The sequence below is a fragment of the Stenotrophomonas sp. TD3 genome, assembly GCF_001939825.1.
Taxonomy (GTDB): domain Bacteria; phylum Pseudomonadota; class Gammaproteobacteria; order Xanthomonadales; family Xanthomonadaceae; genus Stenotrophomonas.
Window position 1 is genome coordinate 2,960,110 of sequence record NZ_MOYM01000001.1, and the last position, 220,910, is coordinate 3,181,019.

Consider the following 220,910-nt stretch of genomic DNA (forward strand, 5'->3'; position numbering starts at 1 on the left):
GGGTTCTGACCAGCAACGGTATCGAATGAAAACGCCCGGCTCAGGCCGGGCGTTTTCGTTCATGGGATCGGATCCCTTTGCAGCGCAAAGGGCTCTGACCCCACCGGTCATTGCGTCGCGTCGGCCTCGGCCTTGCGCTCACGCGCGGCAGCATCATCGACGGTTCTCTGTACGTCCTTGGCGCGGTCCAGCGGTTCGTTGATCGCACGCGACATCGCTCGTGGCACCGGTGGCTTCTCCGGGTTCGGCGTGGGCGGCCGCTGGCAGGCCGCCAGCAGCAGGCTGGCCAGCAGCGACGTGGACAGGATCAGGATGCGCATGGCGGCTCTCCGCGGTGGGCGTATGGGCAAGTGTCGCATCCCCGGCCGAGCGCCGCCGTGAGCGCGTATCCTTGCGGCATCGAAATGCAGTGGGCGCGGCCCCGGAGGACACATGACCCAGCAACGGTGGCGCCTGGACGGCCAGACGGCCCTGATCACCGGCGCCAGCGCCGGCATCGGCCTGGCCATCGCGCATGAACTGGCGGGGCTCGGCGCCGACCTGATGATCGTCGGCCGCGATATCGACATGCTGGAGACCGCGCGCGACGAACTGCTGGATGTGTATCCGCAGCACCAGGTGCACGCGCTGGCCGCCGACGTCTCCGATGATGAGGACCGCCGCCAGATCCTGGACTGGGTGGAAGACCACAGCGATGGCCTGCACATCCTGGTCAACAATGCCGGAGGCAACGTCACCAAGGCAGCCACGGAGTATTCCGAGGACGAGTGGCGCAAGATCTTCGAGACCAACCTGTTCTCGGCCTTCGAGCTGTCGCGCTACGCGCATCCGCTGCTGGCCCGGCACGCGTCGTCGTCGATCGTCAATGTCGGCAGCGTGTCCGGGCTGACCCACGTGCGCAGCGGCGTGGTCTACGGCATGACCAAGGCGGCGATGCACCAGATGACCCGCAACCTGGCCGTCGAGTGGGCCGAGGATGGCATCCGGGTCAACGCGGTGGCGCCCTGGTACATCCGCACGCGCCGCACGTCCGGTCCATTGTCGGACCCGGACTACTACGAGGAAGTGATCAACCGCACGCCGATGCGCCGCATCGGCGAGCCGGAGGAAGTGGCCGCGGCCGTGGGCTTCCTGTGCCTGCCGGCGGCCAGCTATGTCACTGGCGAATGCATCGCAGTGGATGGCGGTTTCCTGCGTTACGGCTTCTGATCATGCGGTGGTAGTGCCGGCCGCTGGCCGGCAACCACAGGATCTTCAGATGATTGCAGTTGCCGGCCAGCGGCCGGCACTACCGGTGGGTGTCACCCCGGTACCGGGCAGTTGCTGGCCTCCAGCACGCCCTGCAGCCGTTCGCGTTCCCCACGGGCGTTGTCGCGGTTTTCCGGCGAGGCGAACCGTTCACGGCCGCGCGCGTCGCGGAAGCGTTGCTGCCAGCTGCTGCAGCGCTGCGCCTCCGGCAGTTCCTCGCAGCGGTCGCGCACCACTTCGCAGCCGGCGGCGTTGACCGGGGTGGCGCCGCCCAGACCCTGCACGGTCATCAGTTCGCAGCGGCCGGGAGCAGCTTCGTATTCGTGCAGATAGCCCCCGCCCTGGCTGTCGGTGCACTGGAAGATCGGTGGCAGCGGCGGTTTCGGCGGCGCATTGCTGTCCGGCGCCGCATCGGCCTGGCGTGGCAACGATGCACTGTCGAGTATCAGATCGCCGCCTTCGCGTTCGACCATGCCGGCTTCCATGATCGTGCGTCCTTCGCCCGGGCGGCGGGGGCTGGGCGTCGAAGCGGGCGGTGTACTCGCGGTCGCCGGTTCGGGCGGCGGCGGCGCAGGTGCTGCTGTGGCCGGCGCAGGTGGCGCGCTGGCGGCCGCCGGAATCCGCACCACCTGCTGCTTGCTGCCGGCAGGGCAGGGCGTACGTTGCAGGGTGGGCACATCGCTGCTGCTGGAAGTACAGCGGTAGATCACCCCGTCGTCGGCCAATGCATTGCCGGCGAACAGGCCCAGGGCCAGCCAGATCGGATTCTTCATGCGCACAGCGTACATGCCACGGCAGGTGCTGCGCTCAGCGTTCGCAGTCCCGCGACAGGCGTGCGTCGATGCCACGCTGTTCGTTGCTGATGGCAGTGCGCTCGCTCTGCAGCGCACTGTTGTAGCGGCGGTCCAGTTCCCAGCGGCGGTCGCGCAGGCGCGCGCAGACTTCCTGCGGCGGCAGCGCATGGCAGCTGTCGCGGACCAGCACGCTGCCGGCCGGAACCTGCACACCGACACCCACCGCGGGCGGCCGGTAGCCGGCTCCTTCACCGATGGGGGTGCCGACCGGCGTGCCGAAGGCCGGGCGTGGGCCGGGATGGACCGGGCCGTGGTGTCCGTGCGGGAGCCAGACGCTGGTCCACAACGGTACCCAGCGCGGATTGCCCTCGTTGTTGTCGCTGGTGTAGCGACGACCGTCGTCGCTCACGCACTCGTACAATGGCTGCGGCGGCTGGATGTAGACGTGGCGGATCTCGCGATCACGCATCACTGGCGCCTCATCCGGCGGCGCCGGTGTCGCGTCGCTGCGCACCACCCGTGGTGCCGGGTCGCGCGGGCGCTGCAGGTCACGCACTTCCTGCCGGCCGCTGCTGCAGGGCTTGTCCTGCAGGGCCACGGCGCCGTTGCTGGCGACACAGCGGTACACGCGCACGTCCTCGGCGGCCGGTGCGGTCCATGGCAGCAGCAGGCACAGGCCCAGGGCGGTGCGCAGCAGGTTCATGGCGGCAGGGTGCGCGATTGTCCGCGGCAGTGCAATCGTCGGTTCAGGAGCGCAGCACGTTGCCGCTGAGCGCGTCGCGGATCGGGGTTGGCTGGGCCAGGCCGCCGGTTTCGCCATCGAGGATGCCATCGAGCAGGCGCAGCAGGCGCGGGTCGAGCTCGGCACGGCTGCGTGCCGGTGGTTCACCGGCCAGGTTGGCGCTGGTGGAGACCAGGGGGCCACCCCAGGCGCGGCAAAGTGCGGCGACCAGCGGGTGGGCGCTGATGCGCACGGCGATGCCGCTGTGCTCGCCGGTGACCCAGGGCTGGGCGCGCGAACCGGCCGGCAGGATCCAGGTGTTGGCACCCGGCCAGCTGGCCAGCACCGCGCGCTGGCGAGCATCGGGCAACGCCTGCAGGCGCACCCAGCCCTCCAGCTGCGACAGTTCGGCGGCGACCAGGATCATGCCCTTCTCGATCGGCCGCTGCTTCAGCCGCAGCACCATGTGCACCGCCGCCTCATGCGAGGGATCGCAGCCCAGGCCCCAGACTGCTTCGGTCGGATAGGCGATCACGCCGCCGGCGCGGAGCGTGGCGACAGCAGAGTCCAGGGTGAGTTCTTTCATGGCGGCGACCGGCCCGACGTGGGCCTTCATTATCCCCCTGCCGCGTGCAGAAGGGGTGGTGGGTGCGGATGGTAGGTGCGGACCGTTGGTCCGCACACCTTGACCCTCATCCACGCATGGCGTGGATCTACTTTTTGGCAGCGGCCTTCTTCGCCGGGGCCTTCTTCGCGGCCGCCTTCTTTACTGCTTTCTTGGCCGGGGCCTTCTTGGCAGGCGCCTTCTTTGCGGCGGCCTTCTTCGGCGCGGCTTCCTTCTTCACCGCAGCCTTCTTGGCCGGTGCCTTCTTCGCAGCGGCCTTCTTGGCGCCGAAGCCCTTGCGCACCGGCTTGCCGGTTTCTTCCATCAGCTGCTGCACTTCGGCCAGGGTCAGCGATGCCGGCTCGCGATCCTTGGGGATCTTGCCGTTCATCCTGCCGTCGCTGATGTACGGGCCGAAGCGGCCGTTCAGCACCTGGATGTCGCTGCCCTCGAACTCCTTGATGATCCGGTTGCGCGCGATCTCTTCCTTCTCTTCGATCAGGAACACGGCGCGGGCCAGGTCGATGGTGTACGGGTCGTCTTCCTTCTTCAGCGAGGCATAGGTGCTGCCGCGCTTGGCGAACGGGCCGAAGCGGCCGATGCCGACGCTGACCGGCTCGCCGTTGTCCTCGCCCAGCGCGCGTGGCATCAGGAACAGTTCCAGCGCGTCTTCCAGCGAGATGGTGTGCATCGACTGGCCGGGGCGCAGCGAGGCGAACTTCGGCTTCTCCTCGGCGTCCTCGGCGGTGCTGCCGATGGCGGCGTAAGGCCCGAAGCGGCCCAGCCGCACGCTGACCGGCTTGCCGGTCTTCGGGTCGGTGCCGAGCTCGCGCGCGCCACTGGCCTCGGCACGGTCAACCGATTCCTTCTTGTCTTCCACCAGCTCCTTGAACGGCTCCCAGAAGCGGGCCATCAGCGGGATCCACTCTTCCTCGCCACGCGAGACGGCGTCGAGCTCGTCTTCGAGCTTGGCGGTGAAGTCGTAGTCCACGTACCGGGTGAAGTGGCTGGACAGGAACTTGGACACCGCGCGGCCGACGTCGGACGGGCGGAAGCTGCGGCCTTCCATTTCCACGTACTTGCGGAACAGCAGGGTCTGGATGATCGAGGCGTAGGTCGAGGGACGGCCGATGCCGTACTCTTCCAGCGCCTTCACCAGCGCCGCTTCGGTGTAGCGCGGCGGCGGCTGGGTGAAATGCTGCTCGGCCTGGATGCGTTCCAGCGGCACGCGGTCGCCAGGCTTCATCGCCGGCAGCTTGCGGCCTTCGTCTTCGTCTTCGGCGCTCTTGTTGTCCTTGCCTTCCTCGTACACGGCGAGGAAGCCGGGCACCACCACGGTGGTGCCGCTGGCACGGAACACGTGCTCGCTGCCAGCCGACAGGTCGACGCTGACCGTGTTGAGCGTGGCCGGAATCATCTGGCAGGCGACTGCGCGCTTCCAGATCAGTTCGTACAGGCGGCGCTCGTCGTCGGTCAGGAAGCGCGCCACCTGGGCCGGGGTGCGCAGGGCCGAGGTCGGGCGCACCGCTTCGTGCGCTTCCTGGGCGTTCTTCGACTTGGTCTGGTAGGTGTTCGGCTGGTCCGGCAGCGAGGCGATGCCGTAATCACGGGCGATCACGTCGCGGATTTCGGCCAGCGCGTCCTGCGACAGGTTCACCGAGTCGGTACGCATGTACGAGATCAGGCCGACAGTGCCTTCGTCACCGATCGCCACGCCTTCATACAGCTTCTGCGCCACCTGCATGGTCTTGCGGGTGGTGAAGCCGAGCTTGCGCGAGGCTTCCTGCTGCAGGGTGGAGGTGGTGAACGGCGGCGCCGGGCGGCGCTTGCGCTCCTTGCTGGCCACGTCGGTGACATGCAGCGAGCCCTGCGCGGCCTGCTGGATGCGCAGGCGGGCGGCTTCGGCGGTGTCGCCGTCGGTGATGGTGAACTGTTCGAACTTCTGCCCGTCCAGCTTGATCAGCTTGGCGTTGAAGTGCTGCGACGGGTGTGCGCACTCGGCGGCGATCGACCAGTACTCGCGGGCGATGAAGGCTTCGATCTCTTCCTCGCGCTCGACGATCATGCGCAGCGCCGGGCTCTGCACGCGGCCGGCGGACAGGCCGCGCTGGACCTTGCGCCACAGCACCGGCGACAGGTTGAAGCCGACCAGGTAGTCCAGCGCGCGTCGCGCCTGCTGGGCATCGACCAGGTCGCTGGCGATCGCGCGCGGCTGGCTGATCGCTTCCTTGATGGCGCGCGGGGTGATCTCGGTGAACACCACGCGCTGCATCGGCTTGTCCTTGACCAGCCCGCGTTCCTTCAGGATCTCGGCGATATGCCAGCTGATCGCTTCACCCTCGCGATCCGGGTCGGTCGCCAGCAGGATGTCGTCGGCGCCCTTGGCGGCCTTGGCGATCGCGTCGACATGCTTTTCGTTCTTGTCGATCACGTCGTAGTGCATGGCGAACCCGTTGTCCGGGTCGACCGCGCCTTCCTTCGGAATCAGGTCACGCACATGCCCATACGAGGCCAGGACGGTGTAGTCCTTGCCGAGGTATTTGTTGATCGTCTTGGCCTTGGCCGGCGATTCGACGATGAGCAGGTGCTTGGGCATGGCAGCAGTGTCTGTGGGGCGAGCCGCAGGGGAGGGGCCGCTAGGGTGGAGCAAACGGCCGCATTAGTGAAGCGGCCACGGACAAATCAATACGCTGAACGCCCGGTAGTGTGCCGGGCGTTCAGGTTTCACCTTATTAGAGGAATCACGCCCGGCCAGCCCCTGTCAAGCAGCCAGACGTGAGGATGGCCGTTCATGAGGCCATCTTGGCGATGAAGCCGACCGCGGCCACCAGCAGCACCAGGCCCGCCAGCGACAGCAGGCCGGTCAGCACCAGGATCACGATGGTGACCGTGCCCAGCTCATGGCGCTGCAGGTGCGGCTGGTCGGTGTAGGCCCAGCGGTCGACCACCAGGGTGTCGCAGATCATGTCGTGCAGGCCCTGCTTGCGCTCGGTGAAGGCGGCCATCAGGAAGCCGATGCCGAGGGTGAAGCTGCTCAGCAGCATGGCCCAGTAGCGACCGAAGGCGCGGCCCTTGGTCAGGCGGTCACCGTTGCTGCGCACGACCTTGATGCCGACCGCCATCTTGCCCAGCGTGGCGCCACCCTGCGAGGAATGGAACCAGGTGTAGTAGGCAACGCCGATGGCCATGTTGATCAGCGCGCTGGCCACCTGCGCGACGATTTCGATGGAAGTCTCGCCACTGCCCACCGCGCCCATGCTGGCGCCAAGCACCACGCCGATGATGGCGCCGATGATGCCGCCCGGAATGGCCAGCACGAAGTAGTCGATCATGTACGCCGCTACGCGCTTCCAGAAGCCGGCATAGATCACCTCGCCGCCGACCACCGGCTGCGGACCGCCGACACCGGCAGCGGCCGGCGCGCTGTAGGGCGAGCTGCTGAGCGCACCCGTGCCAGGCAGTGGTGCAGTGCCGTTGTCGATGGCGGCGTAGTCGTTGCGCAGGTCGAAGCCGCCACTGGCGGTGGCCGTGCTGGCGTCAGCCAGCGTCTGCAGGCCGAGCTCATCGACCACCTGGCGCAGTGCAGCCCACTGGGCCATGCCGTCGCGCCAGACCAGGGTGTCCAGGTTCAGTTCGCCGCGCTGGAAGCGCTGGCGGATCTCCTGGACCGACAGCGGGCCCTGGCGTTGCTGTCCTTCGGCGTAGTACCACTCAGTCATTGCATGTTCCCTGTTGGATCGTCCTTGGAGGTGCTGCCGTGCGCGTGGCTCAGCCGCGGCACGACGGCGGCAGGTACTTGTCGTCGCTTTCACCGCTGCATTCCCAGCGGCCGCTGTCGCGATCATATTCCAGCCACAGCAGGTCGCCGTCGAGGCTCTTGCCGGGCACGGCCAGCGTTGCTTCGATGCCACAGTGGCCGTTGTTGAAGCGGCCGATGTTCACCGCCGACAGGCCAGCCTGGGTGAAGTCACCCGGGGCCGGGAAACCGGCATCGTTGGCACCGGGGCAGCGGCCTTCGTCGTCGGCGAAGTGCTGCACCTGCTGTTTCAGCGGCTGCAGGGCATTGACCGCGGTGGCGACCTTGGCACGCACGGTGTAGTCGTTATAGGCGGGCAGGGCGATCGCCGCGAGGATGGCCATGATCGGCACCAGCACCAGCAGCAGGCCGCCGCCGATGATCGCGGTCAGGGCGCAACCGGAGAGCTTCTTTTTCGGCGGCGGCAGCACCCCGGCCGGGGTCTGCGTGGCATAGGGCGTGGACGGTGGCAGCACCGGTGGCTGCGGCGGAGGCGGCGCCACCGGTTCCGGTTCGGGTTCCGGCTCGGGTTCCACGGCCGGCGCAGCGACGTCCAGCGCCGGCACGATCAGGCCCAGCTCGTCGACGACGCTGCGCAACGGCTGCCATTGCGGCAGGCCGTCGCGCCAGACCAGGGTGTCCAGGGAGATCTGGTTGTTGCGGAACAACTCGACCAACTGTTCCGCCGGCAGCGGGCCTTGCTGCCGGTTGCCTTCTGCATGGAACCACTCGCTCACGGGGACGCTCCTGAATGCGCTATGCCCCCAAGTGTACGGTCAGTGCAGGGGTTCTGGCTCGTCCATGAACATCTGCGTCTCCATCCAGGCATAGGCCGCTTCGGAGCCGGGTTGGTTGAACAGCACCATCAGCACGACCCACTTCAGGTCGTCCAGGTCCAGTTCGTCCTGGTCCAGGGCCATCGCCCGGTCCAGCACCAGCTCGCGCTGGTCGGCGTCGAGGATGCCGTGCTGTTCCAGGTACAGCAGGAAGCCGCGGCATTCCACGTCCAGTTTGTCCAGCTCGGGGCCATGGTAGATGCGCACGGGGCCATCGACCCGCGCCTGGGCCACGCTCGGCCGCTGCGCGGCCAGGGCATCGAGCCAGTCGAACGCCTTGTTGATCTCGGTGGGGCTGAAACCGGCCTGGATCAGGCCGTTCTGGAGCGAATCGCGGTCACGGATCAGGTCCGCATCTTCGCTGAAATAGTGTTCAAACAGGTACAGCAGTACATCCAGGATGCTCTCTTTCATTGCCCCTCGGCCTGCGTCGCGCGACGCTGTGGAGGTGAAGAAACTAGGGAGTTCGACAGTAGCGGCCGTGTACGCACACCACGATTCCCGCCAGTTCCATGGCCAGCAGCATGGAGGACACCTGTGACGCCGTCAATCCACAGCGCGTGATCAGTGAATCCATACCGCTTGGGTTGTGGTCCAGGGCCCGCCACAAGCACTGGTAGTCAGGGTCGTCGGCCCAGCGCGCCGGCAGGAGCGCCGGCGGTGCCTGTTCAGTGGGGGTGGCCAACCGCGATTGCAAGCCCGGCAGCTGCTGGCGAAGGGCGGGAGCGAGCAGTTCCAGGACCTCCTCGGGGCGCTCGACCAGCGCCGCGCCTTCACGGATCAGGCGGTGGCAGCCGGCCGCACGCGGGTTGAGCACCGACCCGGGCAGGGCACAGACCTCGCGGCCGGCCTCGGCGGCCAGGCGCGCGGTGATCAGCGCGCCCGAGCGCTGGGCGGCCTCGACCACCACCGTGGCCAGCGCCAGCCCGGCCACCAGCCGGTTGCGCGCGGGGAAGTGGCCGGGGCGGGCAGCCGTGCCCGGCAGGTACTCGCTGAGCACCACGCCTTCGGCGGCGATCCGCGCCTGCAGCCGGGCGTGGCTGTCCGGATAGGCCCGGTCAGGGCCGGTGCCGATCACCGCCACGGTGCAGCCGCCGGCCTCCAGCGTGGCCTGGTGTGCGGCCGCATCGATGCCTGCGGCCAGGCCACTGGTCACCGCCAGGCCCGCCTCGACGAAGCAGCCGGCAAAACGTGCGGCCAGTGCGCGCCCGCTCGGGGTGGGTGAGCGGCTGCCGACCAGCGCCACCGAGGGGCGCCAGGCCAGGCTCGGGTCGCCGGCCACGAACAGGGCCAGCGGCGGATTGGGTACCTCCAGCAGTGATGGCGGAAAGGCCGGATCGGTGCAGGGCAGCAGGTGATGGTTGTCCTGTTCCAGCCAGCGCCGGGCGGCTGTCCAGGCCCGGGTCTCGGGGCGTTCCAGGGCGGCGCACTGCTCCGGCGTGCAACCGTGCGCGCGCCAGGTCGCAGTGCCTTGCGCGATGGCGGCTTCCGCACCCCCCGCGGCCTGCAGCAGGGCCCGTCGGGGCGCCAGTGCGCCTCCCGCCATCAGCAGGCGCAGCAGCGCCTCATATGCATGCGTGGTCATCCCCCACTATCGGCCGCACGCAACAAAGGCGCCCTAGGGCGCCTTCGCGTGTGGCTGTCAGGTTTTGCCGGAGGGGCCTGCCGGCCCGCGGCCGGCACTCCCTGCGGTGGCCGGGGCAGCCCCCGGCAACCATTACTTCGCGTCCGGGTGCAGCGCGTTGTAGCCCACCCGCACCGGCTTCACGCCCTGCATCACCAGCGCGTAGCTGACGTTGTCGAAGGTGCGGAACACCATCGCATGCGCGGCGTATTCGTCCGGCAGCGAGACCCGGCCCGCGCCGGTGCTGAGCGAGTCATCCATGCGCGAGGACGTCGGGTACTTCATGCGGTGCGCCACATGGCGGCCCGGGCGCCACAGCGAGAACACGGTGCCGTTGTCCACGCCCTGGGCACGGCCGGCCGAGATCGCGATCACGTCGCGCGGGCTGCCGGCGGTGAACATGTCGGTGACCGCCAGCACGCGCACGTCCACGCCCTCGACACCCGCGGCGGGCACGTGGGGCACGAACTGCAGGTCGTACGGCCTGGCTTCGACCGGCACCAGGCGGTCGCCGGCGCGCACTTCGCGGCCGCCGACGTTCTTGTCCAGCACCAGCGTGGAGGCCTCGACCTTGCCGCCGGCGATCTGGGTGATCGTGCCGGTGGCGACCTGGGCCAGCTCGTAGCCGAGCACGCCACGGCGGGCGTTGGGCGCGTTGTAGGCCTTCCACAGGTTGCCGCTGCCCGGAGTGACATCGCCATTGGCGGTCAGGTCCTCGGTCGGCTTGGGCTGGGCGTAACGCACGGTCGGGCGTACCACGGCCCAGCGCTGGCCCACCTGGGCATCAGCCAGGCGCACGTAGACGGTGTCGCCGCCGGACACGCGCAGGCGGCTGTCCTCCAGGCCGACCACGTAGGGCAGCTGCTTGACGCTGTCGACAACGCTCAGCTGCTTCAGGAACGGCTCGACCTGGGCCAGCGGAATGGCGTCGATCGGGGCCTCCTGGCGCGGACCGGCCTGGGACACGGTCACCCGGTCCAGGTAGGCCAGGCTCAGCACGTCACCTGGATAGATCAGGTGCGGGTTGGCGATCTGCGGATTGGCTTGCCAGATCTCCGGCCACAGCCAAGGCTTCTGCAGGAAACGTGCGGCGATATCCCACAACGTATCCCCTTTTCGGACCACATAGGTGTCCGGGTGCCCGCCATTCACTTCCACGGCGGTAGCATAGGCAGCCACGGTCAGCATCGCCGCGGCGACGACCGTACGAAAACGAAGCAACATAGGTGTGAAGCCCTGATTCCCCAACAGGTCCGCGCACTATAGTCCAGAAACCGGGGCGCAAGGCAAGCGTTGGAGCTAGAATCTGCGACGTATGCCGGCGTGCCGGCCCCCTATCCGGAAACAGCCATGGCCCTTCTCCCCATTCTCGAGTTCCCCGATCCGCGCCTGCGTACCAAGGCTGCGTTGATCGAAGCCGCCGAAGTCACCACGCCGGCCTTCCAGGAACTGATCGACAACATGTTCCTGACCATGTACGACGCCCCGGGCATCGGCCTGGCCGCCACCCAGGTGGACGTGCACAAGCGCTTCATGGTCATCGATGTCAGCGAAGAGAAGAATGAACCGCATGTGTTCATCAACCCGGAAATCGTCGCCAAGGACGGGGGCCGGGTGTACCAGGAGGGCTGCCTGTCGGTCCCGGGCATCTTCGCCGACGTGACCCGCGCCGACACCATCACCGTGAAGTACCTGGACCGCAACGGCCAGGAGCAGCAGCTGGAGGCCGGCGAAGTGCTGGCCACCTGCATCCAGCACGAGATGGACCACCTGGATGGCAAGCTGTTCATCGACTATCTGTCGCCGCTGAAGCGCGAGATGGTCCGCAAGAAGCTGGCCAAGCAGCGCAAGCACGTGGCGTGATCGCCAATCCGGGCCGCCCTTCGGGTGGCCCGTGCCTGCGCGACGCGCGCGGGCTGTACGGCGCCGGCCGACGGCGCCGTTTTCTTTCCTGCACGAATCCATCCTGCAAGTGGGGTAGCCATGAGGATTGTCTTTGCCGGTACGCCGGAATTCGCGGTGTCGTCGCTGCGCGCTGCGGCGCGCCACCACGAGGTCGTGGCCGTCTATACCCAGCCTGATCGCCCGGCCGGCCGCGGCCGTGGCCTGGCGCCGTCGCCGGTCAAGCTGGAGGCCGTGGCCCGTGGCATTCCGGTCTACCAGCCCGAATCGCTGAAGGATGAGGCTGCCCAGCAGCAGCTGCGCGACCTGCAGCCGGACCTGATGGTGGTGGTCGCCTACGGCCTGATCCTGCCCAAGGCGGTACTGGCGATCCCGACCCACGGCTGCTGGAACGTGCATGCCTCGCTGCTGCCGCGCTGGCGCGGTGCCGCGCCGATCCAGCGCGCGATCCAGGCCGGTGACGCAAAGACCGGCGTGTGCCTGATGCAGATGGAAGCCGGCCTGGATACCGGCCCGGTGCTGCTGCACCAGGAGCTGCCGATCGCGGCCACCGATACCGGCGGCCAGCTGCATGACAAGCTGGCCGAACTGGGTGCACAGGTGCTGTCCGACGGCCTGGGCCTGCTGCGTGCCGGCATCAAGCCGATCGCGCGGCCGCAGCCCGAGCAGGGCGTGACCTACGCGCACAAGCTGGACAAGGCCGAAGCCCGCCTGGACTGGGCGCAGGACGCCGATGCACTGGCGCGCACCGTGCGTGCCTTCAATCCGTGGCCGATCGCCGAGGCCACGCTGGCCGGCGAGCGCGTGCGCATCCACGGCGCGGTCGCCCTTGACCTGGCCCATGGCCAGGCGCCGGGGACGGTGCTGGCGGCCAGCCGCGATGGCATCGACATCGCCTGCGGCCAGGGCGCGCTGCGCCTGCGTACGCTGCAGCGCGAAGGCGGCAAGGCGATCACCGCCGCCGACTACCTCAATGCCCGCCGCGACCTGCACGTGGGGGCATAAGCGGTGTCGAAGCAGAATGATTTCTCCGTCGCCAAGGCGGCGCCGGGCGCGGCCACCCGCATGCTGGCCGCACGCGTGCTGGCGCAGGTGTTCACCCGGGGCCGCTCGCTGAAGGCGGAACTGGCCTGGGCGCTGCCCAAGCTGGCCGACAGCCGCGATCGTGCGCTGCTGGAAGCGCTGTGCTTTGCAGTCCTGCGCCGCCGCAGTACCTATGACGCGGCCTTGCAGTCGTGGATGCAGAAGCCGCTGTCGGCACGCGACGCCGACCTGCGCACCCTGTTGATGGTGGGCTTCGCCCAGCTGGACGTGCTGGAACTGCCGGCGCATGCGGCGCTGTCGGCCACGGTCGACGCCGCCCGCGCGCTGGGCCGTGAGCGCCAGGCCGGCCTGGTCAACGCGATCCTGCGCCGCGCGCAGCGTGAGGGGTTCCCGGAACAGCCGGCGCGCGATGCCTTCCCGGAGTGGCTGGCCGATGCCGTCGAGCGCGACTGGCCGGCCCAGGCCGAGGCGATCTTCGCCGCCAGCCTGCAGCCGGCGCCGTTGTGGCTGCGGGCCAACCGCCAACAGGGCGGCCGTGACAAGGCGCTGGCCACGCTGGCTGAGGCCGGCATTGCCGCCGAAGCCAGCCCGCTCAGCGCCGACGCGCTGCGCCTGGCGGCGCCCATCGCGGTGAACCAGCTGCCGGGGTTCGCCGACGGTGCGCTGTCGGTGCAGGACCTGTCGGCGCAAAGTGCGGCGGACGCGCTGGCCCCGGCGTCCGGCGCTCGCGTGCTGGACGCCTGCGCGGCACCGGGTGGCAAGTCGGCGCACCTGCTGGAACGTGACCCGAGCCTGCGCCTGCTGGCGCTGGATATCGATGCGCGCCGCCTGGCGCGTGCCCGCGATACCTACACCCGCACCGGTGTGGGTGACGGCGCGCAGACCCGGGTGGCCGATGCCAGCGACCCCGGCGCCTGGTGGGATGGCACCCCGTTCGATGCCATCCTGCTGGATGCCCCGTGCTCGGCCACCGGCGTGATCCGCCGCCAGCCGGACGTGATGTTCCATCGCCGCGCCGAGGATATCGATGCGCTGGTCGGCGTGCAGGCCCGCCTGCTGGAGGCCTGCTGGTCGATGCTGCGCCCGGGCGGCGTGCTGTTGTACGCCACCTGTTCGATCCTGCGCGCCGAGAACGTCGATCAGGTGCGGGCCTTCCTGAAGTGGCATCCGGATGCGGTGGCACAGCCTCTGGATGACACATTCGGCCTGGACTGCGAGGGGATCGCGCGCCAGCGACTGCCGGGTGACAGCGATGCTGACGGTTTCTTTTACGCGCGTCTGCTAAAAACAGCCTGACCCCCGCTGACGTTCCGAGTCCCATGCTGAAATCCCGCGCGTCGCGCGAGACGTGGTTGTTCGTGGTGATGGCCCTGCTGGTGCTGGGGGCCGGGCTGGGCCTCCGTGATCCGTGGCCGTCGGACGAACCGCGCTTCGCGCTGGTGGCCAAGCAGATGTTCGACAGCGGCCACTGGCTGTTCCCGCACCGCGGGACCGAGCTGTACTCGGACAAGCCGCCGATGCTGATGTGGTGGCAGGCCACGCTGTACAGCCTGATCGGGCAGTGGCGCGTGGCCTTCCTGCTGCCGTCGCTGCTGGCGGCACTGGGCACGCTGTGGTGCGTGGTCGACCTGGGCCGGCGCCTGTGGACGCGGCGGGTGGGGCTGTATGCCGGCTGGGCGCTGCTGTTCGCGCTGCAGTTCACCTTCCAGGCGAAGAAGGCGCAGATCGATCCGCTGCTGCTGCTGTTCATCACCCTGGCCAACTACGGCCTGCTGCGCCACCTGCTGCTGGGGCCTGCCTGGCGCTGGTGGTGGCTGGGCTGGTTCTTCGCCGGCATCGGCGTGATCACCAAGGGCGTGGGCATGCTGGCGCTGCTGATGATCGTGCCCGCGGCAATCGCCGCGGCGCTGCAGTGGCCGCGGGTGGGCCTGCACGCGCGCGACGCGCGCTTCTGGCTGGCGCCGCTGGCCTTCCTGCTGGCGGTGTCGTTGTGGCTGGCGCCGATGCTGCTGGCCGGCTTTGCCACCGGCTCGGACGAGTACCGCGCCTACATGGACGACATCCTGTTCCAGCAGACGGCGCGGCGCTACACCCATTCCTGGGACCACCACCAGCCCGCCTGGTACTTCCTGGCGACGATGCCGCTGATGTGGATCCCGGCGTTCCTGGCCCTGCCCTGGGCGATTCCAGCCTGGCGCCGCCGGCTGCAACGCCGCGACCCGCGCTATCTGCTGCCGCTGGCCTGGTGGCTGATGGTGGTGCTGTTCTTCTCGATTCCCGCTGGCAAGCGCGACGTCTACATCCTGCCGGCGCTGCCGATGTTCTGCCTGGTGCTGGCACCGCTGTTGCCGGGGTTGCTGAAGCGGCGCGATGTGCAGGCCGTGGTGGGGCTGTTCACCGGCCTGCTGTCACTGGGCCTGGCAGTGGCTGGCGCGATGGCGGTGCTGGGCGACCCGGCCTTCGAGCTGCGCCTGACCCACAGCCGCGGGCTCGCCCCCGGGGCCGTCGACGCGCTGGCGTGGACGATCCTGGCGATGGGCCTGTGGGGCGGATTGAGCCTGCTGGCCTGCGGCCGTCGCCGGCAGCTTGCGCTGGTGTCGACCCTGGCGATGGTCTGGGTGCTGTACAGCCTGGTCGGCTACCCGCTGCTGAACGATTCCAGTTCCGCCCGTGGCCTGATGCGCACGGTCGGTACCCGTCTGGGCCCCGATGCCGAGCTGGGGCTGGTGGCCTGGAAGGAGCAGCATCTGCTGCTGGCCGACCGTCCCGCGGCGACCTTCGGTTTCGAGACGGACTGGGACGAGCAGCTGGTGGCGGCCACGCGCTGGCAGCGGCTGGCGCCCGGACGTCGTTGGCTGCTGGTCCACGAGTACGCGATGCTGTCGTGCGTCGACCGCAACCGCTCTGAACTGGCCGGCGTGGCCAACCGGCGGCGCTGGTGGCTGGTGCCGGCGGCGGCGGTGACGGTGCCCTGCGTGGTCACTGCCGAGGAGCGGGAACGTGAACGGCGTTTGCAGGAACATGACTAGCCAGCACGATTTCCGCTTGTCCAGTCTGCCCAAGCGCGCCCAAAGGCAGTAAAACAGCAGGCTGGGACGGCCCCCGTTGGCCCGTCCCGTTCTTCCAGCAGATTGCAGCGATACTTCCCGACGTGCCAGCTTCACCGGACAACCTGAACCCCATGGCCGGCGACCCGCTGGGCGTTCCCGTCGGTGGGCGCCACGGGGTCGCGCATGCGCTGGCCCAGCTGGGCCTGTTCTGCCTGCCGGCACTGGTGCTGACCGTGCCGATCAACCTGTTGCCGTACGGTCTCCTGCTGCTGCTCAGCACCCTGCTGGCGCCGGAGCTGCTGTGGCGCGCGCGCGGCATGGCCGGCCAGCCGGTGAAAGTGCTGGCCTGGCTGATGCTGGCGGTGCTGGCGCTCGGCGTATTGTCGGTGGTGCTGTTCGAACAGGGCCTGCGTGACGTCGACAACCGTTCGCGGTTCGTGGTGATCCCATGGATCGCGCTGTGGGTCTGCGCGCTGCGTCCCAACCTGCGGTGGCTCTGGTACGGGTCTTTGGCCGGCCTGCTCGCCACCTTTGCGATGTCGCTGTGGCAGGTGCTGGGCGGCGCCCCGCGCGCGGAGCTGTTCACCAACGCGATCGTGCTGGCCGACATCGTGATGGTGTTGATGGTCCTGCTGGTGTTCTGTCGCCCATCGCGGCGCTGGTCGCTGGTGATCCTGGGCATGGCCGCCGGCTGCGGCACCATCGTGCTGACCGGCAGCCGCGGTGTGTTCGCCGCCTTGCTGGCGCTGCTGGTGGTGCTGGCGCTGAGCCTGCGCTGGCGCACCGGTGCGGCGCGCCTGTCGGTGCTGGCCGGCATGCTGGCGATTGGTGCGACGCTGCTGCTGTCGGTACCGGAGCTGCGCCACCAGGTCCGCCTGAGCGAGCTGCACAGCGACGTGCAGCGGATGGAGCTGGGCGACAGTGATTCTTCCGCCGGTGCCCGCGTCGAACGCCTGCAGGTGGCCTGGCAGACCTTCCTCGATCATCCGCTGGTGGGTGTTGGCATCGGTCATTTCGACAGTGCGATGCAGCGCGTGCCGGTCTGCCGGGAGAACCCGGAAGAATTGCGCTGCCACCTGGGGCATGCGCACAACGACGTGGCCGAATGGGCGGCGACCCAGGGCGTACCGGGCCTGCTGCTGTTGCTGGCGGTTTATGGCATCCCGCTGTGGTTGTTCGTGCGCCTGCATCGCCGCAGTGGACGGGCGACCTTCCGGGGGCCGGCCGCAGCCGGCGTCATGCTGGTGATCACCTACGCGCTGTGCGGGCTGACCCAGTCGATGTTCGCGCACCAGATGACGGCCAGTTTCTACGTGACCCTGGTCGGCCTGCTGACCGGCCTGTCGATCGTCGAAGGCGCGCGCCACCGGGCGATCACCGGGTCGTGATGCCGCGTCGCGCCGGGCAGGGCCCGGCGATCAGGGGTTCGGCGGGTCGGCCACGGCCTGGCCGTTGCCCAGCATCCACAGCATGATGGTCTTCTGGCGCACGTAGTTGGCGCGCACATAGGCGTAGACCAGGCCGTGCCAGCCGTCGCGGAAGCCGCCACGGAACACGAAGCCGCGCCAGAACCGCCAGGCCGGGGCCAGCACCAGCTTGCCCAGCGTGGCCCGCTTGCCGCGTGCGAACTCGTGCTCGGCCATCATCCGCGCGTACTTCTCGGTCTTGGCCAGCTGATGCTGCAGGGAGCGGTAGGGATAGTGGACCAGGTCGCCGCGCAGGGTGCCGACACTGCCGTCGACGCTGGCCGCCTCGTGGATCTCGCGCTTGCCGCGCCAGCCACCGCGGCGGCGGTCGAACAGGCGCATCACCCGGTCCGGGTAGGCGTTGCCATGGCGCAGGAACTTGCCGAAGTACTCCGACAGGCGCGCGAAGCGATAGCCGGCATGGCCGGCGAAGCCACCGTCGCGGGCGTGTTCGATGGCCGCGCGCAGTTCCGGGCTGATCCGCTCATCGGCGTCCAGGCACAGCACCCAGTCGTGGCGGGCCTGCTCGACGCAGTAGGCCTTCTGGCTGCGGAAACCATCGAACGCGCGCTGCAGCACGCGGGCGCCTGCGGCCTCGGCGATGGCCACGGTGGCATCGGTGGAGTACGAGTCCACGACGATGATCTCGTCGCAGAAGGCCAGCGATGCCAGGCAGTCGCCGATGCGGCCGGCCTCGTTGAACGCGATAATGCAGGCCGAGATGCGAGGCCGTTCGATGGGAGCGGTCGTGGAGGACATGATGGCCGGGTACCTGTTGTTTGCGACGGAGCGCTATGCGCTGCCTATTCTCGCCCCGTTGGTGCAGGCCTTGCACGCCTCCGGGCAGGAGGTGGCGGCCTGGTTCGAGGACGGCGCGGCCGGCAGCAGCCTGCCGGGCGTGCCCAACATCGGCCTGAAACAGGCCCTGGCGATGCGGCCGCGTGCCGTGTTCAGCGCCGCCAACTGGGTGCCGACCTTCCTGTCCGGCGCCAAGGTGCAGCTGTTCCATGGCTTCAACGTGGAGAAGCGGGACAGTGCGCGCGGCCACTTCCGGGTGCGCGGCATGTTCGACCTGTACTGCACGCAGGGGCCGGCCACCACCGGGCCGTTCCGTGAGATCGCCGCCCTGCAGGGCCACTTCGCGGTGGCCGAGACCGGCTGGCCGAAGCTGGACCCGTTGTTCCGCGACGACGGTGGCGAGAGCGCCGCGTTGCGCGCAGCGGCGGGCGGGCGTCCGGTGATCCTGTTCGGTTCGACCTTCACCGAGCGCCTGAGTGCAGCGCCACACCTGCATGCGCAGATCGCCGCCGACATCGCCGAGGGCAACCGCTACTGGCTGCTGACCCTGCACCCGAAGTGCCCACCGGAACTGTTCGAGCGCTACCGCGCGCTGGCCGGTGCCAATGCCCGCTTCATCGAGCCGGAGCAGGTGATGGCCGCGCAACGCGCCGCCGATGTGCTGGTGTCGGACACTTCGTCGATCGTTTCGGAGTTCATCGTCCAGCACAAACCGGTGGTGACCTTCCGCAACCGCGTGCCCAAGCCGCACATGATCGACTTCGACGATCCGGCGCAGCTGCCGGCGATGCTGCAGCGTGCGATGCATCCGGACGCTGCGCTGCAGGCGGAGATCGTGCGCTACGCCGACGCCATCCATCCATACCGCGATGGCCTGTCCAGCGAGCGGGTGATCGCGGCCACCGAGGATTTCCTGTCCGGTGAAATGGGTGTGTTGCGGCGCAAGCCATTCGGCAGCTGGGTGCGCGACATGCAGATCCGCAAGGACTTGGGGTACTGGGGCCCGTCGCAGCGCTGATCGGGTTGATGTGGATCCACGCCATGCGTGGATGCACGGCCCCGCTCGCGGTAGTGCCGGCCGCTGGCCGGCAACCTCGGGAATGTCTGCGGCTGCCGGCCAGCGGCCGGCACTACCTGTATTGCTTACCAGCGCAGCTTGCGCCGTGCCAGCGCCGCCGCCAGCTGCTCCATCACGTGTTGCGCCTGCGCCCGCGGCAGGTAGTGCAGGGTCAACGCCACATCACCGTGTGCACCCGCGGTATCCAGCTGCAGGCTGCTGGTGCCGAGCAGCTTGTCCAGCGGTGAACGCTGCAGGCGCAGGCCCTGCACCTTGTCCAGTTCGGCCCAGCGCCACCATCGCTTCCACCAGCCGCCGCGCACGGCCACGTAGTGGTCATCCAGGTACCAGCCCATGCGCGCCATCTGCCGATGTGCCACCAGCAGCGCCACCGGCAGCCAGGCCAGCACGACCAGCCCCCATGATCCCCAGCGCCAGTACGCGGCTGCTGCCAGCAACGGCACCAGCACCAGCGCGCCCAGGCACAGCCGCCACCAGCCACGCTGCGGAATGGACTGCCATCGCGCCGGCGGCCACTGCAGTTGTGGCAGCAGGTGCTGCACCAGCTGCGTGCAGCGCTCCTGGGTTGCCAGCGGCGCCAGCTCGCGCAGGGCGCGGTCCTCGTCGCGCGAAGGGCCGCCGGCAGCGCTGTCGATCCGCAGCTGGCGCAGGCCGAACCAGCGATGCAGGGTGCTTTCGCGCAACGTCCAGGCCTGGATGCGGCGACGCGCGACACTACTGCGGGTGCGGCTGAGCAGGCCGGCCGACACGGTCAGGCGGCGATCCTGCTCGCTGAGGGTGAAGCCGTGATAGCGCAGCAGGGTCAGCACCACCGACAGCGCTCGCAGCGCCAGCCAGCCCAGCAGCAGTGCGGCAGCCAGCAGCAGGAAGGCGCCGGCCACGCCGGGATGCAGGTGGCTGGCATAGCCGAAGGCTTCCTGGCCGCCACGCTGGATGGCAGCGTCCATCACCGGCCGCGGCACGGTCTGGAACAGCACACCGAAGGCGGCGATCGCCAGTGCCCAACCGCGGTTGGAGAGCAGGCCCATGCGCACCACGTCCCAGCTCGACAGGCGCAGCAGCACCTGTTCGGCGTCGGCCCCGGTGAGCGAGGGGGCGGCGACAACGTCAGCGGCCTGCGGTGCCTGCCCACGCTGGCGCACCAGTCGTTCCAGCGCCAGCGCCTGGTCCAGCTTCAGCACGCGCATCTCCGCTTCCGGGCGCACGCCGCCGGCCGATTCCAGGCGTAGTTCGGCCACGCCGAACAGACGGTGCAGCGGGTTCTGCCGCACTTCCACGTTGTGGATGCGGGCGAACGGGATCTCGCGGCGGTTGCGCGCCAGCAGCCCGCTGCGCACGGTGATCGCATCGCTGCCGATGCGGTAGCGGTAGCTGAGGTACTGCAGCACCGAGACCAGCACCAGCGCGGCAATCGCAGACAGCGGAATCAGCTGCGCCCACATCGGGTCGCGGTCGCCGCGCTGGCCGAACACCAGCAGCGCGACCAGCGGCAGGAAGTAGTGGCGCAGCTGCATCAGCAGCACGAACAGCCACGACCACGGGTGCAGGCGATGGTCCTCGCCACCGGCAGGCAGCGATGCGGGCAGGGGCGGCGGCAGGCTCACAGGGCGTCGGCGTCCTGGTCGAGCTGATGGGACAGGGTGTCACGCAGGCGCTCGGCGTCGGCCTCGTCCAGGCCGCTCACGGTCACTGCGCTCATGCGGGTCCCGGCGGTGTGCACGATCAGTGTGGCCAGGCCGGCACGGCGTTCCAGCGGGCCGCGACGCAGGTCCAGGTGCTGCACGCGCGAAATGGGGATGCGCGTTTCCAGCTGCCACATCAGGTCGCGGCGCAGGCCCAGGCCCTGGGCGTCCAGCCGCCAGCGGGTACGGGTCAAGCGCCGGCGGCCGAGCCAAGCGCCGAAGACGATGCCGATCAGCAGCCCAAGGGCGGCCGTCCACAGGCCGCCGGGCAGATCGAAGAACCACGCGGCCGCGGCCAACGGCAGGCCCGGCACGAACAGGCCGCCGAAGGCGCCTTCCAGTGCAGCGAGGCGGGCAGCGCGTTGCGGCAGCGACTGCCAGGCATCGGTGGGCGGGGAGGGCAGGGGGACGTCGGTCACGCGGGCTCCGTCAGGCGGCAGGGCGGGCGATGGCGGCCGAGACCGCACCGCGCAGACGGTAGCAGGTCGGCTGCGTTACTGGGCAGCCTGGATCAGCGCATCCACATCCAGCATGTGGCCTGCGCGATCAGCCTTGGTGCGCAGGTAATGCTCGTTCTCGGCGGTGATCTCGCCGGTGACCGGAATGCAGTCCAGCACCTCGATGCCAGCATTGCGCAGGCGCTGCGCCTTGGTCGGGTTGTTGCTGAGCAGGGCGACGCGCGAAATGCCCAGGCCATGCAGCATCGCCACCGCGCTGCCGTAGCGGCGCTCGTCGGCACCGAAGCCCAGCTGTGCATCGGCATCGATGGTGTCCAGACCGTCGTGCTGGTAGCCGTAGGCGCGCATCTTGGCGGCGATGCCGGTGCCGCGGCCTTCCTGGTCCAGGTACAGCAGCACACCGCCGCCCAATTCCTTCAGTTTGCGCAGGCCGCGCCGCAGCTGGTCGCCGCAGTCGCACTTGAGTGAGCCGAACAGGTCGCCGGTCAGGCACGAGGAGTGCACGCGCACAGGCACCACCGCCGACAGGTCCGGTTCGCCGACGATGATCGCGACCTGGTCGCGCTGGGCCACGCCGCCGCGGAACACCGCGAAGGTGGTCATGCCGACGTCGCGCAGCGGCACCGGCGAGCGCGCCACCAGTTCGTAGTCGTGGGCGGCGTGGGCCGCGCCCTCGGCCAGATCGCAAAGCGCCACTTCAGCAGCGCCATTGAAGGTGCTGTCATCTGCATCCAGGCGCACGGCCACCATTGCCGGCAGCAGCAGGCCCAGGCGGGCCAGCTCCACCGCGCCGGCATCGAAGGCATCTCCGGCCGTCCAGCCGTCCGGCATCGGGCCGGGCTCGCGCAGGTAGCCCAGCGAGGGCAGGGCATCGAAGGCAACGCCGGCCAGCGGCAGGCGCGCGCCTTCCGGGGCCTCCACGCCGAGCACGCGGGCGCGGGTGGCGGTCAGGAACAGGTAGTGGCGTCCGCGCGCGGCAGCGGCGAAGGCAGCGAAGCTGCTGGCGGTGGCACTGTCCAGGGCGATCACCGCCAGGCGCTGGCCCTGGCCATCGTGGAGCAGCACCGGGCGGCCGGCACGCAGTTCGGCCACCGCGCGTTCGCAGCGGATCGCGGCGGGATCGCCGAACAGGGAAGAGGCAGCAGGCATGGCAGGACCGGGGGAGGCGGACATCGCAGTCTCTATGGGGGCGCCGGCGTCGTATTCAACGTGGTGCGGCCGCCGGTCGCAGGTGACCGGACAGCCGTCAGTGCGGATGCTCTTCGGTCGCGTACGGGTCTTCCTCGCCGCTGCCCGGTGGCCGCAGCGTATAGCGCTTGTAGGTCCACTGGTACTGCGTCGGGTCGCGGCGGGCGATGCGCTCGATGCCAGCATTGAGCGCGGTGGCCGCCACCTGCGGGTCCGGATCAGCAACAGCCGGGTCGGTCGGCTCGATGTGCAGGGCGAACTCCATGTCGGGCCCGATGCGCTCGCACCAGCCATACAGCACGGTGGCGCCGGTGCGCTCGGCCAGCCGGTTGACCAGGGTCATGGTCAGCGCCTGCACGCCGAAGAACGGCACGAACACGCCATCGCCGGCCTTGGGCTGCTGGTCGGGCAGGATGCCGGTGGCGCCGCCATCCTTGAGCACCTTGAACAGTTGGCGCACGGCCGGGCCCTCGGCGCGCACCTGCTGCACGTTCTGGCCGCCGCGCACCAGCTGCAGGAAGGCGTCGCTGGCCTCGTCTTCCGGCGGCTTGTAGACGATGGCGATCTGCCCGCGCGAGGCCAGCCACTGGTTCAGCAGCTCCCAGTTGCCGAAGTGCGGCGCGGCCACGATCACGCCCTTGCCGCTGGCCAGGGCCGCGTCGTACAGGGCTTCGCCGTGGCGCTGCTTCAGGTGCAGGCGCAGGTTGTCGGCCGGCCTCTGGCTCCACAGGCGCAGGGTCTCGATGGCCTGCAGCGCGGTGGAGCGCAGCAGTTCGCGGTGCAGGCGGTCGCGCGCCGGACCGTCCAGTTCCGGGTAGGCCAGTTCCAGATTGCGCCGGGTGACGCGGCTCTCGCGGGCATTGAGACGGACCCACGTCCACGCCAGGGCGTGCGCGAATCCCCGCAGCAGCGGCCAGGGCAGGCGGGCGAACAGGGTGGTGGCGCGGTAGACCAGCCGGGCTTTTCGTTGCGGATTCATCGGCGCCAGTTTAGCCAAGGGCGCTGCTATCGTGGCCGGCCCCGTTCATTGGAAGCCCACGATGCTCGTCCTGATCCAGCGTGTCAGCCAGGCCGCCGTCCATGTCGATGATGAAGCGGTGGGCCAGATCGGCCCCGGCCTGCTGGCCCTGGTCGGCATGGAACCGGGCGATACCGAGGCCCAGCTGCAGCGGATGGCCGAGCGCCTGCTGGGCTACCGGGTGTTCGCCGACGAGGCCGGGAAGATGAACCGGTCGCTGCGCGACACCGGCGGCGGCCTGCTGCTGGTCAGCCAGTTCACCCTGGCGGCCGATACCCGTTCGGGCATGCGGCCCAGCTTCACCAGCGCCGCGCCGCCGGACGAGGCTGAACGCGGGTTCAATCGATTTGTCGACATCTGCCGTGAAAATCACGCACCAGGGGTGGAAACGGGCCGGTTTGGTGCCCATATGGTCGTCAGCCTGGTCAATGACGGTCCCGTGACCTTCCTTCTCAGGCCCTGAGCCTGCGGGACCACCGCCCGGCAGGCAGGGCCCCGGGCTGGTATAATGCTACGTTCCCTATTTCTCCCTAGCCGGTGGCGCGAGCACTACATGGCCAACGAACGTCCTGCCCAATCCGAAATCAAGCAACTGATCAGCAAGGGCCTGGAACAGGGCTACCTGACCTACGCCGAAGTCAATGACCATCTGCCGGACGACATGGTCGACCCGGAACAGATCGAAGACATCATCGGCATGATCAACGGCATGGGCATCGATGTCCATGAAGTTGCGCCGGATGTGGAAACCCTGCTTCTCAACGACGGCAACACCGGTAACCGCGAAGTCGATGACACCGCGGCCGAAGAAGCCGCCGCCGCGCTGAGCGCGCTCGACACCGAAGGTGGCCGTACCACCGACCCGGTGCGCATGTACATGCGCGAAATGGGCACCGTCGAGCTGCTGACCCGCGAAGGCGAAATCGCCATCGCCAAGCGCATCGAGGAAGGCCTTTCGCAGGTCCAGGCCGCCCTCGGCCAGTTCCCGGTTTCGGTCGAGTCGCTGCTGACCGATTACGAAGCCCACAAGGAAGGCAAGAAGCGCCTGGCCGAAGTGATCGTCGGCTTCAACGACCTGGCCGACGAAGTGCCTGCGCCGGCCGCTGCCGCGTCCGATGACAGTGACGATGCCGACGCCGAAGGCGACGAGGACGAGGACGATGATGTCGAGGGTGGCGAGGAAGAAGCCGCACCGACCGGTCCGGATCCGGAGGAAGTCGCTGCGCGCATGCAGGCGCTGAGCGATGCCTTCAATGCCTTCAAGAAGGCGGCGACCAAGGGCGACAAGAAGAACCTGCCGCGCCTGCGCGAAGAGATGTCGGCGGTGTTCGTCACCCTGAAGCTGCCGCTGCCGCTGACCGACGTGCTGACCAAGCAGCTGCGCGACACCATGGCGTCGATCAAGGCCCATGAGCGCCGCGTGCTGAACCTGGCGACCGTTACCGCCCGCATGCCGCGCAAGGACTTCATCCGCTCCTGGGAAGGCAACCAGACCAACCTGGAGTGGGTGGAAGACGCACTGAAGCGCAAGCAGAAGTGGTCTTCGGCCCTGCGCGAAGTGAAGGACCAGATCATCGCCGAACAGCAGGCGACGATCGACATCGAGAAGCTGACCCAGCTGGACCTGGAAGAGCTGAAGGAAATCAGCCGTGCCATGGCCTACGGTGAAGCCAAGGCGCGCAAGGCCAAGAAGGAAATGGTCGAGGCCAACCTGCGCCTGGTGATCTCGATCGCCAAGAAGTACACCAACCGTGGCCTGCAGTTCCTCGACCTGATCCAGGAAGGCAACATCGGCCTGATGAAGGCCGTGGACAAGTTCGAGTACCGCCGCGGTTACAAGTTCTCGACCTATGCCACCTGGTGGATCCGCCAGGCGATCACCCGCTCGATTGCCGACCAGGCACGCACCATCCGTATTCCGGTGCACATGATCGAGACGATCAACAAGTTGAACCGCATTTCCCGCCAGATGCTCCAGCAGTACGGCCGCGAGGCTACGCCGGAGGAGCTGGCCAAGGAAATGGACATGCCGGAAGACAAGATCCGCAAGGTGATGAAGATCGCCAAGGAGCCGATCTCGATGGAAACCCCGATCGGCGACGACGAGGATTCCCATCTGGGCGACTTCATCGAGGACACCAACGTGGAGTCCCCGATCGAGAACACCACCAACATCAATCTGTCTGAAACCGTGCGCGACGTGCTGGCTGGCCTCACCCCGAGGGAAGCCAAGGTGCTGCGCATGCGCTTCGGCATCGACATGAACACCGACCACACGCTGGAAGAGGTCGGCAAGCAGTTCGACGTGACCCGCGAGCGCATCCGCCAGATCGAAGCGAAGGCCCTGCGCAAGCTGCGTCACCCGAGCCGCTCGGAGCAGCTGCGCAGCTTCCTGGATATCGATTGATTTCCAGCGGCTGTTGAAGCGTTGAGAGAAACCCCGCCTGGTGCGGGGTTTTTCTTTGGTGGGCAACGGGACATGCCCGACGGGTCTTGCCGATGTCGCATCTGCCGTTTGAATTCTTCCTGCGACGGTCGCACGCTGACCGCGCAGATGCTCAACACATCCCGTAGGCGGGCCGGTCATCACCGGCGCCGATGCAAGCGCGCGGCAGGTCTCGTGCAACTCGCATGGCCTGCTGCACTGATTCGTCATGCATCTGGAGTCACGCCATGAATGATGTGGAGCACGATGTTCCCGAACCCGTGCAAACCGATTTCCCGCCACTGCTGGACTGGGATGAGGTGATGCGGGATGAGTGCGAGGATCGGTTGGGGTTTGCACGCCGTACGACGTATGCGCTGCTGACGCTGTCTGAGGCCGGATTGCTTGCCGGCTTCAGTGGCGACAACCAACAGGGACTGGAGGAGATCAGAAGGATGGTCGCGTTGTTCCAGGCATACCTGAGGCGGCAGGTATGGCTCGCGGAAGCAGCGGAGCGGCGGTTGGGGCGTATTCGGAGGCGCTTGCCGCCGCCGGGTAGCCGATCGAGCGCGGCCTCCACTACACTGTGACGCTGCGCCGGGCCTATAGCTCAACGGTTAGAGCAGGGGACTCATAATCCCTTGGTTTCAGGTTCGAATCCTGATGGGCCCACCATCGAATCAGGCACTTAGAATCATCCGCAGTGCCTTCGTCGTCAAGCCAGTACCGCACGGTGACCGCTCGGTGACCGTTTACGCTCCGCTGCTGTCGCAGTTGGCCGCCGGTTGCCCCACATCCTCGGGCGTCCACTGCGGTGCGCTCCTGCGTGCCCGGATCCAACGCTGGATGTCGCTCTGGTACCAGCGAGTTCCGCCGCCGACCTTGTGCCTGGGCGGGAAAGTGCCCTTCTCCATCTCGCGGTAGATATAGCTCTTCTTCATCCCGGTCTGGGCTTCGACCTGCTCGAGCTTCAGCAGGACTTCGGGCATGTTCTCAGCTGCGCCCATCTCGGGCCTCCGTTACTTCAGTGGTGGGCGCCAACAGCAGCGCGGTGTGCGAATCTGACCGTGCCGTGGTCACAAGGTTTGCGATCTGTGTCAGGTCCATTGTGGGGTCATCGAAAAGGGCGAGGCCGATCTGGGCAGTAAGCCGCTGGGTCGCTGTCGCCGCCAGTGGCGCCGGCGTGTCGATGGTGGCGAGGGCGTATGCGCGCCAGGCGTCGCACGCGGCCTGCAGCTGCGGCTCGCCGGCAAACGTGAAGGTCAATGCGCGGCCGCCGCCGCTGGCGGGGTGCGTGCTGGTCAGGGCGGTTTCGAGCGCTGCCGCAACCGCTATGGCTGCGCGCTGCTGGTGGATCAGTTGTGACCGCTCGCCCGCGGCGGCCTTGATGTGCTCAACGGTCAATGTGATTTCTCCTTCGTATGCTCATCGATTGATTTACGCAGCTGCGCAATTCGGAAACCCCATTCGTCCCTTTCCCGCTTGCCTTCACGCTTCAACGCTCGCTCCAGTCGGTCGAGCAGCGGGAGAACCCAGGAGGGATTGAACGGCTGGGGTTTCAGCGCGATAGGCGCCGGCGGCTTGGGCGGGTTGCAGTACGGATCGGCCCAATCGAAAGGGTCGTTACAAACGGTGCAGTGCGTTCGGTCCGCCGACCAGATGTGATCACGATCCTCCCCAGCCCTGCGGAGCTCGTGGAGCAAAGGCTGGGTGTAGAGCGCCCGCACTCGTTCGCCAGATGCAAGGGCCCGGTACCACTGTTTTTCATCGATCTGATACCAGAACGATCCGCCCCACTGCTCGAGCCTGACGGCCCGCTGCTGGCCAAACAGACACATCAGCGTGGTGGCCCATCGATTCACCTGATCGGCCGGCACTGCATGACCGGCGCGGCCTGCGGCTCGCATCTCGCGCACGGCGTCACTCGCAGTCGGCGGCGGTGCTGTGGTCAAGGTCGAAGCATCGCCGCTCATGCTCCGCCCTCGAGCAGCATCTTGGGATCGATGTTCCACCCGGCCTCGCGAGCTGCACGCAGGCGCAGCTCGTTGGCGTCGAACTCGTCCAGCTGCAGCGTTGTGATCGCGCCCTCAACCTGATGCGGCTGCAGGGGACGGGAAGTTCGGCCAAACGCGCGCCAAACACTGAATACCTGACAGCCCCAGGCAGGCGCAAGGCATGCCAGCTGCTTGCCGTGCTCCCGGCAGTGGCGGCGGATCATGTCGCGCGCTGTTACGTGCGCGGGCGCCGGGCCGCGAAGAGCAGCGCGGATTGATGCGGCGTTGCCTCCTGGGCTCATGCGACGTCTCCAAACGAAAGGCCAGGCTGTGCGACCCGGATTCGTGCCTCGGCGATTGCGGCGTATTCGGGGTTCAACTCGCACCCAACCCACTGCCGACCCAGGCGCTCGGCGACCACTGCGGTTGTGCCGGCCCCCATAAAGGGGTCCAGCACCAGGCCGCCGGCAGGCGCGCCTGCCAGGATGCACGGCTCGATCAGCTGTTCGGGATAGGTCGCGAAGTGGGCATCGCGGAACGGGCGGGTGGCCACTGTCCAGACGCTGCGCTTGTTGCGCGCCCCATCCCGGCCCGCCGCATCCAGGCCATCCTGCGTGCTGCCGCAGGCAGCGTGCCTGGGTGGAACTGCTGCCCGGCTGCGGCGCTTCTGCGGCTTCTGGCCAGGCACTTCGTAGTCTGACCGGTCCCAGCGATTCCGGGCGGCCATAGGGTCATGGGCTGCCTGCTCGCGAATGGCGCCGGCGTCGAAGTAGTAGCGCGGCGACTTGCTCAGCAAGAACAGGTACTCATGCCCCTTAGTGCAGCGGTCGGTGACGGATTCGGGCATCGGGTTGGGCTTCGACCAGATCACGTCCTGACGAAGGAACCAGCCGTCCGCCTGCAGGGCGAAAGCGACGCGCCAGGGGATGCCCATCAGATCCTTGTGCTTGAGCCCTGCCGGGATCTGCGATGACCGGCGCGCGTGTGCCTGCCGGACCGAGACGTGAGGCGATAGGCCCCCCTGCAGTCCCGTGGCGCCAACGCTGCCGTTCGGCTTGCTGGCATAGCTGTCGCCCAGGTTGAGCCAGAGCGTGCCGTCATCGCGCAAGAGGCGGTGAACCTCGCGGAACACAGCGACCATGTGGCCTACAAAGGCTTCCGGGGTGGGCTCAAGGCCCAGCGCGCAACGCATGGGCGCAACCGTCACCTTTGCGCCCAGGATTGAGTAGGAAACGGCGTCCCAGGCGTTTGCCGGCATGCCGTAGTCGCGCAGCCCATAGTAGGGCGGACTCGTGACGCAGGTTTGCACAGAGCCGGCGGCCATGCCGCGCATCACTTCCAGGCAGTCTCCGACGTGGATCATGCGGCAGCCCTCATCGCCTGGATGACTTCACAGGCCTTCGGCGGGCACACCGCGTTGCCCATCATCTGCATGCCGTCCTTCTTGTTCGTCGGCAGCAGGTAGTGCTTCGGGAAGCCCATGGCGATCTTGGATTCCTCGACCGACACCATGCGCATGCGGTCGCCGTCGATGATGCTCCAGCGGTCGCGGGTGGTGATCGTGCCGATAGGGCGGTCCAGCGATCGGCCAGTCAGCCCGGAGCCGGTGCCGAAGTAGGGCGCCACGAAGCGATCGCCGAACGCCGCCCGGCCTGCGCGCACCCTGGCGATCGTTGCCGCGGCGCGGCCAGGGCGCTCAACGGGTGTCCAGGTGCCGGCGTTGAAGTCGATGAAGCTGCTCGCGGGAACGTGCGGCATCTTCGGCAGCGTCAGCTCCAGCGGATGCTTGCTCTTGGTGAGCACGATGAAAATGCGCACGCGGTGCTGCGGGACGCCGAAGTCGGCGGCATCCAACAGGTGCGGGCTGACTGCGTAGCCCAGCGCAGTGACCGCGGCGCACCAAGCCGGGAACAGCTTCCACTTCAGGAAGGCCGGAACGTTCTCGACCAGGGCGGCCTCGGGCGCCTTGCATTCCAGCGCTGACACAACGGCCCAGGCGGTCGAGCGCGTGGCGTCATGGTGCGGGCGTTCCTTGCCGCGGGCCGGTGTGTGGCCCTGGCAGGCCGGCGAAGCCAGCAGCAGATCGAAGTCGGGGAGCTGCGTCCAGTCGGCCTGATGCAGATCCTGGCAAACGTGCTGGGCGCGCGGATGGTTTGCCGCGTGCGTCTCGACGGCTGCAGGCCAATGGTTCGCGGCCCACACCACTTCGCAGCCAGCCTGCTCGGCGCCCTCAGTAAACCCGCCGCCGCCGGCGAACAGATCGATAGCCTTCATGGGGTGCCTCCCTTCGCGTGATTCATGACTTTCTGCGCCTCGGCCATGTCGCCGCGCGCCAGCGCCTGCAGGGCCAAGCCCCGTGCTTCCCAGGTGCGCACGGTTGCCGGCCGAGCCTCGGATAGATCCACGCCGGACATGCTGGCCAGCTGACAGCCGACCTCGCGGTGGTCGATTGCCTCAGCCATGAGCGCACCTCCGCCAGCACCAGCGCAGCCCATTGCGCGCGGCGCGGCATGCGCGGCTGATCGCCCACAGGGTGGTGATGCCGGCCAGGAACCCGGCCAGGGCGAACACGTGGACCATTGCAGCGGTGAGCAGCTGGTCAGCCATTGGTCGGCTCCTTCTGCTGGAAGTGGTGCACGACGATGACCGCGCCGGGCAGGCCGCTTTTGCCTCGCCATATGCGATCAGGCAGATAGGGCCTCCGCTATTGCCGCGTGCGCGGGTGCCGTCTGGCCGGTGGAAATGAGGGCGGTTTGCCAGCATCAGCACGGCACTGGCGCGGCGCCACACGTAGCGCTGGAACATAGCTGTCTCGGTTCGAGCGAAGGCCAGAGCGATGCCGTTGCCGTGATCGGCCATGTGCGCCAGCCACGCCTCGGTGTGACGGCCGAAGGGAGGGTTGCACCACACACGGCCATGCCACTCTGCAGACAGTCCGTCCTCTGGCAGCTCGATGTGCCGGGCAGCGGTCGGCCAGGGGCGCGGCGACGGAGCCGCGCACGGGTCAAGGTCGAACGCGCCAAGCGCAGCGATGATCTCTGGAGGGGTCAGCCACGTGTGAGCGGCTGCCTCCGGTCGTGCGGCATAGGGATGCGCACGGCTCATTTGCCCACCGCCTGGCTGTCGGCCTTCCGGATCGCGTCCAACTCGGCTCCGGCGGTTTCGGCCCAATCGGGGCCGTGAGCGAGGTAGTGATTCAGCATGAACCGGATCACCGCCGCCTGTTCTTCCTCCGCCTTGCGCGGAATCGCGTCACCGCGCATGCGCAGGACTTTGGCCCACGGACTGCACCAGAAGTTGGGGCGCCCGAGAATGTCGCGCACTTCCGGCGCGTCAGGGATCGACGCAGGTGCCAGGTCCACGGCCTGCGCGGGATGCTGGTAGTGAATCGGATTGGGCACATCCGGGCGAGCGTTCATCATCAGTTTCCAGCACTGAGCGGCACCTTGCGTCTCGATATACTGCTGCCCGTGCGCGTCTGGTGGTTCAACCCAGCTACCCGCTCTCAGCATCGCCTCAGTAGGCTCCACCGGCACCAGCACGTAGCCCTCGGGCGGCGTGAGGGCGGCAGGGTCCAGCACCGTCAGAGACCACACGCGCTCAACATTCAGCAGACCAGCGCGGGACGGGTGCGGGTCGTGGACCATCTTGCCGTCCCGCATTACCACGAAATGTCCGCACCCACGTTCTGAGGGGCCGTCAGCCAGATACAGACCAGCCGGGTAGTGGCTTGGGGAGTGCATTGAGAGTGCGAAACCGCGCGAACGCACGAACGCTTCTAGTGCCTCCCAGTACTCGCTTCCGGCGAGGCCCTGCATGCTGGGCACTTCATCCAGCCGCATACCGAACAGGGATGCCAGTGCCGCTTCGGTGCAATTCCCAGTGCAGACTTCCGGCGCCTGATTGGGGTCATAGAACTTGGTCTGGGTGACCCAGCGATCCCCCTGACCACCCGGGGAGGGCTGGGCAGAGAGGGCGGATTGGATGGCGCGTACAGCTTGGCCGCAGGTAACCCCGATCTCGTCGTCGCCCACGTTGGTGAAAACGTGCTTTTCGTAACCATACATCTGCGCCGCAAGCAGCTCCCGCGCCCGCTTCTCGATAGTCGGCCCATCCCCCAGCCTCACCCTCGCACCGGGCTGCACGTCCGCCAGGGTCTTGTTGTCGGTGGTCATGCCTCGATCCTCTTGAAAGTGACTACCCAGACCCACGGGTTGTCTTTCCAATTACCGCCGGTGCTATCCCATAGGGAGGCGAAGCAACCGACCGCTGAATTGCTGTAGTGGGTGCCAAACTCGATGTCGAAGCCGTTTGCTTCGTCCTGCTGCACACCCTCGGCCAAGCAGTCCGCCTCACTGATCTGCTGCAGGCGCTCCAGGCGCACTTCGGTGATTTCCAGCACCAACCGGCAGGCCCGACGTGGCATGTGGATGCTTGGGATCCATGGGGAGCGGTCCATGCCTTCCACATGAGCAATCTCGATCCCGTCGGCTCGGTAGTGGTATCGCTCCGGGTCAGTCCATTGGTTCCGCACTTCATCCCAGGCGTTGGTCCATGTCTCCCGAACCCATAGACGGTCACCGGGCCGCCCGAAGGGGCATGCGCGCTCGATCACGTGCTGCGGTTCGCTCTCCAGCACCAGCGCGCCGGGGGCGTAGACGTTGCCCAGGTCCGGGTGCTTCACCGCCTTCGCCACGCGCCGGGTCTGCGTCTTGTGGCCAGCCAAGATGGCGCGCACCATGGCGCCATTCATCAGAATCGGACGCTCAGACATGCCCTACACCCGCGTGGTTTCCGGATGGCACCTGGACATCGACTCGCAGCACATCACTGACGAGGGCCCGATTCCGTTCTGGCGCGCTGAGGTCGAGGTGTGGCGTGAAGGCGACGATGCGCCTGCGTTCCGCGACCACACGCTCGCGCACCACGACAGTCAGGACGAGGCCGAGCGCATTGCCGAGGGCATGGGCGCTGACTACGCGCGTGCGCACCCGCTGGACCTGGACTGACAGATCAGCCACAGCTGGCCTCCTTCGCGTTGATCAGCACGACCTGCCGGACGGCGTTGTCGCTCAGGTGCCGCGCGCTGTCCGCAATGTCCTTGAACACCTCCCGCAGGTGGTGTTGGGCACTGATGGGGAGGGTCGTCAGCACGGGGCCATTCCGGCGCCGTGCCTCGGCCTGGCACTGGCTCAGCAGGTCGGCCAGTACCGGATTGCACGCCGCGCGCTCTTCACCGTTCAGGGCCGCATCCAGCTGCCGCAGCTGGTAGTTGTGGGCGTCCTGCTCAAGCGAGAGCATCGCGTCCTGGCTGACCAGTGGCGCTGCAGCAGCGAGGCCGGCGCGGATGGCGTCGGCGTAGCCCTTCTGGCTGCCATGTGCGGCATAGGCAGCGCGGAATGCTTCGACCGCGCTGTCGGGAATGGGGTGGGGCGTGGGTGAGGCGCTGGGCTGAGGCTGTTTCATCGGGAGATCTCAGGCTGTGGTGGCGGCCGGCTTCTCGGCCATTGCTGCCAAACGCTCGAGGCGCACGGCTTCGGCGATGTAGTGGTCGTGTCGGTCCTGTCGGACCTTCGCGGAGAAGAACGGATCGGCCAGGGCGTTCTCGGCCGCAACGCGGTTGGCCTTGGCCAGGCGGGCTGGGTCGTGGTCGAAGATGTCGAGCTGGTTGCGGAGGTCCATGGATGCTGCCGGCGAAGCGTCAGCGGAGTTGTGTGCGTGGCCAGAGAGCCGGCATCTGCCGTTGCCACGCCGCGTAGCCCACCCGGATGCCCTTCTTGAGCGAGCGCTGCAGGATCTGGCCAAACTGGACGCGGAGCGAGAACCAGCGGCACGGGTGGGTAGCAACTGCCGCCGCGTACCTCTGCAGCCTCTCTTCGGGCGTCGGTGTGGCCGTGCTGACGATCACCGCGTCTAGGCCGCCGCCGATTGGATGCAGGCCGTCCATCAGCGCACCAACCTGTGCAGGTTCGGCGCGACGCGCTGTCGCTGTTCTTCCGCCTCGCGCTGACGCTGTGCGCTCGCCTGGTGCGTGCAATACACGCGGTAGGGATGTCGGCGGGGGCGCTTCGCGCGCTCCAAGGCCGCGCGCTGGTCCGGCGTGAGTTCCGGTGCGGGGAGCTTGATGGCCGGAGCTCTCATGCCGCACCACACTTGGAGACCGTGTAGCCGCGTCCGCGAGTGGCGAGGATTCTGTAACCGTGCGCTGCGATCTTGCCGCGCAGGCGGCAGATCGCCACCTCGATGGTGTTCGACTTCCGCCCGGAGGCACCGTAGATCTGCTGCTCGATCTGCAAGCGACTGATCGGTGCATCGCCTGCGGCCAAGATCAGCTCCAGGACTTTCGCCTCAGTAGGGCTGAGCGGCAGGCGCTGGCTGCCGATCATTGCCGCGCGCGGCTCGATCTGGATGCCGGTGATCACGGTGCCACCTCGACAAATGCCAGGCCGCTCATCACGCACTGCGCCCGGGCCAGCACGGGGGAGGTGCTCGGCTCTTTGCCGTCTGCAGTCGACAGGGGGACAACCGCATTGGCCCGGACGCATCCCTCGATGGACACCTGGTAGGAGCCGGACTGCACTGCGTCAACGGCATCTAGGGCCAGCTGCCAGCGCGCAGACTGGAAATCGTTGCTCAGGGCCGTGGCGACACCGGCGGCGCAGTCCGGGACGCGCTGCGCCTCGCTGAAGGCATTGAGGGTCGTGTGGGCGATGGTGGCGCGCAGGCCCCAATCGTTGGCCGTGGCCAGTTCGTACACCGCCAGTGCAGCGCAGATGCGGGGGCTGGTGATCACCAGGTCGCGCGGGGTGTCGGTGGCGCGCTCGTTGGCGGGTGCGTCCGAGGGAGCAGCCCAGCCAACCAGGGCCAGGAGGACAAAACAGGCGATCACGGCGAGCCCGATGCGGGCCGTTCGCTTGGTGCTTTTGGTCAGGGGCATGAACTCTCTCCGTTGCCCGAGAAGTCGGGCACGGAGAGAGTGTTACCTACAGGTATCCTTTACGTCAATACCTTTAGGTAACGTTTTGGTGGATCAATCAGCGAGTTCGACTTCGGTCTGATAGGAAGCCAGGGCCTGGCGGTACTCCTGGACTGCGGGGGAGCGCTCAACTTCTCGCGAGGTCACGCCACGCACGAGGAAAGTGCTGTACGGATCCCAAGTTGAGTACACCCGTTTGGCAGCCTCCCTTAGCTCGTTGGAACCATTTGTCGCGGGGATGGCCTTAAGCGAGGAAAGCAGGTTCCCTCGCGCCTCAGTCAAACAATCAACGATCTTTTGCCGGTCTGCATCTAGGGATCGACCGCTGTACTGCTTCGCGAATGCAAGATCGCTTGACGCAAGCTCACAGTAGAAGCTTGCCCTGCGTGCAGCCTGAAAGAACGCATCGTCCTTTAGAGGCTTGGCTTGCACGACCGGGGCAATGGCTAGCATGGCGATGAGGGAGATTGGCAGCTTCATTTTGGTGTTTCCTTGTCAATCATGTACGCAGATGGTGCCGCCAAGTGGCAGCTAGAAGCGTCGGAAGCCTGCATGTACAAGCGCCTTTCCACGGATGTTCAGGTCGTCCACATCGCAACGCCATTCTTTAAATTCAGGATTGGCGCTTACGACGTACATGCCGTCCACACGCTTCTGAAGCATCTTGATTTGGGTCTCCCCGTTGTAGCTGATCAAGTAGTAGTCGTCGCCATCGAAGTAGTCACAGGCGGTGTCTATCCACACAATGTCGCCGTCTTCGATCTTGGGCCGCATCGACGGCCCTCGTCCTGTGATGATCTGGATCCGACCTGCCCGGGGCAGAAAGCCTAGCTTCCGGCGCACTTCCCACTCAGCGACTTCCATGACCCGCATGACTTCTGGATAGTCCTGGTTGACCACCCCAATACCCATGCCTGCTGCTCCCTCCAAAAGCTGGAAGCGAACGTATCCCGGAGGCGTCTCAGACACTGAGAAGATTGGAGGAGAGGCGTTCTGATCGAAGTAGTCGGGGTAGGCGAGGGTCAATTCGGCCCACACATCCTCTCCGATGCGCTTTCCGCCAGCCTTCCCCGGCTCGTAAAGCATCCGCGACACATAGCTCGCGTCCTTGCCGACCTTCGCGGAGATCTGGGCTATTCCGCCTCTTCCCAGGGCATCTACCAGCCTTTTCAGCGCCGTTCGGCGCGCTTCGTACTTGTCCATGCCGCTATTCCAAGGGTTGATTACCTGCAAGTAAATTCCCTGCGGGTATTGCATCGATGCTTACCCGGAGGTATTGTTTTGGTATGGACACACTTCGCACCTACCTCGGCACCTTGGCGCCAGACGATCAGGCGGCTTTTGCTGTCCGGGCTGGAACGACGATTGGCTATCTGCGAAAGGCCCTGAGCAAACGGACGCGGTTCGACGGAGCGCTGGCTCGGCGGCTGGACGAGCAGAGCGGGGGACAAGTCTCCCGAAGCGAGCTGCGGCCCGACATTTTCGATCCGCCTGGAGCTGCCATCGTCGACCCAGACGCCGGCCGCATCGTGCCAGTGGAGGGGGCCTGAATGAAGATCCCCGATCGGCTCAATCCGAGGTTGTGGCTAAGGAACTGGCTGCTGAAGCCGGGCCTCTCGACTCGGATCAACACCACCGCCCAGGGCGAACCCAGGGCGGTGGAGTACGGGCGCGGAATCACGCCGTTGAACCTGACAGAGGTTCGATCAATCAGGTTCAGTGCCGAGGAACGCCTCCAGCACCCTGTTGGCGTAGCTGTTTCGCGGCTTCCAGCAGCGCGTTCGCAATTGTCTCCGCCTGCTGGGCTGACAGCATCGACGCAATCTGAACCGGAGGCGCCGTCCTCACCCGAACCTGGCTGATCACCAGCGTGACCACGTTGTGTTCCCTGTCGATTGCGGCTTCGAACCCATCCAGTGGGAAAAACATAGGTTCCTTCTGTTCCATGTCGCCTCCTTGCGGGCTGTGTTGGTAGCACATCCAGCCTATCGCAAGGAGGGCGGCTCCAAGCCTTTGAAATCCGGTCGTCCTGTCCATGTCGACCACTTTGCATCGCCTCCCGAGGTGCGTAAATGAAGCCAGATCCTCAGTACCACGAACCCCGCTCAGCGGTGGTGTTCCGACACACGACGGATGCCATCCGCAACAGCGCGCACACAGACTCCAGCCTGGCCCAGGCGATTGCCGAGCAGTACATGGCGGACGTAGCCCCGGGCGAGCGCATCCTGCAGTTCCATGTAGGCATCGACGCCGACAGTGCCGAGAAGGCGCTGAAGGCCAACGGCCAGATCATCGCCCGCATCCGCAATGGCACCGTCAAGATGCCGGTGGACCTGGAAGAGTCGTGGGTCCGCGCGCTGCCGCCGCAGTGGCGCGATGCCTGCTCCCGCGAGCTGGCTCGGCGCTACGGCTTCCTTGGTGCCCGTATCCCAATGATGGAGCCGCACGCCGGCGTCTTGGCCGTTGCCCGCCTTTCGGTCGAGTTTGGTCACACGCTCGAGGCGCTCACCAATATCCTGGCCGACGGCCGCATCTGCCCGAAGGACATTCCCGAACTGCGCAGGGCGCTGGACGAGATTGGGCAGTTGGAGGCGGAGCTGATCACCGCCAAGCGATACGTCACCGGACACCTGCACGAGCTGGCCCCGCGCGCTGTCGCAGGGAGCGCCGCATGAGCGCGTCAGCGATGGTTAGCTGGGCCATTACGGTGGTCGGCGAGTTCGAGGGAGCCGGCCGCCGAATCCCGGATGCGGTGGTGCCGCTGCTGCCGATGGTCGAGGTGGTGCTGTGGGCGAAGGAGCAGCCCTGGCCGCTACGCATGGAAGACCTGCAGCAGCGCTTCAACCTCTCACGCGCAACCGCCTACCGCTGGTATGGCGCACTGCTGGACTTGCACGACCCCGCCGCCGCTCGGCGCCGCCTGCCGGCGGCCACAGTGATGCGTGGATCAATGTTCCGCGCGCTGCAAGATGCTGCGCGGCAGGCTGATGCCCCTGGTGGTGCTGTATGAGCCCCATCGCGAGCCTCGGGACTGTTTGCGGTCCCCAGCGTGCCACAGGCTTCACCGAGACACCTCCTCGCGTGCGTGATCATCGCCGCAAGGCGGCGCTCGATGGCCAGTGCCAGACGAAAATCATCATGGATTTCGTGCTCTGGGCGAGCACCTGCTGCCCGTTCTTTCCCACCGTGCTGCAGGTGCAGGAGCGCTTCAACGTCAGCCGCGCCACGGCATTCCGGTGGCGCCGCACGTTGGCAGATTCCCTGTGCCTGGCCGAGATGCCACGCAACCCTTGCCCAGGCCATCAACCTGAGCCGGTGCCTATGGCGCCGCTGCTGCGCGGTGCGGGGGGCAGGGCGTGATCTACTTCGAGATGTACCCGGGCGACTACCTGAAGGACACCACTCGGCTGGGCCTGACGGACCACGGCGTCTACTTCAAGCTGATGCTGGCCTACTACTCGGAAGAGCAGGCCCTGCCGGAAAGCCTGGCGGAGCTGTACGTCATCGCCGGTGCCATCACTGCAAGCGACAAGGCTGCGGTCAAGAAGGTCGCTGAGCGCTACTTTCCCGTGGCCGAAGATGGCTTGCGGCACAGCAAGCGCTGCGATGAACAGATCTCCAAGGCCCAAGGCCGCATCGCAGAGGGCCAAGGTCGCCGTGATGCGCGAAAGAGCAACGAAACCGAGCGGCAGGCGCGGACCCGCGCACGCAGGACGATGCTGTTCGAAGAGCTGCGAGCCGTGGGCGTGGTGCCGGAAGGCCTGATAACGATGGCTGAGCTTAAGGCCCTACATGTCACGCATGTCACACACAACGAAAGCGTGACAAATGCCGCCATGTCACGCGTGACAGACCGTGACATGTCACGCCAGTCACACGTGAAAGTGGGTGTGAAAACAGGTGTGAACACGGGTAACCAGACCCCAGACCCCAAATCTATTACTCCAGATACATCACTGCACACTCAAGGATCTCTAGGGGGTGTGACTGATGCGGGGCGTGCGTGCCTGCTGATGCGGCAGGCGGGGTGCCATTCGACCAACCCTAGCCACCCTGAGCTGCTGGCGGCCCTGGAAGAGGGCGTGACGCCGGAGGCGCTGGGGCACACGGCCGCCGAAGGGCTGGCGCGCTCGCCTCCAGTTTCAAATCCGTTCTCTTGGGCGATCAAGACCGCCCGCAACCGCCACGCGGCCGGCGCAACGCCAGCAAATCCCGACACCACCGGAGGCCCCAATGCAAACCCTCAATTCGGTTCTGCCGAACACGTCGCCGAGCAGCGGCGACTCCACGAACAGCGCGCGGCAGCTGGCGGCTTTGGCGGATCAGGCGGCGACGTCATCGAAGGCGAATTCCAATGCGTCCAGCACTGACCCGGACCAGCGCGCGGTGAGCGCCCTGTGGACCGTGTGGGAGCGCATGGCCGGCATGTTCCCAGGCAAGTGGGTGCGGGAGAACGGCGCAGCGCCGGTGAACAACGCTGGCAGCCTGACCACCGCCGGTGAACTGTGGTTCCAGGTGATGTCCGGAATCACCCCGCGGCAGGTGGCTGAGGGGTTGGCCAACTGTCTGCGCAGCGCGCTGCAGTGGCCGCCGAACCCCGGCCAGTTCCGTGCCATGTGCCTAGGCGTGCCGGCGCTGGCGGAGGTCGACGGTCAGATGCGGCCGGGGCAGGCCCACAGCGGGTTCACCGTGCTGGTTCGGTCGAAGCTGGACCTGCACGCCTACCGCACTGCCGAGAGCGGAGCGCTGCAGCAGCGCATGCTGGCCAACGCCTACGAGCGGGCAGTGAAGCACGTCATGGACGGCGGAGCCGTACCTGCACCGGCGGCAGCGCTGCCTGCTCCCAAGCACGAGCCGCAGGTGGTCCGCGATCGCGATGCCGCACGTAGCGCTATGGCCATGGCCGCTGCAGAGCTGGGCTTCGGAGGCGCGCATGGAGCCGGCTGACATCCGCATCTACCAGCGGCACCTGATGCTGTTCTGCCTCGGGATCCACGGTGACAGCACCGCAGCTGAAGCGCTGGAGCTGATGGGGAACGCTGCACTGGAGGTGGGGGCACCACGCGAGGCCATGCTGCTGACCACGGCCGCCGCCGCCGGCCTGCTGCGCGAACTGGACCGCGATGGCTTGGTACGCCGCTGCGAGAACCGCGACAGCGCCCGCCACGGTCGGCCGGAAGCCACCTGGGCGGTCACCGACGCCGGCCGGGTGGACTGCATGCCGCTCCCGCCCTCGGGGCAGCAGCAGCTGGCCATGCCGCAGCTGGCACCGGCACCGACCCACTGCACCCGTGGCGGTCTGTCGATGGAGCAGCTGATGGGCCTCCTCAACGTGGAGTTCGACTGCATGCTCGAACAGATGGACCGGGAGCACCAAGCCGCGCAACAGCGCGCCCGGCACGAGTTCGATGCATTCCGGCAGCGCGCGATGCGCGTTTGGGGCGCTGCGGAGGCATCCACCTGATGCCGCCGAAGAAGACATCCAGCCGCTCGCTGCGCTACGCCACCACGCAGGACATGCCGGAGGGCATGCGTCGCCTGGTGCAGTCAAGTACGGCCGCCGCCGCACTGGCGCCGACCGCACCGCGCGCGTATCGGCCGCCGACGGCGAGCCAGTCTGCCGGAAGCGGCAACGCCGCCGGCAAGGTCGCGCGTGGCCGGCCCCGCCATGTGCCCGGGGAGATGAACAAGACCGAGGAGGCCTACGCCGCGCACCTGGCGCTGCAGCTGGCCGCCGGCGAGATCGCGTGGTTCCGGTTCGAGTCCGTGAAGCTGAAGTTGGCCGAGAAGACCCACCTCACCATCGACTTCTTCGTGATGACGGCCGCCGGCGACCTTGAGGCCCACGAGGTGAAGGGCTTCTGGGAAGAAGACGCCCGCGTGAAGGTGAAGGTGGCCGCCGAGATGTACCCGTTTCGATTCCTGGCAGTCCAGCGCGCCCCTGGCGGCGGCTGGAAAACGGAGGTGTTCTCTTGAACGCAATGATGATTGGCGGGGTCACTGTGCGCCGCGACGACGTGGGCAGGTTCTGCCTGAACGACCTGCACCAGGCATCCGGTGGTGCGAAGCGCCACCAGCCCAGCGACTGGCAGCGCCTGAAGCAGACCGAGGAACTGGTGGCCGAGCTCGTCAACTCCGGTGATTCCCGGATTTACCCGGTGCACTCGGTGGCCGGGCGCTACGGCGGCAGCTACGTGGTGCGCGAGCTGGTCTATGCCTATGCCATGTGGATCAGCCCCAGCTTCAGCCTGCAGGTGATCCGCGCCTATGACGCGCTCACGGCCGGGGCGGCGGCGCCTGACCCGATGCAGGCGCTGACCGATCCGGCGACGCTGCGCGCGCTGCTGCTGTCTTACAGCGAGAAGGCCGAGATCCTTGAGGCGCGCGTGCAGTACCAGGAGCCGCAGGTCCGCGCGCTGCTGCGGCTGAGCCAGGCTGACGGTGCCTTCAACATCAGCACCGCCGCCAAGATGCTGCAGGTCCAGCCGCGCCAGCTGTTCGCCTGGCTGTCCGAGCACGGCTGGATCTACCGCCGAGCGGGCAGTAAGAACTGGCTGGCGTACCAGAACCGCCTGCAGCAGGGCGTGCTGACGCACAAGGCCAGTGTTCAGCGGCGGGAAGGTGAGCCGGACCGCGTGCACGAGCAGGTGCTGGTGACAGCGAAGGGTCTATCGCGGCTGGCCGAGAGCATCGACCGGGACCAGATGACCTGGGCGCAGGCAGATTCGGCAACCGCACTACAGCTGGCTCCGGAGGTGGTGTGATGGGAAATGCACTGGTAAATGAGGCGCGCTGGCTGGCAGAAGAGGCGCATGCCACCCAAACCGATAAGGCTGGTCGGCCATACATCGAGCACGTGGCTCGGGTGGCAGCAGCGGTTGCCGGCGATGACGCCGCCGAAATGGTGGCATGGCTCCATGACGTACTGGAGGATCAGCCGGCCTTCGCTTCCAACGTCATGCTGTTCCCGCAGGACGTGGTGGAGGCTGTGTTCGATCTGACACGCGGCGTGAACAAGAGCGAGGCGTTCTACTACTGGAACATTCGACACAACCCGTTGTCGCTCAAGGTGAAGCTGGCAGATATCGCCGACAACAGCGACGAGTCGCGATTGGCTCTGTTGGACCCGGAGACAGCGGGCCGCCTGCGGTCGAAGTATGCCAAGGCGCGCGCTGCATTGGGGGTGAAGTGATGGACGCCATCGAGAAGCGGGCGCGGGAGCTGCTGGCCACGGCGTATGAGGCGGATGGCATGGGTGGCCGAGCAGGGGTGATCCGGAATCCGAATCAGTACATGGAGAAGCCGGACAGGCGTGCTTTGGGCTGCATCATCGCCGCCCTCACGCCGCCCGAGGAACCAGACCAGGCGCTGCTGGTGAGCATGGCGATGCTCGTCTACCACGGGTTCGGTCTGCTGTCGCCAGAACAGAAGCAGTCCCAACTGAGGGAAATGCGCAAGCTGTGGAGCGAAGTCATGGGCCGAGGCTACTACTCGCCCGACAACCGTGAGCGCTACGTCGCCATGCTCGCCGCTCGGCCGGAGGTGCCGTGATGGGCGGTTCGATCATCATGCAGCGGGAGGTGGCACCGGTGAAGCCGGGTACCGCCATGGAAGAGCAGCTGCAGCTGAAGGGTATTGGTCGGCTGCTGGCGGGCTTCGGGTATCGCTACGGCTCTGAGGTGCAGCTGCACCAGGCTCTGTCGACCGTCCTTGACCAGGCCGGCCATGCCCACGTTCGCGAGTACCGGCTCGATGCCAGCAACCGCGCAGACTTCTGGCTCGACGGCCTGGTGATCGAGGTGAAGGTAGCGGGCTCGCTCGCCGACGCCCTGCGGCAGGTTGGGCGCTACATCAGCCTGCCGCAGGTGCGCGGTGTGCTGCTCGCCACTACCGAGCGCTGGGGTGAACGCCCGCTCGTGGCCCGGCCGGCCTGGCAGGGGAAACCCTTCAACATCATTCGCCTGAAGAGGCAGGCACTGTAATGCAGACGACCTATGGAACCCTTCTGTACAGCGCCGCCGGCAGTACCTGGCGGGTGATCTGCGAGCCGCAGGTCCGCGCGCGCATGAAGCGCGTATTTCCCCGGGTGCGCCAGCACGCCGCAGAGCACATCGATCTGTCTGCCACGCCAGAGAACAGCCGGGAGCTGCAGTGGTTCACACAGCGCTATCCGCTGGCGATGGACGCCGACACGCAGCGCGCGCTGCAGCAGCTGGCGGACGAGCACGTGGACATGGAGCGCAGCCTGGGCGAATTGCTGGCCGGTCGCGTTGAGATTCCAGAGTTCACCTTGGCCAAGCCGCCGCGGGAGTACCAGCGGGTGGCGGGGGCGCAGCTGTCCATCCGCGGCGGGCTGCTGCTGGCCGACGATCTTGGCCTCGGCAAGACGGTCACCGGCATCTGCCCGATGGCCGCGCCGGGAAACCTGCCGGCCGTGGTGGTGTACCCTGCGGCGCTGCCGAACCACTGGCCGGAGAAGCTGGCCGAATTTGCACCGCAGCTGCGCGTGCACCACATCAGGAAGAGCGCGCCGTACCCGCTCGTGCGCCAGCCGAAGCAGAGGATCAAGGACCTGTGGGACACGCTGCCGGACGTGATCTTGGTCAGCTACCACAAGCTCCGGGGCTGGGCCGAGACGCTGGGGGAGATCGCGCAGTACGTGGTGTTCGAGGAATGCCAGCAGCTGCGTAGCCCGGACAGCAGCATCCACAGCGCCTGCCGGCACCTGGCCGGCCGGGCGCGGCTACGAATGGGCCTAACCGCCACCCCGATCTACAACTACGGCTGCGAGTTCTTTCATGTGGTCGACCCGCTGCTGCCGGGCTGCCTGGGCACCTATGACGAGTTCCTCCGGGAATGGTGCATCTCCGCACCCGGGGAGAAGGCCAAGCTGCAGGACGCCGAGCAGTTCGGCCAGTACCTGCGGCGGCAGGGGATCATGCTGCGCCGTACCCGCAAGGAAGTAGGGCGCGAGCTGCCGGCGCTGTCGAAGATCCCGCACGAGGTGGAATCCGACGCCAAGGCGCTCGACGCCATCACCGGCGACGCCGCAGCGCTGGCGCGGATCATCCTGCGGGCCAACGAGCAGTACCGCGGCGAGAAGATGCAGGCCGCCGGCGAGTTCGATCGGCTGCTGCGGCAGGCGACCGGCGTGGCCAAGGCCCCGTACGTGGCCGAGTTCGTCAGGCTGCTGCTGGAGAGCGGCCAGAAGGTTCTGCTGTTCGGCTGGCACCGTGAGGTCTACAGCATCTGGCAGGAGAAGCTGGCTGCGTACAACCCGGTCATGTACACCGGCAGCGAGTCGCCGAACCAGAAGCAGGCGGCGAAGGAGGCATTCATCTCCGGGGACAGCCAGGTGATGCTGATCAGCCTGCGCTCTGGTGCTGGCATCGACGGGCTGCAGCACGTGTGCAGCACCGTGGTGTTCGGCGAGCTGGATTGGTCGCCCGGCGTCCACGAGCAGTGCATCGGCCGTGTGCACCGTGACGGCCAGACTGAGCCGGTAATGGCGTACTTCCTGCTGTCCGACAGCGGCAGCGAACTGTGGGGTCCGACGCCGGCTCAGTCCCGCTACGAAGGCCGAAAGGACTTGGGCAACACCCAGAGCGGAGATGGATTTCGATTCCGCGGGCGCGGTGCAATTCAGCTGACCGGGCGTCACAACTATCAACGGTACAGCCAGGCCATCTACGGGGATGACAGGGCTGTCCGTAATCCGGATCTACTGGCCAGCTTGCCAGACGCGGCACTGGCAGCAGGCTATTTCTGGCACCGGGACGACCTCAACTCCGTCGCCGACCGGGATGACATCCTGGCAGTGAGTCGCGCGGTGAATCTCGGCAACCCGGACAGTAAGGCATTGCCGAATGGTCTAGAGGACCGAAAGGCAAAGCTGAAACTGGCCAAGTCGTTGTACGCGAAGTTGGTGTCCCGATGACCGAGCCTGTGAGCACCTTCAAGACCGTCGTTGCCACGTTCACCGCCGCAGTAGTGGCTCCGGCAACCGCCGATGCACTGCGGCAGGCTGAGCGGGTGATCCTCGGAGTGCCGCAATCCGTGCTGCTGGTTGCAATGGCGGGAGCGCTGATCGGTGTCCTGCTGCTGCCGGAGAAGGACGCGGAGCGGGTGGCCGCTGACGCCAGCCGCCGGCGCAGTCACCGGCTCCTGCAGACGGCCGCGCGCTGGGCCGCCCTGGCCGTTGCGGTCGTGGCCTACGCGATCGTGGCCGCATGGGTCATCGCCGTTGCCGCGTCCATCTGGCCGGCGCTGGCGGGTGCGCCGCAGCTGCCGCTGGCCGGCCTGTCCGGCGTCCTGATCCGCCGGCTGCTGCCGGGTTACGTGCGCATGGTGGAGCGAGCCACCGGCGCCATCGGAGGCGACAAGCCATGAGCGTACTGATTCGTTTCTTTCGCGCGCTGTGGGCGGTGATCGTAGGCGCCGCTGCCGACGCGCTGCAGTGGCTGAGCAAGCCCGGCAGCAAGATCAAGCTGGTGTGCGCGGTCCTGGCCTTCGGCTGCATGGTGTCCGGGCTTACTGCCTGGGAGAAGGAACAGAAGATCCGCGACCTGAGCGCCCAGGTGATCAAGGTACGTGCCGACTGGCAGGCCGATGCCGCCCGCCTGCAGGCCGACGTGGACAGCCGCGATCAGCGCCTGGCCGAGGTCGCCGCCGCGCTGAGGGCGGAAGCCGAGAAGCTGCAAGCCCTCCGGGACGAGAGCGCTGAGGCACTGCGGGCCTTGGCGGGAAAGGTCGAGGCTTCCGAGAAGGAGGCTTCCACCTGGCGCGGTCGCTATGAGCAACGGCCCGACACCTGCAAGGCAGCACTGGAGCTGCTCGATTCCGCCTGCCCGGCACTGAAGGGGTACTGACATGCGTGTCCTCGTGGTTACTACCGCTGCGCTGCTGGCAGCATGCCAAGCCGCACCGACCAAGCAGAACCCGCCACCGGCAGCCGTCATAACGGTCCCGGTGGCCACCTACGTGCCGATCGACGCCCAGCTGCGCAAGCGCTGCAAGTGGGTGAAGGAGGCGGCGCCGTCTGCCGTGTTCGAGGTGAGCAACGGCCGGAAGCGTTGCCTGCTGCAGTACGAGGCGCAGTTCGACACGATCGACCAAGTGCAAGGCAAGCCTGTGCCGGATGCCGGGAGTTGACCAAAGCGCGGCCCGGGCATCAAGAGTTCGTGAAACATGCCGTGGAACCGGAGATTGGCCCTTCACAAGCCTGTCTATTAGCTGTGGATAACTCGCCGGGGCCCCTGAGTTATCCACAGTCCACCGGGGGAAATTCGGACCCCGGTCAAAGACAGTTTTTCGGCCTCTATGGTGCTCCACCACAGGGCACGGTTTTGGCGGGTTTTCCCGGGAGAAACCCAATTTTCATAGCTGAATAGGTTGCGCATCGGGTAGCACATGGCCGACATCCACGAATTCACCAAGGGCTGGTCCGTGGCCAGGCTGGCGGATGAGTTCGGAATGGACCGCCGAACGGCCAGCAAGCGGCTGAAGGAGGCCGGCGTCCCGCCGCTGACCAAGCGCGCTGGGCACGACGTCTATCGTCTGGCCGATGCAGCACCGGCGCTGGTGAATCCGGGTGCCGCGGCGTTCGGCGTGGAGGGCGTGGTCGATCCACGCGACCTGCCGCCGATGGAGCGCCGCGCCTACTACCAGTCCGAGAACGAGCGCCTGAAGGTCGAGTCGACCATCGGGCAGCTGGTGCCGGCCGCAGAGGTCGAGGCCGACTACGCCGAGCTGGTGAAGAAGGTCGTGCAGTTCTTCGACACGCTGCCTGACGTGCTCGAGCGCAAGGCCGGGCTCACGCCGGAGCAGGTGGTCAAGGTGCAGGACGAGTGCGATCGCGTCCGGCAATCCATGTACGAGGGCATCACCGATGACGACGTACGCGACAGCGCGTAGCGTGCGCCAAGGCGTTGCCGAGATGATCCGGCCGCCGCGCCGCATCAGGGTGAGCGAGGGAGCGCGCGTGCTGCAGGTGGCCAATGCCGCCGGCGCCGCCGGATCTTGGGATCCGGACACGACGCCCTACATGGTCGAGCCGCTGGACACGACCGGTAGCCGCCACTACGAGGCGGTGGTGTTCGTAGGGCCGGCGCGGTCTGGCAAGACCATCTCGCTGATCGATGCGCGCTTGGCCTACCTGATCACCTGCAACCCGGCCGACGCCATGGTTGTGCAGATGTCCAAGGATGCGGCCGAGGACTACAGCAAGACCCGTATCGCCCGCAGCATCGCCGCCAGCCCGGAGCTGCGCTCCAGGCTGAGCCCGCGTGCTCACGACGACAACATCCTGCTGAAGTTCTTCCGGTCGGGAATGTCGTTGCGCATGGGCTGGCCGTCGGTGTCGGTGCTGTCGGGCAAGGACATCCACGACGTCCTGATGACGGACGTGGACAACTACACCGGCGACCTAACGATCGACGAGTGCTTCGGCCTTGGCCTGAAGCGCACGCAGACCTACATGTCCGCCGGCATGGTGGTGGCCGAATCGAGCCCGGCAACCGACTACGCCGACGGTGCGTGGAAGCCTCTGCACCCACACCAAGGCCCGCCGGCGGCCGGCATCGCGGCGCTGTACGCGCGCGGCGACCGCCGACGCTGGTACTGGCCATGCCCGGAATGCGGCGAGCGGTTTCAGGCAGCGCCAGGCTATGACGGCTTCGCGTTACCGCCGATGGAGGAACTGCTCGAACGGGTCGTGCTGGACGACGTGCAGAAGATGGCGCGGCACTACTCGCTGCTGCACTGTCCGCACTGCGGTGTGGGCCTGCAGCACCGGTGGAAGGACGGGATGAACCGCAGCGGCGTGTGGGCTGCGGAGGGCCAGGTCGTACACGCCGACGGAACGGTCACCGGTGAAAGGCCGGAAGCGCGCATCGCCAGCTACTGGCTGGGTGGTGTTGCAGCCGCCTACCAGTCCTGGGAATCGCTGATCGAGCGCTACTTCCAGGCGCTGCGGACGTTCGCCACCACCGGTGAAGAGCGGCCGCTGAAGACCACGCACAACGTCGACGGCGCGATCAACTACGTGCCGATGGCAGCGCGCTCTGCTAGTGATCCGAACGAGATGCAGGAGCGGGCCGAGGTCTGGCCTGCGGGTGCTGTGCCGGCGGGCGTGCGTTTCCTGCTCGGTGAGGTCGACGTCCAGGCCAACCGGTTCGTCGTGCTGGTGCTGGGCTTTGGCATCGGAGAATCCGGGCAACTGGAGCGCTGGGTGGTCGATTCCTTCACCCTGCGCACCTCCAAGCGGGAGGACGGTTCGGGCGGCTTCCTGCCACTGGACCCGCCGAAGTATCTGGAAGACTGGGAACGCCTGGTCGAGAAGGTCATCTGCCGGCGCTACCCGCTGGACGATGCCACCGGCCGCAGCATGCCGGTGCATGCGGTGGGTATCGACTGGGGCGGCAAGTCGGGCACCTCGGTGCGCGCGCTGGAGTTCTGGCGTTCGCTCAAGGCCCGGAAGCTGCACGCCAGGGTCAGGCTGATCAAGGGCGACGCGCGCCGCGAGGGTGGGCTGTTCCGGGAGACCTTCCCGGACAGCAGCAAGCGCCGGGACCGCAAATCAGGGTCGAAGGGCGATGTGCCACAGCTGCTGCTCAACGTGGACCGACTGAAGGACACGGTGGACGCCAACATCAAGCGGGCCGAGCCCGGGCCTGGCTACTACCACTTTCCCGACTGGCTGCCCGAGGCGTTCTACGCGGAGCTGACGGCCGAATCGAGGACGGCACGAGGCTGGGAAAACTTGGCCAAGCGCCGCAACGAAGCCTTCGACCTGTGCGGCTATGCCGAAGGCATGGCGCTGTGGCTGAAGGTTCCGGCCATCAACTGGACCACGCCGCCGGCATGGGCCGCGCCGTGGGACGACAACCCAGACGTGAGGGCAGACGACATCGCGCCGGCGCCAATGCCGCGTGCGCGCACCCGCCGCGTCATCCGAAGCAAGTACCTGGGACGCTGAAATGGCATTCACCAAGAATCAAGTCGAGCAACTGGAGGCCGCGATTGCGGCCGGCGTGCTGAGCGTCCGATATGCCGACCGCACTGTGACCTACCAGAGCATGGCGGAGATGCGCCGCCTTCTCAAGCAGATGCGTGAGGAGCTGGGTCAAGCGGCAGGTGCAACGCGGCGGCGCCGCATCGTGCGCCTCTACCAGTCGGGGACCGGCAATGTCTGATACCTCTGAAAGCAGCTACCGCGCCGCCGGCAACGGCCGCCGGCTTCGCACCTTCCGGCCGACTTCGCTCGGCCCCAATGCCGCGTTGACTGGCCTTCCCACGCTGCTGGCCCGGGCACGGCATCTGGCACGTAATGACCCGTGGATGGTCAGCGCGCTCAACAAGAGCGTGTCCAATGGCATCGCCACCGGCATCCAGGCGAAGCCGGTCTGGGGAACGGACGACCACAAGAGGAAGGTCACCAAACTGTGGACCCGCTGGGCCAAGTACGCCGATGCGGATGGCGTGCTCGGCTGGGAGGGTCTGCAGGCACTGTCCTGGCGCGAGTGGAACGAGGCCGGCGAGGTATTCGCCAGGCTCCGGTACCGGCGGCCGGAGGACGGCCTGCCGGTGCCGCTGCAGGTGCAGCTGATCGAATCTGAGCAATGCCCGCAGCACTACAACGGCGTGGCCAGCAACGGAAACGTGATCCGGCAGGGCATCGAGGTCGACAGGATCGGCCGGCGAGTCGCGTACTGGATGTACCGGGAGCACCCCGGTGACATCCAGCTCACCGTCAACGGCAACGAGCTGGTGCGCGTACCGGCGGAGCAGGTGTTGCACCTGTTTCGACCGAACCGTGCAGGTGCAATGCGCGGTGTTCCGCGGTCAGCCCCGGCCCTGCTGCGCATGTTCAACCTGGACCGCCTCGATGATGCGGTGCTGGAACGGCAGGCCCTGGCCAACCTGTTCGCAGGTTTCATCACCACCGATGCCAACGCGGATGGCGAGGAGGGCGATGCCATTGGCGACCTGATCACTGGTGAGGATGATGACGGGACGGCTACCGGTGGGCTCGAGCCCGGCACGCTGCAGGAGTTGCCACCAGGTCGGAAAGTCGCGTTCGCCAACCCGCCGAGTGCAGGTTCGGACTATGCCGAGTTCCTGCGCGGGCACCTGCTGGCGATCTGTGCCAGCCAGGACGTGCCCTACGAGGTGCTCACTGGTGACCTGCGCAACGTCTCGGACCGCGCGCTGCGCCTGATCCTCAACGAATTCCGCCGTGTTATCGAGCAGGATCAGTGGCTCTACATGATCCCCATGTTCTGCCAGAAGGTGCGCGATGCGTTCATTGATCAGGCAGTGCTGGCCGGCCTGCTGAAGGTGCCTAGATATGCGTCCCTTCGCGACGACGTGACGGAAACCTTGTGGGTGCCCGAGGGCTGGCCGTGGAGCCACCCGGTGCAGGACGTGACGTCCGAACTCAAGGCCGTGCGGGCGGGCTTCAAATCACGCAGCAAGGTGGTGCTGGGCGCTGGCGAGGATCCCGAACAGGTCGACGCCGAGCAGGCACTGGACAACGAACGCGCAGACGCGGCCGGGCTTTGCTACGACAGCGACCCGAGGCGTACGAACGCCTCCGGTGCCCGGCAGGACGACGAACCCGGCGCCCCTGGCGCCAACAACGATGAAGGGAATGACGATGACGAGTAAGCCTGGCCTCTTGGCCCGTATGCTGGGTCGCGGCAGCCGTGCGCCTGTGGTGGCCTCGCTCGCTGCCGCTGTCCTCAATCAGCCGCTGCTGGTGCAGCCGACCATCGGCGAGGCACTGGTGGGCGGCTATCTGGAGGGGAAGGTCACCAGCGACGACAGCGTGCTGAAGGCCGACCGCTTCGAAGTATCCGGCGCCGACGGGCAGTCGGTGGGCGTCGCCCAGAAACTGATCGGTGTGATCAACCTGTCCGGCGCAATGGTCAACCGGCCGATGCCCGGCGCCAGCGGCCCAGGTCCGGTGAGCTATGCCGCGGTGCGCGACTTCTTTGATGAGCTGCTCAACGATGATGCGGTGACCTCCATCATCCTGCGGCTGGACACGCCCGGCGGCATGGCGTCTGGCTGCTTCGACCTGGTCGACCACATCTTCGAGGCGCGCGGCCGGAAGCCGGTGTATGCGCTGGTTGATGACCATGCGTACTCCGCCGGCTTCGCCCTCGCTTCTGCCTGCGACGAGATCTGGATCAGCCGCACCGGTGGTGTCGGGTCGGTGGGCGTGGTCCGCTTCCACCATGACTGGAGCGGCAACAACTCACAGATCGGCCTGAAGGTCACCCCGCTTTTCGCCGGTGCCCGCAAGGTCGACTTCAACCCCAACTTCCCGCTCAGCGAAGAGGCGCATGCCGAGGCAATGGCGGATCTGGAGGACATGCGCACGATGTTCGTCGACACCGTGGCGCGCAACCTCGGCATGGATGCTGAGGCCGTTCGAGCTACCGAGGCGGCTTGCTACCGCGGCCAAGCCGCAGTTGCGGTTGGGTTTGCTACCCGGATCGGCACCTGGCACGACCTGATCGCGCACCTCGGCGCAGCCGAATCGGCACCGCCACCCGCGCCGGGCAACCCTGACCCGGACGACGAGCCGGAGGCAGTGGTACCGCCACCGGTGCCCGAGGCCGCACCCGCACCGCCTGCAGCAGTCGTGGAGAACCCGGCAGCTGCGTTGGCAGCTGCGATCGCATCCAGCGAGCTGCCGCCGGCGCTCGCGGTGGCCGTGCTGCGGCGCCCGCTGCAGGAGGGTGAACCGGCTGCCAGCGCCATCGAGTACGCGACCGCAGTGCAGGACGCCTGTGCAGCGGCGCTGCGTGGCGATGACACCCTCGCAGCCAGCTTCATCGAGAAGAACACCGACCTCGACACGGTGCGTGCACAGCTGCTGTCGATGAAGGCGGAGGAAGGCCGCAGTACCCAGGTCGTCACCGCACACCCGGCTTCCATGGCCGACCAACGCGCCGCCGACAACAAGGCGAAGCTGAATCCCAACCACATCTACAAGCAACGAGGTAACTGACGATGGAAATCTCCCTGGCCGGCACCCGTACCGGCGAATTCCTGCTGTCCGAAGCGGGCGGCGAGCGCAGCCGTGAACTGATCCGTCTGCCGGCCGGACAGGGCATGCTGTCCGCCGGCACCCTGCTCAAGGCAGATAACACCGTCGCTGCCAACGGCACCGACGCGGTGAAGGTGCTGTACGGCCCGATCGACACCGGCAATGATTCCGCGGCGCTGGCCGTCAAGGGCGCGGCGATCGCGCGCGACGCTGAGGTATTCGGCGAAAAGCTGGTGTGGGCCAGCGGCGTCACCGCTGACCAGAAGCTGCTGGCCGCGCTGAGCCTGGCTGAGTCGGGCATCATCACCCGCTGGACGCAGCCGCCGATCGCATCGAACGCGGCCGATCACCTGGTGTTTGTCTCCACCCCGCTGACCGGCACCGCCGGTGAGGCGCTGGGCCCGATCGTGGCGCATGTCAAGGACGTGTTCGGCGCCCTGGTCACCGGCAGCACCGTCAGCGCCACCCTGGCCAAGGCCACCGGCACCGGCACTCTGGCTGGTGGCGGCGCGAAGGCAGCCGTGGGTGGTGTTATCACCTGGGATGCCGCGACGCTGAGCACCGCCGGCGACTACACCCTCAAGGTGACCGCAACCGACTTGGGTGAAGCCACCACCGGGACCATCACCATTTCCGCTGCTGCCGGCGGCTGACCGCCTAGCAGCGCCCCTTTCACCCGTTGACCCTTGGCCCCGCTTCGGCGGGGCCTTTTCGTATCCCCTATCGAGAGAATAATCACCATGGATCTGCAGACCCTCCTGGCGCTGGGCGTGCTGAGCTTCGATGCCCTGAACGCCTACATCAACAACCTGCCGCGCATTTCCACCCGCCTCGCCGATATGCGCCTGTTCCAGGAACAGGGCCTGGTTGGCACCACCATCGTCAAGGTGGGCATCAACGGCACCAAGCTGGTGCTGGTCCCCAACGTGCCGCGTGGTGCGCCCGGTCAGCCCAAGGGCCTGGAGCGTGGCAAGGTGAAGCTGCTGGAAACCACCCACCTGCCGCAGAATTCGACGGTCATGGCCGACCAGCTGCTGGGTGTCTATGACCCGGCCGACCCGGAAGGCAACAACGTTGCCGCCGTGGTCAACGCGCTGCAGGTGGTGCACAAGCGCGACCTGGACTTCACCATCGAATACCACCGCATGGGCGCGCTGCAGGGCAAACTGCTCGATGCCGACGGCTCGGTGATCATCGACTTCTACGAAGAATTCGGTGTCGACCAGTCCGTCATCGGCATGGAGCTGAACAAGGACGCTACCAAGGTCCGCGCCAAGTGCATGGCCATCAAGCGCGCGATCGAGGAAAAGCTTGGCGGCATCCCGTACACCGGCATCCACGTGTTCTGCAGCGCCGGCTTCTTCGACGCCCTGACCGACCATCCGGAAGTGCAGAAGGCCTACGAGCGCTGGCAGGATGGTGCCGCGCTGCGCGATGACGTCCGCAAGGGCTTCGTGTTTGGCGATATCACCTTCGAAGAGCTGCAGGGCAACACCGGCGGCGATCTGGCTCTGGCCGACGGCGAAGCCATCGCATTCCCGCTGGGCGTGCCGGACATGTTCCTGACCCGTTTCGCGCCGGCGGACTACCTGGAAACGGTGCGCGGCATCGGCCTGCCGTACTACACCAAGACCGCCCCGATGCGCATGAACAAGGGCATCCAGCTGGAAAGCCAGTCCAACCCGCTGAACATCAACACCCGACCGGATGCAGTGATCCGCCTGAAGGCCGGCGCGAAGTAAGCCAGTAGGGCCTGGCCCGCTTCGGCGGGCCGGGCAGGAGGTTGTATGGCCCAGATCAGGATCGGGGTCGACCCCGACAACGCGCTCGGGCGTCAGCTGAGCGACCTGGAGAAGTCGCAGCTGCCCTACGCAGCCTCACAGGCGGCAAACAAAGTTGCCTACGAGATCCGGGAGCGGTGGAAGGTGCAGGCGGGGCGGGTGTTCGATCGCCCGACCCCGTTGACCACCAATGCGGCGCTCTATCGCAAGGCCACAAAGGACAAGCCGTACGCCGAGATCTACATCAGGGACGAGGCCTTCAAGGGCACGCCGCCGGCGAAGTATCTGCTGACGGAGGTCGAGGGTGGCCAGCGTAGGCGCAAGGGTTTCGAACGGTTGCTGCAGGGAAGGGGATTGCTGTCACCGAGCCAGTTCGCGGTGATGGGCCGTGGCGTCCGGCCAAACCAGTACGGCAACGTGCCCGCCGGCCAGGTCACCAAGATCCTGTCGCAGCTGGGTGCCCAGCGGGACAAGCACCAGAACCAGACCGAGACGAGCGCCAAACGGCGCAGGACGCGCGCGCCCACCGGTGGCGAGTACTTCGTGATCATCAAGCGTCGTGGTCGCCTCCGGCCTGGCGTCTACGAGCGGATCAGCACTGGCTGGGGTTCGGCCGTGCGCTCGATCTTCATCTTCACTAACACCGCCGCCTACCAACAGCGCTACGACATTTTCGGCATGGCCGAAGACACGTGGAAGCGGCTGATGCCGTTCTACCTGAAGCGCGAGTTGGACAAGGCGATGGAAACAGCGAGGCCATTGCCTTGAATCAGAAGGAATTCATGCAGCGTTTCGACGCCCTGGCGTTCAAGGCGTTTGGAGCCGCAGGCGTTGCCGATGCCGCTCATTTCATCGCCGACGATGGAACGGAGACGCCTTGCACCGTGCTGCTGGACGAAAGCGTGCAGCAGTTCGGCGAAGTCGACGCCGGCCCGGTACCGGTCACGTTCGATCGCATCACCTTGCAACTGAGCGAGGTCACGCCCCGCAAAGGCGCTGTGGTCCGTATCGACGGCAGCGGTCGAAGGTTGAAGCTGGTGCAGCCGCTCCGTGCTGACGCTTCCACTGCACAGTGGGAGGTGGCCAATGCCTAGCCCCCGCCGGCAACTGCTGGAAGCAATGGGCGTCACCCTGCAGCAGATCAGCAAGGCGAACGGCTACCTCACCGACGCTGGCACTGGCTGGACGCTGGAGCCAACGCCCGGTGACCTGGACACGACAGCTGTACTCACTGCTGTCATCGAGAAGCAGCAGCGGGCGTCGGACCCGGCGAAGGTCAGTACGCACCGGCTGACGACTGTCAGCGTGATCGCCCGAGTGCCGTCGCAGATCGAGAACTACCAAGCCGGCCTCGATGACCTGGTCAGTGACGTCGAGGCCGCGCTGGAGAGCCGGGAGACGGCCCGCAACTACCCCGTGGGCGTCCAGGTGCCGGTCTATGTCGGCATGGAGCCCCTGATGCCGGAGAAAGCTGGCGCGGGCTGGGTGGGAGTCCTGATCACCTACCAGACCAACATCCCGAAGAAATAACCCGCCGCTCAGCGGCATCCCAACTGGAGAGCCATCATGGCCGAAGATTACAGCTACCTGGGCAGCGGCATCGTCCTCATCCGCGAGTGGAATAGCGGCCTGCCGTTCGAGGAAGTCGGAAACGTGTCCGCATTCGCGGTCGCGCCGCAGTCGACCGCGGTCGAGCTGGCCGACTATCAGAACCCGGGCGGTGGCGTCGCCAACAGCGTGGACCGCGTCACCGGCTACAACCTGAGCTACACGTTCCACGACTTCAACGCAGCCAACTTCGCACGCGTGACGCGTGGCAAGTCGACTGATGTGGCAGCGGCCACCGTGACCGATGAGGTGGCCACTGCCGTGGTTGGCGCGTATGTGCCGCTGTCGCGCATTGCCAGTGAAATCACCGATGTGAAGCCCTCGACCGGGTCCACGGCCTACCAGGCCGGGAAGGACTACCGGCTCGAGCGCGGAATGCTCTTCATCCCCGCGGGCTCGACCATCCCGGCACCGGTGGCAGGTGCGCCCAACGTCAAGGTGACCTTCAAGCATGCCGCGTTGGGGCAGGTCGAGGCGGCCATCACCAGCCAGAAGTACTACGAGATGCAGTTCATTGGCGCCAATGAGGCGCGCGGCGGCAAGATGGTGCGCTTGGTGTGCCACAAGGTCACCGGCGGCGTCATCGAGAGCATGGGCCTGATCGGTACCGAGTTTGGCTCGGGCAGTGTGCCGGGCAAGCTGGTGAAGGACGTGGCCAAGGCGACGGGCCCTGACAAGTCGGCCTACTTCTACTGGCAGCAGGAGAAATGACTGTGCGGGACATGGATGCCATCACGCCGCCCACTCGCTCGGTTCCCTTTCGCGGGGAGGTGCTGGTCGTGGGGCCATTGCGGCTCGAGCAGCTGGGGCCGTTCATTGCAGCTTGTCGCTCGACGATCGGGCGCATCGCCATGATCGCCGGCCTGCCCGACGGCTCCGCGGCGGTTGACGTCGGAGCCTTGGTGCTGGACCTGCTCGAACAGGACTGCACCGAGATTGCCGCGGCTCTGGCCGTGGCAGTCGACCGCGATCCGAAGTGGGTTGCGGGAGGCAACCTGGACGAGGTGGCTCAGCTTCTCGAGGCGGTGGCGGGCCTCAATCGTGATTTTTTTGCCCTACGGCTGAGGCGAATGGTGGTGGCGATCAGGGAAGCGGTCAGCCTCCCGCCACAGCCGACCTTGTCCAGTTCCTGATCGCGCGCGGACACGGCCGGCGCGAAGTGCTCAGCTACACCCTGGCGCAGTTGCGGGCTTTCACCGCGGCTGCCGCTAGGGATGATCGGCTGCGGATGGCCGACTTCGCGCTTGCCATGCGTGTTGCCTTCGGTGCAGATGCCGCCGGCTGGCAGAAGTACCAGACCTTGATGACGGGCGCTGGTCCCGTCCATCCCACCAAGGAGTCCCCTACTCATGGCTGAGCCATCTGCCAATCTTCGCGTTCGTATCAGTGCTGACCTCGATGACATTCGGCAAGGCCTGGGTGTACTCACCAGGCAGCTGCGTGAGATTCGCGGCGAGGCCGCGCGGCCTTTGCCGACCAAGAACCCTATCTCTGACCTCGGAATCTCTGCAGGGCAGACGGCGCAGGCCATGCGCCAGCTGCCCGCTCAGTTCACCGACATCTTCACCAGCTTGCAGGGCGGCATGCCGTTCTTCACCGTGCTGGTGCAGCAGGGTGGACAGATCAAGGACAGCTTCGGTGGCGTGGAGCCGGCATTGAAGGGAGTCTCGTCGGCGCTGCTGGGGATGGTGAATCCGTACACCGTGGCCGCGGCGGCTGTCGGTGTCCTGGTCTATGCTTGGTATGACGCTGAGAAGCAGCAGGAGGCCTATACCAAGGCGCTGGTCCTGTCTCGAAATGAGGCGGCGGCCACTACCCTCACGCTCGTGACGCTGGCGCAGAACACGAGCGATGCATTGCAGGTGACGGCAGGCGTTGGTGAGGAGGCTGCGGTAGCCATCGGCGCCAATGGAAAGATCGCTGCAGAGAACATGCAGGCGGTAGCAAATGCCGCTGTCGCGATGAAGGAGATTACCGGACAATCCATCGAGGAAACGGTTGCCCTCTACGCCAAACTGGCAGAGGACCCAGTCAAGTACGCGGCCGAGTTGAACGAGAAAATCGACTTTATGACCGTGGCGCTCTATGAGCAAGTGAAGGCCTTACAAGAGCAGGGTCGAAATCAGGACGCGGCAACGGTCATTACGCGGGCCTCAGCAGGTGAAACGGAGATGGCGCTCGCACGGGTTAGGGCAAGCCAGAACCCAGTGATTCAGGGATGGAAAGCCATCTGGAGTGAAGCGACGAAAGCATGGGGGGCCATGCAGGCGAGTACCGGTGCTGGCCCACAGGCGATGCAAATGCAGCAGCTGTTGCTGGCAAACCAGCGAGACGTTGCGACGATGAACAAGGGTGTCGCGGATGGCATGAGTGCCGCATGGGTGTATGAGTACCAGCAGCGCATCGAGACCCGCGCCAAGCAGATCAAAGAAATTGCAGCGGACCTTTCGAAGGAGCGAAAGGACGCCGAGTTGAAGGCCGCACAGGCAGCGTCTCTGGACTTCGTCGCCGAGATGGACGGCATCATCGATAAGCAGGAATCCAAGATCAGTAAGAAGCGTGCTGAGATTGGTCGGATCAATGGCGAAGCTGAGATTGCTCGGAAAAAGGCCGAGGCGGCTGGCCTTACGACCGAAGTCGAGAAGATTGAAGAGCGCCGTGCAGCCGCGGTCGAAGCGATCGAGAAGAAGTACAAGGAGAAGACCAAAGCCAGCACTGGGTCTGCTGCCCGAGGCGCAGGCCTCCAAGGCTACAAGGACGACCTGGTGCAGGAACAGGCGACCATATCGGCGAGTACCCAGACCCTGCGCGCGGAGTATGCAGCCCGTCAGATCACGGCTGAGGCCTACTACAGCCGCATGAAGGAACTGACGCAGGCCAGCACGGACGCGAATGCGCGATCGCTGCAGGCACAGATCGACTTCCTTCAGCGGCAGAACGTCGCGGGCAAGGAAGGAATCACGGTCAAGCGCCAGTTGGGCGAATTGGAGGCGCGGCTGGCCAAGGTGCGCACCGACGGGGCCGCGAAGCTGCAGGTGCTGGCGACCGAGGAAGAGCGCGCCGTCAAGACCCGCAGGAACGCGATCGCCGCGTACTCGGACGCGCTGGAGGCCAGCAACGACGCCTTGCGGCGTCACCTGGAGACGCGAGTTGCCCAGGTTGGCATGGGTGATCGTGAGTTCGAGATCCAGCAGCGCATCAACGATGCCTACGACGACCAGGCGGAGAAGCTGCGCCAACTGACGCTGCAGCGCAATGCCGACCAGATCGACGATTCGACCTTCGAGGAAGAGAAGGCAATCCTGTTGGCCAAGACGCTGGACCGAGTGCAGGCCGTGCGCGATGGCTATCGGGAGCTGCAGCAGGCCGAGGGCAATTGGCTGTTGGGAGCAGCGAGTGCCTGGGAAAACTATAAGCAGCAGGCCGGCAACGCGGCGCAGCAGATGGGGGGGCTGGTTTCCAACGTGTTCGGCGGCCTCGAGGACGTCTGGGTGAAGTTCACCGAGACCGGCAAGCTCAGCTTCTCCGATATGACCCGCTCAATCTTGGCAGACCTGGCCCGGATCGCATTTCGGCAAGCGGCAATAGGCATCGCTAACAGCTTTGGCGGAGGCAGTGGATACACCGGCACCCTGGGCTCTCTTTTCTCCGGCTCGTGGGGTTTCTCCGCCGGGGGCTATACCGGCGACGGTGGAAAGTACGAGCCCGCCGGTGTTGTGCACAAGGGCGAGGTGGTTTGGTCGCAGACGGACATTGCCCGGGCTGGTGGCTTGGGCGTTGTCGAGGCTATGCGTCGCGGCCTTCGTGGCTATGTAGACGGCGGAATTGTCGGTCCTGGATCGCCGGCTCGTGCACTTGCCGGCGGGCCGTCAGTCAGCATCGACAGCACGATCAACGTGCAGAACGGCGGCGATGGGGCCGGCGATGGCGCTGCCAGCCGTAGCTCAGAGAGCGCAATCCAGCGGAGCTTCAACGCAATGGCGGGCCAGTGGGCTATCCAGCAAATGAAGCCCAATGGCGTTCTGTGGGCATTGAAGAACGGCAGGTAGCCACGGTTTGACGCGGATACAGAAAGGGCTCGCTGCTTGCGAGCCCTTCCGTGGTCACATCGCGTCGAGTACTCGATCGATCGCCAGGCGCTCGACCTCGGCGAATGTCAGGCCGGCCGGGTTAGGGTGCTCGAACGAAATGCCGATGGTGCCAGAGACACCCAGAGTGCCGGGCAGGCCATCGCGAAACACAACGCGCAGCACAGCGCCCACAGATTGACCGTCTTCGCCGACAGACTCTTGGGCGGAGAACGACTCAAGTTTCAGTTTCATTTCAGACCGCTCGCTCAGCAACCGGAGGAAGCCCGATGGTAGCAAAGCGGCTGCTAGATGCGTTGTGCGGTCGTCGCCTACATTTCAAGGGTCATCGACTATGACCGAAACATTCGGTTGGCTGGTCTACAGCCAAGAGCCGCAGGTGGAATACGCCTACGCGGAGAAAACCGCGCGCTTCGGCGACGGCTATGAGCAGGTTGCCCCTGACGGGATCAACAGCGAGCGGCAGACCTGGACCATCGAGCTGTGGGGCCATTTGCAAGCGGATGACATGGCCGGAGTTCGAGCATTCCTGCGCCTGCGCAAGACCAGGGGCGAGAGCTTCTTCTGGACGCCGCCCAACGAGCCCATGGCTCAGTTCCGCTGCACAAAGCTATCTGCAACTGACGAGCGCGAAGGATACATCCGCATCAGTTGCACCTTCGAACAGACGTTCCAGCCGTAAGGAGAGCCCATGTCCAGGAAAGTAATCGATATCGCCACCGACAACGGCACCTGGCGCGGTGATCTCGCTCCAGTAGCCTTTACGAAGTGCAATGACAATTTCGCTGAGGTCTATCAGAACGCGGCCAATGCGCAGAGTTCAGCGGATACGGCCAAGTCGACCGCCGACTCAGCTGCCGCCACCGCAGCGACGAAGGTTAGCAAGGGGGCGAACGGCACCTGGCCTGACGCGATTCCTACCGCTTCGGCATTGTGGGGGTATCCGGCTCGTATCCAGAGGTGGAACAGCAATACCCAAGATCGTCCAGTTCCCTTTGGCTTGGCGATCTGCTGGTCAACACTCGGCCACTTCAACAAGGTCAACGACAACTGGATCAGCCAGATGGGGTTTGGTACTGACGGCGAGGTGTATTACACGCAGTCGGTCAACGGCAACCAGTTCATGGCGTGGAGGAAAATCTGGAGTACCGGAAACACCACGGTCGACGCCAACAACTTCATCAAGCGAGCCTGACGATGGTCACCACTTGCGCTGCAGCATTCAACATTCAGCCGGACGGCGGGATCGTCCTCGATGGCGACCACGCGCCCGGGACCAGCATAGGTTGCTCGTTTGAAGATCTGGGAATCGCTTGCACTCGGGTCGGAACCGGCCTGTACCTGGTGACAGGGCCAGGAATCCAACCGGCAGCCGGATGGCGGGCGAGCGTATACCGTGACGAGAACGACGAGCAGACCATTCGTCTGGCGATCCAGCAGGAGGCTGATGCGGTGCTCTACTCATGCACCGATCCGGCAACCGGAGCGCCCAAGGACATCGTCTATCTATTGACCGTCCGCGTGAACGTCACGCTCTCCGACGACGGGCTGGAGGGTGAACCGGCATGATCACCGCCGATGCCCAACAGCTCGAGCCGGGTGGCCGCGTCACTGTCTACGAGTTGGACGCCAGCAGCTTCGGCGCGGATCAGCTGTTCTTCCACGCGCACCTGCAGTCGGGGGTGATCTGGTGGCAGGGCCAGGAGTACGGCGCCTGGCCGATTGAGGCCACAGGCTTCGAGCGCACCAGCGACCAGCCGCCGAACCCGCGGCTGAAGGTCGGCAACCTGGACGGCCGGATCGCGGCCATGTGCATGCTCTACGGCGACATGGTCGGGGCCAAGGTGATCCGCCGGCAGACGCTGGTGAAGTATCTGGATGCAAAGAATTTCCCTGGGGAGAACCGGGTGCGCTGGAGCAACAACCCGGGTGGCGTGAATGGTGGTGCGCGCTGGAACTATGAGGGCAATGGCGTCGGCACCAACCTGCCGCCCGAAGTGGTTGAGGGGGTGACCTTTTACCCGGTGCGTTACGCGAGCAATGGCATCAGCTGGCATCGTGTTACCACTTCTTCTGGTGTCACTGCCTTTGCTGCTGGTGACACCTTGATCGTTACCTCATACCTGAAATTCGGAAGCTCCGGCAGAGCGCGGATCGGAATCAACCACAACACCGCCGCAGGCACGACCTACTCGATTCTCGCGGGTACAGCCACCACCAGGTTCACGGTCAACACTTCCACCGCCGGGCCTACCACGCTGCTGGAACAAACCGACGTGGGCGGCGGCGTGCTGAAGCTGGTGTTCAAGGTGGTGCTGAATGCCGCGAGTAGCAGCACCACGTCCAGCATAGGCCCGGACACGAACACAGTTGGCGGGAACGTTGTCGCCTACGGAACGCAGATCGAATTGGCCGACACACCGCAGGGCTTCTTCATCCCGACCGGAGCACAGCCAGTGGTGGGCGGATTCAACCCCACCGCCGACCCTAACGAGCACTTCCTGGACGAGATCTGGTTCATCGAGCGCAAGGTCTCCGAAACGAAGGAGGTGGTCGAGTTCGAGCTGACCACGGCGATAGACCTCAACGGCGAGCAGCTGCCGGGGAGGCAGGTCATCGCGGGCGTGTGCGGCTGGTTGATCCGAGGCGGTTACCGCGGCCCATTCTGTGGCTACACCGGGCCGGCCGTGGCCGACGCCAACGACGTGCCGACCACCGACCCGTCGCGCGACCAGTGCGGGGGCAGGGTGAGGAGCTGCAAGCTGCGCTTCGGCGCCGACAAGCCTCTGCCCTATGGCGGGTTCCCGGCCGCTGGACTGCTGCGCACCTGATCCACGCCACCATCGAGTAACCACCCAGCCCGCCTTGTGCGGGCTTTTTCATGGGCGAGACCATGCAACAGAGCACCCTGCAGGCCATCCAGGCGCACGCCGTGGCCGAATACCCGCGCGAGTGCTGTGGCCTGATCGTGGCCGGCCGCGATGGGGAGACCTACATTCCCTGCCGCAACGTGGCCACCACGCCCAGCGAGCACTTCCGCCTGCCCGCCGAGGACTATGCCGATGCGGAAGACCAGGGCCAGGTGCTGGCCGTCGTGCACAGCCACCCCAACGCCCCGGCGACGGCATCGGATGCCGACCGGGTGATGTGCGAGGCCAGCGGCCTGCCGTGGCACATCGTGAGCGTGGGGCAGTGCACCGGTTCCGATCCGGAATGCGGTGACTTCCAGACCATCGAGCCGTGCGGCTACGAGGCGCCGCTGGTTGGCCGCCAGTTCGCCCACGGGGTGCTGGATTGCTACAGCCTGGTGCGCGACTTCTACGCCCGTGAGTTGGGCATCGAGCTCAGCCAGTACGAGCGCGAGGACGACTGGTGGGAGAAGGGCCAGGACCTCTACAGCCTGGATCGCCTGCGCGCGGAAGGCTTCGAGCCGATCGATGGCGAGCCACAGCGCGGCGACATGGTGCTGATGCAGATCCGCGCGCCGGTGCCGAACCACGCCGGTGTCTACCTGGGCGATGGCCAGATGCTGCACCACATGCACGGCCGCCTATCCGAAAAGGTGGTCTACGGCGGCATGTGGTCCGAACGAACCCGCCACATCGTCCGTCACCGTGAGGCCCGCCATGACTGAGCGCATGCGCACCATCCGCTTGTACGGCGTCCTGGGCGCTCGCTTCGGGCGCAAGTTCCGCCTGGCCGTCAGCAACCCGGCCGAGGCCGTGCGCGCGCTGTGTGTGCTGCTGCCGGGCTTCCAGCAGTACCTCATGGGCGCCAAGGCCAAGGGAATGGAGTTCGCCGTGTTTGTCGGGCGCCAGAACCTGTCCAAGGAGCAGCTGCACGATCCGCCTGGCACTGACGACATCCGGATCGCCCCGGTGCTGAAGGGAGCCAAGCGCGCTGGTGCGCTACAGACCATCGTCGGTGCGGTGCTGATCGTTGTGGGGGCGATCCTCTATTACACCCCTGTGGGCGTTCCCCTCATCAAGCTGGGTGTGGCCATGGCCGCCGGCGGCATCGTGCAGATGCTCTCTCCACAACCTACTGGGCTTGGCGCGAAGGACAGCCCCGAGAACACCCCGAGTTACAGCATGAATGGCGCCGTCAACACGCAGGCCCAGGGTAATCCCGTGCCTGTCGCCTACGGTGGCCACGACACCAAAGGAATGTTCGTGGGCTCGGCGGTTATCAGCGGCGCCATCTACGCAGAGGATCAGCAGTGAACGTAGCCATCAAGTATCAGCCGACGCAGCTGGCGCGCGCCTGCTCGCCGCTGGTCATTGCCGGCGCCGGTGGCAAGGGCAGCGGCAATGCTCGAACGCCCGTCGAGACCCCCGACAGCCTGCACTCGATCTCTTGCGCGAAGATCCTGGACCTGATCAGTGAGGGCGAGATCCGTGGCCTGGTCGCTGGTAACCAGTCCGTCTACCTCAACCAGGTGCCAATCCAGAACAGCGGCGGCACCCTGAACTTCGCTGGCGTGCGCGTGGAGACGCGCGCGGGCACGCAGGACCAGGAGTACATCGCCGGGTTCCCTTCGGTCGAGAACGAGGTCACGGTCGGCGTCGAGCTGCGCAGCAATGCCCCTGTGGTTCGCACGATCTCTGGTGCGGATCTGTCGGCAGCGCGCATTCGCTTCGGTTTGCCGGCGTTGCAGCGGCTGAACACGGAAAACGGCGACACCGAAGGCTATGCCATCGAGTATGCGATCGATCTGTCGGTGAACGGTGGTGCCTTCAGCACCGTGCTGACCAATGCTTTTCGGGGCAAGACGACCAGCGAGTACCAGCGGAGCCATCGCATCGATCTTCCGGCCGGTACGCAGTGGCAGGTGCGCATCCGCCGCCTGACTCCGAACGCGAACAGCTCCACCATCGCCGACACGGTGAACATCCTATCGTTGACCGAGATCATCGACGCCAAGTTGCGGTATCCAAACTGCGGGCTGGCTGCGGTGCAGGTCGACGCCAGCGCCTTCCAGAACGTCCCGTCGCGCGCCTACCAGATCTGGGGGCGCATCATCCGGGTGCCGAGCAACTACGATCCACGCACGCGGGCTTACAGCGGCATTTGGGACGGAACCTTCAAGTCGGCATGGACCAACAACCCGGCCTGGGTATTCTTCGACATTGTCACCAACGACCGGTTCGGCCTGGGTAATCGCCTGCCGCTGGATTGGGTGAACAAGTGGCGACTGTATGAGATCGCGCAGTACTGCGATCAGCTGGTCAGCGATGGCATGGGCGGGATGGAGCCGCGCTTCACTTGCAGCTTGTACCTGCAGACCCGGGCCGACGCCTACAAGGTGCTGCAGGACATGGCCAGCATGTTCCGTGGCATCAGCTTCTATGCCGCCGGGCAGGTCATGGCATCGGCGGACATGCCGAAGGACCCGGTCTACACCTACAGCCAGGCCAATGTGGTCGAGGGGCGCTTCAGCTACGAGGGTAGCGGCCGGAAAGCCCGTCACACCGTGGCTCTGGTGTCTTGGACCGACCCGGACGACTTCGGTCGGCAGAAAGTCGAGCCGGTGCAGCTGCGCGAAGGCATCGCCCGCTATGGCGTGAACCAGATCGAGGTCACGGCGCTGGGCTGCCATTCGAAGTCGCAGGCGCAGCGGGTGGGCAACCACATCCTCTACAGCGAGAACCTGGAGACGGAGACGGTCACCTTCGCCGTGGGCCTGGACGCGTTGAACTGCATGCCCGGTGACGTGATCCAGGTGGCCGATGCCAACCGCGCTGGGCGCCGGAACTCCGGACGCATCAGCGCGGCAACGGCCAACAGCCTAACGCTGGACGTGGTGCCACCGACAATGGCTGTGGGTGACCGCCTGCGGGCGACCCTGCCGAGCGGCAAGACCGAGGCGCGGACCATCAACGGGGTCAACCCGGCCACGCGTGTGGTGACCGTCTCGGCGCCTTGGAGCGCGGTGCCGGTGGCACAGTCGATCTGGGCTACCGAGTCGACCGACCTGGTGCTGCAGCAATTCCGGGTACTGGGCATCGCCGAGGAGGAGGGGCTCACCTACCGCATCACAGCGCTGCAGCATCGCCCGGACAAGTTCGCTGCGATCGATGACGGCACCCGCCTGGAGCCGCCGCCGATCAGCGTTATTCCACCCAGCGTGCAGCCTCCGCCGACCAATGTGCGCATGTCGTCCCATGTGGTGATCGACCAGGGCATTGCGACGCCGGTGCTGACCATCGAGTGGGACGCTGCCGACAAGGCGATTGCCTACGACGTGGAGTGGCGCCGGGACGACCTGAACTGGGTGCGCGCGGGCAGGGTAGGGACCACCAGCTGCGAGGTGCGGGGTATCTATGCCGGCCAGTATCTGGCCAGGGTGCGGGCGGTGAATGCGCTCAACGCGGTCTCGCAGCCGACGCTGAGCATGCTGACCGACATCAAGGGCAAGACGGAGCCGCCGCCGGCGCTGACCTCGCTGACCGCCACCCCGGTGGTGTTCGGTATCCAGCTGGCGTGGGGTTTCCCGCCCGGGGCCACCGACACCGAGCGAACCGAGATCTGGCGCAGCACCGGGCCGGACCGTGCCAGCGCCACGAAGTTCGCGGACTTTGCGTACCCGCAGAACCGCTATCAGCTTGATGGGCTGTCCGCCGGCGCCAAGTTCTACTTCTGGGGCAGGCTGGTGGACAAGAGTGGCAACATCGGGCCGTGGTATCCGGCCGGTGCGGGTGTCATGGGGCAGGCCAGCACCGACCTGAGCGAGTACGAAGAGTACTTCCGCGGCAAGATCGTGGAGAGTTCGCTGGGCCAAGACTTGCTGGCGAAGATCGAAAGCACCAGTGGGTTGGTGCCATTGATCTGGACCGAAGGGGCCACCTACGAGCCCAAGCAGACCGTGGTCTACAACGGTCGGATCTGGATGTGGAATGGTCCGGGAAACGGGAACGAGCGGCCGCCGGGCACGAAGTGGACCAACGTGGGCGATGCAATTGCAGAGTCCGGTGCGCTGGTTGGGCGCATGAACCAGGTCGAGATGGATATCAGCGAGCTGGACGGTAAGGTCACGGCGCAAGGTCAGAAGATCGACGGCATCTTCGCTCAGGTCGAAGTGCAGGGCGCAGGTGATGGTGACTGGGGCGCCGGTGATACGACCTCCTATGCGGGGTCGTGGAGCATCCAGGCTGTTTCCGCGTCGGCAGACTACGCGGCCGCCAAGCGGACCGACACCGTCGAGGCCCGCGTGGACGATACGCAGGCGATGGTGCAGGAAACCTCCCAGGCGCTGGTCGATCTGGACGGCAAGATCAGCGTCTCGTACAGCCTGAAGATGCAGATCGCAGCCAACGGGCAGTACTACGCCGCCGGCATGGGTATCGGCATCGAGAATCAGCCCGATGGCAGCTACCAGAGCCAGATCCTGTTCCAGGCCGACCGCTTGGCGCTAATCAACCTGGTGAACGGCCAGGTGACCACGCCCTTCGTAATTCAGGGCGGCCAGACCTTCATCAGCCAGGCGCTGATTGGTACGGCGTGGATCACAAGCGCGCATATCGCCGATGCGGCCATCACCAACGCGAAGATCAGCGGCACCATCCAGTCCGACGACTATTCGCCTGGACAGACTGGCTGGCGGATCAACAAGGCCGCTGGAGGCGGATTCGAGTTCAACGGCAGTGTTGCTGGCGGGTATCGGCTGAACATCACCAACCAGGGCATCTATATCCGATATCCGAACGGCAATCTCGCCGTGGAGCTTGGAGTGCTGCAGTAATGGTCGACATAGGGCTGCGCGTGCGGAGCGAGAGCGGGTATGTGGAAACCACGGTCACCACACGCCTTACCAAGATCATCGGGTCGTACACGTTCCCGCTCTACAACCCGGTCAACTCCAACAATAAATGGGTGGCTCCGCCCGAAGCGAATGGAGGGCTCGTCGTCAATGACTTTTCTGGTGGCGAGCCCTTCTACTACTTCACCTGCGAGAACCAGCGATCGGTGTACGGCATGTTGGTTCCATCGGTGACCATCTCGGGGAACAGCATTACCTGGAGCTGGGATCCTGACGTGGTGAACTACCACGTCAGGATGGAAATGTTCCCGAGTAAGCCCACAACGGAAACCGTTGGCGGCATCACCCTTCACTATGGGATCTACAGCTGATGGCCGTTGGATTACGCGTGCGCAACCAAGGGACCGGGCAAATCCAGATCGGTGCTGGCTATCGAAACCTACAGTTGGCTAAGTCGGGAACCCTCAATACGGGTTCCTTTCAGGGCAGCTCAACCGGGGGTTCACCACCGTTTGCATCTTCGTCCAACTATGGGCTTCTAGAGAGAACAGCCGGAACAACGAAACTTCATGTGGTCAGGTACATCAACGATAGTGTCGCGTTCATCACTGGGTTCTCTATTGTCCAGTCGGGTATTACTAGTTACGTGTTTGCAGCGAACAATGCTCCGAACAAGACATTGGAGTACTACACGTTCGACGCCACCGAGCGCGCTGCTTCCGGACCGGTTGGGCTGCGCCTGCGCGGAGAGGATGGATCAGTTTTCTACGACTCGAGGCGGAAGGGATTGCGCGTGCTGCAGGTTGTGCCGCTCCCACCGCCGCCGGTGAATACCCCGGTCGTTGAGGTCGGCCAGTTTTTCCCGGGCACGAAGATCGGCATCGCTATCCCATCTCCTAGGTTCTACTACTCATCGGTATCCCAAGACCGGTGTACCGCCTACGCCGACGCTTTCCACATGACCAGCGACAATAGAATCTTCATGTCGAAGCATGAGACGTTCTCGCAGACCCTGATCACCAACACCTTCCCGGTGGGCAGCGTGACGATGGGGCCGCAGAACGCCACGATCTTCATCGTGGACCTGACCGAGGTCCCGCTGGGCTTCGGCTGAGGGTGGCCCTCACGCCGCCGCAACGCGCGCTGCGGCCAGATGGCACCCATGTGCTACTCCGCCCAGATCACCGCTGCATACCAGAAGCTGGTCCGCATGACCGGTGCCACTCTGTCGCTGCAGGAGTTCGCCGCCCTCTACGCCCACGACCCGGGCAAGAAGCGGCCCAAGACCCCGAAGGCGATGGACGACGCCTTCCGGGCCGGGGCGAGCCCGGCGGAGCTGGCGGTGTGGGCCGAGGTGGAGCAGTGGAATCGGGCCGAGACCGCGGTACTGGAGCAGGAGCTCTTCGCCAACCGCAAGCGCCTGGCCGATGCCGAGCGCGCGCTGCAGGTGAAGGAGACGAAGAAGGCCCGTGAGGACGTACGGATAGCAGGCAACAAGATCGATCGGGCCCTGGCCAAGCTGGCAGACCTGAAGCGCACCGAGTCGAAGGACCGAGATAGCCGCATCTTCCCCGGCGTGTATGCCCCGGTGATCGTCTCCGAGGGCGGCAAGCTGGTCATCAAGCCCATGCGCTACCAGTGCCGCCTGGCCGGGAAGCCAGCCAACTACGATCAGCGCTTTCCGGGCACCTACAACGCCCGCCGCGATAGCCTGGAGAAGTTCTGGGCACCGGCGTTCGGCCACACCCACGGCCTGATGGTGGTGGACACGTTCTACGAGAACGTCGAGGGGCCGGATGGGAAGAACCAGGTGGTGCAGTTCACGCCGCGCACCGGTGAGCCGATGCTGGTGGCCTGCCTGTGGTCGCACTGGAAGGACCCGGCCGGCAAGGAGCCGGACCTACTGTCCTTTGCGGCCATCACCGACGACCCCGAGCCTGAAGTGGCCGCCGCCGGCCACGACCGAACCATCATCAACATCAAGCCCGAACACGTGGACGCCTGGCTCAACCCGAACGCGGCCGACCTAGCCGCGTTCTACCGGATCTTCGACGACAAGCGGCACCCGTTCTACGAGCACAGAATCGCTGCCTGATCTGGCCTAGGTTCCAGGTATCCGAAGACGCGAAGCCACTGTCAGCCGAAGCTGTCATCGTTCCGTTTTCGCGGAGCGTTGTACCACCGCCCATACATGATTTGGTCTTGACTGCGCAAGCCGTTCCGGCAGGTCTGAAGCGTCCTATCGGAGGGGTACCGGGGGCCGATCGCAAAACCCTTGCGGCACAAGGGATTGCCAAATTTCACTACATTTGGCGTTGACGGACCCCATTACCCCCACTATCTTGCGGGCTGTCGGAAGCCAGCACGCCTTGGCGCGGTTTACAAGGTACTGATCCGGCAAAAAAAGATGGCCCGAGGTCCCGGCGAAGAGATCCTCAGGCCACCTACGTCACTAACCGCAGTACGTGTACTACGGCAACTTACATTCACCGTTACTAGCGGTGTATGCAAGGCAGTTAGGATTCCCTAACGGCTGTCGGCGATCATAGCGCCTTGCTAGCGAACGTCAACTTGCTGTGGTTCATGCTCTGCATTGAACGAGATCACCGCCATGAAGAATGGTAAGCAGGTTGTACCCGTTTTCCCCCGTCTCACGCTCGGCAGGATGCTGAATGTTGACGGCGTTTCCTTTACGTTCCCGACCGGGAAGCTGCTTAATGCGGCAAATTTGCCTGACGCATCTTTCCCCGAAGCCTGGAACAAGGCAGCTCCGGTGGCGATCGTCGTTGACGGTGTCCGTTGCTTCACGCCAACGGAACTTGGCCGCCGGCGTGGCATCTCTGCCCAGAAGTTCAACAAGCTGCTGGAAGGGCGTGGTCTGCAGACGAAGCGCGATGGTCAGTGGTGCGTTACTCCCGCTGGCGCAGCTTTCGGAGTCCTGTTGCAGGTCCACAAGAAGCAGCTCTCCGGCACCGACGTGCAGCAGCTGAAGTGGAAGGAGAGCGTTCTGTCTCACCTGGACCATCTGATCTGATGGGCAAAGCTGCGGCCGCCACCCGGCGGCCGCAGCCTCCAGGCAATACGGCGGCCTGCAGCTGGTGCATCAGCATCGCACCGGCGGGATCTCGTGCACAGAGGTCGTGTAGTTCGGCGAAAGCATGTGTTGCCGCATGCCCCAGGCAGGCTTCGCCTGCCAACCAGATGCGCCAAGGCCGGCTGTCCCGCGCCCGAACTTCTGATTAATACGGTCCATGGTGGCCATCAGCATGTCATTGCCGACTACAGTCGGTCCGAAGAGATCCGCCTGCAGCTCATCCGGCCGGGCCAGGTCGAGCAACGCCACGCCTGCCTTCTTGTATCCGATCCCGTCGCGGAGCAGGCCGCGCAGCAGCTTGCGCACTACGCCCAACACGACGGTTGTGTCCGCCGTCGACGCGGGCAGGCCCACGGTCCTGCTGGCATTGTGCTGCCGCAGCTCGGGCCGAAACACGTCGGACTGCGCGAACACCCAGACGCCAGCGGCAACCAAGCCGCGCGCGCGGAGCTTCTCGCAGGCCCTGATGGCGAAGGTAGCCAGCGCCTGAGCCACTGCATCATGGTCTTCCACCCGATCCGCAAAGGACCGGCTCACCATAATCTGCTGCCGATCCGGCTCAACTTCCTCCAGCTCCATGCACGCGTGTCCCTGAAGCTCGCGCTGGGTGCGTGCCAACGTGACACCGAAGGTGGCCAGGATGTCGTCCGCCGGCGCGTCGCGTAGTGCCGCGGCGGTGCTGATGCCCATGGATTCCAGCCGCGGTGCCAGCCGGCGCCCGACGCCCCATAGATCCCCGACGGGGAATGTCCGCAGCACCGTGTCCCGGTAAGCCGCATTGCCGAGGTCGATCACACCGTCAGCACCCTTGGCCACCTTGTTGGCCAATTTGGCCAAGGTCTTCGTGGGGCCAATACCGATGCAATTCGGTATGCCGGTCCACCGGTGCACGCGTTGGCGTAGATCCCGGGCGAACCGCTCGCGATCCCGAATTCCGTCCAGGTCGATGAAGCTCTCATCGATGCTGTAGACCTCCACCCGCGGCGCGGCCTCCCGTAGAACGCTCACGACCCGGGCGCTCATGTCTCCATAGAGCCCGAAGTTGGCCGAGCGCATCTGCAGGCCATGCCGGCGCACCAGGTGCTTCAGTTCGTGAGCGGGCTGCCCCATCTTGATGCCGAGCGCCTTAGCCTCTGCCGAGCGCGCGATCGCGCAGCCGTCGTTGTTGCTCAGCACCACCAGCGGAACGCCGCGAAGTCCCGGCTGGAACACGCGCTCGCAGCTGGCATAGAAGTTGTTGCCGTCAACGAGCCCGAACACGGCCGCTCCGGCGTTTGATCTGGCGGACGACTCCCACGACGGCGAACACTTCCACCTCGGTGGATTGCTCCAGCACTATGGGTGGGAAGTCCGGATTGGCCGAGTGCAGCTCCATGTGGCTTTCAAACAGCTGCAGCACCTTGCATGTGGGCTGGTTCCCGTCCCAGATGGCAATGACCAGGTCGCCCGCTTGGGGCGTTACCGACCGGTCGACCACCAGGATGTCCCCGTCGCTGACGCCGGCGCCGCTCATGGACCAGCCATCGGCGCGGTACAGGAATGTGGCGGCGGGGTTGCGCACCAGCAGGCGATGCAGGTCGATTGCATCGTCCATGAAGTCGTCGGCCGGCGAAGGGAAGCCAAGCCGCGCGCGCGCTGCGGCAAGGGGCACGAACTGCGCCGGGCCATCGATCATGGCCGGGCCGATGGGGCGGGCCAGCGTGTGGGGGTAGGAGAGGGACTGCATGGGCGTACTTTGGGAGCGGCACGTCTCACGTGTCGAGACATATTAGTAAGATTACTAAATTTCACGCCCCTCTGGTGACTCTGACCGTTCTCCCGCTGATGAATGGTCTACACCCGGCTCATTGATTTTTTACCCTTATGGGGGTATTTTGGTGGTCGTAGCCAAGGAACGGACCGTACTAGGAGAGTCCTCCATGCCGATCTCCCCACCAGCACATGCTGTGCTGAACGCCGACGGTTCGTACTCGTGGACGACGCACCAAGGGGTGCAAGAAAAGAACGTTCCCCACTATGCCTTGGCTCTATTCCAAGCAGTCTGTGAGGCGATTGGCACAGACGCCCTAAACCCCGCTACCACCTCAGGGCTTGTGGCCTTGGGGCTCACCCGTAAAGACGCGCTCGCAGTGATTGCCTCTATGGACGGGGGGATGTTCTACAAGTCTATGGAAGCGTTGAAGCGCCCGGGCATGTGGCAGGACGTGTATCGCGTACCGGTACCCAGCGGTGTGAAGGCCTACGTCAAGCTAAGCCCAATGCACCCGCAGAAGTGTGTGGTGATCAGCTTCAAACCTCTTCTTTGATCCACGGCAACAACAGGTGAATACCATGACCAACGAAGCTCACATTGCCGAACTGTTCAAGGCGTTCAACGTACCTCAAGTTGAGGCCGATCAGTGCTCGATGTGTGGGGCGAAAAATGAATGGGTGCGTTTCGAGCAAATTACCCTTCCCCTTGAGGCCCCTGGTGGTTACCGCGTCGAGGTTGCAGGGCTAAGTGGCACGGTTTGCGCTGCCTGCGGCGAAGTGATCATGGACCCTGAAAGTGGAGAGCGCTTCGCAAATGCTGGCGATGCCTTGGTGCTGCATGCTAGACATGAAGAGGCGAAGAAGCTCAAAGCCGCCCGTAGAAGTCTCTGGCTTACACAGGAAGCTGCGGGTCTATTGACGGGGGGCGGACATAACGCCTTCAGTCGCTATGAAACAGGACAAGCTGTGCCCGTTCCTGCCGTAGGTCACCTCATGGGACTGCTTGCTAAGCATCCTGAGCTTGGTAATGAAATCCCAGGGGTCGAAGTGGTAGAGGTAGAGACGTCGAAGATGCGTCCGGGCCGTGGGCGGTATAGGTTGATGGTTGCGGAGCCTAAACAAGAATCGCCTGAGGATGCGGCCTTGGCTGCAGTTGGCATCGATCATTTGGTTGCGGCACAACAGTCCGGAAAGAAGGATTCAGTGAGGCGTCCACCAAGAGGTCTTGGAAAGAGAAGCCGCTGATGCACTTTGGTGGGTAGATCGCGAAGTGGCGCTCTAGTTCATCGCAATCAAACGATGGCGCGCTTTTTTGGAATAGTCGCTGCTTCTGCGACCCCGCGCGAGCATACTGCACCGATGGCGGACTCGCAGAAGTATCCGGCCTCGCTGGAGGCCAAGGCTGCGGCCAAGCTGCGGCAGGCGTCGGACCTCGAACGAGATACCTCTGGAAATTGGCGTTGCCGCGCGCGCCGCCGGCAGAGCGCGCAACGGCTGCGCGCTACGGCCAGCAGTCATCAACGCGCCGCAGGCCGCCTGGCAGGCCTGGATCTACCCGAGGACCTGCCGTTCTAGCGGCTCAGGCCTTTGCGCATCGGCACCACCGTCGCACCGGCGCCGGTAAGCAATTCGTACAGGGCCTCCACCGCAGCGCGCTTCTCCGCGTCGTACTCGAAGAAGTTGTAATGCCGCTTCTGGACGCCACTCAGGCCGTGGGACTGCAGGTGGCCACGGACTTCTTCCGACAGGCCCAGCGCAGCGAGCCGAGTCTCCACCGTGCGTCGTAGGTCGCCCGGCGTGAACGGCGATGTCAGCTCGCCTGCGGCCACCATGCTGGCCACCACCGGATCCATGATTCCTCGGAACTCGTCATAGGTGGCCGGCGCCTTTCCACCGGTAAGCGAGAACAGGTGCGGCCCGGCGCCGTCGCCGTCACTGTCATCATCGCCGCGCAAGACGGCGAGATCCGCGGCCATCAGTGGGAGCAGTGGCACCAGGTGCACGCGGGGCACGCGGCGACGCCCCTTGATGTCGAGCAAGCGGACGGATCCGGTGCCGGTGTCCGTATCGTGATCGTGATCTGACCACTTCAGCCGCATCAGCTGTGCAATGCGCTGCCCGCCGGTCAGCAGGTGGAAGCGTACCAGGGCGCCCTCCCTCCCGGGCATCGCCTCAATCCGGCGCCAGTAGGCACGAAGCTCGGCCAACGACAGAACCCGGTCGCGCGGCTGACCGCTGTCGAGTGTGGCCAGGTCGCGCGCCGGGTTTCTGGAAACGTTGAGCACGCGCAGAGCGTCAGGGGCAGCCGCGTCCTGCTTCGCTGCGATCGCTGCTGCATAGGCCGCACGCAGATAGGACCGTATCTTGCCGCCCTCGCGCAGCTTCTTGGCGCGCACCAGTCGCGACAGGATCGGAAGCAGGTCATCCAGCTCAAGCTCGGACGCCGGGCGCGCCCAGAGGGCAGGCCACGGATCCTCGATGTGGCGCCTGATGGAAGCGCGCGTCGCGGCGGCAGAGACCTTGCCAGCGTCCTCCAAGCTCTGGACATAGGCTGTCATCAGAGCGCCCAGCGTTGCACCGGATCGGCGTGTCGATTCGGCCAGGGCCTCAGCCTTCGCGCGGTCCGCGGCCGCCGCCTCGGCCGCGATCGCGTCGCGCAGATCCCGTTCGCCGGCCTGATACCGTCGTGACAACGCCGCCGCCGCTTCGCGTGCCGCGGTCAGCGCAAGGCCGGTGCCGATCAGCAGACGGTCGCGCTGCCCGTTGGACTTCGTGTACCTGTAGTAGAACCGCAGCTGCCCGCCGGCCAGCTTGCGCACGTCCAGGCAGCCCGCGCCGCGCGGCGCCGGATCTGAGGCCCATTCGCCGACCGGCAGTGCGGCCAGTCCCTTCGCTGTAAGCATTCCCTTTGATGCGCCCATTGGTGACCGCTCGGTGACCGTTTGTCCGTGGAAAGAGGTGGACGATGATGGGCGCAGGTGGTCGCACAGCCTGAGAAAATCAACGACTTAGCTTAAAACTGGGACGCCTGTGGAAGCGCGTGGAAGCCCTATAGAGGCCTCATAATCCCTTGGTTCCAGGTTCGAATCCTGGTGGGCCCACCATCGCGGTCAACAATCCTGTTCGCAGGCACTCATAGCCGGTGCCTGGCCATGTCACCGATTGTCCTGACAGCGGCAGCCGCCATGCGACTGCCGCTCATGTGGACGTCCTGCTGCATGCAACTACTTCGGCATCAACACGGTGTCGATCACGTGGATCACGCCATTGGACTGGCCGACGTCGGCAATGCTGATTCCCGCCTTGCCGCCCTTGGCATCGATGACCCACAGCTTGCCGTCATGCAGTGCGACGGTGAGGGATTCACCTTCAACGGTCTTCAGCATGGCCTTGCCACCGTGCTTCCTGGCATCGGCCATCAGCTGCGCGGAACTGTAGTTGCCCGGCACTACGTGGTAGGTCAGGATCTTGGTCAGTTGTGCTTTGTTTTCAGGCTTCACCAGCGTATCGACCGTACCTGCGGGCAGCTTGTTGAAGGCCGCATTGGTGGGCGCGAACACGGTGAACGGGCCGGCTCCATTGAGTGTATCGACCAGGCCCGCGGCCTTGACCGCTGCAACCAGGGTCGTGTGGTCCTTGGAGTTGATGGCGTTCTGGACGATGGTCCTGGTGGGATACATCTCCGCTCCGCCGACCATCACGGTGTTTGCGGCGAAGCTGGCTGAAGTGGCTGAAACGAGTACGGCGAAGCTTAGTGTGGCGGCGATCCGCTGAAGAGCTTTCACGGCGCGTTCCTCTGTGGGATGCCCGCAAGGCGCGGGCATCCTACATACGCGCTGGCGCGGCCCTTGGATGCAGGTAGATGCGCGCGGGGGCTTCCTGGCCCGGAGCGGCGACGCGTTGTAAAAGCCGAGTGAACGTCTGCTTCTGCCGGTTCGCTGCGCAATACGAGCCGCGTGTCCGTCAGCGGCGCGGATGGGGGATGTCGGATGGGCAGATCGAAAGGCGCGCGTTGCTGATGGCCTGGCGGACACCACAGGTGCGGCATGAGAGCACGGTTCCACCGGCAACGTGTTCCATCTCATGCTCGCCCCAGATGCTCGTGGATCCGCACGCGGTGCAGGTGGCGACGATCTGCAGTGCGCGGGCCAGCGTGCCTTGCTCTCCAGCCGTGTAGGTGAGATCGGTGATCTGAAAAATGCCGGTATGACTCATGGGAATGCCGGGATGGTGCCTGTTGACGAACGATAGAGCCAACCAGGTATCGGTCGTGTCGGTGCCGCGTTGATGGATGGTTGAAGTGCAGGCTATTCGTCGTTGCGTCGGTTGAGCTCTTCAAGCCGTGCGCGGCTGACTGACTGGTGATTGCCGCAGGTTGGGCAGCTGAGGGCCGCCGCACCGTCGAGATCGACCAGGCCATGGTTGGGAATGGCCCTGAACTGCCAGGAACACTTGATGCAGGAGCAATCGATCCGGGTGACCTGCAGCAGGGTGCCGTCCGCCCGCGTCACTCCCTCGACGCTGATTACGTAGAACTGTCCGATGTCACGCATGAAGATGAACGAAACCCCTGAATCCGTAGGGCGCCCATCATGCTGTTTTGCCGGTCGCATGGCACGAAGAGCGCTCGATCGAATTCTGAAGAGTTAAGAATGCACGTCCCGACCTGCACGTGGCGCCGGTGCTAGAGTGCCGGCAGGTGCCTACCCGGCACATATTTCAAGGCAGAGGCCATGCCCCTTCGGGCTGTTGTTTACGCAAGTCAGGTTGCCGCGGATCTCTCCGCGGAACGTTTGGAGTCGTTGGTAGCAGATGCCGCCAGGTTCAACAGGATGGCCGGGGTTACCGGTGTCCTGCTGCACGACGGTGATCGATTCGTGCAGTACTTCGAAGGGCCTGAAGACGGCGTTGCGAGTGTCTACGAGCGTGTGATGCAGTCGACGAGTCACACCGACATCGTTGAGCTGGCGCGAGGTCGCGTGTCTTCGCGGCAGTTTCCCTATTGGGCGATGCATCGCCTGCCGGCAGATCAACTGCTGGTGGGGAAACTGGCCAGGGCGGATTGGTCGCGCTTCAAGAAGAGCGGGCCAGACGACATCGCCGGGTCGATGTGGGGAATCGACGTGCTGGCCGTTGCAGTAGCACCCTATGTTGAAGCTGCGTAGGGACTGACCTGGTTCCAGAAATGGGAGGGCCGGTGTGTGTGACAGCCGCTCTCGCCATCCCTGTCCGGGAAGTGCCTGAAGCACTTCCCGGTTCCTTCATGATCAGCTTTCCAGGAATGCCAGCAGGTCGGCGTTGATCCGGTCCGCGTGCGTGGTCGGAATGCCATGCGGTGCACCTTCGTAGGTGATCAGCCTGCCGTTCTGTACCAGCTTCGCGGAAAGAACACCGGAGTCGGCATACGGGACCACCTGGTCATCGTCGCCATGGATCACCAGCACAGGGATGGAAATGCCCTTCAGGTCTTCGGTGAAATCGGTCTGCGAGAAGGCAACGATGCCATCGTAGTGCGCCTTCGCCGAGCCCTGCATGCCCTGTCGCCACCAGTTCCAGATTACCGCGTCCGAGGGCTCCGCACCGGGGCGGTTGAAGCCATAGAAGGGGCCTGCCGGCACGTCGTGGTAGAACTGCGCACGGTTGGCCGCCAGCTGCGCCTGGAAGTCGTCGAAGACCTCCTTGGGCGTGCCCTGCGGGTTTGCGGCGGTCTTGACCATCAGCGGCGGCACCGAACTGATCAGCACCGCTTTGGACACATTCCTCTCGCCGTGGCGGGCGATGTAGCGAACCACCTGGCCACCACCGGTGGAATGGCCGACATGCATCGCACCGTGGGTGCCCAGCTTCTCGACCACGGCGGCAACATCGTCCGCGTAGTGATCCATGTCGTGGCCATCCCACACCTGGCTGGACCGTCCGTGCCCGCGGCGATCGTGCGCGACCACGCGGTAGCCCTTGTTGACGAAGAACAGCATCTGCGCGTCCCAGTCGTCGGAGGTAAGCGGCCAGCCATGATGGAAATGAATGACCTTGGCGTCACGCGGACCCCAGTCCTTGTAGAAGATTTCGACGCCATCTTTCGTGGTAACCGTAGCCATTTCAGGGTTCCTCGCTGTTGTGAGTCGGGGGGGCGTCCTGCATGCCGGCGACCTTGCATCGGCGCAGGAGGAAGGACGCTGTCAGTGCGGGTCGTGGAGTGGCCTCAGGCGCGCATTTCCTTCTATCCTGAGGCGGCCATCACTCCGTCCGAATCCATTCTAGGTAGCGCTGTATCCATTGAAATCGGCGGAGGTGACATTCATGGGTATCGAAACTGACAAGCGGATCGAAGTCGCTCTGCTGATCTATCCCGATTGCCAGATGGCGGCGATCCACGGCCTGACCGATCTGTTCCGGATCGCGAATGAATGGGCCACGTATCCTCACGAAGATGACCGGCGGTGTTTCATCCGGGTGACACACTGGCAGTTGAACCCGGCATCGGGGCGTATGGAATGCTGCTGGGACAGTGATCCCGGCGATGTGAATGCTCCCGCGTTCGTGATCTCACCACCCAGCGTTGCGATGCCCGAACGCATGTCCGCGATGCCACGCGAGGCTCAGTGGCTCAAGCAGCTCCATTCGCGTGGCGCGATCATGTGTTCGGTCTGTGCAGGCGCCTTCGTACTTGCCCAGACCGGCCTGCTTGCGCGACGACGGGTCACCACGCATTGGGCATTCGCGGGGTTGCTGGCCAGCACGTACCCCGACGTGCAGGTGACGACCGAGAACGTTGTCATCGATGATGGTGACGTCATTACGTCTGGCGCGATCCTGGCCTGGAATGATCTCGGTCTGTTGATCGTCGATCGCACGATGGGCTCCAGTGTGATGCTGGCAACGGCGCGCTTCATGCTCAGCGATGGGATCCGGCAGGACCAGCGGCCACTGCAGGGATTCCTGCCAAGGCTTGATCATGATGATACGGCGGTGCTGGCCGTCCAGCGCTTCATCCTTTCGGAGCCGGGACAGCGCCACACCGTGATCGCCTTGGCCGGGCGCGCGCATCTCACCGAAAGAACCTTCATCCGGCGCTTCCAGAAGGCCACCGGATTCAATCCGGCTGACTACATCCGCCAGGTCAGGATGGCCAAGGCGAGGGATGCGCTACAGCTCGGGGATCTTCCCGTTGCCCGGATAGCGGCGTCGCTGGGATACGACGACGTGGGATCCTTCCGCAAGGCATTCCAGGGCATCGTTGGCATGTCCCCTTCAGCGTATCGGGATCACTTCCGGATCCGGCGGCGTGCGCAGGCCTGAGCTCCTCCTGCGCTGATGCGTGCGCGTCGCCCTGCGCGCGAAGACGGCACCGGGCAATGCCTGCCGTGCCGTCTCCGTTACCGCTGCACGCGCCGACCGCGCCCGTCGATGCTGTAGCGTCCGGCCCCGGTGCAGGCCAGCAGCAGGAACCCACCGGCCAGCCCCAGGTTCTTCAGGAACATGATCTGCTGGGTCTGGTCGGCGAGGTTGTGGTGGAAGATGAAAGCCGTGACCAGGCTGAAACCCACCAGCACGACCGACACCAGCCGGGTCTGGAAGCCCAGCAGGATGCACAGGCCACTGCCGATCTCGAAGGCGATGGTCGGCCACAGCAGGATGCCGGGCACGCCCATCGCTTCCATGTAGGCCTGGGTGCCACTGAGATCGCCGAGCTTGCCCAGCCCGGACACCAGGAACAGCGCCATCAGCAGGACGCGTGCAAGCAGGTAGGCGAGCGAATGCGATGAGGTGCTCACAGGGATGTCCTCGGGGATGGCCGACGAAGGCGATCGGAGCCCACCGGCAGTGAAGCCCGTGTCTACGCGGGGGCAGGCCGCCTTGACAGGCGACGCGCGGCAGTAGACCTTTCCAGCATGACGATCGATATTGAATCGCTCAGCCTGCGGGAGCTGGGCGCCCTGGTGGTTGCCGCTGAACAGCGGAAGCAGCTGATTTCCAACCGCCGTCCTGCCAGCGCGGTGCGGCGGATGCTGAAGGCCGCCGCGGCCGAAGCGGGGTATACCCTCGAAGAGCTGTTCGGTGGAGAGGCAATCGAAGCGGACGCACCCAGGCGGAAACCGGCACGGCGCAGAACCGGGAAAGTAGCCGCCAAATACCGTGATCCGGAGTACAAGCGACTGACCTGGTCCGGCCGCGGGCGCATGCCGCGCTGGCTGGCCTCCAAGGTCCAGAAGGGCCACAAGGTCACCGACTTCCTGATTCCCGGCCTGGCCCGGCCCACGGCGCGCAAGAGCAGTCCGATCGGCAAGCGCACGGTCTTCAAGAAGGATTGAGCCTGCCACGCTGCTACCCTGCCGGGGTCTTTGAACGAAGGAGCGCGGGATGGCACACGATGGCAGCATGATGGTCTCGCCCAGAGTCCTCTATTTCGCGGCAGGCGCTGCGGTGCTGGTCAGCGTGCTGGCCTGGGCGGTGGAATGGAGCGGTATGGCCTACGTCTGCCCGTACTGCCGCGTGCAGCGCACGGTCATCGGCGTGCTGGGTCTGCTGACGCTGTTCGCGCGCCCGGGCGGTCTCATCGTGCCCTGGTTGTCGTACACCGCAGGTGGCTTCGCGTTCGTGGTCGCGGCGATGCAGCACTTCAACGGCTGGAAGCGCATTTCCGCCGGCGACTTCAGCTTCAATGCACAGTGGTACATCGATCCCTGGCTGCTGTCAGGTTGCGCGATGCTGATCCTGGTGGCACAGCTGATGCTGGTGCAGGCGGTATGCCGGCGCAGATTGCACTGACAGTGTCGTCGCTGCGGGAGAAGTGCCGGGTATGGCAAGCGCTCTCAGTCCTTCAAAGCGGTAGTGACATCGCGTGTAGCGCGATGCTCATGAGCTGTCTTTCATATTTGTGAAATTTCACGTACTTTGTCTGAACTCACTTGATTTCAGGGAAATGAAGCGGTGGCAGGAAAGAACGTGGCTACATGGATTGGTGCGTCGGCTTTGATCGCGACGGCGTGGTTGGGTGGAGCAAGCGAAGCGCATGCCCAGCAGGTCGTGGCTCGTGACTGCGATGGTTGCAGTTACCCGCAGATGCAGGGAATGGCGGAGTCGTTCGCGCATGGCATGAGCATGCCGTCGCACAGGATTCTCTACATACTGAATCCATCGGGCAACATGGCACGAAAGTTCAGCGTCATGCGTGATCGTGAAGGCGGCATCCGTTGCGACAAAATGGAACCAGGGGCGATGGATTGCGAACCCTTCGTCATCATCGACGAGCTCCCGGTCGAGCAACCGGCGATCAACTATCTTCAGTTCAAGCGCATAGTCGCTCAATCGGTGATCAGCCTGTCTGAGCCCGGCTACCCGACCAATGTGTACGATGACATTCAGAATCCGCAGAGAAGGGATGCGGTCAGCCAGCATCTGGGGCAGCGTTTCGAGACTTACATCTACCTGGCTTCCGGCGCGTACTCGCTTGGCATCGATGTCTGGGCGCCGCAGAAGATCCGCTATGCTGACGGGTCTACGGCTTCCTACAACTACAGCATGATCAACCGTCGCTGGGAGCCGAACGCCCTCCTTTACAAGGACAGGTTCGGTAACTCCATTCCGCTTAGCGTTACACAGTTGAGCGAGGGGCGAGGCGGCGTTACGCATCGCTTCGAGTTCCCAAACGGGAATGCCACCGATATGGGAAGCTTCGTCAATGCGCTCAATAACATCGGTGTCCCGGTGACCGGGGCGGGCAATCAGTCTGTCACCTGCACCAGCACGATCAGGCTGACCGAGGTCAAGGTGACCTGCAACCGGAACTGATGAGGAATAGATCGATGCGAGTTTCACCAGGCTTGGGTTCCACTGTCATATTCGGTACTTCCTTTGTGGGAGCACTGCTATGCGGGTTCGTGTTTCCATCCATGTCGGCAGGTTCCCCGGAGCTGACCCCTTGGATGTTCAACGGGCTGCTGGCGTGCGGCGCAGTTGCGCTTTTTAGTGCTCCCTTTGGCTGGCGGGGCTACCTGAACTGGAGATTGCGTCGATTGAAGTAACGCATGGGGCCTGCGTGATTGCGGGCCCCTTGTTACCAGGGAGGAAGCGCAGCGCTAGGTGTTCCGGAATATCGCAAGCTGTGCAGCAAACGCACGCTGGTAGGCGGGGCGCTGTGTTGCACGGCCCACATAGGCGACCACCAGCGGGTGTTCGCCGAGCAGGCCACTGCTCTTCAGGCGCAGCAGTACCGAGACCATCATCAGGTCGCCCACGCTGAATTCGCCGTCCAGCCACGTGGTCCTGGCCAGCCACGTCGACAGCTGCGTCAGCCGCGTCCGGACCCGCTCATCGAGCATCGGCAGCCGTTGCGCGTACCACGGCTGCTCGCGCTCCAGCACCCAGGCCATGGAGCGCTCGACGATGGGGGGCTCTACCGTGTTCAGTGCAGCGAACAGCCACATGATCGCGCGCATGCGGGCGTCCGGGTCGCTGGGGAGCAGGCCGCGATGCTGTTCAGCCAGATGCAGCACGATGGCGCCGGATTCGAACAGAGTCCGGTCGCCCTCCTGCCAGGTGGGAATCTGCCCGAACGGATTCCGTGCCAGGTGCGCGCGCTGCTTCAGCTCGGCGAAGCTGAGCAGTTGCACGTCATAGGCTACGGACAGTTCCTCCAGCGCCCAGCGCACGCGCATGTCGCGGGCCAGGCCCTGGCCGCGGTCGGGGGAAGTCGCGAAGGCGGTGAGGATCGGGGGCATTGGAGCGCTCCTGCAGGAAGAGGGGCCTGCTTTTCCTGTTCCGACGAACAACGGGGCGGGAATTCGACACTCGAGTCTGTGCCCGTGTGCAGGTCACGCCTACAATTGCCAGCTTCCTTCACCGGCAGGATGCCATGCGCGGTCATTCTCGTTTACCACCCTTCTGGATGCTGGCCTCGGCGCAACTGCTGATCGCGGTGATCTTGGCCTCATCGTGGTTCTACGTGAATGCGAAGGCTGCCCTGGCGGGTCCGCCGAACCCCGATCAGTACGTGAACACCTGGGACTTTCAGGTGGCGGTGTTCCTGTTCTACTGGCTACCCGCGGTGCTTCTGTTCATGGGCATTCTGCTGGGCATTGAACGGCTGGCGCTGGCGCCTTGGTATGCGCGCCAGAAGGCCGCTGCCAGGCAAGATGACGCCTGACGCCACCTCTACCCGGCCCGATGCTGCTTCCGATACTGATCGGGCGTGCACTGCGCGTGCCGTTTGAACATTTCGGCAAACGCGCTGACGCCTGAATAGCCCAGCTCCTCGGCGATGCGGCCGATCGGCTTGCGTGTGCACAGTGCCTCGGTGGCGCGCACGAACTTCACCCGTCCACGCCAGTCGCCGAGTGACATGCCCAGTTCACTGCGCGCCATGCGCTCCAGCTTGCGCACGCTCATGTGATGCCGCTGCGCGATCTCGGCCACGGATTCGGCCGTGGACAGGTGTTTCTCCACGTATGCCATCACCTGCTTCAATGCATCGCTGCTGGCGATCGGAAGGAAGCTGGGCAGCACGTCGGCGTTGACGATCTGGTCGATGACTACGGCCGCCATGCGGCGTTGCGCTGGTGATTGCGGATCGGTCACGCCCTGGCGCGCCAGCTCGTGCAGCAGTTCACGCAGCAGCGGGCTGACTTCCAGTGCACGGCAGCGATCAGGCAACCGGCGTGACAAGGCCGGCGACAGATAGGCCGAGCGATAGGCCAGCACCGAGCGGTTGCGCGAGTAGTGGGCCACGCCAGGCGGAATCCAGAGCGCATAGTGCGGCGGGGACACCATCCACTCGCCCTCGATCTTCATTTCCATCACGCCCTGCGCAACGAAGTTGAATTGTCCCCACGGATGGCTGTGCGTGCCCCAGTCGGTGGGTTCCATCGCACCCTGCCGGAAATAGATCGGGCCGGGCAGCTGGCGGAAGGTGGGGATGGGCTCCATCGGTTGCCGCAAGCCCGGGTCGGATTGGCGCATTTTCGGGATGTCCTTGATATGCGCCAAGCGTACGCTGGCCGTTCCCCTGCGTACACCTGCCGTCGTGAACTATCTCTTCCCGATCCTCGCCTGCCTGCTGTGGGGCGCCAACACGATTGTCACCAAGCTCGCCTCCGACTCGGTGGGTCCCATCGACATCGGCTTCTTCCGCTGGTTGGTGGCCGCGATCATCCTGCTGCCCTTCGCATGGCCACGGCTGCGCGGCCATCTGCCGATCGTGCGCGCCAATCTGGGGCGCTTCCTGGTGCTGGGCTGCCTGGGCGGGGTGATGTACCAGTGCCTGGCGTACTATGCGGCGCACTTCACCTCGGCCACCAACATGGGCGTGATCCAGGCGCTGATTCCGTTGATCGCGCTGGCGCTGTCACGCCTGTTCATGGGCCATCCGGTGCGTGGCACCGCCATCGTCGGTGCGCTGGTCTCCACGGTCGGTGTGGTGGCGGTGGTATCGCAGGGCGATCTGGCACGGCTGGCCGCGCACGGGCTGAACCGCGGCGATGCGATCATGCTGGTCGGTGCGTTGGCATTTGCCGCCTACAACGTGCTGATGCAGCGCTGGAAGATTCCGCTGTCGGTGCTGGAGTCGCTGTTCCTGCAGGCCACGGCGGCGTCGCTGATCCTGCTGCCAGTGCAGCTGCTGGTCGGCACTGGGGTGAACAACCTGACCGCGGTGGGCTGTATCGGTTTCGCTGCGGTGTGTGCGTCGATCCTTGCGCCTCTGACCTGGATGACCGGTCTTTCGCGGTTGGGTGCGGCGCGCGTTTCGGGCTTCTTCAACCTGGTGCCGATCGTGACGGCCGCACTGGCGGTGCTGCTGCTGGGCGAGTCACTCAGCGGATGGGTGCTGGGTGGCGGCCTGCTGGCGGTGTCGGGTGTGGTATTTGCTGAGTTCAGTGCCAAGCGCGCGACGCAGGCCACGGCGGAATCGCAGGCGTAGGCTGAAATGGGCGATCAGGCGTGCTGCGCGGTCGCCAGTGCCTGTTCGACCCGCAGGTCCAATGCATCGCTGTCGTGGCCGCGCTTGCCCTGCAGGCTCAGGTACAGCGACAGCGGGTCGACCACCGCGCCGACGCCGGTGAACGCCGGCGGATAGGCCCATATCTGCAACCGCACCTGCTGCGCGCAGCCGGGAGCGGCCACTGGCTGCGCAGCAAGCGCGCGCCAGGCATCGATATGCAGCGCACGGGTGGCCACCACCGCGGGCGAGCCGTCCGCGTCCAGCGCATCCAGACCTGCACGCGGCGCTGGCTGGCCCGCATCGGCCAGCAGGCTACCTACCAGGTTCCAGCAGACATCGACTTCTTTCAGTACCGGTGAGCGCAGGAAAGGTTGCGCCCTGGCCCAGACATCACGGCGATCGCCTGCCAGGCGCAGGAAACGTTCGCGTCCGCCGGTGGAGCGTTCGGCCAGGCCGCGCCCGACCAGCTCGGCGGACAACCGCGATGCGGTCATCGAGGTATAGCCTGCGGTGGCACTGATCTCGCGGGGCGACCACCAGCGCGGCTGCCCGGACAACAGTACGTGGATCAGCACGGCCTGCGCCGAAGGCAGCAGCGAGATCGCCTTCTTCTCGTGGTCGGGCGCGTCGCGGAACTCGATGGCCAGGCTCGGTGCGAACAGCTGTGCGTGCGGCACCACGAAGTCGATGTGGTTCTCGACCAGGAAGCGTCGCTGTGTCGGGGTGAGGTAGGGCGAGACATACAGCACCAATGCGTTTGCTGCCGAGCGCAGGCTGCGTACGTCCTGGATGACGCGGCTGCTGGACTCGCCCGGCTCGCGGGCCACGGCGAGCATGGCAGGGGTTTCACCGTACAGGGTCAGCTCGGCGATGTGGTAGCGCGAGGTCATCGCGCGCGGAATGGCGTGTGCCACCGTGACCGGATGCACCGCCGAGGCAAGCCCCGGCAGGACCCTGCGCAGGTAGCGCTGCGCGTCAGCGACCAGGTCGGCCAGGCCGGTGCGAACTGCCGTTGTCATCTCGTACTTCCCTAGCAACGGTCTGACCGGCATTGACGCACCGGGCCGTACCATTGCATGCAGTAGTGAACCTGGAGACGGGCATGCAGCATCGGTGCGCGTGGCGATCCATGCGGTCCAGCTCCTTTGCCGTCATGACATCAGTGTTGCCGGAAACCTTGGAGATTCCGTCGAAGAACGATGGAGATTGGGTGGAGGAAGTGTGCAGCGTGGCCGGCGGACTCCCCTTCCGCCTGCCACGCGCACGGCCCGTTCAGGTCAGAAGCGCTGCGAGTACTTCACGTACACGGTGCGGCCGATATCGAACCCACCGTAGTAGGGGAAGGAGCTGGACGGCTTGGAGAACATGATCGGTCCCTGGTGGTTGAACACGTTGTTCGAACCCAGCGCCACGGTGCCGTTCCACGGCAGCTTGTAGCTGACCTGGATGTCATGGAACGCGTTGCCACCCACCCTGCGCTGCGCATCCGGTTCGCCATAGGCATAGCGGTCGGGCAGGGTGCAGGGGCGATTGGGCACGCAGCTCTCCACCATGCCGGCGTAGTAGCGCAGGGTGTACTGGGTGGTGAAGTTGCCCAGCTGCCAGTTCACGCCGAGGTTGGAGCGCAGGCGGAAGATGCCCGGCTGGCCGACGCGGCCCATCATGATCGTCTCGCCAGCCGAGTTCTGGTTCTGCTCGTCGTACCTGGAGACGTAGCTGTTCTGCAGGTCGAGGGTGAAACGACCGAACGAGAACTCCGGCAGCCGGTAGCGGATGCCCAGGTCCCAACCTTCGGTTTCCATCGCGCCGAGGTTGGCCAGGCCATAGAACATGCTGGTTATATGGCCGTCACCCGCGCGCTTGATGCTGCCGCATCGCGGCGCATTGCCCAGTACGTAGCAGTCACGCAGGATGCGGTCGACGCTGTCCTGGATGATCATGTTGGTGATCTTGTAGCTGTACCAGTCCAGGTTGATGTCCAGCCCGTCGACCCAGCGCGGGCTCCAGACCACGCCCACCGTCTTGCTCTTGGACTCTTCCGGGCGCAGCTTCGGATTGGAGCCGGTGGTGAACTCGTCGGGGGTGGCACACGGATAGCTGGCGCAGGGCTTGAGGCTCTGGTTCAGCTGCTGGTAGCCCAGCGGAACACCGGCCGCACTGCACGCCGCGTTGCCGTTGACGCTGTTGGTGGCTCCCGTGCCACAGGGATCGACGTAGGTCTCGAAGCTGGTACCCAGCCCTCCGTAGAGATCTGAAATGCTCGGTGCACGGAAGCCCTCGGCGAAGGTGCCGCGGATCATCAGCTCCTCGATCGGGCGCCAGGCAAAGCTCGCCTTGGAGTTGGTGGTGCTGCCGAAATTACTGTAGTCGGAGTAGCGCGTGGCCAGGTTCACGGTCAGCTCCTTGGCGAACGGCAGGTCGCGCAGCACCGGCACGTTCACTTCGGCGAAGAATTCATTGAGGCTGTAGTCGCCGGCGGTGGTCGATGCACCCAGCGCGGTGCTCTGGCGCGACTGCGCGAAGGCGTCTGGCACGAAGCGCCCTTCTTCCTTGCGGTACTGGTAGCCCAGCGCCACCGACAGCTCGCCGGCGGGCAGGTCGATCACCGGGCCGGAGATGTTGGCGAAGTAGCTGCGGGTCTTGGTGATGCCGGTATCGGTGAATGTGGGGAACAAGAAGCGCTGCAATTCGGGGTCGGAGAGAGAGCCTGCCCCCGCGACACCGAATGGCAGCAAAGTATTCCAGGCCAGGCAGCCGGAGACCGGCGATGCCGCCGTGCCACACCGTGCCACGCCGTTGGCATCGAGGTAGGAAGCCCCCAATGCCTGCCGGGAAGCGATCAGGCTCATGTCGCCACGGCCTGTTTTTATGACCTCATTGCGGTTGAACAGGGCGCCGACCTCCCAGTCGTAAGTCTTGGTGGCCAGCTCGAAATAGCCGGACAGGCTGGGGGCGATGCGCAGTGACTTCAGCTTGCTTTCGGTAGTGCGCGGCAGCTCCCACAGCCGGCGGTTGAACTCGACGTTGCGGCCAACCGGGTTGAACACGCTGCCGGCCGACAGCGGCGTGCCGAACTTGGTGGATTGGTACGGGTAACCTGCGATCTGCTGGTCCGTGATGCGTTCGTTGTAGCCGATGTCGGTGCTGAACTTGATCTGGTCGGTCAGCGCATAGTCGGTACTGAGGAACAACGAGCGGCGCTCGATGCCGGTCTGCAGGTGCATCTGATCGTTGCCATTGGCGAACTCGGCCGGGGTGATCGGGTGGTAGTCGTTGGGGTTCTTCGGGTTGCCACCACGGTTGAGCGTCTTGAACACGGCATCGCCGGTGTTGCACTTGTAGAGCGCGGGGTCGCACCAGGAACCGTTCTGGCTGATGTTGCTCCAGTCCGCGCCGGGATAGTCGGGGCCGGCGCCGCCGTACTTCGAGAACGAACGGTCGCGCGCGAACACGGGATCGGACTTCTGGTACTCCAGGGCCAGCGTGTAGCCACCGCGCTCGCCGCGTGCGCCGGTAACCAGCGAGAACGTGCTGTCCTTGCCGTCGCCCTGGCTGAACTGGCCGTGCTGCACGGAGACTTCCAGGCCGTCGTAGTCCTTGCGGGTGATGATGTTGACCACGCCGGCGATGGCATCGGAGCCGTACAGTGCGGAGGCGCCGTCCTTCAGGACATCGATGCGCTCGACCGCACTCATCGGGATCTGGCTCAGGTCCTGAAGGCCGCCGGTGGTTGCCCCCAACCGCTTGCCGTTGACCAGTACCAGCGTGCGGGTGGCGCCGAGGTTGCGGATGTCGGCGTAGTAGCCGCCGACGTTCTCGCCGGACGCCAGCGCACGCGCGCGGGAGATGGCCGGTGCGCCGGTGGAGGTCAGGTTCTGCAGCAGGTCGGCAATGGTGGTGAAGCCCTGGTGCTCGATCATCGAACGGGTGATGGCGATGATTGGCTGCTGGGTTTCGATGTCCACGCTGCGGATGGCCGAGCCGGTGACCTGGATGCGGTCGAGGTTCCTCGGAGTCTTGTCGCCGTCGGTCTGTGCGTGCGCGGCAGGTGCCCAGGCAGCTGCCAGGGCAGTGCCCACTGCCAGCGAAAGCAGGGTGTACGAGTGATGCATTTGGCTCTCTCCAAATCCAGTTGTATGGGTTCCGCACATCGCTGTGTCGAAACCGATCTGAAACTCCGCTGTGCGGAATCGGGAGGAACCTAACACTCCGTTTACACTTCAATTACGTTATGGACGCGTTATCGTCGCGGGTCCTGCACGGCGTTCATGCCGCGTAGTGCGCAGTACTGCGTTGCGCGGCGGCGCGCTGCGCGTGGAGATGTACGGGGATTCGCTTGTCTGGCGTGAATGCTGCGCAGCGTCAAGTGAAATCTACAGCTGCGGTTGTGCAGAGTGACGCGCGGATCAATCGCTGCTCACCCGGGGAGCACGTCGGATCCTCCAGGGTGGAGTCGCAGGCAACGGCATCATTGTTGCCATCGTGCACTCACTTCCGAGCATGGAGAAATGACGATATGAGCACCCAGTCCACCATCGAACATCGCCTCAACGACCTGATCGAAATCGCCCGCGATGGCAAGTCCTTCTATGAAGAAGCCGCCACCAAGGTCAAGGATGCCGAGCTGTCGGCATTGTTCACCCGCATTGCTGGCGTCAAGGGCCGCATCGTGGCGGCGCTGAGCGGCTCGGTGGCCGCCAGCGGTGGCAAGCCGGCCGAACATGGCACCGTGGTTGGTTCGATGCAGCAGTTCTACGGCAAGGTGCGTGCAGCCTTTGGTGATACCAACTATGGCTATGTGGCCGAGCTGGAAGAATCCGAAGACCGCCTGCTGGGCGCGTTCAAGGACGTGCTGAAGGACAACGAGCTGCCGCCCGCCGTGCGCCAGGAAGTGACCCAGCTGCTGCCGGAAGTGCAGGAGTGCCACAACGTCATGCGTGCGCGCAAGCATGCGATGAAGGCCGCCTGATCGCATCAGCTGGCCCGATCATCAGGATTCGCAGCCGGGGTGGTCTGCCGCCCCGGCTGTTTCATTTCCGGCGCGTGCCGATAGCCTGGGATCAGGCCGCGTCGTCGTTCAGCATGTAGCCCAGTCCACGCTTCGACTCGATGCTGACACTGGCCGAGCGCAGAGCACGGCGCAGGCGTGATACGTGCGGATCCAACACCGCGGTGCCGCCGTCGGCGCCGGCCAGATGCACGGCAGCGCTCAGCACTTCATGCCGGACGATCCGGCCCTGGCGGGCGCAGAGGGCCTCCAGCAGCAGGAGCTGGCTGCGCGGCAGGCTCAGGGGCGCACCGCCTACCAACGCCATGCGGTTGGAAAAATCGAACGTGAAATTACCGATTCTAAGGATGTGGCCGGCATCAGCATCGAGGCGGCGGGTAATCGCGCGCAGTCGCGCGGCCAGCTCGTCGAACTCGAACGGCGTGGGTAGGTAGTCATCGGCGCCGGCATCCAGGCATGCGATGCAGTCGGCAGCGTGGTTGTGGCGCCCCAACAGCAGAATGGGCAGCCAGGTACGCAAGCCGCGCGCGATCTGCACCAGCTTCAGTGAATCGCCTTCGGGCAGCCAGCGGTCGAGAATGAGGGCGCGGTACTCCACGGCCTGTACTGCGGCCTTGGCCAGCGACCAGGTTGCCACAAGGTCCACCAGCATGTTGCGGCTCTGCAATACGTTGCGAAGCGCCTGTGCAAGTTCGGCGTCGTCCATGGCCACGAGGATGCGCATGCTGCGTCTTTTCCTGATTGCTGGATCCGGCGGGCGTGCAGGCGCACTGCGTAGCGTCCGTCATGGTGGTGAGGTCGCAGTGGGGTCGAGCAATGGTCACGGCTGCAGCACGTGCTGCAGCTGGCGGATCATCCCCCCCCGGGATGCCCGTCCTGGCATTGGCAGATGCAGGACGCGCAGCGCAGGCAGCGGACGGCTGCCTGTCAAGCGATCTCTACGTCGTATGGAGACTTGCCACGTGGCGGTGCATCACGCTCGTGGCAGTTGTCGAGGTGGTGGGCGCGCACCACCACCTCAGGCAAGCCGGAGAGGCTTAGCCGTTGCAGCAGTCGTGGTCGGAGCTGCTGCAGCTGTTGCCCAGGTTTTCCTGCTGGTTTTCGATCATCAGGCGCTGCAGATTCAGGACGCGATTCATATCAACTCTCCTTAGTCGTACATGGGATCGGGAGGCATGCGTGCCTCCCACGCGTTACGCAATGAAACGATTCACTGCGTGATTGCACCACGCAATCTCAAAGCCCTGTTGCAGTTGTTGAAGAACCCCGGTCTATACGTGGCGGATGGAAAATGGCATTGCCGATTGGAATGAGTCAAGTCAATTGTGGAATGAGAATCGCCTGCGCAATGTAGCGGCAAGGTACGGTGGCAATCATCGATCTGCAGGGACATTCCGGTTGACTGCATCGCAGTGATATCCGGCGATTTTCACGCCGTGCTTACGAATGAAGCGGGCGGGGAATCCGCATTCCGCGATGCCTGCAGGCCGGAGCGCCCGCAATGCATCCATCGCGCATGTGCGGGGCGTTCGCGGATGTGTGCACCGGGCAAACGAGCCGTGGAACCGACCAGGGAGAGACGATGTCAGCGCGTCAACGATCATTGCGTGAAGCACGCCACATGGACAAGGCCGCCTATGTGGGGGGCGACGAGCGGTTCTACGAATTGAGCTACAACCAGTACAGGCCCAGCGAGGATTTCCGCAATATCGTCGAAGCGGAGATCGAGGCGGCCGGCATAGCGTGGAAGATCCATCGCATTGGCGTCTGGTCGCACCTGACGACGCATGGCGACCCGGTCGCCGGCAACCTGCCGCCGCAAGGCTGGAAGATCCACGTTTCAGCCACGCAGGAGAGCTGCCAGCGCGTGCTGCGCACCGTCACCCGGATGGCCTTGGCCGAGCGCGTGAAGTTCAAGTTCGCCAATGACATGAACACGATGCGCATGATGAGCTCCAAGCGTTGGCCGCGGGGTGGCTCGGGCAAGTTCATCACGCTCTATCCGCTGGACCTTGCGGTCTTCACGCGCTTCATCGAGCAGTTGTATGGGGCGCTGAAGGACGAAGATGGCTCGTACATCCTGTCCGATCGACGCTACAAGGACTGCCGCTGCCTGTATTACCGCTATGGCGGCATGCGCCAGGTGTACCGGCTTGATTTCATCGGCCAGAAGGTGCCGATGCTGGTCGCGCCCGACGGCAGCCATGTTCCCGACCTGCGCAATCCCTATTTCGAGGTGCCTGCCTGGGAAACCGACCCGTTCCCCAGCGAGGATGATCCCGGCGAGATGACGTTGAAGGAGGGCCGCTATCAGGTGCAGGCCGCGCTTGGGTTCTCCAACACGGGCGGGGTCTACCTGGCGTTGGATCAGGTCACCGGGGAGGAAGTGGTCATCAAGGAAGCGCGGCCCCATGTGGAAATGCACGGGGAAGGGCTCGACGCCACCAGCCGCCTGGCACGCGAACGACGCAATCTGGAGTTGCTGGGCCCGGTGGGCGCCTCGCCGCGCTGTCTGGATGCATTCACCGATTGGGAAAACAGCTATCTGGTGGAAGAGCGTCTGGATGCATTCGATCTTCGCGAGCTGATGCTCAAGCATTCGCCGCTGATGAAGGCCCGTCCCAGCGCACGCGATGGTAGTGACTACTACGGGATGTGCGTGACCATCTTCACCGGTCTGCTGCGCGCGGTCGACCGCGCACACAAGGTGGGAGTGGTGATCGGTGATATCTCGCCGTCCAACATCATGGTCGACCGCAGCGACATGCGTGTGCGCCTGATCGATCTGGAGGCGGCATTCCTGGACGGCAGCGATGAATGGGATGACATCCACACGCCCGGATTCCGCCGGATCATGAAGGGGCGCAAGCGCGCCAGCTGTTTCAGGGATGACCGTTACGCGACCGCAGTGGTGATGTTCTACTGCCTGTTCCCGCTGATGGCCATGGCCTACATCCGCACCGACCTGTTCCAGAAGGTGCTGCCGGTGATGATGGAGGACATCGGCTGGCAGCACACACCAATGGCCGAGGTCATCCAGGCACTGGTGGACGACCGTATCGGCCTGGAAGAGGCCGCACAGCTGCTGCAGCAACCGGCGACCCTGCAGGTGCCGTTCTCGTCGCCGCAGCGCCCGTTGCCGGCGCCGCGCCAGTGTATCCGCCGGCTGCTCGCGTTCATGGACGCACACAGCCGGCTGCAGCCGGAGCGGACGCTGTTCCCTCTTGATCCATTCTCGCACTCCACCAACACGATGAGCCTCGGTCTGGGAGCCACCGGTGTGATCCACGCCTTCCACGCGGTGGGTCATCAGCCGCCATCGGCGGTGATGGAGCGCTATGCGCAGGAGCTGCAGGCCCTGGATCGCACGGCGCTACCACCGGGGTTCCTCACCGGCCTGGCCGGCATCGCCTGGTCGGCGCTGCTGCGTGGCGAGGTGGAACTGGCCCGCAGCCTGCTCGACAGCGCTGACAGCAGTAGCCTGCTGCATGCGCATCACTCGCTGTATCACGGCATGGCGGGTATCGGAATGGCGCACCTGGCCATGCATCACGCGACCGGCCTGCCCGGGCATCTCGACAAGGCGCTGTCGTTGGCGCGGCGGCTTGCAGAAACCGTCCACCATGGAGAGCGGGGCGCCTACTGGCAGGACGAAGGTGGTGTGCGCATTGGCATGGGCTACGGCCAGGCAGGCGTGGCGCTGTTCCTGCTGAGGCTGTCGCAGCTCAGTGGTGATCCGGCATGGCGCGTGCTTGGCGAGCAGGCACTGCGCCACGATCTCTCCTACGGCTTCGAGCTGGAGGCCGGGGTGACCACCTTCCCCAGCTCACCGGAAGAGGTCAACACCTACGAACCCTATCTGGAGCAGGGAACCGCGGGCATTGCCAAGGTCGCGATCCGCTACGGCCTGTGGCAGGACGTGAATCGGCTGGTGGATGACTTCCATCGCAAGTATTCCGGCTTCTGCGGCCTGTTGTATGGCCTGTCGGGCATGCTGGATGTGTTCGTCGACGCCCATCTCTACTCCGGCGATGCGACGTACCTGCGGATGGCGGAACGACCGTACCAGGGCATCGTGGATCTGTATCTGTTCGAGGAGGAGGAGGGAATGGCGGCGGTGCCGGGCGAGAATCTGTTCCGCATTTCCTTCGACCACGGTACCGGCATCGCCGGGGTGATCCGCGCCCTGCACCGGTACGACACGCTGGCGCCGGACGAGTTCTTCCTGGATGCACTCGATGTGCATGGCCCGGTGGCACGGAAGGTGGACGGAGCCGGGGTGGGGCAGGTGGCGGTTGCATGAATGCGCACCCGCAGCCAGCCGGACAGCCACTTCAACGCGAGGAGACCGCGCAGCGGCACAGTGTGCGCGCCATCCTCGCCAGCTTTGCGATCCTGCTCGGCCCACTCCGTGGGCGCTACCTTGCGGTGGCCGCCACCACCGCGATGTTCGGCGGACTGGGCGGGCTGCTGCATCCGCTGCTGATCCGCGCGATCTTCGACGAGGCCGCCAGCCGCCAGGATTTCAACCGGTTCCTGCTGCTTACCGGTGCGTATCTGCTGCTGTGCCTGGTGACCAACCTGGGCAGCTACAGCTGCGCACTGTGGCAGCAGCGCGTGGATAACCGCATCGTGGAGCGGATCGGGACCTCGTTGCTGACCGCCTACTATGGCCGCAGTTATGACGAGGTGGTGCAGAAGGGGGCCGGCTACTATGTGGCGCGGATCCGCTCGGACGTGAAGGATGGCGTGGTGCCGATGCTGTCGGTCGCACGCACCACCCTGACCCAGGCGGTGACATTCGTCGCCTTGATCGCAGCCCTGCTGATCATCTCCTGGCGTGCGTTCCTGGTGCTGATGGCCATCATCCCCATCGCCACCACGGTCAGCGTGCTGGTCGGCCGACGCATCCGCGAGCTGACCGTGGTGGAGCGTGACCGCGAGGCCGAACTGGTTTCTTTGCTGACCCGGGCCGTGGCTGCCTTCAAGATGGTCTGTACGTTCGGCCTGGGCCCCAGGACGGTGCAGGCCCATGACCGCAGCCTGCGCGAGGTGCTGGATTCGACCTACCAGCGCTTCAGGGTGGTGAGGACCCTGCAGGGTGCGAGCGACCTGACGATGGTGATCTCGGATGTCTGCTCGATCTTCGTCGGCGCACTCTTCGTGTTCCGCCAACAGATGACACTGGGTTCGTTCATCGCCTTCATGAACGCCTTCTGGCGCTCAGCCACGACGCTCATCGGCATCTTCAAGAACATTGCCGAGATGCACAGCCACGGTGTGGTGGTGGTGCGGGTGGCGGAGTTCATGACCGCACCGGCAACCGCGGCGCCGGCCACGCACATTGATGGTGGTCTGCTGGCGACGTCGATCGGCTACGGGTATGGCGCCGCTCCGGTGTTCTCGGATTTCACCCTGGCCCTTTCACCCGGTGAACGTGCACTGGTGATTGGCGACAATGGCAGCGGCAAGACGACCCTGGCCAACGTCCTGGCCGGGTACTTCCAGCCCATCGCCGGCCAGCTGCTGCGACCGGCGCGTATCCGCGCCATCACGCTTCCTCTGCAGTTCCCTCCGCTGAAGGTGCGCGAACTCGGAGCCGATCCGGTGCTGCTGGCGCGACTGGGGATGGACGGCGAGGGGATCGCCGACAGCCTGCCGGAAACCCTGTCGGCAGGGCAGCAGCAGAAGATCGCCCTGGCGATGGTGCTGGGCGAGGACGCCGACCTCTACATTCTTGATGAGCCGGTCGCCAACCTCGATACGGCCAGCCGCGAGATTGCGATGGACGCGATCTTCGCACGCAGCCATGGCCGAATGCTGGTGATGATCATGCACGGCGCCGAGGCCTACCGCGCCCGATTCGATCACGTACACGAACTTGGCAGGTCCATGTGGCAACCGGCACGGGTCACGCCCGTGCACGTCCGGGGAGAGGCATGACATGAAGTCGATACAGGGTGCAGAAAAGGGTGCGGGCATGCGCAGGCTGATCTACTGCGCGCAGGTGGCGCTGCACAATACACTGCGGAGCAAGGCCATCACCGCCCTGATGGTGCTGGCCATCGCGGTGGGAATTGGAGCCAGCATGACCACCTTGACCGTGGTCTACCTGCTGTCCGGCGATCCCTTGCCCGGGCGCAGCGGTGACCTCTACTACCCCCAGCTAGATGCCAATCCGAACTCGAAGGGCCGCGAGCCGTACGACGTGCTGGACTATCGCTCGGCCTTCGACCTGTGGTCGTCGGGGCGCGCGGACCAGCAGACACTGGTGGTTACCAATCCGGTCAAGCTGCGGCCCGATCAGGGCAGCGCGCCACCGGTCATCCGCTCATCGATCTCCACCACCACCGACTTCGCGACGATGTTCGCGGTGCCGCTGGCGCATGGACGCTGGTGGTCGCGTGAGGAAGATGACGCGCGCGCACGTGTGGTGGTGATCTCGTCGGAGCTCAACGAGCAGATGTTCGGTGGGGGCGACAGTGTGGGGCAGACGCTGCGGGTCAAGGACACCGCGATGCGCATCGTGGGCGTACTCGCGCCCTGGCGGCCCTCGCCGCTGTTCTACAAGGTGCGAGGCGGCCGCTTCAGCGGCGGCAACACGTCGGGTTTCTTCGCCTCGGCCGATGATCTGTTCATGCCGCTGACCTCCAGCCTGGAGATCAATGACGGCGACTTCGTGCCGTTCACCTGCTGGTCCACGCCGGAGGAACGCGGCCGGCTGCAGACCGCGCCGTGTGTCTGGGTACACCTGTGGGTCAAGCTGGACAGCGCAGCGAAGGTGGCCGCCTATCAGCGGTTCCTGCAGAACTATGCCGCTGAGCAGAAGGCCCTCGGCCGGATCAGCCACGCCGACAACACGCGGCTGCGCTCATTGATGCAATGGCTCGACTTCAACCAGGTGGTGCCCAGCGACGTGAAGCTGCAGGCCATCCTGGCCTTCGCCTTCCTCGGCATCTGCATTGCCAATGTGGTCGGTCTGCTGCTGGCGAAGTTCCTTCGCTACAGCGGCGAGATCGGCTTGCGTCGTGCGCTGGGCGCAAGCCGCGCTGCGATCTTCCTGCAATGCGTGGTCGAGGCCGCGCTGGTGGGTGCACTCGGTGGCGCGCTGGGCCTGTTGCTGACCTGGCTCGGCCTGAGCGCGGTGCGCAGCCAGCCGGTGGCCTATGCGGACCTGGCGCGGCTTGATACCACCATGTTGCTGTTCACCCTGGCGCTGTCGGTGCTGGCCAGCCTGCTGGCGAGCCTGATTCCCGCGATCCGTGCCAGTGCGGTCCAGCCCATCGCCCAACTGAAGCTTCTGTAGAGGAACCACCATGCAGATCGGCATCGTACTTTCGGCCCTGCGCCGGCACCGCCTGGCGACCTTCCTCATCGCGATGGAGATCGCACTGGCCTGCGCCGTGCTGTGCAACGCGATCTTCCTGATGATCGAGCGGAACGCTGCAATGCAGCTGGTCAGCGGCCTGGACGAGTCACGCCTGGGGGTCATCCAGCTCGACGGCATCGACGCCGAGCGCGCCAACGATGTCAACGCGCGGGTCGTTGGCGCATTGCGGGGGCTGAGTGGCGTGACGGCGGCCGGGCTGGTCAGTGCCATGCCGTTCGGCAGCCCGGGCGTGCGTGCCGGCGTCAACCTGGACGAGGATCAGCAGGTGCCCGGCGGCGTTCTGGATTTCTACCTGGCCGATGCCGTGGCCCTGGACGCGCTGCAGCTGCACCTGGTGGGGGGACGCATGCCCGGTGCGGACGAGTTCGCACCGACCGATGAACTGGTGCCGGCCAATCCCCCGGCGCTGGTCACCCAGGAGCTGGCCCAACGTTACTGGCCCGGCGAAAGCGCCGTGGGCAAGAGCCTGTGGGCGATGGATACCCGGCTGCGGGTGATCGGCGTGGTCGAGCACATGGCCGTGTCCCGCCCCGGCCGCGGTGAGGCCAAGGGCTCGGACTGGTCGGTGATCGTGCCTGCATCGCAGGGACCGCGCCTGACCGGCCGCTATCTTGTACGCGCCGAGGCCGGCGACATGAACCGCGTGATGCGCGATGCGCAGCAGGCAATCCGCCGTGTCGCGCCGGACGTGGTGTTCGATGTCGAAGGCAGCCGGCGCATCTCCGAACTGCGCGAGCGCCATTTCGAAGGTGACCGGGTCATGATGGGGCTGCTGGGCGGTGTCATCATCGCGCTGCTGGCCGCCACTGCCCTGGGCATTGTCGGACTGGCCAGTTACTGGGTGGAACAACGTCGCAAGCAGATCGGCATCCGCCGCGCGCTGGGGGCCACGCGCACCGATGTGATGCGTTATTTCCAGATCGAGAACCTGCTGATCGTTTCCATCGGCATCGCCGCCGGGGCTCTGCTGGCCTACGCGATGAACCTGACCCTGATGCGTTTCTACGAACTGCCGCGCCTGCCACTGCTGTATCTGCCGGTCAGTGCGGTGATCCTGCTGCTGCTGGGGCAGGCGGCGGTACTGGTGCCGGCGCTGCGCGCCGCAGCCATCGCGCCGGTGGCGGCCATTCGTTCGTTGTGAGTCCTGCAGCGGCCCTCGCCGGTCACTGCTTCCATCTGCAAGCGAGAATTCCCATGCTCAGGATGCAAGGCGTCAGCAAAGTGTTCCAGGTGGGTGAGGTCATGACCCATGCATTGCGCTCCATCGACCTGTCGGTACAGGAGGGCGATTTCCTGTCGATTACCGGCCCTTCCGGCTCCGGCAAGTCCACACTGCTGAACATCCTCGGTCTGCTCGAGGGCTTTTCCGGCGGCCACTACGCGATCGGCGGCGTGGACGTCGGCGGCATGCGCGACGCGGCGCTCAGCGCGCTGCGCAACGAGAAGATCGGCTTCGTGTTCCAGGCGTTCAACCTGATTCCGGATCTGACCATCCAAGCCAATGTGGAGGTGCCGCTGCGCTACCGTGGCATGGCGGCAGCCGAATGCAGGCAACGCGTGGTCTCGGCACTGGCCCAGGTCGGACTGGGCAGCCGCATGTCGCACTATCCGGGCGAACTGTCAGGTGGGCAGCAGCAGCGCGTGGCGATCGCCCGCGCCATTGCGGGTACTCCGGCCCTGCTGCTGGCCGACGAGCCGACCGGCAACCTGGACTCACAGATGTCGCAGGGGGTCATGGAGATTCTGCGTGAGCTCAACCAGGGCGGCATGACCATCATCATGGTGACGCACGACAAGGAGCTGGCGGCGTGCGCTGGTCACAGCGTCCACATCGTGGATGGTCAGATCGTCGAGGTCACAGCGCAGGCCATGCAGGCGCTGTGCGCCTGAGCTGAAAGGGAATCACACGCAAGCAGAAGGGGCGGCCGAACGGCCGCCCCTTCTGTTTTCATCGCAAGGCAGGCACGGGTCAGAAGCGCACGGACCAGCGTGCATTCGCACCATGGTCACGACTCTCGCTGCCGAACTGGCCGCTGTAGCCCAGTTCCAGCTGCTGTCGCGGGGTCAGCCAGGCCGAGAGGCCCAGTTCGGCCACCACCGCGTTGTCGGCAATCGGTGCGCCGTTGACCGCGAACGTGGAGCTGCCGTTGGCAAAGGCAAGATTGGCGACCTGGCTGCGATCCCCCGAGGCACGGCGATAGCCGACGCCACCGCGCAGGTGCAGCCAGCTCTCCTGCTGGAACGAAGCCTTCAGTCCCTTGTCGAAGCGCACGCCGGCGGTGGCGACCGTGGTTCCGGTGTCATCCACCTTGCCCTGCAGCGCCGCTGCTCCACCGCGTTCGTTGATGCGCTTGAGGTCCACTTCCACGCGCGCCACCTGCAGGTACGGTTCCAGCCCCGCTTCCGGGCCACCGAAGCGGTAACCGGCTTCGATGAAGGCCTGGCGTGTACGGGCGTCGTAGCGCGCGCTCAGGCTGTCACTGAAACCTGCGAAGGCAACATCACGCGTACTCTTCACCTCGTGCTTGCTCCACGCCACACCGCCGCGCAGGCCGAAACCGCCCCAGTTGTGGCTGGCGTAGGCACCGAAGTGCGTGTTGTCGATCTTCGACTTGGCGCGGCGGTCCTGCTGCTTCACGTCGGTGCGGCCGGTGCCGGCCAGAACGCCAACCTGCCAGCCGGAGAACTCGCGGTCGATGCCGACCAGCAGGCCGTTGCTGTTGGCTTCGGTACGGGCGGTGTTGAAATCACCGTCCAGCTTGCTGTTGCCACCGATGGCCTGCACCCATGCACCCGTCGTATCACCCGCGTCGGTGCCGGGGGCCGCAGCGCCGGCACGGCGTGACAACGCGGCATCGCGCACGTAGCGGCTGCCCTCGACCAGGGCGATGGCCGTGGCCGGATGCAGCTCGCCGCTGAGACCGTCGAGCACGCCACCCACCTGCTGCGGGAACAGCTGGGTCAGCGGCTTGGGCAGGCCCTGGGCGATCGGCAGCAGGTCGGCCGCCGCCGCCACTGCACGCTGGTTGGGGGTGTTGGCAGCGGTGGTCAGCGAGGCGCCACGGGCGACATCGATACGCGTGCCATTGGCCCCGTAGGCCAGGCTGAACTGCAGGAAGGGCGAGAACGCGCTGAAGTCGGTCTTGGCGAACTGGCCGCTGATGCCACCGTCAGCACGCAGGAAGTTGAACTGTTCGCCGAGGTAGTACACGCCTGGTTCCGGCAGCGCGACCAGGGTGCCGCCAAGAGTGGCGGTGCCGGTCACATGCAGCTGGTCACTACGGCCACCTGGTGCCAGCTCCGCCGCATAGACGCCGGTGGCGCCCTGCACGTAGTTGCCGTTGATGGTCAGCGTGCCGATCGAGTTGCCCGGCGCGATGATGCCATCCACGCGGGTGTTGCCGAGCGTGCCGACGCCCTTCAGCAGGCCGTTGGCGCCGACCGTGGTGGTGCCGCCGGTCTGCGTGCCGTTGAAGGACACCACGCCACCATTGACCACCAGGTTGCTGTTGTTCAGTACGCCGCTGGCACTGATCGTGCTGACGCCCCCGGTGGTGGTCAGGGCGGTGGAGACCAGGCTGCCGTTGAGCAGGAACTGGCCACCCTGAACCTCGACCGCTGAGGTGAGCGTGTTGGCACCGTTCAATTCCAGCGTACCGTCCTGCAGTACCGCACCGTTGAAGCTGTTGTTGCCGCTCAGGCGCAGCCAACCGATACCGGATTTGGTCAGCTTGCCCGGGCCGCCGATGTCGTTGGTCCAGTTGTCCCAGGCATCGCCTTCCCAGACCTTCAGGCCGCCGGCCTTCTGGTTCATCACCACGTTGGTATCCACACGCAGCGAGCCATAGCCTTCGATGGCCTTGCGCAGGTCGACCATGCCCCAGCCGTAGATCGCGTCGATACCCGGCGCGCCGAGATCGCGTGCGGTGGTCAGCAGTACGTCGCGGACCTGGGCGTTGTCCAGATACGGGAAGCGTTCCATCAGCAGGCCGAGAGCGCCGGTGATGTGCGGCGCGGCCATCGACGTGCCGGTCTTGGTGCCGTAGACGTAGTTGGTGTTCTCGCTGTCGATGATCAGCCGCACGTAGGCGGAGGTGTTCTCGATGCGGCCCTGGATATCGCCGGAGACGATGGTGCTGACGATGTCGGTGCCGGGGGCCGAGATGCACCAGTTGGCGGCAACGCCGCAGATGCTGGAACTGCCATCGATCACGTAGTCGGTTTCACCTGCGGCGGCATTGGGCCGGCGGACGTTGGCGACCGCCAGCCAGTACGGTTCCAGTTCGGGCTTCCAGCGCGGCATCGAGGCGGTGATGCCGGCAACCGCACCGCTGCCGTTGCCGGCCGACCACACCTGGATGAGGGTGGAGCCTGGGGTATCGCCGTTGTTGGCGTAGATGCTGCCGTACACGCCGTAGTCGGCACCGATGCTGGCGTACTGCTGGTCCAGCGCGGCGGCGGTCATGTTGCGCGTGGAAATGCCCCAGCTGTGGTTGATGGCGCGTACACCCTGCGCCTGGATCTGCGCATACATGTCCAGCGTGGCGGCATCATCCGGATCGGTGCGGTACACCGCGCGCGGGCGATAGAAATTGTCGGGGTCAAGGCGCCACTCGTAGTAGGTGTCACCGAACACGCGGGCGGCGGTGAGATCCGCACCAAAGGCCACGCCATGCATACCGGTGCCATTGCGGTTCGCGCCGATGGTGCCAAGCACATGCGTTCCGTGGTCGGCGTAGCTGAAGCCATAGGGCTGGCCGGCGGCGATCAGGCGTGCCGCGAGTGCGGCCGGAACACCGGCGCCGAGGCCGTAGTAGTTGTAGCCGGGCTGCTCGCCGCGGGTCTGTCCGCAGGCGCCGGTGCCTGCGACGACACCCGGCGTCGCACAGTCGGCACCGATGGTGATGCTGGAGGTATTGCGTCCTGCAAATTCCGGATGCGCCAGCGCGGAGCCCGAGTCGAACAGCGCCAGGCGGACGCCCTTGCCGGTCAGGCCGCGTGCATAGGCGTAGTCCGCGCCCATCGCGCCCAGGCCCCAATCGGCGTTGAATTCATCGCTACGCCAACTGGCCGGATCGCCCGGGTTGCCGAGGACGGCGGTGCTGCTGGTGGCAGGTGCAGTGGCCGTGGCTGCAGGTGCCGTGCTGGCAGCGGGCTGCGCCCACGCAGCCTGCAGTTGGCGCTGCTGCTGCCAGGCATCAAATGATTCGCTGGCCATGGCCGGCAATGCGGCGGCCAGCAGCAGCGAACTGGCGACGGCAAGCGCCAGCGGGCGGTGCGACAGGGAGCGGGACGAACGGCCGTACAGCGGGTGATTCGTCGGACAACTTCCTTGGTTGACGGACAACAAGGCCGTTAACGCCAAGGCGTGGCGATATCCCCCAGTAATGTGAAGAGAATTTTATGAACGTGTTAATGTTTTGTGATCGGTGCATGGCGTGGCTCCGCCGGGCAGGCACCGTGACCCTTCCTTCCGAGGCATTGGAACCGTCCATGCGTACCGCATTCCGTAAACCACAGTTGGCGATATTGGGTAGTGCTGATCCTGGCAGCGACGCGTTCGAGCGTGCAGCTGAAGCAGGGCGTTTCCTGGCCATCCAGGGCATCACGGTGGTCAGTGGCTGTGGCAGCGCCGCTACGCGGGTGGCTGCCGAGCAGGCGATCGCCGCCGGTGGCCAGGTGCTCAGCGTCATCCCGGAAGGCAGCATGCCGCCGGCCGATTGGCCGGCCACGGTGGTGGTGCCCTGTGGCATGGGGGATGCGCGCAACCTGATCATGGCCCTGGCCGGTGATGCCTGCATCGTCATCGGTGGGCGCGCCGGCACGATCTCGGAGGTTTGCCTGGCGTGGCTGCACAAGCGGCCGTTGCTGCCGCTTGTAGGGGCAGGTGGCTGGTCCGACGCGCTGCCGGACAACCCGCCGGACGAGCGCGGCAATTCGCCGATCCTGCCGTGGCGCAACATTGATGAGCTGGCCGAGCAACTGCGTGTCCTGGGGATGCTGCAACACTGAGTCCAGCCGCATCCACCTTCACCCAATGTCCCGTGTGCAGCGCTAAGGTGGCCCGGCCTGGGCTCACCAGGCTTATCAAGGAGTGATGTCGATGCGTACTTTCAGGAAAGTGATCGCCTGTGCTGTGTTCGCGTTGGCCTGCAGCGGCTCGGTGGCCGTGGCCGGACCGGTCCAGCCCTGCGATTTTCCCTGCTGGAAGGCCTACCAGGCGTGTGTAGCCGGTGGGGGTGATGCCATGGAATGCCAGTACGAATACGATCAATGTGTCATGGATCGCTGCGGCGCGGTGTAAGCCCGGCCATGATCGGCTGATGACGGGCCCCGTCCATGACGGGGCTCTTCTGTTTGTGCGCAAGGTCGGGCAGTCTCGACGCATTCTTCCTGGTGGAGTGCAACATGGCCGTCACGCGTGTCGTCGCCAACATCGCCACGTCTGATCCCGCCCGTGCCGCTGCGTTCTATGGCGAGCTGCTCGGCATGCCAGTGGTGATGGACCATGGCTGGATCGTCACCCATGGCGGGCAGGGCAGTGCGCTGGCGCAGGTCAGCTTCGCCAGCGAAGGAGGTTCCGGCACACCGGTGCCGGACCTGTCGATCGAAGTGGACAATCTGCAGGAGGTGCTGGAGCGCATGCGCGCGGCCGGCATCGCGCTGGAATATGGCCCGGCCGACGAGCCCTGGGGCGTGCGGCGCTTCTTTGTCCGCGATCCGTTCGGTCGGTTGTTGAACATCCTCGCCCACGCCTGAGCGACGGCCAGCGCTTCAGCGACGCGTGCCGCCACGCTTCGGGGCCGGTGACACGCCGACCATGCGCAGGCAATCGGCCACCACCGCCGCAATGAAGGTATCCGCGTCCTGCGCGGGCGCAGCGATCAGGTCATCGGTGGCGCCGTGCACGCCGGCATAGATCAGCGAGGCCGTGACCTGCGGTGCCGGCAGCTGCCACAGGCCTGCACGGGTGCCCGCCTCGAGGATGCCGAGCAGCTGCTGCTGGATGGCGTTGCGCTCGGCATTGCCGCGCTGGTGGTGGTGATGGTTGGCGTAGACGACGTCGTGCAGCGCATGCGTGCGCACGTAGGTCTCGATGTTGGCGCGGATCCAGGCGCGCAGGCGCGCCACGCCATCGCGGGCAGGCTGCTGCTGTACGGCGTGGTCGACCTCGGCCATGAACTGCTGCGTGTAGCGCTGTGCCAGCGCCTGCAGGATCTCGGTGCGCGAGGCGAAGTAGGTATAGAACGTGCCTTTGGCCACGTCGGCGGCGGCCACGATGTCGCTGATGGTGGTCGCGTCCACGCCCTGTGACAGGAACAGCGCCTGCGCGGCGTCCATCAGCTCTTCCTGGCGGGTTTCAGCGGGTTTGGTACGGGGCCTGGCGGCAGCGGGGATCTGCATGGGGCGGGGTCCGGGTGCGACGGTGCTTATTCTAGCCGTCCTCCTGTATTGACTGACCGCCAGTCATTGACCGACGGTCAGTCAGTCAACTACGATGCGCCTACATCCTCCCCCGGGATCTGTACATGCAACGCTTCCGACGGCCGGCTTTGGTGCTCGCGGCCTATCTGGGCACCTTCCTTGCCTCGCTGGACATCAGCATCGTCAACGTCGCGCTGCCGACACTGCAGCAGGCACTGCACACCGACATGGCGGGACTGCAGTGGGTGATCAATGCCTACGCCATTGCCCTGTCGGCGGTGATGCTGTCGGCGGGACCGCTGGGTGACCGCTACGGCCACCGTCGCATGTGGTTGCTCAGCGTGGCGACCTTCACCGTGGGCTCGCTGCTCTGCGCCTGCGCAGGCAGCCTGCCGGCACTGGTGGCGGGGCGGGCGGTGCAGGGTGTGGCCGGTGCCCTGCTGATTCCCAGTGCGATGCCGATCCTCAGCCATGCGTTTCCCGAAGCGCGCCCGCGTGCACGCGCGATCGGTGGCTGGTCGGCGTTCAGCGCGCTGGCGCTGGTGCTGGGGCCGCTGCTGGGCGGTGAACTGGTGCAGCGCGCCGGTTGGCCCAGCATCTTCCTGATCAACCTGCCGCTGGGCCTGCTTGCCTTGGCGTTGGGGGCCTGGGGCATTCCGGAGCGGCGGCATCCGCAGCAGGCCGCGCTGGACCCGGTCGGGCAGCTGCTCAGCATTGTCGCGCTGGGTGCGCTCAGCTATGGCCTGATCGCGATCGGCGAGCACGGCCCTCTGGCGCTTGCAACGCTGCTGGCACTCGGCATCGCGGCATTCGGCCTGGCGCTGTTTGCGTGGGTCGAGCGTCGCGTGGCGCGGCCGCTGCTGCCGCTGGACCTGTTGGCGATGCCTGGCTTTGGCATGCTCAACCTGGCCTCGTTCGTGCTGGGATTCACCGCCTATGCCAGCCTGTTCTTCCTGTCGCTGTTCTTCCAGCAGGCGCAGGGCCACGATGCGGCGCAGGCGGGCTCGCAGCTGGCGCCGCAGTTCGTGCTGATGGGCGCGGTGTCATTGTTGTTCGGCCGTCTGGTGACACGCATCGGGCTGCATACCGCGCTGGTGTCGGGGTATGCACTGACCAGCGTGGCCTTGTGTGCGATCGCCACGTTTGCGCCGGGCACGGGGCGTGGCCACGCCAGCGCCCTGCTGATGCTTCTCGGCGTTGGCATGGGCCTGGCGGTGCCGGCGACCGGCATGGCGGTGATGGCGTGCGTCCCCGCCGAGCGGGCCGGCATTGCGTCGGCCACGATGAACGCCCTGCGCCAAGCAGGCATGAGTCTGGGCATCGCGCTGCTGGGCAGCCTGATGGGCCTGCGCGCCGTGCACCAGTTCGCTGCGACCGCGCAGGCAGCAGGGCAGCCCGCGCTGGCGGCGCAGGCGCGCGCACTGATCCTGCAGCCGTCGTCATTGCTGCCAGGGGCGCAGACGCTGGCCTGGTACCGCGGCGCCATCGCCAGCGGTTTCGGCTGGGCGATGGCCGTCGCCGGCGTGCTGGCCCTGCTGGCGACGCTGGGCCTGTACCGCCAGCGCCAGCGCGCTTGAGTGCGCTGCAGTCAGCCCTGCTGGCGTTGCGGCCCCTCCTCCGTGGTTGGCGAAGATTCGGCCGCGTGCTGCTGTTGCTGCTGCCGTGCGTTGGCGTGGCGCGCGTGCCCGCCTTCGCGGCCGATCGCTGCCATGTGCTGGCGATTGCGGCTGATCGCCTCGCCGCCCTTGCGGCCTGCCACGCGTGCCTCGGCCGGGCTGAACTCATGTGCATTGCCGGACGCATGCGCGGCGCGTCCCCCCTTTGCGGCGATCGCGCGCTGCTTGTCCTGGTCCATCGAAGCGAAGCCGCGATGGGAGGTGCCGTGATGCTGGTCAGCCATGTGAAGGCTCCCGGTGCATGGAAGGGAAGCTCATCCTTGCGCGTGCCCGGCTAAGGGAGTGTCCGCGCTGGCGGCGCGGGCTTCACGCCACACCGCCCTGCCTTTCACGGCGCAGCTACGCTGCTGCGCGTCGGGCGCGGCTTGGCTAGGATGGGCCGGCATGCCGGATGGCAACCCAGACAGGAAAGGACACCATGAACAGATTCGGATGGCTCGCACTGCTGGCCTGCGCTGCGCCGGCCCATGCGGACAACGCATTGCTGAGCGGTAGTTTCGTCCACTTCGGTTACTCGTCCACCGATGAGCAGTTGCCGGCGGCACAGCTGCCGATGTTCCTCGATGAACTGCAGGACCTGGGCAATGACACGCTCATCATCGGCCAGACCCGCGCCACGCGTGCCGGCGTGGGCTGCGCCAGCAGCGCGCAGGATTTCGAATGGATCGCCGGCTTCCCGGCCAAGCTGGGAACGGTGCTGGACGCCGCCGCGGCGCGCGGGATGAAGGTCGTGGTCGGCACGACCTACAGCTCGGGCCAGTGTGCGACGTTCTGGCAGGGACCGAACGCCGCAGCGGTGGCGCAGGATGCAGCACAGTCAATGGTGCAGCTGGCACAGCACTATGCAGCGCACCCGGCATTCGCCGGCTGGTACATCACCGATGAGCCCGCGCAGGTGCCGGCCGACCGTGCGTCTTTCTACCGCGCGATCGTCTCCACACTGAAAGCAGCGACGCCGTCCAGGCCGGTGATGGTGGCGCCCTATCTGGCGTCGTCCAGCGTCGACCCGGCCAGCGTGGCCAGTGCTGCGCTACGGTTCCGCTCCGCCACGGGGGTCGACGTGCAGATCTGGCAGGACGGCATCGGCGCGGCGTCGCACGCGAAACTGTTCCAGTGGGATCGACCGGGCTATTCCACCGAGCAGTACTACCAGGCGTTGTCGGCGCAGCTGGGCGCCAGCGCTGTGTGGGCCGACATCGAGCTGTTCAACCATGGCAGCCCGCTGTTCCTTGATACCGGCAACGGCCTGTCCGGTGCATACCGGTCGGCTTCGGTGCAGCGCATCAACCAGCAGTTATGGAGTGCGCGATCGGCCGGCAAGCGCGTTGCCTGGCTCAACCAGTACCACATGTCCGAAGTGGTCGGCCCCGGCCAGGGCTATGGCGAGGCGCCGCGGATGATGAACACCTATCGCGGGTTGTACGGGTTGGGTGCCTCGTACCTCGTCGATCCGGTGCAGACCACTTATCACTACAGCGTGGCGCCGGCGGCCAGCTATCCCGACAGCAGCGGCCATGAGTTGTTCGACCGCCGTGTAGGTGACCCGCGCAATCCGATGGACGCGGGCTGGGTAGGCGTGCACGGCAACGTCAGCATCACCATCGACCTCGGGCAGCGCCGACGGGTGGACTGGATCGGCCTGCACACGATGACCCGCCCGGCCTGGGGCATCGTCACGCCGACGTCGGTGCAGGTGATGTGCGCCGAGCCGGGAACGACCGCCGTCCCGATCGGCACGCTGTCGGCACCCTTCACCCAGTCCGGCGTGATGGGCTCGACCGAAGAGGAGTACGTGCTCGGCAATGCAGCCCCCCTGGCTGCGCAATGCCGCACGCTGGAGCTGCGCGTGGCCAACGGCAGCTGGACCTTCCTCAGCGAGATCGAGATGGCCGCAGAGCAGTAGCGCTTCAGCGACGGCGGGCGTCCTGCAGGCGCTGTGCGAAGGGCCGTTGTTCGAGCGCCACCAGTGCTTCGCGCAGCACCTGCTCCAGCGATTGCCCCAGATCGGCATCGAGGCTGCGTGCCGCCACTGCGGTGGCCTGCCATTGCGCCCGCAGCACAGGTATCGCGCGCTGCGCGCGTGGGCTCAACTGCAGGATGCGTTCGCGCCCGTCGTCACCGTTGGCAGTGTCCAGCCAGCCATCGCGCACCATCGCCGCCACGGTCTGGCTGAGCGCCGAATGGCTGAGCCCGCAGGCCAGCGCGAGGTCCTTGATCCGGCAGGGGCCCTGCGCCATCAGCGTGCGCAGCACCGGCGTGTAGCGCGGCCGGTAGTCCAGGTGCAGGTCCTGGTAGGCCTGCTCGACGGCCGGGTCCAGCTGGTCGAGCAGGGCGCGCAGCAGGGTACCCAGCGTGGCGTGTTGGAGATCCATGACCGGGATGATATATAAGCACTTATATATATTCAATGCGGGGTGGATGATGGCGGTCTCCTGGATGCTCGGCGCGTTGCTTGCGGCGGCCTGCCCCGCGCAGGACGGGGTCCTGCAGGCGGCCGCCAGCGCCGTGCAGGCGCAGTACCTGGACGAGGCGGAGGGCGCCCGCATCGCCGCCGCTCTGCGCAGCTGGTCGACGCAGCAGCGCTATGCGGACAGCTGCTCGGATCCTGCTGCGTTCAGCGCACGCCTGAACCAGGACCTGGACGTGTTCGATGGCCACTTCCACGTTGAACGCGTGGACGCGGCGGCCGGCCAGGACGACTGGTTGATGGCCTGGCGCGCCGATGCCCGCAGCAACGGCGCCGGCGTGCGCGAGGTGCGGGTGCTGGAGGGCAACGTTGGCTACCTGCGTTTGAGTACCTTCTATCCGCTGGATCTGGCGCGGCCGAAGTTCGCTGCGGCCTTCACGCTGTTGGCCGACACCGATGGCCTGGTGCTGGACCTGCGCCAGAACGGCGGCGGCGACGACGCAAGTGCCGATCTGCTGGTACGGACGCTGCTGGACGCGAAGATCGGCACGGTGCAGCAGCTGGACCAGCGCGGCCGGCGCACGCCGGTACCGTTGCCGCCGGCGAGCCTGCCCGCCTACCTGAAACCGCTGGTGGTGCTGATCGACCGCCGCACCGGTTCGGCGGCCGAGTTCGTCGCCTATTCGCTGCAGGCACTGGGCCGCGCACGCATTGTTGGCACGCGCAGTGGCGGCGCAGCGCATATGTTTGGTGATCCTGTGCTGCTGCCCGATGGCTATCAGATCAGCATTCCCGACCGGCAACCGATCAACCTGCGCACCGGCGGCAACTGGGAAGGCACCGGCGTGAGGCCTGATGTGGCCGGCGGCGACGATCCGCTGTTCATCGCGCGGCAACTGCTGGCGCCCGTAAAGTCGTCAAGATGAACGCACGATTGCATGGCTGTCCTATCGCAGATGCGCGAATGCATGCCTAGAATCGAAGCATCCCGGTAGTTCCCGGGCGCTTCGAGTGAATGGACTCAATGAAGATTCTGTTGACCGGCAGTTCCGGGCGCATCGGGCGCGCGATCTTCGGTGCATTGGCGGCCGCCCACGAAGTGGTGGGGCTGGATCGCAGCCCGTTCGCCACCACGCGCATCATTGCCGATGTCACCGACCGCCAGGCCGTCGCACGCGCGGTAAAGGGCGTGGACGCGGTCATCCATACTGCGGCCCTGCATGCCCCGCATGTCGGCCTGGTGCCGGACGCGGTGTTCCAGCAGATCAACGTGGAGGCAACCGCGCACCTGCTGCAGGCCGCACGCGAAGCCGGCGCACGGCGTTTCGTGCTGACCAGCACCACGGCGCTGTACGGCCATGCCGTGGTAGCCGGTGGCTGCCGTTGGATCGACGAAGACACCGAGCCGCTGCCGCGCACGATCTACCATCGCACCAAGCTGCAGGCCGAGACCCTGGCTGAAGCTGCCGCCACGCCGGGCTTCAGCGTTCGCGTGCTGCGCATGGGCCGGTGTTTCCCGGAACCGCCCGAGCGCATGGCGATGTTCCGCCTGCATCGCGGCATCGACGCCCGCGATGTGGCCAGCGCACACGCTGCACTGCTGCTCGACGAAGGCGCCCGATTCGCCCGCTACCTCGCCTGCGCACCGACGCCGTTCCGGCGCGAGGACTGCCTGGAACTGGCCACCCACCCGCGCAGCGTGCTGGCCCGTCGCGCGCCGCAGCTGCTGGCCGAGTTCGAACGCCGTGGCTGGCCGCTGCCATTGAGCATCGACCGTGTCTACGACAGTGCCCGCCTGCGCAGCGAGCTGGGCTGGCAACCGTGCTTCGGGCCGGACGACGTGCTGCAGCAGTATGCCGTCGGCAGCATCGAGGTACTGCCGCGCGCGCAGTGGATCAAGGACCGCGTGGCCGAGTGAGGCCATCGCGGGGGGGCGGGTAGCTGAGCCGACCCTGAGCGGATTCAGGAATGTGTAGGCGGGTCGCCTCAACCTCGTTGGCGGGCGGCCGCTAACCCGGTGCGCTTCCAGCGCCGGGACCACCCCGGCGGCCGGCGGCCTGCGCGACGGATCGCGCGCCTGCGCGGTGCCCTCGTGGTGCCGGTCGTCCTGAACTGCCTTGCGGACCCTCCCATGCCTTCTTCCCGCTCCGCCGCTGCCCGCCGCCCGGGCAGCATCGCCCACAAGCTGATGCTGGGCACCGCCGCGATCGCGCTGCTGTGCTTCGGCCTGACCGCGTTCCTGATCTACCGACAGGCCAGCGCCAGCCTGATCAGCGCCTCGCGCCAGACCATGACCAGCGAAGCCAACGCCGAAGCACGCCAGGTCTCGGCCGATCTGGGTACTGCCTTCGCCAGCAATGACGCCATGGTCGAGACCGTGCTGGCCCAGCGCGCCCGTGGCGATGTGCCCGATCGCGCCAGCCTGGCCGCCGTGCTGGGTGAGCAGCTGCGCACCCATCCGGAATGGCTGGGCAAGAGCACCATGTGGGAGGCCGACGCCTTCGACGGCAAGGATGCGGCGTTCGTCAATACCGAAGCGCACGACGCCACCGGCCGCTACATGAGCTACTGGGCCTGGCATGACGGCAAGCCGCAGCAGTCGGTCATGACCGACTACACCGAGACCGCCAGCGGTTCCGGTGACTGGTACATGGTGCCCAGCCGCGACAAGCTCCCCAAGGTCAGCGAGCCCTATGCCTATGACATCGGCGGGCAGCAGGTGCTGATGAGTACGCTGAGCACGCCGATCATCGAGAACGACAGGTTCCTCGGTGTATTCACCGTCGACTTCTCGCTGGCGGCACTGCAGAAGCACCTGGCCACGTTGAAGCCGATGGGCGCCGGCCGCGTCGAACTGCTGTCGCCGAAGGGCGTGGTGTTGGCCTCGGCCAACGCCGCCGAGATCGGCAAGCCGCGCAACGATACGCTGACCCGCAGCATGCTCGCCGAGATCGCCGCCGACCGTCCGTTCGAGGCCTTCAGCCCCGACGCGGCCGGCAACGTGCGGGTGTATGTGCCGCTGCGCGTGGGCGATGCTCCGCAGCGCTTCGCGCTGGGTGTGGTGATGCCGCATGCGGTGATCGTGGCCGAAGCGCGCCAGCTGCTGTGGCTGACCCTGCTGGTCGGCGTGATCGCCGCGCTGACCCTCAGTGCCGGTGTCTATGTACTGCTGCGCCGCCTGGCGATCCGCCCGCTGGCCGAAGCGGTGCGCGTGGCCGGTGACGTCGCCGCCGGCAAGCTGGACAGCACGCTGCCGGCGCGCAGCAACGACGAAGTGGGGCGCCTGCTGGACGCGATGCAGGGCATGCGCGGCCAGCTGCAAGCGGTGATGGCTGCGCAGGCCGAAATGGCGCGCCGCCACGATGCCGGTGAACTCAGCTACCGCATGGATGCCGCGACGTTCCCGGGTGAGTACGGTCGCATGGTGGCCGACAGCAACCAGCTGGTGGCCTCCAGCAACGCGGTCACCCAGCGTCTCGTTGAAGTGATGCAGCGTTATGCCATCGGCGACCTCAGCGTGGACATGGAAGCACTGCCGGGCGAGAAGGCGGTGTTCACCGCCGCGATGGCGACCACCAAGAGCAACCTGGCCGCGATCAACGAGCAGATCCAGCAGCTGGCCGCCGCTGCCGCCGCCGGTGATTTCGCCGTGCGCGGTGATGCACTGCGCTTCGACCACGATTTCCGCCGCATGGTGGAGACCCTGAACACCATGATGCAGGTCAGCGACCACAACCTGGCGGCACTGTCGACGCTGCTGCGCGCGATTGCCGCCGGTGACCTCAGTGCCCGCATGCAGGGCGACTTCCACGGGGTGTTCGCAGTGATGCGCGACGATGCCAACAGCACCGTGCAGCAGCTGACCCAGATCGTCGGCCAGATCCAGCAGTCGGCGGCCAGCATCCGCCTGGCCGCCGGCGAGATCGCCGCCGGCAACAGCGATCTGTCGCGGCGCACCGAACAGCAGGCCGCCAACCTGGAAGAAACGGCCGCGTCGATGGAAGAACTGACCTCCACCGTGCGCCAGAATGCCGACCATGCGCTGCAGGCCAACACGCTGGCCGGTTCCGCGGCGGGCGTGGCCAGCGAAGGCGGCCAGGTGGTCAGCCAGGTGGTGCACACCATGGAGCAGATCGAGGCGTCGTCGCAGCGCATCGCCGAGATCATCTCGGTGATCGATGGCATCGCGTTCCAGACCAACATCCTGGCGCTGAACGCGGCAGTGGAAGCGGCGCGCGCCGGTGAGCAGGGTCGCGGCTTCGCCGTGGTCGCCAGCGAAGTGCGCGCACTGGCGCAGCGCTCGGCCGGTGCTGCGAAGGAGATCAAGGAGCTGATCGACGCCTCGGTGGCGCAGGTGGGTGCCGGTGCGCAGCTGGTGCACGGTGCGGGCCGCACCATGCAGGAGATCGTCGGCCAGGTCGGCCGGGTCAACGAGATCATGGCCGAGATCTCGGCGGCCTCGCGCGAGCAGTCGGCCGGCATCGAGCAGGTCAACCAGACCGTGGTGCAGATGGACGAAACCACCCAGCAGAACGCCGCGCTGGTGGAGGAAGCCAGCGCCGCCGCGCGGGCGATGGAAGAGCAGGCCGAGCAGTTGGCGGTGGCGGTGTCGCGCTTCCGCCTGCAGGCCGAGCCGCAGGTGCCGTCACGCCGCGCAGCTTGAGGCACTGCATGAACGAGAACGCCCGGCCAGGGCCGGGCGTTCTCGTTGCTCTCGCTGGTGCACCGGACCGCGTCCGGTGACTGCGGTGGCTTAGAACATGCCTTCGAACGGGTTCCAGCTGGCCTTGCCCTTCACCTGCTCCAGGTAGTAGCTGTAGTTGGTGCTGGAGGCGACCAGGAAGTTCATGGCGATGAACAGTGCGCGGGCGATGATCTCCGGCAGGAACAAGGTGACGATGACCAGCACGATGTTGATGCCGATCACCACCAGCGCCTTGCGCCACATGCCCAGGATGAACAGGTAGATGGCGCCGAAGAAGAAGGCGAAGACGTTGATGTTGATCTTCAGGCGGTCGCCGAAGGACAGCGCCTTCCAGGCCTGCTTGAAGCCCGGCTCCTTGGGAGCGCCGTGCTGCTGGAAGAAGTTGAAGCGGAACTGCCACTTCGGGCTGAAGCGGGAGAGGTCGACTGCGTTCATTGACGAATACGTCCTTGTAGGAAAACGTTTACATGATACGGGGCGAACGGTTCAGGAAACCAGCCTCGGGCGTCAAAAATGTGACGGGTGGGGCGGTGTGGCGCTGCGGCCGGGCGCCGCACCGTCACCCGCCCGCCTTGTTTTTAGGATAGGGTGCGCAGTTCCGCTGCCGCCCCGGTTGGACCCGGGCGGCGGCGGGATGTCCATGGAGGTTGCATGACCACACCTGCTACACCGGAAAACGCACCGGGACCGGTGCTCCTGCCGACACCTGAAGTGGTGCAGGCACAACAACTGCTCGCACGCCAGCAACTGGCGGTGGCGATGGACCGTGCACGCACGGCCGCCACGCGGGATGCGGCACCGGCCGCGCTGGAAAGCGAGTAACCCGCAACACCGTCGATCGCGCTGGCATGTCGCCAGCGCGATCACGGCGCGCGCCGTCGGTCAGAACCGCGCGGTCATGCTGAGGAAGTAGCTGCGCCCGGCCACGAAGTAGTCGGTGGAGCCTTCGGCATACAGCTTCTTGTCGGCCAGGTTGCTGACCCCGCCGCGCAGGGTCAGCACCTCGTTGACGTTCCATGCGGCGGTCAGGTCATACAGCGTGTAGGCCTTGAGGAAGGTCGTGGCGGTGCCGGTCTGCTTGCCGGTGTACTGCGCCGACAGGCTGCTGGAGAACAGCGTGTTCGGCGTCCAGTCCAGTGACGAGTAGCCGGAGAATTCCGGCGTATCGATCAGGTTGCGGCCGGTGGTCAGGTTCTTGGCTTCCTTCATCCAGGTGGCCGAGGTGCGCCAGCGCCACTGCTCGCCGAAACGGACATTGAAGTTGCCTTCCATGCCGCTGGTGCGCGCGCGCTGCACGTTGCTCATGCGCGTCCACCAGATGCCGTTGAACCGGCCCAGTGGTGCGTACTCGATCTTGTTCCGGAAGTCGGTGTGGAAATAGGTCACGCCGACATCGATCAGGTCATTGTCGAAGCTGATGCCGATCTCGCGGTTGGTGCTGGTTTCCGGATCCAGGTCCGGGTTGCCGGCCATGTAGCAGCCGCCGCGGGTATAGCCCAGCGGGATCAGCGAGGTGCAGCCGCGGCCGCCGGACTGGGTGGCCGCGGTGGCCGAATTCTCGGTCAGGCTGGGCGCCCGGAAGCCCTTGGAGACGCCACCGCGGATCGTCCACTGTTCGGCCGGATGCCAGACCAGGTACGCACGCGGGCTGACGTGGCCGCCGAACTTCTCATGGTGGTCCAGGCGCGCGCCCACGGTCAGGGCCAGGGTGCGGTGCAGCTTCAGTTCGTCTTCGACGAACAGCGCCCACGTATCCACTTCCAGGTTGGAGCCGCTGACGGCGTTGCCGGCGTAGTCGATCGGCGCGCGGCCGATGGTGTCGGTGTTGGTCAGCTCCTGGCGCTTCCATTGCCCACCCACGGCGAACTGGTGTTCAACGCCCAGGGTGAACGGCGTGGTCAGGCTGCCTTCGATGATCGTGTCGGTGGCCTCGGAGCGGCCGGTGGCACCGATGTCGTTCTTGTATTCGGTCCAGTACGCGCTGAGCTTGGAGGTGCCGAAGCTCCACGTGCCATCGTGGTTGAGCGCCAGCGAGCTGCGCTTGAGCTCACTGGCGCCCCAGGCGCCTTCGTCCTGCTTTTCCAGTGACGCATCGATGAAGGCCTGCTGCACGCCATGGCCGGCTTCCAGCGACAGTTCCTGTGCATCGCTCAGCTTCCACTGCAGCAGCGCATCGACATTGCGGTCCTTCTCGCCGGCGTAGGCATTGCCGTAGACACCGTTATTGGACTGGTCCGAATCACGGCGCATGCTGTTGGCACCGATGCGCAGGCCGAAGCGTTCGCCCAGCGGGCCGGAGAAGGTGGCGCCGATCTGCTGGGTATCGCCGCGCTTGCCATCACCGGGACGGGTGTAGCTGTGGGTGGCGCTGCCATTCCATTCGTCGCCGATGCGCCGGGTAATGATGTTGATCACGCCGCCCATCGCGTCAGAGCCGTACAGCGACGACATCGGGCCGCGCACCACTTCGATGCGTTCGATTTGGTCGGGCGAGATCCAGTTCAGGTCCTGGCGGCCTAGGTCGGGGCGATAGTTGGTCGCGGCCGAGCTGCCCATGCGCTTGCCGTCCACCAGCACCAGCGTGTAGTTGGACGGCATGCCGCGCAGCTTGATCTTGGACTGTTCGCCGACCGCGCTGAGACCGCCGGTCACGCCCGGCACGCGGCTGAGCAGGGTGGCCAGGTCGGGCACCGGTTGGCGCTCGATGTCCTCACGGCTGATCACGCTGATGCTGGCCGGGGCATCCTTGATCCATTGCTGGCTGCCCGAGGCGGTGACCACCACGGTATCCAGGTCCTTGGTGGAGGCATCGGCGCTGGCCTCTGCAGCGGCCAGGCCGGGCAGGGCCAGCAGGCAGGCGGAGGCCAGGGCGTGGGCCAGGCGGGTGCGCGGCAGGCGCGCGGAACGGTAACGGGACGACAGGGACATGACGGCTTCCATGGGAGGTGGGGAGACCCTGTGGAAGCAGCAGGCGCAGGCAGACAGCAGGCAGCCACCCTTCCGTGGGTCGTCGGGCGCGCGGTGTGGACCGGCGCAGCTGGGTGGGTCGCGGCCGTGCGGAAGACGGTGACCTGCCTGGTTAATGAAATGATAACCGTTCGCGTTTGTTACGATCCAGTACCGGGGGCGATGTAATGACATCTGGCCATTCCCCGGCGTGATCGCCTGCTATTTGCTGAATGGGGATAAATCCCGGCGTAGACCTTCGCGCGCGGCTTACATTCGGCGCCCTAGACTGGGCCGCATTTTCGATTCCGCCCCGTTGGAGATCGTGTGGGTTCCGGTAGTGACAGACATCGACTGTGCGGCCTGAGGCCGACACAGCCAGGACAAGTGCGGGCGCCGGGAAAGCGCGCCGGGAACCTTGGTGCATGCAGCCCGGCCGGGATGGCCGGCCGTGCCGACGGCGCGGAGTAGGCGGCGATGGGGGTGCAGACCATCCATGCGGAAGCAGAAACGCCCCGGCTCGATGCCGGCTGGGCGCTGCTGCCCGCTGAATCTCCGTTGCAGATGCCCGAACAGACCCTGCGCGAAGGCGCGCTGAAGGTCCGGCGGCACCGCACGTCGCCGCGCCTGATCGGCCTGCGCCGGCTGTACATCTTCGGTGGCACGCTCGGCATGACCGCCGTAGCCACGCGGATGATGTGGCGGGTGCTGTCGGCCAATGGCATCAGCGTGCTCGAAGCCTGCCTGCTGGTACTGTTCGTTGGCCTGTTTGCCTGGATCGCGCTGTCTTTCGCCAGCGCCCTGGCCGGCTTCCTGACCGCCGTGTTCGACCGTGGCTACCGCCTCGGCATCGACCCGGACAAGCCGCTGCCGACCGTGCACAGCCGCACCGCACTGCTGATGCCGACCTACAACGAAGACCCGCGCCGCCTGCTGGCGGGCCTGCAGGCGATCTACGAGTCGGTGGCGGCCACCGGCCAGCTCGACCGCTTCGATTTCTTCGTGCTCAGCGATACCCGTCGCGAGGACATCGCCGCTGCCGAGGAGCAGGTGTTCGCCGAGCTGCGCGAGCGGGTGCCGGACGGGCAGACCCGCCTGTTCTACCGTCGCCGTGGTGACAACAGCGGGCGCAAGGCCGGCAACATCGCCGACTGGGTCCGCCGCTTCGGCGGTGCCTACCCGCAGATGCTGATCCTCGACGCCGACAGCCTGATGACCGGCGACAGCATCGTGCGCCTGGTGGCCGGCATGGAGCACAACGCCGACGTCGGCCTGATCCAGACCCTGCCGTCGGTGATCGGCGGCCGCACCCTGTTCGCGCGCATGCAGCAGTTCGGGGGCCGCGTGTACGGGCCGGTGATCGCCCGTGGCGTGGCCTGGTGGCATGGCGCCGAGAGCAACTACTGGGGCCACAACGCCATCATCCGCACCCGCGCCTTCGCCGACCACGCCGGCCTGCCGGCGCTGCCGGGTCGCAAGCCGTTCGGCGGCCACGTGCTCAGCCATGACTTCGTCGAAGCGGCGTTGATGCGGCGTGGCGGCTGGGCCGCGCACATGGTGCCCTACCTCGGTGGCAGCTATGAAGAGGGCCCGCCGACCCTGACCGACCTGCTGGTGCGTGACCGTCGCTGGTGCCAGGGCAACCTGCAGCACGGCAAGGTGGTCGGCAGCCGCGGCCTGCACTGGATCAGCCGTACGCACATGCTGATCGGCATCGGCCACTATTTCACCGCGCCGATGTGGGCAATGCTGATGCTGATCGGCATCGCCATCCCGCTGTTCCAGGAGGGCATCGATTTCAACGCCCTGCTGCACCTGTCGCCCAGCGTCTACTGGCGCGCACAGGACGAAGAGCAGGTGGTGCGCCTGTTCGCCGCCACCATGGCGGTGCTGCTGCTGCCCAAGGTGCTCGGCTACCTGGCGATGCTGCTGGACCCGGTCGACCGCCGTGGCTGCGGCGGTGCGATCCGTGCCTTCGTGTCGATGCTGGTGGAAACCGTGTTGGCCGCACTGATGGCGCCGGTGGTGATGTACGTGCAGTCGCGGGGCGTGGCCGAAGTGTTGTCCGGCCGCGATTCCGGCTGGGACGCGCAGCAGCGTGACGACGGTGGGATCTCGTGGCTGGCACTGATCCGCGGCTACGGTGGCCTGGGTGTGTTCGGCGCCTTCATGGGCGTGCTGGCCTGGGCAGTGTCGCCGTCGCTGGCCGCGTGGATGGCGCCGGTGGTGATCGGCATGGTGCTGGCGGTCCCGGTGGTGGCATTGACCTCGCTGCGTGGTCCGGGCGCTTTCCTGCATCGCCTGGGGCTGCTGGACATTCCCGAGGAGAACATCCCGCCGCCGGTGCTGGTACGCGCCGCGCAGCTGCGTCGTGAAGCGGCCGAGCAACCGCCGCTGTACTGAATGCCCCGCGCCAGCGGCATAATGCGGCTCGAACTTGAAGGAGCCGCATCATGCTGCAAACGGTGGAACAGGAAACCGGCGCCTCGCCGCAGTGGTCGGTGATCTGGCTGCACGGCCTCGGCGCCGATGGCCATGATTTCGCGCCGATCGTGCCGGAGCTGGTGAGGCCGCATTGGCCGGCGCTGCGCTTCGTGTTCCCGCACGCACCGGTGCGGCCGATCACGATCAACAACGGCGTGCCGATGCGCGGCTGGTACGACATCGTCGGCATGGACTTCCGTTCGCGCGCCGACATGGCCGGCGTGCAGGAATCGGTGGTGCAGCTGGATGCGCTGATCGCGCGTGAGATCGAGCGCGGCATTCCGGCGGAGAAGATCTTCCTGGCCGGCTTCTCGCAGGGTGGCGCGATCATCCTGACCGCTGCGCTGTCGCGCACCGCGCCGCTGGCCGGCCTGATCGCGCTGTCCACTTACCTGCCCGAAGCTGAAAGCGCCACGCGTGTTGACGGTGCCGTGCAGGTGCCGGTGTTCATGGCCCATGGCAGCAGCGACCCGGTGATTCCGCAGGCGGTGGCCGTACACAGCGCGCAGGCGCTGCAGGCGCTGGGGCTGGAGGTGGAATGGCACAGCTACCCGATGGCCCACCAGGTCTGTGCCGAAGAGATCCAGGCACTGGGTGACTGGCTGCAGGAACGCCTGGGCGCGGGCTGAGCCATGTCCCCGGCCAGCACACCGCCATGGATGCCGGAACTGTGCCGCCTGCCGCGGCTGGCGGCGATGCTGGGCCTGGCCGAGCTGGTGGTGGTGGTGCTGGCCCTGGCCCCGGATGGCAGCCGCCACTGGACCTTCGGCGAACTGCTGTCAGCCAGTGGCTTCGCCTTGTGGCTGGCGTTGGCGGTGACGGCCTGCCTGTGCCTGCTGCGGCAGGCGCTGTCCAGGCTGCCGCAGGTGCTGGGGGCGGTCGCTGCCATCGCACTGGCGACCCTGATCGCGGTGGTCTGTGCCGGCATCGTGCACGCCTTGTACGCGGTGCTGGGTGACAGCTTCGCCAGCGGCATCAGCTTCTGGCGCTTCACCCTTGGGAGTGCAGCAACCACGGCGCTGATCACCGCGCTGGCGCTGCGCTACTTCTATGTCAGCGACCGCTGGGCCGCGCAGGTGCAGGCCAATGCACGCGCCCAGGCCGACGCGCTGCAGGCGCGGATCCGCCCGCACTTCCTGTTCAACAGCATGAACCTGATCGCCAGCCTGCTGCATCGCGATCCCGCGGTGGCCGAACGTGCCGTGCTCGATCTGTCCGATCTGTTCCGTGCTGCGCTCGGTGCAGGCGAGGGTGATTCCACCCTGCGCGACGAATGCGAGCTGGCCGAGCGCTACCTGTCGATCGAATCGCTGCGCCTGGGCGAACGCCTGCAGGTGCGCTGGCAGCGCGACGAGCCGCTGCCATGGGACCTGCCATTGCCGAGGCTGGTACTGCAGCCGCTGGTGGAAAACGCCGTGCTGCACGGCATTTCGCGCCTGCCCGACGGCGGCACCATCGAGCTGCAGCTGCTGTGCGATGGCAACGAGCTGCAGATCCGCGTGCGCAATCCCGCGCCTGATCCGCAGGCGCCCGGGCTGGCCTTGGCGCGGGGGGCTGGCCATGCCCAGCACAGCATCGGCCATCGGCTGGCCTGGCGCTTCGGCAGCGCCGCGCGGATGACGGCTGGCTGGAGCGAAGGCTACTATGCCTGCCAGGTGACAGTGCCGATCCAGTGAGGGAACGATCGTGAGGGTAGTCATCGCCGATGACGAACCACTGGCGCGCGAGCGCCTGCGCAGCCTGTTGGCGGCGCAGGACGGCGTGGACGTGGTGGCCGAGGCCGGCAACGGCGAGCAGGCCCTGCACGCGTGCGCGGAGCTGCAGCCGGACCTGGTCCTGCTGGATATCGCAATGCCCGGACTGGACGGCCTGGAAGCAGCCCGCCACCTGGCCAGCTTCGAACCGCGGCCGGCGGTGGTGTTCTGCACTGCCTACGATGCGCATGCGCTGTCGGCGTTCGAGGCCGCAGCGATCGACTACCTGATGAAGCCGGTGCGCGCAGAGCGCCTGGCCGCCGCGATCGCACGCGCACGCACGTTTCTGGCCGGCCGCGACGGCCAGCCGCAGGAACATGGCGGGCAGCAGGCACGCAGCGTGCTGTGCGCACGCCTGCGCGGCAGCCTGCGGCTGATTCCGCTGGACGACATCCACTACCTGCAGGCCGAAGAGAAGTACGTGGTGGTACACCACGCGCGCGGCGAGGACCTGATCGAGGAATCGCTGAAGTCGCTGGAAGAAGAGTTCGCCAGCCGTTTCATCCGCATCCATCGCAACTGCCTGGTGGCGCGTCACGAGCTGGTGGAACTGCGCCGCGGCTCGGGCGGGCAGGTGCAGGCGGTGCTGCGGCATGGCAGGCAGCCGCTGGAAGTCAGCCGCCGCTGCGTGGCGACGCTGAAGCAGGAACTGCGGCATCTGTGAGTGTTCCACGCGGCCTGCGGCCGCGACTGCTTCGAAATCAACAGCAACAGCAACAGCAACAGCTACAGCTACAGCGGGTCATGGCTCGGTGTTTCTACGTGCTGGGTAAGGCGGGATGGGCGGGCGGGACACGCCGTAAACCCATCCATGGGGGCTCGATGGCGCCATCCATGGCGCCAACGGTCCCGCCCGCCCATCCCGCCTCACCCTCGCGAATCTCCCGGTGACGGACGGCAAAAGCGTTGGTGTTATCGGGTGGGGAGGGAAATGTAGAGTCGAGCCATGCTCGACTCAAAGCGAAGCGACCCGCTGTTGCTCTGCTTTTCTTTTGATCTTCCGTGGCTGACGCGCACGGAAACTGTCAGAGGTCGGGCGGGATGGGCTGCGCAGGGGCGTGAGCCGCATGGATGCGGCGACCGAGCTTACATGGACGTACTTGCAGCGGCCCCTGCGCAGTCCATCCCGCCCGGCCAAGCGCGGCTGTTGCTTTTACGCCCCCCAGCCAGCCACGAGGGGCTCCGCCGTTGGCCGTATCCCGCCGATAGGCGCGATAATGACCGGATGGAAACCGTCCGCATCGCCACCCGCAAGAGCCCGCTCGCCCTCTGGCAGAGCGAACACGTCGCCGACCGCCTGCGCCAGGCTCATCCCGGCCTGCATGTGGAACTGGTGCCGATGAGCACCCGTGGTGACGAGGTGCTGGACCGCTCGCTGGCCGCCATCGGTGGCAAGGGCCTGTTCCTGAAGGAGCTCGAGCTGGCCATGCTGCGCGGTGAGGCCGACTGCGCCGTGCACTCGCTGAAGGATGTGCCGATGGAACTGGACGAACCCTTCGCGCTGCCGGCGATGCTGACCCGCCACGATCCGGCCGATGGTTTCGTCTCCAACCTGTACGCCTCGCTGGATGCGCTGCCGATCGGCGCGCGGGTCGGCACCTCGTCGCTGCGCCGCCAGGCCCAGTTGCGCGCGCTGCGCCCGGATCTGGAATTGCTGGACCTGCGCGGCAACGTCAACACCCGCCTGGCCAAGCTCGACAATGGTGGCTACGACGCCATCGTGCTGGCCGTGGCCGGCCTGGAGCGTCTGGGCCTGGGCGAGCGCATCGTCGCGCGCCTGCAACCGCCGCAGTGGCTGCCGGCACCGGCGCAGGGCGCGGTGGCGGTGGAGTGCGACGGTGGCAATACGCGCCTGATGGCGCTTTTCGCCACGCTTGATGACGCAGCTACGCGCGCCTGCGTGGAAGCCGAGCGGGCGATGAACCGTGCGTTGCATGGCAGCTGCCACGTGCCGGTGGCCGCCATCGCGCAGTGGCAGGGCGACGACCTGCACCTGCAGGGCCTGGTCGGCAGTGCCAGCGATGGTCGTGCGGTGCGCGCCGAGGCGCTGGGCCCGGCCCGGGATCCGGAGGCGCTGGGCCAGCGCGTGGCGAAGATGCTGCTGGATGCCGGTGCCGGCGAACTGCTGAACGTCTGACCCATCGCAGGTAGTGCCGGCCGCTGGCCGGCAACCTCGTGCCCCAGTTGAATGCAGTTGCCGGCCAGCGGCCGGCACTACCGGAAGCAGAACGGGCGCCTCGGCGCCCGTTCTGCTTATTTGAACTTGTAGACCACGTTCATCGTGGTCAGCGTATCGGTCTTGCGCTTGTCCACAGCAACGTCACTGTTGTAACGCGCCTGCCAGCCGGCCTTCAGTGCCAGGTGCTCGTTCATGCTCACCGAGACACCGAAGTCGTTCTGGCCGAAGGTGTTGTACGAACCGGATTCGACCAGCAGCGTGTTGACCAGGTCGGTGTTGTCGGTCAGCGAGTACTTCATGTCGAACAGGCCACGGCCGATCAGGCCGGTGCGGGTGCGGTCGTCCTCGGTGCTGTGGGTGCGGCGCACACCGGGGCCGATCTGCGCGTCGAACGAGAAGCGCTCGGTGTTCCACAGGCGGGTGCCGTAACCCAGACCGAACGAGCTCTGGCGGTCGTAGGTGGCGAAGTCGTCGCGCTCGGTACGCACCGTGGCGGTCAGCTGGCGGTGTTCGCCCAGCTGCAGCGCGCTGCCGGCACTGCCGGTGTAGCGGTTGGCGGTGGTGTTGTTGCGGCGGGTGGTGGTGCCGTCGTCGTTGGTTTCGGTCACCTTGGAGCTGGAACGCAGGCCGAACAGGTCCATGCTGTGCACCCAGTCGCCGTCGGTGTAGCGCAGGCGCAGGCGGCCGTTGAAGCTCTCGGTGCTGCTGTTGCCGCGTGCCGAGGCAAAGCCGAGCTCGCCACCGCTGCCGCTCCACGGCGAGGACATCGCCGCCAGCTCGGAGGCATCCTGTGCGTATGCGAGCGGCGCACACAGCAGCAGGGGGATCAGCAGGGACACGCGCAGGGACATCGAGGCTTCTCCGAAACGGTTAACAGCCGGTGATGATACTGGAAGCGTGATGGCGGTCCGAATCGATCCAATGCGCGCTTCAGCGAACGTTGCCGCGATCGCCTATTCAGGGCAGATCGACACGCAGTGCGGGGTCGTTGAAGCGCGAATAGCGCAGGCGCAGCTGGAAGCTGCGGCCATTGCTGCTGCCGCTGCGCACGATCTGGCGTGGCAGGCCCTGGGCATCCACCCAGTACTCCAGGCGTTCGCCAGGCCGGGCACCACGCAGCCGGTAGTGCCGGGTCTGGACCCCGTCCAGCGTCTGGCTGCCGAGGTCTTCGGCCTTCAGGTCGGCGGGCAGGGCATCGGCCGGCAGCGGGTTGCGCCACTGCTCGAGCAGGCCGGGCGGGGTCGGCACCTGGCGGATCGCGCCGTCGGCCTGCAGGAACATGGTGTCGCCGATGATGGTCTGCGGCCCCGCCGGCGTCTCCACCCGGAAACGATCGGGCGCGACGAAGTCCATGGCGCTGCGCACCGGCTGCGGTGCGCCCAGCACCTCCAGTTCGGCGTGGAAGCTGCGCAGGGCCGCGAAACGCTGGCTGGCGCCCAGCACCGCCTGCGCCGGATCGGCGACGGGTACCGGGGCGCCGGTGCTGGCCGGCGCCGGCGCGCGATCACAGGCGGCCAGCAGCAGGCAGGCCAGCAGGGACAGGGCAGGCAACCGGCGCATCGGGCATTCCATGGGGGTGGGGGCGACCACGATAGCCCAAACGTCCCACACAAGACCCGCGACTCGGACATAATCGGGGGTATGGACCGATACGAACGCATCACCGCCCTGCATCGTCTGCTCAAGTCCGCGCGCTATCCGGTGACGGTGGCGACCCTGCAGGACAAGCTCGGTTGTTCCCGCGCCACCGTCTACCGCGACCTGGCCTTCCTGCGCGATGCGCTGATGGCACCGATCGAGGGCGACGGCGAGGCGGGCTTCCGCTACCAGGCTGACGAGAGCGACCGTTTCGAGCTGCCCGGCCTGTGGCTCAGCTCGGAGGAGCTGCATGCCCTGCTGGCCTCGCAGCACCTGCTGGCGCGGACCGGCGGTGGTGTGCTGTCGTCGGTGCTGGCACCGCTGCAGCAACGCATCGAGAGCCTGCTGGCGGCCCAGGCCGGCGTGTCCAGCTGGCCGGTCGACCGCGTGCGGGTGATTCCGCACCGTGGCCGCAAGTTCGACGAAGGCAGCTTCCGCAGCGTCGCGTCGGCCGTGCTGGAGCGCCGCCAGCTGGCGTTCGAGTACCGCGCCCGTTCCACCGACGAGCCGACCAAGCGCACCGTCTCACCGCAGCGCCTGACCCACTATCGCGACAACTGGTACCTGGATGCCTGGGACCATGACCGCGATGCCCTGCGCAGTTTCGCGGTGGACCGCATCCACAAGGCGCGGGTGGTCGACAGCACCGCGCGCGATGTCGCCGACAGCGAGCTGGACGAGCAGCTCGGCGCCAGCTACGGCATCTTCTCTGGCGCGCCGAAGGGGTGGGCGACCATCCTGTTCAGCGCCAAGGCCGCGCGCTGGGTGGCCGACGAGCACTGGCATTCCAAGCAGCAGGGCCGCTTCCTGGCCGACGGCCGCTATGAGCTGAAGGTGCCGTACAGCGTCTCGCGCGAGCTGCTGATGGATGTGCTGCATTACGGCTCGGATGCCGAGATCGTCGAGCCGATGATGCTGCGCGAGCAGGCCAAGGCGTTGCTTGAGCTGGCCCTGAGCAACTACGAAAAATCCTGACATTCCCCCCGAGAATTCAATCCCCCATGAAGAAGACCCTGTTGCTGCCCCTGCTCGCCGCTGCGCTGGCCCTGACCGCCTGCGGCAAGTCCGGCGAGCCCTCGCAGAAGCTGGTGGTGGCCGCCACGGCCGTGCCGCATGCCGAGATCCTCGAGGTGGTCAAGCCGATCCTCAAGCAGGAAGGCGTGGACCTGGACGTGCGCGTGTTCAATGACTACGTGCAGCCCAACGACCAGCTGGTGCAGAAGCAGGTGGATGCCAACTACTTCCAGACCGAGCCGTACCTGGATGCCTACAACCGTGACCGCAAGACCGACCTGGTGAAGGTGATCGGCGTGCACATCGAGCCGTTCGGTGCGTACTCGCGCAAGGTCAAGTCGCTGGCCGAGCTGCGCGAAGGCGCCGACGTGGTGATCCCGAACGACCCCAGCAACAACAGCCGCGCGCTGATCCTGCTGCACAAGGCCGGCGTGATCGAGCTGAAGGACCCGACCAACGCACTGTCGACCCAGCGCGACATCATCGCCAACCCGAAGAACCTGAAGTTCCGCGAGCTGGACTCGGCGATGCTGCCGCGCGTGCTGGACCAGGTCGATCTGGCCCTGATCAATACCAACTACGCGCTGGACGCCGGCCTCAACCCGACCAAGGATGCGCTGGCGATCGAGAGCAAGGACTCGCCGTACGTGAACTTCCTGGTCGCGCGCCCGGACAACAAGGACGATGCCCGCGTGCAGAAGCTGGCCAAGGCCCTGACCAGCCCGCAGGTGAAGGCCTTCATCGAGACCAAGTACAAGGGCGCGGTGCTGCCGGCGTTCTGACGGCCACTGGCCATGTGGTAGTGCCGGCCACTGGCCGGCAATCTCCAGGCGCGCCCCCAGACATCATGGGGTTGCCGGCCAGCGGCCGGCACTACCCTCAGTCGACGTGGAAGGCGAGGGTGGCGGCCACCGCCTGCTGCCATCCCGCATACAGCTTCTCGCGCCGCGCCACCTCCATCTGTGGCTCGAAGCGCCGGTCCAGGCCCCACTGCGCGGCGATCTGTTCGCGGCTGGTCCAGAACCCCACCGCCAGGCCGGCCAGGTAGGCCGCACCCAGCGCGGTGGTCTCGGTCAGTCGCGGCCGCAGCAGCGGCACACCGAGGATGTCGGCCTGGAAACCGGCCAGGAAGTCGTTGCCGATCGCACCGCCATCGGCGCGCAGCTCGGTCAGCGCGATACCGGCATCGGACTGCATTGCATCGAGCACGTCGCGGGTCTGGTAGGCCATCGCTTCCAGCGCAGCGCGCACGAAGTGCGCCTTGCGGGTGCCGCGGGTCAACCCGAACATCGCACCGCGTACGTCGCTGCGCCAATAGGGCGCGCCGAGGCCGACAAATGCCGGTACCAGGTAGGCACCGCCACTGTCGGGCACCTGCGCGGCCAGTGCCTGGCTGTCGCTGGCGCGTTCGATCATACGTAGTCCATCGCGAAGCCATTGCACCACCGAGCCGGCGATGAAGATCGAGCCCTCCAGCGCGTACTCCACGCGCCCGTCCAGGCCCCAGGCAATGGTGGTCAGCAGGCCGTTGCGCGACCGCACCGCCTGCGCGCCGGTGTGCATCAGCATGAAGCAACCGGTGCCATAGGTGTTCTTGACCATGCCCGGCTGGAAGCAGGCCTGGCCGAACAGCGCTGCCTGCTGGTCACCGGCGATGCCAGCGATCGGGATCGGGTGGTCGAAGAAGAACTGCGGCCGGGTATGCGCGTATACCGCGCTGGAGTCACGCACCTGCGGCAGCATCGCGCGTGGGATGTCGAGCAGGGCCAGCAGCTCGTCATCCCAGTCCAGCGTGTGGATGTTGAACAGCAGCGTGCGCGCCGCGTTGCTGTAGTCGGTCACATGCGCCTGGCCACCGCTCAGGTTCCACACCAGCCAGCTGTCGATGGTGCCGAACAGCAGCTCGCCACGTTCGGCGCGCTGCTGTGCACCTTCCACGTGGTCGAGGATCCAGCGCACCTTGGTCGCGGAGAAATAGGCGTCGATCAGCAGGCCGGTCCGCTCGCGGATCAGCGCTTCATGCCCATCGGACTTCAGCCGCTCGCAGATGGCGTGGCTCTGCCGCGATTGCCAGACGATGGCGTTGTGGATCGGCTGGCCGGTGGCACGGTCCCAGACCACGGTGGTTTCGCGCTGGTTGGTGATGCCCAGCGCGGCGATATGGCGCGGGTCGATCTGCCCACGGCTGAGCAGTTCGGTCAATGTGGCATAGACGCTGGTAAGGATCTCGCGCGCGTCATGCTCGACCCAGCCGGGGTGCGGGAAGATCTGCGCGAACTCGCGTTGCGCGCTGCCGACGATGTCGCCGGCACGATCGAACAGGATCGCGCGCGAACTGGTGGTGCCCTGGTCGATGGCCAGCACGTAGCGGGGCGTCATGCAGCGTCTCCGGTAGAGCAGTCAGGGTAACTTACCTTTCTCTCAGTAGAGCCGAGCCATGCTCGGCTGCATTTGCACGACGCAGCCGAGCATGGCTCGGCTCTACAGAGTGGAGTGTTCGATCCACGCCTGCAGCCGTGCCACCTGTGCAGCATCCAGCCGCAACCCCAGCTTGCTCCGGCGCCACAGGATATCGTCGCTGTCGCACGCCCACTCGCGTTCGCGCAGGAAGTCCACTTCGCGCGCATGCAGGCCGCCGCCAAAGTCATCGCCCAGATCGTGCAGGCCCTGTACACCCTGCAGCAGTTCCGCGCTGCGACTGCCATAGGCCCCGGCCCAGCGTCGCGCGATACCTGCGGGCAACCACGGTGCCAGCGCCAGCAGGTGCGAGCCTGCCTGTGCGGCGTCGCCCCAGTCGCTGCCCGGCAGCGGGGCTCCGCGCGCCGTCCAGGCTGGTCCCATCTGTGGCAGGGCAGGGCGCAGCAGCTCCAGTGCCTCCTCGGCCAGCACCCGGTAGGTGGTCAGCTTGCCGCCCAGTACATGCAACGCCGGCGCCGGGTCCGCCTGCACCTGCAGGCGGTAGTCGCGGCTCAGCTTCGCTGCGCGTGGATCCGGGTCAGCCAGCAATGGACGGACACCGGCGAACGCCCAGACCACCTCCTCGGGGGCGATGGGGTCACGCAGGTAGCGATTGGCCGCTTCGCACAGGTAGGTCACCTCGGAAGGCAGCACGCTGCAGCGCGCCGGGTCACCGCGATAGTCGGTATCGGTGGTACCCACCAGCAGGTGGTCGTGGGCGAAGGGCAGCAGGAACACCACGCGTCCGTCGGGCTGCTGCAGCAGGCAGGCGCTGTCATCGGGCCAGGGCCGGCGCAGCACGATGTGGCTGCCCTGCACCAGGCGCAGCGCGGGGCCGCCGCTGCGCGCCTGCATCCGTTCCAGCAGGCCCCCGGCCCACGGGCCCGCCGCGTTGACCACGGCGCGGGCATTCACGGGGTGCGGCTGGCCATCGGCGGATTCCAGAACGGCCCGCCACCGGCCCTGCACGGGGTGCAGGTCGGTGCAGCGACTGCGCACCCGCACCTGTGCGCCCCGCTGCGCGGCATCCAGGGCGTTGAGCAGTACCAGTCGCGCGTCATCGACCTGTGCATCGGCGTAGCTGAAGGCCTGCCGCAGCGTCGGGGAGAGCCACTGGCCGAGCGGATCGCGTTGCAGCTCCAGTGCGCGTGACGCGGGAAAGGCGGGGCCGCGCCGGCCCAGATGGTCGTACAGCCACAGCCCCACGCGCAGCATCCAGCGCGGGCGCAGGTGCGGTTCCCACGGCAGCACGAAGCGCAGCGGATGGACCAGATGGGGCGCCTGCCGGCGGACCACCTCACGTTCGCCCAGCGCCTTGCGCACCAGGCCGAACTCGCCCTGTTCCAGGTAGCGCAGGCCGCCGTGGATCAGTTTGCTGCTGGCACTGGAGGTGTGCGCGGCCAGGTCGTGCTGTTCGCACAGCATCACGCGCAGGCCACGGCCACTGGCGTCACGGGCGATGCCGGCGCCATTGATGCCGCCACCGATCACCAGCAGGTCGACGTCGTCCATCGTGTCTCCGCGTCCCGTGTCTGTGTAGAGCCGAGCCCATGCTCGGCTGCCTTTTCAAAAGTCGAGCATGGCTCGACTCTACAAAAAGCAGTCGGGCATGGCTCGACTCTACAGAACGCAGGTGACGGAAACGACGACGGGCCCCGAAGGGCCCGTCGCGTTGCATCAGTGAAGCGGTGCTGCCTGGATCAGAAGCGGGCGCCGATGCCGAAGCCGACGGTCCACGGATCCATCTTGGCTTCGCCGATCTTCTCGCCGCCAACCTTGATGTCCGGGCGGGCGCGCATGTAGCGGGCATCAGCACGGGCGAACCAGGTGGAGTTGATGTTCATGTCGACGCCGACGGTGCCGATCACGCCCTTGGCATCCTTGAAGCGGATGTCGGTGTCAGCGCCGTTGCCCAGCTTCTCGTTGCTGAAGCTCGACTGGTAGTAGCCGACGCCCACGAACGGACGGAACACGTTGTCAGCCTGGCCGAAGTGGTACTGGCCGCTCAGCGCGACCGGCTGCTGCTCGACCGAGCCCAGGCGGGCGTTGTTCGGGCCCTTGAACTTGTTGTCGAACTTGTCGGCAGCGCCCCACAGCTCAACGGCCCAGTTGTCGTTGATGTAGTAGCTGAAGCTGACGGTCGGCGCCGGGCCACCGTCGGTCTTCTTCACGCCGGTGATCGGGTCGTTCTTCGGCTGCAGCAGCGAGATGCCGCCAACAACGGCAAAATGCTTGCCCGAAGCGGTATCGGTGGTGCTGCTGTCCTGTGCGAAAGCGGCCGGTGCGAAGGCGGCGGAGGTCAGCAGGGCGAGACTCAGGATACGGATGGAGCGCATGGGGGTATCTCCTAATGTTTCTTGTTTTGGGCCCCCGGTTGCGGGGCGAGCACACCGTAGTCGCCCCAACATGAATCGAATCCGACGCACGTTAAAAAATAGTTTTCCTTGTTCAGCGACGGGTGCGGAATGCCTGTATTCATGGGGTTTTTGGCCGTCGCTGACATTCATGCAGTTGGAGAAGATGTGAGCACAGCAACGTTGTGCATTGGCCTGCAAGCGCAGGTGAACGTGGCATGCCGGGTACTGCTGCTGGGCTCGATGCCAGGCGTGGCATCCCTGCAGGAGCAGCGCTACTACGCGCATCCGCGCAACCGCTTCTGGCCGCTGATGGCCGATATCTGCGGTTTCGACGCGGGTCTGCCCTATGCGCAACGGCTGCAGGCGTTGAACGCCGCGGGCATCGGCCTGTGGGATGTGATCGGGCGCTGCGAGCGGCGCGGCAGCCTGGATGCCGACATCGTGCGTGGCACGGAAGTGGCCAATGCACTGCCGGAACTGATCGCCACGCTGCCTGAGCTGACGCTGATCGGCTGCAATGGTGGTGCGTCACTGCAGGCATTCCAGCGCTGGGTGCTGCCACGGCTGGAGGCTCCACCGAAGGTGGTCGCACTGCCGTCGACCAGCCCGGCCAATGCGGCGTGGTCGTTGCCGCGCCTGCGCCAGGCCTGGCAGCCGGTGGCCGACGCGCGGGCGACATGAAGCGGACATCGTCCGGACAATACGCTACCGACTGGTCGCAGCCGCGACCCATGGGCAACAGCCTGTCCCGGCTGCGTGCGTACTGAAAACACCTGTAACGGTTGGCGCTGGACCCCGCTGGCCGCACAATAGACGTTTCCCTACACCAGATTGCCGGAGTTATCCCCATGGCCGAAATCAAGGAAGCACTTGTCCCCGATATCGGTGACTACAGCGATATCCCGGTAATCGAGGTGCTTGTCGCCGTCGGCGACACGGTCAAGAAGGACCAGGGCCTGGTGACGCTGGAAAGCGACAAGGCGACCATGGAAGTGCCGTCCTCGGTGGCTGGCGTGGTCAAGGAGCTCAAGGTCAAGGTGGGCGACAGCCTGTCCGAAGGCAAGGTCGTGGCCCTGATCGAAGTGGCCGAAGGCGAAGCCGAAGCTGCCAAGCCGGCCGCTGCCGCACCGGCACCGGCCAAGGCCGCTGCACCGGCTGCCGCCACCCAGAGCGCGCCGGCCCCGGCCGCAGCTGCGCCGGCCGCCCCGGCTGCCAGCGGTGGCGCGGTTGAAGCGCTGGTGCCGGACATCGGCGACTACGCCGGCATTCCGGTCATCGAAGTGCTGGTCGCCGTGGGCGACACGGTCAAGAAGGACCAGGGCCTGGTCACGCTGGAAAGCGACAAGGCGACCATGGAAGTGCCGTCCTCGGTGGCAGGCGTGGTCAAGGAGATCAAGGTCAAGGTCGGCGACAACCTGTCGCAGGGCAACGTGGTTGCCATCATCGAAGCCGAGGGCGCTGCCGCGCCAGCACCGGCCAAGGCCGCTGCGCCGGCCCCGGCGGTTGCAGCCCAGGCCCCGCAGGCCGCTGCTCCGGTTGCCGCCGCCGCTCCGGTTGCTGCCGCGCCGTCGGCCGGTACTCCGGCCAGCCCACCGGTGCAGTTCAATGCCGATGGCGTGCTGCCGGCCAAGGTGCCGTACGCCACCCCGGCGGTGCGCGTGTTCGCCCGCGAGCTGGGCGTGGACCTGTTGCAGATCAACGGCACCGAGAAGGGTGGCCGCATCACCAAGGGTGACGTGCAGAAGTTCGTCAAGGCCGCGCTCAGCGGTGGCGTGCCGGCAGCTGCCGGTGGCGCCGTCGCCGCCGGTGGTGGCCTGAACCTGCTGCCGTGGCCGAAGGTCGACTTCAGCAAGTTCGGCGAAACCGAAGTCCAGCCGCTGTCGCGCATCAAGAAGATCTCGGGCGCGAACCTGGCCCGCAACTGGGCCATGATCCCGCACGTCACCCAGTTCGAGCAGGCCGACATCACCGACCTGGAAGGCCTGCGCGTGGCGCTGAACAAGGAGAACGAGAAGGCCGGCATCAAGCTGACCATGCTCGCCTTCCTGATCAAGGCCAGCGCCGCGGCGCTGAAGAAGTTCCCGGAATTCAACGCCTCGCTCGATGCCAGCGGTGAAAACCTGACCCTGAAGAAGTACTTCCACATCGGCTTCGCCGCCGACACGCCGAACGGCCTGGTCGTGCCGGTCATCCGCGACGTGGACAAGAAGGGCGTGGTGCAGATCGCGCAGGAAACCGGCGAACTGGCCAAGAAGGCACGCGACGGCAAGCTGGGGCCGGCCGACATGAGTGGCGGCTGCTTCTCGATCAGCTCGCTGGGCGGCATTGGCGGCACCGCGTTCACCCCGATCGTCAGCGCACCGGAAGTAGCCATCCTCGGCGTCTCCAAGTCGTCCATCCAGCCGGTCTGGAACGGCAAGGAATTCGCACCGAAGCTGATGCTGCCGCTGTCGCTGAGCTACGACCACCGCGTCATCGACGGCGCCCTGGCCGCACGCTTCACCACGTACCTGTCGCAGGTACTGGCCGACATGCGCCGCGTGCTGCTGTAAGGCACCGCTTCGCCCCCACCGTGCGGCCGCAGCCCCTGGCGCGGCCGCGTGAACAGATGCAGTGACAGCCCACCGGCACCGCCGGGCGGGCACGAGGAAAACCCACCATGGCCACGATTGAAGTCAAGGTTCCCGACATCGGCGATTACAGCGATGTGCCGGTGATCGAAGTGTTGGTCGCCGTCGGCGATACGGTGAAGAAGGATCAGGGTCTGGTGACCCTGGAGTCGGACAAGGCCACCCTGGAAGTGCCGTCCTCGGCCGCCGGTGTGGTCAAGGAAATCAAGGTCAAGCTGGGCGACACCCTGTCCGAAGGCGCCGTGGTCGTGGTGCTGGACGCTGAAGGCGCCTCCGAAGCCCCGGCCAAGGCCGCCGCGCCGGCTCCGGCCGCGGCCGCCCCGGCCAGCAAGCCGCCGGTGACCCCGTCGCACCGCGCCCCGGCCGAACCGGCTGCGCCGAAGCCGGCGCTGTCCAGTGGCAAGCCGGCCGACATCGAATGCGAGATGGTCGTGCTGGGCTCCGGCCCGGGCGGCTACACCGCCGCCTTCCGCGCCGCCGACGTCGGCCTGGATACGGTGCTGGTCGAGCGCTACGCCAGCCTCGGCGGCGTCTGCCTCAATGTCGGCTGCATTCCGTCCAAGGCGCTGCTGCACGCCGCCGCGGTGATCGACGAAGTGGCCCACGCCGGTGATTTCGGCGTCGAGTTCGGCAAGCCGACCATCACCCTGGACAAGCTGCGCGAGTACAAGGAAAAGGTCGTCAACCAGCTGACCAAGGGCCTGGCCGGCATGGCCAAGCAGCGCAAGGTCCGCAGCGTGCAGGGCGTCGGCAGGTTTGTTTCGGCCAACGAGCTGGAAATCACCGCCGCTGACGGCAGCACCCAGCTGCTGCGCTTCCAGAAGTGCATCATCGCCGCCGGTTCGCAGGCGGTGAAGCTGCCGAACTTCCCGTGGGACGACAAGCGCGTGATGGATTCCACCGACGCGCTGGAGCTGGCCGAAGTGCCGGGCTCGCTGCTGGTCGTCGGTGGCGGCATCATCGGCCTGGAAATGGCCACCGTGTACGGTGCGCTGGGCAGCAAGGTCACCGTGGTCGAGTTCATGGACCAGCTGATGCCGGGCGCCGACAAGGACCTGGTCAAGCCGCTGGCCGACCGCCTGAAGAAGCAGGGCATCGACGTGCACCTGAAGACCAAGGCCTCGGGCGTCACCGCCGATGCCAAGGGCATCACCGTGACCTTCGAAGCCGCCGAGGAAGGCCAGGCGCCCGCGCTGGCGCAGGGCACCTTCGACCGTGTGCTGGTGGCCGTGGGCCGCTCGCCGAACGGCAGGAAGATCGATGCCGAAAAGGCCGGTGTGCAGGTCACCGACCGTGGCTTCATCCCGGTCGATCGCCAGATGCGTACCAACGTGCCGCACATCTTTGCCATCGGCGATATCGTCGGCAACCCGATGCTGGCCCACAAGGCCACGCACGAGGGCAAGCTGGCGGCTGAAGTGGCGGCCGGCCACAAGAAGGAATGGGTGGCCCGCGTGATTCCGTCGGTGGCCTACACCAACCCGGAAATCGCCTGGGTTGGCGTGACCGAGACCGAAGCCAAGACCAAGGGCCTGAAGGTCGGGGTGGCCAAGTTCCCGTGGGCTGCCAGCGGCCGCGCGATCGGCATCGGTCGCACCGAGGGCTTCACCAAGCTGATCTTCGACGAAGAGACCCACCGCATCATCGGTGGTGCGATCGTCGGCGTGCATGCCGGCGACCTGCTGGCCGAGATCGGCCTGGCGATCGAAATGGGCGCGGAAGCCGAGGACATCGGCCACACCATCCACGCTCACCCGACGCTGAGCGAATCGGTGGCGATGGCCTCGGAAATCTACGACGGCACGATCACCGATCTGTACATGCCGAAGAAGAAGTAAGGCGCCCACGCCGTTCCGAACGAAAAGCCCTGGCCTCTGCCGGGGCTTTTTTTCTTCGATCAGTGCTGCGGCGAAGGGTGGGGCCGCTGCGCGGGTGGCAGGCATTTCGACAAATGTCCCCCGTCGCCCGCCTGTGGCGGTCGCCTCCTCCTTTACTTTGTCCAAACGCCTGCCGCCCGCGCAGCGGCTCGGCTTGCGGACAGTCGAGAGCCACTGCCTGGGCCGCGTGGACGCCTGACACGCGGAGGGAGCGGGGGCTGTGTGCGAAGTAAAGGAGGAGGCGTCGGCCGCAGGCCGGCGCCGGGGGACATTCGCACGCAGTCCCCGCTCCCTCCAGCGCTCGACCAACCCGCTTCTGCTCTTCTGTCAGGAACCCACAAAAAACGCGGCCCCGATGTTCCGGAGGCCGCGCCAGGAGAGAGGGTGCCGTGGAAGGGGCGGGGGATCAGAACACGAAGCTGATACCGGCCACCGGGCCCTTGAATTCCTGCTTCAGGCCGACAGTGCCGTCGCTGCCCTTCTTGTCCACGTCCAGCTTGAACCAGTCGTAGCCGGCGAACACGCCGAAGTTCTTGGTGAAGCGGTAATCGACGATGGCATTGGCGCGGCTCAGGTCGCCCTTGTAGTCATCGAAGCTGCCCCAACGCGTGTTCAGGTACTGGCCCTGCAGTGTGATCATCCAGCGCTCGCCCGGGGTGAAGGTCATGCGCGCACCCACCACCGGCGCGATGCCGTCGGCCTTCTCGTTGAGGAACTGGCCTTCGTACACGGTGCCCAGGTCGGCGTAGCCCTTGGTGCTGACCTTGGCGTACTCGCCACCGATCTGCAGGCCGAGGTCGAAGGTGTCGGTATCGACGACCGAGTAGTCGTAGACCAGGCTGGCTACCTGGTACTTCAGTTCACCCTTCACGAAGCTGCCGGCCGGCACGTTCTCACCGCCGAAGGAAATGCCCTGGTCGAGGGTCTCGCGGCGGTCCTTGTCGTACTTGAAGTAGTTGAACAGCAGGCGCTGGCGATTGCTGATGCGGAACATGCCATCGATGCGCGGCTCCCATTCCTTGCCCCCCAGCTTGAAGTCCTGGTTCAGGGAGACATCCTGGCCAGCCACATTGGTCTTGCCGCGGATCGTGTTGTCCGAGTCGATGTTCATCGCACCCAGGCGGATGGCGAAGCGGTCATCGCCTTCGGCGGCATGGGCGGCAGTGGCGAACGAAGCACCGGCGGCGAGCAGGGAGAGGGCGAGCAGGGTGGGTACGGAGCGCATCGAAGAGTCCTTGCAGTGGTTCATCAGAATGAAAACCACTGTGCCGGACAGGCCCGTCCACCATCCGTGAACGTATGGTCCACGAGGTGTGCACGGTTCAGCGCTGTCGCGACGATGCAAAAAGATGGCCCCGGAGCCGGGCTTCGGGGCCATCGTGGGACCTGCGGGGCGGAGCGTCGACGAGGTTGCTGCAGGCAGGTCGCAAGATCGGACCGGCGCATCCGGCGAAAGTTCCGCGACTGCGACCAAAGTTCAATACTGCGGTGCAGCATCACGCGGACGTCATTGTCCCCTGGGTGGCACGCAAAAATGTAACCGTTACCGCAACTTGCGGCTTCCCGGGATGAACAGGGAGCGGTTGTCTCGCAAATTGTCCCATTGCTATAATTTGGCGGCTCGATGAGGCCCCCCTGCTGTAGCCGCCTCAGCCCTCCACTTGCAACCACGCGGGACGTCCTGTGCTGAACTCCGTTGATGCGGGTCGGCGACTGATGCTGCGCGCCGCGGTCTACCCGCTGGCCGCGGTCGCTGTCCTGGCCCTGGCCTTCCTGCTGGTGGGTCCGAAATATGCCCTCGGCGCGCTGGCGTCCGGTGTGGCCATTTCGGCCGGTGGCTGGGTTGCGGCACGGATGGCACTGGGTGGTGGCGCGGTGGCCGCAGGATCGGCGATGGCTCGCCTGATCATTGCGATCGTAGCCAAGTGGGTCGTGGTTTTCGGCGTCCTGCTGGTGGGGTTCCTGGTCTTCAAGCTGCCTGCATTGGCGCTGTTGGCCGGTATCGCCGTCGGCTTGATGTTCCAGGTCCTGGCGATGGCCAGGCGTTGACAGAATTCAATTAACTGAAGGTTCCGGACACATGGCGGGCGAGGCTCTAACCCCTACCAGCTACATCCAGCATCACCTGCACAACCTGACCGCACCGGTCGGCAAGGGTGAGGGTATGTTCTGGCATATCCACGTCGATACCTTCCTCACCGCCGTCCTGATGGGCCTGGTGATCGTTGTCGCGTTCTGGCTGGGGACCCGCAAGGCCACCGCCGGCGTGCCGGGCAAGTGGCAGGCCTTCGTCGAGATCTGCCTGGAGTTCGTCGACCGCCAGGCCAAGGACACCTACCACGGCAAGAGCAAGCTGGTCACGCCGATCGCCATCACGATCTTCTTCTGGATCCTGTTGATGAATCTGCTGAAGATGATCCCGGCCGATTTCATCGCCAAGCCGCTGGAATGGGTGGGCGTTCACTACTGGAAGCCGGTCCCGACCGCTGACGTCAATGCCACCCTCGGCATGGCCATCAGCGTGTTCTTCCTGATGCTGTTCTTCGCGCTCAAGTCCAAGGGCCTGGTCGGCTTCGTCAAGGAATTCCTGACGGCCCCGTTCGGCAAGTGGATGATGCCGTTCAACCTGATCCTCAACATCGTCGAGTGGCTGAGCAAGCCGATCTCGCTGGCGATGCGACTGTTCGGCAACATGTTCGGCGGCGAAATCGTGTTCCTGCTGATCTGGGTGCTGGGTGGTGCCGGTTTCTTCGGTGCCATCGCAGGTGGTGTGTTCGGCCTTGGCTGGATGCTGTTCCACCTGCTGGTGATCCCGCTGCAGGCCTTCATCTTCATGATGCTGTCGATCGTGTACCTGAGCCTGTCGGAAGACGCTCACTGAGTTTCAAGCTTCAACGCGTTTCAACCTTCATCCGTTTCATCACCCTTAGCAACTTAAGTTCCTGGAGATAACCATGTACTTCGCCGTCCTGACCAACTTCGCGCAGATTCAGAGCTCCACCGCCCTTGCCGTCGGCATCATGATCGGCCTGGCCGCGCTGGGCGCCGGTCTGGGTCTGGCCATCATGGCTGGTAAGTTCCTGGAGTCGGCCGCCCGCCAGCCGGAACTGATCCCGGTCCTGCAGGTCCGCATGTTCATCACCGCCGGCCTGATCGACGCCGCGTTCATCATCTCGGTCGCCGTTGGCCTGCTGCTGGCCTTCGCCAACCCGCTGTCGGCTGCCTTTGCTGGCGCCGTCACCAAGGCTCTGGCCGGCTGATACAGCGGTTTGAGACGACCGGGTGCTGATGCACCCGGTTTCGGATGAAGGCCGGATGCGCCGCTACGGCGGCGCGTCCACCCCGAAACCAGCGATCGAGCTAACCATGAATATCAATTTCACCCTTCTTGCGCAGGCGCTGGCCTTCGCTGGTCTGATCTGGATCATCGCGACCAAGATCTGGCCGCCGCTGATGAACGCGATCGAAGAGCGCCAGCAGAAGATTGCTGAAGGCCTCGCTGCTGCCGACCGCAGCCAGAAAGATCTGGCCCAGGCGCAGGAGAAGGTCAACGAAGCGCTGAAGGAAGCCCGCACCAAGGCCAACGAGATCATCGATCAGGCCCACGCGCGTGCCAACCAGATCGTTGATGCTGCCCGTAACGAAGCGATCACCGAAGCCACCCGTCAGAAGGAACTGGCCCAGGCTGAAATCGACGCCGCCGCCAACCGTGCCCGTGAAGATCTGCGCAAGCAGGTGTCCGCGCTGGCCGTGACCGGTGCCGAAAAGCTGCTCAAGCGCGAAATCGACGTCAACGCCCACAAGGCGCTGCTCGACGAGCTGGCCTCGGAGATCTAAGGATGAGCCAGGCCCTCACGCTTGCCCGCCCGTACGCCCGCGCCGCGTTCGCGACCGCGCGCGACGAAGGCGCGTTCGCGCCGTGGTCGGACGCCCTGGCGTTCTCCGCCCACGTCGCCGCCGACCCGCGCGTGGCGGCCCTGCTCGCCAACCCGGAGCTGGGTCGTGACGACGCCGTCGCCCTGCTGGCGCCGGTGTCCCACGGCGAGACCTACTCGCGCTTCCTGGCCATCCTGGCCGAATCGCATCGTCTGCCGCTGCTGCCGGAAATCTCCGGCATGTTCGACGCCCTGCGCGCCGAAGCCGAGCACGTGGTCAAGGCCACGGTGACCTCGGCGGCCGAACTGTCGGCCGGCGAGCTGGACGCGATCAAGGCTGCGCTGCGCAAGCGCTTCAACCGCGAGGTCGAAGTGACCACCGCGGTGGATGCCTCGCTGATCGGCGGCGCCGTGATCGACGCCGGCGACGTGGTCATCGATGGTTCGCTGAAGGGCAAGCTGGCCCGTCTGCAGACCGCGCTCGCTAACTGAATTCATTTAACGTCCGGCCCCGCTGCCGGCACTAGGACTTGACGATGGCAACCACGCTCAACCCCTCCGAAATCAGCGAACTGATCAAGAACCGCATCGAGAAGGTCAAGCTGGCCGCGGAATCGCGCAACGAAGGCACCGTGACCAGCGTGTCCGACGGCATCGTGCGCATCTTCGGTCTGGCCGACGTGATGCAGGGCGAAATGATCGAACTGCCGAACAACACCTTCGCCCTGGCCCTGAACCTGGAGCGCGACTCGGTCGGCGCCGTGGTCCTGGGTGACTACGAGAACCTGCGCGAAGGCGACGTCGCCAAGACCACCGGCCGCATCCTGGAAGTGCCGGTCGGCCCGGAACTGCTGGGCCGCGTCGTGAACGCGCTGGGCGAGCCGATCGACGGCAAGGGCCCGCTGGGCACCGACCTGACCGCTCCGGTGGAGCGCGTTGCTCCGGGCGTGATCTGGCGCAAGTCGGTCGACCAGCCGGTGCAGACCGGTTACAAGTCGGTCGACTCGATGATCCCGATCGGCCGTGGCCAGCGCGAGCTGATCATCGGTGACCGCCAGACCGGCAAGACCGCCATGGCGATCGATGCGGTGATCAACCAGAAGGGCACCGGCATCAAGTGCGTGTACGTTGCGATCGGCCAGAAGGCTTCGACCATCGCCAATATCGTGCGCAAGCTGGAAGAGAATGGCGCGCTGGCCCACACCATCGTGGTGGCCGCGACCGCTTCCGAATCGGCTGCCATGCAGTACATCAGCGCCTACTCGGGCTGCACCATGGGTGAGTACTTCATGGACCGCGGCGAAGACGCGCTGATCGTGTACGACGATCTGTCCAAGCAGGCCGTCGCCTACCGCCAGATCTCGCTGCTGCTGAAGCGCCCGCCGGGCCGCGAAGCCTACCCGGGTGACGTGTTCTACCTGCACTCCCGTCTGCTCGAGCGCGCTGCCCGCGTGTCCGAGGAATACGTCGAGAAGTTCACCGAAGGCAAGGTCACCGGCAAGACCGGTTCGCTGACCGCGCTGCCGATCATCGAAACCCAGGCCGGCGACGTGTCCGCCTTCGTTCCGACCAACGTGATCTCGATCACCGACGGCCAGATCTTCCTGGAAACCGACCTGTTCAACGCCGGCATCCGCCCGGCCGTGAACGCCGGTATCTCGGTGTCGCGCGTCGGTGGCTCGGCCCAGACCAAGATCATCAAGAAGCTGTCGGGCGGCATCCGTATCTCGCTGGCCCAGTACCGCGAGCTGGCTGCGTTCGCGCAGTTCGCCTCGGACCTGGACGAAGCGACCCGCAAGCAGCTGGAGCGTGGCCAGCGCGTTACCGAGCTGATGAAGCAGAAGCAGTACGCGCCGATGTCGATCGCCAACCAGGCGCTGTCGATCTACGCCGTCAACGAGGGTTACCTCGACGACGTGCCGGTCAACAAACTGCTGGCGTTCGAAGAAGGCCTGCACGCCCACTTCGCCAACACCCAGGGCGAGCTGATCAGCAAGGTCAACGCCACCGGCGGTTGGGACAACGACATCGAAGGTGCCTTCAAGAAGGGCATCGCCGAGTTCAAGACCACCGGCAGCTGGTAATCGCGGTCCTGTAGAGCGGAGCCGCTGGCTCCGCTGGACCAGATGACAAACGGTTGAACAACGCGGGGCATCAGCCCCGCGCCACGGGAAACAAGAGATGGCAAGCGGACGCGAAATCAAAACCAAGATCAAGAGCGTGCAGAACACCCGCAAGGTGACGCGCGCCCTGGAAATGGTCTCGGCCTCCAAGATCCGCAAGGCGCAGGATCGGATGAAGACCTCGCGTCCGTACGCGCAGGCGATGAAGCAGGTGATCGGCCACCTGGCCCAGGCCAGTACCGATTACCAGCATCCGTTCCTGGTCGAGCGCGAGCAGGTCAAGCGGGTCGGTTTCATCGTGATCTCCTCCGATCGCGGCTTGGCCGGCGGCCTGAACAACAACCTGTTCCGCAAGATGCTGGGCGAAGCCAAGGCATGGCAGGACAAGGGTGCCGAAGTGGACCTGGTGACCATCGGCCAGAAGGCATCGACCTTCTTCCGCCGCGTGAAGGTCAACATGGTCGGCAGCGTGACCCACATCGGCGACGTGCCGAAGCTGGAATCGCTGATCGGTGTGATCAAGGTCATGCTCGACGCCTTCACCGAAGGCAAGGTCGACCGCGTGTACCTGGTCTACAACCGCTTCGTGAACACCATGACGCAGAAGGCCAGCTTCGATCAGCTGCTGCCGCTGCCGCCGGCTGAGAAGCAGGTCGCTCACCACGACTGGGATTACCTGTACGAACCCGATGCCGCGACCGTGCTCGAGCACGTGATGACGCGTTACATCGAGTCGCTGGTGTACCAGGCACTGCTGGAAAACGTCGCCTCCGAGCATGCCGCACGCATGGTTGCGATGAAGGCGGCGAGCGACAACGCCAACAAGCTGATCGGCGAACTGCAGCTCGTCTACAACAAGGCGCGCCAGGCAGCGATCACCCAGGAAATCTCCGAAATCGTCGGCGGCGCGGCAGCAGTCTGACCGCGTTCGTTCAAAGCACACATTTAGAGGATGCAGCAATGAGTCAGGGCAAGATCGTTCAGATCATCGGCGCGGTCGTCGACGTCGAATTCCCGCGTGAGTCGGTGCCGAAGGTGTACGACGCACTGAAGGTCGACAACACCGAAATCACCCTCGAAGTCCAGCAGCAGCTGGGCGACGGCGTGGTGCGTACCATCGCCCTCGGTTCCACCGACGGCCTGAAGCGCAACCTGGTTGCCACCAACACCAACCGCGGCATCTCCGTGCCGGTCGGTGCTGGCACCCTGGGCCGCATCATGGACGTGCTCGGCCGTCCGATCGACGAAGCCGGCCCGGTGGCCGCCAGCGACAGCTGGGAAATCCACCGTGCGGCCCCGTCGTACGAAGACCAGTCCCCGGCCACCGAGCTGCTGGAAACCGGCATCAAGGTCATCGACCTGATGTGCCCGTTCGCCAAGGGCGGCAAGGTCGGCCTGTTCGGCGGCGCCGGCGTCGGCAAGACCGTCAACATGATGGAACTGATCAACAACATCGCCAAGGCGCATAGCGGTCTGTCCGTGTTCGCCGGCGTGGGTGAGCGTACCCGTGAGGGCAACGACTTCTACCACGAAATGAAGGACTCCAACGTCCTCGACAAGGTGGCGATGGTGTACGGCCAGATGAACGAGCCGCCGGGCAACCGTCTGCGCGTCGCCCTGACCGGCCTGACCATGGCCGAGTACTTCCGCGACGAGAAGGACGAAAACGGCAAGGGCAAGGACGTCCTGCTGTTCGTCGACAACATCTACCGCTACACCCTGGCCGGTACCGAAGTGTCGGCACTGCTGGGCCGCATGCCGTCCGCCGTGGGTTACCAGCCGACCCTGGCCGAGGAAATGGGCGTCCTGCAGGAGCGCATCACCTCGACCAAGAACGGTTCGATCACCTCGATCCAGGCCGTCTACGTTCCCGCGGACGATCTGACCGACCCGTCGCCGGCGACCACCTTCGCCCACCTGGACTCGACCGTCACCCTGTCGCGTTCGATCGCCTCGCTGGGTATCTACCCGGCCGTCGATCCGCTGGACTCCACCAGCCGCCAGATGGATCCGCTGGTCATCGGCCACGAGCACTACGACACCGCCCAGCGCGTCCAGCAGACCCTGCAGAAGTACAAGGAACTGAAGGACATCATCGCGATCCTGGGCATGGACGAGCTGTCCGAAGAGGACAAGCAGGCCGTGTCGCGAGCCCGTAAGATCGAGCGCTTCTTCAGCCAGCCGTTCCACGTGGCCGAAGTGTTCACCGGTTCGCCGGGCAAGTACGTGCCGCTGAAGGACACCATCCGTGGCTTCAAGGCCATCGTCGATGGCGAGTACGACCACCTGCCGGAGCAGGCGTTCTACATGGTCGGCGGCATCGAAGAAGCGGTCGAGAAGGCCAAGAAGATGGCCGAGAAGGCCTGATCCGGGACGGGCGGGAGCGATCCTGCCCGACCTGACGCCGGCGCCGGGCAACTGCCCGCGCCGGTGGACTCCCACGGTGGCATTGCGCCGCCGCGAACAGCGAAGAGATTTGCATGAGCACGATCCGTTGCGACATCGTCAGCGCCGAGCAGGAAATCTTCCGTGGCGAAGCGACCCTGGTCGTGGCCACCGGTGAGCTGGGCGAACTGGGCATCGCGCCCAAGCACGCGCCGCTGATCACCCGCCTGAAGCCGGGCAAGGTGGTGGTGACCACGCCGAACGGCGAGCAGCTGGATTTCGCCATTTCCGGCGGCATCCTGGAAGTGCAGCCGCAGGTGGTGACCGTGCTGGCCGACACCGCGATCCGCGCGCAGGACATCGACGAAGCCTCGGTCCGCAAGGCCAAGGAAGAAGCCGAGCGCATCCTGGCCAACCGCGGCGAAGCGATGGAAGTGGCTGAAGCCCAGCAGAAGCTGGCCGAAGCCGTCGTCCAGCTGCAGGCGCTGGAGCGCCTGCGCAAGAATCTCAAGCACTGAGGTTCGCGCTGCACCCACGAGAACGCCGGCCCTGTGCCGGCGTTTTTGTTTGTGCGCGGTCGAGTGTCGACCGGGTAGAGTCGACTGTCAGTCGACTGCTCTTCCTTCAGGCGGCAGGAATCCAGCGCTGCGCGCGATAGTCGACCAACAGCCGGCGCTACCGACCCCAACCCCGACCTCGTATCAGCGGTACACCACGTGTCGCAGCAGCAGGAAGGAAATCACGGCCAGCCCGCCTTCGACCAGCGGCTTGGCCAACCAGGCGTACTGCAGGCCCAATGCATGGTCGGCGCTCGATACCAGCAGCGTGCTGGCGGTGGTGAGCAGCAGCCACAGCGGCAGGAAGCGCGCGAAGCGTCGCCAGCCCAGCCGCTGCTCGCCGTCGGCAGTGGCGAAGGTGATTCGCCCGTTCAACCAGAAACCCAGCAGCATGCCGGCCACACGCCCGGCCAGGTTGCCTGGCACCACGGGCAGGCCGGCGGCCGTGACCAGCACGAACACCGCCCAGTCGAGGAGCAGTTGCAGCACGCCGATGATGAGGTAGGCGCTTCCCTGGCGGAGCAGGCTCATGGTCGGAGTGAGGGCGGGCAGGTCCCCATGTTAACGGCCTACGCTCTAGAATCACCGGCAACGAACCACGGATTGCTGCCCCCATGACCCAAGCCCTGCACGTCATCATCCTCGCCGCCGGCGCCGGCAAGCGCATGAAGTCGGTGCTGCCCAAGGTGCTGCAGCCGATCGCCGGCCAGCCGATGCTGGCGCACGTGATCGATGCGGCCCGCGAGCTGCAGCCGGCGGCCATCCATGTGGTTCATGGCCATGGCGGCGAGGCGGTACGTCAGTACTTCGCCGACCAGCCCGATCTGCAATGGGCCGAGCAGGCACAGCAGCTCGGAACCGGGCACGCGGTCGCGCAGGCAATGCCGCAGGTTCCAGACGCTGCCCAGGTGCTGGTGTTGTACGGCGATGTGCCGCTGATCCGCGCGCAGACCCTGCGCGACCTGCTGGCGCAGCCGGGGCGATTGGCGGTGCTGGTGGCCGATGTCGATGACCCGACCGGTTATGGCCGCGTGCTGCGCGATGCAGAAGGCAAGGTAGGTGCGATCGTCGAGCAGAAGGACGCCACCGACGACCAGCTGCGCGTGCGGACGATCAACACCGGCATCATCGCCGCGGAGTCGACCGCGCTGCGCCGCTGGCTGTCGCAGCTGTCCAACAGCAACGCTCAGGGCGAGTACTACCTCACCGACGTGTTCGCGTTTGCCGCGCATGAGTACACCCCGGCCGAAATGGCGCTGGTCGCCGATGCGCAGGAGGCCGAGGGGGCGAATGATCCGTGGCAGTTGTCGCAGCTGGAGCGTGCCTGGCAGCGGCGCGCGGTGCGTGCCCTGTGCGCACAGGGCGCGCGCGTGCGCGACCCGGCACGCCTGGATATCCGTGGCACCGTCACCGTGGGCAGCGACGTGTTGATCGATGTCGATGTTGTTCTTGAAGGCAACATCGTGCTCGGTGATGGCGTCACCGTAGGCCCATTCAACCGCCTGAAGGACGTCACTCTCGGCCCGGGCACCGAAGTGCGCGCACACTGCGACCTGGAAGGCGTGGTCACCGAAGGCGCGGCACTGGTCGGTCCGTTCGCGCGCCTGCGCCCAGGTACCGTGCTGGCCGATGGCGTGCACGTCGGCAACTTCGTCGAGACCAAGAAGGTCACCCTCGGTGTCGGCAGCAAGGCCAATCACCTCACCTACCTGGGTGATGCGGTGATTGGCAGCAGGGTGAACATCGGTGCCGGTACCATCACCTGCAACTACGACGGCGTGAACAAGTCGACCACCACCATCGGCGACAACGCGTTCATCGGTTCCAACAGCTCGCTGGTGGCGCCGCTGACGATCGGCGAAGGCGCAACCATCGCCGCCGGTTCGGTCATCACCCGCACCGCCCCGGACGGCAAGCTGACACTGGCCCGTGCACGACAGGAAACCATCGATGGCTGGAAGCGCCCGGTCAAGAAATCCTGAGCCACGCTTTCCGCACGCCGACGAACTCGGCGCGCTGCCGGCAATTGAACAACGTGCCGGCGAACTGCTGAAGGGCCACGAAGCCTATCCGGTGTTTGCCGGCCACGGCCTGGATCTGCCGACACTGCAGGACGGCCTTCAGCGTGGTCAGCTGTGGGTGGTCGATGCCGCTGAGGGCGGTATTGCGGGTTACCTGCTGGGCGGCGAGCTGAGTGGCGAGTTCCATGTCCTGCAGATGGATGTGGACCCGGCGCATGCGCGTCGTGGCCACGGCCGTGCATTGCTGCGCCATGCCTTGGCGCAGGCCAGGGCCGCCGGCTTTGCTGCAGCGGTGCTGACCACCTTGAGCGATGTGCCGTGGAATGCAGCCTTCTATGCCAGCGAAGGGTTCGACGTAGTGCCTGAGGCGGAGTGGAACGACGGCCTGCGCGCAGTCATGGCCGAAGAGGCTGCGCTCGGGTTTCCGATGCACCTGCGGGTAGTGATGCGGCGGGTCTGGTAGGTGCCGACCTTGGTCGGCGCATCCACGCATGGCGTGGATCTGCGCGATCGGCCCGCTCAACCCACCGGCAACAGGATCGACACGCACAACCCGCCATCACCGCGGTTCTGCAGCGACACGCGGCCACCGTGCGCTTCCACGATCTCGCGGGTCAGCGCCAGTCCCAGACCGGTGCCGTTGCGCTTGGTCGAATAGAACGGCATCAAGGCGTTCTGCAGCACCTGCTCGTTCATGCCCTTGCCGCGGTCCAGTACATCCAGGCGCAGCCACTGCGGCAGCCGCGTCAGTTGCACCTGTACGTCATCATTGGGCGGATCGGCTTCGGCGCAGGCTTCATGCGCGTTCTTCAGAAGATTCAACAGTGCCTGCCCGAACTGCGCGATGTCGATGCGGCTGCTCAGGTCCTCGTCCGGCTCGCGTTCCATGGTGAACGGGATCTGCTGGCGCAGGCTGGACAGGAACGGCGCCCAGTGCACGGTCTGCAGTTGCGGCTGCGGCAGCTTGGCGAAGCGTGCATAGCCGCGGATGAAGCCTTCCAGGTGGCGCGCACGGTCCTCGATGGTGGTGAAGATCTCCGGCAGCCGGTCGAAGCGTTCGCGCTGCACCAGCACGCCGCCGGAGTGGGCCAGCGAGGCGATCGGTGCCAGCGAATTGTTGAGCTCGTGGCTGATCACCCGGATCACCTTCTTCCACGTCTGCACTTCCTGGCGGCGCAGTTCGGCGGTGAGCAGGCGTACCAGCAGCAGGTCGTGCGGACGGCCGTTGAGCTGGAATGCGCGGCGCGACAGGTGGTAGACCTGCTCGTCATCCTCGTCGCCGTCCTCGCCCTCGGCATGCACCGCGAACAGGCTGTCGCCGCCACGGGCGATGGCATCGCGCAGCTCCACCGGCACCTGTTCCAGCACCTCTTCCAGACGCTGGCCTTCCAGCTTCCAGCCGCCATGCAGCAGCTTGCGCGCAGCCAGGTTGGAGAACACCACGCGGGCGATGCCATCGCCGCCGGAGGCAATCAGCAGCATGGCCACCGGTGTGTTCTGCACCATGGTGTCCAGCAGCAGTTCGCGCTGCACCAGGCCCTGGCGCTGCTCGCGCAGCACATCGCCCAGTTCGCGGTGCGCCTGCACCAGGTCACCCAGTTCGTCATTGCCTGGCCAGTACACGCCGAAGTTGTACTCGCCGTCGCGGTAGCTGCTGGTGGTGCCGGACAGGGCACGCATCAGCGAGCGCACCGGTGCCGTGGCTCGGTGCAGGGTCCACCACATCAGCGCCAGCAGGATCACGGTCGACACCGTGGTCACCACCCAGCCATGGTTCATCCAGTAGGCCAGCAGCCACGGCAATGCAGCCGCCAGCGCCAGCACGGGCAGCAGACGCAGGAACAGGCGGAAGGTGAACGAGCGCCGTTTCATTCGCGCGGAATGCCGTGCCGGTCCATGCGCCGGTACAGCGCCTGGCGGCTCAGGCCGAGTTCGGCGGCCGCCTGGGCAATGACGCCGTGGTTGCGCACCAGCACGTCCTCGATGCGCGCGCGGTCGGGATCATTGCCGGCACTCGGCGCCGGGCGCGGCGGCGGGGCCGCACGTGGCAGATTGAGATCGGCCACTTCGATGCGGTTGCCGGTCGCCAGCAGTTCGGCGCGCTGGATCACGTTGCGCAGTTCACGCACGTTGCCCGGCCAGGGGTGCCGTTGCAGGGCGGCGCTGGCGGCACTGGACAGTGACTTGCCGGCCGTCAGGAAGCGCTCGGCCAGTGGCACGATGTCGCCCGGGCGCTCAGCCAGCGGCGGCAGGACCAGCTCCACCGTATTGAGGCGGTAATACAGGTCTTCGCGGAAGGTGCCGTCGCGGATCATTACCGGCAGGTCGGCATTGGTTGCGCTGACCACGCGGACTTTGACCTGGCGTTCGCGATTGGAGCCCAGGCGCTCGAAGCGACCGGTTTCCAGCACGCGCAGCAGTTTCATCTGACCGCCCAGCGACAGGTTGCCGATCTCATCCAGGAACAGCGTGCCTCCGTCGGCGGCTTCGAACTTGCCCTCGCGCGCCTTGTTGGCGCCGGTATACGCGCCGGCTTCGGCACCGAACAGTTCGGCCTCGATCAGTTCCGAGGGCAGCGCGCCGCAGTTGACGGTGATGAACGGGCCCTTGGCCACCAATGAATTGGCCTGGATGATCTGCGCGATCTTTTCCTTGCCGGCACCATTGGGGCCGGTGATCAGCACCGGCAGCTCGGAGCGTGCGACCTGGCAGGCCAGGGCGATGACGCGCTCGCTGGCCGGATCAGCGAAGACCGCACCGCACAGGTCGTACTTCTCTTCCAGCGCATTGCGTTGGCGCAGCTCACGGCTGCGACGGCGGTCCAGCTCGCGCCGCGCTTCGGACAACTCCAGCAGGTTGTTGACCGTGGTCAGCAGCTTGCGGTCGTCCCAGGGCTTGGCCAGGTAGTCGGCGGCACCGGCCTTGACCAGGTCCACCGCGCTGCTCAGGTGGGTCCAGGCGGTGAGCAGGATCACCGGCAGGTCCGGATGGCGCGCGCGGATCTGTGCGAACAGGTCTTCGCCTTCTTCACCAGAGGTGGTGTCCTCGCTGAAATTCATGTCCTGGATCACCAGGTCGACCGGCTGCGACTCGAGCAGGGCCAGCCCTTCGCCCGGACTCTGCGCCTGCAGGGTGTCGATGTCGTGCAGGGAGAACAGCACGTCCAGTGCGGTGCCCACACTGGCGTTGTCGTCGATGATCAGGATCGAAGGCATCAAGCGGTTCTGCAGAAAGGGATGGGCGGCGCCGATGGAGCCGTGTTCGTGTCCATACGCCGGGAGAGCCCGGCGCCACCCATCAAGCATAGCCAAACCCGTAGCCGTCGGGGCAGCGGGCTCAGCGTCGGGGCGGAGGTGGCGGTGGTGCCGGCGGCGGCGGAGTGGCCAGGGCCATACGCCAGGCGGTGGCGTCCACCGGCACCGTCAATTCCCGTCTGTCGCGCCGCAGCAAAAAGTAGACCGTGGGGGTGCTGGAATGCCGCAGCGCCCCGGCAAGATGCTCGATCCTGCGCACCGCCGTGTCATCCGCCCGCAGGATGCGATCACCGCTGCGCACGCCGAAGCGGGCTTCCGGGCTGGCAGCTTCCACGCGCACCTGGCCTTCGGTCGAACGCAACGCCAGGCGTGCATCGTCCTGGCGCCACTCCAGAGTCTGCGAGCTGCCACCGCCGGCCAGTGCCGGCAGTGGCAGGAGCATCACCAGCAGCATCCAGCGGATACGCATCTCACGCGCCCCGCGTGGCAACCGCGGGCGGTACCGCCGCCGCACGCCGGGCCGGCCCGAACACCGCGATCTGGCCGAGCACCCAGAGCAGCAGCGCGCCCAGTGGCAGGTACAGCAGCGGCATGCGCGGCAGCTCGTACATGTTCATCAGCGCCAGGTTGATCGCATAGGCGGCGAGCATGCCGAGCACGATGCCCAGCGTTGCCAGCAGGAAGTTCTCGGTCTGGAAGTAGCGCAGGATCTGCCCACGCGTGGCACCGAGTGCGCGGCGGATGCCGATCTGCTTGCTGCGCTGCTGCACCCAGAAGCTGGCCAGGCCGATGATGCCCAGCGCGGTGACCACCAGCAGCGATACGCAGACGGTGATCAGCAGGCCAACCATCGCGCGGTCGTTCTTGAAGTAGTCCTTGCGCTGATCCTCGTAGGTCAGCTTGTCGCGCATCAGCCGGTTCGGATCGTTGCGCTCCAGCGCAGCGGCGGCGGCATTGAGCACTTCCTCGCGGCGTGCTGGATCGGTGCGCAGCACATAGCTGCCGCCATCATCGAAGGTGCGGCGCAATGGAAGCAGCATCGACTTGGTCCAGTTGTCATCCCAGCCGTTGGGCGTGCTGAGCACGTCGACAATGCCGACCACGTGCAGGGGTTGCTTGCCCATGTAGTAGGTCTTGCCGAGCGCGCTGCCATTGGGCTCCATCTTGGCCGCGGTGGCCTGGGTCAGGATCACCGGCAGGGCCTGGTCCTTTGCGCTGCCCTTGCTGGCTTCCTTGACGTCCATGTACTCGCTGGGCAGGAAGTCACGCCCGGCGATCAGGTGGATGCCCATGGTGCCCAGCCCGCCTTCGGACAACGTGTACATCGAGGCGCTGGTGGTGGGGCGTTCCTGCTCGGGTTCGCGCTGGATGCTGCTGCTGGACGAGCCATTGCGGAACGGAAGCTGGTTGATGATGGTGGCACTGGATACGCCGGGGATGGCGCGCAGTGCGGCCAGGTCCTCGCGGGTACGTGCCATGGCGTCGGTCTGCTTGCCGATGCCGCTGACACGCAGCATCACCAGTTCGTTCTCGGCAATGCCGCTGGGCATGCTGATCTTCTCGATGCGCTGGCTGACCAGGAACAACGCGTTGCAGACGATGGCACAGGTCAGTGCGACTTCCAGCACGATCAGGGCGGCGGCAGTCTTGTGCCGGCGCAGGGTGCTGAGGATGGGGCGGATGTCCATGGGAGGTCCTCGTACTCGTGCTTACTGCGACTTGAGCTGGATGGCCGGGGTGACCTGCATGGCGCGCCATGCGGGCAGGAAGCCGGCGGCCAGGCTGGCGAACAGGGTCAGGCCCAGCGCGAGCAGCAGCATGCTGCCGTCCAGGTGGGCCAGCTGCGCATAGCTCACCGGCTGTTGGCGCACCGCGTACAGGCCGAGCAGGGCAAGGCCGATACCCAGCACGCCGCCGACCACGCCGACCGCGCCGGCTTCGACCAGGCACTGCAGGAAGATCTGCCCGCGGCTGGCACCCAGCGCGCGACGCACGCCGATCTCACCGCTGCGGCGCAGGAACTTGGCCAGCAGCAGGCCCACCGTGTTGACCAGGCAGACGCCGAGGAAGCCCAGTGCCAGCCACAGCTGCAGGCGTACATCGCTGGGCACAGCGCCGTTGAAGTCCAGCCACTCCATCACATTGCGCAGGCGTACGTTCGGCGGGCGCTGGAAGCGTCCGGCCTCCTGCTGCTGGCGGGAGTAGTTCTCCAGGTAGCGGCGATAGTCATCCGCCTTGCCGGGGTCCATCTCCGCCCAGTACTGCAGCCATGCGCAAGGGGCATTGAGCGAGTGGCTGTTGTCGTCGGGGTTTTCGCCGAAGCAGTTCATGTTGCCGTTGCTGCCCAGGTTCAGTTCGAACGAGGTGGTGATCGGCAGCAGCAGCTCTTCGTTGGTGCCATAGCTGCCCGTGGTCAGGTCGTAGAAGTGTGGCTCGGGACGCCACTCTTTCATCACGCCGACGACGCGGTAGGTCTGCCCTTCCATGCGGACGTCACGGCCGACGCTGTTGGCACCATTGAACAGTTTTTCATTGAGGGTCTTGGAGATCACCACCACGCGGGCATGCGCTTCATCGTCTTCGCGGGTCCACGGGCGGCCATACTGCATGGGGACGTTGAACATCGGGAAGAAGTCGGCGGAGGTCCAGCGGGTGTCGATGGTGAATGGCTTGAGCGTGCCACTGGTCGGTTCGATGGTGCCGTCGCCGGCGGTCATCAGCGCCTGGCGTTCGGCCTTGGCTTCGCGCAGCAGCGCCTCGCCATCAAAGCGGGTCAGCTGGGTCTGTGGTTCCTCGCCTGGCACATAGCCACTGCGACCACCTGCATCAAGCTGTGCATAGAACAGGCGATCGCTCTTGTCGGGAATCGGGTCGCCGGACAGCACGTGGAACACGGTCAACGTGGTCATCGAGGCACCGATACCGAGCGCGATGGCGACCACCATCAGTGCGGTCAGGATCTTGTTGCGGCGGAAGCTGCGCGCCGCCAATCGGGCGTAGTAGGCGAACATGGTCGGGACCTCACTCGTTGACGGCGACGATGTGGCGCGGCGGAGTAGCCAGCACCGGCTCGCGCACCAGGTCGGTGACCTGGCCGTCGACGATGTGCACGTTGCGCTGCGCGCGCGCGGCCAGTTCCGGGTCGTGGGTGACCATCACGATGGTGGTGCCAGCGGCATTGATCTCCTCCAGCAGTTCCATCACGCCGCGGGCCATCTGCGTATCCAGGTTGCCGGTCGGTTCGTCGGCCAGCAGCAGGCGCGGGCTGCCCGCCAGCGCACGCGCGATCGCCGCGCGCTGCTGCTGGCCACCAGACAGTTCATTCGGGTAGTGCTTCATGCGCGAGCCCAGGCCGACCTGGGTCAGCGCCTTCTCGATGCGTTCGCGGCGCTCGTTGGCGCTCATCTTCCGGTAACGCAGCGGCACGTCGACGTTGTCGAACAGGTTCAGGTCCGGGATCAGGTTGAAGCCCTGGAAGATGAAGCCGATCTTCTGGTTGCGCAGGCGGCTGCGGGCATCGTCGCCCAGCGTGCTCACGTCCTGGCCGTCGAGCATGTAGGTGCCACTGGTGAAGGTTTCCAGCAGGCCGGCGATGTTGAGGAAGGTGGTCTTGCCGGAGCCGGACGGGCCGGTGACGGCAACGAACTCGCCTTCCTTGACCTGCAGTTCCAGTGAGCGCAGCGCGTGGGTTTCCACCTGTTCGGTACGGAAGACCTTGGCGACCGAACGCATTTCGAGCATGTACATGGGGTGTCCTCTCTCCAGGATTCAGGTATCAGGTATCAGTTGACGGAGACGCGTTCGGCGTCCTTGAACAGGTCGCTGCCGGAGACCACGATGCGATCGCCCGGCTGCACACCCGACTTGATTTCCACTTCGCCCAGGCTGCTGACGCCCAGTTCCACCGGACGCCGCACCGCGGTGCGGCCATCCATCACGTAGGCCACGCCATTGCCCTGTTCGACGAACGGGCCGCGCTCGACCTTCAGCACGTTCTTGCGGGTATCGAGCAGCACGCGCACCGACATCCGCTGGCTCTGGCGCAGGCCTTCCGGCTGCGCACTGGCGAAGCGCACGCGGGCGTTGACCTCGCCGTTGACCACCTCGGGCGACACCGCGCTGATCTCGCCCGGGAACGGCTGGCCGTTGCCGCCGGTCAGCTGCGCCGGCATGCCGATGGCCAGGTCGCGGGCGAAGCTTTCCGGTACCTTGATCTCGACCTCGAACTTGGACAGGTCGACCACACCCAGTACCGGCGCGTTGGCGGCCAGATTGGTGGACTGGATCGCCTGCACCTGGCCGACCTGGCCGTCGAACGGCGCGCGCAGGGTCAGTGCATCGACCTGGCGCTGCACTTCGGCGACCACGGCCTTCTGGCGGTCGGCCAGCAGGCGCTTGTTGCGGGCGTCCAGGTCTGCGCCCTGGCTCTGCAGGCGCGCGTCGGTGGTGGCGTTGGCCAGGGTGATGTCGGCCTTCTTCAACGAGTCCTTGGCCCTGGCCAGGTCGATCTGTGGCACCGCACCGCCGTCGTAGCCGCGCTGGTAGCGCTGCAGGTCACGGTCGGCGGCCTGGCGTTCGATGGTGGCCTGGTCGGTTTCCTTGCGCGACTTGGCGCGGGCCAGGGTGGCGTCCAACGCGGCACGGCTGGCCTCGGCTTCCAGGCCGGCCAGGGTGGCCTGTTCCTGGGCCAGTTTGCTGCGCAGTTCCGGGCTGTCGATGATCGCCAGTTCCTGGCCCTTCTTGACCACGTCACCGGCGACCACCTTCAGGTCCACGGTACCGGCCGAGATGGCGTACAGGATCGGGCTGTTGGCGGCGATCACCCGGCCGTCGGCAGCGATGTCACGGACCAGGTCACCCTGCTTCACTTCGGCGATGCGCACGCGGCTGCTGTCGAAGGAGCGACTGGCGTTGGACCAGGCATGCACCGCCCAGCCGATGGCGGCGAGCAGCGCGATGGCCCCCAGCGCAGGCCAGCGATAGCGCTGCCAGTTTGCACGGGGGAGGCTGGCGGGGGCGGAGGAAACGATCTGGTCCTGTGCGGAAGTGTCGCGGATCATCGGGTGCGTGCCTGACGGTGGTAGCCAGTACCAAGCACGTAGCGTGCCAACTTTATTTCATTTGAGATCAATGGGTTGGAGGGTGCATCGAAGTGTCCGGGTGTCCGCGGACACCTTTCCGGACACTTTCATTAAGCGGACAGGAGGGGGAAGCGGGGCACGCAGGCTAGAATGCGCCGATCGTCTTCAAGGAAACGCGTGACATGTGTGGAATCGTGGGTGCAATCGCCGATCGTGACGTGGTACCGGTGCTGATCGAGGGCCTGAAGCGGCTTGAGTACCGTGGTTACGACTCCTCGGGTATCGCGGTGATCGACCACGCCGAGCGCCCCGAGGTACGTCGTGTCCGTCGTACTGGTCGCGTGTCGGAAATGGCCACGGCGGCCGAGGCCGAAGGCTTCACCTCGGTGCTGGGCATTGGCCACACCCGCTGGGCCACGCATGGGGGTGTCACTGAGGCCAACGCGCATCCGCACATCAGCCAGGGCGTCGCGCTGGTGCACAACGGCATCATCGAGAACCACGAAGAGCAGCGCGAGAAGCTGCGCGCGATGGGCTATACGTTCGAATCGCAGACCGATACCGAAGTCATCGCGCACCTGATCCATCATCACCTGAAGGGCGGCGACGACCTTCTGGTGGCGTTGCAGCACACGGTGAAGGAGCTGACCGGTGCCTATGCGCTGGCCGTGGTCAGTCGCGCCGAACCGGAGCGCTTCGTCTGCGCGCGCATGGGCTGCCCGCTGCTGATCGGCCTGGGCGAGGGCGAGAACTTCGTCGCCTCCGACGTCTCGGCGGTGATCTCGGCCACCCGCAAGGTGATCTTCCTGGAAGAGGGCGACACCGCCGAGATCCGTCGCGACGGCGTGCGCATCTTCGATGAGCATGACCAGCCGATCGAGCGTGACGTGCACCTGTCCGATGTGTCGCTGGCATCGCTGGAGCTGGGTCCGTACCGCCACTTCATGCAGAAGGAAATCCACGAGCAGCCGCGCGCGCTGGGCGACACCATCGAGGCGGCGATCGATGCCGGTGGTTTCCCGGCCGAACTGTTCGGCAAGAATGCCGAAGCGGTGCTGTCCGGCATCGAAGGCGTGCAGATCATCGCCTGCGGTACCAGCTACTACTCCGGCCTGACCGCGCGCTACTGGATCGAAGCCATCGCCGGGCTGCCGTGCAGCGTGGAGATCGCCAGCGAGTACCGCTACCGCGCCGCGTATGCCAACCCGAAGCACCTGATCGTCACCATTTCCCAGTCCGGCGAAACGCTGGATACGATGGAAGCGCTGAAGTACGCCAAGTCGCTTGGCCACAAGCACACGCTGTCGATCTGCAACGTACCGGAAAGCGCGATTCCGCGTGCCAGCGAGCTGGTCTGCTACACCCGTGCCGGCGCCGAGATCGGCGTGGCGTCGACCAAGGCCTTCACCACCCAGCTGGCGGCGCTGTTCCAGCTGACCGTGGTGCTGGGCAAGCTGCACGGCCGCATCGACGCGGCGCAGGAAGCGGACTACCTGGAGCAGCTGCGCTTCCTGCCGGGCAGCGTGCAGCATGCACTGAACATGGAGCCGCAGATCGCCGCCTGGGCCGAGCGTTTCGCGCGCAAGAGCAGCGCGCTGTTCCTGGGGCGTGGCCTGCATTACCCGATCGCGCTGGAAGGCTCGCTCAAGCTCAAGGAAATCTCCTACATCCACGCCGAGGCCTACCCGGCGGGTGAGCTGAAGCATGGCCCGCTGGCGCTGGTGGACGAGGACATGCCGGTGGTGGTGATCGCCCCCAACGACAGCCTGCTGGAGAAGGTGAAGTCGAACATGCAGGAAGTGCGTGCGCGCGGCGGCGAGCTGTTCGTGTTTGCCGACCAGGACAGCAACTTCAACGAGTCCGAAGGCGTGCACGTGATCCGCACGCCGCGCCACGCCGGCGTGCTCAGCCCGATCGTGCACACCATCCCGGTGCAGCTGCTGGCTTACCACACCGCGCTGGCACGCGGCACCGACGTGGACAAGCCGCGCAACCTGGCCAAGAGCGTGACGGTGGAGTAAGGCATCCCCGAAGCTGTTGGATGCTGCATGCGAAAGGGGCCTGCGTGGCCCCTTTCGTTTGTGCCGGAGCCCGTGCGAAGTGGGACAGCTGCCGGGTGTTCTGTCCGCCGTCGGCAGCAGGCAATCAATCTTTAATGCGCGATGCCGCCTGTATTCAGCGGCGGTTTCAGCCGCGGTGCCATTCTCTGGATCGTCAGTTGGTTCCCACGACGAACTGTCCTATCGATGCCGGTAGTGACCGATGGTCGCAGTCGTAGAATCGATTTGACCGAGGTCCGGGTTGAGTCGTTGAGCCCACCTCGTTCGCGTTGCAGCACGTCGTCTGCCGAGCCATTCCAAGCGGCAGCCGGGTGCGCCAGACGTGCGCTGAAAGGTCTGTTCCCGGGGAGGGGGCGTATCGGAAGAGCACACTTTTTTGACTTCAGTGACCTGCACCAGGAAACAAGAATGAACGTCCGCGAACTCCTGCAATCCAAGAAAGAAGCTGTCATCACCATCGATGCCGAAGACACGATCGGTGCCGCCGCCCACAAGATGAGCGCGAACAGGATCGCTGCGCTGGTGGTGATGAAGGACGATGCCCCGGTGGGCATCATTTCCGAAAAGGACATCGTGCGTACCCTGGCCGACGACGGCCCGCAGGCCGGCCGCCGGGTGATTTCCAGCCTGCCGTCCACCGGCCTGGAGGGCATTGCGCCGGAAGCCACGCTGAAACAGGCCATGTCGTTGATGACGTACTCGCGGCGCCGTCATCTGATGGTCACTGAAGGCGCCCGCCTGGTCGGCATCCTCAGCCTGGGCGATATCGTGAAGAACCTGTTGGGCGAGCTGGAGCTGGAAAAGGCCGTGCTTCAGGACATCTACATGGCCGCCCACTGAGGCTGCGGCACTGGAAGCAGAGAAGCCGGGCATTGCCCGGCTTCTTCGTTCACGGCATCGGTGATATCAGAAAGTGACCTTCACCGAGTCGGCGCTGTAGCGGGCCGGACCGTGGTAGACCACTTCGATGTTGTTGCCATCCGGATCGAGCACGAAGGCGCCGTAGTAGCCCGGATGGTAGGGGCGTTCGCCCGGCACGCCGTTGTCGGTGCCGCCGGCGGCGATGGCTGCAGTGTGGAAGGCATCGACGGTGGCGCTGTCGCGCGCCTGGAAGGCCAGGTGATGGCGGCCGGTCAGCTGGCCGGCGGCAGCCTTGCTGCTGGCGCTGGAAATGAACAGTTCGTCGGCCCAGAAGAAGTCCGGCCCTTCGCCGCCCAGCGGAACGCCGATGGTGTCGAACACCGCCTGGTAGAAGCGGCGGCTGGCGGCCAGGTCACGCACCACCAGTTGCAGGTGGTCAATCAGACGGCCGCGGTGCAGTTCCATCGTTTCCATACGAACCTCGCAAAAAAGGGGACGGAGGGGATTAAGTCGCTTCCAGCCCAATAGTGCCAGAAACGGCTTAATCCCCTCCGTCCCCTTTTTCGGGTCAGGCGTTGGCGATGATCTCGACCCAGTAGCCGTCCGGGTCCTTGATGAAGGCCAGGTTCTTCATGCGGCCGTCGGTCAGGCGCTTCTGGAAGGCGACGCCGAGGTCCTCAAAGCGCTGGCAGGCGGCCTCGATGTCCGGCACCGACACGCAGATGTGACCGAAGCCGCGTGGGTCGCTGTTGCCGTCGTGGTAGACCGCGCCATCCTGGCTCTCGGTACCGTGGTTGTGGGTCAGTTCCAGCACGCCCGGCAGGCCGGCCATCCACACGCGGCGCTGGTTGTCGTCTTCCGGCACTACCGCGCCGGCCGGCACGTAGGCCAGGAAGTACAGGCTGAACTGGGCCTCGGCAAAGTCGCGCTTGTCGATCAGCTGGTAGCCGAGCACGCGGGTGTAGAAGTCCAGCGAGGCGGTGATGTCCTTGACCCGCAGCATGGTGTGGTTGAACACGAAGCCGGTGGTTTCGGCCGGGGCCTGGGCGGCGACGCCGGGGACATCGCGCAGGGCGGGAATGGTCATTGGGGGAGAACCTTCAGGCAGGGCCGTTGCCGGCCGGATGGCCCCATTCTAGCGACCGGCACCTGACCGCATCGCGACATATAATGTCGTGATCGAACCGATTCGTCCTGACACCGATGGCCCGCCATGTCGCAGCGTGAATGGGTGGCTGCGGCCATCCGCAAGATCGAAGCCGATTTCAACCGTTCCGCCGATACCCACCTGATCCCGCTGGCGCTGCCCGGGTTCGAGGGCATCGATCTGTACCTGAAGGACGAGTCGAGCCATCCCACCGGCAGCCTCAAGCACCGGCTGGCGCGCTCGCTGTTCCTGTATGCGTTGACCAACGGCTGGTTGCGCGAGGGCCGGCCGGTGATCGAGGCCTCCAGCGGCTCGACCGCCGTCTCCGAAGCCTATTTCGCCCGCCTGCTGGGCCTGCCGTTCATTGCGGTGATCCCGGCGACCACCTCGCCGGAAAAGATCGCGGCGATCGAGTTCCACGGGGGGCGCTGCCACCTGGTCGAGCGCGCCTGCGATCTCAACTGTGATTCGGAAAAGCTGGCCCGAGAAACCGGCGGCCACTTCATGGACCAGTTCACCTATGCCGAGCGCGCGACCGACTGGCGCGCCAACAACAACATCGCCGAATCCATCTTCAAGCAGATGGCCGAAGAGCCCAGCCCGGTTCCGGAGTGGATCGTCTGCAGCCCCGGCACCGGCGGTACCGCCGCCACGCTGGGGCGTTATGTCAGCTACCGCCGGCATGACACCCGCATCCTGTGCGCGGACCCGGAAGTGTCGGTGTTCTTCGACGGCTACAAGGCCGCCGTGGCCGGTGAACAGGACTGGCGCGGACTGACCTGCAGCGGTGGCTCGCGCGTGGAAGGCATCGGCCGGCCACGGGTGGAGCCGAGTTTCATCCCGACCAGCGTCGATGCGATGGTGAAGGTGCCCGACGCGCTGAGCCTGGCCGCGATGCGCCATGTCAGCCGCCAGCTCGGCCGCCGTGTCGGTGGCTCCACCGGCACCAATTTCATCGGCGTGCTGCAGGCGGCGCAATGGATGCGCGAGGCGGGCCACCAGGGCAGCATCGTCAGCATCCTGTGCGACAGCGGCGAGCGCTACGCGCAGAGCTATTACGACCCGGCGTGGTATGGGCGGCAGGGCATCGATGTCGACGGCGCCGATGCGCAGCTGGCAGCGGCGGTGGCCGGGCAGGGCTTGCCCGAACTGCCGTGGTGCAGCCTGGAAGCGTTGTAGCGCCCTTGTAGGGTCGAGCCATGCTCGATCAGGGAAAGAGCCGTCGAGCATGACTCGACGCTACAGATTCAATATCCCGCCGCGGTGAACGCATCCAGCACGGCGTCGCGCAGCGCATCTGGCAAGGCCTCGATGTCCATCGCGCGGTCATCCAGGTGCAGGCTGGGGTCCAGGATGCTGGCGCGGCCCTGGGCCAATGCCTGCAGCCACAGCAGCACGCAGATCACGAACTCGCGCTCGTGGCCCAGCTGCAGCTGGCTGGCGCCGCGCTCGACCACTTCGAACGGGTACCACTCCTGGGCGTCGTTGAAAGTGCCGCCCTGCTGCAGCACCGCCTGCAGCTGTTGCAGGTGGCGCGGGGCGTCATCGCCGGCATCGCACAGCGCGGCGATCCAGGTCAGTTCGGCCGGACTGGCGGACAGCGCCAGCGACCGCGCCGGTGAGGTGGATGCAACTGCAGCCAGACCTTCCATGTGGGGCCTCGTTTGGTACCTACCGCTGCGGACTCCCCCGCAGCCAGAGCTTCGGTGCGTGACCGTAAGGCCGATGTGAATGCCGCGCCCCCTTGTCAGCCACGCCTGCCAGCGCCATATCTACCGGGCTGCCCGCCCGCCGGGCCCGTTCCCTGGAGATCTGCCGTGACCGTTGCCAACCCCCTGCTCGATGTTTCCGGCCTGCCGCGCTTCGAGGCGATCCGCCCCGAGCACGTCGCACCGGCGCTGGATGTGCTGCTGGCCGAGGCCGAAGCTGCCGTCAGCAAGGCCGAGCAGGTGCAGCCGGTGCGCTGGGAGACCTTCGTCGCCCCGCTGGACGATGCCACCGAGCGCCTGTGGCGCGCCTGGGGCCTGGTCGGCCACCTGCAGGGCGTGGTCAACACCCCGGAACTGCGTGAGGCCTACAACAGCAACCTGCCGCGGGTGACCCGCTTCGCCAGCGCGCTGGGCCAGAACCTGGCGTTGTACCGCCAGTACCAGGCACTGGCTGCCAGCCCGGAGGCCGCGCACTTCGACGAGGCCCAGCGCAAGGTGCTGGACAACACGCTGCGTGATTTCCGCCTGGGGGGGGGCGAGCTGGCGCCCGAGGCGCAGCAGCGCTTTGCTGCGATCAAGGAGGACCTGTCGGCGCTGTCGGCGAAGTTCTCGCAGAACGTGCTCGATGCCACCGATGCGTGGTCGCTGATCATCGAGGACGAGGCGCGACTGAACGGCCTGCCGGAGGACGTGAAGGCCGCCGCGCACGCTGCGGCGGAAAAGGAGGGCAAGACCGGCTGGAAGCTGACCCTGCAGATGCCGTGTTACCTGCCGGTGCAGACCTGGGCCGAAGACCGCGATCTGCGCGAGATCCTGTACCGCGCCAGCGCGCAGCGTGCGTCCGAATTCGGTGATGACGCGCTGGACAACAGCAGCAACATCGACCGCATTCTCGCCCTGCGCGCGGAGCTGGCCGCGCTGCTCGGCTTCGCTTCGTACGGCGATTGTTCGGTGGCGACCAAGATGGCGCAGGACCCGGCCGAAGTGCTGGGCTTCCTGCGCGACCTGGCCGCACGCGCCAAGCCGTTCGCCGCCAAGGATCGCGCCGAGCTGGAGCAGTTCGCGCGCGAACAGTTGGGCATCGAGACACTGCAGGCCTGGGACCTGGCATTCGCCGCCGACCGCCTGAAGCAGGCGCGCTACAGCTATTCCGAGCAGGAGGTGAAGCAGTACTTCACCGAACCGAAGGTGCTGGGCGGCCTGTTCTCGGTGATCGAGCAGCTGTACGGCCTGCAGGTGCAGGAGGACAGTGCGCCGGTCTGGCATGAAGACGTGCGCTTCTTCCGCCTGGTCGATGCGCAGGGCGCGCTGGTGGGCCAGTTCTACCTGGACCTGTACGCACGCGAAGGCAAGCGCGGCGGTGCGTGGATGGACGATTGCCGCAACCGCCGCGAGCGTGCCGACGGCAGCGTGCAGACCCCGCTGGTCTACCTGGTGTGCAACTTCGGCCGTGGTGCCAACGGCAAGCCGGCCACCTTCAGCCACAACGAAGTGACCACGCTGTTCCATGAGATGGGCCACGGCCTGCACCAGCTGCTGACCCGCATCGGTGAGCTGGGCGTGGCCGGCATCAACGGCGTGGAATGGGACGCGGTGGAGCTGCCCAGCCAGTTCATGGAGAACTTCTGCTGGGAATGGGACCACCTGCAGGGCATGACCGCGCACGTGGACAGTGGCGAGCCGCTGCCGCGCGCGCTGTACGAGCGCATGCTGGCCGCGCGCAATTTCCACAGCGGCATGGCCACGGTGCGCCAGCTGGAGTTCGGCCTGTTCGACATGCTGCTGCACAGCCAGTTCGAACCGGCGCAGGACAGCGTGCTGGCACTGCTGGACCGCGTGCGCGCGGAAGTGGCCGTGAACCACCCGCCGGTCTGGAACCGCTTCCCGCACCAGTTCAGCCATATCTTCGCCGGTGGTTACGCCGCAGGTTACTACAGCTACAAGTGGGCCGAAGTGCTCAGCGCCGATGCCTACGCCGCGTTCGAGGAAGCGCCGCAGGCACTGGCTGAAACCGGTGCACGCTTCCGCGATGAGATCCTGTCGCGTGGTGGCAGCCGCCCGGCGGCGGAGAACTTCAAGGCCTTCCGCGGCCGCGCGCCGCAGATCGACGCGCTGCTGCGCCACTCGGGCATGGCATAAGGTATTTGGTAGGTGCCAACCTGGGTTGGCACGTTACCGCTATTCACGCATGGCGTGGATCTACCGGAATGCCGGCCAGCGGCCGGCACTACCGGAGGCGGGTCATTCGGCGTAGATCATCTTCCGGGTCATGCCGCCGTCGACGATGAAATCCTGGCCGGTGCTGAAACCGGACAGTGATGACAGCAGGTACACCGCCAGCGCGCCGATGTCCTCGGGACGGCCGACCCGGCCGGCCGGGTGCTGCGCCTGGTCGATGGCCGAGTACTCCGGCGCGTGTCGGCGCGAGGGAGCCTGCCAGGCGGTGGTGCCGATCCAGCCCGGACTGATGCTGTTGACCCGCACCGCCGGGCCGGCACTGATCGCCAGTGCATGGGTGAACGCCACCAGCCCACCTTTGGCCGCAGCATAGGCCTCGCTGTGCGCTTCGGATTGCCAGGCGCGGGTCGAGGCGATGTTGATGATCGCGCCGGCAGCACTGGCCGTCAGCGCCGGTAGTGCATGCTTGCTGCACAGGAAGGCACCGTGCAGCGAGGACAGGCGACGCTGCCACTCGTGCCAGTCCATGTCCTGCAGCAGCGTGCCATGCGGTCCGGCGATGCCCGCGTTGTTGACCAGCCCGTCGATGCGGCCGAAACGCTGCAAGGCGACGGCGATGAAGTCGCGCACGCTGGCTTCGTCGGTGATGTCCAGGCGCTGGAATGCGGCGGCGTCACCGCGCTGCCATTCCGCCAGACACGCATCGCCAGCCTCCACGTCCAGGTCGCCGATCAGCACGCGTCCGCCGGCACCGAGCACGGCCTGGGCGATGCCACGGCCGATGCCGTTGGCGCCGCCGGTGACCAGCACCACCTTGCCCGACAGCGGCGCGGCCGGCCATGCGGCAATCGGCGGCACCGTGCTCACGTCAGGTCTCCGCCACGCAGGCGGCGATGCCAGCCGTCCACACCGATGCGGTCCAGGGTCTGGATGTTGCGCTCGACGATCACGCCCGGGTCCGGATAGACATCCACCGCGCGCGCCACGCTGTCTTCGCGCAGCAGGTGCAGGGTGGGGAAGGGCGCGCGATTGGTGTAGTTACTGGCGTCGTCCGCTGCCACGCCGTCGAACTGGTAGTCCGGGTGGAAGCTGGCCACCTGCAGGATGCCCTGCAGGTCCAGTGCCTCGATCGCCGCGTCGGCGTTGTCGAGGAAATCGTTGTAGTCGAGGAAGTCGGTCAGCACCTGCGGATGCACGATCAGCGTTGTGTCGATCTGTTCGGCCGGCGTATCGCGCAGCAGCACCAGTTCCTCGGCCAGCTGCTCAACCAGGGCTTCCGGCGTGGTCGCATCGCTGAGCACGATGCGGACCTGGTCCTTCACATACACCGCCTTGGCGAACGGACACAGGTTCAGGCCGATGACGATGCGCTCCAGCCACAGGCGGGTGGCGGCGATCGGGTCATCGGTGGGCAGGTGGGAATCGGTCATGGCGGGCACGTCGGCTGGCGGGGCCGTCATTGTAGGCGCGTCGCTGGCAACGCGCCGTCGTACCTGCCGCTGGCAGCGTCGGGGCGTGCCCGGCGGATGCCTCAGTCGCGGAAGTTGTTGAACTGCAGCGGCAGCTCGAACTTGCCGGCCTTGAGTACGGCGATGGCGTCCTGCAGGTCGTCGCGCTTCTTGCCCTGCACGCGCAGCTTGTCGCCGTTGATCTGGCTTTCCACCTTCAGCTTGGCATCCTTCAGCGCCGCCGCGATCTTCTTGGCGATCTTCTGCTCGATGCCCTGCTTGACGGTGATCTTCTGCCGGGCCTGGGCCAGGTTGGTCTCGATGTCGCCGAACTCCAGGCTGAGCACGTCGATGCCGCGTGCGGCCAGGCGTGCGCGCAGGATGTCGTTCATCTGCTTGAGCTGGAACTCGGTCGGCGCGGTCTGGTTGATCACATCGCCGTCGCGCTCGAACTTGGCGTCCACGCCCTTGAAGTCGAAGCGGGTGCTCAATTCGCGGTTGGCCTGGTCGATGGCGTTGGTCAGCTCGTGGGTGTCGACTTCGGACACGACGTCGAAGGAAGGCATGGGCGATGCTCCGCAGGATTCAGTGGTGGCCATTCTATCGCGAGGGCCCGCATGACTGCTTTCTGTAGAGTCGAGCCATGCTCGACTGCTCTTCACAAGGCAGTCGAGCATGGCTCGACTCTACAGAAGGGCGGCAGTCGAGCAAGCTCGACTCTACAATCCGGTGTGGTCGGCGATAATGGGCCATGAACGTGCAACGCTCCCCCTCGCGTGCGGTGGCCTGGATGGTCGCGGCAGTCGCCTGTTTCTCGCTGATGGACGCTGGCATGAAGCAGCTGTCGGCCAGCTATCCGACGCTGGAAGTGACCTTCCTGCGCGGCGCGGCCTCGTTGCCGTTCGTGCTGGTCTGGGTGCTGGCCAGCGCCGGGCCGCGCTCGCTGGTGCCGCGTCGCTGGGGCCTGCACCTGCTGCGTGGCGCGCTGGGCATGGCGATGATCGGCTGCTTCGTGTTCGCCCTGCGCGACCTGCCGCTGTCCACCGCCTACACCATCTATTTCGTCGCCCCGCTGCTGATCGCCGCACTGTCGGTGCCGCTGCTGGGCGAACGGGTCGGGCCGCGGCGCTGGGTCGCCATCGGCATTGGCCTGGTCGGCGTGCTGGTGGTGCTGCGGCCGGGCGTGGACGGTTTCATCTCGGTGCCCGGCCTGATGGTGCTGGCCGCGGCCACTGCCTATGCCGTGGCGGCGATCACGGTCAGCCTGCTGACCCGCACCGATACCTCGCAGTCGATGGTGGTCTGGTTCCTGGTGATCATGGCCATCGGCGCCGGCCTGCTGTCCCTTCCCGGCTGGGTGCCGCTGCAGCTGGCGCATGCGCCGCTGATCGCCGGCATGGGCCTGGCCGGGGCGCTGGGCCAGATCGCCCTGACCAAGGCGTTCCAGCTGGGCGAGGCTTCGATGATCGCGCCCTTGGAGTACAGCGGGCTGGTCTGGGTGATCGGCTGGGACCTGGCCTTCTGGGGCCAGCTGCCCGATGGCTATACCTGGGTGGGCGCGGCGATCATCGTCGCCTCTGGCCTGTACCTGCTGCACCGCGAGCGGGTGAACCGGCAGGAACCGCCGAAGCCGCTGGATCATCCCTGAGTCGGTTGGGCCAGGGAATGGGGTCAGAGCCCCTGCGGGGATCCGACCCCAACCAACACGCCGGTGCGGGCGCCTTAGAACCAAAAGGAATAACATTCTGGCTCATGTCGCGGGCGCGCGACCGCCTGCGCTGGTAGGCTGCACGCCCCCTTCCGTCACCCAGCCGGTGAGCCACGCCCGTGATCGAGTTCCAGCGCCTGCACAAATCCTATGCCGTTGCCGGCCGCGAAGTCAGCGCGCTGCAACCGCTGGACCTGACCATCGAGGCCGGTGAGGTATTCGGCATCATCGGCCATTCCGGCGCGGGCAAGTCGACCCTGATCCGCATGATCAACCGCCTGGAAGAACCCAGCGGTGGCCGTCTGCTGATCGGTGGCGAGGATGTCACCGCACTGGACGCGGACGGCCTGCGTACGCTGCGCCGGCGCATCGGCATGATCTTCCAGCACTTCAACCTGCTGTCGTCGCGCACGGTGGCTGGCAATGTCGCCTTCCCGCTGGAGCTGGCCGGCACGCTGAAGGCGGAGATCGACGCGCGCGTAGCCGAGCTGCTGCAGACCGTGGGCCTGGAAGCGCATGCGCAGAAGTATCCGGCGCAGCTGTCCGGTGGCCAGAAGCAGCGCGTCGGCATCGCCCGTGCGCTGGCGACCCGCCCGCAGATCCTGCTGTGCGACGAGGCCACCAGTGCGCTGGATCCGCAGACCACGGCCTCGGTGCTGTCGCTGCTGTCGAAGATCAACCGCGAGCTGGGCCTGACCATCGTGTTGATCACCCACGAGATGGACGTGATCCGCCGTGTCTGCGACCGCGTTGCCGTGCTCGATGCCGGGCAGATGGTCGAGACCGGACCGGTTACCCGGGTGTTCCTGCATCCGCAGCACCCGACCACGCGCCGGTTCGTCAGCGAATCGGAGCACGTGGACGAAGGGGCGTTGCACCGCGATTTCGACGTGGTGGGCGGGCGCATCGTGCGCCTGACCTTCCTCGGCGGCGACACCTACGAACCCCTGCTCGGCAGCGTCGCGCGCCAGACCGGGGTCGACTACAACATCCTGTCCGGCCGTATCGACCGGATCAAGGACACCCCCTATGGCCAGCTGGTGGTCGCCCTGGTGGGCGGTGACCAGTCCGCCGCGCAGGCCGCCTTCGTGGCTGCCGGCGTGCATGTCGAGGAGCTGCGTCGATGATCATCGCCACTGCCGGCGGTTTCTTCCGCCACCTGGATGCGGGCAAGTGGGCCGACATCGGCCAGGCCACCATCGACACCCTGCTGATGCTGCTCGGTTCGCTGCCGCTGACCCTGGCCATCGGCCTGCCGCTGGGCGTGCTGCTGTACCTGTTCGGTGCGCCGCAGATGAAGCGCCGGCCGTTTGCCTATGGCGTGCTGGCGCTGGTGGTGAACCTGCTGCGTTCGGTGCCCTTCATCATCCTGATGATCGTGTTGATTCCGGTCACGCTGTTCCTGATGGGGACGTCGCTGGGCGTGCGCGGCGCGATCGTGCCACTGGTGATCGGCGCAGCGCCGTTCTACGCGCGCCTGGTCGAGACCGCGCTGCGCGAAGTGGACCGTGGCGTGATCGAGGCGACCCAGGCGATGGGCGCCACCACCTGGCAGCTGGTCACCCGCGTGCTGCTGCCGGAAGCGCGTCCTGGCCTGATCGCCGGTGCGACGGTCACCACCGTGGCCCTGATCGGCTTCACCGCGATGGGCGGTGCGATCGGTTCCGGCGGCCTTGGTGACCTGGCGTTCCGCGACGGCTACCAGCGTTCGCACACCGACGTGGCCCTGGTTACCGTGGTCCTGCTGCTGGTGCTGGTGCAGCTGCTGCAGATGCTCGGCGACCGCCTGGTCGCGCATTACAGCCGCAAGTAACCGCTACGCCTGCCGGGAATACCCGGCAGGGTCGCGGTAGTGCCGGCCGGCAGCCTGCAGCCTGCAGCGTGTCGACATTGTGCCTGTCATAGCGCCAGGCTCTGGAAGCCGCCACGCCCATCAGGAATCGATATCGCCAGACTGGGACTGGCAGCACATCGCGTTCCTTGGTATGTTCCGTTCAACGTAATGCGTTGAACGGAATGATCCGTTCATTCCGCTGCAGGCAGACCCGCGCCCTGTTTGAAGGAGCCTGCCCACGCGCCTGGCGCCAGATCCGGCGAGTGGCGGAACGCAAACTGCAACTGCTCGACTCGGCACAGACGTTGGCCTTCCTCCGCAGCCCGCCCGGGAACCGCCTCGAGGTGCTGTCAGGCGATCGAAGAGGGCAGTACAGCCTTCGCATCAACGATCAATGGCGGCTCTGCTTTATCTGGACCGACGGCGGCGCCGATGCCGTGGAAATTGTTGACTATCACTGAGGTGCCCGCCATGAAGCGTCCCCACAACGGCATGCGCGCCATCCATCCTGGCGAGATCCTGCGTGAAGAATTCCTGCTGCCCCTGGCGCTGAGCGTGAATGCGCTGGCGAAGGCCCTGGATGTGCCCGCAACGCGACTGCACACCATCGTGCACGGCCAACGCAGCATTTCGGCGGACACTGCAGCGCGGCTGGCGCGGCATTTTGGTGGGGATGCCGCGTCCTGGCTCGCGATGCAGGCGGCCTACGATCTCAAGACATTGCCAACGCGCAGCGAAATCGAACGCCGGGTGCAGCCACGCGCGGCGTGAAGTCCGGGCGCTCGGACCCGGCTCCGCACCCACGACCCGATCAACGCGCGTTCGGTACTTCGTAGCCCAGCTTGCCGACCTGTTCCGGATGCTGCGGCACGCGCTTGAGCTTGTCGGTGTTCACGCCGTACTCGTCGCGCAGGCGCTCGGCCAGCTCCTTGTACAGGGCTTTGTCCATGTCCGGCTTGCGCGCGAAGATCCAGGCCATCTCGCGGCCCGGATAACCGATCAGTGCCCATGAATAGTCCGGGGCGACTTCCAGTACCCGCGAATGGGTCGGCACCACGCGATAGAACCAGGTTCGCCAGCCATGGTTGCCGCTGTCCGGATCGACGCTGGCACGTGCGCGTATTTCCTGCAGCGGTTCGCCGAAGCCATCACGGTAGCGGTAGGTGATGCCGACCTTGTGCTCGTCGCGCAGCTCGTACTCGTTGACGCTGGCGACATGCCCGCGTTCGATGAAGTTCGGCACGCGGCCGATCACATACCAGGTGCCCATGAAGCGCTTCAGGTCGATCGGCGCCCCCGGGTCGGCCGCGTCGGGGGCGCTGGCGCGGGGCGACGGCGGCTCACTGGCGGCCATGGCAGGACCTGCCAGGGACAGAGCCAGCAGCACGGCGCAGAACGGGCGGATCGAAGTCATGCGGGAGCGGGCTCCAGTGGGCTTGCACGCGCATGGTCGACTGTGTGCACGCGATCCGTCAATGGTGTCGCATCCTGTGAGAAGGGGCTTGCCCAAGCTGTGTTGCACTGTCTACCGGAGAAGCCCCATGAACGCTCGTTCCGTCCGTCGCCCTGCAACTGAACGCGTCATCGATCGCGCCGACCCGCGCCTGCTGCGTGGCGTGCGGCAGCTGGCCCTGGCTGGGCTGGCGCTGGTACTGGTCTGGCCGGCGGCACGTGGCAGCAGCGCGTGGTTGGGCTGGCTGCCGATGTGGCTGGTGGGCATGCCGCTCGCGGCCTGGTGGGCGCTGCTGCGCTTTCCGCTGCCGCGCCTGTCATGGCGGCGGCTGGCGCGGCGTACCGGTGGACAGGCGCGCCGTCGGCCGGTTCCCGCCGCACGCGGCCGGCGCAGCCCTGCGGCCACGGCCTGACCTTCGACACGGGGGAGGCTGCGACATTCCGTGCTAGCGTTCCACGGCTTATGACTGCCTGGAGCTGCAATGTCACGACTCGCTTCCGCCTGCCTGCTGGCCGGCATGATGACCGCTGCCTCGGTGGGGACCGCCGTGGCCGCTGAAGACACCGATCGCTACGCCTGGCTGGAGGACGTCACCGGCGACAAGCCGCTGTCCTGGGTCAAGGAACAGAATGCCAAGTCCGAGGCGCGCCTGGCGCAGACCCCGGCCTTCAAGCAGATGGAGACCAGCATCCGCGAGGTGCTCGATTCCGATGCCAAGATTCCCGGCGTGCAGAAGATCGGCGACTACTACTACAACTTCTGGAAGGACCAGCAGCACGAGCGCGGCCTGTGGCGCCGCACCACCCTGGCCGAGTACCGCAAGGCCTCGCCGCAGTGGGAGACCGTGCTCGACCTGGATGCACTGAACAAGGCCGAGGGTGAGAACTGGGTCTGGCACGGCGCCGATTGCCTGCGCCCGGATTACAGCCGCTGCCTGATCGCGCTGTCGCGCGGCGGCGCCGACGCCGACGTCACCCGTGAGTTCGACCTGGCCAACAAGACCTGGATCAAGGACGGCTTCTTCCGTCCGGAGTCGAAGGGTGGCCTCAACTGGGTCGACCGCGACACCGTGTTCGTCTACACCGACTTCGGTGCCGGCTCGATGACCACGTCCGGCTATCCGCGCGTGGCCAAGCTGTGGAAGCGCGGCACGCCGATGGCCTCGGCCACCGTGGTGTACGAAGGCAAGCCGGAAGACATGTACATCGCGGCGATGCACGATGACACCCCGGGCTTCGAGCGCAACCTGGTCAGCCGCACGCTGGCGTTCTACAACAACGAGCTCTACCTGCGTGGCGACGACGGCACGCTGACCAAGATCGACGCGCCGAACTCGGCCGAGAAGGGCCTGCACAAGCAGTGGCTGACCCTGGAACTGCGCGATCCGTGGACCGTGGGCGGCAAGACGTACGCGTCCGGTTCGCTGCTGGCGACGAAGCTGGACGACTTCCTGGCCGGCAAGCGCGACTTCGAGGTGCTGTTCACCCCGACCGCGACCACCTCGCTGGCCAGCGCCACCTGGACCAAAAGCCACCTGGTGCTGAACGTGCTGGACGACGTCAAGAACCGCCTGTCGGTGCTGACGCCGGGCGTCAATGGCTGGCAGACCAGTCGCTTCGTCGGTGCCCCGGCCTTCGGCACGCTGGCCGTGGGCGCGGTCGACAGCAATGACAGCGACGCGGTGTGGCTGACCGCCACCGATTACCTGACCCCGACCACGCTGGCCCTGGCCGAGATCGGCCAGGCACCGGAAACGCTGAAGACCATGCCGGCCTTCTTCGATGCCAAGGGCAAGGTGATCGAGCAGCACTTCGCCACCAGCAAGGACGGCACTCGCGTGCCGTACTTCGTGGTGCACGACAGGGCGATGAAGCTCGATGGCTCCAATCCGACCCTGCTGTACGGCTACGGTGGTTTCGAGATCTCGCTGACCCCGAGCTATTCCGGTGGCATGGGTCGCGCCTGGCTGGAGAAGGGCGGCGTGTACGTGGTCGCCAACATCCGTGGCGGCGGCGAGTACGGCCCGCGCTGGCACCAGGCGGCGCTGAAGCAGAACCGCCACAAGGCCTATGAAGACATGGCCGCGGTGGCGCGCGATCTGGTCAAGCGCAAGATCACCACCGCCAAGCATCTGGGCGTGCAGGGTGGCAGCAACGGTGGCCTGCTGACCGGCAACATGCTGACCCAGTACCCGGAACTGTTCGGTGCGGTGGTGGTGCAGGTGCCGCTGCTGGACATGAAGCGCTACAGCCACCTGTTGGCCGGCGCCTCGTGGATGGCCGAGTACGGCAACCCGGATACCAGCGACTGGGAGTTCATCAAGACCTTCTCGCCGTACCACCTGTTCAACGCGAAGAAGAACTACCCGCCGGTGCTGTTCACCACCTCCACCCGCGATGACCGCGTGCACCCGGGCCACGCCCGCAAGATGGCGGCGAAGATGATCGACGCCGGCAAGGACGTGACCTACTACGAGAACATCGAAGGTGGCCACGGCGGCGCAGCCAACAACGCACAGGCCGCGCACATGTCCGCGCTGGCCTACAGCTTCCTGTGGGAGCGGTTGGGCGGCAAGTGATGGAATGAAAAACGCCGCCCTCGGGCGGCGTTTTTCTTTGGGGCTACATATCCACGCATGGCGTGGATCTACCCATGTACCGTGCGCCGGATCAGTAGATCCACGCCATGCGTGGATGCCGTTCGCGCCGGGCGATCAGGCGCCCCAACGCTTCAACCCCCGCGCGATCCGCGCCACCGCCTCCTGCAACCGCGGCACTTCCTGCGTGTACGCCAGCCGCACATGCTGGTTGGCGCGGTGGAAGCCGAAGTCCAGGCCGGGGGTGAACGCCACGTGCTCGGTTTCCAGGAAGTGCGCGCAGAACGCCTGCGCGTCGTCGGTGAACGCGCTGACATCGGCGTACAGGTAGAACGCGCCCTGCGGCTCGACTTCAATGCGGAAGCCAAGCTCACGCAGCGCGGGCAGCAGGAAGTCACGGCGCTGTCGGAACGCCTCGCGACGCTGTTCGAAGATCGCCATCGATTCCTCGCTGAAGCAGGCCAGTGCGGCGTGCTGGGCGATGCTCGACGCGCTGATGTACAGGTTCTGCGCCAGCTTCTCCAGATCGGGTACCGCTGACGGCGGTGCCACCAGCCAGCCCAGCCGCCAGCCGGTCATGCCGAAGTACTTGGAGAAACTGTTCAGTACGAACGCGCTGTCGTCCACCTGCAGCACGCTGGGTGCATCCAGGCCGTAGGTCAGGCCGTGATAGATCTCGTCCACCACCAGGTGGCCGCCCCGTGCGTGCAGGGTCTGCGACAGTGCGGCCAGTTCGTCGGCGGAAAGCACGGTGCCGGTCGGGTTGGCCGGCGAGGCGACCAGCGCGCCGACGCTGTCGGCGTTCCAGTGCTGTTGCACCAGCGATGGGGTCAGCTGGTAGGCGGTCTCCGGCCCGACCGGCACCAGCTGCGCACCGCCTTCCACCAGGCGCAGGAAGTGGCGGTTGCACGGATAGCCGGGGTCGGCCAGCAGCCAGTGGCGGCCGGGATCGACCAGCAGGCTGCTGGCCAGCAGCAGCGCACCGGACCCGCCCGGAGTGACCAGGATGCGTTCAGGATCGATGTCCAGCCCGTAGTGGCTGCGATAGAAGCCACTGATGGCCTGGCGCAGGGCCGGCAGGCCACGTGCGGCGGTGTAGCGGGTGTGGCCGGCAGCCAATGCGGCCTGGCCGGCACGCACGACGGGTTCGGCGGTGGTGAAGTCCGGTTCGCCGATTTCCAGGTGGATCACATCGTGGCCCGCCTGTTCCAGCGCCTGCGCGCGGGCCAGCAGGGACATCACGTGGAACGGAGCGATTTCATGGCTGCGCCGGCTGTAGCCCGGCGTGTGGGGCAGGGTACTCATGTGCCCATGGTACGCCGCGCGCGGGGAGCATGCGTTCGGGTAGTGCCGGCCGCTGGCCGGCATTCCGACCCATTCCGGAGTTCATGAGGTTGCCGGCCAGCGGCCGGCACTACCGGCAGGGTTGCCGGCAGTCCTTCCGCGACCCAGACTCGGACACAAGGACGCCATTGCATTGCCGCTCAAGGAGCCTTATCTCATGAAATCCACCCTCTGCCTGTTACTCGCCAGCCTGATGACCACGACTGCTACCGCCGCCACGCCGCCCGTTCCGCCGGATGCCGCCAAGCATCCGCATGTGGTCAAGGCGCCGTTCGGCGCGACCCGCAACGATGACTATTACTGGCTGCGCGACGACAAGCGCGAGAACAAGGACATGCTGGCCTACCTGCAGGCCGAGAATGCCTACGCCGACCAGCTGCTGGCACCGCTGAAGCCGCTGGAAGACACCCTGTACAAGGAGATCGTCGGCCGCATCAAGCAGGACGATTCCAGCGTGCCGGCGCGCGAGCGCGGCTACTGGTACTACAGCCGTTTCGAGACCGGCCAGGACTACCCCATCCACGCGCGCCGCAAGGGCAGCATGGATGCCGCCGAGGAAGTCCTGCTGGACGTCAACACGATGGCGGCCGGCAAGGGCTACTTCAGCGTCGGCGCGATGGAGGTCAGCCAGGACAACCAGCTGCTGGCCTGGGCCGATGATGATGTGGGCCGCCGCCAGTACACGATCCGCTTCAAGGACCTGGCCATCGGCAAGGTGCTGCCCGATGTGATCACCGGCAGCTCCGGCGACCTGGTCTGGGCCGACGACAACCGCACCGTGCTGTATGTCGAGAACGATCCGGAAACGCTGCTGACCGTGCGCGTAAAGAAGCACGTGCTGGGCACCCCGGCCAGCGCCGACACCGTCGTCTACGAAGAGAAGGACGACAGCTTCTACATGGGCATCGGTCGTACCCGCGACGATCGCTTCATCACCATCGGCGTGCACAGCACCGTGTCCTCGGAAGAGCGCTACGCGCCGGCCAGCGACCCGACCACCTTCACCGTGCTGGCGCCGCGCCAGCGCGATGTCGAGTACGACGCCGATCACTACGACGGCCGCTGGGTGATCCGCACCAACGACGGTGCGAAGAATTTCAAGCTGGTCACCGCACCGACCGATGCCACCTCGCGTGCGCAGTGGAAGGACTGGATCGCGCACGACGATGCGGTGTTCATCGAAGGCTTCGAGCTGTTCGATGCGTACACCGCCATTGCCGAACGTTCCGAGGGCCTGGAACGCATCCGCCTGCTGTTCAAGGATGGCCGCAGCGACTACGTCAAGGCCGATGAGCCGGCGTACTCGATGGGCCTGGGCGACAACACCGAGGCCGATACGCCGTGGCTGCGCTACGTCTACACCTCGATGACGACCCCGACCACGGTGTTCGAGCTGAACACCGCCACCGGCGAGCGTCGCCAGCTGAAGCAGCAGCCGGTGATCGGCTATGACGCCTCGAAGTACGAGACCGACCGCGTCTGGATCACCGCGCGCGATGGCGTGAAGGTGCCGGTGTCGCTGGTCTACCGCAAGGGCTACCAGAAGGACGGCAAGGGCGCGCTGTTCCAGTACGCCTACGGCAGCTACGGCATGTCGATGGATCCGTACTTCAACCAGACCGCGGTAAGCCTGCTCGATCGTGGTGTGGTGTATGCCATCGCCCACATCCGTGGCGGCCAGGAGATGGGCCGCGACTGGTATGAGAACGGCAAGCTGCTGCACAAGCAGAACACCTTCAACGACTTCGTCGACGTCACCCGTGGCCTGGTGGCGCAGGGCTGGGCGGCGAAGGATCGCGTGGCCGCGTCCGGCGGCAGCGCCGGTGGCCTGCTGATGGGCGCGGTGGCCAACCAGGCCCCGCAGGATTACCGGGTGATGGTGGCGCAGGTGCCGTTCGTCGACGTGGTCACCACCATGCTCGACCCGACCATTCCGCTGACCACCAACGAATACGACGAGTGGGGCAACCCGGAGCAGAAGCCGTACTACGACTACATGCTGTCCTACTCGCCCTACGACAACGTGAAGCCGCAGGCCTACCCGGCGCTGTTCGTGGGCACCGGCCTGTGGGATTCGCAGGTGCAGTACTGGGAGCCGGCCAAGTGGGTGGCCAAGCTGCGTGACGACAACACCGGCCACTACCCGATCCTGTTCCGCACCAACATGGAAGCCGGCCACGGCGGCAAGTCGGGGCGCTTCCAGCGCTACCGCGAACTGTCCGAGTCGTACGCGTTCGTGCTGCAGCAGCTGGGCATCGCCCAGCCGTAACGGCAAAGGGGTGCCGGGCGCTGCCGGGCACCCCGAACCGGTATCCTTGCGGCCATGAGCCTGCCCGAGCCATCTGCACCCCGCGATAGCGCCACGCCGCCGCGCGTGGTGCGTTTCCGTTGGGCGTGGTGGCTGCTGGCATACGTCAGCCTCGGCACCGGCATCGTCGGCATCTTCGTTCCGGGCCTGCCGACCACCGTATTCATCCTGATCTCGGCCTGGGCTGCATCACGTGGGTCCGAACGCCTGCACAACTGGCTGCTGCAGCATCCGCGTTTCGGCCCGGCCATCGCCAACTGGCAGGCACACGGGGCAGTCAGCCGCTACGGCAAGTGGATGGCCACGATCACCATGGCGGTATGCGCCGCCATCATGCTGTGGTGCGTGCCGATTGCCTGGGTGAAGTGGTTCTCGATCGGCAGCATGACCGTGGTGGCGATCTGGCTGTGGACGCGGCCGCTTCCCCCGCCGGCGGGGTAGAGTCGACCGTTGGTCGACTGCTCTCCCGGCCGCCGGCGAAAACCCCGCGCTGCGCGCGATAGTCGACCAACGGTCGACTCTACCTACCGCTCAGCCGCCAATGGCTATACTCGGGGCATGAAGATCCCCCATCGAAACGCCATCCTGATTCCGCTGGCAGCGGCCTCGCTGCTGCTCCTCGCCGCCTGCGGCAACAAGGGCCCGCTGGTACTGCCGCAGAAGCCGGTGCCGGTGGAAGAAACCGTCGAACCCGCTGCCGAGCCCGCCACCGAGGCAACCCCGGCGCAGACCCAGGGCAGCGGCACCCCGGCCACGACCGTGGAGCCGGCCGCACCGACCACCCAACCGGTGCCTGCGAAGAAGGCGGGCAGCGGGAATGAGTAAGGCCGGTTCCAAGGCCCTGCGCTTCAGCAAGATGCATGGCGCGGGCAATGATTTCGTAGTGATCGACCTGCGTGACGGCAGTGCGCCGCCCACGCCCGAGCTGGCCGCGCGCCTGGCCGACCGCCACACCGGCGTTGGCTGCGACCAGATCCTGACCATCGAGGCGCCGCGTGCGGACGGTTCGGTGGCCTCGTATCGCATCTGGAATGCCGACGGTTCCAACTCCGAACAGTGCGGCAACGGCGCGCGCTGCATCGCCGCCTGGCTGGTGCGCGAGGGCAGTGCGCAGGGCGATGCATTCGTCATCGACAGTCCGCTGGCCAGCCATGAAGTGAAGGTGCTGGGCGAGGGGCAGTTTGCGGTGACGATGGGCGTGCCCGCCTTCGAGCCGGCCAACGTGCCGCTGATGGGCTTTGCACACCCGCGCGAGGAATACCTGTTGCCGCTGCAGGGCGAGAGCGTACGCTTCGCCGCGGTGTCGATGGGCAACCCGCATGCGGTGATCGAAGTGGGCCTGATCGATGCTGCACCGGTCGAGCGCGTCGGTGCGCTGCTGCAGCAGCATGCGTCGTTCCCGCGCTCGGTGAACGTGGGCTTCGCCCAGGTGATGAGCCCGGCGCACGCCCGCCTGCGCGTGTTCGAGCGCGGCGTCGGCGAGACCCTGGCCTGCGGCAGTGGTGCCTGTGCCGCCGCGGTGACCTTGATGCAGCGTGGCCGCCTGCAGCGCGATGCGCGCATCAGCCTGCCCGGTGGCGACCTGCGCATCCAGTGGCCGGGCGATGGCCAGCCGGTGGTGATGGCCGGCCCGACCGCATTCGTCTTCGAAGGGGAGTGGATCGCATGACCGAAACCGTCGACAAGCTCGAGGCCCATGAAGTCGCTGCCTGGTTGCGGCGTCATCCCGGCTTCCTCAAGCAGTTCCCGGACCTGGCCCTGACCCTGGTGGTGCCGCGCGACGACGGCCCGACCGCGTCGCTGGCCAGCTACCAGCTGGAAGTGCTGCGCGAGAAGAACCGCGAGCTGGCACGACGGTTGGCCGATCTGGGCGCGACCGCCCAGGTCAATGAACGCCTGGCGGTGCGCACGCACCAGCTGACCCTTGCGCTGATGAAGCAGGACAACGCCGCCGACACCCTGCGTGCGATGGCCGCATCGCTGCAGGAAGACTTCGCCGGTGACCTGGTGCGGCTGGTGGTGCATGCGCCGGTGGCCGGGCTGGAACAGGCCGACTGGCTGCAGGTAATTGCTGCCGACGATCCGCAGCTGGGCCCGTTCCGCGATTGTCTGAACGACGGCGAGCCGATCTGTGGCCGCCTGCAGCCGGAAAAGAATGCCGTGCTGTACGGCGTGCGCAGTGAGGAAGTGCAGACCACCGCATTGCTGCCGCTGCCGGGCGTCGGCCTGATCGCGGTCGGCAGCCACGACCCGAACCGCTTCTACCCGGGCATGGGGACGTTGTTCCTGCGCATGATGGGCGACGCGCTGGTCACTGGCCTGAAGCGCTTCCCCGGCTGAGCAGGGCACGTCGACGATGAGCGCGGTTCAGGCCTTCCTGCAGCACCTGCAGGTGGAGCGGCGGATGTCGGCACATACGCTCGACGCCTACCGCCGCGACCTGGACGCGCTGTCGGCCTGGGCCGAGCCGCGTGGCATGGCAGTGGAGGCACTGGATGCCGACGCGGTGCGCCAGTTCGTCGCCGACGAGCACCGGCGTGGCCTGTCGGCCAAGAGCCTGCAACGCCGCTTGTCGGCCTGTCGCAGTTTCTACGCCTGGCTGCTCAAGCACGGGCGCATCGAGGTCAGTCCGGCAGCGACGCTGAAGGCGCCGCGCGCGCCGCGCCGCTTGCCCCAGGTGCTTGATGCCGACGAAGCCGTGCAGCTGGTCGAGCTGGAGCCGGAAGGTGAACTCGGCCGCCGTGACCGCGCGCTGCTGGAATTGTTCTATTCCTCCGGCCTGCGCCTGAGCGAAGTCTGCGCGCTGACCTGGCGTGACCTGGATTTCGACAGTGGCCTGGTCAACGTGCTGGGCAAGGGCAACCGCCAGCGTCGGGTGCCGTTCGGCCGGCCCGCTCGCGAGGCGCTGCAGGCCTGGCGTGCGGAAAGTGGCGGCGGTCCGGCCTCGCCGGTGTTCCCCGGCCGCAACGGGCCGATCAGCCAACGCGCGGTGCAGATCCGCATCCGCCAGCTGGCGCAGCGCCAGGGCCTGTTCAAGCACGTGCACCCGCACATGCTGCGGCACAGTTTCGCCAGCCACATCCTGGAATCCTCCGGCGACCTGCGCGGTGTGCAGGAGCTGCTGGGCCACGCCGACATCGCCACCACGCAGATCTACACCCACCTCGATTTCCAGCACCTGGCCAAGGTCTACGACGCCGCGCATCCGCGCGCCAAGCGCCGCAGCAAGGACGACAAGGCTGAATAGCCCGCCCTTGATCTGGATCAGGGCAGGTCGGATGCAACCGGCGCACCGTGGCCGCAGGCCACGAGGACACCGCTGCCATGGCGAAGCCCATACCGTTGCATCCCAGACACCCCGAGCGCATCTGCTGGGGCTGCGACCGCTACTGCGCGGCCGACGCGCTGGCCTGCGGCAATGGCTCCGGCCGCACCCAGCATCCGATCGAGACGCAGGGTGAAGACTGGTATATCGCCTGGGGCATCGAGCCGAATCCGGACCGGCCGTCGCAGGCAAATCGCTGAACGGCAGGCGTTCCACGTTCGGGCGGTGGGGTCCGCGCGCATTGCGATGCGCTCGTTGGAACGGCGCCCTCTGTCCATGGGGCGCGGCCAAGCGCTGAACGGCAGCCATCCGCGCAGGCTTGATCGCACCCGGCGCTGTCCCCATGTCCCGTGAACAGCTATCGGAGGCCGCATGGACCCCAGTCAGAACCCCAACGTTTTCCACGCCACCACCATCGTCTGCGTCCGTCGCGGCGAGCACGTGGCCATTGCCGGCGACGGCCAGGTCACGCTGGGCCACACCGTGATGAAGGGCAATGCGCGCAAGGTGCGCCGCCTCGGCCGTGATGGCCAGGTACTGGCCGGCTTCGCCGGTGCCGCCGCCGATGCCTTCACCCTGTTCGAACTGTTCGAGGCCAAGCTGGAAAAGCACGGCCAGCTGCAGCGCGCTGCGGTCGAGCTGGCCAAGGATTGGCGCACCGAGCGTCGCCTCGGCAAGCTTGAGGCCCTGCTGGCGGTGGCCGACAAGGAAACCTCGCTGATCATCAGCGGCACCGGTGATGTGATCGAGCCGGAGGACGGCATCATCGCCATCGGTTCCGGTGGTTCCTACGCACTCTCGGCCGCGCGCGCACTGATGGCGCACACCGAACTGGATGCGCGCACCATCGCCAGCGAAGCGATCGGCATCGCCGGCGACATCTGCATCTACACCAACCGCAACGTGGTGGTCGAGGAGCTGTGAGGGTCGTGCTGGCCGCTGGCCGGCAACCTCATGAGCCCGGACACACGTGCCTGGTTGCCGGCCAGCGGCCGGCACTACCGACAACGCATTCGTGAGCACATCCATGTCGAAGATCGAAGTTTCCTCCGCCACCATGACCCCGCGCGAGATCGTGCAGGAGCTGGACCGGCACATCGTCGGCCAGCACGACGCCAAGCGTGCAGTAGCCATCGCCCTGCGCAACCGCTGGCGCCGCATGCAGCTGGTGCCTGAGCTGCGCAATGAAGTGATGCCGAAGAACATCCTGATGATCGGCCCGACCGGCGTCGGCAAGACCGAGATCGCACGTCGCCTGGCCACGCTGGCCAACGCGCCGTTCGTGAAGGTCGAAGCGACCCGCTTCACCGAAGTCGGCTACGTCGGCAAGGACGTCGAGCAGATCATCCGCGACCTCGCCGATACCGCGGTCAAGCTGTACCGCGAGCAGGCCAAGGTGCGCGTGCGTACCCAGGCCGAAGAGCGTGCCGAAGACCGCATCCTCGATGCGCTGCTGCCGCGCCGCAGCGGTGGCATCGGTTTCGATCCGGAGGTTGCGCGCACCGAACCGTCGGCGCAGGACAACGAGACCCGCATCAAGTTCCGCAAGATGCTGCGCAATGGCGAGCTGGACGAGCGCGAGATCGAGCTCGACCTGGCTGCCAACGTCAGCATGGACATCATGACCCCGCCGGGCATGGAGGAAATGGGCCAGCAGCTGAAGTCGATGTTCGCCAACCTCGGCGGCGGCGCCAAGGCGCACAAGCGCACGCTGACCATCAAGGCTGCACGTCCGCTGCTGATCGAGGAAGAAGCCGGCAAGCTGGTCAACGAGGACGACATCCGCACCGCCGCGATCGAGGCCTGCGAGCAGCACGGCATCGTCTTCATCGACGAGATCGACAAGGTTGCCAAGCGTGGTGACAACGTGGGTGGTGGCGACGTGTCGCGCGAAGGCGTGCAGCGCGACCTGCTGCCGCTGGTGGAAGGCTCCAACGTGTCGACCAAGTACGGCACGATCAAGACCGACCACATCCTGTTCATTGCTTCGGGCGCGTTCCACCTGGCCAAGCCCAGCGACCTGATTCCGGAGCTGCAGGGCCGCTTCCCGATCCGCGTTGAACTGGGTGCGCTGAGCAAGGGGGATTTCGTGCGCATCCTGACCGAGCCGAAGGCCGCGCTGACCAAGCAGTACGAAGCGCTGCTGGCCACCGAAGGCGTCAAGGTCAGCTTCACCGCCGACGCCATCGATCGCCTGGCCGAGATCGCCTTCCAGGTGAACGAGCGCCAGGAAAATATCGGTGCCCGTCGCCTGCATACGGTTCTGGAGCGCCTGCTGGATTCGCTCAGCTACGAGGCGCCGGACCGCGACGGCGAAACCCTGGCCATCGACAGCGCCTACGTCGATGCACACCTGGGTGAGCTGGTGCAGGACCCGGACCTGAGCCGCTACATCCTGTAACGCCCGATGGGGTCGGATCCCTCTCCGTGGCGAGGGCTCTGACCCCGCTCGCTGCAACGGAAAAGGCCGCCGCAAGGCGGCCTTTTTCTTGTGCGGTCAGCGCGATTGCCGCGTGCGGTAGGCCTGCAGCACCTGGTCGATCACCGCACTGGTGCGGGCGGCGCTGATGCCGTTCGAGGGCGAGCGCCCGTTGCCGCGCAGTTCGTCCACGAGGGAGGCAATCAACGGTTGCTGGATCGACGGTGGGTTGGAGATGTCGAACCTCTGCACGCCGGCTTCGGTTTCCAGTACCACTGGAACATCCTCGAACGTGGCAAAGCGCAGCTGCCCGCGGTCGCCGGTGATCTCGATCTCATCCTGGCGGCGGAACGCGCAGAAACTCCATTGCGCGATGCCATGCGCGCCCATTGCGGTGCGGAAGCACATCGAAACGCTGTCTTCGGCGGCGTAGGCGCCGGTCAACGAACTGGCCAGGCCACGCACATCGCTCAGCGGACCCAGCAGATGGTCGAGCAGGTCCAAGGTGTGCGAGCCCAGATCGACGAACAGCCCGCCACCGGCGATCGCGGGGTTGGTCCGCCAGAAGTCCGGCGATGCGGCATTCACCGAATGCGGCCGATGCAGGGTCGCGCGCACGCTGCGTGGCGTACCGATCGCGCCGCTGTCCAGCAGCTGCTGCACCTGCGCGAAGCGGGGCAGGGCGCGGCGGTAATAGGCGACGAATACGGGCACGCCATGGCGTGTGCTGGCGTCCAGGATGCGCTCGCATTCGGCGAGGTCCATGGCCATGGGCTTCTCGATATAGACCGGCTTGCCCGCGGCTATCGCCTGCAGCGCGTACTGCATGTGCGTCGAGGGCGGCGTTGCGACGTACACCGCGTTCACTTCCGGATCGGCGATGAGCGCATCGGCGTCCGCGTACCAGCGGGGAATCGCATGGCGCCGCGCATAATCCTCGGCCAATGCCGCATTGCGGCGCATGACCGCCGCCACCCGTGAGCCCGGCGTGTTGGCCAGGGCCGGCCCGCTCTTCTTCTCGGTGACGCTGCCGCAGCCGATGAAGCCCCATACCACGTTGTCCAGGATCATCGATCTGTACTCACATGGGTGCCGCGGTGGCGGCAGCAACGCCGCTCACGCTTCCGGCAACGGCTCGGGCACCGTTCCGGGAACGAACACGCCATCCTTCACGTAGGCGGCCAGGGTCATGTCCAGCGCGAGCATGCCGTCGCGCTTGAGGTCCATCAGTTCCGGTTCGACCATCGCGCCATGCAGTACGCCCAGCACGGTGGCGTGCAGCATGCGCGCGGCAATCTTGGGGTCGGCGCCTTCGCGCAGCTGGCCCAGATCGCGGGCGCGGCGCAGGGCGCGCTCCATCCGGTCCAGCGCATCGCGGAATCCGGCCTGCTGCATCTCGGTCAGCACCTTGGTATCGGCCGACGCATCGCTGCGCAGCATGATCTCCATGGTCTTGCGCAGGCGCTCGTCCTCGGACAGCTCGATGAACGAGTGGATCATCACCGCGCGCAGGTCGTGCACCGGGGTGTCGCGCTGGTCGGTGGAGGTGCGCTCCAGTTCCTGCATGAAGGGCAGGTGCACGCGCTCGGCGATCGCGGCCAGCACCTCGCTCTTGTTCTTGAAGTGCCAGTAGACCGCGCCGCGGGTGTAGCCGGCGCGGGCACCGATCATCTCCAGCGTGGTACGGGCCACGCCGTGTTCATGGAAGCAGGCTTCGGCGGCGTCAAGGATGCCTTCCCGGGTTGCCTGGGTGTCCTCTTTGGTCTTGCGGGCCATGGATGGGTATGAGTGCGGGTGAAACGTGGCTGAATTGTACCGGTTTACAAACAAACAAGCATGTATGTATATTTCGCTCCCATCATTCCCGTCGTGTGCGTGGCAGGCCGGTCCGGCTCCCACTCCACCCGGGTGGGCGCGATCTGCGGGGCTTTCACCGGAACAGTGGGGGAGTCCGTTGTATCAGCACCTTCTGAGATTCCTTCCTCCAAGAGCCTTTCCGTCATGTTGCTGAGCCGAATCCGACCCTTTGCACTGTCGCTGGCGATCGCCGCGACCGTGGCTGCCTGCGGCGGCCAACCCCAGGCCCCCGAGCAGGGCCCGGGTGACGTCACTGTGGTCACGCTGAAGTCCGAGACCGTGGGCCTGACCCGCGAACTGCCGGGCCGTACCAATGCCTTCCTGGTCGCCGAAGTGCGCCCGCAGGTCAACGGCATCGTCGCCAAGCGCCTGTTCACCGAGGGCGGCATGGTCAAGGCCGGCGAGCCGCTGTACCAGCTTGATGACGCCAGCTACCGCGCCCAGGCCAACAACGCCCGCGCCCAGCTGGCCCGTGCCGAAGCCACCGCCAATGCCGCCCGCCTGAGCGCCAAGCGCATCACCGAGCTGGCCAAGGTCGATGCGGTCAGCCAGCAGGACCTGGAAAACGCCGTGGCCGCGCAGAAGCAGGCCGAGGCTGACGTCGGTGCCGCCAAGGCCTCGCTGGATGCGGCCAACGTCACCCTCGGCTACGCCCGCATCACCGCGCCGATCAGCGGCCGCATCGGCAAGTCCAGCGTCACCCAGGGTGCGCTGGTCAACGCCGGCCAGGCCAATGCACTGGCCACCGTGCAGCAGCTGGACCCGATCTATGTCGACCTGACCCAGTCCTCGGCCGAGCTGCTGCAGCTGCGCCGCGAACTGGCCGCCGGCCGCCTGCAGGACAACCAGACCCTGCCGGTCAGCATCCTGATGGAAGACGGCAGCACCTTCGAGCACAAGGGCACGCTGGAGTTCTCCGAAGTCAGCGTCGATCCGACCACCGGCAGCTTCGGCCTGCGCGTGAAGGTGGACAACCCGGACGGCCTGCTGATGCCGGGCATGTACGTGCGTGCGGTGATCGGCGGCGGCGTGCGCAGCGATGCGGTGCTGGTGCCGATGCAGGGCATCGCCCGCGATCCGAAGGGCGACACCACGGCGATGGTGGTCGACAAGGACAACAAGGTCGAAGTGCGCCCGGTCAAGGTCAGCCGCACGGTCGGCGACAAGTGGCTGGTCGAGGACGGTCTGAAGGCTGGCGACAAGGTCATCGTCGAAGGCCTGCAGAAGATCGGCCCCGGCATGCCGGTCAAGGCCACCGAGAAGGGCGCTGCTCCGGCCAAGCCGGCAGCGGCCGCCCAGCCTGCCGCTCCGGCCGGCGACGCGAAGTAAGCGGAGAACCCCATGGCACGCTTTTTCATCGATCGACCCATCTTCGCGTGGGTGATCGCCATCATCATCATGCTCGCCGGCGGCCTGGCCCTGTTCAAGCTGCCGGTCTCGATGTACCCCAACGTCGCACCGCCGGCGGTGGAAATCAGCGCCACCTACCCGGGTGCATCGGCCAAGGTGGTCGAGGACTCGGTGACGCAGATCATCGAGCAGAACATGAAGGGCCTTGATGGCCTGATCTACTTCTCCTCCAACAGCTCGTCCAACGGCCAGGCCACCATCACCCTGACCTTCGAGAGCGGCACCAACCCGGACATTGCCCAGGTGCAGGTGCAGAACAAGCTGCAGCTGGCCATGCCGCTGCTGCCGCAGGAAGTGCAGCGGCAGGGCATCAACGTGGCCAAGTCCAGCTCGGGCTTCCTGAACGTCATCGCGTTCGTGTCCGAGAACGGCAGCATGGACGCCAACGACATCGCCGACTACGTCGGTTCCAATGTCGTCGACCGTCTCAGCCGTGTGCCGGGCGTGGGCAACATCCAGGTGTTCGGTGGCAAGTACGCCATGCGCATCTGGCTGGACCCGAACAAGCTGCATACCTATGGCCTGTCGGTGCCGGAAGTGACCGCCGCGATCAAGGCGCAGAACGCCCAGGTGGCGATCGGCCAGCTCGGCGGTGCGCCGTCGGTGAAGGGCCAGCAGCTCAATGCCACCATCAACGCGCAGTCGCGCCTGCAGACTCCGGAACAGTTCCGCAACATCATCGTGCGCGGTGCGCAGGACGGTGCAGAGCTGCGCCTGGGTGATGTCGCCCGCGTCGAACTGGGTGCCGAGTCCTATGACTTCGTCACCCGCTACAACGGCCAGCCGGCCAGCGGCCTGGCGGTCACCCTGGCCACCGGCGCCAACGCGCTGGATACCGCTGCCGGTGTGAATGCCGCGCTGGAAGACATGAAGGGCTTCTTCCCGGCCGGCCTGAAGGCCGAGATCCCGTACGACACCACCCCGTTCGTGCGCGTGTCGATCAAGGGCGTGGTGCAGACCCTGATCGAAGCGATCGTGCTGGTGTTCGTGGTGATGTACCTGTTCCTGCAGAACTTCCGCGCCACCCTGATCCCGACCATCGCCGTGCCGGTGGTGCTGCTGGGTACCTTCGGCGTGCTGGCGATGCTGGGCTTCTCGGTGAACATGCTGACCATGTTCGCGATGGTGCTGGCGATCGGCCTGCTGGTGGACGATGCCATCGTGGTGGTGGAGAACGTCGAGCGCATCATGTCCGAGGAAGGACTGTCGCCGCTCGAAGCGACCCGCAAGTCGATGGGCCAGATCACCGGTGCGCTGGTGGGTATCGGCCTGGTGCTGTCGGCGGTGTTCGTGCCGATGGCCTTCATGAGCGGCTCCACCGGCGTGATCTATCGCCAGTTCTCGGCCACGATCGTCTCTGCGATGGCGTTGTCGGTGCTGGTGGCGATCGTGCTGACCCCGGCGCTGTGCGCGACCATGCTCAAGCCGCTGAAGAAGGGTGAGCACCACGTCGCACACAAGGGCTGGTCCGGTCGTTTCTTCAATGGCTTCAACCGCGGCTTCGACCGCACCAGCGAAAGCTACCAGCGCGGCGTGCGCGGCATCATCCACCGTCCGTGGCGCTTCATGGGCATCGTGGCGGCGCTGTTCGTGCTGATGGGCGTGCTGTTCGTGCGCCTGCCCAGCTCGTTCCTGCCCAATGAAGACCAGGGCGTGCTGATGGCGCTGGTGCAGGCCCCGGTCGGCGCCACCCAGGAACGTACGCTGGAATCGATCGCGGCACTGGAAAACCACTTCCTGCAGAACGAGAAGGATGCGGTGGACTCGGTGTTCTCGGTGCAGGGCTTCAGCTTCGCCGGCATGGGCCAGAACGCCGGCATGGCATTCGTCAAGCTGAAGGACTGGAGCGAGCGTGACGCCAACAACGGCGTGATGCCGATCACCGGTCGCGCCATGGCGGCCCTGGGCCAGATCAAGGATGCCTTCATCTTTGCCTTCCCGCCGCCGGCCATTCCGGAACTGGGTACCGCTTCGGGCTACACCTTCTTCCTGAAGGACAACAGCGGCCAGGGCCACGAGGCACTGGTCGCCGCGCGCAACCAGCTGCTGGGCCTCGCCGCCGGCAGCAAGAAGCTGGCCAACGTGCGCCCGAACGGCCAGGAAGACACGCCGCAGTTCCGCATCGATATCGACGCGGCCAAGGCGACCTCGCTGGGGCTGTCGATCGACCAGATCAACGGCACGCTGGCCGCCGCGTGGGGCAGCTCGTACATCGATGACTTCGTCGATCGCGGCCGCGTCAAGCGTGTGTTCGTGCAGGCCGACCAGGCGTTCCGCATGGTGCCGGAGGACTTCGATCTCTGGTCCGTGAAGAACGACAAGGGCGAGATGGTGCCGTTCAGTGCCTTCGCCACCAAGCACTGGGACTACGGCTCGCCGCGCCTGGAACGCTACAACGGCGTGTCGGCGATGGAAATCCAGGGCGAACCGGCCCCGGGTGTGGCCTCCGGTGATGCCATGGCCGAGATCGAACAGCTGGCCAAGCAGCTGCCGCAGGGCTTCGGCATCGAGTGGACGGCGATGTCCTACCAGGAACGCCAGGCCGGTTCGCAGACGCCGCTGCTGTACACGCTGTCGCTGATGATCGTGTTCCTGTGCCTGGCCGCGATGTACGAAAGCTGGAGCGTGCCGACCGCGGTGCTGCTGGCGGCCCCGCTGGGTATCCTCGGCGCCGTGCTGGCCAACACCTTCAAGGGCCTGGAACGCGACATCTACTTCCAGGTGGCGATGCTGACCACGGTGGGCCTGACCAGCAAGAACGCGATCCTGATCGTCGAGTTCGCCAAGGAAAACCTGGAGAAGGGCGCCAGTCTGATCGAGTCGATCATGCACGCCGTGCGCGATCGCCTGCGCCCGATCGTGATGACCTCGCTGGCCTTCGGCATGGGCGTGGTACCGCTGGCGATCTCCACCGGTGCCGGCTCCGGCGCCAAGCAGGCGATCGGCACCGGCGTGCTCGGCGGCATGATCGTCGGCACCGTGCTCGGCGTGTTCTTCGTGCCGCTGTTCTTCGTGGTGGTGCAGCGCCTGTTCAAGCGCAAGTCCGCGACGTAAGCGAATCGGTAGTGCCGGCCGCTGGCCGGCACTGCCTCCTGCCATCCGGCAGTACCGATGGAAGTCATCCCCATGAAAAGTGCATCCCTGTTTCTTTCCATTGCCGCCGCGCTCGCGCTGGTCGGCTGCTCCACCCTGGTGCCGAAGAACACCGCCGTCGCTCCGGCGATTCCGGCGCAGTGGCCGGCCGAGGCCACGCAGGGCCAGGTGGCCGATGTCGCCGCTGTCGGTTGGCGCGACTTCTTCACCGATGCGCGCCTGCAGCAGGTGATCGACCAGTCGCTGCAGAACAACCGCGACCTGCGCGTGGCCGTGCTCAACGTTGAACGCGCGCGCGGCCAGTACCGCGTGCAGCGTGCCGACCGCGTGCCCGGCTTGGCCGTCACCGGCCAGATGCAGCGCCAGGGCACCGACGCCGGTGTCACCGAGCAGTTCACCGCCGGCGTCGGCGTGGCCGAGTTCGAGCTGGACCTGTTCGGCCGCGTGCGCAACCTCAGCGAAGCGGCACTGCAGCAGTACTTCGCGGTGGCCGCAAATCGCCGCAACGCGCAGCTGAGCCTGGTGGCCGAGACCGCGACGGCGTGGCTGACCTACGGTGCCGATGCGCAGCGGCTGAAGATCGCCGATGCTACGCTGAAGACGTACGAGGATTCGCTGCGCCTGGCTGAGGCGCGCCACGAGCGCGGCGGCAGTTCGGCACTGGAGCTGACCCAGACCCGGACCCTGGTCGAGACCGCACGCACCGATGCCGCACGCCTGCGTGGCCAGCTGGCCCAGGACCGCAACGCGCTGGCGCTGCTGGCCGGTGGTCAGCTGGATCCGGCGCTGCTGCCGGACAGCATCGAACCGCAGCTGCTGGCACTGGCACCGCCGCCGGCCGGCCTGCCCAGCGACGTGCTGCTGCAGCGCCCGGACATCATGGCCGCCGAACACCAGCTGCTGGCGGCCAACGCCAACATCGGTGCGGCACGTGCTGCGTTCTTCCCGAGCATCTCGCTGACCGGCAGCATCGGCAGTGGCTCGAGCGAACTGTCCAGCCTGTTCGACAGCGGAACGCGGGTGTGGAGCTTCCTGCCGAAGATCACCCTGCCGATCTTCCAGGGCGGCAAGCTGCGCGCCAACCTGGCCATCGCCAACGCCGATCGTGATATCGCACTGGCGCAGTACGAGAAGTCGATCCAGGTGGGCTTCCGCGAAACCGCCGATGCGCTGGCATTGAACGTCAGCCTGGATGAGCAGGTGAGTTCACAGCAGCGCCTGGTGGACGCGGCCGAACAGGCCAACCGCCTGTCGCAGGCACGCTACGACGCCGGCCTGGACAGCTTCGTCACCCTGCTCGATGCGCGGCGTACCGCCTACAACGCGCAGCAGACCCAGCTGCAGGCCCAGCTGGCGCAGCAGGCCAACCGCATCACCCTGTACAAGGTGCTGGGCGGCGGCTGGCACGAGCGCGGGTGAAAGAAAGCCGGCCAGCGGCCGGCTCTACCTTGATGATCGATGGTAGTGCCGGCCGCTGGCCGGCAGTGTCATTCCAGGGCCAGCTACACCGCTTCATCGTCGCGCCGCGCCACATGGCAGGCGCGCACCCGTGCCAGTGCATCGCCGGCTTCGCGCGCCATCTGCTCGTACTCGCGGCGGATCTCTTCCAGCCGCTCTTCGTCCAGTTCTTCCAGATCCAACAGTTCGTTGTTGGCCTCTGCGGTGGCACGGATCAGCTCGTCGAGCTTGATCTGCATCGCGGCGGTATCCGCGTTCTGCGTGTGCTGGATCAGGAACACCATCAGGAAGGTGATGATGGTGGTACCGGTGTTGATCACCAGCTGCCAGGTGTCGTTGAAACCGAACACCGGACCGCTGATGCCCCAGACCACCACGATCGCTACCGCAGCCAGGAAGGTCCACGGCGAACCGGTGGCGGCTGCGGCCTTCTTGGCGATCGTATTGAACAGATTGCGTGCTTTCATCGTCGTCGTCCCACTCAGGTGACGAGGATGATCGGCAGTGGTTCGTGCAGGGGCCGTGCAGCCGTCGCGACGCAGCTCAGGCGCGCAGGCGCGGCGCGTCCTGCAGGCGCACCGGACTGGTCTGGTAGACGTGCTGCCAGCAACGGTCGACGAATTCGCGGGCCTGGGCTTCGCTCAGGCGCGGCATGATCTGCAGGGCGTACTGGGTCTGGAACATCTCGTCGCGCTGCGCATTGCTGGCGCGCGGCTGGGTGATCAGCGAATCGCAGGCGAACTTGATCCACGGCACATAGGAGCCGAAGGAGTTGTGCGCCAGTGCACCGTCAGCATGCTGGCGGCGCCAATGGTCAAGCTCGGCGTCGACGTTGATGACCGGGGGAATGGTGGGGACTTCAGCGTGCATGTCGATCCAATCGGTTGAGGTGGAGGGGAGTGGGGGTTCATCGCAGTGTGGCGTATGCGCCGGTGCATGCCGTGTCAGCGCGGCGTAGAGCCGGCGTTGCGATTGCCTATCAGTTGCGCATGCTCGACCGCGCCGAGGTCTTCGGCCATGTCGGCCATTGCATTGCACAGGCGCTCATGGTCAAGCGGACGATCACGCACCAGTTCCAGCTGCAGGCCCTGGTACGCGGTCCAGAACAGCGCGCCACGCTGGTGCAGCGCGTACTGCTGCTGCAGCCGCTCGCGGATGGCATCGAGAATCGGGTCGGGCGGGGGGCGTACGGCGTGCGCGCACATGGCTGGCTCCGCCGGGGGGAAGGGGGCCCCGGTAACCCCACCCTAGGCGCCTCGGCCGGGTGGGGTGTTACCCCAGTGTATGCACGCCGCGCAGCTGACTGTGCACGGGTTCACGGCAACGGCCGCATACGCTGCCGGCACTAGGGCGTGCCGGCACTGAAGCGTTCATTAAGCGGGTTCAACAGCAGGCTGCGCGATGCTCATTCACCGATGTCTTCGTTCCAGATGTCCGGATGGCGACCGATGAAATCGCCGAGCAGATCGACGCATTCCTGGTTGTCGAGGTCGATCACGTTGACGCCGTTCTCGCGCAACCAGTCGATGCCACCCTGGAACGTGCGCGATTCGCCCACCACCACGGTGCCGATGTTGAACTGGCGCACCAGGCCTGAGCAGTACCAGCACGGCGCCAGGGTGGTGACCATGATGGTGTCCTGGTAGCGGCGTTGGCGGCCGGCCTTGCGGAAGGCGTCGGTCTCGCCGTGCACGGAGGGGTCGCCCTCCTGCACCCGGCGGTTGTGGCCGCAACCGAGCAGGCGGCCGTCGTTGTGGTACAGCGCCGCGCCGATCGGCACGCCGCCCTCGGCCAGGCCCTGGCGGGCTTCGGCGATGGCGGTCTGCAGCAGGGCCTGGTAGTCGGGCGTGGTGATCATGCGGGGGCTCCGGGAAGTCGTGGCCCGCCATGATACGGGCAGGGGGTGCCGCTGGCCCCCGGCGGTGCGATAATCGGGGCCATGAGCGAATCCCCCTACAAAGCCGGAACCACCCATTTCGGGTTCCGCGACGTCGCCGCCAAGGACAAGCAGAAGCTGGTCGGCCAGGTGTTCACCTCGGTCGCGCGCAACTACGACCTGATGAACGACCTGATGAGCCTGGGCGTGCACCGGGCGTGGAAGCGCTACTACGTGGCGACCGCGCAGGTGAAGCCGGGCGACCGCGTGCTCGACCTGGCCGGCGGCACCGGCGACATCGCCGCCCTGCTGAAGGAGCGCGTCGGCGCCGAGGGCTCGGTGGTGCTGGGCGACATCAACGCCGGCATGCTGTCGGTCGGCCGCGACCGCCTGACCAACCGCGGCCTGGTGCTCGGCCTGGACTACGTGCAGTGCAATGCCGAAGCCCTGCCGTTCCCGGACAACAGCTTCGACCTGGTCACGATTGCCTTTGGCCTGCGCAACGTGACCGACAAGGACGCTGGCCTGCGCGAGATGTACCGCGTGCTGAAGGTGGGCGGCCAGGCCCGCGTGCTGGAGTTCTCCGAAGTCACCGCGGACTGGTTCAAGCCGATCTACGACTTCCACTCGTTCAGGATCCTGCCCAAGCTGGGCAAGCTGTTCGCCAATGATTCGGACAGCTACCAGTACCTGGCCGAAAGCATCCGCAAGCACCCGCCGCAGGATGAACTGAAGGCGATGATGGGGCAGGCCGGTTTCGAGCGCTGCCACTACAAGAACCTGACCGGCGGCATCGTTTCGATCCACTCCGGCTACAAGCTGTAAGCCCGGTGTTCCGGTAGTGCCGGCCGCTGGCCGGCATCTGCGCGGCCAATCACCGGGCGACGGGGTTGCCGGCCAGCGGCCGGCACTACCGGTGCTGTGCCCGCCATTACCCCGCACCGCGCAACGCCTGTGGGGCTGGACGGAGGTACCATTGGGGTTTGATCCCCGTAACGGTCCCGATTCATGCGTAATCCGCTGATGCTCCTTCCGCTGGCCGTGGCCCTGGCCGCCGGCTGCTCCCAGGAGGCGGCCGCGCCCGCCGCTGCCCCGACTGCCGAAAAGGCCCCCGCCGCCCCCGTGAACGCCGAGAACCGCAGCCACGACGAAAGCTCGTACGCCGAACCGGACAAGGTCGTCATCAAGGACATCGCGCTGGATCTGAAGCTGGACTTCGACCAGAAGCAGATCGGTGGCACCGCCACCTACACCCTGGAATGGAAGCAGAAGGACGCCAAACAGCTGGTGCTCGACACCCGCGAGCTGACCGTGTCCAAGGTCGAGGCCGTCGCCGCCGATGGCGCACGCAGCGCGCTGAAGTTCGAGCTGGCCCCGGTCGACAAGGTGTTCGGCAGCAAGCTGACCATCGAGGCCCCGGCACAGCCGGCCAAGGTGGAAGTGACCTACCACACGGCACCGACCGCCTCGGGCCTGCAGTGGCTGGCACCGTCGATGACTGAGGGCAAGAAGCTGCCCTTCATGTTCAGCCAGTCGCAGGCCATCCACGCCCGTTCCTGGGTGCCGCTGCAGGACACCCCGAGCGTGCGCTTCACCTACAGCGCGCACGTGGTCTCGCGCCCGGACGTGATGGTGCTGATGAGCGCCGACAACGATCCGAAGGCCGCGCGTGACGGTGACTACACCTTCAAGATGCCGCAGCCGATTCCGTCCTACCTGCTGGCCATCGCCGCCGGTGACCTGGTGTTCGAGCCGATTTCCGGCCGCTCCGGCGTCTGGGCCGAGCCGACCATGGTCAACAAGGCCGCCAAGGAATTCGAAGACACCGAGAAGATGATCGGTGCCGCCGAGAAGCTGTACGGCGAGTACCGCTGGGGCCGTTACGACATGCTGGTGCTGCCGCCGTCGTTCCCGTTCGGCGGCATGGAGAACCCGCGCCTGACCTTCGCCACCCCGACCGTGATCGTCGGCGACAAGTCGCTGGTCTCGCTGGTCGCACACGAACTGGCGCACAGCTGGTCGGGCAACCTGGTGACCAACGCCAGCTGGAAGGACATCTGGCTCAATGAAGGCTTCACCACCTACGTCCAGGGCCGCATCACCGAAGCCCTGTACGGCAAGGAGATGGCCGAGATGGAGAAGCAGATCGACCAGACCGACCTGCTGGCCGAAGTGAAGGACATGAGCCCGGCCGACCAGGCGCTGGCGCTGCCGCCGCTGAACGAGCGTGACCCCGACGAAGCCCTCAGCCAGGTGGCCTACGTCAAGGGCTCGTGGTTCCTGGAATTCCTGGAACAGCGCTTCGGCCGCGAGACCTTCGATCCGTTCCTGCGCGGCTGGTTCGATGACCACGCGTTCCAGAGCGCGAACACCGACCAGTTCGTCGAGTACATGAAGAAGAACCTGCTGCCGAAGAATCCGTCGGCAGTGACCGAGGCCGAACTGAAGGCGTGGCTGGACGAGCCGGGTATTCCGGCGTTCGCGGCCAAGGCGCAGTCGCGCAATTTCAGCAGCGTCGATACCGCGCGCATTGCCTTTGCCAGCGCCGGCACCGTGCCGAGCAGCCAGGTCATCGCCGACTGGAGCACGCAGGAATGGGTGCGCTTCATCGACGGCCTGGGCGCGACCCAGCCGCTGGACAAGCTGGCCACGCTGGACAAGGCGTTCCACTTCACCGGCACCCCGAATGGCGAGATCGCCATGCGCTGGTATCCGCTGGCGATCCGCAGCGGTTACGAGCAGGCCAATGAAGGTGCAGCCGCGTTCATCGAGCGCGTCGGTCGTCGCAAGCTGATCATGCCGATCTACGCTGAACTGGTGAAGACGCCGAAGGGGCTGGAGCTGGCCAAGCAGGCCTTCGAAAAGGCCAAGCCGGGCTACCACCCGATCACCACCGCCTCGGTCCAGGACATGTTGGCCAAGGCCGAAGCCAAGTAAGAAAACGCGCCGGGTATCCCCCGGCGCTTTTTTGTAGAGTCGAGCCATGCTCGACTGGCTCTTCAACAGCAGTCGAGCATGGCTCGACTCTACAAGAATGCGAAAACACCAAGGACCTCCGCCATGAAACGACTGATCCTGCTCACCGCCTGTACGCTGGCACTGGCCGCCTGCAGCAACCCCGAGGAAGAGCGCAAGGCGCAGGAAGCCGCCGCGGCCGCCGTGCAGGCGCAGAAGGAGGCCAAGGCCGAAGACGTGGCCAAGCAGTACGACATGGCCGTGGCTGCGCAGGACTGGGAACGCGCGCGCCTGCATGGCGCCTCGCTGCTGGACCAGTACAAGGACACCGCCGCTGCCGAGCGCATCGCCGCCGGCTTCGACGAGGTCAAGGCCAAGGGCGATGCCGCGCGCGACCTGCGTCGCATGCAGGCGCTGTGGCAGTACAACCAGATCCCGGTGGGCAGCAAGGGCAACCAGGTCTCGGCGCAGATCTACAGCAAGGAGCGGGTGGACGTGGATGGCAGCGGCGCCAAGCCGGTGCAGCTGGTGTTCCGCGATCACCCGGAATGGAAGCGCCACGCTTACCTGGTGCTGCAGGCCGGTGATTTCCGCTGCCCGCAGTGCACGGTGAAGGTGACCGTGGACGACGGCAAGCCGATTTCCATGGCGGCGTGGCGGCCGAAGACCGATGAAGCCATTGCCCTGTTCATCACCGACCAGAAGGCGCTGTGGAAGCTGGCGCGCAAGGGTAAGTCGATCAGCATCGAGTTCCCGGTCAAGGCTGGCGGTACGCGCACGGCCGTGTTCGAAACCGGCAGTGTCGACGCCAGCCGCATGCCGCAGTGGTGGCAGTGATGATCGCGACGGGCAGCGCAGTGCACGCGTTGTCCGCGATCCGGCACTGGGTGTTCGACATGGACGGCACGCTGACCGTCGCCGTGCATGATTTCGCCGCGATCCGCCGCGCACTGCAGATCGCCGCGGAGGAAGACATCCTCGACCATATCGCGGCGCTGCCGGACGCACCGGCGCAGGCCAAGCGTGAGTGGTTGCTGGATCACGAACGCGCGCTGGCCGAGGACGCGCTGCCGGCGCCGGGGGCGGTGAAGCTGCTGCGTGCGCTGGCGGCCGACGGTTGCCGGCTGGGCATCCTGACCCGCAACGATCATGCGCTGGCGAAGCTGACGCTGGACGCGATCGGGGTCGGGGAACTGTTCGACGATGCCGACATCATCGGCCGCGATGAAGCGGTGCCCAAGCCCTCGCCGGATGGCCTGCAGCAGCACCTGCGGCGTTGGGGCATCGCGGCGGCAGGGGCGGTGATGGTGGGAGACCACGCCTACGACCTGGAGTGCGGCCGCGCTGCGGGCACCCACACCGTGCTGGTCAACCTGCCGGAGAACCCGTGGCCGGACCACGCCGACTGGCATTTCGCCGATTGCCGCGACCTGTTGGCCGCCTGGCAGCAGAGAGGGTAGTGCCGGCCGCTGGCCGGCAGTGTCGACCAAGGTCGACCCCTACCAGAGCACAGCGTGTCGACCAAGGTCGACACCCACCAACAGCATTCCCGATAGCGCATCGGATGGAAAGCCCCCTTGTTGTTCAAGGGGGCGCGCCGAAGGCGCGGGGATAAGGTGGAATGCGCGGGCAGTTCGGTTTACGCGCCCAGCGCGTAACCGAACTGCTGCTTGAACTGCTCGTTGAACTCGTCAAAGGTGAAGCGCTGGTTCTGCGTGCCCGGGTGCTCGACCTTCAGCGCGCCCATCAGGTTGCCCATGCGGCCGATGGTCAGCCAGTCGTAGCCCTTCTGGATGCCGTAGATCAGGCCGGCGCGGAAGGCGTCGCCACAGCCGGTCGGGTCGACCACGCGGCGCTCGTGCGCCGGCGGGATGTCGTAGCTCTTTTCCGGGGTGTGGATGACCGCGCCCTTCGGGCCGCGGGTGGTGATGTAGGCCTTCACCCGGCTGACGATCTCCTTCTCGTCCCAGCCGGTGCGTTCCTGCAGCAGGTTCGACTCGTAGTCGTTGACCACCACGTAGTCGGCCTGCTCGATGAAGGCGCGCAGCTCCGGGCCGTTGAACAGCGGCATGGCCTGGCCCGGGTCGAAGATGAACGGAATGCCGTCTTCGTGGAATTCCTGCGCGTTCTGGATCATGCCTTCGCGGCCGTCCGGGCCGACCAGGCCCAGGGTCACGCCCGGCACGCCACGCACGTGGTTCTCGTAGGAACGCATCATCGCGCCCGGGTGGAAGGCGGTGATCTGGTTGTTGTCGTGATCGGTGGTGATGAACGCCTGCGGGGTGAACAGCTCATCGATCACGCGCACGCGCGACAGGTCGATGCCCAGGCCGTCGAAGTATTCGCGGTACGGGCCGAAGTCCGAACCCACGGTGCCCATCGGGATCGGCTGGCCGCCCAGCAGGTGCAGGTTGTAGGCGATGTTGCCGGCGCAGCCGCCGAACTCGCGGCGCATGCGCGGCACCAGGAAGGACACGTTCAGGATGTGCACCTTGTCCGGCAGGATGTGATTCTTGAACTGGTCCGGGAACACCATGATGGTGTCGAAGGCAAGAGAACCACAGATCAGAGCGGACATCGATGTAAGCCTATGCGGTGAATTTTGGGGTGGGCCGGCCCGGTTCAGCGGGCAAGCAAACGGCGCCCTTGGGCGCCCGACGGCGCAAAGGTTACCCGCTGGTGCCGCTCAGGGCCAGAACCGGGTGAGACCCGATCAGGCCGAAAGCCTGTGAAGACGCGGGTTCAGCTAGTTTTTTCCTTGCTCGGCGGCAGGCGGGTTGCTAGGCTTGTCGGCCTCGAATTCTGCCCATTTTTTCGCCATCCCGCGGCGGGCACGACACCCCTCAGGACTCCTTCCTCAGATGTTCAAGAAACTCCGTGGCATGTTCTCCAACGACCTGTCCATCGACCTGGGCACGGCCAACACCCTCATCTACGTGCGCGGGCAGGGGATCGTGCTGAACGAGCCGTCGGTCGTGGCCGTGCGCCAGGACCGTGCCATCGGTGGCACCCGCTCGGTGGCAGCCGTGGGCGCCGAGGCCAAGCAGATGCTGGGCCGTACCCCGGGCCACATCACCACCATCCGCCCGATGAAGGACGGCGTCATCGCCGACTTCACCTACACCGAGGCGATGCTCAAGCACTTCATCAAGAAGGTGCACAAGTCGCGCGTGCTGCGCCCGAGCCCGCGCGTGCTGGTCTGCGTGCCGGCCGGCTCGACCCAGGTCGAGCGCCGCGCGATCAAGGAATCGGCCGAGGAAGCCGGTGCCCGTGACGTGTTCCTGATCGAAGAGCCGATGGCCGCCGCGATCGGCGCCGGCATGCCGGTCACCGAAGCCCGTGGCTCGATGGTCATCGACATCGGCGGCGGCACCACCGAAGTGGCGGTGATCTCGCTCAACGGCATCGTCTATTCGGCCTCGGTCCGCATCGGCGGCGACCGCTTCGACGAGTCGATCACCAACTACGTGCGCCGCAACCACGGCATGCTGATCGGTGAAGCCACCGCCGAGCGCATCAAGGTCGAGCTGGGCTGCGCCTACCCGCAGGCGGAAGTGATCGAGATGGAAATCTCCGGCCGCAACCTCGCCGAGGGCGTGCCGAAGATGATCAAGATCAGCTCCAACGAGGTGCTTGAAGCCCTGCACGAGCCGCTGTCGGGCATCGTCAGCGCGGTCAAGCTGGCGCTGGAGCAGACCCCGCCGGAACTGTGCGCCGACGTCGCCGAGCGCGGCATCGTGCTGACCGGTGGTGGCGCCCTGCTGCGCGACCTGGACCGCCTGATCTCCGAGGAAACCGGCCTGCACGTGCAGGTGGCCGACGATCCGCTGACCTGCGTGGCCCGCGGTGGCGGCCGTGCGCTGGAGCTGGTGGACATGCACGGCAACGAGTTCTTTGCGCCGGAATAAGCCGTCCCGGCCGTTCCTGCCCGCCGCGCCCTTCCGGGGTGCGGCCCGCCGCAATGGCGGGCCGGCACCGGCGGGGCGCCCGCGTGTTTCCCTTCCGCCTTCTGCCAGTTGAATCGTTGCCGTGCCGCCCTACGCCGGTCCTCCCGTTGCCTCCCGATCCGGTGATGCCGCCAGCCCCCTGAGGTTGCTGGCTTACCTCGCATTGGCCATCACCCTGATCGTGCTCGACGACCAGGCCGGCTGGCTGGCGCGCCTGCGCGAGCAGGCCAACAGCCTGGTGCAGCCGGTATGGGCGCTGGCTGGCCTGCCCGGCAAGCTTGGCAACCAGGTCAAGGATTCCGCCGCCAGCCACACCCAGCTGGTGACCGAGAACCGCGAACTGCGCAACCAGCTGCTGCTGGCCAACGCGCGCCTGACCCGCCTGCAGACCGCCGCGCTGGACAACGCCCAGCTGCGCGAACTGCTGAACGTGGCCGAGCGCAGTGGCCTGGACGTGCAGCTGGCGCCGATCCTGGACATCGACCTGGACCCGGTGAAGCAGCGGCTGGTGCTTGATGCCGGCACCCGCGAGGGTGTGCATGTCGGCCAGGCGGTGATCGACGCCGGCGGCTTGATGGGGCAGGTGATCAGCGTCACCGGCGGCACCTCCACCGTGCTGCTGCTGACCGACCCCGACCACGCGGTGCCGGTCACCGTGGCCCGCAACGGCGTGCGCCTGATCGTCTACGGCCGCGGCGACAAGCTGGAGCTGCGCGACATTCCGCTCAGCGCCGGCGTGGAGGTGGGCGATGAGATCGTCACCTCCGGCCTCGGCGGGCGCTTCCCGGCCGGCTTCCCGGTCGGCACCATCACCGGCCTGCGCCCGGACGACACCCATGCCTTCCTGGTCGGCGAACTGAAGCCCGCGGCCCAGCTCGACCGCGGCCGCGACGTGCTGCTGCTGCGCCCGGGCGCGGCGATCCGGATTCCGCCGGAACTGCGCCTGCAACTGGAAGCCACCGCGCCGGGCGGCCCGGGCAGCGCCGCTGCCGCGCCGGCAATGCCTGCACCGGCCATGGGCCGGTCACCGGCTCCGTCTGCGACGCCGACGGTTGTCCCCGCATCCTCCCTTACCCCCGCGCCGTCGGCGCGCCCCCCTCAACAAGAGGGGGGCTCTCCCCCGGCCAGCTCCACGGTAGTGCCGGCCGCTGGCCGGCAACCGACCACGCCGGAGGCCCAGCGATGAGCCGCCTGCGCGACAACCCGTGGGTGCTGCCGGCCAGCCTGGTGGTGGCGCTGCTGCTGGGCCTGCTGCCGTTGCCGGCGCTGCTGCAGCCGCTGCGCCCGTACTGGCTGGCGCTGGTGCTGGCGTACTGGGTCATCGAAGCCCCCGAGCGTGTCGGCCTGGGCATCGCCTTCGCCAGCGGGGTGGTCGCCGACCTGCTGTACGGCGGCGTGCTGGGCGAACAGGCGCTGAGGCTGGTGATGCTGGCCTTCATTCTGCAGCGCTTCCGCGCCCGCATCCGCTTCTTCCCGATGTCGCAGCAGATGCTGGCCATCGGCGGCCTGCTGTTCAACGACCGCATCGTCAGCGCGCTGGTCCACATCGTGGTGGATGAGCCGACCCTGCCGTGGTCGTACTGGTGGGCACCGCTGCTGGGCATGGGCCTGTGGCCGCTGGTGTTCGTGCTGCTGGACGCGGTGCGCTTCGGCAAGCGCGGGCGCTGAGCCATGATCCCGCGCCGCCAGGTCAAGAACCCGCACGCCGAAGCCGAACAGTTCCGCCGTCGCGCGGCGCTGGGCTTCCTGGGCGTGCTGGTCTGCCTGCTGGGCCTGGGCGGCTGGTACTTCAAGCTGCAGGTGCTGGACCACGACGTCTACGCCACGCGCTCGGAAGCCAACCGCATCAAGCCGCGGCCGGTGGTGCCCGGGCGCGGCATGATCTACGACCGCAATGGCCGCCTGTTGGCCGAGAACGTGCCGGCGTTCCGCCTGGACGTGACGCCGGACAAGGTCAAGGACATGGACGCCACCCTGGAAGGGCTGGCGAAGATCATCAGCATCAGCCCGGAAGAGCTGGAAGCGTTCAACAAGTCGCGCAAGGCGCGCCGCAAGTTCCTGCCGGTCACGCTGAAGCTGCGCATGAGCGACGAGGAGATGGCGCGCTTCGCGGTCGACCGCTGGCGCTTCCCCGGCGTCGAGCTGGAGCCCTACCTGACCCGCCGCTACCCTTACGGCGATCTGTTCGCGCACATCATCGGCTACGTTGGCCGCGTCGATGACAAGGACCTGGAGATCCTCGGCGAAGGCAACGCTGCGCTGACCCACATCGGCAAGTCCGGCCTGGAGCGCTATTACGAGCAGCAGCTGCGCGGCAAGGTCGGCTACGAGCAGGTCGAGACCAACGTGCAGGGGCGTGCGATCCGCACCATCGGCCGCGTCGCCGCGCAGTCCGGCGCCGACCTGCGGCTGTCGATCGACGCCGACCTGCAGCGTGCGATGGTCGCCGCCTTCGGTGACCAGGAAGGCTCGGCGGTGGCGATGGACCCGCGCACCGGCGAAGTGCTGGCGATGGTCAGCCTGCCGTCCTACGACCCCAATCTGTTCGTCAACGGCATCTCGCATGCCGACTTCAAGGCGCTGAACGAAAACCCGTCGCGGCCGCAGTTCAACCGCCTGGTGCTCGGTGGCGTCGCCCCCGGTTCCACGCTGAAGCCGCTGATCGGCCTGGCCGGCCTCGATTCGGGTGTGCGCCGCCCGGAAGACAAGGTGCTGTCCACCGGCATGTTCTATCTGCCGGGCACCTCGCGCGGCTGGGGCGACGCCCACCGTGGCGGCCACGGCTGGACAGACCTGCGCAAGTCCATCGCCGAGTCGGTCAACACCTATTACTACAAGCTGGCGCTGGATCTGGGCATCGAGCGCTTCGACCATTACATGGAGTACTACGGCTTCGGCCAGCCGACCGGCATCGACCTCACCGGCGAGATCGGCGGCATCCTGCCGTCGCCGGCCTACAAGCGGAAGAGCCGCAAGGAAGCCTGGTACCCCGGCGATACGGTCAACATCAGCATCGGCCAGGGCGACTGGAAGGTCACCCCGCTGCAGCTGGCGCGCGGCGTCAGCGCACTGGCTGACGGCCAGCTGCGCACCCCGCACCTGGTGATCCAGCAGCGCGACGGTTTCGACAGCGACTGGTCGGCGATGCCGGCGGGCGAGAGCAAGCCGGTCAGCCCCAACCCCAACAACGTGCAGGCCGTGCGCGAGGGCATGATGGCGACCATGCGGCCCGGCGGCAGTGGCTGGCGCGTGGCGGTGGGTGCGCCGTACGTGATGGCCGGCAAGACCGGTACCGCGCAGGTCATCAGCCGAAAGGGCACGGCGGCGGTGAATCCCAAGAGCCTGCCGATGCACCTGCGCCACCGCGCGCTGTTCGTCGGCTTCGCGCCGGTCGAGAACCCAGTCATCGCGATCGCGGTGGCAGTGGAAGGCGGTGGCTATGGTGGTTCGGCCGCTGCGCCGATCGCCCGCAAGGTGTTCGACGCCTACCTGCTGGGCAAGATGCCCGAAGGCATGCAGCCGCTGGACAGCGAGCGCGGCACCACCGCCATCGGCGCCACGGCGTTCGACAACGAAGACGCGGGCGCGCGCCAGGCCGGCGACCTTGCCGCTGCGCAGCTGGGTGAACATCCGGTGCTGGTCGGCGTGCCTGCGCCGGAACCTCTGCCCGCACCGCAGCCGGGTACGCCGGCCGCCGCCGCGCTGCCCGCCACGCCGCGCCCGACTCCCGCGGAGCCCGCACGATGAGAGTGTTCCTGCGCTGGGCTGGCGACATGCTGCGCCGCTTCTTCAGCACGCTGGACTGGGTGCTGTGCCTGGCCCTGGGCGCGCTGATGGTGATTGGCCTGGCCACCCTGAAGAGCGCCGGTGGCGACGGCCTGGTGATGGCCCAGGGCGCGCGTTTTGCGGTGGGCATGGCCGCGCTGTGGGGCATCTCGCGGGTGCCGATCCTGCGCATCCGCTCGGCCACGCCGATGATCTATGCGATCTCGATGATCCCGTTGCTTGCGGTGTTCGTGCTGGGCACTGGCAAGTACGGCCGGCAGTGGCTGGACCTGAAGTTCTTCTACCTGCAGCCGGCCGAGCTGCTGAAGGTCAGCCTGCCGATGATGGTGGCCTGGTACCTGCACAAGATGCCGCTGCCGCCGCGCTTCAGCACCGTGCTGACCGCGCTGGTCATCATCGGCGTGCCGACCGGCCTGGTGATGCTGCAGCCGGACTTCGGTACCGGCGTGCTGATCGCCGCCAGCGGCGTGTTCGTGCTGCTGCTGGCGGGCCTGCCGTGGTGGTGGGTGGGCCTGGGCGTAGGCGGCGTGGCCGCAGTCGCGCCGGTGGCCTGGTTCTGGCTGCTGCGGCCGTACCAGAAGGACCGCATCATGATGTTCCTTGACCCGGAGATGGATGCACTGGGGGCCGGCTGGAACATCATCCAGTCGAAGATCGCGATCGGTTCCGGCGGCTTCGATGGCAAGGGCTGGGGCGAGGGCTCGCAGTCGCACCTGAACTTCATTCCCGAACAGACCACCGACTTCGCGTTCTCGGTATTGAGCGAGGAATTCGGCTGGATCGGCGTGGCCACCGTGCTGGCGCTGTACCTGGTGGTGATCGGTCGCTGCCTGTGGATCGCCAGCCAGTCGCGCGATTCCTATTCACGCCTGCTGGCCGGTGCCACCGGCCTGGCGTTCTTCGTCTATGTGCTGGTCAACGGCGGGATGATTTCCGGCCTGCTGCCGGTGGTGGGCGTGCCGATGCCGCTGATCAGCTACGGCGGTACCTCGGCAGTCTCGCTGCTGGCCGGCTTCGGCCTGGTGATGGCGGTGCGCAGCCACAACCCGGTGCACGGCGGTTACGGGTAACTCAGGCCCGCGCTCTTCCGTAGAGTCGAGCCATGCTCGACTGCTTCTGCTGCATGAAATGCAGTCGAGCATGGCTCGACGCTACAAACGCAGGAGCACCCTGACAGCTTCACGCAAGCGCCCGTTGCTACCGTGGCCAGCGTGGAATGGAAACGACTGCTTGGCGGCTGCCGTGAGGTGGTGCGCACCATCGATCTGCCGTTGCTGGCCGCCTTGTTGATCCTGATGGGCGCGGGCCTGGCGGTGCTGCACAGCGTGTCCGGGCCGGTGGGTGGCCAGGCAGCGCGCTTTGCCGGTGGGCTGCTGGCCATGTGGCTGCTGTCGCGCGTGTCGCTGCTGCGCCTGCGTGCATGGACACCGGCGTTGTATGCGCTGTCGATGTTGCCGCTGATGGCGGTGTACGTCATCGGCACCGGCAAGTACGGGCAGCGCTGGCTCAACCTTGGGGTGTTCTACCTGCAACCGTCCGAGCTGCTCAAGCTGAGCCTGCCGCTGATGATGGCGTGGTACCTGCACCGGCAGCCGCTGCCGCCGTCGCCGCGCACGGTACTGACCGCCGCAGTGCTGATCGGCGTGCCGGCGGTATTGATCCTGATGCAGCCCAATCTCGGCACCGCCACCTTGGTCACCGCCAGCGGCGTGTTTGCGTTGTTGCTGGCTGGACTGCACTGGGGCTGGGTGGCAACGGGTGCGGCAGGGCTGGCGGTGGCTGCACCCCTGGCCTGGTTCGGCCTGCTGCGGCAGTACCAGAAGGATCGCGTGCTGACCTTCCTCGACCCGGCAGCAGACCCGCTCGGCACCGGCTGGAACATCCTGCAGTCGCGCATCGCGATCGGTTCCGGTGGCTGGGAGGGGCGTGGCTGGGGGCAGGGCACGCAGGCCACGCTGGATTTCCTGCCCGAGTACACCACCGACTTCGCGTTTTCGGTGCTGGCCGAGGAATTCGGCTGGATCGGCGTGGCGACGCTGTTCGCGCTGTACCTGTTCGTGGTCGGGCGTTGCCTGTGGATTGCAGTGCACGCGCGCGACACCCATGCGCGGTTGCTGGCCGGCAGCCTGGGGCTGGCGTTCTTCGTCTACGTGCTGGTGAACGGTGGAATGATCTCCGGCCTGCTGCCGGTGGTGGGGATTCCGATGCCGCTGATCAGCTACGGCGGGACTTCGGCGGTCTCGTTGCTGGCCGGCATCGGGTTGGTGATGGCGGTACGCGGGCACCGGCCCGTGCACGGGGGATAGGGTTTCCAGCCAACGGCGCAGCCCCTCGTGGGTGGTCGCGCAAAGCAGTTCATGGGTGGGGCCGGGTAGATGGGCTGCGCAGGGGACGCTGCAAGTACGTCCATGTAAGCTCGGTCGCCGCTTGCTCGTGTGCGCTGTCCTGCGCACACGGCAAGACCCGGGTTGGGCGTCCTGCCCAACCCGCCCTAGGCATGCCTCGGGCCCATGCGGCTCACGCCCCTGCGCAGCCCATCTACCCGGCCACGGACAGGTTCCGTGCGCGTCTACCCACGGAGAAGAAAGAGAAGATCAAAAGCGGGTCGCGGCGCTGCGCTTGCTCATGAGCCGAGCATGGCTATGCCGGTCGTCCTGACCGGCACCCTTCGGGCCGTCGCCATGGGCGACGTTGGCAGCGGCTCCTGCCGCTGCCTTCGGCTCTACAGGAAGCAATGAAGCGGGCGGCCAAGCTGGTTTTGCTTTTGATCTTCTTTTTCTTTTCCGTGGGTGGACGAACACGGAATCTGCCAGCGGCCGGGTGGGTGGGCAGTGCGGGGTGTCCGCGGCATGGATGCCGCGGCCAAGCCCCCATGGATGGGTTCACGGCGTCCCCGCACTGCCCACCCACCCGGCCAGCCCTCAGCAATCCGGCTTTCAGCGACCAATTCCACCCACGAGGGGCTGCGCCGTTGGCTGGAACCTTCCTGACTCTGCGCAACGTCCGTTGTGGAATCGTTCTCACAACGACGCACAGCAGCACGCGCTCTGACCAATTTCCAGAAAAAATGCTAGCTGGTTCACACTTTTACAGCGCGTTGATCTTGATCAATGGACTTGTCGTAATCGGCCTGCACAATGGCGGCCCGTTCGGCACGGCGCGCCGTCAATCGATGCAGCGCGAGGGGGCGTCGGGCGGGAAGCAGTACTGATCCAACGGGTACAGGGAGCGCGGGGTACTGCCACTGGGGAGCGGCAGCCGCGCAGGTACCGACCGGATCCGGTCGCCGGTTGCGTCTGCGGGGATGGGGACGCAACCGGCAACCTCTATCTGAATGGGGCAGGGTGATCACGACGTCTTCACATTTCCCGCTGAACGCGGGCAAATCGTTGTGATTCATGGTGTTAGGGGTTTTAATTCATCCATGACCTGCTAACCTGCGACGATGATTCGACGCACTCTGGCCTGCATGCTCACCCTCGGCCTGGTCGCCTGCGCGACCCAGCCGAAGTCCCCACCGTCTTCGCCCCAGGCCAGCAGTACGCCGCGCCAACCCGCCGCCAAGGTCCATGGCCCGGCCGAGGCTGCGCCCGAAGCCACCGCTGCCACCGCGCCGCCGGTCGATCTGACCCCGGTGCCGTTCGAGGTCGCGCGGGCCCGCTTCATTGCCGATACCGCCAAGCGCTATGGCCTGAAGCCGGAGCAGATCAGCAGCGTGCTCGACCAGGCGCAGGTGCGCCAGCCGATCATCGCCGCGATGTCGCGCCCCGCCGAGCGGGTGAAGCCGTGGAACGAATACCGACCGATGTTCATCAGCAAGGCGCGCATCGATGGCGGCCGCGCGTTCCTGGCCCAGCACCGTGCCGAACTGGATCGCGTGCAGCAGCGCACCGGCGTGCCGGCCGAAGTGATCGTGGCGATCATCGGTGTGGAAACCAGCTACGGCAAGAATGCCGGCAGCCATCGCGTGCTCGATGCGCTGTACACGCTGGCGTTCTATTACCCGCGCAGCGGCGACCCGGCCAAGCTGGAACGCGAAGTGCGCCGCGAGTTGTTCTTCCGCGATGAACTGGCCAAGCTGTTCGAGCTGGGCCGCGAAGAGAACCTGGACATCACCACGCTCAAGGGCAGCTATGCCGGCGCGATGGGCATGGGCCAGTTCATGCCGTCCAGCTATCTGGATTACGCCGTGGACGGAAACGGTGATGGCCGCCGCGACCTGTTCACCAGCTACGACGACGTGTTCTCGTCCATCGCCAATTACTTCGTGAAGAAGGGCGGCTGGGTGCGTGGCGGACAGGTGGCCGTGCCGGCCACGCTGGCGCCGGGACGCGAGGAGTTCAATCCGACCGAATGGATGCCGACCTGGTCGATGGCCGATCTGGCGCAGCGCGGCTACCAGCCGAGCGCGCCGGTACAGCCGGGCGCCACCGCCACCCCGATCACGCTTGAAGGCAGCACCGGCAAGCAGTACTGGCTGGGCTTCCAGAACTACTACGCGATCACCCGCTACAACCTCTCGAAAATGTACGCGATGGCCGTGTTCCAGTTGTCCCAGGCCATCGCCGGACAGGAGCTGCCCCCGGCATGAACATCAGATGGCTGGTCCCAGGCTTGATCGTCCTCGCGTTGGCTGCCTGCAGCAGCACGCCGAAGAAGCCGGCCACGGCCGGCCATGGTGGCAAGTCCGGCGGCACCCTGGTGCAGGGGCGCGGCTCGCGGCCGGCACACTGCCCGGAAGGCTCGCCCTACGCAGCGGCCAAGGAAGACCTGAGCACCCGCGGCAACTACACCGCCGGTGGCCTCTACAAGCCGGGCGTGCGCGACAGCACGCCGGATTACATTCCCAACGTGGCCTGCATTCCCGAGCCGGAAGTGACCGCCGAGGAGCGCTCGGCGATCGGCAACAAGTCGCCGTACGTGGTGCTGGGCAAGTCGTACAAGGTGCTCGACGATACCCATGACTATGTCGAGCGTGGCACCGCGTCGTACTACGGCGCCAAGTTCCATGGCCGCCTGACCTCCAACCGCGAGGTCTACGACATGTACCAGTTCACCGCCGCGCACAAGACGCTGCCGCTGCCCAGCTTCGCCCGCGTGACCAACCTCGACAACGGCGAGTCGGTGATCGTGCGCGTCAACGATCGCGGCCCGTTCCACGATGGCCGCGTGGTCGATCTCAGCTATGCCGCCGCGGTGCGCCTGGGCATCACCCAGCGCGGTACCGGCAACGTGGAAGTGCGCGCGCTGCAGCCGGGCGAGAGCAACCTGCTGGCGCAGAAGCCGTCGCGCCGCGAGCGTCGAGCCGCCGAAGCGGCAGCCGCGGTGGCCAGTGCGCGCCCGGCACCGACCGCGCGCGCAACCGCTGACAGCGATATCGATCGCCTGGTCAAGGGCCTGCCGGCCGATGGCATGCCGGCACGTGGCCAGCCGGCCACCACCCAGGGCGTGGCCAGCACCGTGCCGGATGTGGCGGTCAGCAGCCTGCCGCCGAGTGCGCCGCTGGTGCGCAGCACTGCACCGGCACCGGTTGCAGTCGCCAGCACCGCGCCGCGCGCCGTCGCGCCGGCACCCGTGCGTACCGTCGCCGCCACGCCGGCGGCACCCAGCCTGTCGCAGCAGGTGGTGGGCGCGGTGATGGTGCAGGTCGCCAGCTTCTCCAGCCGCGACAACGCCAACCGCGCGATGGGCCAGCTCAATGCCGCCGGCATCGTCGGCGCGACCATCAGCGATATCGCCGCCGGTGGCCGCACGCTGTTCCGCCTGCGCGTTCCCGCCAACGACCATGCCAGTGCCGCGGAACTTGTCGGCCGCATCGCCGGTCTGGGCCTGGGTTCGCCGCAGATCGTCAAGGATTGATCCGCCCGGGCCGATGCTGCCGGCCCATGCTCCCCCGGCCTTACAATGGCCGTTACGTTCCACCCTCCATTCCCGGCCGTCCCCTGGAGCCTGCTGTCCAATGAATTTCCGTTCCGCCGCCACCGCCCTGGCCGCCACCCTGGTGGTGGGCCTGGCTTCCGCCCAGACGCCGCTGCCGACCCCGGCCACGCCGGCGCCTGCCGCCGCCGCTGCTGCCCCGGCCACCGTCGCCACTCCGCCGGCCCCGGCGCCGAGCGTGTCCAAGGCCTGGGTCCTGATGGATTACGCCACCGGCCAGGTGCTGGCTGGCGAGAACGTCCACGAGCAGCTGGCCCCGGCCAGCATCACCAAGGTGATGACGTCCTACGTGATCGCCGCCGAGGTCAAGAACGGCAAGGTCCGTGCGGATGACCAGGTGATGATGAGCGAGCGCGCCTGGCGCGAAGGTGGCGCCGGCACCGACGGCAGCTACAGCGGCTTCCCGGTCAACCAGACCGCACGCCTGGAAGACATGGAAAAGGGCATGGCGATCCAGTCCGGCAATGACGCCGCGATCGCTCTGGCCGAGCATGTGGCCGGCAGCGAAGAAGCCTTTGCGTCGCTGATGAACAGCTACGCCGCCAAGATCGGCATGAAGGACTCGCACTTCGTCAACGCGCACGGCCTGACCGCACAGGGCCACCACAGCACCGCCTACGACCTGGCGCTGCTGGGCCGCGCGATGGTGCGTGATTACCCGGAAACCTACGCGTACAACAAGATCAAGGAATTCCAGGTCGGCAACATCAAGCAGCCGAACCGCAACCTGCTGTTGTGGCGCGATGGCAGCGTGGACGGCATCAAGACCGGCCACACTTCCGAAGCCGGCTACTGCCTGATGAGCTCGGCCCAGCGTGGCGACCAGCGCCTGATCGCCGTGGTGCTGGGTGGTTCGTCGGAGAAGCAGCGTGCCGATGACAGCCTGGCCCTGCTGAACTGGGGCTTCCGCTTCTTCGAGACCCACCGCCTGTACGAACCGGGCAAGGCCGTGGCCGAGCACAAGGTCTGGAAGGGCACCACCGACAAGGTGCAGCTGGGCGTGGCCCAGCCGATGCTGGTGAGCGTGCCGCGCGGCCGCTACAACGACCTGAAGCCGAGCATCGACGTGCCCAAGACCCTGGAAGCACCGTTCACCGCCGGCCAGCAGATCGGCACCGTGAAGGTCACCCTGGATGGCAAGGTCATCGCCGAGGCACCGCTGGTGGCCGTGGCCGCCGTCGAGCAGGCCGGCTTCTTCAAGCGCCTGTGGGACAGCTTCTGGATGTGGTGGGAATCGGAATGATCCACGCCCCGGCGTGGTGAACGAAAAGGCCGGCGAATGCCGGCCTTTTCTGTTTCGGGATGCCGCTTGCGCATGAATCCTGCCGGATGGGGGTAGAGCCGGCCGCTGGCCGGCTCCTCATGAACCCATCCGGATATGCCGGCAGCCGGCCAGGGGTGTGCCGACCAACGGTCGGCACCTACAGCGAGCGGCTGATGGTGAAGCTGCCGAACACCGGCGACTGGCGCTGGCCATCGAATTCGCGGGTGCTGTGGTAGCGGGCGACTGCGAATTTCCAGCGCCCACGCATCACCGCGATACCGTAGCCGCCCTGGGCCACGACGTGGCGCTTATCAACGCTGTGGCTGCTGCGGAACGTGTTGCCGTCCAGGGTGATGTCGCGGATCATCCACGCCGCGTCGGTGGTCACGAACAGGTGCCATGACCAGCCATTGGGACGACCGCCACGGGTCGGTGCCGTGTTCTCGCCGGCCGGACGCAACGGTGTGCTGCCGAAATCATCGGGCAGCTTCCAGCCGAAACGCACTTCGCCACCGGCATTGGCCTTGGTTTCCAGGTTGCCGAACGCACCACCGTAGTGGCTGATCGCATCCCAGCCCCAGCCACCGGCATTGACGCTGGCATCGGCCGGCCAGCGGCGCATGCGCTCATGGGTCAGCATGAACACCGGTTCGTTGTGCAGCTGGTTGTCCCAGCCCTCGAACTTCTTGTCGCCCAGGAGGTTGTGCACCGCGTCCTGCACCTGCTTGCCCTGTGCCCACGGGCCAACCACGCCCAGCGTCAGCTGGGTGGTCTGCAGGCGGTCGCCACTGCGCGCGTTGAAGCCGAAGCTGGCGATCAGCACGCCGGCATACGGGCGGTCATCCTTGATCAGATCGCGGCGGGCCGGGTCGGTCGGGGTGAAGATGCCCTGGCCGATGCTGAAGATCATGTTCTGCTGTTCGAACCTGCCGGGGTGCAGGCCTTCCAGGTACTGGTTCACCCAGCGCGCCATGCGCGGCAGGCAGGGGTCGTCGGTGTAGTCGACCAGGTTCGGCGAGACCAGGGTCAGCTGCGCGCCGTTGGTGTAGCCCTGGTCCTGGTGGCGGCCACCGAACAGGTCGTTGTCGACGCGGAAATTGATCTGCGGCGGGTGGTCGCGCATGGCGTCCGGTCCACACTGTTCGGCCGCCTGGGCGGCAAGGGGAAGGGTAGCGGCCAGCAGGCCGGCCAGCCCGAGGGCTGCGACACTACGCATGGATGGAATGCTCATGGGGAAGGGGGCGGTTTTCTGTCGTTTTCTGCAACGCCACGGTACTCGCGCCCGCGCGCCGGAACGAGCGCGTTGGGATCACTTGTCTGTTCCGAAAACAACATTGTCCGGCGGACACAATTTGTTACTCGATCCGGCGCCGGTACCGTTCCACGCAGGCGCCGCAGCTCGCCCTGGAGGGGCTGTGGCCCGGCCGCAGCGGGGGATTGCAGTCAGCTGCGGTTGGGCCTTCGGCCCGGGCCACCTGGGCCGCCTGCAACGCAGCAGACCGCCGGTGCCGTCTTTGACGTTGATGAATACTCTTGGGTTTGTTGCCCTGCGGCCCGATAATGGGGCCATGGAAATCAAGTCCGACAACCCCGACCACGGCTTCCAGTTCCCCGGCCAGTTCGAGCTCAGCGCCATGGGCCCGGCCAACCGCGGCCTGGAGCATGAGCTTCCCCGTCTGCTGCTGGCTGCCGGCATCGATGTGGTGAACGAACGCATCAGCTGGAAGCATTCGTCCAACGGCAAGTACGTGTCCGTCCGCATCGTGTTCAAGGCCGAGAGCCGCGAGCAGTACGACCTGGCGCACCAGGCACTGCGCGACCACCCGGAAGTGAAGTGGACGCTGTAGCCGACAGCTGCCCGGCCGAAGCCGCCCCGGAAGACCGCGCGCCGCGTCCGGCGGTGGTCCGTGACCTCGGCCGCCAGGCCTATGAACCGGTGTGGCGCGCCATGCAGCGCTTCACCGACCAGCGCAGCGACGCCGATGCCGACGAGCTGTGGGTGGTGGAGCACGACCCGGTGTTCACCCTGGGCCAGGCCGGCAAGGACGAGCATGTGCTGGCGCCGGGCGATATCCCCGTGCTGCACGTGGACCGCGGCGGCCAGGTGACCTATCACGGCCCCGGCCAGATCGTGGTCTATCCGTTGCTGCGCCTGCCGCGGCTGGGCATCGGCGTGCGCGACTACGTGTGCCGCATCGAGCAGGCGCTCATCGATACCCTGGCCGAGTGGAACATCGGCGCCGAACGCCGCGAGGGCGCCCCGGGCGTCTACGTCGGTGGCGCCAAGATCGCCGCGCTCGGCATCCGCGTGCGCCGCGGCTGCACCTTCCATGGCCTGGCCTTCAACGTGGCCATGGACCTGGAACCCTTCCACCGCATCAACCCCTGTGGCTATCAGGGGTTGCAGGTGACCTCGGTGGTAGACTTGGGCGGCCCCTCCGGGATGGATGCCGTCAAGCCGGTGCTGCTGGACCACCTGGCCCGCCAGTTCGGCCTGCTGCTGCAGCACACGCCGGAACTGCCCGATCTTTCTGCGGCCGCCTGACCGCCCCCCGGAACTGCCATGACTGAAACCACCGCCCGTTCCATTCCCCTGCAGATCGTGCAGGGCGACTCTCCGTCCGCCGCGCCGTTGCAGGCCGGGGTCAAGCAGCTGGGCGGTGACAAGATCAACCGTTCGCCGGTGCAGTTCGCCGACGCGCCGGTGCTGCGCAAGCCGTCCTGGATCCGCGTGCGCATTCCCTCGGGCAATGCCGTGCAGAACCTGAAGGCCAAGCTGCGCGAGAACCGCCTGGTGACGGTGTGCGAGGAAGCCAGCTGCCCGAACATCCACGAGTGCTTCGGCCATGGCACCGCCACCTTCATGATCCTCGGCGAGGTCTGCACCCGCCGTTGCTCGTTCTGCGACGTGGCCCACGGCCGCCCGAAGCCGCCGGATGCCAACGAGCCGGCCAGTCTCGGCCAGACCGTGGCCGACATGGGCCTGAAGTACGTGGTGGTGACCAGCGTCGACCGCGATGACCTGCGCGATGGCGGTGCCCAGCACTTCGTCGACTGCATCACCGCCATCCGCGCGAAGTCGCCGGGTACCCGCATCGAAGTGCTGACCCCGGACTTCCGCGGCAAGGGCCGCATGGAGCGCGCGCTGGAGATCCTGGCGCAGAACCCGCCGGACGTGTTCAACCACAACATTGAAACCGTGCCGGACCTGTACCGCAACGTGCGCCCGGGTGCGGACTACCAGTGGTCGCTGAACCTGCTGAAGAACTTCAAGGCGCAGCACCCGGACGTGCCGACCAAGAGCGGCATCATGCTGGGCCTGGGCGAAGAGTTCGAACAGATCAAGGCCACCATGCGTGACCTGCGCGCGCATGACGTGGACATGATCACCATCGGCCAGTACCTGCAGCCGACCGCGCACCACCACCCGGTGCTGAAGTACTGGACCCCCGAGGACTACAAGGCGCTGGAAGACTACGGCTACGAGCTGGGCTTCAGCCACGTGGCCTCCGGCCCGATGGTGCGCTCGTCGTACCACGCCGACGTCCAAGCCAAGGGCGCGGGCGTCTCCTGACACCCTGCCGGTGGGTGGGAGCTGCTTCTCCTGTGGGTGCGGACCGTTGGTCCGCACACCTCTGCCTGCTGTAGAGCCGAGCCCATGCTCGGCTGCTTGCTGGCGGCCTGCCGAGCAAGGGCTCGGCCATGCCTTCGCCTGCATTCACAATTTGCTACACCGGCCCCGCTAGGCTGGTTTTCCACCGAGCGCGGCCGGGTGACAAACCCGGCAACTTTCGGCACTGTCGTGGTGTCTGAACACCCTGCAGTCTCCCCCTTGGCAAGGCGCCTTCGAGCACGTCAATGAAATTCAAAGCCCCCGCATTCCTGATGGCCCTGGCGCTGGTCGCGCCGCTGGCGCTGGCGGCCAAGGCCGACTCGCCCGCATTGCCCGCGGCGGCCACCGCCGATCAGGTGACCACCTCCAAGCTGGTGTACGGCCTGTTGTCCGACAGCCGCTACGCCTACCGCCCGCGTGCGCTGGATGAGGCCACTTCCAAGGACGTATTCAAGCGTTACCTGGAGACCCTGGACGGCGGCAAGCAGTACTTCACCCAGGCCGACGTGGCGCGCTTCGCGCCGTTCGAAGCCAATATCTCCTCGGCCATCCGTGGCGGCGAGCTGGAGCCGGCGTTCCAGGTGTTCGCGGTCTACAAGCAGCGCGTCGGCGAGCGCGTGGCCTATGCGCGCAAGCTGCTCAAGCAGGAGCCGGACTTCACCACCGACGAGCGCTTCGAATACGACCGCAAGAAGGTGCCGTGGGCGGCCAGCAGCGCCGAGCTGGATGAGCTGTGGCGCAAGTCGGTGAAGAACGACTGGCTGCGCCTGAAGCTGGCCGGCAAGAAGCCGGATGACATCCGCAAGACGCTGGACAAGCGCTACGCGACGCTGGAGAAGTCGGTCAACGAGCTGAAGGGCGAAGACGTCTTCCAGTTCTTCATGAACTCGTACACCAGCGCGGTTGATCCGCACACCGATTACTTCACCCCGCGCACCGCCGAGAACTTCAACCAGGCGATGTCGCTGTCGCTGGAGGGCATCGGTGCGCAGCTGCAGCGCCAGGACGACGTGGTGGTGATCCGCGAGATCATCGCCGGTGGTCCGGCCGCGGTGGACGGCACGCTGAAGCCGGGTGACCGCATCGTCGGCGTTGGCCAGGGCAAATCCGGCCTGGTCGAGGACGTGATCGGCTGGCGCATCGACGATGTCGTGGCCAAGATCCGCGGCGCCAAGGACACCCAGGTCAAGCTGGAATTCATTCCGGCTGCCGAAGGTGCCGACGGCAAGCACCACACCCTGGTGCTGACCCGGCAGAAGGTGCGCCTGGCAGAACAGGCCGCCAAGGGCGAGACCATGACCATTCCGGCCGCCAACGGCGAGCCGGCACGGAAGATCGGCGTGATCAAGCTGCCGACCTTCTACCAGGACTTCGAGGGCCGTCGCCGCAATGCCGCCGACTATGCCTCGGCCACCCGCGACGTGGCCAAGCTGCTGGCCGGTTTCAAGAACGACAAGCTGGACGGCGTGGTGCTGGACCTGCGCAACAACGGTGGTGGCTCGCTGGACGAAGCGATCGAACTGACCGGCCTGTTCATCGAGCAGGGCCCGGTGGTGCAGGTGCGCGAGTCCGGTGGCCGCGTCACCGTCAACAGCGACCGCAACCAGGGCGTGGCCTGGGACGGCCCGCTGGCGGTGCTGATCAACCGTGGTTCGGCCTCGGCCTCGGAGATCTTCGCCGGTGCCATCCAGGATTACGGTCGTGGCCTGGTGATCGGTGAGACCAGCTTCGGCAAGGGCACCGTGCAGAACATCGTCGACCTCGACCGTTGGCCGAGCGGCGAGACCCAGCGCTTCGGCCAGGTCAAGCTGACCATCGCCCAGTTCTTCCGCATCAGCGGCAGCAGCACCCAGCACAAGGGCGTGGTGCCGGACCTGGCCTTCCCGGCCAGCGTCGATGCCACCGAATTCGGCGAAAGCACCTACGACAACGCGCTGCCGTGGACCCGCATCGCCGCCGTGCCGCACACCCAGTACGGCAACTTCGCGCCGCTGCTGCCGAAGCTGGAGACCCGTCACGACGCGCGTATCGCCACCGACAAGGAATTCCAGTGGTGGAACGAGGACGTGCAGCAGTTCCGCACCGAGGCCGCGAAGAAGTACATCTCGCTCAACGAGGCCACCCGTCGCGCCGAGCGCGAGCGCCAGGACGCCCAGCGCAAGGAGCGCCAGGTGCAGCGCAAGGAACTGGGCCTGGCCCTGGACCCGCTGGCCGATGACAGCAGCGACGATGGCCTGACCGGCAACGAGCGCGACATCGTGAAGGATGCCGCCCGCGAGAAGGCCGCCGAAAAGCGTCCGGACCCGCTGCTGCGCGAGTCGGCCTCGATCCTGGCTGATGCAGTGAACCTGCTGGCCAACGACCGCCCGCTGTCGGCGCAGGTGCTGCCGCAGTCCACCGGCGCCGGCCGCTGGGCGGACTGAGCGGAGACGGCATGTGATACCCGAGGGGCCGGCATTGCCGGCCCCTCTGCGTAAAAGGGGACCGCAAAAGGGGACGGAGGGAATTAAGTCGTTTGTGGCACAAACGACTTAATTCCCTCCGTCCCCTTTTCGTGCATGAACCGGGAGCAACGTGTGGGGGCATGTCGACCTGCCGCACACGGGGGCGGGACTACCCTTGGTACTTCCGTTCTCGCAGGAGTACCCATGCGGGCCTCCCGTCTTTCCAGCGCTGCCGTGGCGCTCACCAGCGCCCTGATCCTCTCGGCCTGCGGTGGCCGTGCCGCCGACAGCACCGTGCTGCGCGAGTCCTTCGATTCCGGCGATACCTTTTCGCGCACCGTTGAGGGGCGCCCAGGCGAAGCCTGCGAGGCGGCGCGCCGCACCCTGCTCAGCCAGGGCTATGCCATCGCCCGTTCCGATGATGCACAGGTGGAGGGCAACAAGAATTTCCAGCCCCGCGAGGATGACCATGAGCAACTGGTGCTGCGCATCTCCTGCGCCCCGCGTGGCAGCCAGACGCTGGTGTTCGTCAGCGCAGTGCAGGACCGCTACGCGCTGAAGAAGAGCCCGACCTCGGCCAGTGTCGGTGTGGGCGCGCTGGGCTCGGTGTCGCTGCCGTTCGGCAGCAACGACGACTCGCTGGTGAAGGTGGCCAGCAGCACGGTCACCGACGCTGAGTTCTATCGTCGCTTCTTCCAGCGCCTGCAGCAGTACCTGCCGGCTGCGGCGGGTAAATCTGCGCCATCGCCATCGCCATCGCCATCGCCGGCAGCGGCGCCGGAGCCCGCACCGGCGGTCACGGACCAGGGCTGAGCGTGCGCGGCAGGTGGCTGAGTATGGCCCTGCTGCTGGTGCCAGCGTGGGGCGTCACAGCGTCATCCGTGGACTGTGCGCAGGGCCTGCTGCAACGGCTGGGGTGGCGCTTCGAGGACGCGGATCTTCGTGCGCCGCAGGTACACAAGGGGCCGGTGTGTACGCGTGCCTCGCTCGCCGCGGCGCAGGCAGCGGGTGATCTGCGCGTACGCTGGCCGGCGGATCTGCCTGCAGGCGAACGACAGGCACTGCTGCAGCAGCTGCTGGAAGACCCTGCCACGGTCTGCGCCTATGCCTTCGAGCTGGGGGCGGCCACGCGGCGCGCGACCTCGGCATTGCAGGGCAATGCCACGTTCCGTTTCTCCGGCCCGCAGCTGGGCTGGATCGGCTTCGGTCTGGGTGGCGCATCGGCACAAGGCTGGCAGCGTACGCGCAGTTTCGGTCGTGGCTTCGTGCCCAGTGCGGGCAACAGCCATGCGCTGCAGACGTTCTACAGCGGTAGCGTGCGTGCCGAATGCGGTGTCGGCCGCCAGGTCGCGCAGCTGGCCACCCAGCGCGAGCTGTATGGCGATACTGCGTTCGATACGGAGTTCGCAGCAGATGAACTGTCGATTGGCACCTTCCTCGCGCTGCACGATACCGACAGCATCCTGCTCGGCGCACATGCTGGCGATTTCTTCGCCGACGGCAAGGCGGTGCGCACGTCGGTGATGGGGCGGCAGGCGTTCGTCGGCGTGCCTGGTTTCATCGAACATGTGTACGACAAGGGCATGCTGGACGACCTGAGCAACCAGGCCGAGAACTTCGTGGTGGTCGAGGTGGGTGAGGGCGCTGCGCAGGCGTTACAGCTGCACGGCGGTCTGGCCTGGTACGACCAGCGCAATGCTGAGCTGTGGAAACTGGCGCAGGACATCCCGCGCATCGGCCAGCGCTACTTCGAGCGCCTGCTGTTCGAGCGCGATCCACACCTGCGCGCACGGCTGGCGCCGCGCTACCACAACACGCTGGCACGCATGGACCAGCTGCTGGACGATCCGTTCTACCAGCAGTTCGTGATCTATGTGCATCCGCGCGGTATACGTCCCATCGGCTACCACATCGCCCGCCTGCTTGATCGTAATCCGCGCACGCCGTTTTCGATCGACCTGGCGGTGCACAATCTGCATACCACGCTCTACCGGCGTTGGCGCGAGGCGCAGCTGCGCCACTGCGCGGCTACCGGCAGGCCAGGCAGCCTGACCCTAGACCCCAACTGAAGGTGAAACAATGGACATTGCAATGATCGGCCTCGGCCGCATGGGCGCCAACATGGCCCAGCGCCTGCATCGCGGCGGCCACCGCGTGGTCGGCTACGACCCGGGCGAAGGCGCCCGCCAGCGCGCCGCCGAGGCCGGCCTGGAGGTGGTTGATTCGCTGGCCGCCGCCGTGGCCGCGCTGCCGGTACCGCGCGTGGTGTGGCTGATGGTGCCGGCCGGCGAAACCGTCGACCAGACGCTGGGCCAGCTGACCCCGCACCTGGCCGAGGGTGACATCGTCATCGATGGCGGCAACTCCAACTACCAGGACTCGATCCGCCGCGCCAAGGCGCTGGCCGAGAGCGATCTTGGCTACGTCGACTGCGGCACCAGCGGTGGCGTGTGGGGCCTGCAGGAGGGCTACAGCCTGATGGTCGGTGGCGAAGCGTCGGTGGTGGAGCAGATCGCACCGCTGCTGCGCACGCTGGCTCCGGCCGAGGACCGTGGCTGGGGGCGTGTCGGCCCGTCCGGCGCCGGCCACTTCACCAAGATGGTCCACAACGGCATCGAGTACGGAATGATGCAGGCCTACGCCGAAGGCTTCGCGCTGATGGAGCGCAAGCAGGAGATGGAACTGGACCTGGCCCAGGTGGCGGAAGTGTGGCGCCACGGCAGCGTGGTGCGTTCGTGGCTGCTGGACCTGAGCACCGAAGCCCTCAAGCGCAATCCGTCGCTGGATGGCATCGCGCCGTACGTGGAGGATTCCGGCGAAGGCCGCTGGACCGTGGCCGAAGCCATCGCGCTGGACGTGCCGGCGCCGGTGATCACGCTGTCGCTGCTGGAACGCCTGCGTTCGCGTGAATCGAATTCGTTCACCGATCGCCTGCTGTCGGCGATGCGCAATGAATTCGGTGGCCACGCCATCAAGAAGTCGTAAGCACTGTGGTGGGGTCGGATCCCTTTCCGCAGGAAAGGGCTCTGACCCCATGCAGCCAGTCGAGCATGGCTCGACGCTACAAAAGCCTTCTCCGATCGTTGCCACGTGATCCACGCATGGCGTGGATGTGTCGACCAAGGTCGACACCTACCGTCGGGCGCGGGAATCTGTCGAAGGCGGGGTGGGTCCGGTTGCGGGGGCGTGAGCGCCATGGATGGCGCGACCGAGCCTACATGGACGTATTTACGGCGTCCCCCGCAACCGGACCCACCCCGCCATCTCACGGATAGCTTGCTTTTGACGTTGGCGTTGACGTTGCCGTTGATTCGGCAGGTGCAGGGCGCAGCCCTGCCGGTCATCCCAACTGCACCCGCCGTCCTTCGCGCGCGCTGTCCATGCCGGCCTGCAGCAACCGCATCAGCTGCAGCGCCTGCACCGGGCTGACCGTCGGCTCGCCATCGCCGTGCATCGCTGCCGCGAACCGTGCATACAACCGCCGGTAGTCGCCCGGCAGGTTGTCGACCGTCGTGCGCTGCACGTTGTCCCCGGCATCGCAGCGCAACAGCTCGCCATGCCGCGGATCAATGCCCCAGCCCGGCGCGCCCGGTGCCACGCCACGGCGCAGCTGCGCTTCCTGCACATCCAGTCCGTGCTTGATCCAGCTGCCATCGCGGCCATGCACTGCGAAGTGCGGCGTGGGCGCCGCCACCAGTGAACCGGCGTGCACGATCGCGCGGTGTCGCGGATAGTGCAGCACCGCGTGGAAGTAATCGATGCCGCTGCCGCCTTCGCGCTGCACGGCCAGATCGGCATCGATCGCCTCGGGCCAGCCGAACAGCACCAGCATCTGGTCGAGCAGGTGCGGGCCGAGGTCGTACCACAGGCCACTACCCGGCCCGTCCTGCTCGCGCCAGCGGTCGCGCACCTGCGGGCGGTAACGATCAAAGTGTGCGTGGCACTCGGCCACGTCACCGAGCGCGCCTTCGGCCAGCAGCGCCTGCAGGGTGAGGAAGTCGGCATCGAAGCGCCGGTTCTGGAACACGGTCGCGATGCGTCCGGCATCGCGCGCCGCAGCCAGCACCGTTTCCGCTTCGGCCACATCCAGCGCGAATGGCTTGTCGACCAGCACGTGCTTGCCCGCCGCCAGCGCGGCGATCGCCAGCGGCGCGTGCTGTTCGTTCGGCGTGGCGATCACCACCGCATCCACCGCTGGATCGTCGAATACATCCTGCGGCGTGGTGCGCACGTGCACGTCGCTGAACGCGCGCAGCAGGGTGTCGCGTTGCGAGCTGACGATGCTGTGCAGCACCAGCCCGGGCGTGTGCTGGATCAGTGGCGCATGGAAGACGCGGCCGGCGAGGCCGTAGCCGATCAGGGCCAGTTGCAGGTCGGGGCGCATGGCAGGGCTCCGGCAGTGGGAAGGGCAGGGTAAACGACGGGTGCTGGCCGTCCAAAACTGAACCGTTGCCTTTGGAAACGTTTCGATTCACGGCGGCATGACCGCAACGCCACGCCTGCTCCACGGTGGCTTGTCCAGACTGGCAGCACATCCCGAAGGAGTACGACACGATGAGCAATACCACCCGCACGCTGATTGCTTCCGCCCTGACCCTGGGCCTGGCGCTGTCCTCCTCGGCCGCATTCGCCAAGGACCCGGCCGCGAAGAGCCCGCCGACCAGCACCCATCCGACGACCCATGCCGATCGCCATGACTCCAACGAGCCGGTGACCGATACCTGGATCACCACCAAGGTGAAGGCCGATCTGCTGGCCAGCAGCAACGTTCCGGGCACTGAAATCAAGGTGGAAACCGTGAATGGCGTGGTCAGCCTGAGCGGTGCCGTGGCCACCCAGGCCGAGAAGGACAAGGCGGTCACCACCGCCAAGGGCATCAAGGGCGTGACCCGCGTCGATGCCGCCGCATTGAAGGTCAGCGCCGCTGCCAAGCGCTGACCCCGGTGGGCGCCCCGGCATGGGGCGCCCGCTTTGCCTGTAGAGCAAGCCATGCTCGGCTGCTCTGTCTGGCTCAAGCCGAGCATGGCTCGGCTCTACCGTGAGTTTCCGTAACCCGTTCAGCCAACCAGGCTGGAAACCCCAGAGTTGTGACCGCCTGCGCTATATTGCCGGTTCCGCCGCAGCCGGGCTCGCCCCGGACCACGCTTCGCGGCTGTGCTGACGAGGAACTATGGCGCTGGTTTTCAGTGACGACATCTGGGACCGCTGGCGGTTGCCGGCCTTGGCGCTGGCCGCTGCCGCGATCATCGTGGTGCCGTGGTTGACCCTGCGAAAACTGCAGCAGGACAGCGAACAGGCGATGGCGTGGGTCAACCACACCCAGGCCGTCGGCGTGGCGCTGCAGCAACTGCAGGCCGACGTGCGCGATGTCGAATCGGCAGCGTTGACCCTGTCCAAGGGTGTGGATGCCCCCGGCCTGCGCGAGCGCATGGCCAAGGCCAACGAGATTCCCGGGCGCCTCGCCGAACTGGGCCGGATGACCCGCGACAATCCGGATCAGCTGATCCGCATAGGCCGCATCGAATCGATGCTGGACGGACGCTTGGCCGTGGCCCGCGAGCTGGCCAGGTCCGAACCGAACTCCGACCAGCGTGAGCTGGTACAGGATCTGAGCACGCGTTATCCGATCCGCGGCCTGGTGGAAGAGCTGCAGGCCAGCGAGCAGAAGCTGCTGGCGCTGCGTGCCGAGCAGGCCGCGCGCCAGCGCAAGCAGACCGAACTGGTGTCGTGGAGTTCGCTGCTGATCCAGCTGGCGCTGCTCGGCCTGGTGCTGTGGCTGCTGCAGCGGCAGATCGGCCGCCGCCTGCATGCGGAGCGGCAATCGCTGCGCTCGGCTGCACGCGCGGCGTCGGTGCTGCAGACCGTACGCGAACCAATCGTGCTGCTCGACCGCGACCTGCGCGTGCAGCTGCACAACCCGGCATTCGCCGAACTGTACGGCCTGCAGGACGAGCGCGCCGATGGCCTGCTGCTGGAGACGGTCGGCGACAACGCCTGGCAGGATCCAGTGGTGCGGCAGCGCCTGTCCGACGTACTGTCGCGCGGTCGCGAACTCTGGGACTTCGAGCACGAGCAGCGCACCGCCGACGGTATGGTGCGCTACATGCTGCTCAACGCACGGCGCATGCCGCTGCCCGACACCGATGACGAAGTGGTGCTGCTGACCATCAGCGACGTCACCATGCAGCGCGCAGTGCAGCTGCGCGTGGAAGAGCTGAACCGCCAGCTGGAAGGCAAGGTCGCGCAGGTGTCCGAGGTCAACCGCGAGTTGGAGGCCTTCAGCTACTCGGTATCGCATGACCTGCGTGCGCCGCTTCGCCACGTCGCCGGATTCTCCGACAAGCTGTCGCGCCACCTCGGCGACGCCGCCGATGACAAGAGCCGCCACTACCTGGAAGTGATCTCCAGTTCGGCCCGGCGCATGGCGGCGTTGATCGACGATCTGCTGGTCTACTCGCGGCTGGGCCGTGCGGCGATGCGGCAGCAGGCGGTGGACATGCAGTCGCTGGTGGCCGATACCCGCGCCATGCTCGATTCCAACCTGCAGGCCGAGGCCGAAAGCAGCGGCCATGCGCATCAGGTGGAGTGGAGCATCGCGCCGCTGCCGATCGTGGTGGGCGACGAGAACATGATCCGCCAGGTCTGGCTGAACCTGCTCGGCAACGCGGTGAAGTACTCGGGCAACCGCGAGCCGGCGAAGATCCGCGTGGATTACCAGCAGCAGCCCGATGGCGGTCATCAGTTCACGGTCAGCGACAATGGTGCAGGCTTTGACATGGCCTACGCCGGCAAGCTGTTTGGTGTGTTCCAGCGCCTGCACAAGGCCAGTGACTACCCGGGTACCGGCATCGGCCTGGCCA

227 protein-coding genes, 1 tRNA gene and 1 pseudogene (2 of these 229 only partly in view) are annotated in these 220,910 nt (G+C 66.3%); 144 read left to right on the plus strand and 85 right to left on the minus strand.

Going from position 1 to position 220,910, the window contains the following annotated elements; translation table 11 throughout:
• Positions 1 to 9, plus strand: partial view of a signal peptide peptidase SppA gene (gene sppA, locus BKE09_RS13705; RefSeq protein WP_075676073.1) — the end only. The gene continues 1,914 nt to the left of window position 1, outside the view; only the last 9 of its 1,923 coding nucleotides appear in the window; the start codon falls outside the window, past its left edge; its stop codon occupies positions 7 to 9.
• Between the two features lie 98 nt (positions 10 to 107).
• Here sppA and BKE09_RS13710 read toward each other — a convergent pair whose 3' ends face one another.
• The gene (locus BKE09_RS13710; RefSeq protein ID WP_075676074.1) at positions 108 to 320 is read right to left on the minus strand and encodes a hypothetical protein; all 213 of its coding nucleotides are present in this window, start codon (positions 318 to 320) and stop codon (positions 108 to 110) included.
• A 112-nt stretch (positions 321 to 432) separates the two neighbouring features.
• Here BKE09_RS13710 and BKE09_RS13715 point away from each other — a divergent pair, with 112 nt between their 5' ends.
• Positions 433 to 1,209, plus strand: a complete 777-nt coding sequence (locus BKE09_RS13715; RefSeq protein WP_014038643.1) for an SDR family oxidoreductase — start codon at positions 433 to 435, stop codon at positions 1,207 to 1,209.
• A 92-nt stretch (positions 1,210 to 1,301) separates the two neighbouring features.
• On the opposite strand, the gene BKE09_RS13720 is transcribed toward BKE09_RS13715, so the two are convergent.
• The 9 genes from BKE09_RS13720 to BKE09_RS13760 all read right to left on the minus strand — a co-directional run bounded on the left by BKE09_RS13720 (position 1,302) and on the right by BKE09_RS13760 (position 10,847).
• Complete coding sequence (locus BKE09_RS13720) at positions 1,302 to 2,021, minus strand: hypothetical protein (protein ID WP_075676742.1); 720 nt, start codon at positions 2,019 to 2,021, stop codon at positions 1,302 to 1,304.
• A gap of 34 nt (positions 2,022 to 2,055) precedes the next feature.
• Complete coding sequence (locus tag BKE09_RS13725; protein WP_075676075.1) at positions 2,056 to 2,745, minus strand: hypothetical protein; 690 nt, start codon at positions 2,743 to 2,745, stop codon at positions 2,056 to 2,058.
• A 43-nt stretch (positions 2,746 to 2,788) separates the two neighbouring features.
• Positions 2,789 to 3,379 carry a Sua5/YciO/YrdC/YwlC family protein gene (locus tag BKE09_RS13730; protein WP_083663093.1) on the minus strand — a complete coding sequence of 197 codons (591 nt, stop codon included), beginning with the start codon at positions 3,377 to 3,379 and terminating at the stop codon, positions 2,789 to 2,791.
• Positions 3,380 to 3,476: 97 nt separating this feature from the next.
• Entirely contained in the window at positions 3,477 to 5,963 is a 2,487-nt protein-coding gene (locus BKE09_RS13735; protein ID WP_075676077.1) for a DNA topoisomerase I, read from the minus strand.
• A gap of 193 nt (positions 5,964 to 6,156) precedes the next feature.
• Positions 6,157 to 7,086: an RDD family protein gene (locus tag BKE09_RS13740; protein WP_075676078.1), complete on the minus strand. Its 930-nt coding sequence runs from the start codon at positions 7,084 to 7,086 to the stop codon at positions 6,157 to 6,159.
• A gap of 49 nt (positions 7,087 to 7,135) precedes the next feature.
• Positions 7,136 to 7,900 carry a pilin gene (locus BKE09_RS13745; protein ID WP_075676079.1) on the minus strand — a complete coding sequence of 255 codons (765 nt, stop codon included), beginning with the start codon at positions 7,898 to 7,900 and terminating at the stop codon, positions 7,136 to 7,138.
• Positions 7,901 to 7,939: 39 nt separating this feature from the next.
• On the minus strand, positions 7,940 to 8,413 hold the full coding sequence (locus BKE09_RS13750; protein WP_005419622.1) for a DUF494 family protein: 474 nt from the start codon (positions 8,411 to 8,413) through the stop codon (positions 7,940 to 7,942).
• Positions 8,414 to 8,456: 43 nt separating this feature from the next.
• Entirely contained in the window at positions 8,457 to 9,584 is a 1,128-nt protein-coding gene (gene dprA, locus BKE09_RS13755) for a DNA-processing protein DprA (protein ID WP_075676080.1), read from the minus strand.
• 132 nt (positions 9,585 to 9,716) lie between these two features.
• The gene (locus BKE09_RS13760) at positions 9,717 to 10,847 is read right to left on the minus strand and encodes a LysM peptidoglycan-binding domain-containing protein (protein WP_075676081.1); all 1,131 of its coding nucleotides are present in this window, start codon (positions 10,845 to 10,847) and stop codon (positions 9,717 to 9,719) included.
• A 126-nt stretch (positions 10,848 to 10,973) separates the two neighbouring features.
• On the opposite strand from BKE09_RS13760, the gene def reads away from it, so the two are divergent.
• The 5 genes from def (at position 10,974) to BKE09_RS13785 (ending at position 17,007) form a co-directional block, all read left to right on the plus strand.
• Entirely contained in the window at positions 10,974 to 11,486 is a 513-nt protein-coding gene (def, locus tag BKE09_RS13765; RefSeq protein WP_008267110.1) for a peptide deformylase, read from the plus strand.
• Positions 11,487 to 11,606: 120 nt separating this feature from the next.
• On the plus strand, positions 11,607 to 12,530 hold the full coding sequence (gene fmt, locus BKE09_RS13770) for a methionyl-tRNA formyltransferase (RefSeq protein WP_075676082.1): 924 nt from the start codon (positions 11,607 to 11,609) through the stop codon (positions 12,528 to 12,530).
• 3 nt (positions 12,531 to 12,533) lie between these two features.
• Positions 12,534 to 13,865 (plus strand): 16S rRNA (cytosine(967)-C(5))-methyltransferase RsmB, encoded by a 1,332-nt coding sequence (gene rsmB, locus BKE09_RS13775; RefSeq protein ID WP_075676083.1) that lies wholly within the window; start codon positions 12,534 to 12,536, stop codon positions 13,863 to 13,865.
• Positions 13,866 to 13,888: 23 nt separating this feature from the next.
• Positions 13,889 to 15,598, plus strand: coding sequence for a glycosyltransferase family 39 protein (locus BKE09_RS13780; RefSeq protein ID WP_014038632.1), 1,710 nt, complete (start codon positions 13,889 to 13,891; stop codon positions 15,596 to 15,598).
• 152 nt (positions 15,599 to 15,750) lie between these two features.
• A complete protein-coding gene (locus BKE09_RS13785; RefSeq protein ID WP_075676084.1) occupies positions 15,751 to 17,007 on the plus strand; it encodes an O-antigen ligase in 1,257 nt (418 codons plus the stop codon).
• A gap of 30 nt (positions 17,008 to 17,037) precedes the next feature.
• Here BKE09_RS13785 and BKE09_RS13790 read toward each other — a convergent pair whose 3' ends face one another.
• On the minus strand, positions 17,038 to 17,844 hold the full coding sequence (locus BKE09_RS13790) for a glycosyltransferase family 2 protein (RefSeq protein ID WP_075676085.1): 807 nt from the start codon (positions 17,842 to 17,844) through the stop codon (positions 17,038 to 17,040).
• On the opposite strand from BKE09_RS13790, the gene BKE09_RS13795 reads away from it, so the two are divergent.
• Positions 17,843 to 18,901, plus strand: a complete 1,059-nt coding sequence (locus tag BKE09_RS13795) for a CDP-glycerol glycerophosphotransferase family protein (protein ID WP_075676086.1) — start codon at positions 17,843 to 17,845, stop codon at positions 18,899 to 18,901. The genes BKE09_RS13790 and BKE09_RS13795 overlap by 2 nt on opposite strands.
• Positions 18,902 to 19,026: 125 nt before the next feature.
• Here the strand turns inward: BKE09_RS13795 and BKE09_RS13800 are convergent, their stop codons facing one another.
• The 4 genes from BKE09_RS13800 to BKE09_RS13815 all read right to left on the minus strand — a co-directional run bounded on the left by BKE09_RS13800 (position 19,027) and on the right by BKE09_RS13815 (position 23,268).
• Positions 19,027 to 20,565, minus strand: coding sequence for a PH domain-containing protein (locus BKE09_RS13800; RefSeq protein ID WP_075676087.1), 1,539 nt, complete (start codon positions 20,563 to 20,565; stop codon positions 19,027 to 19,029).
• Positions 20,562 to 21,062, minus strand: coding sequence for a PH domain-containing protein (locus tag BKE09_RS13805; protein WP_075676088.1), 501 nt, complete (start codon positions 21,060 to 21,062; stop codon positions 20,562 to 20,564). Before BKE09_RS13805 ends, BKE09_RS13800 begins: the two co-directional genes overlap by 4 nt.
• 75 nt (positions 21,063 to 21,137) lie before the next feature.
• Positions 21,138 to 22,274 carry a GTP cyclohydrolase II RibA gene (gene ribA / locus BKE09_RS13810; protein WP_075676089.1) on the minus strand — a complete coding sequence of 379 codons (1,137 nt, stop codon included), beginning with the start codon at positions 22,272 to 22,274 and terminating at the stop codon, positions 21,138 to 21,140.
• A 73-nt stretch (positions 22,275 to 22,347) separates the two neighbouring features.
• Positions 22,348 to 23,268: a lauroyl acyltransferase gene (locus tag BKE09_RS13815; RefSeq protein ID WP_075676090.1), complete on the minus strand. Its 921-nt coding sequence runs from the start codon at positions 23,266 to 23,268 to the stop codon at positions 22,348 to 22,350.
• Positions 23,269 to 23,329: 61 nt separating this feature from the next.
• On the opposite strand from BKE09_RS13815, the gene dtd reads away from it, so the two are divergent.
• The 4 genes from dtd (at position 23,330) to BKE09_RS13835 (ending at position 26,407) form a co-directional block, all read left to right on the plus strand.
• Positions 23,330 to 23,770, plus strand: a complete 441-nt coding sequence (gene dtd, locus BKE09_RS13820; RefSeq protein WP_075676091.1) for a D-aminoacyl-tRNA deacylase — start codon at positions 23,330 to 23,332, stop codon at positions 23,768 to 23,770.
• A 90-nt stretch (positions 23,771 to 23,860) separates the two neighbouring features.
• Positions 23,861 to 25,714 carry an RNA polymerase sigma factor RpoD gene (gene rpoD / locus BKE09_RS13825; RefSeq protein ID WP_032128565.1) on the plus strand — a complete coding sequence of 618 codons (1,854 nt, stop codon included), beginning with the start codon at positions 23,861 to 23,863 and terminating at the stop codon, positions 25,712 to 25,714.
• Positions 25,715 to 25,980: 266 nt separating this feature from the next.
• The gene (locus tag BKE09_RS13830) at positions 25,981 to 26,322 is read left to right on the plus strand and encodes a hypothetical protein (protein WP_075676092.1); all 342 of its coding nucleotides are present in this window, start codon (positions 25,981 to 25,983) and stop codon (positions 26,320 to 26,322) included.
• A 9-nt stretch (positions 26,323 to 26,331) separates the two neighbouring features.
• A tRNA-Ile gene (locus tag BKE09_RS13835) sits at positions 26,332 to 26,407 on the plus strand.
• A 77-nt stretch (positions 26,408 to 26,484) separates the two neighbouring features.
• Here BKE09_RS13835 and BKE09_RS13840 read toward each other — a convergent pair.
• The 10 genes from BKE09_RS13840 to BKE09_RS13880 form a co-directional block, all read right to left on the minus strand.
• The gene (locus BKE09_RS13840) at positions 26,485 to 26,739 is read right to left on the minus strand and encodes an AlpA family phage regulatory protein (RefSeq protein WP_080473173.1); all 255 of its coding nucleotides are present in this window, start codon (positions 26,737 to 26,739) and stop codon (positions 26,485 to 26,487) included.
• Positions 26,726 to 27,136: a hypothetical protein gene (locus BKE09_RS13845; RefSeq protein ID WP_075676093.1), complete on the minus strand. Its 411-nt coding sequence runs from the start codon at positions 27,134 to 27,136 to the stop codon at positions 26,726 to 26,728. The genes BKE09_RS13840 and BKE09_RS13845 overlap by 14 nt, the downstream gene beginning before the upstream one ends.
• Positions 27,133 to 27,705 (minus strand): hypothetical protein, encoded by a 573-nt coding sequence (locus BKE09_RS13850; RefSeq protein WP_075676094.1) that lies wholly within the window; start codon positions 27,703 to 27,705, stop codon positions 27,133 to 27,135. Before BKE09_RS13850 ends, BKE09_RS13845 begins: the two co-directional genes overlap by 4 nt.
• Positions 27,702 to 28,028, minus strand: a complete 327-nt coding sequence (locus BKE09_RS13855; RefSeq protein WP_240502910.1) for a hypothetical protein — start codon at positions 28,026 to 28,028, stop codon at positions 27,702 to 27,704. Before BKE09_RS13855 ends, BKE09_RS13850 begins: the two co-directional genes overlap by 4 nt.
• On the minus strand, positions 28,025 to 29,089 hold the full coding sequence (locus BKE09_RS13860; RefSeq protein ID WP_075676096.1) for a site-specific DNA-methyltransferase: 1,065 nt from the start codon (positions 29,087 to 29,089) through the stop codon (positions 28,025 to 28,027). Before BKE09_RS13860 ends, BKE09_RS13855 begins: the two co-directional genes overlap by 4 nt.
• Positions 29,086 to 30,000 (minus strand): DNA cytosine methyltransferase, encoded by a 915-nt coding sequence (locus BKE09_RS13865; protein ID WP_075676097.1) that lies wholly within the window; start codon positions 29,998 to 30,000, stop codon positions 29,086 to 29,088. Before BKE09_RS13865 ends, BKE09_RS13860 begins: the two co-directional genes overlap by 4 nt.
• Positions 29,997 to 30,188 carry a hypothetical protein gene (locus BKE09_RS13870; protein WP_075676098.1) on the minus strand — a complete coding sequence of 64 codons (192 nt, stop codon included), beginning with the start codon at positions 30,186 to 30,188 and terminating at the stop codon, positions 29,997 to 29,999. The genes BKE09_RS13865 and BKE09_RS13870 overlap by 4 nt, the downstream gene beginning before the upstream one ends.
• Entirely contained in the window at positions 30,181 to 30,333 is a 153-nt protein-coding gene (locus BKE09_RS23525) for a hypothetical protein (RefSeq protein WP_170871749.1), read from the minus strand. The genes BKE09_RS13870 and BKE09_RS23525 overlap by 8 nt, the downstream gene beginning before the upstream one ends.
• A 494-nt stretch (positions 30,334 to 30,827) precedes the next feature.
• On the minus strand, positions 30,828 to 31,901 hold the full coding sequence (locus BKE09_RS23640; RefSeq protein WP_075676099.1) for a hypothetical protein: 1,074 nt from the start codon (positions 31,899 to 31,901) through the stop codon (positions 30,828 to 30,830).
• The gene (locus tag BKE09_RS13880) at positions 31,898 to 32,500 is read right to left on the minus strand and encodes a hypothetical protein (protein ID WP_075676100.1); all 603 of its coding nucleotides are present in this window, start codon (positions 32,498 to 32,500) and stop codon (positions 31,898 to 31,900) included. Before BKE09_RS13880 ends, BKE09_RS23640 begins: the two co-directional genes overlap by 4 nt.
• Here BKE09_RS13880 and BKE09_RS13885 point away from each other — a divergent pair.
• Positions 32,499 to 32,735, plus strand: a complete 237-nt coding sequence (locus BKE09_RS13885; protein WP_075676101.1) for a hypothetical protein — start codon at positions 32,499 to 32,501, stop codon at positions 32,733 to 32,735. The genes BKE09_RS13880 and BKE09_RS13885 overlap by 2 nt on opposite strands.
• 4 nt (positions 32,736 to 32,739) lie before the next feature.
• Here BKE09_RS13885 and BKE09_RS13890 read toward each other — a convergent pair whose 3' ends face one another.
• From BKE09_RS13890 to BKE09_RS13930, 8 genes are all read right to left on the minus strand, one after another.
• Positions 32,740 to 33,192, minus strand: coding sequence for a hypothetical protein (locus BKE09_RS13890; RefSeq protein ID WP_075676102.1), 453 nt, complete (start codon positions 33,190 to 33,192; stop codon positions 32,740 to 32,742).
• Between the two features lie 9 nt (positions 33,193 to 33,201).
• On the minus strand, positions 33,202 to 33,408 hold the full coding sequence (locus BKE09_RS13895; protein ID WP_075676103.1) for a hypothetical protein: 207 nt from the start codon (positions 33,406 to 33,408) through the stop codon (positions 33,202 to 33,204).
• Positions 33,409 to 33,427: 19 nt separating this feature from the next.
• Entirely contained in the window at positions 33,428 to 33,673 is a 246-nt protein-coding gene (locus BKE09_RS13900; protein ID WP_057503151.1) for a hypothetical protein, read from the minus strand.
• A gap of 190 nt (positions 33,674 to 33,863) precedes the next feature.
• On the minus strand, positions 33,864 to 34,148 hold the full coding sequence (locus tag BKE09_RS13905; protein ID WP_075676104.1) for a winged helix-turn-helix domain-containing protein: 285 nt from the start codon (positions 34,146 to 34,148) through the stop codon (positions 33,864 to 33,866).
• Positions 34,145 to 34,663: a hypothetical protein gene (locus tag BKE09_RS13910; protein ID WP_240502911.1), complete on the minus strand. Its 519-nt coding sequence runs from the start codon at positions 34,661 to 34,663 to the stop codon at positions 34,145 to 34,147. Before BKE09_RS13910 ends, BKE09_RS13905 begins: the two co-directional genes overlap by 4 nt.
• 93 nt (positions 34,664 to 34,756) lie before the next feature.
• A complete protein-coding gene (locus BKE09_RS13915; protein WP_075676105.1) occupies positions 34,757 to 35,182 on the minus strand; it encodes a hypothetical protein in 426 nt (141 codons plus the stop codon).
• Positions 35,183 to 35,233: 51 nt separating this feature from the next.
• Positions 35,234 to 35,905, minus strand: a complete 672-nt coding sequence (locus BKE09_RS13920) for a S24 family peptidase (protein WP_075676746.1) — start codon at positions 35,903 to 35,905, stop codon at positions 35,234 to 35,236.
• Positions 35,906 to 36,418: 513 nt separating this feature from the next.
• On the minus strand, positions 36,419 to 36,649 hold the full coding sequence (locus tag BKE09_RS13930) for a hypothetical protein (RefSeq protein ID WP_139319654.1): 231 nt from the start codon (positions 36,647 to 36,649) through the stop codon (positions 36,419 to 36,421).
• A gap of 125 nt (positions 36,650 to 36,774) precedes the next feature.
• Here BKE09_RS13930 and BKE09_RS13935 point away from each other — a divergent pair, with 125 nt between their 5' ends.
• From BKE09_RS13935 to BKE09_RS14075, 29 genes are all read left to right on the plus strand, one after another.
• The gene (locus BKE09_RS13935) at positions 36,775 to 37,377 is read left to right on the plus strand and encodes a hypothetical protein (protein WP_075676107.1); all 603 of its coding nucleotides are present in this window, start codon (positions 36,775 to 36,777) and stop codon (positions 37,375 to 37,377) included.
• Positions 37,374 to 37,712, plus strand: coding sequence for a hypothetical protein (locus BKE09_RS13940; RefSeq protein WP_139319655.1), 339 nt, complete (start codon positions 37,374 to 37,376; stop codon positions 37,710 to 37,712). Before BKE09_RS13935 ends, BKE09_RS13940 begins: the two co-directional genes overlap by 4 nt.
• Complete coding sequence (locus BKE09_RS13945; RefSeq protein ID WP_075676109.1) at positions 37,709 to 38,062, plus strand: hypothetical protein; 354 nt, start codon at positions 37,709 to 37,711, stop codon at positions 38,060 to 38,062. Before BKE09_RS13940 ends, BKE09_RS13945 begins: the two co-directional genes overlap by 4 nt.
• Complete coding sequence (locus tag BKE09_RS13950; RefSeq protein WP_075676110.1) at positions 38,059 to 39,072, plus strand: YdaU family protein; 1,014 nt, start codon at positions 38,059 to 38,061, stop codon at positions 39,070 to 39,072. Before BKE09_RS13945 ends, BKE09_RS13950 begins: the two co-directional genes overlap by 4 nt.
• A 16-nt stretch (positions 39,073 to 39,088) precedes the next feature.
• The gene (locus BKE09_RS13955) at positions 39,089 to 39,649 is read left to right on the plus strand and encodes a hypothetical protein (RefSeq protein WP_240502912.1); all 561 of its coding nucleotides are present in this window, start codon (positions 39,089 to 39,091) and stop codon (positions 39,647 to 39,649) included.
• Positions 39,636 to 40,166 (plus strand): hypothetical protein, encoded by a 531-nt coding sequence (locus BKE09_RS13960; RefSeq protein ID WP_075676111.1) that lies wholly within the window; start codon positions 39,636 to 39,638, stop codon positions 40,164 to 40,166. The genes BKE09_RS13955 and BKE09_RS13960 overlap by 14 nt, the downstream gene beginning before the upstream one ends.
• A complete protein-coding gene (locus BKE09_RS23745) occupies positions 40,166 to 40,678 on the plus strand; it encodes a hypothetical protein (protein WP_240502913.1) in 513 nt (170 codons plus the stop codon). The genes BKE09_RS13960 and BKE09_RS23745 overlap by 1 nt, the downstream gene beginning before the upstream one ends.
• Positions 40,679 to 40,683: 5 nt before the next feature.
• Entirely contained in the window at positions 40,684 to 41,466 is a 783-nt protein-coding gene (locus BKE09_RS13970; protein WP_075676112.1) for a phage antirepressor KilAC domain-containing protein, read from the plus strand.
• Positions 41,466 to 41,894, plus strand: coding sequence for an HD domain-containing protein (locus BKE09_RS13975; protein ID WP_075676113.1), 429 nt, complete (start codon positions 41,466 to 41,468; stop codon positions 41,892 to 41,894). The genes BKE09_RS13970 and BKE09_RS13975 overlap by 1 nt, the downstream gene beginning before the upstream one ends.
• Positions 41,894 to 42,253, plus strand: coding sequence for a hypothetical protein (locus BKE09_RS13980; protein ID WP_075676114.1), 360 nt, complete (start codon positions 41,894 to 41,896; stop codon positions 42,251 to 42,253). Before BKE09_RS13975 ends, BKE09_RS13980 begins: the two co-directional genes overlap by 1 nt.
• Positions 42,253 to 42,684 carry a hypothetical protein gene (locus BKE09_RS13985; protein ID WP_240502914.1) on the plus strand — a complete coding sequence of 144 codons (432 nt, stop codon included), beginning with the start codon at positions 42,253 to 42,255 and terminating at the stop codon, positions 42,682 to 42,684. The genes BKE09_RS13980 and BKE09_RS13985 overlap by 1 nt, the downstream gene beginning before the upstream one ends.
• Positions 42,684 to 44,639, plus strand: a complete 1,956-nt coding sequence (locus BKE09_RS13990) for an SNF2-related protein (protein ID WP_083663096.1) — start codon at positions 42,684 to 42,686, stop codon at positions 44,637 to 44,639. The genes BKE09_RS13985 and BKE09_RS13990 overlap by 1 nt, the downstream gene beginning before the upstream one ends.
• Positions 44,636 to 45,091, plus strand: a complete 456-nt coding sequence (locus tag BKE09_RS13995) for a hypothetical protein (RefSeq protein WP_075676115.1) — start codon at positions 44,636 to 44,638, stop codon at positions 45,089 to 45,091. The genes BKE09_RS13990 and BKE09_RS13995 overlap by 4 nt, the downstream gene beginning before the upstream one ends.
• Positions 45,088 to 45,570 (plus strand): hypothetical protein, encoded by a 483-nt coding sequence (locus BKE09_RS14000; protein ID WP_075676116.1) that lies wholly within the window; start codon positions 45,088 to 45,090, stop codon positions 45,568 to 45,570. Before BKE09_RS13995 ends, BKE09_RS14000 begins: the two co-directional genes overlap by 4 nt.
• Before the next feature lies 1 nt (position 45,571).
• On the plus strand, positions 45,572 to 45,853 hold the full coding sequence (locus BKE09_RS14005; protein ID WP_075676117.1) for a hypothetical protein: 282 nt from the start codon (positions 45,572 to 45,574) through the stop codon (positions 45,851 to 45,853).
• A gap of 258 nt (positions 45,854 to 46,111) precedes the next feature.
• Complete coding sequence (locus BKE09_RS14010) at positions 46,112 to 46,615, plus strand: DUF1441 family protein (RefSeq protein ID WP_075676118.1); 504 nt, start codon at positions 46,112 to 46,114, stop codon at positions 46,613 to 46,615.
• 49 nt (positions 46,616 to 46,664) lie between these two features.
• On the plus strand, positions 46,665 to 48,677 hold the full coding sequence (locus BKE09_RS14015) for a terminase gpA endonuclease subunit (protein WP_240502915.1): 2,013 nt from the start codon (positions 46,665 to 46,667) through the stop codon (positions 48,675 to 48,677).
• A gap of 1 nt (position 48,678) precedes the next feature.
• Positions 48,679 to 48,894 (plus strand): hypothetical protein, encoded by a 216-nt coding sequence (locus BKE09_RS14020; protein ID WP_075676120.1) that lies wholly within the window; start codon positions 48,679 to 48,681, stop codon positions 48,892 to 48,894.
• Positions 48,887 to 50,368: a phage portal protein gene (locus tag BKE09_RS14025; protein ID WP_075676121.1), complete on the plus strand. Its 1,482-nt coding sequence runs from the start codon at positions 48,887 to 48,889 to the stop codon at positions 50,366 to 50,368. Before BKE09_RS14020 ends, BKE09_RS14025 begins: the two co-directional genes overlap by 8 nt.
• Positions 50,358 to 51,719, plus strand: a complete 1,362-nt coding sequence (locus BKE09_RS14030) for a S49 family peptidase (protein WP_075676122.1) — start codon at positions 50,358 to 50,360, stop codon at positions 51,717 to 51,719. The genes BKE09_RS14025 and BKE09_RS14030 overlap by 11 nt, the downstream gene beginning before the upstream one ends.
• Before the next feature lie 2 nt (positions 51,720 to 51,721).
• Positions 51,722 to 52,411, plus strand: a complete 690-nt coding sequence (locus BKE09_RS14035) for a head decoration protein (RefSeq protein ID WP_075676123.1) — start codon at positions 51,722 to 51,724, stop codon at positions 52,409 to 52,411.
• A gap of 87 nt (positions 52,412 to 52,498) precedes the next feature.
• Positions 52,499 to 53,500: a major capsid protein gene (locus BKE09_RS14040; RefSeq protein ID WP_075676124.1), complete on the plus strand. Its 1,002-nt coding sequence runs from the start codon at positions 52,499 to 52,501 to the stop codon at positions 53,498 to 53,500.
• A 45-nt stretch (positions 53,501 to 53,545) separates the two neighbouring features.
• A complete protein-coding gene (locus BKE09_RS14045) occupies positions 53,546 to 54,307 on the plus strand; it encodes a hypothetical protein (protein WP_075676125.1) in 762 nt (253 codons plus the stop codon).
• A gap of 14 nt (positions 54,308 to 54,321) precedes the next feature.
• Positions 54,322 to 54,633: a hypothetical protein gene (locus BKE09_RS14050; RefSeq protein ID WP_083663120.1), complete on the plus strand. Its 312-nt coding sequence runs from the start codon at positions 54,322 to 54,324 to the stop codon at positions 54,631 to 54,633.
• 25 nt (positions 54,634 to 54,658) lie between these two features.
• Positions 54,659 to 55,069 carry a hypothetical protein gene (locus tag BKE09_RS14055; RefSeq protein WP_083663097.1) on the plus strand — a complete coding sequence of 137 codons (411 nt, stop codon included), beginning with the start codon at positions 54,659 to 54,661 and terminating at the stop codon, positions 55,067 to 55,069.
• Positions 55,070 to 55,105: 36 nt separating this feature from the next.
• Positions 55,106 to 55,858, plus strand: coding sequence for a hypothetical protein (locus tag BKE09_RS14060; protein ID WP_075676128.1), 753 nt, complete (start codon positions 55,106 to 55,108; stop codon positions 55,856 to 55,858).
• 11 nt (positions 55,859 to 55,869) lie between these two features.
• Positions 55,870 to 56,280, plus strand: coding sequence for a hypothetical protein (locus tag BKE09_RS14065; protein ID WP_083663121.1), 411 nt, complete (start codon positions 55,870 to 55,872; stop codon positions 56,278 to 56,280).
• Between the two features lie 26 nt (positions 56,281 to 56,306).
• Positions 56,307 to 56,504: a hypothetical protein gene (locus tag BKE09_RS23645; protein WP_075676129.1), complete on the plus strand. Its 198-nt coding sequence runs from the start codon at positions 56,307 to 56,309 to the stop codon at positions 56,502 to 56,504.
• Entirely contained in the window at positions 56,497 to 59,196 is a 2,700-nt protein-coding gene (locus tag BKE09_RS14075) for a phage tail tape measure protein (protein WP_083663098.1), read from the plus strand. Before BKE09_RS23645 ends, BKE09_RS14075 begins: the two co-directional genes overlap by 8 nt.
• 54 nt (positions 59,197 to 59,250) lie before the next feature.
• Here BKE09_RS14075 and BKE09_RS14080 read toward each other — a convergent pair whose 3' ends face one another.
• Positions 59,251 to 59,469, minus strand: coding sequence for a hypothetical protein (locus tag BKE09_RS14080; RefSeq protein ID WP_139319657.1), 219 nt, complete (start codon positions 59,467 to 59,469; stop codon positions 59,251 to 59,253).
• Positions 59,470 to 59,569: 100 nt separating this feature from the next.
• Between BKE09_RS14080 and BKE09_RS14085 the strand changes: the two genes are divergently transcribed.
• The 11 genes from BKE09_RS14085 to BKE09_RS14140 all read left to right on the plus strand — a co-directional run bounded on the left by BKE09_RS14085 (position 59,570) and on the right by BKE09_RS14140 (position 70,028).
• On the plus strand, positions 59,570 to 59,917 hold the full coding sequence (locus BKE09_RS14085; RefSeq protein WP_075676131.1) for a phage tail protein: 348 nt from the start codon (positions 59,570 to 59,572) through the stop codon (positions 59,915 to 59,917).
• Positions 59,918 to 59,926: 9 nt separating this feature from the next.
• On the plus strand, positions 59,927 to 60,430 hold the full coding sequence (locus tag BKE09_RS14090) for a hypothetical protein (protein WP_075676132.1): 504 nt from the start codon (positions 59,927 to 59,929) through the stop codon (positions 60,428 to 60,430).
• Between the two features lie 2 nt (positions 60,431 to 60,432).
• Positions 60,433 to 60,804 (plus strand): hypothetical protein, encoded by a 372-nt coding sequence (locus BKE09_RS14095; protein WP_075676133.1) that lies wholly within the window; start codon positions 60,433 to 60,435, stop codon positions 60,802 to 60,804.
• The gene (locus tag BKE09_RS23750) at positions 60,801 to 62,066 is read left to right on the plus strand and encodes a phage minor tail protein L (RefSeq protein ID WP_240502916.1); all 1,266 of its coding nucleotides are present in this window, start codon (positions 60,801 to 60,803) and stop codon (positions 62,064 to 62,066) included. Before BKE09_RS14095 ends, BKE09_RS23750 begins: the two co-directional genes overlap by 4 nt.
• Positions 62,067 to 62,128: 62 nt before the next feature.
• Positions 62,129 to 62,869, plus strand: coding sequence for a C40 family peptidase (locus BKE09_RS14110; RefSeq protein WP_075676756.1), 741 nt, complete (start codon positions 62,129 to 62,131; stop codon positions 62,867 to 62,869).
• 4 nt (positions 62,870 to 62,873) lie between these two features.
• A complete protein-coding gene (locus tag BKE09_RS14115) occupies positions 62,874 to 63,458 on the plus strand; it encodes a tail assembly protein (protein ID WP_240502917.1) in 585 nt (194 codons plus the stop codon).
• Entirely contained in the window at positions 63,455 to 66,976 is a 3,522-nt protein-coding gene (locus tag BKE09_RS14120; RefSeq protein ID WP_083663099.1) for a phage tail protein, read from the plus strand. The genes BKE09_RS14115 and BKE09_RS14120 overlap by 4 nt, the downstream gene beginning before the upstream one ends.
• Complete coding sequence (locus BKE09_RS14125) at positions 66,976 to 67,365, plus strand: hypothetical protein (protein ID WP_075676135.1); 390 nt, start codon at positions 66,976 to 66,978, stop codon at positions 67,363 to 67,365. The genes BKE09_RS14120 and BKE09_RS14125 overlap by 1 nt, the downstream gene beginning before the upstream one ends.
• Before the next feature lie 611 nt (positions 67,366 to 67,976).
• Positions 67,977 to 68,108, plus strand: coding sequence for a hypothetical protein (locus BKE09_RS23850; RefSeq protein WP_276204764.1), 132 nt, complete (start codon positions 67,977 to 67,979; stop codon positions 68,106 to 68,108).
• Between the two features lie 48 nt (positions 68,109 to 68,156).
• Entirely contained in the window at positions 68,157 to 69,089 is a 933-nt protein-coding gene (locus BKE09_RS14135) for an SOS response-associated peptidase family protein (protein WP_075676137.1), read from the plus strand.
• Between the two features lie 498 nt (positions 69,090 to 69,587).
• Positions 69,588 to 70,028 (plus strand): hypothetical protein, encoded by a 441-nt coding sequence (locus BKE09_RS14140; protein ID WP_139319658.1) that lies wholly within the window; start codon positions 69,588 to 69,590, stop codon positions 70,026 to 70,028.
• A gap of 69 nt (positions 70,029 to 70,097) precedes the next feature.
• On the opposite strand, the gene BKE09_RS14145 is transcribed toward BKE09_RS14140, so the two are convergent.
• Together BKE09_RS14145 and umuD are read right to left on the minus strand one after the other, a co-directional pair.
• Positions 70,098 to 71,348 (minus strand): Y-family DNA polymerase, encoded by a 1,251-nt coding sequence (locus tag BKE09_RS14145; RefSeq protein WP_075676139.1) that lies wholly within the window; start codon positions 71,346 to 71,348, stop codon positions 70,098 to 70,100.
• On the minus strand, positions 71,332 to 71,814 hold the full coding sequence (gene umuD, locus BKE09_RS14150; protein WP_075676140.1) for a translesion error-prone DNA polymerase V autoproteolytic subunit: 483 nt from the start codon (positions 71,812 to 71,814) through the stop codon (positions 71,332 to 71,334). Before umuD ends, BKE09_RS14145 begins: the two co-directional genes overlap by 17 nt.
• A gap of 193 nt (positions 71,815 to 72,007) precedes the next feature.
• Between umuD and BKE09_RS14155 the strand changes: the two genes are divergently transcribed.
• From BKE09_RS14155 to BKE09_RS23345, 3 genes are all read left to right on the plus strand, one after another.
• Positions 72,008 to 72,394 carry a type II toxin-antitoxin system MqsR family toxin gene (locus BKE09_RS14155; protein ID WP_075676141.1) on the plus strand — a complete coding sequence of 129 codons (387 nt, stop codon included), beginning with the start codon at positions 72,008 to 72,010 and terminating at the stop codon, positions 72,392 to 72,394.
• A gap of 25 nt (positions 72,395 to 72,419) precedes the next feature.
• Entirely contained in the window at positions 72,420 to 73,085 is a 666-nt protein-coding gene (locus tag BKE09_RS14160; protein ID WP_075676142.1) for a type II TA system antitoxin MqsA family protein, read from the plus strand.
• 114 nt (positions 73,086 to 73,199) lie between these two features.
• Positions 73,200 to 73,415 carry a hypothetical protein gene (locus tag BKE09_RS23345; RefSeq protein ID WP_139319659.1) on the plus strand — a complete coding sequence of 72 codons (216 nt, stop codon included), beginning with the start codon at positions 73,200 to 73,202 and terminating at the stop codon, positions 73,413 to 73,415.
• On the opposite strand, the gene BKE09_RS14165 is transcribed toward BKE09_RS23345, so the two are convergent.
• From BKE09_RS14165 to BKE09_RS14180, 4 genes are all read right to left on the minus strand, one after another.
• Positions 73,412 to 74,743, minus strand: coding sequence for a hypothetical protein (locus tag BKE09_RS14165; protein WP_075676143.1), 1,332 nt, complete (start codon positions 74,741 to 74,743; stop codon positions 73,412 to 73,414). The two genes, BKE09_RS23345 and BKE09_RS14165, sit on opposite strands and share 4 nt — an antisense overlap.
• Before the next feature lie 321 nt (positions 74,744 to 75,064).
• On the minus strand, positions 75,065 to 75,538 hold the full coding sequence (locus BKE09_RS14170) for a fasciclin domain-containing protein (protein ID WP_233490881.1): 474 nt from the start codon (positions 75,536 to 75,538) through the stop codon (positions 75,065 to 75,067).
• A gap of 265 nt (positions 75,539 to 75,803) precedes the next feature.
• Positions 75,804 to 76,055 carry a hypothetical protein gene (locus BKE09_RS14175; protein ID WP_075676145.1) on the minus strand — a complete coding sequence of 84 codons (252 nt, stop codon included), beginning with the start codon at positions 76,053 to 76,055 and terminating at the stop codon, positions 75,804 to 75,806.
• A gap of 92 nt (positions 76,056 to 76,147) precedes the next feature.
• Positions 76,148 to 76,393, minus strand: a complete 246-nt coding sequence (locus tag BKE09_RS14180) for a hypothetical protein (protein WP_030002866.1) — start codon at positions 76,391 to 76,393, stop codon at positions 76,148 to 76,150.
• Between the two features lie 180 nt (positions 76,394 to 76,573).
• Here BKE09_RS14180 and BKE09_RS14185 point away from each other — a divergent pair, with 180 nt between their 5' ends.
• On the plus strand, positions 76,574 to 77,005 hold the full coding sequence (locus BKE09_RS14185) for a BLUF domain-containing protein (RefSeq protein WP_075676146.1): 432 nt from the start codon (positions 76,574 to 76,576) through the stop codon (positions 77,003 to 77,005).
• Between the two features lie 102 nt (positions 77,006 to 77,107).
• Here BKE09_RS14185 and BKE09_RS14190 read toward each other — a convergent pair whose 3' ends face one another.
• Positions 77,108 to 77,938 (minus strand): alpha/beta hydrolase, encoded by an 831-nt coding sequence (locus BKE09_RS14190; protein WP_075676147.1) that lies wholly within the window; start codon positions 77,936 to 77,938, stop codon positions 77,108 to 77,110.
• 202 nt (positions 77,939 to 78,140) lie between these two features.
• Here BKE09_RS14190 and BKE09_RS14195 point away from each other — a divergent pair, with 202 nt between their 5' ends.
• The gene (locus tag BKE09_RS14195) at positions 78,141 to 79,139 is read left to right on the plus strand and encodes a helix-turn-helix domain-containing protein (RefSeq protein WP_139319660.1); all 999 of its coding nucleotides are present in this window, start codon (positions 78,141 to 78,143) and stop codon (positions 79,137 to 79,139) included.
• 77 nt (positions 79,140 to 79,216) lie between these two features.
• Here the strand turns inward: BKE09_RS14195 and BKE09_RS14200 are convergent, their stop codons facing one another.
• Positions 79,217 to 79,615 (minus strand): DoxX family protein, encoded by a 399-nt coding sequence (locus BKE09_RS14200; RefSeq protein ID WP_075676149.1) that lies wholly within the window; start codon positions 79,613 to 79,615, stop codon positions 79,217 to 79,219.
• 117 nt (positions 79,616 to 79,732) lie between these two features.
• On the opposite strand from BKE09_RS14200, the gene BKE09_RS14205 reads away from it, so the two are divergent.
• From BKE09_RS14205 to BKE09_RS14215, 3 genes are all read left to right on the plus strand, one after another.
• Positions 79,733 to 80,152 (plus strand): H-NS histone family protein, encoded by a 420-nt coding sequence (locus tag BKE09_RS14205; RefSeq protein ID WP_075676150.1) that lies wholly within the window; start codon positions 79,733 to 79,735, stop codon positions 80,150 to 80,152.
• 49 nt (positions 80,153 to 80,201) lie between these two features.
• Positions 80,202 to 80,609: a hypothetical protein gene (locus BKE09_RS14210; protein ID WP_014038613.1), complete on the plus strand. Its 408-nt coding sequence runs from the start codon at positions 80,202 to 80,204 to the stop codon at positions 80,607 to 80,609.
• 177 nt (positions 80,610 to 80,786) lie between these two features.
• Positions 80,787 to 81,632 (plus strand): hypothetical protein, encoded by an 846-nt coding sequence (locus BKE09_RS14215; RefSeq protein WP_139319661.1) that lies wholly within the window; start codon positions 80,787 to 80,789, stop codon positions 81,630 to 81,632.
• A 287-nt stretch (positions 81,633 to 81,919) separates the two neighbouring features.
• Here BKE09_RS14215 and BKE09_RS14220 read toward each other — a convergent pair whose 3' ends face one another.
• A complete protein-coding gene (locus BKE09_RS14220; RefSeq protein ID WP_075676151.1) occupies positions 81,920 to 82,561 on the minus strand; it encodes a glutathione S-transferase family protein in 642 nt (213 codons plus the stop codon).
• 134 nt (positions 82,562 to 82,695) lie between these two features.
• Here BKE09_RS14220 and BKE09_RS14225 point away from each other — a divergent pair, with 134 nt between their 5' ends.
• Positions 82,696 to 82,986, plus strand: a complete 291-nt coding sequence (locus tag BKE09_RS14225; RefSeq protein ID WP_014038610.1) for a hypothetical protein — start codon at positions 82,696 to 82,698, stop codon at positions 82,984 to 82,986.
• Positions 82,987 to 82,994: 8 nt separating this feature from the next.
• On the opposite strand, the gene BKE09_RS14230 is transcribed toward BKE09_RS14225, so the two are convergent.
• Positions 82,995 to 83,798 (minus strand): helix-turn-helix transcriptional regulator, encoded by an 804-nt coding sequence (locus tag BKE09_RS14230; RefSeq protein WP_075676152.1) that lies wholly within the window; start codon positions 83,796 to 83,798, stop codon positions 82,995 to 82,997.
• A gap of 7 nt (positions 83,799 to 83,805) precedes the next feature.
• On the opposite strand from BKE09_RS14230, the gene BKE09_RS14235 reads away from it, so the two are divergent.
• Positions 83,806 to 84,756, plus strand: a complete 951-nt coding sequence (locus BKE09_RS14235) for a DMT family transporter (protein WP_170871751.1) — start codon at positions 83,806 to 83,808, stop codon at positions 84,754 to 84,756.
• 14 nt (positions 84,757 to 84,770) lie between these two features.
• Here BKE09_RS14235 and BKE09_RS14240 read toward each other — a convergent pair whose 3' ends face one another.
• Both BKE09_RS14240 and BKE09_RS14245 read right to left on the minus strand, forming a co-directional pair.
• A complete protein-coding gene (locus BKE09_RS14240) occupies positions 84,771 to 85,796 on the minus strand; it encodes a hypothetical protein (RefSeq protein ID WP_075676154.1) in 1,026 nt (341 codons plus the stop codon).
• 258 nt (positions 85,797 to 86,054) lie between these two features.
• Complete coding sequence (locus tag BKE09_RS14245) at positions 86,055 to 88,889, minus strand: TonB-dependent receptor (RefSeq protein WP_075676155.1); 2,835 nt, start codon at positions 88,887 to 88,889, stop codon at positions 86,055 to 86,057.
• A gap of 404 nt (positions 88,890 to 89,293) precedes the next feature.
• Between BKE09_RS14245 and BKE09_RS14250 the strand changes: the two genes are divergently transcribed.
• Positions 89,294 to 89,746 (plus strand): PA2169 family four-helix-bundle protein, encoded by a 453-nt coding sequence (locus BKE09_RS14250; protein WP_005419568.1) that lies wholly within the window; start codon positions 89,294 to 89,296, stop codon positions 89,744 to 89,746.
• Positions 89,747 to 89,837: 91 nt separating this feature from the next.
• Here the strand turns inward: BKE09_RS14250 and BKE09_RS14255 are convergent, their stop codons facing one another.
• Both BKE09_RS14255 and BKE09_RS23650 read right to left on the minus strand, forming a co-directional pair.
• Entirely contained in the window at positions 89,838 to 90,509 is a 672-nt protein-coding gene (locus tag BKE09_RS14255; protein WP_075676156.1) for a response regulator transcription factor, read from the minus strand.
• Positions 90,510 to 90,822: 313 nt separating this feature from the next.
• Positions 90,823 to 90,924, minus strand: coding sequence for a class III lanthipeptide (locus BKE09_RS23650; RefSeq protein ID WP_206120592.1), 102 nt, complete (start codon positions 90,922 to 90,924; stop codon positions 90,823 to 90,825).
• 443 nt (positions 90,925 to 91,367) lie between these two features.
• Here BKE09_RS23650 and lanKC point away from each other — a divergent pair, with 443 nt between their 5' ends.
• The 5 genes from lanKC to BKE09_RS14280 are packed head-to-tail and all read left to right on the plus strand — an operon-like array spanning position 91,368 to position 99,065.
• A complete protein-coding gene (gene lanKC, locus BKE09_RS14260; protein WP_075676157.1) occupies positions 91,368 to 94,088 on the plus strand; it encodes a class III lanthionine synthetase LanKC in 2,721 nt (906 codons plus the stop codon).
• Positions 94,085 to 95,728 carry an ABC transporter ATP-binding protein gene (locus tag BKE09_RS14265; protein ID WP_075676158.1) on the plus strand — a complete coding sequence of 548 codons (1,644 nt, stop codon included), beginning with the start codon at positions 94,085 to 94,087 and terminating at the stop codon, positions 95,726 to 95,728. The genes lanKC and BKE09_RS14265 overlap by 4 nt, the downstream gene beginning before the upstream one ends.
• Before the next feature lie 37 nt (positions 95,729 to 95,765).
• Positions 95,766 to 97,091 (plus strand): ABC transporter permease, encoded by a 1,326-nt coding sequence (locus tag BKE09_RS14270; protein ID WP_075676159.1) that lies wholly within the window; start codon positions 95,766 to 95,768, stop codon positions 97,089 to 97,091.
• A 10-nt stretch (positions 97,092 to 97,101) separates the two neighbouring features.
• Positions 97,102 to 98,316 (plus strand): FtsX-like permease family protein, encoded by a 1,215-nt coding sequence (locus tag BKE09_RS14275; RefSeq protein ID WP_014038601.1) that lies wholly within the window; start codon positions 97,102 to 97,104, stop codon positions 98,314 to 98,316.
• Positions 98,317 to 98,369: 53 nt separating this feature from the next.
• On the plus strand, positions 98,370 to 99,065 hold the full coding sequence (locus BKE09_RS14280; RefSeq protein WP_075676160.1) for an ABC transporter ATP-binding protein: 696 nt from the start codon (positions 98,370 to 98,372) through the stop codon (positions 99,063 to 99,065).
• Between the two features lie 79 nt (positions 99,066 to 99,144).
• Here the strand turns inward: BKE09_RS14280 and BKE09_RS14285 are convergent, their stop codons facing one another.
• Positions 99,145 to 102,393, minus strand: a complete 3,249-nt coding sequence (locus tag BKE09_RS14285; RefSeq protein ID WP_240502918.1) for an autotransporter serine protease — start codon at positions 102,391 to 102,393, stop codon at positions 99,145 to 99,147.
• Between the two features lie 275 nt (positions 102,394 to 102,668).
• Between BKE09_RS14285 and BKE09_RS14290 the strand changes: the two genes are divergently transcribed.
• The 3 genes from BKE09_RS14290 (at position 102,669) to BKE09_RS14300 (ending at position 103,934) form a co-directional block, all read left to right on the plus strand.
• Positions 102,669 to 103,187, plus strand: a complete 519-nt coding sequence (locus BKE09_RS14290; protein WP_075676162.1) for a Rossmann fold nucleotide-binding protein — start codon at positions 102,669 to 102,671, stop codon at positions 103,185 to 103,187.
• A 91-nt stretch (positions 103,188 to 103,278) separates the two neighbouring features.
• Positions 103,279 to 103,479 carry a hypothetical protein gene (locus tag BKE09_RS14295; protein WP_075676760.1) on the plus strand — a complete coding sequence of 67 codons (201 nt, stop codon included), beginning with the start codon at positions 103,279 to 103,281 and terminating at the stop codon, positions 103,477 to 103,479.
• Between the two features lie 104 nt (positions 103,480 to 103,583).
• Positions 103,584 to 103,934 (plus strand): VOC family protein, encoded by a 351-nt coding sequence (locus BKE09_RS14300; protein WP_075676163.1) that lies wholly within the window; start codon positions 103,584 to 103,586, stop codon positions 103,932 to 103,934.
• Between the two features lie 15 nt (positions 103,935 to 103,949).
• Here the strand turns inward: BKE09_RS14300 and BKE09_RS14305 are convergent, their stop codons facing one another.
• Entirely contained in the window at positions 103,950 to 104,579 is a 630-nt protein-coding gene (locus BKE09_RS14305) for a TetR/AcrR family transcriptional regulator (RefSeq protein WP_075676164.1), read from the minus strand.
• Positions 104,580 to 104,704: 125 nt separating this feature from the next.
• On the opposite strand from BKE09_RS14305, the gene BKE09_RS14310 reads away from it, so the two are divergent.
• Positions 104,705 to 106,177: an MFS transporter gene (locus tag BKE09_RS14310; protein ID WP_075676165.1), complete on the plus strand. Its 1,473-nt coding sequence runs from the start codon at positions 104,705 to 104,707 to the stop codon at positions 106,175 to 106,177.
• A gap of 11 nt (positions 106,178 to 106,188) precedes the next feature.
• Here BKE09_RS14310 and BKE09_RS14315 read toward each other — a convergent pair whose 3' ends face one another.
• Positions 106,189 to 106,500 (minus strand): KGG domain-containing protein, encoded by a 312-nt coding sequence (locus tag BKE09_RS14315; RefSeq protein ID WP_075676166.1) that lies wholly within the window; start codon positions 106,498 to 106,500, stop codon positions 106,189 to 106,191.
• A 194-nt stretch (positions 106,501 to 106,694) separates the two neighbouring features.
• Between BKE09_RS14315 and BKE09_RS14320 the strand changes: the two genes are divergently transcribed.
• Positions 106,695 to 108,179 (plus strand): DUF4434 domain-containing protein, encoded by a 1,485-nt coding sequence (locus BKE09_RS14320; RefSeq protein ID WP_075676167.1) that lies wholly within the window; start codon positions 106,695 to 106,697, stop codon positions 108,177 to 108,179.
• 4 nt (positions 108,180 to 108,183) lie between these two features.
• Here BKE09_RS14320 and BKE09_RS14325 read toward each other — a convergent pair whose 3' ends face one another.
• On the minus strand, positions 108,184 to 108,648 hold the full coding sequence (locus tag BKE09_RS14325; RefSeq protein ID WP_075676168.1) for a MarR family transcriptional regulator: 465 nt from the start codon (positions 108,646 to 108,648) through the stop codon (positions 108,184 to 108,186).
• A 49-nt stretch (positions 108,649 to 108,697) separates the two neighbouring features.
• On the opposite strand from BKE09_RS14325, the gene BKE09_RS14330 reads away from it, so the two are divergent.
• The 3 genes from BKE09_RS14330 (at position 108,698) to BKE09_RS14340 (ending at position 113,346) form a co-directional block, all read left to right on the plus strand.
• Positions 108,698 to 109,609 (plus strand): S41 family peptidase, encoded by a 912-nt coding sequence (locus BKE09_RS14330; RefSeq protein WP_075676762.1) that lies wholly within the window; start codon positions 108,698 to 108,700, stop codon positions 109,607 to 109,609.
• 98 nt (positions 109,610 to 109,707) lie between these two features.
• Positions 109,708 to 110,601, plus strand: coding sequence for an NAD(P)-dependent oxidoreductase (locus BKE09_RS14335; protein ID WP_014038589.1), 894 nt, complete (start codon positions 109,708 to 109,710; stop codon positions 110,599 to 110,601).
• 213 nt (positions 110,602 to 110,814) lie between these two features.
• Positions 110,815 to 113,346, plus strand: a complete 2,532-nt coding sequence (locus BKE09_RS14340) for a methyl-accepting chemotaxis protein (RefSeq protein ID WP_075676169.1) — start codon at positions 110,815 to 110,817, stop codon at positions 113,344 to 113,346.
• Positions 113,347 to 113,436: 90 nt separating this feature from the next.
• On the opposite strand, the gene BKE09_RS14345 is transcribed toward BKE09_RS14340, so the two are convergent.
• The gene (locus BKE09_RS14345) at positions 113,437 to 113,823 is read right to left on the minus strand and encodes a DUF2628 domain-containing protein (RefSeq protein ID WP_075676170.1); all 387 of its coding nucleotides are present in this window, start codon (positions 113,821 to 113,823) and stop codon (positions 113,437 to 113,439) included.
• Positions 113,824 to 114,039: 216 nt separating this feature from the next.
• On the opposite strand from BKE09_RS14345, the gene BKE09_RS23535 reads away from it, so the two are divergent.
• The gene (locus BKE09_RS23535) at positions 114,040 to 114,210 is read left to right on the plus strand and encodes a hypothetical protein (protein ID WP_005419553.1); all 171 of its coding nucleotides are present in this window, start codon (positions 114,040 to 114,042) and stop codon (positions 114,208 to 114,210) included.
• A gap of 60 nt (positions 114,211 to 114,270) precedes the next feature.
• Here BKE09_RS23535 and BKE09_RS14350 read toward each other — a convergent pair whose 3' ends face one another.
• Positions 114,271 to 116,316 (minus strand): TonB-dependent receptor, encoded by a 2,046-nt coding sequence (locus BKE09_RS14350; RefSeq protein WP_075676171.1) that lies wholly within the window; start codon positions 116,314 to 116,316, stop codon positions 114,271 to 114,273.
• Between the two features lie 495 nt (positions 116,317 to 116,811).
• Between BKE09_RS14350 and mdoH the strand changes: the two genes are divergently transcribed.
• The 5 genes from mdoH to hemC all read left to right on the plus strand — a co-directional run bounded on the left by mdoH (position 116,812) and on the right by hemC (position 122,709).
• Positions 116,812 to 118,737 carry a glucans biosynthesis glucosyltransferase MdoH gene (gene mdoH / locus BKE09_RS14360; protein WP_075676172.1) on the plus strand — a complete coding sequence of 642 codons (1,926 nt, stop codon included), beginning with the start codon at positions 116,812 to 116,814 and terminating at the stop codon, positions 118,735 to 118,737.
• A gap of 50 nt (positions 118,738 to 118,787) precedes the next feature.
• Positions 118,788 to 119,447 carry an alpha/beta hydrolase gene (locus BKE09_RS14365; RefSeq protein WP_075676173.1) on the plus strand — a complete coding sequence of 220 codons (660 nt, stop codon included), beginning with the start codon at positions 118,788 to 118,790 and terminating at the stop codon, positions 119,445 to 119,447.
• Between the two features lie 3 nt (positions 119,448 to 119,450).
• Complete coding sequence (locus BKE09_RS14370) at positions 119,451 to 120,494, plus strand: sensor histidine kinase (RefSeq protein ID WP_075676174.1); 1,044 nt, start codon at positions 119,451 to 119,453, stop codon at positions 120,492 to 120,494.
• Positions 120,495 to 120,504: 10 nt separating this feature from the next.
• On the plus strand, positions 120,505 to 121,236 hold the full coding sequence (locus tag BKE09_RS14375) for a LytTR family DNA-binding domain-containing protein (protein ID WP_049443312.1): 732 nt from the start codon (positions 120,505 to 120,507) through the stop codon (positions 121,234 to 121,236).
• A 561-nt stretch (positions 121,237 to 121,797) separates the two neighbouring features.
• Positions 121,798 to 122,709: a hydroxymethylbilane synthase gene (gene hemC, locus BKE09_RS14380; RefSeq protein WP_075676175.1), complete on the plus strand. Its 912-nt coding sequence runs from the start codon at positions 121,798 to 121,800 to the stop codon at positions 122,707 to 122,709.
• A 116-nt stretch (positions 122,710 to 122,825) separates the two neighbouring features.
• Here hemC and BKE09_RS14385 read toward each other — a convergent pair whose 3' ends face one another.
• Together BKE09_RS14385 and BKE09_RS14390 are read right to left on the minus strand one after the other, a co-directional pair.
• Positions 122,826 to 123,602: a DUF481 domain-containing protein gene (locus BKE09_RS14385; protein WP_049445907.1), complete on the minus strand. Its 777-nt coding sequence runs from the start codon at positions 123,600 to 123,602 to the stop codon at positions 122,826 to 122,828.
• 106 nt (positions 123,603 to 123,708) lie between these two features.
• Positions 123,709 to 124,311 (minus strand): hypothetical protein, encoded by a 603-nt coding sequence (locus BKE09_RS14390; protein ID WP_075676176.1) that lies wholly within the window; start codon positions 124,309 to 124,311, stop codon positions 123,709 to 123,711.
• An 81-nt stretch (positions 124,312 to 124,392) separates the two neighbouring features.
• On the opposite strand from BKE09_RS14390, the gene BKE09_RS14395 reads away from it, so the two are divergent.
• Together BKE09_RS14395 and BKE09_RS14400 are read left to right on the plus strand one after the other, a co-directional pair.
• A complete protein-coding gene (locus tag BKE09_RS14395; protein WP_014038578.1) occupies positions 124,393 to 125,364 on the plus strand; it encodes a YafY family protein in 972 nt (323 codons plus the stop codon).
• A 26-nt stretch (positions 125,365 to 125,390) separates the two neighbouring features.
• Positions 125,391 to 126,185 (plus strand): MetQ/NlpA family ABC transporter substrate-binding protein, encoded by a 795-nt coding sequence (locus tag BKE09_RS14400; RefSeq protein WP_014038577.1) that lies wholly within the window; start codon positions 125,391 to 125,393, stop codon positions 126,183 to 126,185.
• A 97-nt stretch (positions 126,186 to 126,282) separates the two neighbouring features.
• Here the strand turns inward: BKE09_RS14400 and glpK are convergent, their stop codons facing one another.
• The 3 genes from glpK to BKE09_RS14415 form a co-directional block, all read right to left on the minus strand.
• A complete protein-coding gene (gene glpK / locus BKE09_RS14405; RefSeq protein ID WP_075676177.1) occupies positions 126,283 to 127,782 on the minus strand; it encodes a glycerol kinase GlpK in 1,500 nt (499 codons plus the stop codon).
• A gap of 102 nt (positions 127,783 to 127,884) precedes the next feature.
• Positions 127,885 to 129,372 (minus strand): glycerol-3-phosphate dehydrogenase, encoded by a 1,488-nt coding sequence (gene glpD / locus BKE09_RS14410; RefSeq protein ID WP_075676178.1) that lies wholly within the window; start codon positions 129,370 to 129,372, stop codon positions 127,885 to 127,887.
• Positions 129,373 to 129,560: 188 nt separating this feature from the next.
• Positions 129,561 to 130,196, minus strand: a complete 636-nt coding sequence (locus BKE09_RS14415) for an OmpW family outer membrane protein (RefSeq protein WP_014038574.1) — start codon at positions 130,194 to 130,196, stop codon at positions 129,561 to 129,563.
• A gap of 186 nt (positions 130,197 to 130,382) precedes the next feature.
• On the opposite strand from BKE09_RS14415, the gene BKE09_RS14420 reads away from it, so the two are divergent.
• The 3 genes from BKE09_RS14420 to lpdA all read left to right on the plus strand — a co-directional run bounded on the left by BKE09_RS14420 (position 130,383) and on the right by lpdA (position 134,685).
• On the plus strand, positions 130,383 to 130,898 hold the full coding sequence (locus BKE09_RS14420; RefSeq protein ID WP_075676179.1) for a DNA-deoxyinosine glycosylase: 516 nt from the start codon (positions 130,383 to 130,385) through the stop codon (positions 130,896 to 130,898).
• A 167-nt stretch (positions 130,899 to 131,065) separates the two neighbouring features.
• Complete coding sequence (gene aceF, locus BKE09_RS14425) at positions 131,066 to 132,769, plus strand: dihydrolipoyllysine-residue acetyltransferase (protein ID WP_075676180.1); 1,704 nt, start codon at positions 131,066 to 131,068, stop codon at positions 132,767 to 132,769.
• A 107-nt stretch (positions 132,770 to 132,876) separates the two neighbouring features.
• A complete protein-coding gene (gene lpdA, locus BKE09_RS14430; protein ID WP_075676181.1) occupies positions 132,877 to 134,685 on the plus strand; it encodes a dihydrolipoyl dehydrogenase in 1,809 nt (602 codons plus the stop codon).
• Positions 134,686 to 135,130: 445 nt separating this feature from the next.
• Here lpdA and BKE09_RS14435 read toward each other — a convergent pair whose 3' ends face one another.
• Positions 135,131 to 135,949, minus strand: a complete 819-nt coding sequence (locus BKE09_RS14435; protein WP_049445989.1) for a hypothetical protein — start codon at positions 135,947 to 135,949, stop codon at positions 135,131 to 135,133.
• Between the two features lie 458 nt (positions 135,950 to 136,407).
• Between BKE09_RS14435 and BKE09_RS14440 the strand changes: the two genes are divergently transcribed.
• The 9 genes from BKE09_RS14440 (at position 136,408) to BKE09_RS14480 (ending at position 143,625) form a co-directional block, all read left to right on the plus strand.
• Positions 136,408 to 136,773: a hypothetical protein gene (locus BKE09_RS14440; RefSeq protein WP_014648497.1), complete on the plus strand. Its 366-nt coding sequence runs from the start codon at positions 136,408 to 136,410 to the stop codon at positions 136,771 to 136,773.
• Between the two features lie 31 nt (positions 136,774 to 136,804).
• Positions 136,805 to 137,605: a F0F1 ATP synthase subunit A gene (atpB, locus tag BKE09_RS14445; RefSeq protein WP_014038569.1), complete on the plus strand. Its 801-nt coding sequence runs from the start codon at positions 136,805 to 136,807 to the stop codon at positions 137,603 to 137,605.
• A gap of 73 nt (positions 137,606 to 137,678) precedes the next feature.
• Positions 137,679 to 137,984 carry a F0F1 ATP synthase subunit C gene (gene atpE / locus BKE09_RS14450; RefSeq protein WP_005411133.1) on the plus strand — a complete coding sequence of 102 codons (306 nt, stop codon included), beginning with the start codon at positions 137,679 to 137,681 and terminating at the stop codon, positions 137,982 to 137,984.
• Positions 137,985 to 138,090: 106 nt separating this feature from the next.
• Complete coding sequence (locus BKE09_RS14455; protein WP_075676766.1) at positions 138,091 to 138,561, plus strand: F0F1 ATP synthase subunit B; 471 nt, start codon at positions 138,091 to 138,093, stop codon at positions 138,559 to 138,561.
• A gap of 2 nt (positions 138,562 to 138,563) precedes the next feature.
• Entirely contained in the window at positions 138,564 to 139,091 is a 528-nt protein-coding gene (locus BKE09_RS14460) for a F0F1 ATP synthase subunit delta (RefSeq protein ID WP_075676182.1), read from the plus strand.
• Positions 139,092 to 139,135: 44 nt separating this feature from the next.
• Positions 139,136 to 140,683: a F0F1 ATP synthase subunit alpha gene (gene atpA, locus BKE09_RS14465; RefSeq protein ID WP_014038567.1), complete on the plus strand. Its 1,548-nt coding sequence runs from the start codon at positions 139,136 to 139,138 to the stop codon at positions 140,681 to 140,683.
• Between the two features lie 97 nt (positions 140,684 to 140,780).
• Positions 140,781 to 141,644, plus strand: coding sequence for a F0F1 ATP synthase subunit gamma (gene atpG, locus BKE09_RS14470; RefSeq protein ID WP_049435859.1), 864 nt, complete (start codon positions 140,781 to 140,783; stop codon positions 141,642 to 141,644).
• A 38-nt stretch (positions 141,645 to 141,682) separates the two neighbouring features.
• The gene (gene atpD, locus BKE09_RS14475) at positions 141,683 to 143,089 is read left to right on the plus strand and encodes a F0F1 ATP synthase subunit beta (RefSeq protein ID WP_010481327.1); all 1,407 of its coding nucleotides are present in this window, start codon (positions 141,683 to 141,685) and stop codon (positions 143,087 to 143,089) included.
• 113 nt (positions 143,090 to 143,202) lie between these two features.
• On the plus strand, positions 143,203 to 143,625 hold the full coding sequence (locus BKE09_RS14480; protein ID WP_005419509.1) for a F0F1 ATP synthase subunit epsilon: 423 nt from the start codon (positions 143,203 to 143,205) through the stop codon (positions 143,623 to 143,625).
• 183 nt (positions 143,626 to 143,808) lie between these two features.
• On the opposite strand, the gene BKE09_RS14485 is transcribed toward BKE09_RS14480, so the two are convergent.
• The gene (locus BKE09_RS14485; RefSeq protein WP_075676183.1) at positions 143,809 to 144,195 is read right to left on the minus strand and encodes a GtrA family protein; all 387 of its coding nucleotides are present in this window, start codon (positions 144,193 to 144,195) and stop codon (positions 143,809 to 143,811) included.
• A gap of 83 nt (positions 144,196 to 144,278) precedes the next feature.
• Between BKE09_RS14485 and glmU the strand changes: the two genes are divergently transcribed.
• Positions 144,279 to 145,646, plus strand: coding sequence for a bifunctional UDP-N-acetylglucosamine diphosphorylase/glucosamine-1-phosphate N-acetyltransferase GlmU (gene glmU / locus BKE09_RS14490; protein ID WP_075676184.1), 1,368 nt, complete (start codon positions 144,279 to 144,281; stop codon positions 145,644 to 145,646).
• Complete coding sequence (locus BKE09_RS14495) at positions 145,615 to 146,148, plus strand: GNAT family N-acetyltransferase (protein WP_075676185.1); 534 nt, start codon at positions 145,615 to 145,617, stop codon at positions 146,146 to 146,148. The genes glmU and BKE09_RS14495 overlap by 32 nt, the downstream gene beginning before the upstream one ends.
• A gap of 56 nt (positions 146,149 to 146,204) precedes the next feature.
• On the opposite strand, the gene BKE09_RS14500 is transcribed toward BKE09_RS14495, so the two are convergent.
• From BKE09_RS14500 to BKE09_RS14530, 7 genes and pseudogenes are all read right to left on the minus strand, one after another.
• The gene (locus BKE09_RS14500) at positions 146,205 to 147,557 is read right to left on the minus strand and encodes a HAMP domain-containing sensor histidine kinase (RefSeq protein WP_075676186.1); all 1,353 of its coding nucleotides are present in this window, start codon (positions 147,555 to 147,557) and stop codon (positions 146,205 to 146,207) included.
• A 428-nt stretch (positions 147,558 to 147,985) separates the two neighbouring features.
• Positions 147,986 to 148,990 (minus strand): annotated as a pseudogene (locus BKE09_RS14505) (sigma 54-interacting transcriptional regulator); the annotation flags it as partial.
• Between the two features lie 31 nt (positions 148,991 to 149,021).
• Positions 149,022 to 149,393, minus strand: a complete 372-nt coding sequence (locus tag BKE09_RS14510; protein WP_083663124.1) for a PDZ domain-containing protein — start codon at positions 149,391 to 149,393, stop codon at positions 149,022 to 149,024.
• A 16-nt stretch (positions 149,394 to 149,409) separates the two neighbouring features.
• Entirely contained in the window at positions 149,410 to 150,627 is a 1,218-nt protein-coding gene (locus BKE09_RS14515; RefSeq protein ID WP_075676189.1) for an FtsX-like permease family protein, read from the minus strand.
• Between the two features lie 21 nt (positions 150,628 to 150,648).
• Entirely contained in the window at positions 150,649 to 151,950 is a 1,302-nt protein-coding gene (locus tag BKE09_RS14520) for an ABC transporter permease (RefSeq protein WP_075676190.1), read from the minus strand.
• Positions 151,951 to 151,960: 10 nt separating this feature from the next.
• A complete protein-coding gene (locus BKE09_RS14525) occupies positions 151,961 to 152,686 on the minus strand; it encodes an ABC transporter ATP-binding protein (protein WP_014038558.1) in 726 nt (241 codons plus the stop codon).
• Between the two features lie 35 nt (positions 152,687 to 152,721).
• Positions 152,722 to 153,999: an efflux RND transporter periplasmic adaptor subunit gene (locus BKE09_RS14530; RefSeq protein WP_075676191.1), complete on the minus strand. Its 1,278-nt coding sequence runs from the start codon at positions 153,997 to 153,999 to the stop codon at positions 152,722 to 152,724.
• Between the two features lie 203 nt (positions 154,000 to 154,202).
• On the opposite strand from BKE09_RS14530, the gene glmS reads away from it, so the two are divergent.
• Both glmS and BKE09_RS14540 read left to right on the plus strand, forming a co-directional pair.
• Complete coding sequence (gene glmS / locus BKE09_RS14535) at positions 154,203 to 156,041, plus strand: glutamine--fructose-6-phosphate transaminase (isomerizing) (RefSeq protein ID WP_075676192.1); 1,839 nt, start codon at positions 154,203 to 154,205, stop codon at positions 156,039 to 156,041.
• A gap of 447 nt (positions 156,042 to 156,488) precedes the next feature.
• Positions 156,489 to 156,920 (plus strand): CBS domain-containing protein, encoded by a 432-nt coding sequence (locus BKE09_RS14540; protein ID WP_014038555.1) that lies wholly within the window; start codon positions 156,489 to 156,491, stop codon positions 156,918 to 156,920.
• Positions 156,921 to 156,986: 66 nt separating this feature from the next.
• Here BKE09_RS14540 and BKE09_RS14545 read toward each other — a convergent pair whose 3' ends face one another.
• Together BKE09_RS14545 and gloA are read right to left on the minus strand one after the other, a co-directional pair.
• Positions 156,987 to 157,415 carry a VOC family protein gene (locus BKE09_RS14545; protein WP_075676193.1) on the minus strand — a complete coding sequence of 143 codons (429 nt, stop codon included), beginning with the start codon at positions 157,413 to 157,415 and terminating at the stop codon, positions 156,987 to 156,989.
• Positions 157,416 to 157,509: 94 nt separating this feature from the next.
• Entirely contained in the window at positions 157,510 to 158,028 is a 519-nt protein-coding gene (gloA, locus tag BKE09_RS14550; protein ID WP_075676194.1) for a lactoylglutathione lyase, read from the minus strand.
• 126 nt (positions 158,029 to 158,154) lie between these two features.
• Between gloA and BKE09_RS14555 the strand changes: the two genes are divergently transcribed.
• Positions 158,155 to 159,267, plus strand: a complete 1,113-nt coding sequence (locus tag BKE09_RS14555) for a PLP-dependent cysteine synthase family protein (protein ID WP_075676195.1) — start codon at positions 158,155 to 158,157, stop codon at positions 159,265 to 159,267.
• A gap of 68 nt (positions 159,268 to 159,335) precedes the next feature.
• Here BKE09_RS14555 and BKE09_RS14560 read toward each other — a convergent pair whose 3' ends face one another.
• The gene (locus BKE09_RS14560; RefSeq protein WP_014038551.1) at positions 159,336 to 159,740 is read right to left on the minus strand and encodes a hypothetical protein; all 405 of its coding nucleotides are present in this window, start codon (positions 159,738 to 159,740) and stop codon (positions 159,336 to 159,338) included.
• Positions 159,741 to 159,905: 165 nt separating this feature from the next.
• Here BKE09_RS14560 and BKE09_RS14565 point away from each other — a divergent pair, with 165 nt between their 5' ends.
• Complete coding sequence (locus BKE09_RS14565) at positions 159,906 to 161,936, plus strand: M3 family metallopeptidase (protein WP_075676196.1); 2,031 nt, start codon at positions 159,906 to 159,908, stop codon at positions 161,934 to 161,936.
• A 102-nt stretch (positions 161,937 to 162,038) separates the two neighbouring features.
• On the opposite strand, the gene BKE09_RS14570 is transcribed toward BKE09_RS14565, so the two are convergent.
• The 3 genes from BKE09_RS14570 to BKE09_RS14580 form a co-directional block, all read right to left on the minus strand.
• Positions 162,039 to 162,842 (minus strand): SDR family oxidoreductase, encoded by an 804-nt coding sequence (locus BKE09_RS14570; protein ID WP_075676197.1) that lies wholly within the window; start codon positions 162,840 to 162,842, stop codon positions 162,039 to 162,041.
• The gene (locus BKE09_RS14575; protein ID WP_075676198.1) at positions 162,839 to 163,405 is read right to left on the minus strand and encodes a DUF1415 domain-containing protein; all 567 of its coding nucleotides are present in this window, start codon (positions 163,403 to 163,405) and stop codon (positions 162,839 to 162,841) included. Before BKE09_RS14575 ends, BKE09_RS14570 begins: the two co-directional genes overlap by 4 nt.
• Before the next feature lie 101 nt (positions 163,406 to 163,506).
• Positions 163,507 to 163,989, minus strand: a complete 483-nt coding sequence (locus BKE09_RS14580) for a YajQ family cyclic di-GMP-binding protein (protein ID WP_014038547.1) — start codon at positions 163,987 to 163,989, stop codon at positions 163,507 to 163,509.
• A gap of 185 nt (positions 163,990 to 164,174) precedes the next feature.
• On the opposite strand from BKE09_RS14580, the gene BKE09_RS14585 reads away from it, so the two are divergent.
• The 5 genes from BKE09_RS14585 (at position 164,175) to BKE09_RS14605 (ending at position 167,736) form a co-directional block, all read left to right on the plus strand.
• Complete coding sequence (locus tag BKE09_RS14585) at positions 164,175 to 165,071, plus strand: DMT family transporter (protein ID WP_049444938.1); 897 nt, start codon at positions 164,175 to 164,177, stop codon at positions 165,069 to 165,071.
• 179 nt (positions 165,072 to 165,250) lie between these two features.
• A complete protein-coding gene (locus BKE09_RS14590) occupies positions 165,251 to 166,258 on the plus strand; it encodes a methionine ABC transporter ATP-binding protein (protein WP_075676199.1) in 1,008 nt (335 codons plus the stop codon).
• Positions 166,255 to 166,944: a methionine ABC transporter permease gene (locus BKE09_RS14595; RefSeq protein WP_014038544.1), complete on the plus strand. Its 690-nt coding sequence runs from the start codon at positions 166,255 to 166,257 to the stop codon at positions 166,942 to 166,944. The genes BKE09_RS14590 and BKE09_RS14595 overlap by 4 nt, the downstream gene beginning before the upstream one ends.
• 203 nt (positions 166,945 to 167,147) lie before the next feature.
• Positions 167,148 to 167,426, plus strand: coding sequence for a type II toxin-antitoxin system RelE/ParE family toxin (locus BKE09_RS14600; RefSeq protein ID WP_075676200.1), 279 nt, complete (start codon positions 167,148 to 167,150; stop codon positions 167,424 to 167,426).
• Positions 167,427 to 167,436: 10 nt separating this feature from the next.
• Positions 167,437 to 167,736, plus strand: a complete 300-nt coding sequence (locus BKE09_RS14605; RefSeq protein WP_075676201.1) for a HigA family addiction module antitoxin — start codon at positions 167,437 to 167,439, stop codon at positions 167,734 to 167,736.
• A 40-nt stretch (positions 167,737 to 167,776) separates the two neighbouring features.
• On the opposite strand, the gene BKE09_RS14610 is transcribed toward BKE09_RS14605, so the two are convergent.
• On the minus strand, positions 167,777 to 168,379 hold the full coding sequence (locus BKE09_RS14610) for a lipocalin family protein (RefSeq protein WP_075676202.1): 603 nt from the start codon (positions 168,377 to 168,379) through the stop codon (positions 167,777 to 167,779).
• Between the two features lie 127 nt (positions 168,380 to 168,506).
• Here BKE09_RS14610 and BKE09_RS14615 point away from each other — a divergent pair, with 127 nt between their 5' ends.
• Complete coding sequence (locus BKE09_RS14615) at positions 168,507 to 168,830, plus strand: hypothetical protein (protein WP_075676203.1); 324 nt, start codon at positions 168,507 to 168,509, stop codon at positions 168,828 to 168,830.
• 69 nt (positions 168,831 to 168,899) lie between these two features.
• Positions 168,900 to 170,996, plus strand: a complete 2,097-nt coding sequence (locus BKE09_RS14620) for a prolyl oligopeptidase family serine peptidase (RefSeq protein WP_075676204.1) — start codon at positions 168,900 to 168,902, stop codon at positions 170,994 to 170,996.
• A gap of 135 nt (positions 170,997 to 171,131) precedes the next feature.
• On the opposite strand, the gene BKE09_RS14625 is transcribed toward BKE09_RS14620, so the two are convergent.
• Complete coding sequence (locus BKE09_RS14625) at positions 171,132 to 172,319, minus strand: pyridoxal phosphate-dependent aminotransferase (RefSeq protein ID WP_075676768.1); 1,188 nt, start codon at positions 172,317 to 172,319, stop codon at positions 171,132 to 171,134.
• A gap of 196 nt (positions 172,320 to 172,515) precedes the next feature.
• Between BKE09_RS14625 and BKE09_RS14630 the strand changes: the two genes are divergently transcribed.
• From BKE09_RS14630 to hslU, 9 genes are all read left to right on the plus strand, one after another.
• Positions 172,516 to 174,627, plus strand: a complete 2,112-nt coding sequence (locus BKE09_RS14630; protein ID WP_075676205.1) for a S9 family peptidase — start codon at positions 172,516 to 172,518, stop codon at positions 174,625 to 174,627.
• Positions 174,628 to 174,681: 54 nt separating this feature from the next.
• Positions 174,682 to 175,107: a YbaN family protein gene (locus BKE09_RS14635; protein WP_075676206.1), complete on the plus strand. Its 426-nt coding sequence runs from the start codon at positions 174,682 to 174,684 to the stop codon at positions 175,105 to 175,107.
• Between the two features lie 117 nt (positions 175,108 to 175,224).
• Positions 175,225 to 175,491, plus strand: a complete 267-nt coding sequence (locus tag BKE09_RS14640) for a lipoprotein (protein ID WP_075676207.1) — start codon at positions 175,225 to 175,227, stop codon at positions 175,489 to 175,491.
• A complete protein-coding gene (dapF, locus tag BKE09_RS14645; protein WP_075676208.1) occupies positions 175,484 to 176,335 on the plus strand; it encodes a diaminopimelate epimerase in 852 nt (283 codons plus the stop codon). Before BKE09_RS14640 ends, dapF begins: the two co-directional genes overlap by 8 nt.
• The gene (locus BKE09_RS14650) at positions 176,332 to 177,006 is read left to right on the plus strand and encodes a DUF484 family protein (RefSeq protein WP_075676209.1); all 675 of its coding nucleotides are present in this window, start codon (positions 176,332 to 176,334) and stop codon (positions 177,004 to 177,006) included. The genes dapF and BKE09_RS14650 overlap by 4 nt, the downstream gene beginning before the upstream one ends.
• A 16-nt stretch (positions 177,007 to 177,022) precedes the next feature.
• The gene (gene xerC, locus BKE09_RS14655; protein ID WP_075676210.1) at positions 177,023 to 177,913 is read left to right on the plus strand and encodes a tyrosine recombinase XerC; all 891 of its coding nucleotides are present in this window, start codon (positions 177,023 to 177,025) and stop codon (positions 177,911 to 177,913) included.
• Between the two features lie 77 nt (positions 177,914 to 177,990).
• Positions 177,991 to 178,191, plus strand: coding sequence for a DUF3079 domain-containing protein (locus tag BKE09_RS14660; RefSeq protein ID WP_075676770.1), 201 nt, complete (start codon positions 177,991 to 177,993; stop codon positions 178,189 to 178,191).
• 172 nt (positions 178,192 to 178,363) lie between these two features.
• The gene (hslV, locus tag BKE09_RS14665) at positions 178,364 to 178,915 is read left to right on the plus strand and encodes an ATP-dependent protease subunit HslV (RefSeq protein ID WP_005411093.1); all 552 of its coding nucleotides are present in this window, start codon (positions 178,364 to 178,366) and stop codon (positions 178,913 to 178,915) included.
• Positions 178,916 to 179,018: 103 nt separating this feature from the next.
• On the plus strand, positions 179,019 to 180,392 hold the full coding sequence (gene hslU, locus BKE09_RS14670) for an ATP-dependent protease ATPase subunit HslU (RefSeq protein WP_075676211.1): 1,374 nt from the start codon (positions 179,019 to 179,021) through the stop codon (positions 180,390 to 180,392).
• A 96-nt stretch (positions 180,393 to 180,488) separates the two neighbouring features.
• Here the strand turns inward: hslU and BKE09_RS14675 are convergent, their stop codons facing one another.
• Both BKE09_RS14675 and smeT read right to left on the minus strand, forming a co-directional pair.
• Complete coding sequence (locus tag BKE09_RS14675) at positions 180,489 to 181,481, minus strand: Gfo/Idh/MocA family oxidoreductase (protein WP_075676212.1); 993 nt, start codon at positions 181,479 to 181,481, stop codon at positions 180,489 to 180,491.
• 45 nt (positions 181,482 to 181,526) lie between these two features.
• Entirely contained in the window at positions 181,527 to 182,186 is a 660-nt protein-coding gene (gene smeT / locus BKE09_RS14680; protein WP_075676213.1) for an efflux transporter SmeDEF transcriptional repressor SmeT, read from the minus strand.
• A 225-nt stretch (positions 182,187 to 182,411) separates the two neighbouring features.
• On the opposite strand from smeT, the gene smeD reads away from it, so the two are divergent.
• The 3 genes from smeD to smeF are packed head-to-tail and all read left to right on the plus strand — an operon-like array spanning position 182,412 to position 188,189.
• Positions 182,412 to 183,596 (plus strand): multidrug efflux RND transporter periplasmic adaptor subunit SmeD, encoded by a 1,185-nt coding sequence (gene smeD, locus BKE09_RS14685; RefSeq protein WP_075676214.1) that lies wholly within the window; start codon positions 182,412 to 182,414, stop codon positions 183,594 to 183,596.
• A 12-nt stretch (positions 183,597 to 183,608) separates the two neighbouring features.
• Positions 183,609 to 186,731, plus strand: coding sequence for a multidrug efflux RND transporter permease subunit SmeE (smeE, locus tag BKE09_RS14690; RefSeq protein WP_075676215.1), 3,123 nt, complete (start codon positions 183,609 to 183,611; stop codon positions 186,729 to 186,731).
• A 57-nt stretch (positions 186,732 to 186,788) separates the two neighbouring features.
• Positions 186,789 to 188,189, plus strand: a complete 1,401-nt coding sequence (smeF, locus tag BKE09_RS14695) for a multidrug efflux RND transporter outer membrane subunit SmeF (protein WP_139319662.1) — start codon at positions 186,789 to 186,791, stop codon at positions 188,187 to 188,189.
• 83 nt (positions 188,190 to 188,272) lie between these two features.
• Here the strand turns inward: smeF and BKE09_RS14700 are convergent, their stop codons facing one another.
• From BKE09_RS14700 to BKE09_RS14715, 4 genes are all read right to left on the minus strand, one after another.
• Positions 188,273 to 188,695, minus strand: coding sequence for a low affinity iron permease family protein (locus BKE09_RS14700; protein WP_075676217.1), 423 nt, complete (start codon positions 188,693 to 188,695; stop codon positions 188,273 to 188,275).
• Between the two features lie 76 nt (positions 188,696 to 188,771).
• On the minus strand, positions 188,772 to 189,098 hold the full coding sequence (locus BKE09_RS14705; RefSeq protein WP_049463228.1) for a hypothetical protein: 327 nt from the start codon (positions 189,096 to 189,098) through the stop codon (positions 188,772 to 188,774).
• 74 nt (positions 189,099 to 189,172) lie between these two features.
• The gene (locus tag BKE09_RS14710; RefSeq protein ID WP_075676218.1) at positions 189,173 to 189,433 is read right to left on the minus strand and encodes a hypothetical protein; all 261 of its coding nucleotides are present in this window, start codon (positions 189,431 to 189,433) and stop codon (positions 189,173 to 189,175) included.
• Positions 189,434 to 189,633: 200 nt separating this feature from the next.
• Positions 189,634 to 190,086, minus strand: coding sequence for a nucleoside deaminase (locus BKE09_RS14715; RefSeq protein WP_075676219.1), 453 nt, complete (start codon positions 190,084 to 190,086; stop codon positions 189,634 to 189,636).
• 81 nt (positions 190,087 to 190,167) lie between these two features.
• Between BKE09_RS14715 and ubiE the strand changes: the two genes are divergently transcribed.
• The 4 genes from ubiE to BKE09_RS14735 all read left to right on the plus strand — a co-directional run bounded on the left by ubiE (position 190,168) and on the right by BKE09_RS14735 (position 194,519).
• Entirely contained in the window at positions 190,168 to 190,929 is a 762-nt protein-coding gene (ubiE, locus tag BKE09_RS14720; RefSeq protein ID WP_006471026.1) for a bifunctional demethylmenaquinone methyltransferase/2-methoxy-6-polyprenyl-1,4-benzoquinol methylase UbiE, read from the plus strand.
• 183 nt (positions 190,930 to 191,112) lie between these two features.
• Positions 191,113 to 193,041, plus strand: coding sequence for a M1 family metallopeptidase (locus BKE09_RS14725; protein WP_075676220.1), 1,929 nt, complete (start codon positions 191,113 to 191,115; stop codon positions 193,039 to 193,041).
• 123 nt (positions 193,042 to 193,164) lie between these two features.
• Positions 193,165 to 193,896, plus strand: coding sequence for a hypothetical protein (locus BKE09_RS14730; RefSeq protein ID WP_075676221.1), 732 nt, complete (start codon positions 193,165 to 193,167; stop codon positions 193,894 to 193,896).
• Entirely contained in the window at positions 193,896 to 194,519 is a 624-nt protein-coding gene (locus BKE09_RS14735) for an HAD family hydrolase (protein ID WP_075676222.1), read from the plus strand. Before BKE09_RS14730 ends, BKE09_RS14735 begins: the two co-directional genes overlap by 1 nt.
• A gap of 179 nt (positions 194,520 to 194,698) precedes the next feature.
• Here the strand turns inward: BKE09_RS14735 and BKE09_RS14740 are convergent, their stop codons facing one another.
• Positions 194,699 to 195,637: a carbohydrate kinase family protein gene (locus tag BKE09_RS14740; protein WP_014038522.1), complete on the minus strand. Its 939-nt coding sequence runs from the start codon at positions 195,635 to 195,637 to the stop codon at positions 194,699 to 194,701.
• A 283-nt stretch (positions 195,638 to 195,920) separates the two neighbouring features.
• On the opposite strand from BKE09_RS14740, the gene BKE09_RS14745 reads away from it, so the two are divergent.
• The 9 genes from BKE09_RS14745 (at position 195,921) to BKE09_RS14785 (ending at position 207,972) form a co-directional block, all read left to right on the plus strand.
• The gene (locus tag BKE09_RS14745; protein ID WP_005419402.1) at positions 195,921 to 196,967 is read left to right on the plus strand and encodes a rod shape-determining protein; all 1,047 of its coding nucleotides are present in this window, start codon (positions 195,921 to 195,923) and stop codon (positions 196,965 to 196,967) included.
• Positions 196,968 to 197,088: 121 nt separating this feature from the next.
• A complete protein-coding gene (gene mreC / locus BKE09_RS14750) occupies positions 197,089 to 198,192 on the plus strand; it encodes a rod shape-determining protein MreC (RefSeq protein ID WP_075676223.1) in 1,104 nt (367 codons plus the stop codon).
• A complete protein-coding gene (gene mreD / locus BKE09_RS14755; RefSeq protein ID WP_005419400.1) occupies positions 198,189 to 198,674 on the plus strand; it encodes a rod shape-determining protein MreD in 486 nt (161 codons plus the stop codon). Before mreC ends, mreD begins: the two co-directional genes overlap by 4 nt.
• Positions 198,675 to 198,677: 3 nt before the next feature.
• Positions 198,678 to 200,753, plus strand: coding sequence for a penicillin-binding protein 2 (mrdA, locus tag BKE09_RS14760; RefSeq protein ID WP_075676224.1), 2,076 nt, complete (start codon positions 198,678 to 198,680; stop codon positions 200,751 to 200,753).
• Entirely contained in the window at positions 200,750 to 201,862 is a 1,113-nt protein-coding gene (rodA, locus tag BKE09_RS14765; protein WP_014038519.1) for a rod shape-determining protein RodA, read from the plus strand. The genes mrdA and rodA (BKE09_RS14765) overlap by 4 nt, the downstream gene beginning before the upstream one ends.
• A gap of 141 nt (positions 201,863 to 202,003) precedes the next feature.
• Positions 202,004 to 203,098 carry a rod shape-determining protein RodA gene (rodA, locus tag BKE09_RS14770; protein ID WP_170871752.1) on the plus strand — a complete coding sequence of 365 codons (1,095 nt, stop codon included), beginning with the start codon at positions 202,004 to 202,006 and terminating at the stop codon, positions 203,096 to 203,098.
• A 1,139-nt stretch (positions 203,099 to 204,237) separates the two neighbouring features.
• Complete coding sequence (gene mltB / locus BKE09_RS14775) at positions 204,238 to 205,383, plus strand: lytic murein transglycosylase B (protein WP_075676225.1); 1,146 nt, start codon at positions 204,238 to 204,240, stop codon at positions 205,381 to 205,383.
• Positions 205,380 to 206,651: a septal ring lytic transglycosylase RlpA family protein gene (locus BKE09_RS14780; RefSeq protein WP_075676226.1), complete on the plus strand. Its 1,272-nt coding sequence runs from the start codon at positions 205,380 to 205,382 to the stop codon at positions 206,649 to 206,651. Before mltB ends, BKE09_RS14780 begins: the two co-directional genes overlap by 4 nt.
• A gap of 100 nt (positions 206,652 to 206,751) precedes the next feature.
• On the plus strand, positions 206,752 to 207,972 hold the full coding sequence (locus BKE09_RS14785) for a D-alanyl-D-alanine carboxypeptidase family protein (RefSeq protein ID WP_075676227.1): 1,221 nt from the start codon (positions 206,752 to 206,754) through the stop codon (positions 207,970 to 207,972).
• A gap of 178 nt (positions 207,973 to 208,150) precedes the next feature.
• On the opposite strand, the gene BKE09_RS14790 is transcribed toward BKE09_RS14785, so the two are convergent.
• Positions 208,151 to 209,209 carry a lipid A deacylase LpxR family protein gene (locus tag BKE09_RS14790; RefSeq protein ID WP_083663100.1) on the minus strand — a complete coding sequence of 353 codons (1,059 nt, stop codon included), beginning with the start codon at positions 209,207 to 209,209 and terminating at the stop codon, positions 208,151 to 208,153.
• A gap of 352 nt (positions 209,210 to 209,561) precedes the next feature.
• On the opposite strand from BKE09_RS14790, the gene BKE09_RS14795 reads away from it, so the two are divergent.
• The 7 genes from BKE09_RS14795 to gnd all read left to right on the plus strand — a co-directional run bounded on the left by BKE09_RS14795 (position 209,562) and on the right by gnd (position 217,035).
• Positions 209,562 to 209,840, plus strand: coding sequence for a YbeD family protein (locus tag BKE09_RS14795; RefSeq protein ID WP_005411067.1), 279 nt, complete (start codon positions 209,562 to 209,564; stop codon positions 209,838 to 209,840).
• Complete coding sequence (gene lipB, locus BKE09_RS14800; protein ID WP_014038512.1) at positions 209,828 to 210,538, plus strand: lipoyl(octanoyl) transferase LipB; 711 nt, start codon at positions 209,828 to 209,830, stop codon at positions 210,536 to 210,538. Before BKE09_RS14795 ends, lipB begins: the two co-directional genes overlap by 13 nt.
• 18 nt (positions 210,539 to 210,556) lie before the next feature.
• Complete coding sequence (lipA, locus tag BKE09_RS14805; protein ID WP_014038511.1) at positions 210,557 to 211,567, plus strand: lipoyl synthase; 1,011 nt, start codon at positions 210,557 to 210,559, stop codon at positions 211,565 to 211,567.
• A gap of 284 nt (positions 211,568 to 211,851) precedes the next feature.
• The gene (locus tag BKE09_RS14810; RefSeq protein WP_049442837.1) at positions 211,852 to 214,029 is read left to right on the plus strand and encodes a carboxy terminal-processing peptidase; all 2,178 of its coding nucleotides are present in this window, start codon (positions 211,852 to 211,854) and stop codon (positions 214,027 to 214,029) included.
• A 225-nt stretch (positions 214,030 to 214,254) separates the two neighbouring features.
• Entirely contained in the window at positions 214,255 to 214,863 is a 609-nt protein-coding gene (locus tag BKE09_RS14815; protein WP_075676229.1) for a DUF2242 domain-containing protein, read from the plus strand.
• Positions 214,864 to 214,886: 23 nt separating this feature from the next.
• Positions 214,887 to 216,119 (plus strand): hypothetical protein, encoded by a 1,233-nt coding sequence (locus BKE09_RS14820; RefSeq protein WP_075676230.1) that lies wholly within the window; start codon positions 214,887 to 214,889, stop codon positions 216,117 to 216,119.
• Positions 216,120 to 216,129: 10 nt separating this feature from the next.
• The gene (gnd, locus tag BKE09_RS14825; protein ID WP_075676231.1) at positions 216,130 to 217,035 is read left to right on the plus strand and encodes a phosphogluconate dehydrogenase (NAD(+)-dependent, decarboxylating); all 906 of its coding nucleotides are present in this window, start codon (positions 216,130 to 216,132) and stop codon (positions 217,033 to 217,035) included.
• Between the two features lie 355 nt (positions 217,036 to 217,390).
• Here the strand turns inward: gnd and BKE09_RS14830 are convergent, their stop codons facing one another.
• Positions 217,391 to 218,434, minus strand: a complete 1,044-nt coding sequence (locus BKE09_RS14830; protein WP_075676232.1) for an oxidoreductase — start codon at positions 218,432 to 218,434, stop codon at positions 217,391 to 217,393.
• Between the two features lie 170 nt (positions 218,435 to 218,604).
• Between BKE09_RS14830 and BKE09_RS14835 the strand changes: the two genes are divergently transcribed.
• A complete protein-coding gene (locus tag BKE09_RS14835; protein WP_014038506.1) occupies positions 218,605 to 218,988 on the plus strand; it encodes a BON domain-containing protein in 384 nt (127 codons plus the stop codon).
• 232 nt (positions 218,989 to 219,220) lie between these two features.
• Positions 219,221 to 220,910, plus strand: partial view of an ATP-binding protein gene (locus BKE09_RS14840; RefSeq protein ID WP_075676233.1) — the 5' portion only. It continues 128 nt past the right edge of the window; 1,690 of the gene's 1,818 nt are visible here — the first part of the coding sequence; the start codon lies at positions 219,221 to 219,223; the stop codon falls past the right edge of the window.

Excerpts from the sequence above, each read along its gene's own strand:
- BKE09_RS14350 (WP_075676171.1), bottom strand. The coding sequence starts at position 116,316 with ATGTCCCTGTCGTCCCGTTACCGTTCCGCGCGCCTGCCGCGCACCCGC.
- BKE09_RS14615 (WP_075676203.1), top strand. The coding sequence starts at position 168,507 with ATGAACGCTCGTTCCGTCCGTCGCCCTGCAACTGAACGCGTCATCGAT.
- BKE09_RS14085 (WP_075676131.1), top strand. The coding sequence starts at position 59,570 with ATGACCGAAACATTCGGTTGGCTGGTCTACAGCCAAGAGCCGCAGGTG.
- BKE09_RS14415 (WP_014038574.1), bottom strand. The coding sequence starts at position 130,196 with ATGCGCTCCATCCGTATCCTGAGTCTCGCCCTGCTGACCTCCGCCGCC.
- BKE09_RS13730 (WP_083663093.1), bottom strand. The coding sequence starts at position 3,379 with ATGAAGGCCCACGTCGGGCCGGTCGCCGCCATGAAAGAACTCACCCTG.
- BKE09_RS14300 (WP_075676163.1), top strand. The coding sequence starts at position 103,584 with ATGGCCGTCACGCGTGTCGTCGCCAACATCGCCACGTCTGATCCCGCC.
- BKE09_RS14025 (WP_075676121.1), top strand. The coding sequence starts at position 48,887 with ATGTCTGATACCTCTGAAAGCAGCTACCGCGCCGCCGGCAACGGCCGC.
- BKE09_RS14035 (WP_075676123.1), top strand. The coding sequence starts at position 51,722 with ATGGAAATCTCCCTGGCCGGCACCCGTACCGGCGAATTCCTGCTGTCC.
- BKE09_RS13715 (WP_014038643.1), top strand. The coding sequence starts at position 433 with ATGACCCAGCAACGGTGGCGCCTGGACGGCCAGACGGCCCTGATCACC.
- BKE09_RS14595 (WP_014038544.1), top strand. The coding sequence starts at position 166,255 with ATGATCATCGCCACTGCCGGCGGTTTCTTCCGCCACCTGGATGCGGGC.
- atpG (WP_049435859.1), top strand. The coding sequence starts at position 140,781 with ATGGCAAGCGGACGCGAAATCAAAACCAAGATCAAGAGCGTGCAGAAC.
- dprA (WP_075676080.1), bottom strand. The coding sequence starts at position 9,584 with ATGACCACGCATGCATATGAGGCGCTGCTGCGCCTGCTGATGGCGGGA.
- BKE09_RS14305 (WP_075676164.1), bottom strand. The coding sequence starts at position 104,579 with ATGCAGATCCCCGCTGCCGCCAGGCCCCGTACCAAACCCGCTGAAACC.
- smeT (WP_075676213.1), bottom strand. The coding sequence starts at position 182,186 with ATGGCCCGCAAGACCAAAGAGGACACCCAGGCAACCCGGGAAGGCATC.
- BKE09_RS14500 (WP_075676186.1), bottom strand. The coding sequence starts at position 147,557 with ATGAAACGGCGCTCGTTCACCTTCCGCCTGTTCCTGCGTCTGCTGCCC.
- mdoH (WP_075676172.1), top strand. The coding sequence starts at position 116,812 with ATGGGGGTGCAGACCATCCATGCGGAAGCAGAAACGCCCCGGCTCGAT.
- BKE09_RS14390 (WP_075676176.1), bottom strand. The coding sequence starts at position 124,311 with ATGCGCCGGTTGCCTGCCCTGTCCCTGCTGGCCTGCCTGCTGCTGGCC.
- BKE09_RS14455 (WP_075676766.1), top strand. The coding sequence starts at position 138,091 with ATGAATATCAATTTCACCCTTCTTGCGCAGGCGCTGGCCTTCGCTGGT.
- dapF (WP_075676208.1), top strand. The coding sequence starts at position 175,484 with ATGAGTAAGGCCGGTTCCAAGGCCCTGCGCTTCAGCAAGATGCATGGC.
- BKE09_RS13855 (WP_240502910.1), bottom strand. The coding sequence starts at position 28,028 with ATGAGCCCAGGAGGCAACGCCGCATCAATCCGCGCTGCTCTTCGCGGC.
- BKE09_RS23535 (WP_005419553.1), top strand. The coding sequence starts at position 114,040 with ATGACCACACCTGCTACACCGGAAAACGCACCGGGACCGGTGCTCCTG.
- BKE09_RS13830 (WP_075676092.1), top strand. The coding sequence starts at position 25,981 with ATGAATGATGTGGAGCACGATGTTCCCGAACCCGTGCAAACCGATTTC.
- ubiE (WP_006471026.1), top strand. The coding sequence starts at position 190,168 with ATGAGCGAATCCCCCTACAAAGCCGGAACCACCCATTTCGGGTTCCGC.
- BKE09_RS14285 (WP_240502918.1), bottom strand. The coding sequence starts at position 102,393 with ATGGCCAGCGAATCATTTGATGCCTGGCAGCAGCAGCGCCAACTGCAG.
- BKE09_RS14040 (WP_075676124.1), top strand. The coding sequence starts at position 52,499 with ATGGATCTGCAGACCCTCCTGGCGCTGGGCGTGCTGAGCTTCGATGCC.
- BKE09_RS23745 (WP_240502913.1), top strand. The coding sequence starts at position 40,166 with ATGCCGCCGAAGAAGACATCCAGCCGCTCGCTGCGCTACGCCACCACG.
- BKE09_RS14080 (WP_139319657.1), bottom strand. The coding sequence starts at position 59,469 with ATGAAACTGAAACTTGAGTCGTTCTCCGCCCAAGAGTCTGTCGGCGAA.
- BKE09_RS14065 (WP_083663121.1), top strand. The coding sequence starts at position 55,870 with ATGGATGCCATCACGCCGCCCACTCGCTCGGTTCCCTTTCGCGGGGAG.
- BKE09_RS13940 (WP_139319655.1), top strand. The coding sequence starts at position 37,374 with ATGAGCGCGTCAGCGATGGTTAGCTGGGCCATTACGGTGGTCGGCGAG.
- BKE09_RS14170 (WP_233490881.1), bottom strand. The coding sequence starts at position 75,538 with ATGGTCGGCGGAGCGGAGATGTATCCCACCAGGACCATCGTCCAGAAC.
- BKE09_RS13930 (WP_139319654.1), bottom strand. The coding sequence starts at position 36,649 with ATGGAACAGAAGGAACCTATGTTTTTCCCACTGGATGGGTTCGAAGCC.
- BKE09_RS13910 (WP_240502911.1), bottom strand. The coding sequence starts at position 34,663 with ATGCCCCTGACCAAAAGCACCAAGCGAACGGCCCGCATCGGGCTCGCC.
- BKE09_RS14185 (WP_075676146.1), top strand. The coding sequence starts at position 76,574 with ATGCCCCTTCGGGCTGTTGTTTACGCAAGTCAGGTTGCCGCGGATCTC.
- BKE09_RS14675 (WP_075676212.1), bottom strand. The coding sequence starts at position 181,481 with ATGATCCTGGACAACGTGGTATGGGGCTTCATCGGCTGCGGCAGCGTC.
- BKE09_RS14520 (WP_075676190.1), bottom strand. The coding sequence starts at position 151,950 with ATGTTCGCCTACTACGCCCGATTGGCGGCGCGCAGCTTCCGCCGCAAC.
- BKE09_RS13815 (WP_075676090.1), bottom strand. The coding sequence starts at position 23,268 with ATGAATCCGCAACGAAAAGCCCGGCTGGTCTACCGCGCCACCACCCTG.
- BKE09_RS14280 (WP_075676160.1), top strand. The coding sequence starts at position 98,370 with ATGCTCAGGATGCAAGGCGTCAGCAAAGTGTTCCAGGTGGGTGAGGTC.
- BKE09_RS14830 (WP_075676232.1), bottom strand. The coding sequence starts at position 218,434 with ATGCGCCCCGACCTGCAACTGGCCCTGATCGGCTACGGCCTCGCCGGC.
- BKE09_RS14340 (WP_075676169.1), top strand. The coding sequence starts at position 110,815 with ATGCCTTCTTCCCGCTCCGCCGCTGCCCGCCGCCCGGGCAGCATCGCC.
- BKE09_RS23650 (WP_206120592.1), bottom strand. The coding sequence starts at position 90,924 with ATGAATCGCGTCCTGAATCTGCAGCGCCTGATGATCGAAAACCAGCAG.
- BKE09_RS14630 (WP_075676205.1), top strand. The coding sequence starts at position 172,516 with ATGAAATCCACCCTCTGCCTGTTACTCGCCAGCCTGATGACCACGACT.
- BKE09_RS14195 (WP_139319660.1), top strand. The coding sequence starts at position 78,141 with ATGGGTATCGAAACTGACAAGCGGATCGAAGTCGCTCTGCTGATCTAT.
- fmt (WP_075676082.1), top strand. The coding sequence starts at position 11,607 with ATGAGGATTGTCTTTGCCGGTACGCCGGAATTCGCGGTGTCGTCGCTG.
- BKE09_RS14110 (WP_075676756.1), top strand. The coding sequence starts at position 62,129 with ATGCAACAGAGCACCCTGCAGGCCATCCAGGCGCACGCCGTGGCCGAA.
- BKE09_RS14090 (WP_075676132.1), top strand. The coding sequence starts at position 59,927 with ATGTCCAGGAAAGTAATCGATATCGCCACCGACAACGGCACCTGGCGC.
- BKE09_RS14020 (WP_075676120.1), top strand. The coding sequence starts at position 48,679 with ATGGCATTCACCAAGAATCAAGTCGAGCAACTGGAGGCCGCGATTGCG.
- BKE09_RS13860 (WP_075676096.1), bottom strand. The coding sequence starts at position 29,089 with ATGATCCACGTCGGAGACTGCCTGGAAGTGATGCGCGGCATGGCCGCC.
- BKE09_RS13935 (WP_075676107.1), top strand. The coding sequence starts at position 36,775 with ATGAAGCCAGATCCTCAGTACCACGAACCCCGCTCAGCGGTGGTGTTC.
- BKE09_RS13895 (WP_075676103.1), bottom strand. The coding sequence starts at position 33,408 with ATGGACCTCCGCAACCAGCTCGACATCTTCGACCACGACCCAGCCCGC.
- mreD (WP_005419400.1), top strand. The coding sequence starts at position 198,189 with ATGAGCCGCCTGCGCGACAACCCGTGGGTGCTGCCGGCCAGCCTGGTG.
- BKE09_RS14610 (WP_075676202.1), bottom strand. The coding sequence starts at position 168,379 with ATGACTTCGATCCGCCCGTTCTGCGCCGTGCTGCTGGCTCTGTCCCTG.
- BKE09_RS13720 (WP_075676742.1), bottom strand. The coding sequence starts at position 2,021 with ATGAAGAATCCGATCTGGCTGGCCCTGGGCCTGTTCGCCGGCAATGCA.
- ribA (WP_075676089.1), bottom strand. The coding sequence starts at position 22,274 with ATGTCCGCCTCCCCCGGTCCTGCCATGCCTGCTGCCTCTTCCCTGTTC.
- BKE09_RS14790 (WP_083663100.1), bottom strand. The coding sequence starts at position 209,209 with ATGCGTAGTGTCGCAGCCCTCGGGCTGGCCGGCCTGCTGGCCGCTACC.
- BKE09_RS14050 (WP_083663120.1), top strand. The coding sequence starts at position 54,322 with ATGCAGCGTTTCGACGCCCTGGCGTTCAAGGCGTTTGGAGCCGCAGGC.
- atpA (WP_014038567.1), top strand. The coding sequence starts at position 139,136 with ATGGCAACCACGCTCAACCCCTCCGAAATCAGCGAACTGATCAAGAAC.
- BKE09_RS13985 (WP_240502914.1), top strand. The coding sequence starts at position 42,253 with ATGGGCGGTTCGATCATCATGCAGCGGGAGGTGGCACCGGTGAAGCCG.
- BKE09_RS14715 (WP_075676219.1), bottom strand. The coding sequence starts at position 190,086 with ATGATCACCACGCCCGACTACCAGGCCCTGCTGCAGACCGCCATCGCC.
- BKE09_RS14540 (WP_014038555.1), top strand. The coding sequence starts at position 156,489 with ATGAACGTCCGCGAACTCCTGCAATCCAAGAAAGAAGCTGTCATCACC.
- BKE09_RS14165 (WP_075676143.1), bottom strand. The coding sequence starts at position 74,743 with ATGCTTACAGCGAAGGGACTGGCCGCACTGCCGGTCGGCGAATGGGCC.
- BKE09_RS14435 (WP_049445989.1), bottom strand. The coding sequence starts at position 135,949 with ATGCGCTCCGTACCCACCCTGCTCGCCCTCTCCCTGCTCGCCGCCGGT.
- BKE09_RS14560 (WP_014038551.1), bottom strand. The coding sequence starts at position 159,740 with ATGGAAGGTCTGGCTGCAGTTGCATCCACCTCACCGGCGCGGTCGCTG.
- smeD (WP_075676214.1), top strand. The coding sequence starts at position 182,412 with ATGTTGCTGAGCCGAATCCGACCCTTTGCACTGTCGCTGGCGATCGCC.
- BKE09_RS14135 (WP_075676137.1), top strand. The coding sequence starts at position 68,157 with ATGTGCTACTCCGCCCAGATCACCGCTGCATACCAGAAGCTGGTCCGC.
- rpoD (WP_032128565.1), top strand. The coding sequence starts at position 23,861 with ATGGCCAACGAACGTCCTGCCCAATCCGAAATCAAGCAACTGATCAGC.
- BKE09_RS14725 (WP_075676220.1), top strand. The coding sequence starts at position 191,113 with ATGCGTAATCCGCTGATGCTCCTTCCGCTGGCCGTGGCCCTGGCCGCC.
- BKE09_RS14810 (WP_049442837.1), top strand. The coding sequence starts at position 211,852 with ATGAAATTCAAAGCCCCCGCATTCCTGATGGCCCTGGCGCTGGTCGCG.
- BKE09_RS14005 (WP_075676117.1), top strand. The coding sequence starts at position 45,572 with ATGCGTGTCCTCGTGGTTACTACCGCTGCGCTGCTGGCAGCATGCCAA.
- lipA (WP_014038511.1), top strand. The coding sequence starts at position 210,557 with ATGACTGAAACCACCGCCCGTTCCATTCCCCTGCAGATCGTGCAGGGC.
- BKE09_RS14235 (WP_170871751.1), top strand. The coding sequence starts at position 83,806 with ATGTCCTTGATATGCGCCAAGCGTACGCTGGCCGTTCCCCTGCGTACA.
- BKE09_RS14255 (WP_075676156.1), bottom strand. The coding sequence starts at position 90,509 with ATGCGCATCCTCGTGGCCATGGACGACGCCGAACTTGCACAGGCGCTT.
- BKE09_RS14710 (WP_075676218.1), bottom strand. The coding sequence starts at position 189,433 with ATGTGCGCGCACGCCGTACGCCCCCCGCCCGACCCGATTCTCGATGCC.
- BKE09_RS14580 (WP_014038547.1), bottom strand. The coding sequence starts at position 163,989 with ATGCCTTCCTTCGACGTCGTGTCCGAAGTCGACACCCACGAGCTGACC.
- BKE09_RS14650 (WP_075676209.1), top strand. The coding sequence starts at position 176,332 with ATGACCGAAACCGTCGACAAGCTCGAGGCCCATGAAGTCGCTGCCTGG.
- BKE09_RS14320 (WP_075676167.1), top strand. The coding sequence starts at position 106,695 with ATGAACAGATTCGGATGGCTCGCACTGCTGGCCTGCGCTGCGCCGGCC.
- BKE09_RS13960 (WP_075676111.1), top strand. The coding sequence starts at position 39,636 with ATGGAGCCGGCTGACATCCGCATCTACCAGCGGCACCTGATGCTGTTC.
- BKE09_RS13710 (WP_075676074.1), bottom strand. The coding sequence starts at position 320 with ATGCGCATCCTGATCCTGTCCACGTCGCTGCTGGCCAGCCTGCTGCTG.
- mltB (WP_075676225.1), top strand. The coding sequence starts at position 204,238 with ATGATTCGACGCACTCTGGCCTGCATGCTCACCCTCGGCCTGGTCGCC.
- BKE09_RS14330 (WP_075676762.1), top strand. The coding sequence starts at position 108,698 with ATGGCGGTCTCCTGGATGCTCGGCGCGTTGCTTGCGGCGGCCTGCCCC.
- BKE09_RS14055 (WP_083663097.1), top strand. The coding sequence starts at position 54,659 with ATGGGCGTCACCCTGCAGCAGATCAGCAAGGCGAACGGCTACCTCACC.
- BKE09_RS14585 (WP_049444938.1), top strand. The coding sequence starts at position 164,175 with ATGAACGTGCAACGCTCCCCCTCGCGTGCGGTGGCCTGGATGGTCGCG.
- BKE09_RS14480 (WP_005419509.1), top strand. The coding sequence starts at position 143,203 with ATGAGCACGATCCGTTGCGACATCGTCAGCGCCGAGCAGGAAATCTTC.
- BKE09_RS14180 (WP_030002866.1), bottom strand. The coding sequence starts at position 76,393 with ATGCGTGACATCGGACAGTTCTACGTAATCAGCGTCGAGGGAGTGACG.
- BKE09_RS13900 (WP_057503151.1), bottom strand. The coding sequence starts at position 33,673 with ATGGACGGCCTGCATCCAATCGGCGGCGGCCTAGACGCGGTGATCGTC.
- umuD (WP_075676140.1), bottom strand. The coding sequence starts at position 71,814 with ATGCAGTCCCTCTCCTACCCCCACACGCTGGCCCGCCCCATCGGCCCG.
- BKE09_RS14205 (WP_075676150.1), top strand. The coding sequence starts at position 79,733 with ATGACGATCGATATTGAATCGCTCAGCCTGCGGGAGCTGGGCGCCCTG.
- BKE09_RS14780 (WP_075676226.1), top strand. The coding sequence starts at position 205,380 with ATGAACATCAGATGGCTGGTCCCAGGCTTGATCGTCCTCGCGTTGGCT.
- BKE09_RS14510 (WP_083663124.1), bottom strand. The coding sequence starts at position 149,393 with ATGCTGCTGGTGATGCTCCTGCCACTGCCGGCACTGGCCGGCGGTGGC.
- BKE09_RS14160 (WP_075676142.1), top strand. The coding sequence starts at position 72,420 with ATGACCAACGAAGCTCACATTGCCGAACTGTTCAAGGCGTTCAACGTA.
- BKE09_RS23640 (WP_075676099.1), bottom strand. The coding sequence starts at position 31,901 with ATGACCACCGACAACAAGACCCTGGCGGACGTGCAGCCCGGTGCGAGG.
- BKE09_RS13735 (WP_075676077.1), bottom strand. The coding sequence starts at position 5,963 with ATGCCCAAGCACCTGCTCATCGTCGAATCGCCGGCCAAGGCCAAGACG.
- BKE09_RS14385 (WP_049445907.1), bottom strand. The coding sequence starts at position 123,602 with ATGTCCCTGCGCGTGTCCCTGCTGATCCCCCTGCTGCTGTGTGCGCCG.
- xerC (WP_075676210.1), top strand. The coding sequence starts at position 177,023 with ATGAGCGCGGTTCAGGCCTTCCTGCAGCACCTGCAGGTGGAGCGGCGG.
- BKE09_RS13995 (WP_075676115.1), top strand. The coding sequence starts at position 44,636 with ATGACCGAGCCTGTGAGCACCTTCAAGACCGTCGTTGCCACGTTCACC.
- BKE09_RS14515 (WP_075676189.1), bottom strand. The coding sequence starts at position 150,627 with ATGGACATCCGCCCCATCCTCAGCACCCTGCGCCGGCACAAGACTGCC.
- BKE09_RS14600 (WP_075676200.1), top strand. The coding sequence starts at position 167,148 with ATGATCCGTTCATTCCGCTGCAGGCAGACCCGCGCCCTGTTTGAAGGA.
- BKE09_RS13980 (WP_075676114.1), top strand. The coding sequence starts at position 41,894 with ATGGACGCCATCGAGAAGCGGGCGCGGGAGCTGCTGGCCACGGCGTAT.
- atpB (WP_014038569.1), top strand. The coding sequence starts at position 136,805 with ATGGCGGGCGAGGCTCTAACCCCTACCAGCTACATCCAGCATCACCTG.
- BKE09_RS14095 (WP_075676133.1), top strand. The coding sequence starts at position 60,433 with ATGGTCACCACTTGCGCTGCAGCATTCAACATTCAGCCGGACGGCGGG.
- BKE09_RS14575 (WP_075676198.1), bottom strand. The coding sequence starts at position 163,405 with ATGACCGATTCCCACCTGCCCACCGATGACCCGATCGCCGCCACCCGC.
- glpD (WP_075676178.1), bottom strand. The coding sequence starts at position 129,372 with ATGGACGACGTCGACCTGCTGGTGATCGGTGGCGGCATCAATGGCGCC.
- gloA (WP_075676194.1), bottom strand. The coding sequence starts at position 158,028 with ATGACCATTCCCGCCCTGCGCGATGTCCCCGGCGTCGCCGCCCAGGCC.
- atpE (WP_005411133.1), top strand. The coding sequence starts at position 137,679 with ATGTACTTCGCCGTCCTGACCAACTTCGCGCAGATTCAGAGCTCCACC.
- hslV (WP_005411093.1), top strand. The coding sequence starts at position 178,364 with ATGGACCCCAGTCAGAACCCCAACGTTTTCCACGCCACCACCATCGTC.
- BKE09_RS14210 (WP_014038613.1), top strand. The coding sequence starts at position 80,202 with ATGGCACACGATGGCAGCATGATGGTCTCGCCCAGAGTCCTCTATTTC.
- BKE09_RS13915 (WP_075676105.1), bottom strand. The coding sequence starts at position 35,182 with ATGAAGCTGCCAATCTCCCTCATCGCCATGCTAGCCATTGCCCCGGTC.
- hslU (WP_075676211.1), top strand. The coding sequence starts at position 179,019 with ATGTCGAAGATCGAAGTTTCCTCCGCCACCATGACCCCGCGCGAGATC.
- BKE09_RS13790 (WP_075676085.1), bottom strand. The coding sequence starts at position 17,844 with ATGTCCTCCACGACCGCTCCCATCGAACGGCCTCGCATCTCGGCCTGC.
- aceF (WP_075676180.1), top strand. The coding sequence starts at position 131,066 with ATGGCCGAAATCAAGGAAGCACTTGTCCCCGATATCGGTGACTACAGC.
- glpK (WP_075676177.1), bottom strand. The coding sequence starts at position 127,782 with ATGACGCCCCGCTACGTGCTGGCCATCGACCAGGGCACCACCAGTTCG.
- BKE09_RS13885 (WP_075676101.1), top strand. The coding sequence starts at position 32,499 with ATGCCCTACACCCGCGTGGTTTCCGGATGGCACCTGGACATCGACTCG.
- BKE09_RS14730 (WP_075676221.1), top strand. The coding sequence starts at position 193,165 with ATGAAACGACTGATCCTGCTCACCGCCTGTACGCTGGCACTGGCCGCC.
- smeF (WP_139319662.1), top strand. The coding sequence starts at position 186,789 with ATGGAAGTCATCCCCATGAAAAGTGCATCCCTGTTTCTTTCCATTGCC.
- BKE09_RS14740 (WP_014038522.1), bottom strand. The coding sequence starts at position 195,637 with ATGTCCGCTCTGATCTGTGGTTCTCTTGCCTTCGACACCATCATGGTG.
- BKE09_RS14525 (WP_014038558.1), bottom strand. The coding sequence starts at position 152,686 with ATGTACATGCTCGAAATGCGTTCGGTCGCCAAGGTCTTCCGTACCGAA.
- smeE (WP_075676215.1), top strand. The coding sequence starts at position 183,609 with ATGGCACGCTTTTTCATCGATCGACCCATCTTCGCGTGGGTGATCGCC.
- BKE09_RS14705 (WP_049463228.1), bottom strand. The coding sequence starts at position 189,098 with ATGCACGCTGAAGTCCCCACCATTCCCCCGGTCATCAACGTCGACGCC.
- BKE09_RS13780 (WP_014038632.1), top strand. The coding sequence starts at position 13,889 with ATGCTGAAATCCCGCGCGTCGCGCGAGACGTGGTTGTTCGTGGTGATG.
- BKE09_RS14640 (WP_075676207.1), top strand. The coding sequence starts at position 175,225 with ATGAAGATCCCCCATCGAAACGCCATCCTGATTCCGCTGGCAGCGGCC.
- mrdA (WP_075676224.1), top strand. The coding sequence starts at position 198,678 with ATGATCCCGCGCCGCCAGGTCAAGAACCCGCACGCCGAAGCCGAACAG.
- BKE09_RS13760 (WP_075676081.1), bottom strand. The coding sequence starts at position 10,847 with ATGTTGCTTCGTTTTCGTACGGTCGTCGCCGCGGCGATGCTGACCGTG.
- BKE09_RS14315 (WP_075676166.1), bottom strand. The coding sequence starts at position 106,500 with ATGGCTGACCAGCATCACGGCACCTCCCATCGCGGCTTCGCTTCGATG.
- BKE09_RS14125 (WP_075676135.1), top strand. The coding sequence starts at position 66,976 with ATGGTCGACATAGGGCTGCGCGTGCGGAGCGAGAGCGGGTATGTGGAA.
- BKE09_RS14240 (WP_075676154.1), bottom strand. The coding sequence starts at position 85,796 with ATGACAACGGCAGTTCGCACCGGCCTGGCCGACCTGGTCGCTGACGCG.
- BKE09_RS14530 (WP_075676191.1), bottom strand. The coding sequence starts at position 153,999 with ATGATCCGCGACACTTCCGCACAGGACCAGATCGTTTCCTCCGCCCCC.
- BKE09_RS14250 (WP_005419568.1), top strand. The coding sequence starts at position 89,294 with ATGAGCACCCAGTCCACCATCGAACATCGCCTCAACGACCTGATCGAA.
- BKE09_RS14370 (WP_075676174.1), top strand. The coding sequence starts at position 119,451 with ATGTCCCCGGCCAGCACACCGCCATGGATGCCGGAACTGTGCCGCCTG.
- BKE09_RS14635 (WP_075676206.1), top strand. The coding sequence starts at position 174,682 with ATGAGCCTGCCCGAGCCATCTGCACCCCGCGATAGCGCCACGCCGCCG.
- BKE09_RS13975 (WP_075676113.1), top strand. The coding sequence starts at position 41,466 with ATGGGAAATGCACTGGTAAATGAGGCGCGCTGGCTGGCAGAAGAGGCG.
- BKE09_RS13740 (WP_075676078.1), bottom strand. The coding sequence starts at position 7,086 with ATGACTGAGTGGTACTACGCCGAAGGACAGCAACGCCAGGGCCCGCTG.
- BKE09_RS14270 (WP_075676159.1), top strand. The coding sequence starts at position 95,766 with ATGCGCAGGCTGATCTACTGCGCGCAGGTGGCGCTGCACAATACACTG.
- BKE09_RS13865 (WP_075676097.1), bottom strand. The coding sequence starts at position 30,000 with ATGAAGGCTATCGATCTGTTCGCCGGCGGCGGCGGGTTTACTGAGGGC.
- rodA (WP_014038519.1), top strand. The coding sequence starts at position 200,750 with ATGAGAGTGTTCCTGCGCTGGGCTGGCGACATGCTGCGCCGCTTCTTC.
- BKE09_RS13945 (WP_075676109.1), top strand. The coding sequence starts at position 37,709 with ATGAGCCCCATCGCGAGCCTCGGGACTGTTTGCGGTCCCCAGCGTGCC.
- BKE09_RS13890 (WP_075676102.1), bottom strand. The coding sequence starts at position 33,192 with ATGAAACAGCCTCAGCCCAGCGCCTCACCCACGCCCCACCCCATTCCC.
- BKE09_RS14155 (WP_075676141.1), top strand. The coding sequence starts at position 72,008 with ATGCCGATCTCCCCACCAGCACATGCTGTGCTGAACGCCGACGGTTCG.
- BKE09_RS14115 (WP_240502917.1), top strand. The coding sequence starts at position 62,874 with ATGCGCACCATCCGCTTGTACGGCGTCCTGGGCGCTCGCTTCGGGCGC.
- BKE09_RS14365 (WP_075676173.1), top strand. The coding sequence starts at position 118,788 with ATGCTGCAAACGGTGGAACAGGAAACCGGCGCCTCGCCGCAGTGGTCG.
- BKE09_RS23750 (WP_240502916.1), top strand. The coding sequence starts at position 60,801 with ATGATCACCGCCGATGCCCAACAGCTCGAGCCGGGTGGCCGCGTCACT.
- lanKC (WP_075676157.1), top strand. The coding sequence starts at position 91,368 with ATGTCAGCGCGTCAACGATCATTGCGTGAAGCACGCCACATGGACAAG.
- BKE09_RS14605 (WP_075676201.1), top strand. The coding sequence starts at position 167,437 with ATGAAGCGTCCCCACAACGGCATGCGCGCCATCCATCCTGGCGAGATC.
- atpD (WP_010481327.1), top strand. The coding sequence starts at position 141,683 with ATGAGTCAGGGCAAGATCGTTCAGATCATCGGCGCGGTCGTCGACGTC.
- BKE09_RS14495 (WP_075676185.1), top strand. The coding sequence starts at position 145,615 with ATGGCTGGAAGCGCCCGGTCAAGAAATCCTGAGCCACGCTTTCCGCAC.
- BKE09_RS14220 (WP_075676151.1), bottom strand. The coding sequence starts at position 82,561 with ATGCCCCCGATCCTCACCGCCTTCGCGACTTCCCCCGACCGCGGCCAG.
- BKE09_RS14460 (WP_075676182.1), top strand. The coding sequence starts at position 138,564 with ATGAGCCAGGCCCTCACGCTTGCCCGCCCGTACGCCCGCGCCGCGTTC.
- BKE09_RS14745 (WP_005419402.1), top strand. The coding sequence starts at position 195,921 with ATGTTCAAGAAACTCCGTGGCATGTTCTCCAACGACCTGTCCATCGAC.
- BKE09_RS14190 (WP_075676147.1), bottom strand. The coding sequence starts at position 77,938 with ATGGCTACGGTTACCACGAAAGATGGCGTCGAAATCTTCTACAAGGAC.
- BKE09_RS14335 (WP_014038589.1), top strand. The coding sequence starts at position 109,708 with ATGAAGATTCTGTTGACCGGCAGTTCCGGGCGCATCGGGCGCGCGATC.
- BKE09_RS13920 (WP_075676746.1), bottom strand. The coding sequence starts at position 35,905 with ATGGACAAGTACGAAGCGCGCCGAACGGCGCTGAAAAGGCTGGTAGAT.
- BKE09_RS13850 (WP_075676094.1), bottom strand. The coding sequence starts at position 27,705 with ATGAGCGGCGATGCTTCGACCTTGACCACAGCACCGCCGCCGACTGCG.
- lpdA (WP_075676181.1), top strand. The coding sequence starts at position 132,877 with ATGGCCACGATTGAAGTCAAGGTTCCCGACATCGGCGATTACAGCGAT.
- BKE09_RS23525 (WP_170871749.1), bottom strand. The coding sequence starts at position 30,333 with ATGGCTGACCAGCTGCTCACCGCTGCAATGGTCCACGTGTTCGCCCTG.
- BKE09_RS13880 (WP_075676100.1), bottom strand. The coding sequence starts at position 32,500 with ATGTCTGAGCGTCCGATTCTGATGAATGGCGCCATGGTGCGCGCCATC.
- BKE09_RS14030 (WP_075676122.1), top strand. The coding sequence starts at position 50,358 with ATGACGAGTAAGCCTGGCCTCTTGGCCCGTATGCTGGGTCGCGGCAGC.
- BKE09_RS14735 (WP_075676222.1), top strand. The coding sequence starts at position 193,896 with ATGATCGCGACGGGCAGCGCAGTGCACGCGTTGTCCGCGATCCGGCAC.
- BKE09_RS14175 (WP_075676145.1), bottom strand. The coding sequence starts at position 76,055 with ATGAGTCATACCGGCATTTTTCAGATCACCGATCTCACCTACACGGCT.
- BKE09_RS23345 (WP_139319659.1), top strand. The coding sequence starts at position 73,200 with ATGGCGGACTCGCAGAAGTATCCGGCCTCGCTGGAGGCCAAGGCTGCG.
- gnd (WP_075676231.1), top strand. The coding sequence starts at position 216,130 with ATGGACATTGCAATGATCGGCCTCGGCCGCATGGGCGCCAACATGGCC.
- BKE09_RS13750 (WP_005419622.1), bottom strand. The coding sequence starts at position 8,413 with ATGAAAGAGAGCATCCTGGATGTACTGCTGTACCTGTTTGAACACTAT.
- BKE09_RS14820 (WP_075676230.1), top strand. The coding sequence starts at position 214,887 with ATGGCCCTGCTGCTGGTGCCAGCGTGGGGCGTCACAGCGTCATCCGTG.
- BKE09_RS14815 (WP_075676229.1), top strand. The coding sequence starts at position 214,255 with ATGCGGGCCTCCCGTCTTTCCAGCGCTGCCGTGGCGCTCACCAGCGCC.
- BKE09_RS14660 (WP_075676770.1), top strand. The coding sequence starts at position 177,991 with ATGGCGAAGCCCATACCGTTGCATCCCAGACACCCCGAGCGCATCTGC.
- dtd (WP_075676091.1), top strand. The coding sequence starts at position 23,330 with ATGCTCGTCCTGATCCAGCGTGTCAGCCAGGCCGCCGTCCATGTCGAT.
- BKE09_RS14060 (WP_075676128.1), top strand. The coding sequence starts at position 55,106 with ATGGCCGAAGATTACAGCTACCTGGGCAGCGGCATCGTCCTCATCCGC.
- BKE09_RS14345 (WP_075676170.1), bottom strand. The coding sequence starts at position 113,823 with ATGAACGCAGTCGACCTCTCCCGCTTCAGCCCGAAGTGGCAGTTCCGC.
- BKE09_RS14785 (WP_075676227.1), top strand. The coding sequence starts at position 206,752 with ATGAATTTCCGTTCCGCCGCCACCGCCCTGGCCGCCACCCTGGTGGTG.
- BKE09_RS13795 (WP_075676086.1), top strand. The coding sequence starts at position 17,843 with ATGATGGCCGGGTACCTGTTGTTTGCGACGGAGCGCTATGCGCTGCCT.
- BKE09_RS14795 (WP_005411067.1), top strand. The coding sequence starts at position 209,562 with ATGGAAATCAAGTCCGACAACCCCGACCACGGCTTCCAGTTCCCCGGC.
- BKE09_RS14225 (WP_014038610.1), top strand. The coding sequence starts at position 82,696 with ATGCGCGGTCATTCTCGTTTACCACCCTTCTGGATGCTGGCCTCGGCG.
- BKE09_RS13725 (WP_075676075.1), bottom strand. The coding sequence starts at position 2,745 with ATGAACCTGCTGCGCACCGCCCTGGGCCTGTGCCTGCTGCTGCCATGG.
- BKE09_RS14835 (WP_014038506.1), top strand. The coding sequence starts at position 218,605 with ATGAGCAATACCACCCGCACGCTGATTGCTTCCGCCCTGACCCTGGGC.
- BKE09_RS14620 (WP_075676204.1), top strand. The coding sequence starts at position 168,900 with ATGTCACGACTCGCTTCCGCCTGCCTGCTGGCCGGCATGATGACCGCT.
- BKE09_RS14295 (WP_075676760.1), top strand. The coding sequence starts at position 103,279 with ATGCGTACTTTCAGGAAAGTGATCGCCTGTGCTGTGTTCGCGTTGGCC.
- BKE09_RS13970 (WP_075676112.1), top strand. The coding sequence starts at position 40,684 with ATGATGATTGGCGGGGTCACTGTGCGCCGCGACGACGTGGGCAGGTTC.
- BKE09_RS14310 (WP_075676165.1), top strand. The coding sequence starts at position 104,705 with ATGCAACGCTTCCGACGGCCGGCTTTGGTGCTCGCGGCCTATCTGGGC.
- BKE09_RS14395 (WP_014038578.1), top strand. The coding sequence starts at position 124,393 with ATGGACCGATACGAACGCATCACCGCCCTGCATCGTCTGCTCAAGTCC.
- BKE09_RS14075 (WP_083663098.1), top strand. The coding sequence starts at position 56,497 with ATGGCTGAGCCATCTGCCAATCTTCGCGTTCGTATCAGTGCTGACCTC.
- BKE09_RS14265 (WP_075676158.1), top strand. The coding sequence starts at position 94,085 with ATGAATGCGCACCCGCAGCCAGCCGGACAGCCACTTCAACGCGAGGAG.
- BKE09_RS23850 (WP_276204764.1), top strand. The coding sequence starts at position 67,977 with ATGTCGAAGCATGAGACGTTCTCGCAGACCCTGATCACCAACACCTTC.
- BKE09_RS14700 (WP_075676217.1), bottom strand. The coding sequence starts at position 188,695 with ATGAAAGCACGCAATCTGTTCAATACGATCGCCAAGAAGGCCGCAGCC.
- BKE09_RS14555 (WP_075676195.1), top strand. The coding sequence starts at position 158,155 with ATGTCGCAGCGTGAATGGGTGGCTGCGGCCATCCGCAAGATCGAAGCC.
- BKE09_RS14000 (WP_075676116.1), top strand. The coding sequence starts at position 45,088 with ATGAGCGTACTGATTCGTTTCTTTCGCGCGCTGTGGGCGGTGATCGTA.
- BKE09_RS14230 (WP_075676152.1), bottom strand. The coding sequence starts at position 83,798 with ATGCGCCAATCCGACCCGGGCTTGCGGCAACCGATGGAGCCCATCCCC.
- BKE09_RS14275 (WP_014038601.1), top strand. The coding sequence starts at position 97,102 with ATGCAGATCGGCATCGTACTTTCGGCCCTGCGCCGGCACCGCCTGGCG.
- BKE09_RS14045 (WP_075676125.1), top strand. The coding sequence starts at position 53,546 with ATGGCCCAGATCAGGATCGGGGTCGACCCCGACAACGCGCTCGGGCGT.
- BKE09_RS14400 (WP_014038577.1), top strand. The coding sequence starts at position 125,391 with ATGAAGAAGACCCTGTTGCTGCCCCTGCTCGCCGCTGCGCTGGCCCTG.
- BKE09_RS13840 (WP_080473173.1), bottom strand. The coding sequence starts at position 26,739 with ATGGGCGCAGCTGAGAACATGCCCGAAGTCCTGCTGAAGCTCGAGCAG.
- BKE09_RS14325 (WP_075676168.1), bottom strand. The coding sequence starts at position 108,648 with ATGGATCTCCAACACGCCACGCTGGGTACCCTGCTGCGCGCCCTGCTC.
- glmU (WP_075676184.1), top strand. The coding sequence starts at position 144,279 with ATGACCCAAGCCCTGCACGTCATCATCCTCGCCGCCGGCGCCGGCAAG.
- def (WP_008267110.1), top strand. The coding sequence starts at position 10,974 with ATGGCCCTTCTCCCCATTCTCGAGTTCCCCGATCCGCGCCTGCGTACC.
- hemC (WP_075676175.1), top strand. The coding sequence starts at position 121,798 with ATGGAAACCGTCCGCATCGCCACCCGCAAGAGCCCGCTCGCCCTCTGG.
- BKE09_RS13870 (WP_075676098.1), bottom strand. The coding sequence starts at position 30,188 with ATGGCTGAGGCAATCGACCACCGCGAGGTCGGCTGTCAGCTGGCCAGC.
- BKE09_RS14625 (WP_075676768.1), bottom strand. The coding sequence starts at position 172,319 with ATGAGTACCCTGCCCCACACGCCGGGCTACAGCCGGCGCAGCCATGAA.
- glmS (WP_075676192.1), top strand. The coding sequence starts at position 154,203 with ATGTGTGGAATCGTGGGTGCAATCGCCGATCGTGACGTGGTACCGGTG.
- BKE09_RS13990 (WP_083663096.1), top strand. The coding sequence starts at position 42,684 with ATGCAGACGACCTATGGAACCCTTCTGTACAGCGCCGCCGGCAGTACC.
- BKE09_RS14010 (WP_075676118.1), top strand. The coding sequence starts at position 46,112 with ATGGCCGACATCCACGAATTCACCAAGGGCTGGTCCGTGGCCAGGCTG.
- BKE09_RS14290 (WP_075676162.1), top strand. The coding sequence starts at position 102,669 with ATGCGTACCGCATTCCGTAAACCACAGTTGGCGATATTGGGTAGTGCT.
- BKE09_RS14485 (WP_075676183.1), bottom strand. The coding sequence starts at position 144,195 with ATGAGCCTGCTCCGCCAGGGAAGCGCCTACCTCATCATCGGCGTGCTG.
- BKE09_RS14545 (WP_075676193.1), bottom strand. The coding sequence starts at position 157,415 with ATGGAAACGATGGAACTGCACCGCGGCCGTCTGATTGACCACCTGCAA.
- BKE09_RS13785 (WP_075676084.1), top strand. The coding sequence starts at position 15,751 with ATGGCCGGCGACCCGCTGGGCGTTCCCGTCGGTGGGCGCCACGGGGTC.
- BKE09_RS14245 (WP_075676155.1), bottom strand. The coding sequence starts at position 88,889 with ATGCATCACTCGTACACCCTGCTTTCGCTGGCAGTGGGCACTGCCCTG.